Source organism: Piscinibacter sp. PDB5-1 (assembly GCF_056676035.1).
The window spans coordinates 1-230686 of record NZ_JBWVZL010000003.1 but is presented as its reverse complement, the minus strand read 5'-3'; the positions used below and the strand labels follow the sequence as shown (position 1 = coordinate 230686).

Genomic DNA, 230686 nt, shown 5'->3' with positions numbered 1-230686 from the left:
TCTCGCCAGGTCAGGCACACGATGCCACCGAGGGCCGCGAATTGCTCAAGCGCTTGGGCTCGCCCGACAGGCCGTTGCACCTGATCATGGATCGTGCATACGAGGGCAACGAGACCCGCCAGTTGGCCCTGGACTTGGGCTACACGCCCGTCGTGCCACCCAAGTGCACTCGCATCCAGCCCTGGGAGTACGACCGCACCATGTACAAGCGCCGCAACGAGGTCGAGCGCCTGTTCAGGCGGCTTAAGGGCTATCGCCGAATCTTCTCCAGATTCGAGAAACTCGACGTCATGTTCACCGCCTTCATCTGCTTCGCCCTCATCGCTGACGGATTGCGGTAGTGTTAACAGGCCCTAGTGCACGCCGTGAACCTGGCGATCTACCATGTTTTCGAGACTTCAGGTAGGCGCATGACAGCGGCCGACGCGGTGCGCGCGACGAAGGGCCAGATCGCCATGCCGGAAGAGGTTCAGCGCTCACAAGACTTGGCCAGGCGGTGGATGGACAGGCTTCAGCGACGGGACACTGTCAATCCGCACTGAGTCGCAAGCAGGGCCGCTCCGACATGCGAGGCACTTGGATTCACCGATTGGAAGTCTCGGCCTGACGCGTCTGAAAGCCGCAGTGCTTGCAGGTGCCGTCCGGCGCTGGATCGTGGGCCTGCATCTCGGAATTGTGCAGTTCAAAGCCCAAGTCGAAGAGCCCTCGCTGCCGCACGATGCGGACGACCAGGCCGGCTTCGACGGCTGTATCGACCTGCTCGTTTGCCAGAGCGACCACGACTTCACGTGCTTTGCGTTCGAGCAACCAGCGCGTGCGATGGCGACCGTTGTTCAGGATGAACGCGTGCGACCCGTCCTCGGCTCCGGAAAAGTAGGCCACGCCCAGCTTGAACATTCCGGGGCGCGACTTGCCTTCGAAGCGGTCAAACCAGGCGCAGGCTGGGGGGTGGCCGAAGGCCGGGTAGTAGTTTCCGAACTTCCAGTAGCTTTCGAGTAGGACCGGATCCACCACGACTGGGGTCCACTGTTCACTCTGGGCCTTGGCCATGAGAATCATGCGACTGCCCTCCAACTGGCCGACTGAGGCGCAGACGGCGCGGCCGAATCCGTGGCCGATTTCGCCGCCGGCTGCTCGTTCATCGTGCTTGTCGAACTGCGGCCCCGCTGGTCACGGCCATTCAGTTGCCTGACAGCTCCGGCCGACCCTGTGTCGCTGGCTCCGATGACATGAACTCGCCTGCGTCGATCCGGGCGATCAGTTCGGACATATGAGGTTTCAGCTCCAGCACGCGGTTGATGCGGCCAACCAGGGCAGGGTAGCCTGGCCAGTAGTTCTGTTTGGCCATCTGCGAATCCCACAGATCCTCCCACCATAGGGCCCTGGTCAGCGATCGAAGGACACCTGCAGGGTGAGCACGTCCCGATGTCAGCACCTCGTAGTCATCGTGCCGGGCAAGGTAACTCACGACATTGAGCTCTCGCGGACTGCGTGTATAGACGCGGTAGAGCGCTCGAAGCGTGAGCCACAAATGCGCAAGATCTGCCTCGCCACCTGCTCCGATGACTTCGCTCAGGTGGATGTTCGTGTGCACGCTCGCAAAATGCCCGCTCGAGGACTCCTGCAGCAGCAGTAGCGCTCCCGTTTCATCAGCCTTGCGAACCAGGTGCAACGTGGCGACGTGCTCGGTGCCTTCCCCTCGCCAGGTCCTCATCCAACGCAGTGCCTCCGCGATGTCACGTGGGACCGATTCCGAGCATGTGGCAAAGGGCTGGCCAACGCCGTGCTTGAGCCATGCAGCCCGTACACCGAGCAACCGGGCGATGGACTCCAGATGGGCCAGGGAGGGCTCTTGCCGGCCAAGGAACCAGTCCTCGACGTGCGCGACATACGACTCGCCGATCGCTTCGGCGACTTGGGAGGCAGTCAGGCCTTGGCCGAACCTGGACCCATTCCACTCGGCCATGGCCAAGCGCAGCCGTTCGGAGACGTCTCGTAGGCGAGAGTGCTGCTCACGGCCCACGATGATGGGTTGCACCCAGGCGCGGAGTGCCATTCGCGCCTCTGCTTCCAACGACCTTTCGTTTCGAGAGGCCAACACGTCGAGTGCGTCCAGAACTTCGTCGGGTATAGATCGCAGAGAAAGTCGACCGATCATGTGGGTGTCTCCATCAAAGAATGGCCGCATTCTGCAAAATGCCGTCGTCTTGCGCAACAGCGGCGCTTTGCCGTCAAAGAGACACCATAGGGGCTTCGGCTCACAGCGACTGAAGAGGGGCCGACTGGAGGGTTCCTTCGGTCGTGGTTTGGTTTCAGACAGACGCGGAGCGCGACGCCGTTCGAGTTCTTGCTGCGACGACAGCCTGCTCAGGCACAAACTGCTGCTCGCAAACGGTGCAGAGCACGGACAGGCCGGGCTTGCCCCAAATGTTGGTCTTGCATGCGCAGGTGTACTTCACGCGGTTGCTTCCGTTCGTGGTTTTGCTCGCCGACGGCTTGGGCAGGATCTGGACACCGTGCTCGGCCGGCACGATGGTGGCAGCGGTCGGCAAGACGCCACTCCCCTCGGTGGTGGTCAGCACATGCGGAGCCTGGCGCACTGCCGGCGGGAAGCGGTCATACCAGGCGATCTCGAACCCATCGGCCATCAGCTGGCCAACAACCTTGAGGAAGCGTCCTCCGACGAGGGGGTAGTCGGACATGCAGTCTCCCGTCCGCCGCCCACCCGGCTGGCCAGTGTGGGAGGGCATGAGACCGATCGACTCCATCTTGTCCGCCCACTCGCGGTTGTGGAAACGCCCGCGAGAGGGTGAGCCGTGCGTGTGCTGCCACACGTGGACCATCTCATGCGCGAGGGTTTGAAGGATTTCGACCAAGGGACTCACCGCGAACCACTCGGGGTTCATGGCCAGCTCGTGGGTTAGGCCGCCCGTCCGGTTGGCAAAGCGATTCGCCGAGAGGTAGCCACAGGTGTTGGCCTTGCGTTGCAGGGTCAGCAGCACGGAGGGCAGCGTGCCGTCGAAGAGTTCCCGATTGAACGTGTCGTAGGCGCGCTCGAAGGGTGGATAGGTCTGAACGCTGGGCGAGGCATCGCTCTTGGTCATGAGCTGTATTGTGCAATACACTTCCAACGCAGCGCAGCACCTCGTCGCGCGCCGGAGCCTTCATGATTCGCTGGGAAACGACCACCCGCTACTACCTGGCCAGCGTGCAGTCAGACATCTTCGGCGAGTGGGAGCTGTTCCGGGCCTGGGGCGCGAAGGGCAGTGGTCTCGGCAATCAGATGCGGCAAGGCGCGCGCGATCGCGAACACGCGACCGAGTTGCTGTCCGCGGTGGCCCGCGAACGCCAAGCGCGCGGTTATCGCCTTGTGAGTGCCGAGCCGGCGTTTGGCGTCAACCTGGAAGGAGCATCTACATGACCACCGTGAGCCGCATCGAGTGGACCGAGCAGACCTGGAACCCCACGGTGGGCTGCACGAAGATCTCGCCTGGCTGCAAGAACTGCTATGCCGAGACGATGGCTCGCCGGTTGAAAGCCATGGGAGCGCCCGGCTACGACAACGGCTTCGAGCTCACGCTACTGCCGAACCGTCTGGGGGATCCGCTCAAGCGCAGCAAGCCGACCATCTACTTCCTGAACTCGATGTCGGACCTCTTCCATGAGGCGGTCCCTGACGCCTACATCGACCAGGTCATGGACGTGGTGGCGCGCACGCCGCAGCACACCTACCAGATCCTCACCAAGCGGGCTCAGCGGATGGCGGACTACTTTGCCGCTGGACGGGCCGTGCCGCCGAATGCTTGGATGGGCGTGTCAGTGGAGAACCGCAAGCACGGGGTGCCACGCATCGCTCAGTTGCGCAAGGTGCCGGCTCGCATTCGTTTCCTGTCAGTGGAGCCGCTGCTGCAGGACCTCGGCCGGCTCGATCTCGCCGGCGTGCACTGGGTGATCGTAGGCGGCGAGTCCGGTGCCAAGTCGAGGCCCATGGACCCGGCTTGGGTGGAGCGTGTGCGCCTGCAATGCGAAGAGCAGCGGGTCGCCTTCTTCTTCAAGCAGTGGGGAGGGTGGGGCGCCGATGGCAAGAAGCGATCGAAGCATGCGAACGGCCGCGAGTTGCTCGGCCGAACATGGGACGCAATGCCGCAGCTCGAACCGTCGGTTTGACGCCGGGGTTTTCCGCGCCTCAGCCGAAGAGGTCGAGCGTCGCGGGCTTGGCCACGTCGTCCCAGACCTTGTTGGCCAGCGGATGCCGACTGAACTCCACGAGGCGGTACAGCGGCGCGTTGCGATCACCGCGGATCAGCGGCATGTGGCGGGCTGAGGTGAAGCCGAGGTTCTTCACCGCGTCCAGCCAGTAGTCGAAGAACGCTTCGCGCAGTCCGACCTTCGACAGTCGTTCGTGATCGACGTGGTCGCGCCAGCCAGGTGCGGCGTCGTCAAAGCGGGCTTTCGAATCGTCGAGCGCCATGTCGACGTTGCGTTGAAGGTCCATGGTGCTGAAGTGCACCAGCAGGTCGATCTTGGGCAACTTGGCGAGCGCCCGCAAGATTTCAAATCCGAGATACGACAGGTTGTACGGGTCGATGTAGGCCAGGACCAGCGCGCCGGACGGGATAGAAGCCGCCATCTTCGGCGCGGTTTCCAAGGCAGGCCCGGTGAAGCTCTGGACGGGGGCTTGGAGGGCTTTCAGGCGAGCCGCGCAGGCTTCTGCGCGCTCAACCTCGATGTCGCCGACGAGGACGCGGGTGAAGGGCACCGCGTGCGCCTGCGATCGCCGCCAGGCCACGAGTGCACCGCCGTCGCGGGTGAAGGACTCTCCTTCCACTTGGATGCGGCCGGGACCACAAAACGGGTCAATGAAGACTCGCTCGGGCCACTTGGCTCGCGCTTGGCGCGTCCCCCCCAGCCACTTGGCCAGGAGCGTGTGCTTGTCGTCGGGCACCCACCGACCGACACCCGTGCCCTTGGGACCGCGCTCGATCAGCAAGTCCGGGCATGGATCCGGATCCACCGGCAGTACGAAACGCTGTTTCACCATCTCGAGCCCTCCCTGTTCGGCTTCATTGCGAATGAGTCTAGGCGACGAATCGCCCCAAGCGCGGGGCCGAGCCGACTGCTCTGACGCGCTGACCGAGAGACCCGAGACTCAGGGCAGCCGTGGGCCGATCGGGTTGCCCAGGTGACGGCTCGCCGCCGACACCGAGTAGCTCGGGAGGTTCAGGTGACGGGTGAGGCGGTTTTTCAGGTTGTCTGGCTGACGGGTGGGCTGGCTGGGGGCGGGCTTTTCAGATGACGGGTTGGCCAGATCGCAGCTTGTTTGCGTGACGCGTCGCCAGTCGGGTTGTTTGGGTGACGCGTGAGCTCGTACGCGAAGATGCGGGTTCTCCAGCTGACGGGTGGCGACCGCAAGGGGCGCAGCGAACGGCCGCAGCGCATTGCGCTCGGTCCGTCTGGCTACTGGCCTGCCCTGGCAGCCTCTGCCGCCGCATGGGCGGCCTGCACGGCCCGGTACACCGAGGCGTGCAGGTTGCCCAACTTGGGCGACTGCCCCAGTGGCGCATGGGGAGGAATGGCAAAGAACTCCTCGCCCCAAGGCAAGGGCACAGTCTGGCCGACGTCAAACTTCGTGTCGAAGCTCAGGCCTGCGGCCTTGAACGCGGCTGGCGTGCCCTGCTTTGTGATGGTGAACTCGCCGGTGTGCAAGCGATTGAGCTGCTGAGATGTCCCGTAGGCCACCGTCACGATGGCACCGTCCTCGCGCTCTTCAACGTCACAGACGAGAGCTGGCCTCGGCTTGGGACCCGGGGACCGCCTGGGCAGCTCGGGGAATCGGCACCAGACGATGTCGCCTGGTACCGGGGCAGCCCACGCAGCCACGTCAGAACAACGATTGCTTGCGCAGTACAGCGCCCGTGGGCATCTGTGCCTTCGCAAGTTTGCGCACGGCCTTCAGCTCCGACATCGACAGCGGGCCGTCGTCGGCCTCGTAGCCGGGCATCTCTTCCTTGGCGAGCCGAGAGAGCGCCATGTGAACCACCTCGGTTTCCGACAGATCGAAGTGTTTGGCCATGGCCTTGACCGTCGACCTGGTCACTCCGAACTGCGTGTCACGTTCTCGGAACTTCAGCAGCAGATTGGCAGTGGGTGCAGGCATGATTTCACCTCCGTGTATATACAAAATATATACATTTTCGGACTGAAGCGCAATCCGCCGCTGGCCATGGGTGCTGGCCGGCAAGCGCCGAGAATTCGTGCGGGGCTAGGCGAGCACGTCGCGAATCATCTTGATGGTGGCGGCTTGTCCGGCCTTCCTCGAGGCGTGGTTCTTCGCTCTTTGTTCAGCCACCAACGATTCTTGGTAGCCGAGGTTCCGGTAGAAGCGCACCACGCGCTCGTCCGCATCCGCATCGAGGATCACCAGGCGGGCCGCCGAGAGCGACGCGGAGTCGAGGATCTCGCCGTGCACCAGGCCCATGATCTGTTCCCCGATGCCCTGGCCCTGCAGATCCGCTGCGACGGCCAGACGCCCCAGCTTGACGGCCGGGTAGGCGCTCAAGTTGACCAGGTCATGCAGCCCGAGTTCCTGCTGTTCCGACGTCGTGAGAGGGAAGGCGTCGTTGGCAAGGGTGAAGTACCCGATCGCACGGTTCGGCTGGTCTCGGTGGAAGACCACGGTGGTCAGCCCGAGTCGATCCTGGTGGAAGAGGTGAGCGTCGACCAGGAAGGCATCCAGGTGGTCCTTGCCGCACTTGAAATCGGTCAGCAAGGACCGCGCAACCTCAGTGACCGGGAGCAGCCCAAAGCCGTCGTCGGCCAGGGCCATCAGTCGGCGGCGCGGTATTGATCGAGGAAGGACGCGGCCTTGGCCGCCTTCACACGCTTCACCAGCTGACTGGCGACGACGCGGCTGGCCTCCGTGGGCTTGGTCGCTTTGACCTCGGCCAGGAACTGAGCACGTTTCGCCTTGGCCACAAGCTTTTGCTTGACCTTCACCTTGGTCAAGCGGTGCTCGGCCGGCTTGGTGGCCAGCTTCGCCAGGCGCGAGGCAATGGTGGGCTTCTTGGTCATGGTCGGCAGTTTACTTCTTCGGCCTGTTCCGGCGGTGATCCTGAAGGCATGCTGACCCGATGCGGCGCCCGGTTCGGTGCATTTTGGCGAGGCGTGCTGCTCGACTCGCCGCGCCCTGCAACTGGACCTCACGCTGCCGGCGGAGCGCTTGGCGCCAATGCCTGGATGGTGGGATATTCAGCCAGGAAGGCGTTCCACTCGGCGTCGTCGGCCAGAGCATGGCCCGATCGAGCAGGGTCCACGCTGAGGCCGAGGCTCATCTTGCGGTGGTCCCAGATCGCGTAGACGCGGCCTGGCTGGCCGCGGTGCTGGCTCTCCCAGCTGAGTCCGTGGACGAGCTGCCCAAAGCGCTGGAACAGCTCATGCGCCACGGCTTGGTACGCCTTGTAGTCGTCCTGCCAGCCGTCGATTCTGAGCACCGGCCGGTTCGGGCCATCGAGCGGCAGAAACAGCGCCGGCTGCGTGAACGTGTAGCGGGCGATGCGGTACTGCTGGGCCAACGCAACGTCCCACACGGAGTGCGCGCCGGTGCGCTTGAGGATCAAGCATTCCATCGCGACCGTGGCCACGTTCCCGGCCGTGTAAAGCACGCCGTAGTCCCCCTTGCAACCTTCGGGTGGATCCACACGCAGGTTGCGGTGCTCGGGCGGGGCCGCGCTGAAGTCGCCGCCGGCATGTCGGTAAAGCCGCATCAACGGCACGCTGCCGGGGTCCAGCAGCTCGAGCTGCAGGGATTGGGCAGTGCAACGCGGGACGAGCGGAGGCGGCGACGGTGGGACGCCGGCGCTCATGCGCCTCCAAGGACCGTGGCGTAGGTCTTCGCTGCGCGCCGGACCGACGCGAGCCGCTCTTGAGCCGGTCGCTGCAGGAAGGCCTGCGCCGACTCGTCGACCTGCTCGGACGTCAACAGTGACCCGACGACGGCCTCGACGGGCGTTAGGCCACCCAACAGGTCGGTGCTGAAGCCAAAAAACCCATGCAGGCTCGCGCCGTCGCGGGCCGGCGCACCAAGCGTCTGCAGCAGGCCCGTCAACACGTCCCCGGCGAACTCGGGCCAGGCCTGGAAGCCGGGGTATTCGCGGCCGCGCTTTCGACCCGGTGCGAGGACAGAGAAGAGTTCACCCGCGCGTTCCCGGTTGCGCACCGTTTCGTCGCTCACCCCGAGCCTTGCGCCGAGATCGGCGGCGCTCAGGAGCTCGAGCGCATCCCGGCCCTCGGCTGGCCCCCTCGGAGCGCTTTCGGCTGCCGCCTGAGCACCCGCGTCTGCCATCGCCGCGGCCACGGCCTCGGCTTCAACCCGCGCTTGACTGAGCTGGTATTGCATGGCCATCCCACGGGCCTTGGCATCCAGCCATTCGTCGAGGGTGTCGACCAGGCTCTGCGACAGGCCTTGCTTGGCCAAGGCGCTGCGGTAGTGCTCGTTGACCTCATCCTGCGCCTTTTCCACCACCGGGCTCACAGGTGCGTTGTGCAGCGCGACGTACACGTCGTCGGAGGTGAACCTGGCGCTCAGGTCGTCATGCTGGACGATGGCGCCCACGGTCCTTGGATGGTAGATCGGCGGCCAGGCACTGAAGAGCGGGCTTTGTCGCGTGCAGACGGGCAGACTCGCCATGATCAGCATCGGCTGGTGACGCCGCGATGCACCATGCGCGTTCTGCACCAAGAAGTCGGCGACGGAGCGCTCGAGCTCGCTCAGGAGTTCGCGCGTGCTTGCGCTCAACTTCGAACTCGGCGAGGGCCCGATGTACTGGGGGGCACCGTGATCGTCCGTCTCGAGCTGCTCAGGTGGGAGATCTCCCCAGCTGGAGGAGAAGCTCCAGAACGGGTGGTGCGAGTGGTGGCGGCGATCGCTCATGTGAACCTCAGCTTGGCTCCGTTCAACGCGCAAAACACTGACAGCGGGCCCTGCCGGCGAGGGTCTGCGAAGCAGACCCTGTCGCGTCGACCAGGACTTTGCCTTATTTTTGGCTAGTTTGGCTAACCCAAAATAAGGAAGTTCAATTTTTTCTGGTCTGATAAATCACATTATCAGCCGCCAAAATTCGACCTCACAAACCGGCTTTTTGAGGTGATCCGCGTGTCAGAACTCCAAAGCGAAGCGCCTTCCTCCCTCGTGTGCAGGGCGGTTTTGCATGTCACCGGACGGGCTACGTGCCACGCCTGCCGACAGGAGACCCGGACATTCGCCGTGATGGCGCTACCGCCCTTCGTGTTCGGATCGCCCGACGATGAGGAAGACGAACGCGGCTTGCTGCTTAAGTACATCCACGCAATGCCCGATGCCCTCGCTGAGCAGCTCGGGCCCGACGTTCGCCAGCGCTGGCGGCCGGACGACAGCCAAACAGCGCGCCAGACCTACTGGATGAACCACTGCGAGCGCTGCGACGCGAAGCAGGGCGAGCACTTCCTGCAGGCGCCTGACGGCCCGTTCTGGCCCGCGACGGGTGCCGAGCAGGACGCCCTCGAGGCGGTGGAGCTGGCCGGGCCGTTCACGTTCGTCGACGTCGGCTGGAGCGCGGGACCCATGAACCACTGGCTTGATCGCCGGCTCGGCATCGAGCGGCCTGCGCCGAAGCGCCGGCGCCGGCCGGGGGCGGGCCGATGAGGCACCGCGCCAGTTTTCCCCGGCCGGCCAGCGGCCCGCGGCTGCAGCGCCGCGATTTGGCGCTGTACTGGGGCTATGTGCAGGGCGCAGATCCTCGCGTGCTGCATGCCACCTACTTCGAGGGCGAGGTGCTGGCCGATCTGCGACATGTCCCGGCGCGCGCCCGTGAGATCGCCCGCGAACTCGCCGCGGCCGCGCGGCGCAGCGCGAGGCCCGAACTCGCAGCGGTCTTCGAACGGGATCCGCGCGCCATCGCCGCGCCGCGGGCCAGGGCTGCGGCAGCAGTGCCGGCCGAAACCCTGACGCTCGACGCGTTCCGAGAAGAGGTCGATCCCGACGACTGCTACAGCGAGCACGAGCTGATCGCGCTGTGGCGGGAGCGATATGGAAGTGCCGACGGCATGAGGGCAGGGCCTGCGAAAGCCGGGCCTGGGCCCGAGGAACGCGCCGAGCAGCGGCGCAGCCGCCTGCGCGGTCGCATTCGGGAGGCGCTCGCCTACGTCGAAAGCCACGTGTTCCCAGTGCCCGAGCGCGAGCACCGGCTCGACGCCTGGCTTCCCGCGGCATACGCAACGCGTCTCGCCGCCGGCGGCGTGGCCACGGTGGGCGACCTGGTCAACCACGTCAATGCGCACGGCCACCGTTGGCATCGCAAGTTCCGAGGCCTCGGGCCCGCCAAGGCGCACGAGATCGAGGACTGGATTGCTCAACATGCCCGCCCGGACCTCCAGCTGCTGCCCAGCGCGCGGCTCTCCCCGCGACAGCTGCAGACTGCGGGCGTAGACGCCCCAGGAGGCCGCCGGCTCGTGCCGTTGGAGCAACTGCACCTCCCGGCGCATTTGGACGGCTCGGAGGGCCGATTCCGGGCGCCGGCAGCGCTGTGCACGCTCGGGGCTCGCAACGACGTGGACGCGGTCAAGGCGTGGGTGGCCACCAAGGTGTCACCGCACACCCAGCGGGCCTACACCCGTGAAGCCGAGCGTCTGCTGCTGTGGTGCTGGTGGATCCGCCGCGTGCCCATGTCGTCGATGGCGGTGGAGGACTGCCAGGCCTACCGCGAGTTCCTGGGTGCACCGCCGGCGGACTGGTGTGCCCCGCGCGGCACCGCGCGCTGGAGCAGCGCCTGGCGGCCGTTCGAGGGCGGCTTGGCTGGCCCGGCCGAGCGCTACGCGCTCATCGTTCTGAAGGCCCTGGGCGGCTGGCTGCGCGATCAGAACTACCTGGTGGCCAACCCCTGGTCGGCGCTGCCGCTTGGCGGCACGCCCACGCGGGACGTCGACCGTGGCCGCGCGCTCGACCGCGAGCTTTGGCAGCTGGTCTTGCACCAGCTCGAGCAGCTCGACGATCGGGCGGGGCGCCCGCGGCTCAAGTTCGCCGTTTGGCTGCTCTACAGCACGGGGATGCGGCTGTCCGAGGCAGTGTCTCGTCGCATCCAGGACATCGAGGCGATCACCTTGGCGGACGGCGCGAAGGCCTGGCGTCTTCGGGTGGTTGGAAAGCGTGGCGCCGTGCGACATGTGCCGCTGGCCAGCGCGGTGATGGAGCGCCTGCAGGCGTACCTGGCCAGCCGCGGCTGGCGCAGCTGGACCGACGCGCCGGCCGAGGCGCCATTGCTCGCCCGCGCATTCGAGGGCCCGCACGGCCCGCTTCCCTTCGGCCTGGCCGTCGGCGAACTCACGGGCATCGCCAGCGGGACCCTGTACCGTATGCGTCCGGTAGACGCATCTTGTCCGCTGGCTAGGCAGTGTGTGGCACCCACCGATGAGGTAACAAGTCAGCGATGCAGCTGGCCGGCAGCGTCGGTAGTCGCGCGATGACGTCCTTGAGGTAGGCCCACGGGTCGATGTCGTTGAGACGAGCCGACTGGATCAAGCTCATCAGCGCGGCGGCACGCTTGCCCGCGCGCAGGCTTCCGGCGAACAGCCAGTTGTTGCGTCCGAGCGCGATCGGCCGGATGCGGTTCTCTGCCCAGTTGTTGTCTGCTGGCAAGGCACCATCGTCCAGGTAGCGCACGAGCGCGCCCCAGCGCTTCAAGCTGTAGTCGATGGCCTTCGCCGTGGCCGAGCCATCCGGCACTTTCTGACGGTGCAGCGTGAGCCATGTGTGCAGCGCTTCGGCCACCGGCCTTGCTCGCTCGTGTCGCATTCGCCATCTGCCTTCGACCGTCAGCTCCCGCGCATCACGCTCGATGTCGTACAGCTTGCCGAAGTGCGTCAGTGCCTCCTCGGCGATCTGGCTGCTGTTGTTGGCCCACAGCTCGTGGAACTTGCGCCGTGCGTGCGCCAGGCAGCCGGCCTCTGTCACCCCCTGAGCGATCAGCGCCTTGTAGCCGCTGTAGTCGTCGCAAACGAGCGCACCTCGCCAGTCGCCCAGGAAGGCAATCGCGTGCTTGCCCGCCCGGCTCTCGGCGAAGTCGTAGACGACGATGCGCTCGGCCTCGAACTGGCCGGTGCAGTAGGTCCACAGGTACGCCCGGTGCGTCTTGCCCGCCCCGGGCTTGAGCATCGGCACCGGCGTCTCGTCGGCGTGCAGCACGCGATGCATCAGCATCTCAGCCTTCAGTGCGTCGACCAGCGGCTGCAGCTGCACGCCGCAGGCGCCCACCCACTCGGCCATCGTCGAGCGCGGCAAGTCCACGCCAGAACGCGCGTAGATGCCTTCCTGCCGATGCAGCGGCTGGTGGTCGGCGTACTTGGCGACCAGCACCTGCGCGAGCAGCGCGGCCGTCGGGATGCCCTTGTCGATCACGTGCGGCTCGACGGGCGCCTGCACCAGGCGTTCACATTTGGCGCACGCCCACTTGCCACGCACGTGGCGCTCGACGCTGAACACGCCCGGTTGGTAGTCCAGCTTCTCGGCCACGTCCTCGCCGATGCGCTTCATCTGGCAGCCGCAGCCGCACACCGTGCTCTCTGGCTCGTGGCGGACCTCCCGGCGGGGCAGCTCGGCCGGCAGTGGGCGGCGCTTGGCGACTTGCTTGTCGGGCGTCGCACGCTGCGGCCTCAGCTGCGCCAGCTCGGTCTGCACGGCTTCGATGTCGGCGTCCAGCGTGTCTTCGAGCAGCGTGCGCTGCTCGGGGCTGAACTGCTCGCGCGTGGCGGCGAACTTCAGCCGCTTGAGCACGGCGTTCTCGTGCGTGATCTTGTCGATGATCGCCTGCTTGAAGACCGCCTCGGCGCGTGCCACGCGGAGGGCATCGCGCAGCTGCTTCGCATCCAGGCTATCGAGGTCGTCGCTGATCACGAACGCGATGGTGCCCGGCTCAGCGCGTCCGCACATCGGCAGATGCCGCAATGGACGCGGGTCGAGCCGCTTCTACAGAACGCTGATCACACCGGACTCGCCCAGGCGCTGCCACGGCAGGCCCAGCACCAGCGCGTCGAGTTGTGCCCGGCTCAGCGCGAGCGTGCCGGTCGCGCCTTGCGGCCAGACGAACTTGGCATCGTGCAGCCGTCGCGCGGCCAGCCACACGCCGATGCCGTCGTGCACCAGCACCTTCATGCGGTTGGCGCGACGGTTGGCGAAGAGGTAAGCGTGGTGCGGACGGGCCGCACCGAACACGGCAACCACACGTCCCAGCGTCGTCTCGGTGCCTGCTCGCATGTCCAGCGGCTCCACCGCCAGCCACACCGCCTCGATGCGGATCAACGCAGAATCTCGCGCAGCCAGCTGGCGCACGCCGCGCCGGCGTCCACCGGCCAGCGCACGCGAACGCTCAGTGCGCCGCGCTGCAGTTCAACGTCTATGCAGGAGGCAGGCGCCGCTGAAGCACGTTCGGCATTGAGCACCACGGGAACGAAGGTCGCCGACACCGGCGGCGCGTCTCGCGCCCGCGCGCCTCGTCGCCACTTGTGGACGAGGTTGGCGTTCAGGCCGTGCGCCATCGCCACTTGCGCCACCGACGCACCGGGTACCGCGCACTGCGCGAGTACCTCACGCTTGAGCGCGCCGTCGTGGCGGCGCCTGGCCTTGGTCTTAGCTTCTTCCATGGTGTCCACCTAGCAATTCTTGGTGGACACGATCCTTGCGCCCCGGGCGGCCTCATTCAAGATGAGATAGCCGGACGCTTACCCTGTACCGGCAAGTGTCGGCGTTCTTCCGCCTGGTGGCGCGGCGCGTTGGCGAAGCTGATCCGCCGGCGGCGGCCAAGCTGCGCCGGGCGACCACCCATTGGCTGAGGCACACGTTTGGCACGCACATCGTTGGAATGACGAAGGACGTGGTGCTCGCACGCGACCTCCTCGGCCATGCCTCCGTGGGCACCACGAACGGCTACCTCGACGGCGACGAGCTCGAACGGCACCGCGCCGTGGACCGCCTGCTTCAGCAGTCGGTCAGCGGCCTTGCACACCCAGCAGGGGGACTTGAGCCGCAAGCGGCGTAATGCCCCGGTTCTAATATTCGAATCGGTTGATTCAGATATCAGAATCTGACGACCAACCCGTCCCGTTGCCCCCCTGTCCGCCCGTTCTACGGCGTGGGGTCATCGTCAGGTGTCGGCGTCGCCTCTTCCTCCGCACTCAACACAGCAATGCGATCGCGAATCGCGGCCATGACGCCAGTGATCTCCAGGCGCCCAGAGAAGTTCGCAGACTGCAGTGTTTGCTCAAGAAGCCGGAGGTCTTCCAAGCTACTGGAAGCCGAAATCGTGCGCCTGGCTTCTCCGAAATCAGCGGCTCGAATCAATTCGATCACCGCCTTTACCCAGGCACTCATGGTGTTTCCTTTCGACCAAGGCCGCCGACGCGAAAGCTGATGCTCGGCCGCTCATCGACGGTGCCGATCTTCCATGTGTAGGCCTTGCTGAGCAAGCCAGGCGTCCCCGAGGCGTTGTGTGAAACCACGGTCGCGCCGGCCGGCAGACGCACCTCCAGCTTGCCGTCGACCTTGATGCCGAGCTGCCGGAGGCCTTCGCTGTCTTTGGGGCTGATGGGTGGCACCGAAATGCTGGTCACGCCGTCCTTGTCGGTCTTCACATAGAGGATCTTCAGCGACGTAGGCTGCTGGCCCGCTCGCACGTCCTGCTGGACGGCAATCGAATAGCGACCGGCACCTTCGTAGGTGAGTTTTTTGACTGCGGGATCCTTGCGTCCCTTGTCCACCTCGGCGCGCAAGTCACTGTCCTGCTTCGCAGTCAGGCTGCCCTGCTGCTTGATGGCTTGAGCCGCGAGCAGATGGATGGCGGTGCCCTCGTAGGCGTAGGTGTACGAGCGGTCCGGCCGTACGTCGACGCTTGCTGTGAACTTCTCGGGCAGCAGGCAGCCGCTGAGAGCCAAGCTGGCCGTAAGCGCCGCTAAGCGGGCGATGGTCGATGAGGTGCGTGTCATTGATTCCTCCTTGGTGTGGGCTTCTTGTCAGGCTGGCCGGCTCAGTGCATCGTGATCGCCGATCAATTGATCCGGTCGGGCAGCGTGCTCTCTGGACTCAACTTGGGTTCATTGAGCAGCTTGGCTTTGAATCGGAAAAGCTCTTCCTCGGGAACGTCAAAACGCTGCATCCACTCTTCGGCGGCAGCGCCCGTGATCCTTGGCTCGGCGCTTGCCGTCACATAGTGCAGCGACTGAATTTGAGGGACACGGAGATCCTTCAGCAGCATGTTGGGAAGCACGTAGGATGCAGGCTTCGGGTCATCCTCGACAAGGGCGGGCGGAGCTTCAGGCCCCGCTTGGATGACGACCCCGGCGCCGTAGTCATAGAGCGCAAACCAGGGCCGAGGAAGCTCAGAACGAAGCGTCTCCCGGCCCCCAACTTTCTCCACCAGTTCGTTGTTGATGGCTGTCAGCCACGAAACCGTCTTCATGCCATTGCGCACGGCTCGCGAGACGCCCACCGGCGTACCGACATCCAGTCCGTTCATGCGCTCAGCGAAATAGGTTTCTAGCGGCTGGTTGTCCGTGATCCGTACCGGCGAAAGAAGCAGGGCATGGCCGCCGTAACCGTGGATGGCTTTCAAGCGCCTCGCAAAGTTGAGGAACAGCTGCTGAAACGCGATAGGGTGTTGGTACACGAACAAGTGCGGCAGGCTGAACCGCATCGAGGAGAGTGGGCAGTTGCCCTTCCGCGCCTGCCATGCTCTCCAGCCGTTGACTTCGAAAAGCCACTGGCCCGCGTCCACGGACTTCCTTCCACTCGTGTAGGCGAAGCTCACGAGATCGTCTGTATCCAAGCGACTCATCATCTCCCTGAGTGGCTTGGCATTGGCATACCGAAAGTTGTCAGGCCCTGCCGGGGGTTCGGCGCGCCACACCCAATTGAGGTGCGCCTTCGAAATCGCCTCGTACTCTTCAAAGCACTGGCAGATTTGTTCCCTGACCTCCGGGGTGTGGGCCTCGGAGAAGAACAGAAGACCGGCTAGCGCGGGTGTCGCACCGTGGTAGTCCTGCCGACCGCGTTTGGTCAGCAGCCCCCCGGGGAAAAAAGCCTGGTCGCCGATCTCTCGAACGAGCTTTGCGTAGTCAAGGTCTTCGGACATTTCCGCTCAAAAAGGGTGTACAGGACGGCTTGGCCGGCGCAACACGAGCTACCGGCTTACCCTCAGTCGCCCGTTGCTTCGTGAAGGCTCCAGACTACCTGGCCCCACTCAGTATTCACAGTGTCGGGGAAGCGGTCGCCCACGCGGAAGAGCCGACGGCCCTCCGAAATCGCTGGCGAATGCCACCAACCGCTGATGGGAACAGGGTCGCTGGGAAGGCAGCGCAGGCGCGGTTCGTCTGGCGGGGCAGATGCTGCGTCTTCGATGTCGAATCGCGAATACCACTGAAGCGTCGACGCCTTGTCGAAGCTCTCTCGATCGGGCATGTGGTAGTGCAACGGTTCGGGGTCGGGGATGCGCAGCGGTTTGAGCACGCGATTGACCGCAACGTACAGGGGCGGGGTCATGTCTGCACCCAAATCAGGAACCTCACCCGCCCGCACGATGAGGCCCGTGGGGTAGCGCTCGGCAGAAATGCCAGGCAGTGCAAGCGCCTTCGACACGGTGTCCATCCCGCCGATTTTCTCTAGCAGCTTGTCGCCCACGATCGTCAGCCAGTTGACGCCCTTTATGTACTTGTCGGTCAGCTCGTTCACATGAACCAACGCCAGTGAGTCGATCATCAGCCCTGTGTACTGTTGTGAGAGCCCGTACTCGAAGGACATATAGCGGAACTTGTCGTACGGCAAGACGGGGGAGATGCCCCCGTAGCCATGTTCGACGTTGAGCTGAGTGCAGAGGTGATGAACCAGGGCCATGTATGACGCCCTTCCTTCCGTAGAGAAGGCAGTTCGCAAAGGCAGGTAGCACTTCAGAAAAGAGCGCTTACCGAACTTCTCTTCCCGCAAGTCTTGCGACGTCAGCGTCTGAATGCAGTACTCGGGTGCTGCGTTTTGACTCGGCTCACTCGATAGATGCCATTCGAGAGCGTAGCAACCTTCTAGAGAGGTGGCCTTCTGGCGCAGCTTGGGATAGCTGCCCTTCTGAAGGGATGTGTACTTGCCATCTGTCTGGCCGCTCAACACCTTCCCATTCAGGTGCTCGCCGAAGCGCTCGTTGAACCAGTCGAAACACACGGCGATCTTCTCGCGGACCTCTGCTGAGTACCCGCGAGCGAAGTACACACACACGATCAGACCTGGACGAATGACGATGGACTTGTCTGGCATCTCCCAGGTCAGAGCGTGCTCGTGTTCAACCAGGGTCTGCAGGGCAGTTAACGAGACGTCGCTCATGCGGTTGTGCTTCTCATAGGTCAAGCTGCGGCGGCCACAAGCCCGCCGACTGTAAGGAGGCCGGCGGCCATCGCAAGCAACGCCGCTGCAACTGCAGCCAGGAACTTTATGGCAATCACGCAGACCACCACCGCCCCAGCGATCAAGACCGTGAACACGATGATTTTGCCGACGGTTAGGAGAACTTCCCCCCAGCGCACTTGCTTAATCTGCTCCCAGGTCGCGTCGATGGAGTCTCGGAACGCCTCCATCGCTTCCCGCAGTTGAGCCATCGTCCAGCGCGCCATCTCCCGCCCGGACTCGTCAATCCAGACCAACGCATCGCCGACTTGATCGCGAAGCCAGCGTCCCTTCTCGCGCATCCAAGGCAGCAACCGTTCAAGTTCCTGCCGCGCCTCCGCAGAGAGACGCGACAGGCTTCGGCTGATTGCGTCATACGTTTCATACGCTTCCGTTCCCAGACGCTCATACCAAGCAGGGTCCGGCTGCGGCTCTCTGCTGTACACCGGAGCCGGTAGGCGCTTGGCACCGTTGTCTGGGACAGGTCGCGGAGTGGAAGGGCGAGGACCGGCCGGTCGTGGCTGAGGCGATGGCCCGCCTGATGGTGGCGGCACAGGAAGCGGCAGCGGACGGACTTCAGGCGAGGATTTGGGACTTGGATGCTGAACCGGCTCACGCTCCCGTTCTCGCTCGCCATCCTCCTCGCAATCAACGACATCGACGACGCTGAATCGTTGAGTGCCACCAGCAATCTCAATGTAGGCCTGCTCTTGCGTAGCACTGAGGCTGTCGTTCGGGAACTTGACCTCGACCACGCGAAGCAAGTTCTCTGGATGGATATGACCACTGTGGTCGGGGCCCGCGCGCCCCGGCCAACGGACCGATGGGTTGACAACGACGATGACGTCTGGGCGGCGAAGGAATCCCCTCTTGTAGCCGGGCGGAAACGGATTTCGAGACCGGCGGCGGTTGGGTCCGTCTTTTGCGGCAGTCGTGCTTAGGAACGGCGTCGGCGGCTCCCTGGTCATGTCAAAGCTGACCTCCGCTTTGTATTCCCAGTAGTCTTGCGCCGCCGTTTCCTCGAGCCAGATCATGGCGGTCATCGCGAGCTGATTCAGCGATACGGTGACTGGCTCACCGTTGATCATCCGGATTCCCTTTCTTGGAAACTTTAGTGCTGTGTCTGCCTTCTCGCTCAGGTAGCGGAGGTGGAGCGGATTGGGCAACTTAGCAAACTCTGGCCGCTCTTCGAGGGTGCTACAGGTGTTGCCACCCGGTTTGAACGCCTTGGCTCCCATAAGTCTTTCTCCCTTCAGGTCGATTCTTTGAAATCGAGCACGCGCTCGACCTGCCCGCCGCCAAACGCATAGAGCGCCGTCGGCGTCTGTGGCGGGGGTTCGGGCCACAGCAACTGAAGCTCTTCCGGTTCTGAGCTGTAGACCTTGCGAGTGCGACCCTTGTCGTCGGAAATTCCCTGGATGATCCTGCCGCTGGCCGTCTTGATCTTGTAGGGCACAAGGGGCAGCGGTCTGCCAGTCGCTTGGTCTTGCAACACGAAGGATCCGCGGTAGAGCTCCCCATCAGGCCATTCAGGCATGCGATAGCTCTCGGTGCCGGCCCCAGCGAAGACCTTTTGCGCCGCCTTCACGGTGATCTTTCCGGGGCACTTCACCTCGATCCCTGAACCACTCAGTTCGACAGTGGCGCCGCCTGCGGTTGCAAGCGTGATCTTCTTCGCGGCCGCCCAGTCGATGTGCGCATTGGCCGTCTGGATGTTGACGAGCCCCTTGGCCGCCACCTGCGCCTGCCCGGCCTGGGCCTGCATCTGCACTGGCCCTTGGCCCGCGATGAGCGTCAGGCCCTTGCCCTTGGCGCCGTCGCCGGGTTGCACGGCACCGGCCAGGATGCCGATGCTCTGCCCCGTGTGCACCCGCATCTGCCCGCCGCTGGCGATGTGGATGTCTTGGCCGGCGTTGACGCTGATGGTGTCGCCGCTGGCCCATTGGATGTCTTGGCCAGCGACCGTGGCGAAGCCGGCCTTGGCGCTGAAGGCGACGATGGGGTCGGCCGTGTGGGGCAGCTTGTCGTTGTCGGCTTGGGTGCTGGTCTTTGTGGCGTCTTCTTGTGCGGCTTTGAAGGCTTGCTGGCTCACCATGCCGCTGGCGGTGGTGTGCAGGGCCTTCATCGGCGCGGCCTTCTGGCTCAGTGGGCTTTGGTTGGCCTTGATGCTGCCGATGGCAGTGGCCAGCTGCGTGGTCTGGTGCGTCTTGGCGGCGCCGCTGAAGCTGTCGGTGAGTTGCAGGCTTTGCTTGAGGAGGGCCATGCCGGGTGCGTTGTCGCCGGCCGGGTCGGCTTCTCCGGTGCCGTAGGTGGTGACGAGCAGGCCTTGCTTGGCGCGGATGGCGCCGTAGGCGTCGGTGCGCAACTCGAAGCCTTCGCCGCGGAAGCTGCCTCGGTGGTTGTCGGCCTGGTGGACGAGGTAGCCGAGGTTGAGCTGGCTAGCGTGTTGGGTCGTGGCGAGCTGCACGCGAAGCTGGCCCGGCGTGTCGTCGAAGACAAGCTGACTGAAGCCTTCGCCGCCGAACTCTTTGCTCTTGAAGCCGCTGAGGGCTGCCGAATTGTTCTGGGCGTTGGCGCCGTCGCTGGCGGTTCCAGGCGCGCCGCCATGCCAGGCGGGGCTGTGACCGCCTGCGCCAGCTCCGGCGAGGTTGCCCTGGGCGCTTGGCCGGTGGTCATTGCTTTGGGCGTAGGGGCTGAGGTCGCTTTCGCCCGGTTGGCCACCAGGAGTTGGGGCGATGCCCGCTTCGCCGCGGCCGTTATAGAGAGATCCCACGACGATCGGGCGGCTTGCCTCGCCGTCCAGGAACTGCACCAGTACCTCTTGGCCGATTCGAGGAATGAACTGGGTGCCGATGCCCGGCCCCGCCCATCGCTGTGCGACGCGCACCCAGCAACTGCTGCTGTTGTCAGCACGGCCATCGGCATGCGGTGCCGACTGCCAGTGGAACCTGACCTTGATGCGGCCCAGCACGTCTGTGTAAAGCTCATCGGCACCCGAAGGCGTGTCGTTGCCGTCTGGACCGACGACGACGGCCGTTTGAAGACCGAGAGCAGTGGGGCCGTCAATCGGCTCGGGCCGCCATGGGATGTCGCGCCGCACGGCCTCGAAGCGGTTGACATAGCCGAGCTCGCCCGCGACCTTCGTGAGCTGTGGGTCGTGGCTCAGCGTGTCCAGAACCTCTGATCGCTCGTCGGTACCGAACGGGTCATCGTCTACTGCCCAAGCCGAGGCGAGGCGCTCGCTCAATTCCTTCGGCATGTTGTTGATGCCGAGGCTTTGAACAGATTGGACAGTGAACTCAGCGGCACCGCCGATCGCGTCAAGGGTGCTCTGGGTCAGCGCGAACCATTCGCCTGCGCGCAGGCTGCGCACCGTGCTGCGGCCGAGCCAGGTCTTGTTGCGGGCTTCGCGCGCTTCCTGAATCAGGACTGCGCGGTGCTTCGCTTGTTCAGTGGTGACGCTGTCGCCGGTGTCAGCGTCGCAGGGCTCGACTCGGTAGTCCTCCAGCCACGAAGCCATGTCCGTCACCGTGCTGCCGCCGAACTGGTGGTTCGTCGGCGCGTCACCCGCCACGGCGCATTGACCGCGGTAGTCCCACTGCAAGACGGTGGTGCGGGCCGGGTTGAGTTGGCGCATGCCGGCGAACGCTTGCACCGCGTCTTGCTCTTCAACCGCATTGCCGCGATGGAACCGAACACCCTGGCCGCCGAGACTTGCCTTCGACGTCAGGTTCTCGGGCCAGCGGCCACTGTTGGCATGGATGACGACGCGGTGGCCGGCCGGTGACTCGGGGTGTTCCTCGACTCGCCAGCCGAGCCCGTGGTTGGCGAGCAGGCGCTGGGCAAAGTGCAGGTCGGACTCACGGTACTGCGTGCAGTACTCGATTTGGCCGTCATTGGGCCCCCGCGCCAGAAACTCGGTCAGGTCTTCCTGACCGCCGTCTTCGGACGACTCGCCCCAGGTCCAAGCGGCATGTCCAGCATACGCCGCGGCGCCGAAGACATCGTCGAGGATCTGAATGACGCTCTTGCCTTGCCAGACGCGGCTGTGGCGGGTGTGGGCCAGCAGCGCGACCCAGGGCTGTACCAGGAGCTCGTAGCGGGCGAAGCCGCCGTCGCTCTCCAAGGCTCGAGCCGAGGTGACCAAGCCAGTGCGGGACCCTCGGCTGCCATCGCTGAGCGCCGTGTGCAGCGTCAGTCGGCGCGACAGCAGCGCATGGAGGTCGATGTCGCCGCGCAAGCTGAGGGTGGCCAGGCGAAGTTCGAACGGTTGGCTCACCGTGTCGACGCAAACGAAGCGCTCCACCAGCATGTCGCCGATTGGGCCGTCGCCTTCGAGGTTGTAGAGGCGTTGGGACACGCCCCATTGAGCAAGCAGCGCAGAAAGCTGCGCCTGCAGCGCGCCCACGGCTGCGCTGAAAAGGTTTTGCATGTGCTCCGTCCCTGGCGTGATGCAGCTGAGTCCGCTGCTTTGGACAAACATTATCGACATGGCGTCGTAACTGTCTGTAGCAGCGTCAACTGGGACTCCTGCGTGCCGCGCGCCGAACTAGGTCTTAGTCGCGGGGTGACGGATGGATGGCGCTGCTTTCTGAAGCACGCCGAGAGAAATGGCCCCGGCACGTGGTTTGCGGCGCGAGTGGCCCGACTTGTCCACAGAATCTGTGGACAACCTCCGCGCAAACCGGAAAAGGAATCGCCCCAGTCAGCACGTGGCGGATCTGGGGCGATGAAGGAGGTACGGCCAGCGGGAGGGAGAGAGGAGGGAGGTTGCTGACCGCACCAACGCCAGGGGGTGGCGCGGACGGAAGGTTAGGGTCACGAAGCCGTCGTGCTTTCCCTCAGAGGGAGGGAGTTTGATCGGCGCGTGGAGTGCCCCCAGCCGGGGGGGCTGACAGCGGCTCCTATTCCGGTGCCTCGTCGTAGAGTCGCTCGAGCTCCGCCTGGTCGACGAAGAACGAGCGCGCCACGCGATGGACAACGTCGGGAAACTCGCCACCAGAAGCGATCAAGCGCCTGGTCATGGCGAGTGCGCCCTCCAGGTCATTGAGCTCTTGGAGGTAGTCCGCCTGGGCCTCCTCAGCATCTTCTGCGTCGTCAATGTGCACCACGGGCAGTTCCGGATCCTGATGGCCGTTGATCGCCGCAACGAGACTCGGAACATCGAGGATGTCGGTCTCGATGTGGCAGTCGCCGTGCTTTGGTTGATCCACGAACCAGAAGCTGCCATTTCGCACGACGACAAGTTCGCCATCTTGTAGGCGCAGTTCTTCTTCGATTTCACCGGGGCCCCAGGCCTGCGGGCAGGCGCTGACCCGGGCTTCAGTCAGCCCGTGGGCTTGACAGAGCCTGGCGAGGCTTTCGATGCGCTGGATCAGTTCTTCGTCCACCAGGATGGCGGCGAATGTCGGCGACATGTGAAGGGCGTCGGAAGTGGCGTGCGCCCCGACCAGGACGACGTTTGCCTCGGCGATCGGCGCGCGAGTAGCTGTAGATGTATTCATTGGGTGAATCTCCGGAAAGAAAGCCCCCCCGCTGAGGCGGGAGGGCCGGGTAGGCAGAGGCCGTGCGACGTCAGTCGCCGATGCGGCTGGCAAGGCTGCGGATCTGTGCCCTGAGCACCGGCGCAAGCGCCGGGTCACCAAGCAGTGACTCGATGAGTTCGCCAAAGAGGCTCACCCAGCTCGGCGCGGGGCTCGTGGCGGGCAAGCGGCCCACCTTGCCCGGCTCGTTCAGACCGATCGTGAGGGCCACGCTGGGAAAGAGTGCAGTGAAGGCCGCCCGACCGCTGATCGGGCTGGTCTTCACCAGCTCGGCCAGCAGCTCGCAGTGCACGGTCACCTTCGCCTCGAAAGAGGCGTCGCCGGCGATGTCCGAGTCTTCGAAGACCGAATAGAAGTCGCAGGCGTCGGTAGCATCGGCCAGCCTTTCGGCAATCGCTTCTGCAGCCCAATCGGCATCGACATCCCCGTCTTCATCGCGTGCCCATGCCGGCGCTCGCGATTCGTCGAGGAAATCGACGTCGTCGACTTCCATTTGGTAGTGATTGAAGGACCGGCCGTTGTCATCAAGCTCGGTGACCATCTCCACCTTGAGAACGAAGGTGCGTAGTGCTGCTCCGTCGTCATGGACGATGGAGGCGAGTGCAGCGCCGACCGATGCGGCCGCGAGCTGAGCCCGAGCCCAGCGTTCGGCTTCGGTCAGCGCGGTAACGACCGAACCGGCACGATTGATGGCAATCGAGCCATCGGCTTGGACCAGGTAGTCCGCCGGGCACAGTGGTTCATTGGAGAACATGGGGTTCTTTTCCTTGAAGAGTTCTTGAACGACGCTGATTGCCTTCGGAGAAGACGACCGCGTCGGGATGGATGGGAGACAAAAGGTCGAGCCACCAGGGCGCTTTCGCGCAGACCTGGTGCCAGTCGCCGGTGCCGTCGTTGTCACTGACGTGAACCTCGATGCAGCGCTCGCAGGCGAGCAGCTCCTGGAGCAGCGTTCGTTCGACCACACCCGTGGCCTGAGCCAGGATGCGAACGTGGGAGAGATCCACGCAGAAGCAGGCGGCGGACTGGAGCAGCTCCCGGTACTCATCCCAGCTGGAGCAGAGGAGGCGGTTGCCCACGGTGGGGTACTGCCCTTCCACGCCCACCCGGGCGCCAAACAGATCCTCGCAACGCAGTGCGTTGATGAGAGCCTGTTGCAGCGTGCCGTGCACCCGGTGGCCGGGGTGCGCAACGTAGTCAGGCGAGCCCAGCGCGGCGTTGACCTGTGCCGCGCGGCTGAACCAATCCGCGTGCTGGTCGAATGCGACGAGGTCGGCGACGACCCGGCGTTTGAGCACCTGCACGTTGGCGTGCAGCCGAAACCGACTGGCTGGCCAGCGGGCCTGCAGGTGGGCGACACGAGCTTCGTCCAGAAGGCCGAAGGACTGAGGCACGAGCTGCACGTGCGTGGCCGACAGTTCGCCCCACAGGGGCTCGCGAAGCGGGCCGCTGAGAAGCGCTTGGGCGGCGTCCTCGTGGAACGCGCCTGGCCAGGCCGCGAGAGAGATGCAGACCTCCCTCATAGCTCGTGCTCGCTTGAAACCGTCTCTGTGTAGAAGTCCCGGTGCTCGATGCGAGCCTTCATGGACTCCACGCAAAAGATCACGTTGCCTTCGCCGCCTGCCCCCACTTCGAAGTCGGGATGAAAGTGGCACATGGCGTCTTCCGCCACTTCTCTGAGTGCATCCTCGATGAGCAGGTGCCTGACCTCGCTGACGTAGGTCCACTCGCCATCGACGAATTTGCTTTCCCGATTGAGGTAAGAGACCTCGACGCCCGGCTGCCACTCGTGGCCCTCGAGCATTTCGACTTCGTGCTCATCGACGGCGCCCTCGTCACCTCCACCGCTGTAGGTGACGGTCGCGCGCTTAGCGCCCATCGCCGCAAGCGCCTTTAGGACGGAGTGCGCGTTCGACTTGATACGGATGTCGTTTGACACGACCATTTGGATCGGCGTCGGCGATGCTTCGCCTTCGGCCGACAGCCCTTGGTGTTGAGCACTGAGCGAAGGGGCTGGTGCGGAGGAAAGTTCGATCTGCATGTGAATCTCCAGATGAGAAAAGGCCTCGGTCGCGCCAATGCGCGAAGCCGAGGCCTCGGGTTAAGAAAGAGGGCGTGTCGCCCGGGGGTATCAGTCGATGGCCGACAAGATGGCGCGTGCTTCGGGGTGCGAGCGCGCGAACTCCATCAAGCGATCGAAGGCAAGACCCAGGTGGTCGTGCCCGGCGTAGAGCATTCGATTGACCGCGAACATCGTCACGGCGACGCCGGCGGCCAGGCGGGACATGCGTCCCACATAGCCGTTGCCTTCCTGGCACCGGATGGTGACCAGGCCGTCGCCTTCGAGGTGCTGGGCGGTCGACTCATCGGGTGCCAGGTAGAAGCCGCCGTTGCTGAGCTCGTAGTACTCCCAGTAGCCGCCGCTGTAGTGCGCGTTCAGGCGGCGCATCCAGTGGTAGACCTGGGCCTCGCCCTCCATGAACGAACGAGTGCCGAAGTGCTTGGGGAGGAAGTTGAGCCGGTCGCCATCGGCGACGAGCCGGTCGGAGATGCCCGTTTGCCGCGGGGGCAAGGGTCGGGCTGTACCGACCAGCGGGGTGCTGTGGAAGTGGGGTGTCATGTCGAACTCCATTCAGGGATGGTTGATAGAGCCGAGGTCACCCCTTCCGGGGTGAACGCCCGGCGGGACTTAGGAACGAAACCTTCGGGCACCAGCTGGTGCCGTCGCACTTCTCAGAAGGCCTGTGCGATCAGGCGGTTACGCCGCCAGCGGCTCGTTGCCCACGAGCGGAGGGTTGGAACTGGGGTACGTCGCTGTGTCCGCCGGTACGGGCGTTTCAGCAGCAAGTCGTGCCTGAGCCTCGACCAGATCGATCACGGCCTGGATCAACGGTCGAACGAGTGAGAGGTGACTGCCCCGCTTGGACAGGTCGAACCCGTCGCGACGCTTTGGGTGCATGAAGTACCAGCGACCCTTGATGTGCAAGAGGCGCATGCCTTGCTCCGCCTGTTCTGTGGCCCAGCGAGCCAGCTCATCCGCGTCCTTCGTGCGCTTGCGCAGGACGCGCACCTGGAGCTCCACCGAGGCACGTGCGCTGCGCACGGCATCAGCAGCCTGGCTCACGCCGGCCCATGCCAGCAAAGCCGCCCAGGTGTCGCGCTGCGTTCGAGGCAGGGCGACCCCCGTGACCTGGCTGAACACGCGCTTGGCGACGTTGTTCATGCCGTTGGCAAGGTGTTGCAGCGCGTAGGCATCGCGCCCAAGTACCGCATCGGCGAACACGAAGTGAAAGGGCTCCGGTTCGGCCGAGGCGACGCGATCACCGAAGCGACCTTGCTTGAGGGCGTTCAGGTATCGCTGGGCGACTTGGTCGCGGGTGAGGGTGGTGGTGGACATGAAAGCTCCTTTGAAGAGCCCGCGTCGAATCCACCGCACCGGGTGGACTCCCGGCGGGACGTTGATGAAACCTCCGCGCACCTGTGGTGCGGCCGCACTTTGCGGGAGGCCTGTGCGGTCATGGGCGACGGTTACGCCGTCAGCGGCTCGATGCCTTCGAGCAGAGGTTGTTCGGTGCCTGGTGGGCTTTCTGGGGCGGGCAGCACCCGCCTCAGAAAGCCCCCGGGAAACCTCCCCAGGGGTAAAGCACCGTCGTTGACGGCGCGGTCGCTTAATTGAGCAGCTGCTTGGCCAGCGCCACCTCGATGCTGTCGCCGCTCTGGTTGAGCACGTCCAACCCCGAGTCCGGCATGTCGCCGGACGTGGACTGGCTGACCGAGATCTTCTTGGCCATGAGCGCCAGGCACTCCATCTGCGCACAGCCCTGATAGCCCAGGAAGTGCACTTCGACCGGCAGCTTCTGGCCGATCCGCCAGCTACGGCGGCTCGCCTGCTGCAGCGTGTAGACGTTGTAGCCACTCTGCATGAACACGATGGTCGGAAACTCCAACATATCCAGGCCTGTCTTGACGAGCTCCGGGTTGGTGATGACGACGTCCACGCCGCGGTCGACCTGATCGAGCAACCAGTCCTCGCGCTTGGCCGCATCCACGGTCGCCCGCAGCACACCCACCTTGAAGCCTTCGGCTTCCAGCAGTCCCTTCAGGCGCGCGCTGGTGTCGCGGGTGCCCGTGTAGACCGTGTAGACCAGCGTGCGCCGGCCGGCTTGCTTGGCCTTGCGGCACAGCTCGATCATGGCCAGCTCCTTCGGCATGGGCTCGGTGTCCGAGAACAAGGCCGGGGCGCTGGCGAGCACCGTTTTGCGGTGCGGGTGCATGACCGTCTCGCTGCGAAAGCAGCAGTCCGGCCAGGCGAGCAGGGCGTTGAGAACGACGCCCAGAAGGCTTTGATCCCCCGCTCGCAGCGCCTTGGCCAGGCTGTCGCGCAGCGAAGCCGACATCTGTTGGTACGTCGCGAGCTGGGTGGGCTCCATCGGCACGCCGGTGAAGAACTCCTCATAGGGCGGGAGGACGTTGCCGCCCACGTCGCGCAGTCGAAGAAACGCCGTCATTGGCAGCACGTAGCGCATGATCCCGGCCGGACCGAAACCAGGTGCTTTTGCCTCCCGGTGCGTCGTCGCCTTGCCCTTCGCCGTGCGGTGGGCCCGCTCCTCGCCATCGTCGCGGCTGGACACCTTGTAGATGTCCTTGACAACGCCGTGCGTTCGCATGAACGCCCAGCTGGCCGAGGAAAGAGATCCACGCACGTAGCGGAAGCCGTCGGCGATCATCGCGGCCGGGTTCATCCGGAAGAGCAGGTAGAACAAGTCGTCGGCATAGCCGCCCATGAGCGTTCCCGTCAGCAGCACTGTCTTGCGACACTGGCTGGCCAGAACGCCGAAGGCCTGGCCCTGGGCCGATCCCTCGTTCTTGAACTCATGCCCTTCATCGGCGATCAGCACGCCGAAGTAGCGCGAAGGCATCTGACGCTTGATGAACTCGGTGGGCTGGTAGCCCCCCTGGCCAAAGCTGAACTCCAGGTGCGCCATCGCACGCTCCATGCGCCGAGCCTGCCGGTCGCTGAAATACAGGTCGCCGTCCGCGTCCATCAGGTTGATGAACTCGTAGACGTTGTCTTCCAGCATGTCGGCCAGCATGTCCTCGCCGAAGGTTTGAAGCAGCTTGTCGGCCGTCTTCTCGCCGATGGTGGGGATCTGCGTCATGGCGGCACGCAGCGTGTCGTGCCGCGACTTCGGGGCGGTGTGGGGTCGCACGAGCGACCACAACGCGCCTCCGCAGGCGTTGCACTTCATCTGCCGCACGTTCAGCTTGATGCGGGCTTCGGCCGTCGTGAGTGCGCGATCGACGCCGTCGGCATCTGGCACCGTGACGGGCGCAAAGCAGTCGGCACATGCCGCCACCGTTTGACGCGCCTGGTCGAGTCGCGCCTCCGGCTCCGCGTCGGCCTCGATCAGCCGGCGCTCGATGAAGGCTGGTGCCCAATTGAAGCCCATGCGCATGCGCACACGGCCCATCACGAAGAACTCCGGCACCGCTGGCCGCCCCTTGCGCTCGCGCAGCTGCAGGAGCTTGCGCAGCGTGTCGGGTCCATTGAGGATCCAGACGATCGCGTCGGGAATGGTCTGCTTGATCTCCCGTCGCCACTTGTAGACCAGGTGCGGCGGGCACACGACGAGCGCCCCGGGGTAGCCCTCGTGGTGAAGCAGCCAGGCCGTGGCGATGGCCATCATCGTCTTGCCGGTGCCCATCTCGCCATTGATGACCGAGGCCGGGCGGTCACGGTCGATGAGCAAGGCGGTCACGGCTTGCACCAGGTCGCGCTGCGCAGGGAATGCGGAGCGGGCGAGCTGGGTCAGCAGCGCTTCACGCTTGAGATTCACCACGCCGTCGTAGATCGGCGGGTTCTGAAGCCGCACAGCCTGCAGGAGGCTGCCTCTGAAGTCCCTCACGAACTCCGCGATGGGAATGGTGTCAGGGGTTGGCGCCGGGTCGGCGCAGGTTGCGAGGTCGGAAACGTGATCTTCCATGATTGCTTTTGAAGGGTGAGCTCCGTCGGAGCTGGTGAAGAGGCAAGGGCGGTGGCCGGCGTGTGCGGCCGTATGCCCCAGGTTCGAATCCAGGCGCTCATGCCGAGGCCTGCGAGGTACTGGCGGCGCCGCGCGGCAGCGGCAGGCCTTGAAGCAAGGCGTGCGAGGGCTGTTCGGTGAAGTCACCGGCCTTGACGCGTGCCGACACCCAGTCCGAGAACTCGTCCGGGATCTCGACGCGGATCGCCATCACCGGGCCCACCGCACGGGGCTGCTTGAGGCATTCGCGGCTGCGCAGGTACGCGAGTACCTGGAGCGACCAGTGAGGCAGTAGCGGTACGGGCGACAGCTCTTCGACCAGGCGCCAGATCTGCGCAAAGTCGTCGGCGTCGAGCTGCTGAGAGTCAGCACCCCGCTTGAAGAGCCACGCCGCGTGGGCGGTGTGGTCGATTTCGAGCAGAGCGTCCTGGAAGATCCAGGCATGCACGAGGTTGCCGAGCAAGCCCGTGCGCGGCATGCGCCCGGTGAGCTTGGTCAAGCGCTTCGCGTCGCCCACCAGCACGTCGAGCAATCGAGCTTTGCGGCCCTCGGCCGGCGAGGCCTCGATCAGCTGCAGGCGCTCGATGCCGCCCTGGTCACGGCCGCAGTGAAGCCGCGCCATGAACTGTTGAATCGAGGTGTCGCGGCCGTAGACCGAGACGAACAGCAACTGGTGCTGGTGATCGGCCACGCATGCGTCCACGAACACGTCGGACTGTTCTTCGAGTTTGAACATGGTTTGCTGGGAGGAAGAGCCCGGTGCAGTGCACCGGGCCGGTTGATGACAGGAAGAACGGGGTTTCAGGCGAGCTCGCAGAAGCCCGATTCCATGAAGACGCCTTCCCCGCAGTGGCAGACCGTGCGATTGCCGACATTGCGTTCGGCATCGCTCGCGACCTCTTCGAACATCGACTCCGGCACGTTGAGACGCATGGCGTTCAACTTGGCCCGGTAGTAGTCGAGGTCGTTCGAGAACGCATGGCGTTCGTCGAGGTTGGAGTACAGGAAGCCTTCGTCGCTGGCGGGCGGCTTGCCGCCCTTGAGCTCAACGGTCATGAAGAAGTACTCGAGGCGGCGATCCCACCCCAGCGTCACGCACACCGGCTGGCCGCCGGGCGTCGTCGTCTCGTATTGGTGCTGGCTCATGGCCAAGTCCTTTCAAGAGAACACCCGGGCCGCGAGGGCGCCGGGTGGGGTGGGTTTCAGTTGGCCGCGAGGCGCGACAGGTCGAGGGGTTCCGCAAACCAGAGCGGCGCTTCCACACCCAGCAGCTGGATGAAGAAGGCCACGTCACCGTTGGCGTAGACGGTGGCACCCACGCCGGTGAGCTCGGGCGCCTCGATGTCCGATGCGCAGACCAGGTTGGCCATCGCTTCGAGCGCCCAGTCGCCCACCTCGTCGACGCTCAGCTGGATGGCGCCGTTCCAGAGGTGGAACAGGCGCTGGACCAGCGGCTCGTCGAGGCGCAGCTCGACCTTGAGGGTGCGAGACAGCTGCTCCATGAGATCCATGTCGCCAGGCAGTCGCAGCGCCGCGTCGGCGTTGTTGGCCAAGCACAGGCCTGCGCTCAAGCGCAGCGGTTCGTTCACGGGCATGGGTTGTCGCATCGTCGTCACCAGGTTCGGGTTGGTCAGTGGGGTGGCCGGTGCCGAAGCGGGTGCTTCTGATGGGAGGGAGGACGGATCGGTCGGGGTGGTCATAGAAAGCTCCAAGAGGAAGCCGGCACCACCCCTGCCGGGATGGACTCCCGGCGGGACGTTGAGAAAACCTTCCATCGCTTGCGCGATGCCGCACTTTTCGGAAGGCCTGTGCGGTGATGGGCGACGGTTACGCCGTCAGCGGCTCTGCCCGAGCAGGGTTGAAAGCTCGTGGCTTTCGGGAGCGGCCGCTGTGTGGTGGTGCGGGCGCGCTCACGAAAGCCGGGAGGGGCGGTAGGTAAGAGAGGCAGCCGCGGGGCGGCGGCTGGCCTTCTGGGGCTACTGGATGGTCAAGACGCGACCCAGGCCGTAGCCAGGGGTCATGTCGATCGCACGGATCACCGTGATGAACTTGTCAGTGAAGACCTTCGTCTCGGTGGCGTGCCCTTCTTCAGACACAGTCACTGAGGTCTGGACGCTCTTCGCCTTGTGAGTGCGACCCTTGATGAGCAGCCGGCGGCCGTCGGCCGCAGTGACCAGGCCGCGGATCTGTCCGGCGGCCAGCGCAAGCGCCAGGTGCCAGTCAGACATCGCACGCAGCGGGGGCCGGATATCCCGGGCCCGAGGCGTCAAGTGCAGATCGAAGCGCGGCCAGAGCGAGCTGCGCGCCAAGCCGGCCTGCAGCTCGTGCTCGAGCTGGCGAGCGTCGAGGCGGACCACGGCAAACGCGAAGTCTTCCTGGCCGCGAACGGCGGGCACCACGTAGGGCTCACCAGACCAGCGCTCAGGCAGTTCGACATGGTTCTCCCCTTGCGAGAAGGCCACGAGTCGTTTGACGGTGCTGGCATCCGCATGCGCAGGGCGCCGCTTGATGCCGAAGAGCACGCACTGCTTGAACTGCGGCACCGAGGAGATGAAGACTTGCACTCGCTCGAAGTGCCGCGCGATCAGGGTCGAGAGTTCTTCGTCCAGCGTGTAGAAGGGAACGATCAGGATGAGCAAGCCGCCGGGTTGCAGCAGACCGAACGTGCGCCGGCAGAAAACCTTCTCATGCCGCTGGCGGCCTTGCGACTTGTCGCCGGAGCCGACCTGGTCGGTGATGAGGTCGCCATAGGGCGGGTTCAGAAAGAGCAAGCCGAAGCTGCGATCGGTGATGCGCACGTCGTGCACGTCGGCGTGGGCCACGGTCCCGAGTACCGACTTGGCGTGCCAGGCACGCTCTTCATCGACGTCGATCCCGAAGCTCTGAACGCTGCTACCGCACTGAGCGAGGTGTTCAGCGATCACCTGCAGTGCCGAGCCTTCGCCGCAGCAGGGGTCGATGACACGCACAGGGTTGCCGGTCGTGTCGATCGCCGTGGCGATTCGGTTGAGCGTTTCAAGGTCAGTCGGGTAGTACCCGTTCTTGATGAAGTTCTGCGCGATGCGCGGAAAGATCAGGGCCATGGGGGCTCCGGAAAAAGAAAACGGCCAGTTCCCGCGAAGGGAACCAGCCGCTGTTGGAAGGGAAGACGGTCGTTGCCGAGCCGTCCGAGGGGGCGTTAGGGTTCGAGCCGCTGCGTCCAGTGGCCGTTGGTCAACGCGCTGTGCGCATCGGCCTCTTGCCGCCAGTACTGGACCGACTCGCGAGAGCAGGGTCCTTCGTCGTCGGCAGTGCCGATGTAGAAGCCCGCTGCACTGCGAAGAACCTGCAGGGGCAGGGTCTTGTTGCAGTAGCGCAATGCCAGAGCACCGGCGCTGGGGGACGAGATCACTTGCTGGTTCATGAGAGCCTCATTGGTTGAGGTGAGCTTTGATTTCGGCTTGGAGCTCGTGGGCTGTTGCAACCCAGAGAGCACCCGAGACCATGGGTGCGTCGCAGGCGGCAGGGCCCGCCTTGACGACGTGCTCACAGTGTTTGAGCAGGGCGTCCAGCACGAAGCACTGGACGATGGGTCCGCATCGAGCGAACTCCATGACGCGGGTCAGCATCTCGACGTTGGTTTCACGTCGGAGGCAACCCGTGTCGAGGTCGTGGATGACATGAGCCACAAGTCCTCCCTTCAAGCTGCCGAGGCAGCCATCGTGGCGGGCAGGGGACTCGTCCAGCCAGCTGTGTGCAGCTTGGCCAAGAGCGTCTTGGGGAGGTGAGGCGCTGTTGCAGCGTCTTCCAACGCATCCAGCAGTGCCTGTTGCAGCGGCCGCACATGGTGGGCATGCGGAGCCAAGGCTCGTTCCAGTTGATTCGTCTCATCGTCGGAGGCCGTGGCCAGCCAGTCGATGTACGCCTTCCAGAACACGCGACGCTGTTCGACTTTCGCGTGAAAGCCAGTGCGAAGCAGGTAGGTGGTCATGTTTGCTCCAGGGAGAGAACCAGGAGCGACCCATCCAGGGGCGGCCCTGGCGGGTGAGAGAGAGGTGGAGCCAAGACGCCGGAGCGTCTTGGGGTTCCACGAGGAGGATGAAACGCGTGACCGAGAGGTCAGCGCGAGAAGATCGACACGACGAGCGCAGCGACGCAGACCATGGTGGCCAGCGTCTGCGGGTTGTCGCGCAGAGCCCGTACAGCAGCCACGAAGTGGCTTGCAAGGCTCTTGAGGGAACGCGATTCCTCGCGTGCCTTGGTCACGGCTTGTTGAGCCATTTCGCGTGCTGCCAATTCCTTGGCATACGCGACGGCTTGCCGCTTGAGGGTGACCTTGGCGAGAACGTGCAATCCGAGCAGATCAACGGGAACCTTGCGGTCCGTGAGCAGCTTGGGATTGGCGTCAACGAAGTCGACGATGGTTTTGGCCACCTCGAAGTCATTGATGTTCGCGATCAGGTACTCCCACACGTCTTGCTTGTTGGTGTCCTCACTGGGAGAAACGCCATCGAGCGTGATGGTGGGGAAAGTCAACGGCTGTTCGGATTGCACAGGGCAAGCCGAAGCAGGGAGTTGAGGGATTTGGAAGGTATCGAAAGAAGGTTCGTTACGCATGGTGCATCTCCAAAAGGAAATGGGGATGCACGAACCCCGGGCGGGGATGTGACATCCCCACGGGGTTGATGATGAGAACTTCAGACCTCTCACGAGGCCCAGCGCTTCACAGAAGCCTGGCGCTGTTGGGCGCTGCGTGACGTGCAGCGATCGGACCGAAGCTGTCGGTCGGGCAGATAAAGCGGTTCGATTGTGCGCCTGGTTGGCGGGGATCTTCAAGCCCTCGAGGGTCATCCCCGAGGGCTTGAAGATCCCGGCTCGTTGTGGAACCGGGACCAGGAAGAAGAGCGTCTGCAAACCACATCGGTCCATCCCAAGACCCTTGCCGGTCGTGTCCGCACGCAGACTTCGGACACCATCAAACACTCATTACCGCTCACCGCAAAACGGCACCACGAGGTCGGGTCGCGGCCACCCAGGGTGGACAGTCCCGCGCGAACGGGCTTTCATGAACTGCCACTGCTCATGAAAGCCCGCATGGCGGGCGATAGGGAAACAATCACTCGGTCGGAGGGTTCCAGACCTGGAGCTTGGGATCGAAGGTGTAGGCCAGATCCTTGAGGCGATCGCGCTGTGCTCGGAAGGCAACGCGGTCGACGGTCGGATCGAGTTTGATCGGCTGCCTGCTGCTCAGGAGAGCAAAGAGTTCCGCACCGAACAGCTTCTGGTCCGCGGGCGCCGCGTCCTCGGCCGGCTCTTTGGCGCCATGAGCTTCCTCGTGCGAGGGAGCGGCAGGGCGCGTACGCGATGTGGCCGGTGTGTCGGCAGGGTCTGCCGCCGGAGGCTGCGCTTCACTCTGCTCAGGCGTCTGGTCGACCTCGTCGATCACGATGTGCTCGAGCTGGGCGACGTTCTTGATGAAGACCTTGCCTTTCCAGGTGAAGCTTTCCGGCTCGATCCAGTTGATGAAGAAATCGCCGTTGTAGGTGCCTTCTTCGTACTCTTCGATGAGCGCATCCTTGACCTCGAAGTGGCCGATCTCAGTGCGCAGCTCGCCGACGTTGAAGGCGCCGCGGCGGCCGTTCTTCTGGGTAATGGTGATGGTTCCGCGAACTCGGATGGCAGACATTGCGATGCTCCTTGGCAGTGGGATAGATGCCGACGAGCACGCACGTCCCCCTGCGGGATGCGTCCCGCGCGGCGGATGAGAAACCTGAAAAGGGAAGGTGGAAGAGGAAGGCGAGGCGTGAGCCTCGCGTTTCCCAGGGTCAACGTTGCTTGTGCGTGTCAGGCAGTTCGCAACTCGGTGGTAGGGCGGTCAGAGTTGTGGAGTCTGGGACCCGGCCACCTTGAGCAGCCCGAAGGGCAGCTAAGAGGCAACTCCAAGCCGATGGAGACCATCGGTGCGCTGGCATTGCAGGAGCCGACCAGCGTTCAGGCGCATGTAGGGGAGGCACATGCGGGCCGGGCGTGGCTTGATTACAGTGAAGCCACCACACTGGACGAAATCGAACTTGCCTCAGCGGCCGAAAAGCCGCTCGGGCAAGCCCGCACAGGTGCGGGCGATCGTGTCAGCGGCCAGAGGCGCCGCCGGCGCGCTGCAGCCAGTCCAGCCCGAACACGACGACGGCTGCGACGGCCGCAAGCACATAGCCGCTGTAGATGGCGAATTGTTGCTGTTCCGGTGTCATGGTGAACCTCCTTGTCGTGGGTGACATTGTGCGCCAAAGATCGTGAGTCATTGCGCGCGAGGTTTCCTCGAAAAGCCGCTCGGCCCTTCGAGGAAACCCCGAACGAGTCGGGGCAAGGTGGGGATCGCAGTCAGGCGCTCCGCCGGCGGGCCGAAGCGTCGTGCTGGAGGGCACGGCGCTTGGCACGGCGTCGTTCGATCAGGTGGAGGCAAGCCACCACCAGAAGGACGACAGCAACCAGGATGTACCCGGTGCCGATCTGAAAGAGCTGCTGCTCATTCATGATCGTTGGTCGAGGTGTCGTTCTTGAGAACGTAGATCGCCAACGCTTCGATGACAGCGAACAAGACGAGCGCATGGAAGAAGGTCTCCCAGGCATTCGTCGAGTAAGCCTTGTAGCCGACCACCGCGAAGTACGCGAGGGCGGCTTTGTCGATCACGCCGGCGAGGTGCTTGCGCTGCTCAGGGTTGAGTTTCAGCTGGGGCATCTCAGTACGGCACATCGGCAGCAACGCGTTCGCGCTGCGAGCCTTCGGGCGCCGGGTCCGAGTTCTGGCCATCTTGCGACGGCTGGGTTGGACGCTCGACGAGCGGGATCTCGAACTTGTGCCCGTCCACCTTGGCGAAGGTGAACTGCAGCACACGGGCCTTGAGACCCTCGTAGTCCTTCTCCTGGTAGGTGTAGAAGTCGGGCTTGGGGTCACTGGCACGGAAACCGACGATCACCTTCTTCTTGGCCTTGACGGCTTCGTAGAGGAGTTCGGCAGCTTCTTTCGCCTGCTTGCCAACGATGCGGCAATCGATCGAGACGTACTCGACCGCGTCGTCGGTGCCCATCATCGCGTTGATGGTGCAAGCCGGATAGGCTTCACCCTTGCGAGGCTGAACGAAACGCATGCGGTTGAGGTAGCCGACGCCCTCGATGATGAGGTTGAAGGCCTTCTTTTCTTGAGCTTGGGTGGTCATGGTGCATCTCCAATGAAAAAAGGGGATGCACGAACCCCCAGTCGGGGATGTGACATCCCCAGGGGGTTGATGAGAAAAACTTCAGACCTCTCACGAGGTCCAGCGCTTCACGGAAGCCTGGCGCTGTTGCTTGCTGCGTAACGTGCAGCGATCGGACCGAAATGTCGGTCGGGCAGAAAACGCCGCCATTGTGCGCGTGTCAATCGGGTACGCGCAAGGGCTCGGTGGTTCGGCGGATGGCCTACAGGTTCTCGCGAGGATCCTGCGCGAGCGCCTGGACCAACTGCTCGACCACCTCGGTGCGGTGCTCCTCGGTGTGATGACGGCACAGACCATTCAAGACCAGGTCACGAGCCACGATCTTGAGCTGGCCGACGTCGGGCACTCGCCAGTTGTCGGCCATGCGTTCCCACAGCTGACCACCATTGACGAAGTAGCAATGAACCTCTTGCTGGCACGCTCGTGCGTCCATGCGGAGCACGCGCATGCAGTCTTCGAAGAGGCCGTCGTCGAGGCACCGAAAGTCGGTGAGATCGAACGGGAAGCGAGTGCCGTTGTAGAGCCCCAGTAGGAACTGGGCCACATAACGGCATTGGCCTGAGTGGCCTTGGGCCACATCGACCAGGCGCTTCAACGATTCGACGCCGCGCGCCTGGATAGCAGCGCGCGGATCGTCCAAGCCCGCAACGGCAGGCAGCTCCCCGAGCCGTTTGGACTGCAACTCGTGCAGGACGTCGGCATCGTTGAGCGCATCGACCGGGTCGCGCTTTTCGTCTTCGGCGATTCGTTTGCGAAGTGCGAACGAGGTGGCAGGTTCATTGAAAACCGCGCGAGCGGCAGCCGAGTAAGACTGGCCAGCGAAGCGAGCGCCGGGTTGGTTAGAAGCCGCAGAGGCGTCCTTCGTCGTTGTCATGGTGATTCTCCAGTGCAGATTGAGTGTTGATGGGCCGCCCAGGGGTGCGAGTCCCCTGGGTGGCCGTAGCGATGAGGGTGAGAGCGAGCTCAGGCTCTGAGGCGAGGCGCAGCAAGTGCTTTGGAGGCTTGGAGGCTGTTCCAGGCCTCCCGCTCGGCGCCTTGGGCGTCAGCGAGAGCTTCGGTCGAGCAGCCCGGTAGAGCTTCGAGCCGGCGTCTCAGATGGCGCGCGCGGCGCAGGCGCAGCGCGAGGTTGAACAGCACCCCGCGAGCGGAGGCCACCGATTCCGGCGTCGCGTCTGGTGCAACCAGACCCAGCTCGAGGCACTCCGCATGGATGGCCTCGTCTTCCTGCCTTTCGATTTCTCGATAGGTGTCGGCCATCTCGTCGCTGCAGCGCTGGGCGTCGGCGGCCTTCGCGTTGGCCTGCGCAGCGAGCATGCCGAGCAGCCACTCTCGACACAGGACCGCATCGCAGGCGATGTGATCTGGCAGCGCTGTGCTGCCGGCGAGCTGGGCGTCGTGGCCTTGCCAGTACGCCTCCTCACGCTGCGCAGTGCGTTTGTGGCGCCAGAAGCAAAGACTCCAGCGGAGTCGTGCGAGTGCTGCCCTCGCTTCCCGGTACAACCGTTGCGCGGCCGTCGGGTCGGGGGAAAGAGCTGGAAGGGGATAGACGTTGTTCATGGTGCATCTCCAATGGGAAATGGGGACGCACGCACCCGGGAGGGGATGTGACATCCCCACGGGGTTGATGAGAAAACTTCAGACCTCTCACGAGGTCCAGCGCTTCACGGAAGCCTGGCGCTGTTGCTTGCTGCGTGACGTGCAGCGGTCGAACCGAAACGTCGGTCAGCGATAGGAAGCCAAATTCTGCGCTTGGTGCGCGTTCAGATCAACCATCCGGCTCATGGCTCGAAGCCAGGCTGGAGAACGTACTCGTTCGGCACCACCCGCCAGATCCGAGAGGCGTTGCTCCCAGAGCATGCGGCATTGATGGCCTCGCACACGTGGTTGGCCAACTCTTCAGACATCGCCGGCAGGTTCACAAACTTCTCATCTGGGTAGTCCCGGCCAAAGTTGTCGGTCTCAATGATTCTCATGAAGCGGTCTTTGTGACTGGGTGGGCAAAGCCTTCGCTCGTTGCAGGCCCAGCAGGCTGGTGCCCATGAAGCCCAGCTGCTGCATGAGCAGCCCGTAGTGCTGGCCGCCGGCGGCGAACAGGATCATGGCCACGTTGGCGACGAGGAACGCCCACCAGCCGAGGCGCGACCAGCGTGAGTGCGAGGCGACCAGGGCTGCACCGAGCAACCCGAGGACGCAGCCGATCCATTCAAGAGCCGTGAGCATTGCCGCGGGAGCTGGGGAACCAGGAGAGCACTGTGTTTCCAATGGCGATCAGCAGCGACCAGACCATGAATCCGCCCACGAAAGTGCCGATCGATGCGACAACGACGCCAACGAGCGCGACACCACCGACCAGGCCGAGCTCGAGGAACGTAGGAAGTGCCGGGGGCCAGAGCGTGGCCACGGGGACAGCGCCGAGCTGGACATCAACGTGTGGCCCGAACTGCACGAGGTTCTGCGCCCAGTAGCCCAGGGGGGCAAGAAGCAAGAAGGCGACGATGAGCGAGACGATGCCGACCAGGGCCGCCAGGCCTTGGGGCCATGCCTTCTTTGCAAGCGTTGCCGGCCGCGAGGGGATCGGCAGGCCAGCCGCCCGAAGGGCACTGGCATAGCCAGCCTCGCTCATCCACGATGCGCGTTCTAGACGTTTTGGGGCGGTGTGGTCGGTGTCCATGTCAGTTGCTCCTGTTCCTTGTGAGGGGTAAGTGCAGTGCTATCGGTTGCGCCGCCAGGCGGCGACCCACTGCTCAAGTTGGCGGTGTGCTCGGCGGTACTCTGCGGTGCCGGCCCGTCCAGTCGTGACCATGCGCACGAGCTCTGCTCGTCGCTCTGCGATGGCCTCTGACAGGGAATGCATGACGGCCTGGGCGGCGCACTCCGTGTGCTGCGCTTGCCGAGCCTTGTTGATGGCGGCTTCAGCCCGCAGCTTCGCCAGGGCGGCTTGATTCCTGGTCATGCCGCGACCTCGACTCTCACTGCCTCGACGATCGACACCTCGATCTCGCGCTTGGCGTCCAGCAGCGCGACGATCTGCTCGTCGATCGTGCCCGCCACGACCGGGATGATCACGAACACGTCTCGGGTCTGGCCCGAGCGGTAGGCCCGATCTTCGGCCTGGCGCTTGAGCGCCGGCGTCCACGGCAGCGAGGCGAAAAACACATAGTTGGCAGCTGTCAACGTGATGCCGACGCCGGCGGCCATCGTGGTGCCGATGAACACCGTCACGGTCGGATCTGTCTGGAAGGCGTCTACGGCCGCCATCCGCTTCTTTGGGGTGTCCGAGCCGACCAGGCTGACGCAGCCAATGCCAGCATCCTTGAACGCCTGACGCAGCGCTTCCACGGTGCCCATGTACTCGCAGAAGATGATCGCCTTGGCATCCGCTGGCAGGCTTTGCACCGACTCGACCAGGAAGTCGAGCTTCAGGGCCTCCAAGTGCTGACGCAGCTTGGTGATCTTCGGCATGGCCATGAGCACCGGATCGGCCATGATCCGGCGGTACTCGGCCAGGTCGTCGGAAGCCTTCAAGACGCGCACCTGGTGCGTCTTGTCGCCCAGATCCTTCAACACGTCCTTGCCCCGACGCAGCATCCAGTCCTCGAGCTGCTCGGCGAGCAGCGCGCGCTTCGCTTCGTTCCCGGCATAGGTCTTCTTGAACTCCACCAGCGGCAGATTTCCGAGGGGGTGGCCAGACAACCGCAGCAGCGTGTGCACCTCGACCTCCCGACTGAGGATCGGTGTGCCCGTGAGCAGGAATCGCCTGGGAATGCGCTGGGACAGCAGGAAGGCATTGCGCGTGCGGCCCGTCTGGTGTTCCTTCAGGTAATGGGCCTCGTCCACCAGCATGCACCCGATCGGCAGATCCACGGCCTTGACCAGGCCGCCCAAGCGCTCGTAGTTGGCCACGATCCACTGAGCGCCGCGCTGCGTCGCCTCGTCGTGCTGGCCAACGAGCGCCACTCGGGCATCCGGGTAGACGGCCCGAATCTCGCGCTCCCAGTTGATCGCTAGGCTCGCCGGGCAGACCACCAGCACGATTGTGTCGCCGGCGGCCATACGACCCGCCACGACGGCTTGGCGGGTCTTGCCCAAGCCCATGTCATCCGCGAGTAGCGCGCTCGTACGCGCGAGCAAGAATCCGACGCCTCCCTCTTGGTAGTCGCGCAGCCCGCATGCGCGCGCCACCCGCGCGAGCTCGGCCTGGTCGACCGCCAGGCGCTCCAGGGCGGTGCCCATGGTCCACAGGAAGCCAGCGCCCTCGGGTGGCTGGTCCGAAGGGCCGGCCGGCAGCATCGGCATGGCCCCCGGAACCGAGATCGGCACCTCGGACGCGGACTTGCCGGCCAGGTTCTCCAGCACCATCGCCGTTTCGTGCTCGAACACGAACACGGCGTCGACGCCGGCGTGCTCCAGCAGCGCAGCCCGGATTTCAGGCCCGCTGCGGCGTATCTCCCAGGCCTTGGCGTGCTTGTGGAAGCGACCGCCGAGTCTTTTCGCTGTACTGATCACAAGCGGGTCTTGCACGCTGCTCAAGGCGTAGCCGCCGCTCTCCAGCGGCAGCAGCTGCACGTCGAGTACCTCGGCGAAGAACTCCCGCACCGGCGACCGCCAGGCCGCGGCCGCTTCGTCACGCACGCCCGACAGGTCGAGGTCTGGAAGGTCGCCTGCGGCCGCGTCCAGGCCTGCGAGCACGTCGCGCATGCCAGCCGCCGGGCAGATCCACATCCGTCGCGGCGCCGACCAGGTCGTGCCGAGGCTGCGCATGAGCTGGCTGACAGCGTCGCCGTAGCAGGTGGCCAGGCCGACGCGCAGACCGTCGCTCACGACCCGCGTGACCAGCTTGCGACGGGCCGGCGCCACCGGCTCGAAGCCGAGCGCGCTGGGTGTGACCGACTCGACGCTCATGGTGCCGTGTCAGCCGGATGGCCCGGCGCCCGATTCCCGGGCCCACCCGGCAGGGTGTCGTGCACGACCTTGCCATCGATGAGGACGGTGCCGTCGGCGCAGGTCTCGATGAGCGCCTGGCCGAAGGCGTGCTGCCACATCACCTGGCTGACCACCGGCGAGTTGTGGGCGACGCGTTGTGCCGGCGCGTTCATCGACGATCCGCCGGCTGGTCGAAGAACGAGGGCTCGATCGACGCCGGATCGACGAGGAAGTCGTACCCGAAGTCATCGTCGTGATGCGCGCCGCTCAGGTGACCTGCGCGCAGGCGTGCGAGGATTTCCTCGAGCTGCGAAATGATGGCCGCCCGGTCGCTGTAGCGAGTCCCTTGCAGACGGATGACGATCTGTTGCAGCGGGTAGGCGTGGGCCACCCACCCGGGGTCGATCCCCAGGGCAGCAGCCGGCGCCGGCGCCGGCACGGGCGGCTTCGTGTGTTCGCGCAGGAGCGCGGCGGTCAGATGAAGCCGAATGACGCGAAGGCGCTCGAATTCCTTGCGAAGTGCCCGGAAGTCTCCACGTCGCATCGGCCGCACCGCAGTGATGCGATCGCGCATGTGGGCGAGTTGCGGTTCCTGCTCGCACATGTCGATGATTTCGCGCTCGTGGCATTCCACGATGGGGTCCAGGAGCTCACGCGCTCGCTCGGCGCGTCGGGCCATGAACTCAAGGCCCATGCCTGCGCAGAAGAATGCGATACCGATGGCGATGAGCACATCGAAAGCCATATCGATGTGGGCGCCCTGCGACCCCATTGCGGACGCCAGGGAAAGGGCCACCAGGAAGCCGCAAGTGGCGTAGGCGCCGGTGGTGAGTACGGGCAGCACGCGGTCCGCCAGACGCTTCCAGCTCGTCGACCTGGCCTCGGCCGCGGCCACGGCCCGCTCGGATGCCACGGGGCCGTCCAACGCAAAGAGTCGTTCAATCGCTTCGCTCATGGGGTGCTCCTCCGACGCGCCCGGTGATGGGCGCGGTGTTGCCCGCTTGGCGCTCATGTCGCGCCACCAGCTCCTCGAGCTGGCGTTGTTTCCGATTGGCGTCCCACGCCTTGATGGCCTGGAACTCGAGCTCGGTGATCGGTCGCCCTTGATCGACCACCTGAAGCCGGTACTGCTCGACCAGATGGTCCCGCACGCAGATCGCGATCAGCTCATGGTTCTTCGCCGGCTCCATGGGCGCGTACAGGTGCGAAACCGCCTCGGTGGGCGCATCTGCACGACGCAGGGTGTACGCCGTGCCGGCGACGCAGAGCGCGATCACCAGCGCGGCCACGATGTCCCAGAACATCGGCATGTCGTTGGGCATCAGAAAAACGCTCAGAAAGTAGGTCGCGACGCCGATCAGGACGAAGCCGGCGCCAGCGACGCCGTTCAGCCTTGCTTGTCGCGCAGCGGCCGCTTCGGCCGTTTCACTGGCCCGGCGTGCCGCGTCCATCGCCATCGCGGACGGCGGCGCGCTATGAAGATCGATGTTCAACCGCATGACGCCTGTTTGCGGCCTCAGCCGTGCGACGGCAAGGCTGCATCGGCAGGTTTGAGGGTCTTGTCCGTGATGGGCTCTGGGTTCGCTGCCAGCGCAGCCATCCGCCGCTGCTCGCGGGTGTCATCCCATCGCAAGATGGTTTCGAACTCAAGAACGGTGAGCGCCCGGCCTTGAGCAACAACCTTCAGCCTGTAGTCGTCCACCAGGCGATCGCGCGCACAGCACTCCACAAGGGCTGTGGACTTCCACTGCGGCAGCGCTTCGTAGAGGTGCGAAGTCGGTGCGTGGTTCGGATCAGACTTGATGAAGAACACCAAGGCAAGCACAAGTGAAGCAAGCACCGTCGCGAACATCACCTTGGCGGTCGCTTCGTTGAGGTCGAAGGCCAGGGCAACGATGAAATGACCGACGAACGCCGCTGCAAATAGCATCGCAAGCCCGAAGTCGCGCCGCGAGCACCGTGCGATGGCTTCGTCGAGTTCTCGTGCGGCCTCGAATGCCGCGTCCAGCTGTTCCTTGGTCGGCGGGGCCTGGTGAAGGTCTATGTGAAGGGTCATGACGACATCCTTTGTTGTGTGTCCGATCGAACCTGTGTCCTGCGGGCACGGCTGCGCCCCGAGCGCGCGCTGCGCCCGGGTGGCCGTTCCATGGGATCAAGCCGGCTCGGGGGTGCGCTCTTCGCGCTGGCTGCGGCTGGGCGTGAAGCGGATCTCGTCGATGCGCGAGAGCACCAGGTCAACGCGGTCGGCAGTCACCTGCAGCGCAGCGCGCGACTCGTTCGTCTCGCGGTCCTTGTAGCGACGCAGCACCAGGTCGCCTTCGACGCGCACGCGGCAGCCCTTGCGCATGAATTGAGCCACGCGCTCGCCGAGCCGCTCGTTCCAGATCGTCACATCGACGCCGGTGCACTTCTCGTCGTCTTGCACCGGGTTGCCATCGGCATCTTGGTAGTAGACGTCGGAGAACACGCGGATCTCGACGAGCGTGCGCGGCTTGCCATCGACCGTGACGGTCTTGGTTTCAGGGTCACCAGTCAAGTTGCCGATGAGTTCAACGTTCATGGACATGTCAGTTCCTTCTCTGTCGATCTCCCGTTTCGAAGGTGTCCATGAGCCCGTGTGTACGCCGGGGGGTCATTGCGCCCAGGTCGTTGTGGGAAGCGGCCTGGAGCCGGTTCCTGAGTTCTTGCCAATCGCGGCGCGTGAGCGAGCCGCGAAGCAGGATTTGATTGCGTTCGTGCGCCGGGAGCACGGCCACCAGGCGGCGCAGCTCCCAGATGGGTACGAAGGTGGCCAGCGCGTGCTCCTGCACGCTCCAGCGCCACCAGGCGACCACCACAGTCACCGCGCCGAGGACGACCAGGCCAACAACCGTTGCGCTCGCCAATGCGATCGACGGCAGATCCGGCACTGCATGCGCAGCGCCTGCGGCCACAAAGGGCAGGGCAGCCAGGCCGAACTGCGTGATCGGCAGCTTCAAGCCACATCCCTTCGCATGCGGCCGCGTTGTTCTTCCTCACGGGCACGCGCAATGGCGTGCTGGCGGAGCAAGCTGCCGCCGGCGAGCGTCCACGAGAGGTACGCCTCGATGCGCTCCGCGTAGCGACGGCCGCCCGGCTCGCCGAGCGATCGCCGCTTCTTGGCCTCTTGCTTGCGCAGCTCCATGAACAGACGGATCGACGTGAGCCGGGCGCGAGCCTCTGGCAGCTCCAGCCCGGCCAGGTTGAAGAAGGGGAAGGCTGCGACGAGAAAGCGCGCGTCGTAGCTCATCCGGCACCACTCGACGACTGCAGCCCACTGGTGGATCGTTGCGGTGCCCTGGGTGCCGCAGGAAGGGCACTGCACCTGATGCCGGCGCCGGGTGTCGCCACGCTCGCTTTCGGTCAGGAAGCTGATGAGCCGCGGCTGCGTGCCGCAGCGGCACGGACACACGTGTTCCGCCGAATGCTCCAGCGGGTCCACGGGCCCGAAATCAAGGCTTGGCACCCACTCGCGCCACTGCGCATCGTCCAGGGCTTTCTGCACCTCGCGCAGCCCCATGCTGCGCACGGGTCGGCCGCCAGAGCCGTACCGTCCGTCCGCAATGGTCGGTACGTGGCTGGGTCGCGCACGGTCGATGTTCACCGGGCCTCTCCAGACATCCACGTACTCATGCCTGCGGTGAACTCCCGTTCGTCATGCACGCGCCGGGCTTCGGCGATCTGCCCCTGCAGGGCAGCGTAGGCGGCACTTTGGCGAGCGCCCTCGGCGTCGCCCTCCCGATTCAGTGTCTTGGCGCGGCCGACGGCCGCACGTGCCCGCCTGGAAGCGCGGGTGGGGTCGTATTGGTCGAAGAGGTCGATGACGCCGGCTTCGCGGTCGCGCTCACGGCGCCGCATTTCGCTGAGGTCCCAGCACACCTGCTTGCGGATGCCTTCGATGGCCTCGGGCCAAAGCACGACCTCCCACGCCGACCGGATGTCATGACCGGCATGAGCCAGCAGTTCCGCATCGCGCATCGCCAGTCCGACCACCAGCAGATCAGCCTCGTCGATCCAGCGGTTCTGCAACGGCACGCGGTGGATCGACCGATCGCTCCACTCCAGGCAGAGGCTCACCATGCGAAAGACCCAGTGCTCAGGAACGCTGCGGTTGAAGTGCCAAGCCGGAACGCCGAGAAGCGGGCCGTGGGGCTCTGTCGCCATCAAAGGGGAATCGGTCATGGAAGCTCCTGCCAAAGCTTGCGGTTCATTTCAGGTACGAACACGGGTTTCGGGGAAGGCCACCAGGCCATACTGGTGAGCCACCTCAATCCGGCGATGAATGTCCCTCGCGGGAATGGTGGCGAGATACTGCTCAGCAGTGCAGCCGGCTGCGTCGAAAAGCTTTTGTCGCGCCCGGGCTTGTTTGGCTTCCCGTGCCCGGCGCTCGATGAAGGTTTCCTCCTCGATGTGCGAAAAAGCCAGCGCCGAGGGAATCGTCATGATCAAGGCGATCAGGACTGCCGAGGCGATCCACAGCCCGATTCCCGTCAGCCATCCAGCATGCGTTGCATATCCTGACGCTCCCGCATAAACGAGGATCGGCAGGCTCGCACGGCAACCGAAGGTTCGAATCCAAATGGCGATTTTCGTCATCACGAAGCTCCAAGTTTATTCGTCCGCGCTGACACAGAAGTTGGCAAAGAGAAACACTGCCAGCGCCAGAAATGCCAATGCCAAGAAGAAGTGATTCACCGTCAGCCAGGCGGGTGCGGATGGTGAGTATTGCGAAACGAAATCGGCTTCGGCCACCAAGAAGTAACTCAGGCATCCGATGGCAACGCCACCGGATGTGACCATGAGGGTATTGCGTTCACCAAGCCGCGCAAATAGGGTCAGCGTTGACAGCACCACCACCACGGTGAAGTTAATCCACAAGAGAGTCATGATTTGTTATCTCCATGATTCTGGTCATCTGTCTTCTGCAACATGAATCTGGCCGCCGGATAAGTGAATGCGGGAATGGCCGCCACCAAGAGAACGAATGCCAGATTCGGCGAGTGCCACAGAAACAGAGAAGCCGCACTCCAGCAGACCAAGAGCAGCGAAATCCCACGGCCGAGAATTCTCGCCCGTCCGTCTGCCGAATTCTTCCCCATCATATTCACACTCGCGCTTTACTGCTGCCGCGGCCGTCCACCGCCGAATCCACGTCCTTTGTCACCGCGGTATTCATGCGGGTGCCTTCTGGGACGGCCATCGATCAGACGAGAAATCGTCTTGAGCTCGAAGCGGGCAACCTGCTCCTGGTGATTCAAAACCAGCGCCAGCTCGTTGATATCGCGATACCACTGCGCCAGGACAGCGCTGCATTCCGGCAGGAATCCTTCGATACGTTCCCAGGTTGCATGGCGGCCTGGTGCGTCCGGCTGAGCTGCTGTGAAGCGCCAGCGCAACTGCACGGCCTCCCGCAGCTTGTAGGCCTGCAGCCCGAAGCGCCGGCCTTCGACATCGCGGGTCTGTTGCGCCAGGTCGTTCATCTCCCGGTAGATGGCCTGCAGGTGATCCTCGGCTTGCTTTCGCCACTGCGCCAGGGCTCCGCCCTTACCCTTTAAGGGCCCTTTAGGGTCAATCACTTGTTTGACCATCATTCCCGCCGTCATCGTCATCACAGTCAGATCCGCTTCTGGCCCAGTACCCCAACCCGAACACATCTGCCCCAGGCGGGCCTTAGAGGCCCTTTCGACCCCCATCCCCGCCGCAGGCGCAGCCCTTTCGACCCCTGGCCGCTTCGCGGCGCACCACACGGGCGCAGCGCGTAGGCCGTGAGAGGCTGGCGCAGCATCAAACCAGCGCCTCGGCCGCTGCTGCAGGCAGTTCGTCTTCCTCCGACACCAGCGGCACCGCGTTCAGCAGGCGCAGTTCCTCGGCGGACACATCCAGCTGGCGGCGCGAGTGAGCCGGGGCCACCGTCCCGTTGAAGACTTCCCGCGGCAGGCTGCCGAAGATGCCCACTGCGGCAGCCACACGCTTCTTGGCGTCCTCTGCGGCAGTCGGCAGCCAGTCGATGCGGGACAGCGCGCGCAGGTCTTCCTTGAGCAGGTAGCGCTGGAACCAGATCACCCGCTCGAAGGCGCTGCGCACCTTGTGGGACTGGTTGTAGATCGCCGTGTACCCCTCTTTGTCCGAGAGCATGTCTTTGCGGACCAGGGTTTTGACCATGCGCACGAAGTAATCGAAGGTGGAAATCAGCTCGACCACGGCATAACCGTAAGGCGATTTGAATCCGAGCTCGACCTTGGCCGGGGGAACTGCCGCAACGATCGAATACGAAAGTCCACGCTGGCGCTTCTTCTCCAAAAGCGCGTCCATCGAATCGATTTCCGATTCCAGGCTGGCTTTGATTTCGTTGATCCGGGTATGCGCTTCAACCAGCGCGAAGTCTGCATACGGATTGTCGTTCCCGGACAAATACCAGATCGCCCGCAGCGCGGCACCCACCTTCTTGCCGCCGCTTTGGCCATAACCCTGCTGACCTGGCGCTACGGCGCGGCCGATGAAGAGGCGCGAAGCCTCCCGGGTATGGAGCAGCATGGAATCCTCGCCCTCGTCGGCGAGTTTGCCCAGCGTTTTGACATTCGAGGCTTCGCGATAAGGGACATCCTGCTCGGCGCCGTCGCGCGCCTTGAAATCCGACTGCATGGATTTCAACTGCGCTTCGCGCTTTTCCAATTCGACATACCGCGAATAACGCGGGTCCATTTCATCGGGGTCATCCGCGTCGATGAAATCCTTCAAGGCAATACGCTCGCCTTCGATGTCGTATCCATCCTTGAATGGCGACGTGGCGCTCACCGGGAATACCGGCTTTCCTTTCTGTGGTGGATTCTTGCGTGTCGTGGTCATGCTAATACTCCTTTCCCTATCCTAAATTGAATTTGCCCCGGACTCAATTGATTTACTTAATTGGGTTCGAATGTTTATAGATTGCGCGGTTAATCGGAAAAATATTCGGCCCAGATCAGGGAAACAAGGCCAAACCCTGCGGCGATGCTGCCCAAAATTCCGCCGACTACGAGAAGCGGATTGAGAGAACCGGGGATTTCGTTGTTCATCAGAATTCCCAGGGCGACCGGCGTGAGAATCAAGACCGTCGCGAATACGAGAAGTCGGGCGCCGCGGGCGCGGATTTGTTTGGGTGTCATGGGTTTCTCCAGAAGGTTTTGCCGGGACTAGTGCGACGGTGGGCTGCACTGATCAATCGCTTGCTTGATTGACGCAGCAGTCCCACCAATGGCGGCAAGAACGTAGCCGAACGTAACTGCCCCCAGTGGGGGCAGTTACAACTGTGTGCGTCACCCCGTTGGTTGCGGACCCCGTCCGAGAGCAGGCTTGTCATCCGACGGCCCTCCGCTTGAACTTGGCCAGCGTTTCCTTGACCCGCTTGCGTCCCTCAGAGTCCTCAGGAGCCCGCTCGAACTGCTGTGGTGCCGGCGCGGGCGCTGCGGCCTGCTGGCGGGCTTCATAGGCCAAGCGCTCGGCCCGAAGCTGCGCGACTTTGTGCGCGCCCTCGGCGACGAACTTGCCCTCACGGGCCAGGTTGCAAAGCGTTCGAAGCAGGCCCAGGTGGTTCTTCACCTCGCGCTTGGCGTGGTGCTCGATGAACACCACTTCGTCGAGGATGCTCTGCTGGACGGCGTGCTCAAGACCCTTGAGGTGAGCCATCGCGATGCCCGTCTCGTGCGGGGACTGCCTCAGTGCCTTCGGCCAATGAAGGTCGGCCATCGGGTTGATGGCTGCCGCCGCCGTGTGAGCGAGCGCGCTCTCCACCTTCGGCGACGCCGGCTCGACCGTTCGCTCTGGGCCTGCATTCCTTTCCAGACCCCAGGGATTCGACCCCCACAACCACATCTGGGCGAGCGGTGCCGTCAGCCTCGCGTGCGCGAAGGAGTAGTTGTTGTTTGTTATTTGTAGATCTGAATAGTAAAGGCGGGGTAGGGAGACCATTACCGGCAGGACCGGGCGATCATTAAAGGCAGGATCGGGCGATTCAGGCGACTGGCCCGCAGGGCGATCAAGGCATCGCCCATTTCCACCTGCCTGTTTCTCCCTTTCCCGCTCATAAAGGAGTGCGGCTGCGGCCTCGGCCGCTTCCTTTGCCCGCCGGCGGCAATCGGCCAGCAGCCCGGCCATCGGTTGCGGATCGCTGGCCAGGTCGACGCGGCGAGGGAAGTTGTGGCCGCGCTCGAAGACGACCTTCAATTCCTTGAGGGTCTTGCGGGCGGTCTGCCACTGGTCGCGGCTGAGGCCGGTTTCGTCTTGCCACTCGGTGCGGTGCAGTCTCACCCAATGCAACTGCTGGCCCGGCGTCGTGCCCTTGAGCTGAGGACGGCTCTCCAGCCGGGAGGCCAGCACGGCCGCCGTGAGCGACATGCGCTGCGTGAGCACCCCATGAAAAAGCCACGACCGCCCAAGAAGGCGGTCGAGTGGGGAATCTTGCTGGGCCAGGTGCTCCCATGTGAGGGGCTCGGCCAGCTGCATCTCGCTGCGCTCGGCCAGGGCGGTGCCCAGCGCAGCGAGATTCAGCCGGAATTCCAAACGAGCGGGCATCGTCAGCCGACGCTCTTGCAGCCAGCCGGACGAGACCAGGATCTGCCGGGCACGCTTTTGCACCTTCCACGACATGCCGGTCTCCAGCTGGAGTTCCTCAGCGGTCTTTTGCAGCCAGCCGTCGTTCTTGGCGAGGTCGGCGGTGCGCCGGCTCCAGTAAATCAACTGGGACAGGAAGATGCCGGCGGCGGCGTCGCCGACGACGCCCATGAGCTTGGCCGAAATCGAGATGCCATAGAGGTTGGGTTCACGACTCTCGGCGCGCTGGGTCTGGCCGCGTCGCGTGCCGGCCGGCTTGACAGTCGCATCCTCGACCGCCTCGGCATCCGGTGCGGCGGGAGCGTGCACCTCGGGCGGCAACTCGGGAAGAGGTCCGGCTGCCGGAAAGGCAACGTCCGCCTCGACCAGATGGCTCGACGCATCGGCGGCCTTGCCGATGACGAAGAGCCGCAGGTCTCCGGAATCGATGCCGGGCTTCTGCGGTGGTGGGCGTCTGGGTCGGAACATGCGCTCAGCCGGCCAGGGGCTGCGGGGGCAGGCTGTCGCCGTTGGCCAACTGGGACTCGACGATTTCGGTGCGCAGGGTCTCAAGCTCCATGCGCCACGCGTCAGGGTCGAAAGAGAACTCCAGCACGATGCTGCGCGTCTCCGGGTCGATCCGGGTGCGTTCGTCGATCAGTCCCAGCGCCCGCAGGCGCCGGCGGGCGCCCATCCATTCATCGAGCGAGACGCCGGCGGCTTCCTGCCAGTCCCTGTCGCTCGGCCGGGAGGCCCAGGGCGAGCCCGTCTCCGCAAGAGCCCGGCCCGAGGCCTGCGCAACGGCTTGCAGCACCGAGGCATCGACGAGCGAGCGCACCACGGAGATCACGTGGAGGGGAATGGCGAGCGAGCGGTGGGACAAGTCGATGAGGAGGTCATCGGCGAAGGCGTAGGCCGCTTGTTCCCGGCGACGCCAGGCGTCCTGCGCGGCGCGCTGCTGCTCCTTCAGAGCCTGGCGGGCCGCACGCCTAGCCGCCAGTTCGTCTTCTGGCACTGGCGGCTTCGACTTAGGTTTCGGCTTGCGCGCCTTGGGTGCGGTCGCCGCCGCCGGCGCTGGAGCCGCTGGCGGCTTCGGCAGCGGTGGCCAGGGCACCGTCAGCCAGTCGGCGGGCAAGGCCACCGAGTAGCGGATGCTGGAGACGCCCACGGGCGCCGACTTGGGCGAGGCCGCGCGCACGGTGGGCTGGAGGTTCGGCGCCACCCAGGGGGCCTTCATCGGATCGAAATAGACGTTGGACATCAACTTCTCCGCTGGAACGAGTGTTGATCGACCCCGTGGTCGTGCGAGCTGGGCGGCTGCGAATGGGCCGTGGCCCATCCGCTCAGTCGCCCGTCTCGGACAGCGGGGTGAGCTTGAGGGACTGGGGCATGATCACCATCTCCAAGGATGAAATCCACATCTTTGGGAAGTGCTGGTGCAGCCGCCAGATGCGCTCGGCCTCGTCCATCGGATCGGCGAGCTTGGCCCACGCCTCCTCGATGGCGTGCCGCTCCTCGATGCCCGGCTCGCGGCTGCGGCCGCCCGTGGCGATCGTGGGGGCGATCTGCTTGCGCAGGCGCCGCGCCTCGGTCGGCGACACCGCGAAGAGATGCATGAGCAGTCGCGGGCTCGCGCCGTTGCGGATGAAGTACTCCAGCCGCTCGCGCTTGAGCCTGGCCAGTTCGACGCGGCGCAGCTGGCCTTCCACCTCGCCTGTCTCGATCGACAGCGCCAGGCCGCACGGGCTGTGCGTGAAGCGCAGTGCGTCGGTCATCGACATCGAGCGCAGCTGGTCGATGGCGGTCTTCTGCATGCCGGCACGCACCAGCTCGCGCAGGGCGTCGCCCGACTCGATCTTGGCCACCAGCCGCGTCAGCAGGTACATCCGCGTCTGCGGATCGTCCATCGCCAGCGTCACCGCGCTGCGCATGAGGCCGCTGCGGTGGTGGTTGTTGTTCGGATGTTGCTCCAGGGCATTCATTGATGCCGTCCCTCCTGATGGTCGATGACATGGCATCCAGTGGGGCGACCGACCCCGCTGAACCCGCCGACAAACGGCGCTCCCCGCGCTGCTGGGATGCAGCGCGTAATTCCTTGAACAAACGACCGAACGGGGCGAGCTGCATGGCGTCGCTTCCTCGTTCAGTACGGGCTGTCAGACGCCTGCAGGCGCGTCATGAGGGCCCAGCGATCCGGGTGTTGCTGGTAGACCCAGCCGATCAGGTCTTCCACGCGACGCAGGGCCTGCATGGTCGGCTGCACGGCCGTGGGCTGAGCTCGCACGAGCAGCGCGGCCGCGTAGCCCGGTTCCTGGGGCTCCACGTCCAGACCCTCGAACGGGCTGTGAGACTGGTCTTGCGTGTAGTGGATGTAGAAGCGACTGGACTTGTCGATGAGTTCGCCGGCGCCGTTGGTCCACTGGCCGCTGAGCAGGCTCAGCGTCCACCAGACGATGGACTTGGCCTGGCGCTGGTAGTCCTCGGCGCTGTCCATGCGCACGGGCACGCGCCTGTGGAGCGCAGGGTCCGGCAGATCGACGAAGAAGCCGAGCGGCATGGCCTCTTGCAGGCAAAGCGTGTCGGCGAGGCCCGCCAGGTCAACCAGCGTTCGCAAACCCTGGTGCAGCGCCTCGACGGCCGAGGCGCCGGCCGGCTCGCTGGCGGTGGGCAGGAGCGGTTGTTGTGCCGGGGGCGATTGATGGGCGGCGGCACCCGTGGTGGCTCGCGGTGCGCTCGCGTCACGGCCGGAGGGGGCAGGGGGGCTTGGCGCCCGCGATTGCGGCTGCACCAGTGACGGTGGCAGGGCCAGCGGCGACTGCGCGTGCGGCTCCGGGCCCGGGTCCTCGTCGATCGGCGGGAAGTCCGGTGGCGTGCCGCCGGCCAGAAGATTGGGGGACGGCGCACGCAGTTCGGCGAGCGAGGCGTAGGCGTTCAGGCTCAGGGCCTGAAGCATGTTGCGGACGTCCGAAGGCTGCTCGTCGAAGCGGGCGCACAAAGCAGCCTGCACGTCATCAGCGAGCGCTTTCGGGTCCAGCTCAGGCGTTTCCTGGGCGAACACCTGCTCTCCATGGGCGCGAAGGGCGGGTGTAACTAGCTCAGACCAATACTCGGCATCCGGTAGGCCGAGTAGTTCGGCCAAGCGGGCCAGTTGGGTTAGGCGGGGTTTGATAGTGTCCCGCACACCGCCCAGCTTTAGCAGGATGGTGGCTGGCCCGAGAGGTTCAAGCCGCTCAAGCGCGAACTGCCAGATGGGAACGGTGGTCTTGTCCGCCCGTAGACCGAAACTGGTGAGCGCGGCAGCGATTTCACGTGTGCTCATTGGCTTGGTTCGCTGGCCGGAGTCCATCTCCTGCTGTTCGATCCGCGAAGCCAGTTCCAGCATCCCCTTGGCCTGCTCCCAGAACTTCATGTCACCGCGGTTGAGGTTCTCGCCGAGGTGCTGGGCGAGCAGCCGGGTGTCGTCCTGGTACTCCTGGTAGATGCACGCGACCCAGCGAAAGCGCTCGTCGCCGGTTTCGGCGTAGATCTCCTGCACGAGCTCCAGCGTCGTGTTCGAGCCGGCCGCGAGCATGTACGGCTCGCCCGGCCCACGCCGTGTCACGACAAAGGCATCCTGGTGGCCGTGTGCCAGCAGGGATGCCTTGATGTCCTCGCGCTTCTCGTTCTTGAAAATCCGCGGGTTGTGGTCGTACGTCTTTATCGCCGATGCTTCAAGACGCATGAAGCCAGGCAGATCCGCCTTGCGCAGATCGACGCTCGTCGGCGTGGGGTCGCCGACGCGGTAGCTGTCGCGGCGCACCTGTTCTTCAAGCTCGCGCTTGGTCAACGGCCGGTTGGTCGCCTCACTGGGCTGAGCAGGAGGCTCCTGCTTGGTCAGGGCGCTGAAATTGAGCACCCCGCGCCGCTGTTTGTTGGCGGCGCGATCCTCGTGCTGAAGCACCCTCTCTGTGCTGATGGTCAACGGCAGACCGACAAACTCGCTTGGTTGCTTCTTCGGAGGGCTCATTGCGTCACCCCCGAGCGGTTGGCCGTGCCGAAGACTTCGTCCGGATTGCCGACCATGCGGCCCGCGAAGTGCCCGTACAGCTTGGGGACCAGATCCCATACCAGTCGGTGCATCACCTCGTAGCCCGACAGGTTGCGAGCGCCGCCGGTGCGGCTGACCTGGTGAACCGGCACGCGAAGCGAGAAGGCTTCGCGGTACGCGACGGCCAGTGGAATGACCGTGGAAATGAAGCTCACGCGATCGTCCTCTCCGAACTCGCTGGCCAGGTCGGTCAGCAGGTTCCTGGCATCGCGCGAGAAGTCGAACTTGCAGATCACTGCACGGATGGGCGCCAGGTCGGCGCGCGGCTCGGACGCGTCTTGTGCGAGGCGCTGAAGCGCGCGAAGCGTGCCGCTGCGGAATTCGCGGATGCTGGGGGTATCCGGGGGCAGGGGGCTGATCAGCATGTCGGCCGCGAACGCAGCAGCTGTCTGCAGGGGGCCGAGGGCACCTTGCGTGTCGATCAGGATGTAGTCGTAGTGATCGTCGATGTACGGCGACTTGAGGGCCGTGGCCAGCCGTGTGCGCTGGTCGGGGCGACCGTACAGCCAGTGTTGCAGCTGGGCATCACCGTCGTTGGACTTGATGACGTCGAGGTTCGGCACGGAGGTGCGCGAAATGCACTGAGGCGTCACCGTGCCCTGGGTGATGACCTCGACGAGGCCTTGAGGCGCCTCGTAGGTCAGGTCGTAGTACTTGGTGAGGGATGGCTGGATGTCCGCATCCACCATCAAAACGCGCTCGCCCATGTCGGCGAGCAACCCGCCGATGTTGGCGAGTGTTGTGGTCTTCCCGACCCCGCCCTTCGAACTGAGGGCAGCAAACGTCTGCTTCATTGGACATCCTCCAGAGTGACCTTGAGTGGCGTCTGGAGGACGCGAGGCGCTGCGTGGCAGCAACCTCGTTCCAAGTGATTTCGAAGATGCCTTAGCGATTTCTCGCTAAGGCTTTCGATTTTTGGCTCCCCGACCTGGGCTCGAACCAGGGACCTACGGATTAACAGTCCGGCGCTCTACCGACTGAGCTATCGAGGAACAGAGCCTCGCAGTATAGCGTGTTTTTTCAAGAATCAAAGACTTGCTTCAACCGAAATGCGCAGCGTGCGCGGAGCCAGCGGGTACAGGTAGGCGTGGCCGTACTGGTAGGGCGACTCGCGCCAGGCTTGGCGGTCGAAGGCGTTCTCGAGACCGAGGCGCCAAGTGAGCGTGCCGTTGTCCTGGCGTTGCTCGAAGGTCGCGCCGAGGTCCACACGGCCATAGCCCGGGATGCGCACGCTGTTGTCGGGCAGCACCATGCGGTCGCTCTCGGCGACGAGACCGGCTTGCAGTTCGAGGCCTTGCACCGCTTGCAAGGCGTGCGTGCCAAACAGCTTGAGCGACAGCGCCGGCACGTTGGTCGGACGTTTGCCGTTCTCGGTGGGGTCGATGCCTGCGCCGATGCGGCGTGCGTGCAGTGCTTGCAGGCCGCCTTGCAGCGACCACGCGCCGGCGCGCCAGCCGAGTGTGGCTTCGAGGCCGCGGTGACGCTTGTCGCCGTCTTCGACCAGCGCGCCGCTGCCGTCTTGGCCCCAGGTCGGTTGCTCGATCTGGAACCACGCGAGGCCCCAGCTCAGCGTGCGGCCGCTGGTCTTGTAGCCAAGCTCCACCTGCTCGCTCTTGCGCGCCGGCAGGGCCTGGCCCGGGTTGACGTAGCCCGGCAGGTTGGGCGTGACTTCGCTCTCAGCACCCTGGCCCCAGCTGGCGTACAGCGAGCGCGACTCGCCGATGCGGTAGCTCGCGGCCAGCCACGGGGTGGTGATCGACTGGCGGTAGTCGGTGGCTTCGCTGCCGTCGGTCTCGACGCTGTCGCGGTGCAGGCGGGTCTGTCGCAGGCCGACCCAGCCGGTCAGGCGTTCGGTGAACTGCAGGACATCGCGCACGAAGAACTCGGTGCTGCGCTCGTCGCGGTTGGTGCTGGTGTCGTCGGCCGTCGGGTTGGCGTAGGCAAGCAGGGTGCCGTTCACATTGCCGATGCCGGTCGGCACGGCTTCGCCCGGGAAGCGGAAGGTCTGGTTGAACGCCTGGTTCTGGAAGCGGTTGCGGGCCTGGTGGTACAGCACACCGGTCGAGAGGCGGTGGCGGATGTCGCCCGTGCGCAGGTCGCCGTGCACGGCCAGTTCGACGGCGTCGCTGCGGCGGCGCTCGTTCTCGCTGCGGTAGTCGTACAGGTCGTAGGTGCCGTCGCTGCAATAGCGGTCCCAGGCGCTCTCGGCCGTGCAGCCGTAGGGGAAGGCCAGCCGGTCGTCGGTGCGCAGGCGCTGCGTCATCGCGTGCGCGGTGAAGCGCCAGGCGTCGAGCTTGCGCGTGAGCCGCACCGAGGCGGTGTTCGCGTCCATCCCGACCGGTTGTGCCCACTGCTGGTTGTTGAGGTTGATGCGCGCATCGCCCGGCGTGGGCACGCTGTTGCCGAGCAGGCTGAACGCCGGTTGGCTGGGCTGCGAGCGGCGGCTGATCTCGGCTTCGGCTTCGACCGTGGTGCGGCTGTCGAGGCGCCAGTCGGCGGCAGCGGCCACGAGGTGGCGGCTGCCGCGCGCCGAGCGCAGCTTCGGGTTCAGGTGCTCGTGCGCGGCGTTCAGGCGCAGGCCGAATTCTTTTTGCTCACCGAAGCGCTGGCTCAGGTCGATGGCTGCGAGCACCGAACCACGTTCGCCCCAGGCCACCTGGCCGAAGCGCAGCGGGTCGGTCAGCGGGCGCTTGACGACCACGTTGACCAGGCCACCCGGGGCACTGGTGCCCGACTGCATGCCGCTTGTGCCTTTGAGCACTTCGAGGCGGTCTTTGTTGTCGAGCGGGATGGACGTCTCGGCGTTGATCGGCAGGCCGTCGCGGCGGTAGTTGAAACGGTTGTCGATGACGAAGCCACGCACGGTGACCGAGTCCCAGTAGCCCACCGAGTTGTACGCATCGCTCACCGACGGGTCGATGCGCGACAGGTCGGCGATGCGCTGCACGCCGCGCGCGCGCATCTGGTCGAGCGCGACGACGCTGGTCTGGAACGGTGCCTCGACCCAGCTCAGTTCACCCCAGCCGGCCACGTCGGCGGTGGGCGCGCTGCGGCCGCTCACCGTGACGGGCGGCAGCGTGGACGAGGATTGCGACCAGGCCTGCGGAGCCGCTGCGCTGGCACACAGCGCGAAAGCAGCCAGGGATACCGCGCGCAGGCGGGGACGGGACGAAGCGGAAGTGATGCGATGGGCCATGACACGTTCGAGATGGAACGCAAGGCCGCATGCGGACGCGAAGCCGTGGCTTCGGAGCGTGCTTCCCTGCGCGAGGATTACCTCAATCAGGTTCAAAGGGACTGTCTCAGTCGGGCGAGAAGCTCTCGTCCAACACCCCCAGCGAAGGCTGCGCGGCAGGGCCACGCAAGCCGGCGATTATGGCGCGTGGCCTTCGGCGTGCCCGCTCGCGCCTGTGGTGGCGACACCGAGCAGCGCATGCAGCCGTGGACTCGTGGTCGTGTACTGCATCTGGATGCGCTTGTCCGGGAACACATGCGCCGTGGCGCCATAGGCCGCGAGCGTGGCCTCGTGAAAGCCGCAGAGGATCAGCTTCTTCTTGCCGGGGTAGGTGTTGATGTCGCCGACCGCGAAGAGGCCGGGCGTGGACGTCTCGAACTTCTCGGTGTCCACGACGACCTGCTTGCGTTCGAGGGCCAGGCCCCAGTCGGCGATGGGCCCGAGCCGCGGGCTCACGCCGAGGAAGGCGAACAGCGCATCGAGCCGCAGCGCGTGCGTGTCGCCTTCGATGTCGAGCACGCGCAGAGCCTGCAGCCGGCCATCGGCCTCATCGAGGCCCGCGATCTGGCCGGCCTGGAAGTGCAGTGCGCCGCTGTTGCGCAAGGCCTGCGTTCGGGCGATGAGTTCGGGTGCGCCCTGGAACGCATCGCGCCGGTGCAGCAAGGTGACGCGCGCCGGGCGCTCTGCCGGGGGGGCGTCGGCCAGCCGGCAGGCGGCGTCGAGCGCGGTGTCGTCGGCGCCGGTCACCACCACGTGCTGGCCGGCGAAACGCGCGGCCGGCTGCATCTCGTAGAAGAGCTGCGTGCCGCGAAATGCCTCGATGCCTTCCACCTTCAGCTGGCGGGGCTGGAACGACCCCACGCCGCCGGCAACGAAGACTGTTTTGGCGATGAAGCGCGTGCCGGTGGAGGTGCTGGCGTCAAAGCGACCATCGTCACGGCGGGCGAGGGTGGCGACCTCTTGGCCGAGGTGCCACTGGGGCTCGAAGGGGGCGACCTGCGCGAGCAGGCGCTCGACCAGTTCGCGCCCGGTGCAGCGGGTGATGCCGGGGATGTCGTAGATCGGCTTGTCGGCGTACAGCTCGACGCACTGGCCGCCGGCATGCGGCAGCGAATCGACCACATGGGCGCGGATTTCGAGCAGCCCGAGCTGGAACACCTGGAACAAGCCCACCGGACCGGCCCCGATGATCAGGGCGTCGGTCTCGATGGGCGAAGGGTGCGATGCGGCGAGGCTCACTCGGGACAGGTCACGCGCTGCGACTCAATCGAAGTGAGGGGCAAACAACGCCGCAGACAAGGGGCAACGCGAGTTACTTGATCAACTCGGACAGCTTGCCCGTTTTGTCTTTCCACTCGTCGGCATCGGGCAGCGCGGCCTTGCGCTTGGTGATGCTGGGCCAGTTTTTCGCCAGGTCGGCGTTCAGCTTGATCATGTGCTGCTGGTCGCCCGGCACGTCCTCCTCCGGCATGATCGCGTTGACCGGGCACTCGGGAATGCACACGGCGCAGTCGATGCACTCATCGGGGTCGATGGTGAGGAAGTTGGGGCCTTCGCGGAAGCAATCGACGGGGCAGACATCGACGCAGTCGGTGTACTTGCAGCGGATGCACGATTCGGTGACGACGTGAGTCATGGCTCGAAGGGGTAGGAAGGGAAAAGGGGTTCGCCACAAGGCGAAACGCGGGATTTTACGGGTTCGGGTTCACCCTGGAGCCGGCAGTGCAGCACCGGTGCCCAGCGGGCGTGCCCCGGCACCGACCGTGACGACCGCCGGCCGGTCGGCATGCAAGGGGCTGGCCTCTGCCAGCGTGGCAACGCAGTGGTCGCTGTGAAGGCTGTCGGGCCAGCCGGCGCGCGAGACCACGCTGACCGGGGTGTCGGCGGGCCAACCGGCGTCGAGCAGGCGGGCCGACAGCGCGGCCAGTTGCTTGCCGGCCATGTAGAAGACTTCGGTGTCGGCCGTGCGCGAGGCGTGCATGTCGCCGGTGCGCGTCATCGCCGTGGTGAGGCTCAGGCTGCGGCCGTTGCCGCGACGCGTGAGGGGGCGCTTGGACGCTGCCGCCGCGGCGAGCGCGGAGGTCACGCCCGGGATCACCTCGCTGTCGATGCCAGCTTCGGCCAGCGCATCAAGCTCTTCTTCGAGGCGTGCGAACATGCTCGGGTCGCCCCCCTTGAGCCGCACCACCAGCTGGGCTTTTCGCGCGTGTTCGATGAGCAGGGCGTTGATCTCGTCCTGCCCGGTGCTGTCGCGGAAGCCGCGCTTGCCCACGTGCAGCCACTGTGCCTTGGGCGCGAAGTCGCGCAGGGCGGGGTCGGTGAGGGCGTCGTACAGCACCACGTCGGCGTCGCCCAGACGCCGCGCACCACGCAGCGTGATGAGGTCGGCAGAGCCGGGACCGGCCCCGATGAAGACGACGAAGCCCATGATGCCGGCGTCAGGCTGCGGCCTTGACCAGCAGCGCGCCGCTGGTGCGGTTGCTGGCCGGGTCCACGATGATCAGCGCGCCGCCGACGCGGTTGTCGGCATAGGGCTCGACCGGCAGCGCCTGCTGGGTCTCGATCACCACGTGGCCGATCTCGTTGACGGCGAGTTCGTGGGCTTCGGTCGCTTGCAGCGAGTGGATGTCGAGCCGGCTCTCGATGCTGGAGATGCGCGCCTGCACCCAGCGGTTGCCGTGGCGCACCCAGTACTTGCGGCCGACGACGGCGGGCTCGGTGTCGAGCCAGGCGAGCGTGGCCGAGAAGCGCTGGGTCTCTTTGATGGTCTTGGGCGTGGCGATCCAGTCGCCGCGCGACACGTCGAGTTGGCGGTCGAGCAGCACGCCGGCCGACTGGCCGGCTTCGACCACATCCACCGTGTCGCCGGCAAGGCGCACCTCGGCGACGAGGGCGGTCTGGCCGCTCGGGAAGATCTGCACTTCGTCGCCGGCCTTCACGCGGCCATGGGCCACGCGGCCGAACAGCGAACGCGGCTGGTTGCCGGTGCCTTCGCCTTCACGCGACACGTACTGCACGGGGATCAGCAGGTCACCCTCTTTGCGCTCTTGCAGCGCGGGCAGCGATTCGAGCAGTTGCAGCAGCGAGGGGCCGTCGTACCAGTCGGCATCGAGGGGCTGCGTGACGTTGTCGCCACGCAGCGCCGAGCACGGGATGATCCCGGCGACGTCGATGCCGGCCTGCTGGGCGAAGGCCCGCAGCGCTTCGCTGACGGTGTTGAACGCGCGCGCCGGGTCGGCGACGGCGTCGAGCTTGTTCACCGCGAAGACGATGCTGGGCACGCGCAGCAGGTGGGCCAGCAGCGCATGGCGGCGCGTCTGCGGCAGCAGGGCCACGGGTTGGGCGTCGATGTCGATCTTGGTGATGTCCACCAGCACCACGGCGGCATCGCTGCCGGCGGCGGCGGTGACCATGTTGCGCGTGTACTGCTCATGGCCGGGGGCGTCGGCGATGATGAATTTGCGCTGCTTGGTGGCGAAGTAGCGGTAGGCCACGTCGATGGTGATGCCTTGCTCGCGTTCGGCTTCGAGGCCGTCGGTCAGCAGCGACAGGTCGATGGGCGCGCCGGCGGCACGCTTTTCGAGCGTGTCGAGCTGGTCGGCCAGGATCGCCCGGCTGTCGTACAGCAGGCGGCCGATCAGTGTGCTCTTGCCGTCGTCCACGCTGCCTGCGGTCAGGAAGCGCAGGGCGCGGTGGTCTTTTATGGGGGCGGCAGTGCTCATGTTCAGAAGTAACCCTCTTTTTTCCGGCGCTCCATCGAAGCATCCGAGGTCCGGTCGTCCATGCGTGTCGCACCGCGTTCGCTCACGGTGACCTTCAGCGTTTCAGCCACGATGTCGGTGGCGTTGGCGGCCGGGCTTTCGACCGGGCAGGTGCAGGTCATGTCGCCCACGGTGCGGAAACGCACCTGCGCGGTCTCGACCTGCTCGTCGCCTTCGGGCGGCGTCACGTCGGTCAGCGGCACCAGCAGGCCCTTGCGGCGGATGACCTGGCGGTCGTGCGCGTAGTACAGCGTCGGCAGCGGGATGTTCTCGCGGGCGATGTAGAGCCACACGTCGAGCTCGGTCCAGTTGCTGATCGGGAAGGCGCGCATGTGCTCGCCCGGCTTGATGCGCGTGTTGAACAGCGTCCACAGCTCGGGGCGCTGCTCTTTCGGCTGCCATTGGCCGAAGCTGTCGCGGTGGCTGAAGATGCGCTCTTTCGCGCGGGCTTTTTCTTCGTCGCGGCGGGCGCCGCCCATCAGCACGTCGAAGCGGTGTTCTTCGATGGCTTCGAGCAGGGCCACCGTTTGATGGCCGTTGCGCGATTCGAGCGGGTGGCTCAGGCGAACCGTGCCGCGCTTGATCGAGTCTTCGAGGTGACCGACGACCAGTCGTTCGCCCATCTCGGCGACGCGGCGGTCACGGAATTCGATGACCTCGGGGAAGTTGTGGCCGGTGTCCACGTGCAGCAGCGGGAAGGGCAGGCGACCCTTGTATTCGCCGTCCTTGCCCTTGGTCTTGAAGGCCTTCTCGGCCAGGCGCAGCACCACGCACGAGTCCTTGCCGCCCGAGAACAGCAGGGCAGGGCGCTCGAAGGCGGCCACGGTTTCGCGCAGGATGAAGATGGCCTCTTCTTCGAGCCAGTCGAGGTGGGTGTGGTCCAGCTCGGGGAGCAGTTGCTCCACGGTCAGCGGGGCGTTCATTTGCGTTCTCCAATCATCGATACAGCGGCGGCTTCGGCCCCCGACGACGCTTTGGCGTCGTCCCCATGGGTCGCGTGCAGGCCGCACTCCTTGGCCTTCTCGTCTTCCCACCACCAGCGGCCGGCGCGGAAGTCTTCGCCGACGGCGATGGCCCGCGTGCAGGGCGCGCAGCCGATGCTGGGCATGAACTCGTCGTGCAGCGGGTTGTAGGGCACGTTGTGGGTGGCGATGTAGTGCCACACGTCGGCCCACGACCAATCGGCCAGCGGGTTGAACTTGATGCGGTCCTTGTCGTCAGGCTCGCTGAAGGGCACGTCGCCGCGGTTGTTGCTCTGCTCGCGGCGCAGGCCGGTCACCCAGGCGCTGCGGTTGGCCAGCATGCGTGACAGCGGTTCGAGCTTGCGGATGCCGCAGCAGCCCTTGCGCAGGTCGATGCTTTCATACATGGCCTTCTCGCCATGGTTCTTGACGAACTGGATGACAGCCTCGGCCTGCGGCGTGTAGACCTCGACCTTCAGGCCATAGCGTTCTTCGATGCGCGGGATCAGCGCGACCGTCTGCTCGTGCAGCGCGCCGGTTTCGAGCGTGCCGACGGCGATGCCGATCTGGTGCTTGGCGATCAGGTCGGTGAGCACCATGTCTTCGGCACCGAGGCTGGTGGCCTGCACGGCCTTGCCGGGGTGTTCGGTCGCCGCTTGCTTCAGCACGGCGATGGCGTTGGCCACGCGGGCGTCGAAGCCCTCGGTCTGGCGGGCATACAAGGCAATCGCGCTCATATCGCCGACCCCGCTTGATTGAACGGCGTGGCCTTGATCTCTTCACCTCGGCGGGCGAACACGGGGCGGTGCTCTTCGACGTCGCCCTGGTAGTGGCCCGGGAAGAAACCCAGCGCCCGCTCGGCGACATCGCGCGACTGGTCGGCACGCAGCTGGGCGGCATCGAAGCCGGTGCGCTGCATCAGCAGCACCATGTCGACCAGCACCTCGCCGATGCCGCGCACTTCACCGGCGAAGCGGTAGCGCGAGCGCAGCAGGCGGGCCTGGCTGTAGGCTCGGCCATCGACCCACTTCGGAAATTCGAGTGCGACGAGCGCCAGGCGCGGCAGGTCGGCCGCCAGTTCTTCGATGTCGTGGTCGTTCGGGAAGATCACGCCCACGGGCAGGTCGGCCGGCCAGGTGGACCGCACGGCGTGCCATTGCGCCAGCGTGAGCAGGCAATGCGGGGCCGGGGTGACGTTGACCATCGGGCCGTCGTCGCCGATGAGCGTGTGCCAGGGGTCGCGGTGGGTGTCGATGAATTTCATGGGTGCTCCCGGGCTCAGGCCGCGGCCTTGGCGGTGGAACGACGCACCGCGTTGGCGGCGGTCTTGAACGGGTCGAGGCCGACGCGCTTGACGGTGTCGATGAATCGCTCGTTGGCGGCGCGCTGGCCACGGTAGGTCTCGATCACGGCTTCGATCACGTCGCCCACTTCGTCGGCGGCGAACGAGGGGCCGATCACCTTGCCCGGCACGGCTTCGCCGCTGATGGTGGAGCCGTCGGAGCCGCCGAGCGAGACCTGGTACCACTCCTTGCCGTCTTTATCGACGCCGAGGATGCCGATGTGCCCGCTGTGGTGGTGGCCGCACGAGTTGATGCAGCCGCTGATGTGCAGGTCGATGTCACCGATGTCGTAGAGGCGGTCGAGATCGTCGAAGCGCGAGGTGATGTCTTCTGCGATGGGGATCGACCGTGCATTCGCCAGCGCGCAGAAGTCGCCGCCGGGGCAGTTGATCATGTCGGTGAGGAAGCCGATGTTCGGCGTGGCGAAGCTGGCCGCTTTGGCCTGCTCGTACAGCGCGGGCAGGTCGCTTTCTTTCACCCAGGGCAGCACGAGGTTCTGGTCGTGCGACACCCGCAGCTCGCCGTGGCTGAACTTGTCTGACAGGTCAGCGGCCTGGTCCATCTGCACGTCGGTGGCGTCGCCGGGCGGCTGGCCCGCCCGCTTGAGCGACAGCGTCACCGCGCAGTAGCCCGGCACCTTGTGGCCGTGCACGTTACGCTCGATCCAGCGCTTGTAGGCCACCGGTGCGTCGCTCGGCACGTGGCGCGACGAATTGGCGATGGGCGCCACACCTTCGGGCAGCGTGAACAGCGCCGAGACGCGGTCGAGTTCGGCTTGCGGAATGATGTGCGCGGCGCCATCCACGTCGTGTTCGAGGATGTTCTTGAACTCGGCCTGCACCGCGTCCACGAACTTCTGGCCCTCGGCCTTCACGAGGATCTTGATGCGCGCCTTGTACATGTTGTCGCGCCGGCCGTAGCGGTTGTAGACCCGCACGATGGCTTCGATGAACACGAGGATCTGCTGCCACGGCGTGAACTCGCTGATCACCGTGCCGACCACCGGCGTGCGGCCCATGCCACCGCCCACCAGCACCTGGAAGCCGACCTCGCCTCGCTCGTTCTTGAGCAGTTGCAGGCCGATGTCGTGCCAGGCAATGGCGGCGCGGTCTTCCTTCGCGCCGCTGACGGCGATCTTGAACTTGCGCGGCAGGAAGGCGAACTCGGGGTGCAGCGTCGACCACTGGCGCAGCACTTCGCAGTACGGGCGCGGGTCCACGATCTCATCGGGGGCGATGCCGGCGAAGCAGTCGCTCGTGGTGTTGCGGATGCAGTTGCCGCTGGTCTGGATGCCGTGCATGCTGACCGAGGCCAGCTCGTCCATCACGTCGGCGCTTTGCGTCAGCGGAATCCAGTTGTATTGCAGGTTCTGGCGCGTCGTGAAGTGGCCATAGCCGCGGTCGTAGGTGCGGGCGATGTGCGCGAGCTTGCGCAACTGCGCGCTGCTCAGTTCGCCGTAGGGCACGGCCACACGCAGCATCGGCGCGTGGCGCTGCACGTACCAGCCGTTTTGCAGGCGCAGCGGGCGAAATTCATCGTCGCTCAGGGTGCCGGCGAGGTTGCGCTGAAGCTGGTCACGAAACTGCGCGGCGCGCTGCTTGACGAACTGGCGGTCGAACGAGGTGTACTGATACATGGCGAATCAATGAATGACCTTGAGGCCGGCGGTGACGAGCGAAATGCACAAGAGCGTGCGGACGAGGCGGTCGGGTATTTTCCTCGTCAATTGGGCGCCGATCCAGATGCCGGGGATGGACCCCATCAGCAACCACACCAGCAGCAGCCAATCCACATGGCCGAGCGTGGCGTGGCCGATGCCGGCCACCAAAGTCAAGGGCACGGCGTGGGCGATGTCGGTGCCGACCACGTGGCGGGCTTCCATCTTGGGGTAGAGGATCAGGATCAGCGTCGCGCCGATGGCCCCGGCGCCGATCGAACTCAGCGTGACCAGCACCCCGAGCAGGGCGCCGCTGGCCACCGTGAGCCCGGGGCGGCGCGCTTCGGTCACCCAGCGCGACAGGTACACGCCCACCGCATGCCAGGTCTGCTTGAACGCCACGGTGACCGCCGTGAGCAGCAGGGCGATGCCGAGCGAAAACGTCAGCGCGCTGGCCCAGCCCTTGGTCACGCCGGTGAAGTGCATCAACGCCAGGGTGAGCAGCGAGGCCGGCACGCTGCCCGCCAGCAGCAGCAGGGTGACGCGGCCGTTGACATGGCCGTGGCGGCGGTGCGCCACCGCACCCGAGGTCTTGGTCAGCGCGGCGAACCACAGGTCGGTGCCGATCGCCGTGGCCGGGTTGAGCTTGAACACCGTCAGCAGCAGCGGCGTCATCAGCGAGCCGCCGCCCACGCCCGTCAACCCGACGATGGCGCCGACGCCAAAGCCGCTGAGGATTGCCACGTAGTCGAAGGTCATTGCAGGGGGCGCAGGCGGGCCGGATTGCGGAAGAAGGCGCGGATTGTGACGACACTCTTCATATTCCAAAACAACCAAATCGTTGATTGGTTATTCCGAGATGGAATGAAGTGAGTGGCGGGCGCGGTTTCTACAATCCGCGCCACCATGCCCCTGCACATCCTGTTCTCTTTCAGCCGGCTCCGCGTTTTCGCGGCAGCCGTGCTTCTCGGTTCTTTGTCGGCCTGCGTCACCACGCCGACTCAGCAGACCACGACCCCGCCGGTCGTGACCCCACCCGACACCCCGGCCTCGGCGCCTCCCGTCGTGCAAGTCCCGCGCCTGCCGCGCGTGGGCTTGGCGCTGGGTGGCGGTGCGGCACGAGGCTTCGCCCACATCGGTGTCATTCAGGTGCTCGAAGAAAACGGCGTCAAGGTCGATCTGGTCGCCGGCACCTCGGCCGGCAGCCTGGTGGCCGCGCTTTACGCCGCCGGTCGCAACGGGGCGGCGCTGGGCACGATGGCCGACTCGATGGACGAATCGGCGTTCGCCGACTGGGCCTTTCCGGGTCGGGCGCTGATCCGCGGCGAGGCACTGGCGCGCTATGTGCGCGAAAACACGGGCAACCGCACCATCGAACAGTTCCGAATGCCGCTGGGCATCGTTGCCACCGACCTCGACAGTGGCCAACCCATCCTCTTTCAGCGCGGCGACCCTGGTCTCGCGGTGCGCGCGTCGAGCGCGGTGCCGGCGGTGTTTCAGCCGGTGAAGATCGGCACGCGTGAATATGTCGATGGCGGCCTGGTGTCGCCCGTGCCGGTGCGTTTTGCCCGCCAGATGGGCGCCGAGGTGATCGTTGCGGTGGACATTTCGCAGGCGCCCGAAGGCGCAATCACCAGCGACCCGATGCGCATGCTGCTGCAGACCTTCGCCATCATGGGCAAGAGCATCAACAACTTCGAGTTGCGCGAGGCCGACGTGGTGCTGCGGCCTCGGCTACCCGGCGTGTCGGGCGCCGATTTCGGTGCGCGCAAAAAGTCGATCCAGGCGGGCCGGGAAGCGGCCCAGGCGGCGTTGGCGGACCTGAAGGCACGCATTGCCGCCAAGACGCGCTACGTGCCGGGCTGAGGCCGAACGCGTCCACCAAACAAAGCGGCCCCGGTGTTGCCACCGAGGCCGAAAGGTACCTGGAATCCGAATTCGCGAAGTACCGAGGAGACAACCTTTCAGGGAGACCGCAGGGATCGCCTGCGGAACTCATCAGATGTGATGACTGGAAAGAAGTTCAACCCGGTGACCGACGGCGCGAATCGGACCGGCCCTCGAAGGGGCCGGCGTTTCGCGTCAATCAGGCGGCGCGCTTGGGCTTGACAGCCGCTTGCTGCGTGGCCTTGACGGCCGTGTTGGTCAGCGCTTGAAAGTTGGCTTCGGCGACATCGGCGGCCTGCTTGGCAGCCTTGTGCACGCTTTCGTAGGCGTTGTTGGCTGCAGCGACAGCCGACTTCACCAGCGCGACGGCGTTTTCGGTGCCGGCGGGCGCGTTCTTCACGGCGTTGTCCACGACGGACATGAACTTCTTCTGCGCTTCAGCGGCCTGCGCTTCGGCGACCTTGCCGATGTCGGCGTTGGTGCTGGCAGCGATGTCATACAGGTGGCGGCTGTAAGCGGCGGCCTTTTCGGCGACCGGTTGCAGCAGGCCAGCTTGCAGGGCCATCAGTTCCTGGGCGTCCTTGACCGACATCGCGGCCTTGGTGGTTTCAGCGACTTCACCGATCGCGGCCTTGGCCACTTGCAGGTTCAGTTCGACGAGCTTTTCGATCCCTTCGAAGGCCTTGCCGGTGACACCGAAGAGGGTTTCGACATTGGCCTTGTGGGCAGCAACCAGTTGTTCAGCGGTCAGCATTTCGTGCATCTCCAGAGGGTTAGTTCGGGTTTCTGACACAGCTATGTTGCGCTGCACCATGGGACCGAAGTATACGAATGGCGGTCACGAAGACAAGCTTTTTCTGCTGCGTTGCAGCAAACTAGGGGGATGGCTCTAAAGTGAACGGGTGTGGACTTCCATCATGGGAAGGCCGCCGCCCGATGTTCCACCCCGCAATCTTCCTAGTACCGCCACCCTCAATGCGCGTTTTTGACTCCTCTCGGTACTCGCTCATGCTGCCCGCCGGACACCGCTTTCCGGCCACCAAGTACCCCTTGCTGCGAGAGCGTCTTTCGCAGGCATTGCCGGAAGTCACCATCGAGGAATCCCCCCCGGCCAGCGACACCGATCTCATGCGCGTCCACACGTCAACGTACGTGGATGCGGTGGTGCAAGGCACATTGTCCGCGGCCGAAGTGCGCGAAATTGGGTTTCCTTGGACGCCCGGCATGGTCACCCGATCGCGGCATTCCGTCGGCGCGACGATCGGCGCGGCGCGTGCGGCGCTGACCGAGGGCGTGTCCGCCAACCTTGCAGGCGGTACGCACCACGCCAGCGCCGACCGAGGCGGCGGCTACTGCGTGTTCAACGACGTCGCGGTGGCGGCGCGCCTGATGCAGTCCGAGGCGCATGCATTGGGGCGGGCGAGCCCGCTGCGCGTGCTCGTGGTCGATCTCGACGTGCACCAGGGCAATGGCACCGCCGCGATCTTTCGAGACGACCCGACGGTGTTCACGCTGTCGCTGCACTCCGAGAAAAACTTTCCTTTCCGCAAAGAGCCGGGCGATCTCGACGTGGGCCTGCCCGACGGGTGTGGTGACGCCGAATACCTGGCCGCGCTCGACGAGGCGCTTGAGCGCGTCTGGCAGCACCACGGCGAAGAACTGCCCACACTCGCGTTCTACCTGGCCGGGGCCGACGTGCACGAAGGCGACCGTCTGGGCCGCCTGAAGCTCAGTGCCGACGGCATGGGCGAGCGGGACCGGCGCGTGCTGAATGCGCTGCGCGAGCGCCGCATCCCCGTCGCGCTGGCCATGGCCGGCGGCTACGGCAGGGTGGTGGACGAGACCGTGGCACTGCACCTGCAGAGCCTGCGCGAGGCCTTCGCCAGTTGGCAGCGGTGGAACAATCGCGCGCCATGAGCACCCGCCCGCAACCCGAACCCCGCAATGCCTTCCGCCACTTCACCACGCTCACCACGCGCTGGATGGACAACGACGCGTACGGTCACCTCAACAACGTCGTCTACTACAGCCTCTTCGACACGGCGGTGAACCGCTACCTGATCGAAGTCGGCGCGCTCGACATCCAGCGCAGCCCGGTCATCGGGCTCGTGGTTGAGACGCACTGCAACTTCTTCTCGTCCATCGAATTTCCGCAGATCGTCGAAGCCGGCCTGCGCGTCGTGCACCGCGGCGCGACCAGCGTGCGCTACGAGATCGGCCTGTTCGTGGCCGGTGAGCCGATGAGCGCCGCACGAGGGCACTTCATCCACGTCTACGTGGACCGCGAGACCCGCCGCCCGACGCGAGCCCTGCCCACGGCGCTGTTGAAAGCGCTCGACGCACTCACGGTGTGACTGCCATGGCAGCGCGGCCCTCCGTCTTCGTGGCGCGGGCGATGTTTCCCGAGGTTCTGGATCGCCTGCGCGCGCACTTCGACGTCGATCACAACGCCGACGACCGCACGTTCAGCACCGGGCAACTGGCCGAGCGCCTGCAGGGCCACGCCGGCGTGCTGATCACCGGCAGCGAGCCCATCACCGCCGAACTGCTCGATGGCAACCCGCAGCTGCGCGCCGTGTGCAGCATGGCGGTCGGCCACAACAACATCGACATCGCCGCCTGCACGGCGCGCGGCGTGCTGTGCAGCAACGCGCCCGACGTGCTGACCGAAACCACCGCCGATTTCGGCTTCGCGCTGATGATGGCCGCGGCCCGGCGCATCAGCGAGTCCGAGCACTTCTTGCGGCGCGGCGAATGGACGAAGTGGTCGGTCGATCTCTTCGCCGGGTGCGACGTGCACGGCACGACGCTCGCCATCCTCGGCATGGGCCGCATCGGCCGGGCGATCGCTCGGCGCGGGGCACTCGGCTTCGGCATGCAGGTGGTCTATCACAACCGTTCGCGGCTCTCACCCGAGCAAGAAGCCGCCTGCGGCGCGCGTTACGTGGACAAGGACGAGTTGTTCGCCCGTGCCGACCACCTGGTCATCGTTGTGCCCGGCGGGGCCGGCACGCACCACCTCGTCGGTGCGGCCGAACTTGCGCGAATGAAACCCAGCGCCACGCTGACCAACATCGCTCGCGGCGGTGTGGTGGACGACGCGGCGCTCGCCCAGGCGCTGCGCGAAGGGCTCCTTGCGGCGGCGGGGCTCGATGTGTACGAGGGCGAACCGCAGGTGCACCCCGACCTGCTTGCATTGCCCAACGTCGTGCTCACCCCGCACATCGCGAGCAGCACCCGCGCCACGCGGCTCGCGATGGCCGAGCTCGCCGCCGACAACCTCATCGCGGCGCTGGGCTGCGGCGAGCACGCCGGCCACCCGCCCACGGCACTGAACCCCGAGGTGCTTTCGCGCACCGTAACCTGAGCGGTGGGCTCGAAGACGCCTGAGACAATCGACCGATGACCGAAGCGTTTCCGTGGCTGCTGCTGGCGCTGAATGCGCTGATTCTTGGGGTGTTGATCTGGTCGGCGCTGCGTCGGCGTGACGATGGCAGCGCGGCCCGCGAGGCCGAAGCCAGCCAGCGTCTCGAACGCGGCCTGCGCAGCGAGGTGCAAGACTCGGCGCGCGGCACGCGCCAAGAGATCGCGCAGAGCCTCACGCTCTTCCAGCAGACGCTGCTGACCCAGTCGGGCGATGTCGCCCGCACGCAGAACGAGCAGATCGATTCTTTCCGTACACAGCTCGCCGCCATGCAGCAGGCGGTGGCGCAGTCGCTGCAGGCGGCCAGCCAGTCGCTGGCGCTGCAGTCGCAGGCTGGGCGAGAGGCGCAAGACCTGGCGCTCAAGCGCTTCGGCGAGGCCTTGAACGACCAGTTGCGCCACCTGGCCCAGAGCGTCGAGCAGCGGCTGGTGCAGGTGCAGGGCGCGGTGGACACCCGGCTCGCCGCGATCCAGACCGACAACGAGAAGAAGCTCGAGCAGATGCGTGCCACGGTGGACGAGAAGCTGCACGCCACGCTCGAACAGCGCCTGGGCGAGAGCTTCAAGCTGGTGGCCGACCGGCTCGACCAGGTGCACAAGGGCCTGGGCGAGATGCAGACCCTGGCGCGCGACGTGGGCTCGCTCAACCGCGTGCTGACCAACGTGAAGACGCGCGGCATCTTCGGCGAGGTGCAGCTTGCCGGGTTGCTCGAGCAGGTGTTCACGCCCGAGCAGTACGCGACCAACGTCGAGACCGTGCCGGGCAGCGGCTCACGCGTCGAGTTCGCCATCCGCCTGCCGGGCCAGCGCGACGACGGCGTGCCGCTCTGGCTGCCGCTCGACGCGAAATTTCCGCGCGAAGACTACGAACGCCTGCTCGACGCGCAAGACCGGGCCGACGCGGTGGCGGTCGAGGTCGCGGCCAAGGCCATCGAACAACGCCTGCGCGCCGAGGCGAAGACGATCCGCGAGAAGTACGTCGCACCGCCGCACACCACCGACTTCGGCATCCTCTTCGTGCCCACCGAGGGCCTGTACGCCGAGGCCTTGCGCCGGCCGGGCCTGGTCGAGTCGATGCAGCGCGAGCACAAGGTGATGCTGGTCGGCCCGACCACGTTGCTGGCCACGCTCACCAGTTTGCAGATGGGCTTTCGCACGCTGGCGCTCGAAAAGCGCTCGGCCGAGGTCTGGGAGGTGCTGGGCGCGGTCAAGACCGAGTTCGGCAAGTTCGGCGACGTGCTCGCCAAGACCAAGAAGAAGCTCGACGAGGCCAGCAACAACATCTCGTCGGCCGAGGTGCGGGCCCGCGCCATGGCGCGCAGGCTGCGCGGCGTCGAGGCCTTGCCCGAAGCGCAGGCCAAGCTGCTGCTGCCGGGCACCGGCGACGAGATCGAGGCGGACGAAGAAGAGGGCGCCAGCCCCACCCAGGGCATCAGCCCGGGTTGACGGCCGGCTGAGCGTCCTGCCGCCATGCCTGCTGTTCCGCGCTCGCTGCTGGCCCTGATCCTCGGTCAGGTCAGCCTGCATTCGTGCATGGCCGGGGTGCGGGTCGCGGCGCCGCTGCTGGTCCTGCGCGACGGCGCACCGGCCTGGATGGTCGGCGTGCTGCTCGGCCTGTTCGCGGCCGCGCCGGTGCTGGTGTCGTTGCGCGCCGGGCGCCTGGCCGACCGCCACGGCTACCACCGGCCGGTGGGCATCGCGGTGGCGCTCACCGTCGTTGGCGGCTTGCTCGCGCTGCTGGCGACCTTTGTGCCGCAAGGCCGCTTCGCGCTGCTGTGCGTGGCAGCGGCCTTGTGCGGCAGTGGCACCAACGTCGGCCTGATCGCCATCCAGCGCAGCGCGGGCCGCCTGGCCGCGGGCGACCGCAGCCAGCTGACCCGGGTCTTCAGCTGGCTGGGCCTGGCGCCGGCCCTGTCGAACATCGTCGGCCCCGTGGTGGCCGGCGCCTTGATCGACCTCACCGGCTTTGCCGGCGCCTTTGGCGTGCTGCTGCTGATGCCGCTGGCCACGTTGGCCTGGGCCTCACAGGTACCGCGCGAGGCACCCCGCGCGGCCGCCGGCCCGGTCACACCCGGCGGCGCGCTGCAGTTGCTGGCGACACCGGGCCTGCCCCGCCTGCTGCTGGTGAACTGGCTGATGTCGTCGAGCTGGGACATGCACGCCTTCGTCGTGCCGGTGCTGGGCCACGAGCGTGGCTTCAGCGCGTCAGCCATCGGGCTCATCCTTGGCGCTTTCGCGGCAGCGGTGGCTGGGGTGCGGTTTCTGATCCCCTTCGTGGCCGAGCGGCTGCGGCCGAGCCAGGTGCTGGTGGGCGCCATGGGGCTGACGGCGGGGGTGTTCGCCGTTTACCCGCTGATGCAGCATCCACTGGCAATGGGCGTGTGCGCGACAGCCCTGGGCCTGGCGCTCGGGTCGGTGCAGCCGATGATCATGACGACCTTGCATCACGTGACGCCGGTTGATCGGCATGGCGAGGCGATCGCGCTGCGCTCGATGACGATCAACGCATCGAGCGCGCTGATGCCCTTGCTGTTTGGCGTGCTCGGCGCGACGGTCGGTGCGGCCGGGTTGTTCTGGCTGATGGGCGCGGCGGTGGGCCTGGGCAGCTGGCAGGCGCGACGCGTGGGCCACGAATGAAACAGGCCGCCCGAGGGCGGCCTGTGCCGGTTGCATGGCGGTGGTGCGGCGCGGTGGGCGCGCCCGGTCAGAAGCGGAAGCCGCCCGGCGCGGGCGCCGGCGCTGCCGGCAGCGAGCCGGGTTGCGGCGCCGGGGCCGGGGCGGGTTCGATGGCGGGCGGCACGAGCGGCGTGGCGGCGCTGGGCCGGTAGCTGGCGGGCAGGCGCGAGTCCTTAGGGTAGCCCGCGGCATCGAGGTACGACGTCCATTCGTCGGGTTGCAGGCCGCGCAGCAGCTTCGAGCCGATGGCCACCACGGGCAGGTCGCGCGCGCCGCTCAGGCGTTGCAGCGCTTCGCCGTCGGCGTTGGTCGTGACGGTCTTCTCGCTGAACGGAATGCCGCGCTTCGTCAGCAGTTGGCGGCCCGCCTCGCAGGCGTCGCAGCCGGTCGTCACGTACAGCGTCACGGGGTAGCGCTGCGCCGCCTGGCGCAATTCGAGCGGTAGCGACGCGGTGTCAGGTGCGGGTGCGCCGCGACTCGCGTTGATCGGCTGCACCTTGTTCTCTGGCCCGAGCGGCGGCTTGTCGGTGAAGCTGACCTTGCCATCGGGGCCGATGACCTTGTACATGGCAAAAGCCGGCGCCGAGGCCATCAGCATGGCCGCGCAGACGGCTGCCAAGGTGGCGGCGCGAGGGGACGGGAAGCGGGTCGAATCCATCTTGAGCGGGTCTCCTGTTCGGGTGCGGCGTGATCGTTTGCGTGGGCCTTGCGTCGGCTCAGCCGGCCATGCCCTGGTGACGCAGCAGCGCGTCGATCGTCGGTTCGCGGCCCCGGAAGGCCTTGAAGCTTTCCATCGCCGGGCGGCTGCCGCCGGCTTCGAGGATCGCTTCGCGGTAGCGCCGGCCAGTGTCGGGGTTGAGGGTACCTGTTTCCTCGAAGGCGCTCCAGGCGTCTGCACTCAGGACTTCTGCCCATTTGTAGCTGTAGTAGCCGGCCGAGTAGCCGCCCGCGAAGATGTGCGAGAAGCCGTGCTGGAAGCGGTTGAAGACCGGCGGCACGACCACGGCGACCTCTTTGCGCACCTCGTCGAGCAGTTGCTGGATGCGCTCTTCGCTGCCGGGCTCGGCGTGCAAGCGCATGTCGAACAGCGCGAACTCGACCTGCCGCAGCGTCTGCATGCCGCTTTGGAAGTTCTTGGCTGCGAGCATCTTGTCGTACAGCGTGCGCGGTAGCGGCTCGCCGGTGTCCACGTGGGCGGTCATGTGCTTGAGCACGTCCCATTCCCAGCAGAAGTTCTCCATGAACTGGCTGGGCAACTCGACCGCGTCCCACTCGACGCCCGAGATGCCCGACACGCCGATGTCGCCCACCTGCGTGAGCATGTGGTGCAGGCCGTGGCCGAACTCGTGGAAGAGCGTGGTCACCTCGTCGTGCGTCAGCAGCGCGGGCTTGTCGCCCACCGGCGCCGCGAAGTTGCACACCAGGTGCGCGACCGGCGTCTGCGTGACGCCCTCGGGGCGCACCCAGCGGCTGCGGACGTCGTCCATCCAGGCGCCGGGTCTCTTGCCGGCGCGCGCGTAGGGGTCGAGGTAGAACTGGCCGACCAGCTGGCCCTGCCGCTCGATGCGGAAGAAGCGCACCGACGGGTGCCACACCGGCGCGGTGTCGGGGCGAATCGCCACCTCGAACAGCGTCTCGATGATGCGGAACAGCCCGTCGAGCACCTTGCTTTCGGTGAAGTACGGCTTGACCTCTTGTTCGCTGAACGCGTAGCGGCGCTCTTTCAACTTTTCGCTGGCGAAGGCCACGTCCCAGGCCTGCAGCTCGGGCAGGCTCAGTTCGTCGCGGGCGAATTCGCGCAGCTCGGTCAGGTCGCGCTCGCCATAGGGCTTGGCACGCGCAGCCAGGTCGCGCAGAAAGTCGATGACCTGCTTCGGCGTGTCGGCCATCTTGGGCACCACCGACACCTCGGCGAAGTTGGCGTAGCCGAGCAGGCGCGCCTCTTCCTGGCGCAGCGCCAGCAACTCACGCATCACGGCCGAGTTGTCCTGCTCTTGCGGGCCGAACTCGCTGGCGCGCGTCACGTAGGCCTTGTAGAGCTGCTCGCGCAACGAGCGGTTGGTGCCGTACTGCATCACCGGCAGGTAGCTCGGCAGGTGCAGTGTGAGCTTGTAGCCGTCACGGCCTTCGGCCTGCGCTGCGGCACGCGCGGCCGCCACCGCGTCGGCGGGCACGCCGGCCAGGTCGGCTTCGGTGACGAAGAGCGAGAAGCCGTCGGTCGCATCGAGCACGTGCTCAGAGAACGACTGGCGCAGCGCGGCCTGGCGTTCCTGGATCTGCGCATAGCGCTCACGCGCCTCGCCTTGCAACTCGGCACCCGACAGCACGAAGTCTCGGATGGCGTTCGACAAGGCCTGGCGGCGCGGGGCGCTCAGCGCCGGGGCCGACGCGCCCTCGGCGATCGCCTTGTACTTGGCGTACAGGCGCTCGTCGGCGCCCATGCGGGTATGAAACTCGGTGACGGCGGGCAGGTTCTCGTTGTAGGCGGCGCGCAGCTCGGGGCTGTCGGCCACGCCGTTCAGGTGCTGCACGGCGCCCCAGGCGCGGCTCAGGCGTTCGGTCGCCACGTCGAGCACGGCCGAGAGGGCGTCGTAGTCGGCGGGCGTGGCGTCGCTGGTGGCGCGTTCGAGCGCCGCGTCGGCGTCGGCCAGCAACTCGGTGATCGCCGGCGTCACATGCTCGGGACTGATCGCATCGAAACGGGGCAGGTCGGTCGTGTCGAGCAAGGGGTTCGTCATCGAGGGCTTCCTTTTCGCGGGGCGGGCACTTCTGGGCGCGGGTGTGGGGCTTCGAGTCGGTCGGGCAAGCCGTGTTCCGTCTCCGTGGCGGCTGTTTGACCACGTGATGGCAGAAGGCCCACCTTCAACGGTCAAACCACACGTTCGGCTGACTCCAGGGTGTTCATGAGCAGCATCGTGATGGTCATCGGGCCGACACCGCCCGGCACGGGGGTGATCCAGCCGGCGACTTGCGAGACACCGGCAAAGTCCACATCGCCGCAGAGCTTGCCTTCGTCGTTGCGGTTCATGCCAACGTCGATGACCACGGCACCAGGCTTCACCATGTCGGCTGTCACCGTGTTGCGGCGGCCCACGGCGGCAACGATGACGTCCGCCTGCTTCGTGTGAAAGGCCAAGTCGGGCGTGGCGCTGTGGCAGATCGTCACGGTGGCGTTGGCTTGCAGCAGCAGCAGGCCCATCGGTTTGCCCACCGTGTTGCTGCGGCCGATGACCACCGCGTGCTTGCCGCGCAGATTGAAGCCGGTCGATTCGATCAGTTTCATGCAGCCGTAGGGCGTGCAGGGGCGAAAGCCCGGCAGGCCGCTCGCCAACTCACCGGCGCTCAGCACCGAGAAGCCGTCCACGTCTTTCGTGGTCGCGATGGCCGCGATGACCTTCTGCGGGTCGATGTGCTTGGGCAGCGGCATCTGCACCAGGATGCCGTGGATCGAATCGTCCTTGTTGAGCGCGTCGATGCGCGCCAGCAGCTCGGCCTCGCTCAGCGTGGCCTCGTACTTCTCGAACACCGAGTGGATGCCCGACTCGCCGCATGCCTTGACCTTGTTGCGCACGTAGACCGCGCTGGCCGGGTCTTCGCCGACCAGGATCACCGCCAGGCCGGGCTGGCGGCCCTGGGCCGTGAGGGCGGCGGCGCGCTGGGCGATCTCGCCGCGCAGTTGTTTGGACAGGGCGTTGCCGTCGATGAGTTGAGCGGTCATGGTCTTGCTTCGGAAAAGGTGGTTCGAGCGGATCGACGAGAGGGGTGAGAACTTGAATCAGACGATGCCAAAGGAAAGATTCGGCGGCTGAAGCAAAAAGGGCCGCATCGAGCGGCCCCTTCGTCGGGTGTGTGGCTTCAGCCCTTGGTCTGCGCGCCGAGGGCGATCTTCAACAGGTCGGCCACGGTGTTGGCATTGAGCTTTTCCATGATGTTGGCGCGGTGCGCCTCGACCGTCTTGATGCTGATGCCCAGGTCGTCGGCGATCTGTTTGTTCAGGCGGCCGGCGACGATGCGTTCGAGCACCTGCGATTCGCGGGTGGTCAGGCGCGAGAGCAGGGCGTCGCGGCTGGCGGCCTCTTGGTGATGCGAGAACGCGCTGCGGGCTTGGTCGAGCATGCGCTCGACGAGGCCCAGCAGGTCTTCTTCCTTGAAGGGCTTTTCGATGAAGTCCATCGCGCCCTTTTTCATGGTCGTCACGGCCATCGGCACGTCGCCGTGACCGGTGATGAAGACCACGGGCAGGGGCGACCGGCGTTCGAGCAGGCGGTCTTGCAGTTCAAGGCCGCTCATGCCTTCCATGCGGATGTCGGCAATCAGGCAGGCCACTTCGCGCGGGTCGAAGCGGGAGAGGAAGGATTCGGCCGAGTCGAAGCACTTGACGCGGTAGTCCTTGCCTTCGAGCAGCCACTGCAACGAGTCGCGGACCGCCTCGTCGTCGTCAACCACATAGACCGTGCCTTTTTTCGGGATCAAGCTCATGGGTGCTGTCTCAGGTCAGGGCCTGTTCTAGGCCTGGTGTCTTGGTGGTTTCGACGGGCAGCGTGAATGCAAAACGACAGCCCACAGCGAGGTCGCCATTGTAGAGGTTCTGGGCTCTGATCCGGCCCCTGTGGCTCTCGATGATCGAGCGGCACAGGCTCAGGCCAATGCCCAGCCCCTCGGCCTTGGTCGAGAAGAAGGCCTCGTACAAACGCGAGAGCACTTCTTCCGAGATGCCTGGCCCGCTGTCGGTCACGCTGAACTCGATGACTTCGCCTTCGTCGGGGATGTTCTTCGGCACCACACGCAGTTCGATGTTGCGGCGGTCTGACGAGAGGCCGGCGTTGTCGATGGCCTCGGCAGCGTTCTTGAGCAGGTTGAGCACGACCTGCTCGATGAGGATCGGATCGCACATCAAAGTGGGCAGGCGTTGCGCCACGTACACCTGCAGCGACACGCTGCGCCGGCGCATCTCGATGCCGGCCAGATCGACCGCGTCTTCGACGATGGTCTGCGCCTGCGCGGGTTGGCGCTGCGGCTCGCTGCGTTTCACGAAGGCGCGGATGCGGCGGATGATCTGCCCGGCGCGGTCGGCCTGCTTGGCGGTTTTTTCGAGCGCGGCGATGAGGTCGGGCTTCTCGATGCTCTCGGCCTTCACGCGAGAGACCATGCCGTTGCAGTAGTTGGTGATGGCGGTGAGCGGCTGGTTGAGCTCGTGCGCCACCGACGAGGCCATCTCGCCCATGGTGATCAGCCGGCTGGTCACCTGCGCTTTCTCGGCCTGCTGCGCGGCTTGCACCTCGGTCTGTTTGCGGCTGGTGACGTCGGTTGCGATCAGCATCTGCGCGAGCCGGCCGTCGGTCCATTGCAGGTAACGCGCACGCACGTCGAACCACTTGCCGAGCGACTCGATGTACAGCTCGCGCGGGTCGGAGCCGGCTTCGGTGAGCTCTTGCGTCGGCAGGCCGCCGTAGCTGTCCACCGAATCGCCGACGTCGCTGAGCGTGGGCAGGCCGCTGTCGGTGCCGGCCAGCTGGCCGTGACCGCGCGCGTCCGACCCGAACCACAGGCGGTACGAGCGGTTGGCGAACAGCAGCTCGCCCTGCTGCACCGAGAGCACCGACACGGCGGCATCGAGCCCTTCGAGCACGGTCGTGAAGCGCTCGTGCGAAGCCGAGAGCTGGTCGCGCACGCGCTTGGCCTCGGTGATGTTGGTCATCGAGGTCATCCAGCCGGTCTGCACGCCCTTGGGGTCGATCAGCGGCGAGACGTACATGCGCGCATCGAACTGCGAGCCGTCCTTGCGCATCACCTTCACCTCGATGCCGCCGGCCGGGCTGCGGCCCTGCAGTTCTTGCTGCAGCAGCCGGTTGTTTTCTTCGATGCGGTCGGGCGGCCAGTGAGGGAAGGGCGGCATGCGGCCGATCAGCTCGTTCTCGCTGAAGCCGGTCATGGCGCAGAAGGCGGGGTTCACGTAGGTGATGCGGCCTTCCATGTCCATCGCGCGCATGCCGGTGAGCATGGAGTTTTCCATCGCCCGGCGGAAGTTGGTCTCGCTGACCAGCGTGTTCTGCATCTGCAGGCGCCGGCGCATGTGGCGCCAGGTGCCGAGCAGCATCCACACGGTCAGGGCGCTCAGCGCCGCGACCATCCAGAACAGCGTGTTGCTGATCAGGCCGATGGACGTGCGGTAGCCCTCGCCGCGCAGCACCAGCCCGTTGTTGGTGGACGCGATGGGCACCAGGTGCACGATCGAGGCGCGCTGGCCGGGCTGGTTGGCGGGCAGTTCGCCGCCCCCCCCGCTCACGGTGCTGGCGATGATCTTGTCGTTTTCGTCGAGCAGGGTGATCGCATGTCGCTTGATCACCTCGTTGGGGACGAAGTAGCGGATCAGCGACTCGGCTGAATATTCGGCCACCAGCACGCCCGAGAAGGTGCTGCGCTCGATCAGCGGAATCTGCACCTGGAACACCGGCGTGCCGTACACGTCGTCGAAGGGGCGCGTGTAGGTCGGCTGGCGAAAGTCGCGCACGATGGCGAAGGCGTTCTCGGGCGCGGTCTGGCTGCCTTCCTGCGGCAGCGAGGGGCCGAGGTCGGACGACGAGGTGGCGTTTTCTTCGGGGTGGAAGGTCACCGCCGAAAAGCTGGCGCGGCGGGTGCGGTTGGCGTTCAGCCACAGCACGTTGGTCACCTCGGGTCGCTCGCGCGCAAAGGTCGCGGCCTGGGTCAGAAAACCCTTCTCGTCGATGGCCTTGGTGCCGATCTCGCGCGCGAAGCGCACCAGTTGCTCTTGGTTTTCGATCAGCCGCAGGCGAATCTGCTGCTGCGCGATCTCGGTGTCGCGTTTGACCGACTCCTGCTCGCGCTCGAACTCTTCGTTGCGCAGGTACCAGAAGGCGGAAATGATGGCGGCCAGAAACAGCAGCACCGACACCAGCGGCCCGAGCGTCGCAAAACGGTCTTGCCGGGCCGGCGACTGCCGCCGCCACCAGCCGTCGAACAGGCGTTGAGGCCGGACGGCACCAGGGGAACTTGTGGGGCCGGTGGCAGGAGAAGACGACATGCGGCGATTATCGAGGGCCTACGGGCGGTGGAAGGCCGGTGCAAACGTGATGCAGTCCGCAGCATGCCCCGGACTTTGTCGTAATGCGAAAAAGCATCGCGCTATTTGGAAAAATTGCGAGTTGTGGGAGACTCCGGCCACCCGCTCGAGGACCCCAAGGAGACGCCCATGTCAGCCATCCCGAAGTCATTTCTGGGGGCCGCGGCCAACGACGCCGATGCCCAGGAAACCCGCGAATGGCTTGAGGCCTTGTCTGCGGTCATCGAGGCCGAAGGCGGCGAGCGGGCGCACTTTCTGCTGGAGCAGTTGATCGACCACGCCCGGCAGGCGGGCATCGACCTGCCGTTCTCGGCGCGCACGGCCTACGTCAACACCATTCCGCCCGACCAGGAAGAGCGTTGCCCCGGCAACCTCGACATCGAAGAGCGCCTGCGCGCCTACATGCGCTGGAACGCGATGGCGATGGTGGTCAAGGCCAACCGCCTGCACCCCCATGACGGCGGCGACCTGGGCGGGCACATCTCGTCCTTCGCCTCGCTGGCGACCATGTTCGGAGCCGGCTTCAACCACTTCTGGCACGCCGAGCACGAAGGCCACGGGGGCGACCTCATCTACTTTCAGGGCCACTCGTCGCCCGGCATCTATGCACGCGCCTTCATGGAAGGGCGCATCAGCGAAGCGCAGCTGAACAACTTCCGGCAAGAGGTCGATGGCCACGGCATCAGCAGCTACCCGCACCCGAAGCTGATGCCCGAGTTCTGGCAGTTCCCGACCGTGTCGATGGGCCTGGGCCCGCTGATGGCGATCTACCAGGCGCGCTTTCTCAAGTACCTGCACGCGCGCGGCATTGCCGACACGGCCAACCGCAAGGTGTGGGTCTTCTGCGGTGACGGCGAGATGGACGAGCCCGAATCGCTGGGCGCCATCGGCCTGGCGGCGCGCGAGAAGCTCGACAACCTGATCTTCGTCGTCAACTGCAACCTGCAGCGGCTCGACGGCCCGGTGCGAGGCAACGGCAAGATCATCCAAGAGCTCGAAGGCGAGTTCCGCGGCTCGGGCTGGAACGTCATCAAGCTGCTGTGGGGCGGCTACTGGGACCCGCTGCTGGCGCGCGACAAGGAAGAGTTGCTGCGCAAGGTGATGATGGACACGGTCGACGGCGACTACCAGGCCTACAAGGCCAACGACGGTGCCTTCGTGCGGCAGCACTTCTTCGGCAAGCACCCCAAGCTGTTGGAAATGGTCGCCAAGATGAGCGACGCCGACATCTGGCGCCTGAACCGCGGGGGCCACGACCCGCAGAAGGTCTATGCGGCCTACCACCGCGCGGTCAACACCAAGGGCCAGCCGACGGTGCTGCTGATCAAGACCGTCAAGGGCTTCGGCATGGGCAAGAGCGGCGAAGGCCGCAACACCGCGCACCAGACCAAGAAGCTCACCGACGACGACATCCGCGCCTTCCGCGACCGCTGGAACATCCCCGTGCCCGACGACCAGCTCGCACAGGTGCCGTTTTACAAGCCGGCCGACGACACGCCCGAGATGCGCTACCTGCAAGAGCGACGCCGCGCGCTCGGCGGCTCGCTGCCCAAGCGCCGTGTGAAGGCCGAAGAGTCGCTGGCCGTGCCGCCGCTCGACACCTTCAAAGCCGTGCTCGAACCCACCGCCGAAGGCCGCGAGATCAGCACCACGCAGGCCTACGTGCGCTTCCTCACGCAGTTGCTACGCGACAAGGACCTCGGCCCGCGCGCCGTGCCCATCCTCGTGGACGAGGCTCGCACCTTCGGCATGGAAGGCCTCTTCCGCCAGATCGGCATCTACAACCCCGAGGGCCAGAACTACACGCCGGTCGACAAAGACCAGGTGATGTACTACCGCGAAGACAAGGCCGGGCAGATCCTGCAAGAGGGCATCAACGAAGCCGGCGGCATGAGCAGCTGGATCGCGGCGGCCACCTCGTACAGCACCAACAACCGCATCATGGTGCCGTTCTACGTGTACTACTCAATGTTCGGCTTCCAGCGCATCGGCGACCTGGCGTGGGCGGCGGGCGACATGCAGGCGCGTGGCTTCCTGCTGGGCGGCACCTCGGGCCGCACCACGCTCAACGGCGAAGGACTGCAGCACGAAGACGGCCACAGCCATGTGCTGGCCGGCACCATTCCGAACTGCATCAGCTACGACCCGAGCTTCGCGCACGAGGTCGGCATCATCCTGCACCACGGCCTCAAACGCATGGTCGAGAAGCAGGACAACGTCTTCTTCTACCTGACCCTGCTGAACGAAAACTACGCGATGCCCGGCCTCACGCCGGGCACCGAAGAGCAGATCATCAAAGGCATGTACCTCTTGATGCCCGGCGCGAAGAAGACGCCGCGCGTCAACCTGCTGGGCAGCGGCAGCATCCTGCGCGAGAGCATCGCGGCCAAAGAGCTGCTCGAAAAAGACTGGGGCGTGGCCGCCAACGTGTGGAGCTGCCCGAGCTTCAACGAACTGGCCCGCGAGGGGCAAGACTGCGAACGCTGGAACCTGCTGCACCCGACCGAGACACCGCGCGTGCCCTTCGTCGCGCAGCAGCTCGACAAGCACGCCGGCCCGGTGATCGCCTCGACCGACTACGTGAAGAACTACGCCGAGCAGATCCGCGCGCATTTGCCCAAGGGGCGAACGTACAAGGTGCTGGGCACCGACGGCTTCGGGCGCAGCGACTTCCGCTACAAGCTGCGTGAGCACTTCGAGATCAACCGCCACTACATCGTGGTTGCGGCGCTGAAATCCCTGGCCGAAGAGGGCTCGGTGCCGGCCGCTAAAGTCGCCGAGGCGATCCAGACGTATGGGCTCAACGTGGACAAGGTGAATCCGCTGAACGCGTGATCTGCGCCTGATCCTTGCCTCATCCTTCCGCGACAACAACAAGAGATGCGCATGCCATTGATCGATGTGAAGGTCCCCGACATCGGCGACTTCAAAGACGTGGAAGTCATCGAACTGCTGGTCAAGCCCGGCGACACGGTGAAGGTGGACCAGTCGCTGCTGACGGTCGAAAGCGACAAGGCGTCGATGGAGATTCCATCCACACACGCCGGCGTCGTCAAAGAGCTGAAGCTCAAGCTCGGCGACAAGATCAGCGAAGGCTCGGTGGTGCTGAGCCTGGAGGCCGCCGAGGGCGGGGCGGCCGTGCCCGCATCGCCGCCGGCCTCCGCCCCGGCCGGCAACGCCGAGCCTGTCGAAGCTCCGGCGAGCGCGCCTGCGGCCTCGGTCACCAACCGCACGCCGCCCACCGCGGCCTTGCCCCCGCACGAACCGCAAGCCGTGAGCGGCCACCTGCCGCACGCCTCACCCAGCATCCGCAAGCTCGCGCGCGAACTGGGCGTGCCGCTCGACGAGGTGCAGGGCAGGGGGCCGAAGGGTCGCATCACCGAAGAAGACCTGCAGGCCTTCGTGAAGGCCGTGATGGCGGGCGAGCAGCGCACACGCGCGCAAGGCGCCGCCCCGACGGCCGTGGCCGTGGCCGCAGCCGCCAGCGGCGGCAGCTTCCCCGGTCTCTTGCCCTGGCCGCAGGTGGACTTCACCAAGTTCGGACCCGTCGAGCGTCAGCCGCTGTCGCGCATCAAGAAGATCGGCGGCGCGAACCTGCACCGCAACTGGGTGGTGATCCCGCACGTCACCAACCACGACGACGCCGACATCACCGAGCTCGAGGCCTTCCGCCTGCAACTCAACAAAGAGCACGAGAAGGCCGGCATCAGGGTGACGATGCTCGCCTTTCTGATCAAGGCCGTGGTCGCGGCGCTGAAGAAGTTTCCGGACTTCAATGCCTCGCTCGACGGCGACGAACTGGTGCTCAAGCGCTACTTCCACATCGGCTTCGCGGCCGACACCCCGAACGGCCTGGTCGTGCCCGTGCTGAAAGACGCCGACCAGAAAGGCATCCTGCAGATCGCGCAAGAAACCTCGGCCCTGGCCGCCAAGGCGCGCGAAGGCAAGCTGAGCCCGGCCGAGATGAGCGGCGGGTGCTTCTCGATCTCGTCGCTGGGAGGCATCGGCGGTCGCTACTTCACGCCGATCATCAATGCGCCCGAGGTGGCCATCCTCGGCGTGTGCAAGTCGGTGACGCAGCCGGTGTGGGACGGCGCGGCCTTCCAGCCCCGACTGATCCTGCCGCTCAGCCTGAGCTGGGACCACCGCGTGATCGACGGTGCCTCGGCGGCGCGCTTCAACGCGCACCTGGCGCAACTGCTGGCCGACTTCCGCCGTGTGCTCCTCTGAACCGCTGAACTGAACAACAAAGGACGCCGACGATGACGACCGTCGTGGTGGTGCGCAAGGGCGAGCAGGTCGCCATTGCCGGAGACAGCCTCGTGACTTTCGGCGAGACCCGCCTGTCGCATGGCTACGAAGACAACGACAAGCTCTTTCGCGTCGGCGACTCGTGGATCGGCATGGCCGGCACGACGGCGCACTTTCCGGTGATGCGCCGGGCGCTGGCTTCGCTGCCGGCCGACGAACTGAAGTTGCACTCGCGCGACGAGGTCTTCGACACCTTCCTCAAGCTGCACCCGCGCCTGAAAGAAGTGTTCTTCCTCAACACCAAAGAAGAAGACGCTGACCCATACGAAAGCTCGCAGTTCACCGCGCTGATCGCCAATGCCAGCGGAATCTACGGCGTGTATTCGTACCGCGAGGTGTTCGAGTTTGGGCGCTTCTGGGCCATCGGCTCGGGGCGGGCCTTCGCGCTGGGGGCGATGTACGCGTCCTACGACAAGCTCGGCACGGCGCGCGAGCTGGCCGAGCTGGGCTGCAAGGCCGGCTGCGAGTTCGACAAGAGTTCGGGCGGCCCGGTGAAGGTCCACGCGATGAAGCTCAAGACGAAAGACTGACATGGCAAACGTCGAACTCAAGGTGCCCGACATCGGCGACAGCAAGGACGTCGCGGTGATCGAGGTGCTGGTGAAGCCCGGCGACACGATCCGCGCCGAGCAGTCGCTCATCACCGTGGAAAGCGACAAGGCGTCGATGGAGATCCCGGCGACGCAGGGTGGGGTGGTGAAGGAGCTGCGTGTCGCGTTGGGTGACAAGGTCAGCGAAGGCAGCGTGATCCTCGTGGTGGAGACGGCGGCTGCACCCGCACCCGCACCCGCACCTGTTCAGGCTGCACCTGTCGCATCTCAGGCGCAGAGCAGTGCAGGCCCCGCGACAGGCTCAGGGCGAACGGACGGCGGCAGGGCTCAGGCCTCGGGCCCAGCGGCAACATCTGCTGCGTCGCACGACCAAGCCAGCCACGACTTCGATCTGCTCGTGCTCGGCGCAGGCCCGGGCGGTTATTCGGCCGCCTTCCGCGCCGCCGATCTCGGCCTGAAGGTCGCGCTCGTCGAACGCCACGCCACGCTGGGCGGCGTGTGCCTCAACGTGGGCTGCATCCCGTCCAAAGCCTTGCTGCACGTGGCCGCGGTGATGGACGAAGCGAAGCACTTCGACTCGCTCGGCGTCGTCTTCGGCCCCCCGACCATCGACCTCGACAAGCTGCGCGCCCACAAGGCCAAAGTCGTCGGCAAGCTCACGAACGGGCTGGCCGCGATGGCCAAGATGCGCAAGGTCACGGTGCTGACCGGTACCGGCGAATTCGCCGGCCCGCACGAACTGCGTTTCACGCCGGGCACGGGCGAAGCGCGCACGCTCAGCTTCCGACAGGCCATCATCGCCGCCGGGTCCGAAGCGGTGAAGCTGCCGTTCTTGCCGAAAGACGACCCGCGCATCGTCACGTCCACCGGCGCACTCGAACTGCGGCAGTTGCCCAAGCGCATGCTCGTCATCGGCGGCGGGATCATCGGGCTCGAAATGGGCACGGTCTACAGCGCGCTGGGGGCCCGGCTCGACGTGGTCGAAATGCTCGACGGCCTGATGCAAGGCGCCGACCGCGACCTCGTGAAGATCTGGCAGAAGATGAACGCACCGCGCTTCGACCGCGTGATGCTCAAGACAAAGACCGTCAGCGCCGAGGCCACGAAAGAGGGCATCCGCGTCGGCTTCGAATCCATCGACGGCAGCGCCGGCGCGCCACCCGAAGCCCAGCTCTACGACCTGGTGCTGCAAGCCGTCGGCCGCACACCGAACGGCAAGCGCATCGGCGCCGACAAGGCCGGCGTGACGGTCAACGAGCGTGGCTTCATCCCGGTGGATGTGCAGATGCGCACCAACGTGCCGCACATCTTCGCCATCGGCGACATCGTCGGCCAGCCCATGCTGGCCCACAAGGCCGTGCACGAAGGCCACGTCGCCGCCGAAGTCGCGGCCGGCCACCAGCTGGGTGACGCCCACCTGCAGCGCGCGGCCTTCGATGCACGGGTCATCCCAAGCGTGGCCTACACCGACCCCGAAGTCGCCTGGGTCGGCCTGACCGAAGACGAGGCGAAGGCCCAAGGCGTGGCCATCACCAAGGGCCTGTTCCCATGGACGGCCTCGGGCCGCGCCATCGCCAACACGCGTGACGAAGGCGTCACCAAGCTGCTGTTCGACGCCCAGACCCGCCGCATCGTCGGCGGCGGCATCGTTGGCACCCATGCTGGCGACCTGATCAGCGAGATCGCACTCGCCATCGAGATGGGCGCCGACGCCGTGGACATCGGCAAGACCATCCACCCGCACCCGACGCTCGGCGAGAGCATCGGCCTGGCCGCCGAAGCCGCCGAGGGCGTGTGCACCGATCTGCCACCGGTGCGGCGCGGTGGCTGAGCGCTGGCGCCGTTCATCGAGGCGCGCCGGCGGCAGTCAGCCAAGCTCAGCAAGCCAGGGCTGCACGAAGGCGAACCAGCCCCCGATGGCATAGACCAGCAGGCTGACGAGGTACAGCCGAAGCGAAGTTTTGCGCGTGCGCAGGCAGGCATCTCGCAATGCGGGCTGGGTGGGGCAGGGCGCAAACCGATTGCGCCGCTGCAGCCAACCGGCGAACGCCAGGGCGACACCCGCGAAGGCAAACAGCGCGACCTTGTGCTCGCTCAGCCAGACGACCTGCGGAAACACCGAGACCAGCGACGACAGCACAGCGCCTGCACCCAGCGCCACCAGCAAGGCCGGCAGTGCACAGCACACCAGCGTGCCTGAACTGGCGAACAGACTCAGCACCGAAGTCCAGAAGCCCGCACGCGATTCAGCGATGCCGTCGGCGCTCATTTCTTCGCCGCGGCGGCCTTGATCTCAGCCACCGATTGCTGAACCGTTTCGAGCTTCACCACGTCGTAGCCGGCATCGACGATCTCGGCCCGGATCGCCTGGTCGTCCAGCATCTGACCGTCCTTGGCCTCGATGGCGACCAGCTTGTTCTTCAGGTCGACGTGCACAGCCTGCGCTGCCGGAAGCTTCGAAAGCCGTTTCTCGATGCCTTGGGCACAGAAGGCGCAGACCATGCCGTTGACAGTGGCCTTGACGCTGGTCGCAGCAAACGCCGGCAAAGCGGCAGAGGCGATCAGCACAGAAACGAGGGTGCGAAAAAGAGTGGTCTTCATGGTTTGCTCAATCAGAAGGTGTACATGAGGTTGAAGCGGGCCTGCCGGTTTTGGTTGGCACCCAGCTCCAAGAAATAGCGCTTGTGGATCAGCCTCAGCATGGGCGTCAGCTCGGTCTCTTCGGACAAGCCTCGCATGCGGCGCGCCTCCAGCACCAGCCAGGGCTGCACCTCGTCGTAGTCGACTTCGTAGAACGAGAAGCCGGCCCGCAGCGAGGCGTAGTCGTGGTTGATGTGCTCGGCGCGGTAAAGCCGTGCGGTGCCCGCCACGTAGATGCGGGTGGTCTCGTAGTCGACCTGCAGGCCGGGAGCAAGCGCGGTGCGTGTCCCGGAAAAGTCGTTGCCCTGCAAGGCACCGATGCCCGCAAAGAACCACACGTTGGCCTGTGCCTCCGGCAGGTTCCAGCGTTGCACGAGCCGCGTGTAGTTCAGTTCGTTCAAGGTGCGTGAGCGCGTCTTGTCGTCCGAACGCATGTACAGCACGCCGGCCCCGACGGCATCGCGCGCCGTGACGGCGTGGTTCACCCAGGCTTCGCGCCAGCCGGGGCTGACGTCGGCCATCGTCATCCAGCTGTCCTTGAAGCCCATCGGCGCGGCCGCGGCCGACGCCCAGCCACCCAACAGGACCAGCCCCGCAGCCAGCCGCTTCATGGTCGGGCCTCGATCTGTTCAATCGCGAGCTCGCCGTCGCTCAGCGACACCGTGAACCAGACCGTGTCGCCGACCTTGAGCGACGCCAACCGCGCCCGATCCTTGACCTTGAACGGCATGGTCATTGCGTCCATCTGGATGCTGCGAATGGGTTCGTGGTCGAGGGTGACCTTGCCCCGAAGCGCATCGAGCTTGACGACCTTCGCGCGCACCCATTCCGGGTGGGCCCAGGCGGGCGACGCCGCGGCCAGGGCCAGAATCAAAACCAGCTTCTTCATGCTGAATCTCCACCGGCGGCTCCACGCAGGGCGCCGCGAATCGACAGGCCGCAGAAATCTGCGGACGCACTTTGGGTGTGGAGATCAGGAAATGGGTGGTTTGAGGCTTGGCGGCGCGGCGATGCTCAGCGAGACCGGTCCCGAGAGCGCGCGCAACACATGCGTGGCCCGCGTGACGGCATCGAGCTTGGCCATCGCCAGTTCGGCGATCGGCAGGCAGAGGTCGCACGAGTTGCACGCGCTCGCTGCCGTCTCGCCAGAAGCATCGTCGGCGCCATCGTGGTGAGACGGCAAACCGCCAGAGGCATGCATCGGGCAGTCCGCCGGCATGGCATCCGACCCCATTTGCGTGTGTGTGCCGGAAGCGGCCACCTGCAACGCCATCGCATCGCCCGCCCAAGCGCGCAGGGGCAGCAGCAAGACCATGAGCAGGAGGATGAAGCGGCGCACGGCCGGGATGATATCGGTCAAGACTGACGGCCTCGGCTAACCTTGCGCATAAGCGCTACGATGTATATTATGTAAACTATCAAATCCAAACTTCGATCCTCTCTAGAGTTGCTGCCGACAACAGAGGCGCGCCAGCGCGCGGACAACGGCCTCTCCTTCAAGGGGGTTGCAGGAAGCAGCGTAGCAACTGATCGAGTCACAGCAAAAAGCCACCAAGCACAGGCTGCAATGCGAAGCCGTCCAAGACCTCGTTCAGACAATCAGCCCTGCTCAGCCAACGAAGAGAACAACCCGCAAGCCATCCTCTAGTGGTTAGAGGCACCGAACAGGTGCCCCCACTCAGGCTGCCCTCCCGGACTGAGCGCGTGCGTTCCGATCCTCGGAAGCCCGCTCCGTGGGCGGATGACCCCTGGGGTCCCCATCCTCGTCAATACAGAGGATGCACGAGCCATTGACTCAGAGAAGACTCCCCTGCACGGGCATTTCCAACTTAGCAGCGAGGGCAGACACATGCACAGCAATGAGGGGTCCATCGAAGAACTCGCCGACCGCTTCCGCCACAAGCTCAAGCAAGCCGGCTTCCCGGCCACGGCCGATGAAGACTTCGTCGATGCCCTGGTGCAAAGGCACGCCACGGAAAAGTCCGACCCGCCTGGCGTATTCAGTGCGATGTACCGGAAGTTCGCCATCCGCCGCGAAGACGTCCAGCTGTTCGACGCCATCCTCGCCGGCATCCAGGCGTCTGCCGGCGCGCAGTTCTTCATGGATGAAACACGGACGCTCGGTGGCGCCGCCGGGGTTTGCGTGGCGCTCGCCAAGCTGATACGCGACTTCTACTACCGAGGCGTGATGCTCGACCCCGATGCCGCGCGGGTTCTCGCCTTCCTCACCAGCGCGAAGAAAGGCAGGTCCGAAGCCGAGCTGCTTGCCGTGCTCAGCGACTTTGACGCCACGCGCCTGCAAGCAACGCTGCAACGACTCACCAGCTTCCCCACGCTGGTGCGCGGCACCACCACACTCGTGTGGGTTGACGCAGAGCAGGCCTGGCACTCGCAGGTCTGAACGAGGAGGCAGCGTGATTCCCGGCCTCGTCTTCCCTGCGGCAACCAGCACCAGAACGCAAGCCAGAAGCTTCGGTGGCGCCTTCGTTGATCCTCTGTCCAATGCGGCCCATCTCGGCGATGAGGAATCTACAGAAGCGCTGCTGGAGGCCTTTGTCGGGGGAACTTTTCCTTCGAGACTGTTGCCCGCGGTGCTGCACGAAGGCACACACCACCTGTGCTTCGACACGCCCTTCGGGAACTGCCTGCTCGCAATTGACGGCAGCACCCGCCTTAGCTGGTGGGAAACCCTGAAATGCCGGCAACAGGCAGGCAACCCCAGCACATGCGGCGCCAACTGGATCTGCACGAACCGGGCGATTCTCCGAGCGCTCTACCGTCTTTTCATGCCGATGGCCGAAGGGTTCGCGCTTTTCGGGGAGCTGCACGCCACCCCAGGGCCGTCGCCAGCCGTGTCGAGCGTGCACGAACGTGCCGCCCTCCTCTTTCTGGGCAATCAGCTTCTTCACCACCTGTCAGACCCCTGGTCGCACTATGCAGGCTGGCTCACGTCTGAGCGACGGCGCAGCGACGGCAACTTCCAGCGCACCCGCGATCTGCTCGCGTCTGACGACGGCCCGCATCTGCGCCCCTATCGCGTGGGGCTCAAATGGGTGCTTGACCTGATGGACTCGATTGGCCTGCGCGAACCCATCGCCCTGCGCGACAGCGACCTTCTCAACGCCTTCCTCTGCACCTACTTCTTTGGCGACTGGGTACTGGCCTGTCTCATGGCGAAGACCTCATGGTCCCCGCTTCATGGCGAGCCGGAGTACACGCTGGGCGACCTGGGTGACTACCTGCAGGAACGCATCGCACTGCTGAAAACCGACCGCCTGCTGCCCATGATCTCGGAGTTCGAGCATGCCCTTGCGGCCGGCGGAACCGAGCCCTGCAGCTTCCTGGGCGCGACAAGCGAGAACGTCAATTCGCTCAAGATGCTCATGTCACAAGCCGCGGCGGCGGAGTCAAACTTTCGAACGCCCAAACTCATCGCGTTCCGGCGAGTCATGAGAGTGGCAACGCTTGATCCCGACCATTTCGAGCTGGACGAAGACGCGGGCATCTGGTCCGCCACCGTCGGAGGGCGATCCATCGGGGGCGAGGGGCTCCGGCAGGGGTTTCCTTCAACATCCAGACAGGACCGGCCGCAGACAGAGAACGGGCAACCCGCGCTTGAGATCGTCTTCTTCAACAGACAGCTCTGGATCCTGGCCTTCTTCGGGGGCAACCTGGTGGGCGTTCTCGACCGCAAGCTGAGACCCTGGGCCGACGAGGTGACCGAGAAAGCGCTCGGCGAAATCTCGCCCTTCGAGCATTGCGAGTTCTCACGACGCCACTACTGGGAACTCACCAACCCGCCGCCAGCAACCACTTGCGCGGAAAACTGCCTCAACCATTCAGACCAGGCCGAGGCCATCGCAGCCCGACTCTTCGGGTGAGGGCACGCGGGCCGGCAAACGCCCCCGCGCGCTCGGGGCTCCGGCCGACTGGGAAGTAGCGCTGCATCGTTTTGTCCAGGCGGTAAGCAATCTAGCGCGAATCACGCCAGTCACCGGCCCGATGCCCCGCCGCTACTTCACGTCGAGGATCTTCATCGCCTTGGCCAGCGTGTCGACCGATTCCTGGTGCTTGCCGGCCTTGTGAAAGGCTTCGCCTTCGGCGCGCAGCTTCTTCACTTCGGCCATTTGCTCGGTGCTGAGCTTGGGGCCTTTGGCCAGCGCGTCGTCGATCTTCTTCATGTCGGCGGGGCAATGAAAGGCGAACGCCGCGCTCGACACCATCAAGGTAGTTGCGGCGACCAAGGTACGAAGCTTCATGTTCATCTCCAGTCGAAGCGTTGGCGGCGGGCCAACAACCGGCGGACGAGTCTAGACCTCGGCCCAACGCGCAGCACTTGCCCCCGATCGAGCCGCGGGTATTGCCGAGCCGGCGCAGTGGCTCGCCAGGGACCTTACGCAGGCGTCGGCGAGCTGCTTTCAGCCATCGTGCGCCGCCGCTGGGTGGCTCGGGCAAAGGCCGAGTCGCGGGTTGAGAGGTAGTCCACCAGGCGGGGCATGAAGTCGGGGCCGACCGCGCCCTGCACCGAGGGCCGGTCGAGCACGGCGGCTTTCCAGGCCGCCGCCTTGGGGCGGCCGGCAAAGTAGTCGTGGCCTTCCATCAGCCAGAAGGCGTCGAAGTAGCGCAAGGCCGAGGCGGCGATGACATCGACCATGCCGAAGGCCGCGCCGTGAAAGTACGGCCCGGGCCCGAGGCGTGATTCGAGCGTTAACAGGCGCTGGATCATTTCGCCGCGGCGCATCTCCATCGTGGACTCGTCCTTGGCCTTGAAGAAGCCGCCGGCGGCCTGCAAGAGGCCGTCCATGAAGAGCATCCAGGCCCGGTCCGAGGCGCGTTCGACCGGGTCGGGGCGGTGCAGCGCCGGGGCGTGCACCTCGTCGAGGTATTCGCAGATCGGCATCGACTCGAAGATGGGCTGCCCCGACACCAGCAGCACTGGGATCAAACCCAGCGGTGAGGCGTCGAGAAACCACTTGGGCTTGTGGTGCAGATCGACGTCGCGCCGCTCGTGCGCGACACCCTTCTCGGCCAGCGCGATGGCCACCCGTTGCACGTAGGGGCAGCCGTGGTGGCTGAGCAGCACGAGCGCCCCGCCCTGCCCTGCAGAGTCGGCCGGGGTCACGAGGCTCAAGGGGGACCGGTCGTGTGCCATGGCGCGCCTACGTGCTCAAGCGGGCAATCGTGCCCTGCGCCACGGCACACAGCCGTTCCTCGTCGCCCTGCTTCGCGAACACCTCGCACTGGCACACCGCCTGGCTCTTGCCGACGTGCACGACGTGGGCGCGGGCGACCAGCTCTTCGCCCATCGCGGGGCGCACGAAGTTCACCTTGAACTCCGAGGTCACCACCCAGGCGCCCAGGGCCGAGCCGCCGGCGAAGCCGAGCGCGGTGTCGGCCAGGTAGCTGACGACGCCGCCGTGCACGAAGCCGTTCTGCTGCATCAGCTCGTTGCGGATGCGCACACGCGCTTCGACCCGCTCGGGCGCGCAGGCGACCAGCTCGGTGCCGAGAAAGATGCTGAACGGCTGTTCGTGAAGGGCGCGCTTTGCATGCGCCAAGAGGGTGCTCATGCGGGTCTCCTGTGTGCGTGCCCCGGCCGCTCAGGCCAGCCGGACCGGCATGCTGGTGAAGCCATGCACGAAGTTCGACAGCGTGCGCTGGGGCTGGCCCACGAACTCGATGCTTTTGTAGCGGGCGACGATCTCTTCCCAGAGGATCTGCAGCTGCAATTCGGCCAGGCGGTTGCCCACGCAGCGGTGGATGCCGAAGCCGAACGACAAGTGCTGGCGCGGGCGGGCGCGGTCGATGATGAACTCGTTCGGGCGCTCGATCGACTCTTCGTCGCGGTTGCCCGAGAGGTACCACATGATGACCTTGTCACCCTTGCGGATGTGCTTGCCACCCAGCTCGGTATCGACCACCGCGGTGCGGCGCATGTGCGCCAGCGGCGTCTGCCAGCGCACGATCTCGGGGATCATGTTGGCGATGAGGCCCGGGTCGTCGCGCAGGCGCTGGTAGGTGCCGGGCTTGTTGAGAACGGCGTGCAGGCCGCCGCTCATCGAGTTGCGCGTGGTGTCGTTGCCGCCGACGATCAGCAGCAGCACGTTGCCCAGAAACTCGCGCTGGTCCATGCGCGCGGTGTCGGGCGAATGCGCCAGCATCGAGATCAGGTCGTTGCGCGGCTCGGTGCGCGCGCGCTGGTTCCACAGGCCGCCGAAGTAGGCCAGGCACTTGCCCAGCTCCATGCGGTAGGCCTCTTCCGACTCGATCACGCCATCGACACCCGGGATCGAGGTCGCCACGTTCGACCACCAAGTCAGCAGGCGACGGTCTTCGAACGGAAAGTCGAACAGCGTGGCGAGCATCTGAGTCGTCAGCTCGATCGAGACCTTGTCCACCCAGTCGAAGGTTTCACCGCGCGGCAGCGAGTCGAGCACGCGCTGCGTGCGCTCGCGGATGGTCTGCGTCATCGCAGCCAGGTTGCCGGGCGCCACGATGGGGCTGACGATCTTGCGCTGCACGTCGTGCTTGGGCGGGTCTTGCGCAATGAACATCGGCAATCGCTCTTCCATCGGCCGGTCGGCGATGGTGATGCCCCCGTTGACGACATCCGACGAGAAGATCTCGTGGTTGATGTCCACGTGCATGATGTCCTTGTACTTCGTCACCGACCAGTAGCTGCCGAACATGCCGTCCTGGCAGTAGTGGACCGGGTCTTCCTTGCGCAGGCGCGCGAAGTACTCGCCGATGGTGTCGTTGGCGAACAGATGCGGGTTGCTGACGTCGATCTTGTCGAGCGGAACGTCGCGCGCCGTCACACCGTGTTGAGCGCTCATGTCGTTGTACATGGGGGAAACCTTTTGCGGTTGTGCCTGGGCGGCAGACTCAGTGCTGGCTCTCAGGCAGGTGGACGACGAGCCCGTCCAGCTGCGACGACATGCGGATCTGGCACGCCAGCCGCGAGTTCTGCTGCGTGGCGGCGGCGAAACCGAGCATGTCCACCTCGCGGTCGTTCGGGGTCTCGGTCTTGGGCAGCCAGCCCGGGTCCACGAAGACGTGGCAGGTGGCGCAAGCACATGCGCCGCCGCAGTCGCCGTCGATGCCGGGAATGTTTTTCTCGAGCGCCGCTTTCATGATGGACGTGCCCTCGGGCACCTCCACCTCATGGCGTGCGCCGTTGTGCTGAATGAAGGTGAGCTTGGGCATGGCCTGCGTCCTGTGACTCAAGAAGGCTGACGCAGGCGGATCACGACGCGACCAGCTCGGGCTGGATCGTGTAGTTGACCGTCACGTGAACGGGCACCGCCGGGCGGATCGACTGGCACACGGTGCAGTAGTTTTCGAACACGTCGATGCAACGCTGGATGTTCCCCGAGGCCTTGGGCAGCACCGGCAGGATCTCGACGCGGATCTCTTTGATGCGCGGGTTGCCGTCTTCGTTGGGCGACACGACCGACACCGCTTCTGTGCGCGACGAGATGGTGTGGATGCCGGCGTGGCGCAGCGTCTCGATCAGGCTGGCCGTCAGGCAGTGGCCGACGGCCATCGCCAGCATGGCCGGGGTCGAGGGGCCGGCGTTGCTGCCGATGGGATCGGGTTCGTCGGTCAGCACGGTGGCACCATGCAGCTTGTCGCCTTCGTAGGCTTGCGACGAGAACTTGAAGCCCTCGACGAAATCGATGTGGACGCCGAAGTGGCGCTCGGCCTGGTTGCGCATGTGCATAAAGGTCTCCTTGGAAAGATTCAGTGGGACGGGTTCAGGTGGACAGCGCGGGCTTCGGGGCCAGGCGACGGGTCAGCCAGTGACCCAGCGCACTCGCGCCGCAACACACGCAGAAAAAGAGAAATGCCACGGTGAGATAGACGCTCAGCATCTCGCCCGGGTGACGCTCGGCGACGATCAGGCCGGCCTGCAGCAGTTCGACCAGGCCCACGATGTAAAGCACCGAGCTGTCTTTGAAGAGCGAGGTGTAGTAACTCGCGTAGGTGGGCAACATGCGCCGATGCGCCTGCGCGAGCACGATCGAGAACAGCACCTGCAGGCGCGACAGGCCGAGCGAACGCGCCGCCTCGATCTCGCCCAGCGCCACGCCGTTGATGCCGGCACGGATGAACTCAGCCTGGTAAGCCGCGCCATAGGCGGTCAGCGCGGCCAGGGCGCTCCAGAACGGCGACGGCGTCGTCTGCAGCAGCAGGGGCAATGAGAAGTAAAACCAAAAGAGCACGATCACCAGCGGCACCGAACGCACCAGCTCGATGTAGCCCGTGCACAGCCAGCGCAGCGGGCGCCATGGCCCTCCCCGCCCGAGCGCAAGAAAGTGCCCGAGCAGGAAGCTGAACACGAACGCGAGCGAGCCGACGATGACGTTGAGCGCCAGCCCGCCGATGACGTTGCGCGGAAAGCCCCCGATCAGGAACCACCGCAGATTGATGACCTCATCAAGGGGCATGGGCCAGCACCTGTGAGGGGTCCGAAGATGTGCGCGCCGCGCGCTTGCGGCAGGGGAAGACGCGACCGAGGCCGAACGAGATCAACAGCGAGCCGGTCGCGTAGATGAGCGTGGCCGCCGCAGTGACTTCGAGCCCCTTGAAGGTCATCGATTCGACCTGCTGCGTGGCCCAGGTCAGCTCGGGCAGCGCGATGGCCACGCACAGCGAGGTGTTCTTGAAGTTGTGCACCATGCGGTTGGCGATGGCCGGCATCATGGCCCGCAGCGATTGCGGGCAGAGGATCCAGATGCACTCCTGCCAGCGCGACAGGCCGCAGCTTGCCGCGGCCTCGCGCTGGCCCTTGCTGACGTTGACCATGCCGTTGCGCAAGATGTCGGACAGGTACACCGAGTTGTCGGCCGACAGGCCCAGCACGCCGGCCACGAAGGCGTAGCCCGCCCAGCCGTGCAGCGCCTCGCCCCAGGCCGCAGGCAGCAGCTCAGGAAAGGCGAAGTAGAAGAACATGATCCAAAAGAGCGCGGGCACATTGCGGATCACCAGCGCCACGCCGTTGGAGGCCCAGCGCACGGGCATCACCGGGGCCTGCCGCAGCATGGCCAGCCCGGCGCCGAAGACGAACGACAGCACGCCGGACGCAAGCGCGAGCGCCAGCGTGTTGGCGACGCCGCTCACCAGCAGCTCGGCGAACTCGGGCCGAACCAGAATGCCGAGGTCAAAGTCGTACGAGATCATGGCAATTCAGGAAGTGCTCCGCGCACGGGCCACCAAAGCCCGGCGCAACGCGTCACATCAGGGTCAGGCCGAAACCGGTACGCCGGCCCCGCCAACCGAGTAGGGGTGTGGCGCCGGCATGAAGCTGTGGGTGTCGACAAACGCAGGCCGGTCGCTCGGTTGAGGCTCGGCCTCGTCGGCGCAGCACGTCGGGTCGCAGTCGATGTTGACCAGGCGGCCGTTTTCGAGCGAGACCATGCGGTCGGCCACCTGGTAGGCGAACTGCTGGTCGTGGGTCACGATGACCGTGGTCATGTTGTCGCGCTTGAGGCGGCGGATCATCTGCGCGATCTGCGTTGTTCGGCTCGGGTCAAGTGCCGAAGTGGGCTCGTCCATCAGCATCACCGTCGGGCGCATCGCCAGGCAGCGGGCCAGCGCCACGCGCTGCTTCTCGCCGCCCGACAGCTGCGACGGCAGGTGGCCGGCCTTGTCGGCCAGGCCGAACTCGCTGAGCAGGTCGCGCGCACGGCGCTCGGCCTCTTTGCGAGCCAGCCCCAACACGCGGCGCGGGGCGAGGCAGATGTTCTCGATCGCGGTCATGTGCTCGAACAGATTGAAGTGCTGAAACAGCATGCCGACCCGGCCGTTGAGCGTGCGCGCGTTCTCTTTGCGATCGAGCGGCACTTCGTCCACCACGATCGTGCCGCTGTCGATGGATTCGAGCCCGTTCATCGCGCGCAGCAGCGTCGTCTTGCCGGTGCCGCTCGGGCCGCAGAGCACGAGGATTTCGCCGCGCTGAACCTTCAGGTCGATTCCGTCAAGAACCTGGCGCCCGCCCAGGCGCTTTGCCACGCACACGCATTCGATCATTTGGCTTCACCCTGTAGTCGTGAGTCGGTCATGGCCGACCGGAGGATCGGCATCGATCCCCAGTCAGCGTCGGCTCTCTCGGCTCAGTCCGGCCAGACGAGCATCATGTCGCCGAAGACATCGGGCGGAAGCCGCGGGCGGGCGTTGTGCGGCAGCGGGAACTTGCCCTTCGCACCGAACCACGACTGGTAGAGCTTTTCGTAGGTGCCGTCTTTAATGGTGGCCTGCAGGGCCATGCTCACCGCGCGGCGCCACTTGCTGTCGTCTTGCGGCACGCCGATCGAGTACAGGCCCGGGCTGTAGCCACCGCCAACGGCTTCGAAGCCCACGCCTTCCTGGCCGGCCACGGCGGCAACGATGGGGCTGTCTTGCGTGAAGGCGTCGATCTTTCCTTGCTTCAGCGCGAGAAAGCACTCGGCGTTTTTCTGGAACGACACCATCACCGGCGCCTTGGACGAATGCTTCGCCAGCTCGGCCGGTGCCGCGGTGAACGCGTTCGAGCCCTGGTTCACGCCGATGCGCTTGCCACCCAGTTGCGCCAGCGTCTTGTAGCGGCCCTTCTTGGCGTAGAAGATCTTGGCGGTCCACAGGTACGGCGGGTCGGCAAAGTCGATCTGCTCTTCGCGGCCCACGGTGCGGCTCACGTTCGACAGCACCAGATCGACCTGGCGGTTGGCCAGAAAAGCGATGCGGGTCTTGTTGTTGACGGCCACGCGCTCGACCTTCACGCCCAGGCGCTTGGCGATCTCGTTGCCGAGGTCCACGTCGAAGCCGGTCCAGTCGCCGTTGGCGTCGATGTAGTTCATCGGCGGCGTGTCGTTGCCAGTGCCGATGCGCACGACGCCGGCCTCTTTGACCTTGTCAAGAATCGACTGCGCGTGCGTGGCCGTGGCGGCCAGGCCGATCAGCACGGCGGCGCTGCCACGCAGCAGCCGCTGGGCAAATGCATTCTTCATCTCTCTCCACTCCTGGCTTGTTTTTGGGTGTCAGACGTTCTCGACGTCTCGGGCACGCTCGCTGTGCTCGATCCACTGCGGGGTGTCGGCCATCTCGTCCTTGTGGCGGGCGAAGTACTTCGCCATGACCTCGGAGACGTTGACGAAGCGGTCCTGGCAGACGCGCACGCTGTTGATCGTGGCGTCTTTGTGGGCCAGACCCTTTTGCTCACGCAGCGCATCGAGCCAGCCCGTCTCGAAGCGCCAGCGGTGCGAGGCGATCTCGAGGTTGATCTGCGCGAAGGTCAGGTAGGCCCGCTGGCGCGACGGGATCGACGACAAGGGCACGTCGTCCATGCGGTCGTAGTAGTAGACGGTGCGCGGGCGCGTGGTTTCGAACCACATGTCCCACAGGTGTCGCATCGAGGGCGATGTGGCCTCGCGTGAAACTTGATTCACATAAGAGCCCGAGGGCACCCACTGGTAGATGGCGCTGAACGTTTCCGAGTACGCGTCCTGGTGGAACATGTTCAGCGGCAGCTTCGGCGCCACGGTGTGGAACTCGGCGTGGAAACGGTCGCAGGTGAGCCGCTCCAGGCCCATCCACTGCTGGTACAGGCCGTAGCGCTTGCCGCTGTAGCGCCCCGTCGTGCCGGTGCCGATGAGGATCGACGGGCGAATGACGATGAAGGGCAAGCCGCTGGCGGCGACCAGTCGCTCGGCCTCGCGCTTGGTGCGCGTGTAGTGCGTGGGGTCGGATGGCGGGTCGGCCAGTGCGCCTTCTGGTGTCACGCCGGTGCTGTAGCCGGCCGCGAACGCGGTGGACACATACACGAAGCGCTTCACCTTGAGCGCCTGGGCCAGCGCGATCATGTGGCGCGTGAACCCGATGTTCACTTCTTCGAGCAGCTCGACGTTGTAGTAGTCGAGGTGGCCGGCGCAGTGGATCACCTCGTCGGCTGGCGCGAGGCTGGCGGCCAGGTGCACCGTGTCGGCCGCCTGGGCCGGCAAGGGCACTCGACGCACGCGGGCGGCAAGTTCAGGCGACCACGCCAAGCCCTGTGCTTGCCATTCTTCGATGATGGGTTCGAGCAGCGCGCTGTCGTCGCGCGCGCCGCGAACCAGGCAGCTGATCGAGGCCGCGGTGTCTTTCAGCAGGGCCACCACGGTGAGGGCACCGAGGTAGCCGGTTGCACCGGTGAGCACGATGTGAGCCGCGCGGTGCGGCTCGGCGAGCAGTTGCCGGTCCATGTCAGGCGGTGCCGGGCGGCGGCGACTGGAGCTTCTGGGCGATCATGTCCACGCTCGGCACACCGCCGTAGAACGCGATCTTGCCGTCCACGAGCAGCATCGGAAACGCGGCGAGGCCCTGCCCCTGGAACAGGCCCGCGAGGTTTTCCTTGAAGGTCTTGACGTCGTCGCTGACCTGCGTGCCCAGGTCGCGCAATTGCTGGCGCGTCGCGGTGATGGTCGAGAAGACGACCTGGCGCTCGACGCCGGCCTTTTCCATCGCGGCCGACAGGTTCGACGCCAACTGCTCGTCCTTGGATTGTGTGCTCGAATCGCAGCAGCTGGCCGAAAGGATGCCGACCTTCTGGTGGCTCAGCAGTTCTTGGACGTTACCCGGCGTGGTTTCGCACGCACCGGTCGAACAGCTGGGCTTGAAGAAGCGAAGAAGTGAGCTTGCATTGAACATGTGAGTCTCCTTAGAAGAGCAGAGAGGCGTATTCGAGTGCCAGACCGATGACGGTGGCAGACGCCACGATCGTCACGACGTGCCACACGATGAGCGGCGCCTTGAAGAGCCGAACGAGCATGATCATCTCGGGGATGCTCGTACCGGCTGCCGACACCAGGAAGGCCGCGACCGGCCCGACCCCGAGACCTTTTTCCAGCAGCGCCACCGCGATCGGAACGATCATGGCCGCGTTGACGTAGAAGGGCACACCGATGAGCGCCATCACGAAGATCAGCACCCAACCCGGGAACCATTCCTTGAGCTGGACGAGTGCTTCCTGCGGCACGTAGCCGTAGATGAAGCCGCCCGCGACGATGCCAACCGCCAGGTAGGGCGCCGCCGACTTCAGCTCATGCCAGGCCGTGTTGGAGGCAAACCGCAACCTTGCCATGAAGGGAACCGACGGGCCATCCCCAGAAATTTGCACCGCGCCTTCGAGGCCGGCGGCGGCCGGTGCGAGCTTGACGTAACGCGCCATGCCGATGCGGTCGAGCAAGATGCCGAACCCGACCGACAGCACGAAGGCCACCACGAGGAAGAGCACTGCTTCGGCTGCGGACTGCTGGCGCAGCAGCACCAGCAGCACGCCTTCGTTGATCACCGGCGAGGCGATCAGGAAGGTGAAGCACACCCCGAAGCGCACGCGCGCTTGGAGCATGCCCGACAGGATCGGAACCGTGGAGCATGAGCAGAACGGCGTGACGGCGCCCGCCGTCGCCGCCAGCACCGCGCCCGTTTCGAGCGAGGTCTTGCCCAGCGCACCGCTGAGCTTTTGCCCAACGCTTTGCTGCAGCATGGCCACGGCGAGCGCCACAAGGAAGAAGAGCACTGCGAGCAGCGTTCCTTCCGTCAAGATGAAGCTGCCCACTGGGCCAAGACTGCTCATGCGATGGTCTCCGTCAGATGCGCCGGATCAGCAGCAGGGCTTTGCGCTGGTCGAGCGCGACACGGCACCAGCGCTCACACCGCAGCTGCCTGCCGAGGCGCCGCCGACGAAGTCGGCCATGGTGCCGGTGCCGGCACCGCACATGCCGGCGGGGGCAGCAGCGTCCGAACGCAGGCGGGTGTCAGCGCGCGGCTGCACGCCGTAGCTCGACATGCTCGCGAGCAGAGGCATCGTCACCTTCGGGTCGAAGCCGACGAGTTCGAGCGTTTCCATGTAGGCGTCGAGAGCCTCGACACGCAGCTCTTCGATGTCGGTCGAGATGCTGTCCAAGCCGATGCCGCCGCAATCGACCTCCAGCAGCCCGCACAGCGAGTGGCAGCTGGTGCTGATCATGCTGAACATCTCGGGCATCACGCGGTGGTGCGCCCACACGAGGCTGTCGTGCACGTCGTCGGGGTTCTCGGCCAGCATGGCCTTGATGCGCGCCGCACCGATGTGCAGGTGCTCGATCTCGTCCTTGAGGATGAGCGAGGCGACCTGGGTGGTGTCGGGGTCGCTGGCCTTGGCGAGGGTCTTGTACAGAACGATGGCCAGCGTCTCGGTCATCAGGTCTTGAATGATCAAGCAGGCGGCGAGGTTCTTCTTCTTGACGGCGTCAGAGAAGTGCGAGCGCACCTTCAACCACTGCGGCTCGACGATCTCGGTCTTGACCGGGTAGTTGAGGCGCTTGCCCAGGCTGGCCAGCATCTTGATGTGCTTGCCCTCTTCGTGGGCCTGCTTGACCGTGTCGATCTTCGCGTCGGTGGTCGGCATCAGCGGGACCATCTCCGAGTAGTTCTCGACGGCCATGATCTCGCCCGAGATCGTGTTGGACACGATGTAGGCCATGAGATCGAAATAGCGCTGATCTTTGCCGTGACGCTCGGCACGCGCCGTCTTGTCGACGCTCTCGGTTGCCGTGGGGGTGGGCGCGTACGCCTGGGCCAATTCGCTCATGGATCCTCCGGTCTGGTTGGTGATGAACATGTGCATGTGTGTGCACGTATGCCCATATTAGCCCAAGTACGAACGAAGCGATCCCCCTAACCTCGCAATAGCCTTGTTACCGTATGTGCAGACCCGCGCGGACAAAAGAAAAAACCCGCCGAGCAGGCCGCTCGACGGGTTTGGAGCTGAGCGCTTCAGCGCGCGGCGGCGGTGGCTGAACTGAGGCTGTCTGGGGCGCAGCAGGCGGGCGCTTCTTGCGGAGGGCAGCAGAGCGCGGCCGCGGCCCGCAACTGTGTCAGCACGCGCTCGAGCTTCTCAATGATCGCGGGCCCGTCGAGCTCGTACTCGGTGAAGCGCGCGACCTTCGAGCTGCGAACCATGCCTGCCTGCTCGAGAAAAGACAGGTGGCGCGACACCACCGAGCGGTCTTGAACCAGGTGCCCCGCCACATCTTGGATGCTGGAGCGGCCCTGTTGCAGAAGGATCAGAACGATCTGCTGGCGCACCGGCTCGGCGATGGCCTTGAAGAAGGCGGTATCGAGCGATTGCCCGAGGGCTTCGACAGAGCGTGCTTTCGACGCAGCGAGGCGTGAACGCGAGGAGGAGGCACCATCAGTGCGCGAGGACATGGAGGCACCTTTTCGAGGCAGCATGCGGGCCATCTTACTCGTGCTGGTGCTGCCTGCACAGGTCAAGTGCATGCATCGCAGCGCAGTCGACACCCATTGCGTTGACATTTCTCAGGCGCGTGGCAGCACGCCCCGTCTGGTGGACGCAGATCATGACGGCAGCACGTGGATCACGAAGAAGATCGCTGCCTTGACCACCGCATAGACCACGCCCGACACCACCACCCCCGAGGCGGCGGCTGCGGCCAGGCCGAGCGCCACCCACAGGCCGTCGCGTTCGAGCACACCGAGTGCCAGCACGCTGATGGCGAGCGCCGGCAAGACATTGCCGAGCGGAATGGGCAGCACCAGCACCAGCGCGAGCAGCAGGCACACGAGGCCCACCACATGCTCGAAGGGCCTGCCCGCCAGCACGTGGCCGCGCGGGCGCAGCAGACGTTCGGCCTTGGCGAGCCACGGGGTGATGCGTCGCGTGAGGCCCGAAAAGTCGCTGCGTGACATCGAGCGCTTGGCGATCCACCCCGGCAGCCAGGGCTTCAGGCCGAGCGTGAGCTGCAGCGCCAGCACCACGAGCGGTGCGCCAAGCAGGGCCGATGTGCCGGGCGGCGTGGGCAGCACGTTGGGCACCGCGAACACGAACAGCAGCGCTGCCACTGCGCGGTCACCGAGCGCATGCAAGAGGTCGCCGACCGCCACGCGTTCGCGCTTTTCGTCCAGGGCGATGGCCTGGAGCACTTGGGACAAGGCCTGCTTCTCAGTCGGGGAACCGGGTTCTGTCATGGGAGCGCAGTCTAGGTGCCCGGGGCGGCGCAGCCTGCCCGTGCCCCGGGCCACTGGGAAAGCACCGAGGCGCGCGTGCGCTGGGCTTTTGATGGCCATCAAATGGCCGTGTCGAAGCCAGGACTACCGTTGCCTCGCTTTTGCGGCGTATTGCACGAATGCCGCGAAAACAGACAACAAGCTGCCGGGAACCGCCAGGCGCACACCCCTCACGGGAGACAAGCATGTTTGAACACTTCTCGCAGCTCACCGACCAGGACGCGAGCTACCTCTACCTCGAGACGCCCGAGACGCCGCAGCATGTGGGCAGCGTGAGCCTCGTCGAGTTGCCCGAGGGCTACAGCGGCGACTTCTTCAGCGACTACCGCCGGCACATCGCCGAGCGCATGCACCTCAACCCGCTGCTGCATCGCAAGCTCGTCACGCTGCCGCTCGACATCGACCACCCGTTTTGGGTCGAAGACCCGCACGTGGATCTGGACTACCACGTGCGCCAGCAGACGTTGCCCTCGCCCGGCCGCATCGACCAGCTCGAAGATCTGGTGGCGCGCCTGCACTCGAACTTTCTCGACCGCAGCCGCCCGCTGTGGGAGTTCTATGTGATCCGCGGACTGGCCACCGGCCAGTTGGCGATCTACACGAAGATCCACCACGCCGCGATGGACGGCGCATCGAGCCAGCAGCTCATCACGACGCTGTACGACCCGACCCCCGTGCCACGGCACTTCGCGCCACCCTCGCCCGCCCCGGTCGAAGCGCAACCAGGCCTGGGCGGCCTGCTGCGCGGCATTGCCGAGCACGTGGTACGGCAAGAGATCCGCGTGGCGCAATTCCTGCCCGAGTTGCTGCGCACCGTGTCGCACACGCTGCTGCCCGATCCGCAGTCGTTGCGCTACGACCTGTCGGGCCTGGTGCCGCCCCCGGCCCCGCCCAAGACGATGCTCAACGTGGCGATCACGAGCCAACGCACCTTTGCCATGCGCACGCTCTCGCTGTCGCGCTGCAAACGCGTGGCCAAGCAGGCCAACGCCAAGCTCAACGACGTGGTGCTGGCGGTATGCGCCACGGCCATCCGCCGCTACTTGCAAACGCATGAGGTCGTGCCCAAGGTGCCGCTGACGGCCATGGTGCCGGTGGCGATGCACGACGCCAACGACACGGCCACGCCGAATCAGAACGCCGCCATCGCCTGCAGCCTGGCGACGCACATCGACGACCCGCTCGAGCGGCTGACCGCGATCTGCCAATCGTCCACGCAGCAGAAGAAACTGCTGGGCAACATCCGCAACCTGATCGTGCCCGACCTGTGGTTCGTGGGCACCGGACTCCTGATGCGCGGGGCGATGGACATCTACAGCCGCGCGCGCCTCGCCGACCGTTTGCCGCCCGCCACCAACCTGACCATCTCGAACGTCGCGGGCCCGCCCGTGCCCTTGTATGTGCAGGGGGCGAAGGTGCTGGGCTTTCACCCGTGCTCGATCCCCTTCCACGGCTCGGCGCTGAACATCACGGTCGAGAGCTATTGCGATGACCTCGACTTCGGCTTCATGGGCTGCCGCCGGTCGGTGCCAGGCATGGCCCAGCTCGCGGACGACGTGGTCGAGGCGCTGGCCGAACTCGAAGCCGCATTGGCGACGCGTGCGGCTCGGGCCGCGGCGGTGGCACACGCAGATCCGCACCCGTCGGCGAAGGCCACCAAGCCGACCGCCAGCAAAAAGGTGGCCGCGCCGCGCAAGACGATCGCGCAGGCCAAACCGGCGCACGCCGCGGCGGCCCCCAAGACCCGGACCAAGAAGACAGCCGCCAAGCCCAAGGTCACCACGCCCCACCTGCGTGCCGTGCCCTCATCGGCGTCACCGCCCGACGACACACCCGCCCCACCCCGAAAGCAACGCGCTGCCGCCTAGCGGCGGGCCTCCATTGCTACCGCCGCTGCGCGACCTTGCCTTCGGGCACGCGCAGCGCGAATTCCGATCCGCTTTCTCAACCGCTGAAAGGTGAACCATGGACAAGAAGACCGAATCGCTCGCCGCGGCGTGGAAGAACATTCCGCCCGCACTCGACATGCGCCGCCTGTTCGAGAAGATCGAGCTGCCGCATGTGGACATGAAGACGCTGATCGAAGGCCGCCGCCGCGACATCGATGCATTGGTCGAAGCCAACCGCGAGGCGTACCAGGCACTCGAGGCCCTGGGCCGTCGACAGCAGGAAATCCTCACCGCTTCGTTGTCAACGTTGCAAGAAAACACGCGCGAAGTGCTGGCCACCGAGGGCGTCAGCGAAAAGGCCACCCGCTCGGCGCAGATGGCGCAGAAGGCCCTGACCCAGGCCTTGGCCGACATGCGCGAGTTGGCGCAAATGGCCGTCAGCTCGAACCGCCAGGTGCTTGCCGTGCTGAACGACCGGGTGAAGGCCGGGCTCAGCGAGGCAGGCGTCAAGCTGCCGGGCATCGGCCAAGAAGCCGCCCCGGCGCGCTCGCCCAAGAAGCCCGCCGCCCGCAAGACCACGGCCCGCAAGCGCGCAGCGCACGCCTGAGCCACGTCTGCGGCGACCGCACCCGCCCGCTGAGGCGGGTCGCGTCGGCCCAGCCCGCACCGCCCGAGCACCCACCGAGGAGACCGCCATGGACAACGCACGCCAATCGACGCCGCACCGCCCGCTTCACCTGAACGTGGCGCAGTGCGTCGAGCACATCATTGCCACCTTCGGCCGTGACCTGCACATCGCCATGCCGCTGGGGCTGGGCAAGCCGGTGCCGTTGATGAATGCGCTGTACCAGCGCGTCAAGCGCGACGCCTCGCTGCACCTGACCATCATGACGGCGCTCTCGCTCGAAAAGCCCGTGTGGCACAACGAGCTGGAGCGCCGCTTCATGCAGCCCTTCGTCGAACGCGTGTGGGCCGGCGTGCCCGAGCTCGACTTCATGCTCGACCTGCGGCGCGGCGAGTTGCCGCCCAACGTGAAACTGCACGAGATCTTCTGCAAGGCCGGGGCGTACCGCCACGACGACCAGGTGCAGCAGGAATACATCAACTCGAACTACACGCACGTGGTACGTGACTGCAACCTCAACGGCAACAACGTCTTCGCCCACATCGTGGCCAAGCAGGTCGGCGCCGAGGGCCAGGCGCACTACAGCGCCAGCTGCAACGCCGACACCTCGCTGATGACGCTGAAGATCTTCGCCGACGACATCGCCCGTGGCGAGAAGCGCCTGCGCATCGCCATGGTCAACCGCAACCTGCCCTTCATGTATGGCGACGCCGAGGTCGATGGCTCGATGTACGACGTGGTGATCGACACCGACGAGGGCGACTACGGCCTCTTCAGCACGCCGCGCCTGCCTTTGTCCGACGCCGACTACCTGATCGGCCTGCACACCAGCACGCTGGTCAAGGACGGCGGCACCTTGCAGATCGGCATCGGTGCGCTGGGCGACGCCATCGCCTGCGGCCTGAAGCTGCGGCACGAACACAACGACGTCTACCGCCAGTTGCTTGACCACAGCGGCATCAGCGCGCGGCACGGGCCGCTCATCGCGCAGGTCGGCGGCACCGAACCCTTCACGCAAGGCCTCTACGGCTCGACCGAGATGCTGGTCGATGGTTTCTTGCCGCTCTACAAGGCCGGCATCGTGAAGCGCCGCGTGTATCACCACACGGCCATCCAGGCGCTGCTGAACCAGGGCCACCTGAGCGAAAACCACATTCCGGCCGACGTGCTCGACCGCATGGTCGAACAAGAGCTGATTCCGCCCTACCTGACGAAGAAAGACTTCGAACGCCTGCAGCACCACGGCGTCTTCCGTGACGGGCTGCGCTGGGTGGCCGGGGCCATCGAAGACGGCCAGTTGCGCTACAGCCCCGTGATCGACACGCCCGAGGCGCGCCGCCGCCTCGCGCCCTGCCTGGGCGACCGGCTGCGCCGGGGCGTCGTGCTGACGGGTGGCTTCTTCATCGGCCCGCGCGACTTCTATGACACGCTGCGCCACATGCCCGACGACGAACGCCAACAGTTCGAGATGACCGGCGTCGAGGTCGCCAACCAGCTGTATGGCGACGAGCGCCTGCGCGCGCTGCAGCGCAAGGACGGCCGCTTCTGCAACAGCACGATGATGGCCACCCTGCTCGGGCACATGGTGTCGGACGCCACCGAAGACGGCCGCGTCGTCTCGGGCGTGGGCGGCCAGTACAACTTCGTCGCGATGGCGCACGCGCTGCCCGACGGCCGCCTGGTGATGATGCTCAAGAGCACCCGGCACGAAGGCCTGCAGGTGCTGTCGAACATCCTCTACAGCTATGGACACTCGACGATTCCGCGCCACCTGCGCGACATCGTCGTCACCGAGTACGGCATCGCCGACCTGCGCGGCAAGAGCGACCAGGAGATCATCAAGGCCATGCTCAACGTCGCCGACTCGCGCTTTCAAGACGGGCTGCTGGCGGAGGCCAAGCGACACAAGAAGATCGCGGCCGACTACGAGATACCCGCCGAGTACCGCAACAACACGCCGCAACGGCTGGCTGAAGCGCTGCGGCCGTTCAAGGCCGACGGGTATTTCGTGCCCTTCCCCTTCGGCACCGACTTCGACCGTGCCGAACTGGCCCTGGCCGCCGGGCTGAAGGCGCTGAAGGCCGCGTCGATGGCCCACACGCCCGAGCAGATGGGCCAGATGATGTCTGAGCTGCCCGCCGAGCCGCCGGGCGCCTTGCTGCCCGTGCTCAAGCGCATGCAGCTCGATGCACCGCAAACGGCGGCCGAGCGGCAGATGCAAAAGACCACGCTGCTCGGCCTGAAGCTCGCGCACCTTTTCTGAGCGTGATCGCCTGCCCCGCCACCGCTAGCTGGCCACCGCTTCTTCGCGCATCACGCGCTGGATCTTGCCGCTGCGCCCACGCACGGCGGGCTCGCCGCAGCGGCAATGCACCTGCACCGGTGACACGCCCTGCGACTTGAAGAAGGCCCCCAGCACCGCCTTGGCCTGGTGCATCTGCGCGCGGGCGTCGGCGCCGTCGTGCGCGGTGCGCAGCAGCAGATCGCTCGGGCCTCGCTGCACGAGTTGAAAGTCGAACAGCCCCGCGTCGTCTTCGAGCACGGTCGTCAGCGCCAGCGGCAGCACCGCGCGCGCCGGGTGCCCGAGGCGCAAGGTGTCGTCGCGCCGGCCTTCGACCTCGATGGCCGGCAGGCTCGACCCGCAATGGCAGCGTCCGGGCAGCAAGGTCACCCGGTCGCCGAGGTCGTAGCGGATGATGGGTTGCACGTGGTTGGCGAGGTTGGTGAGCAAGGTGGTCTCGCCGCACACACCGTCGGGCACAGGGCGGCCATCGGCATCGACGGGCTCCAGGATCGCCCAGTCGGCGTTCAGGTGCAGCCGACCGTGCGCGCACTCGCTGGCAAGCGTCAAGAACTCGGAGGCGCCGTAGCTGTTGACCACCGGACAGCCGAAGGCCGCCTGCACGAACTGCCGCATCGCCGGCGTCAGTGTCTCGCCGCCGGTCCACAGCTCTTGCAGGCCGAGGTTCAGGCGCCCGGCCGCCTGCTCTTCGGCCAGCAGCACCGCCGCTGTCGGGTAGGTGGCGACGATGGCCGGCGCCATGCGGTTGAGTTCGGCCACGATTTCAGGCATGGACTTCAGGAACGACACCCCATGCAGGCGCTGCGCCATCAACGGGTTGAGCTGGCGCAGGCGTTGCATTGACACCGTGCTGGCGAAGTGCCCCTCGGTCGCCCCCACGAAGGCGGCCCGCTCACCCCGCTGCCAGGGGTTCATCAAGTGCTGCAACGAGCGCCGACTGGGCCGCCGCCAGGCCTCGAGCGCGTCGTACACCGCCATCGCGGCCGCGTCTTGCGCAAAGATGGCCGGCTCGCCGCTGCTGCCCGAGCTTTGCCAGACCACGTAGCGCCGGGCGAACGGCTGGGCAATGCGGGTTGGGTCGGCGACGAAGTCCCTCAGCGCGTCGAGCGACAGCGCCGGGTCGGTGACCCAGTCGTCGAAGCGCTGCATCAGCGCGTGCTTGTTCGCCACCGGCAGCTCGTGCAGAGAAACCTGGCTGGGGTCGCGCCCCGCCAGCAGCGGCGCATACAGGCGCGAGCGCGACGCCGCCGCCAGCAAGGCGTCGAGACGGCTGCGGCAGCGCCGGGCCAGGTCGGCATGGGGCGCGGTGCCGGCCGCGGCCACGTCCGAGGCAATGGTGCTGCTGAGCCAGGCGTCGAAGGGGGGCAGCATGGCGGCGAGGCTACGCCCGGGTCGCCGACATCGACGTCAGCGCACCCATCATATGGCGCAGAAAGTCGGGCTCGACCGGCTTTGACAAGTGCAGGTCGAAGCCCGCCTCGAAGGCGTGGCGCAGGTCTTCGGGGCGGCCGAAGCCGCTGATGGCCACGAGCCTGGGCGGGTGATCGAGCGGCAGCGCGCGCAGGCGGCGCGCCACCTCGTAGCCGTCGATGCCGGGCAGGCCGATGTCGATCAGCGCCACGTCGGGCCCCCATTGCGCGGCAATGCGCAAGGCGGTTTCGCCGTCGGCCGCCGCACGCACGGCGTGGCCTTCGAGGGTGAGCATGGTTTCCATCATCGCGCGGCCGTCCTCGTGGTCTTCGACGATGAGGATGCGCCGGCCCTGCGGTTGAGCGCCGGCCGCGACAGGCGCCCCGGGCTCGGCCGGCGGCGTCGCGAGGGGCAGTCGCACCGTGAAGCGGGCGCCCTTGTCGCGGCCGTCGCTGAAGGCCTCGGCGCGCCCGCCGTGCAGTTCGCTCAGGCGCTTGACGAGCGCGAGCCCGAGGCCCTGGCCGCCCAGTTGCCGCTCGGCCACCGGGGCGCCTTGCACGAACAGCTCGAACACCCTCGGCAACTCGTTCGAGGCAACGCCCCGGCCATGGTCGGCCACGTCGAGCACGGCCTCGTGGTTGCTGGCGTGCACGCGCAATTCGATCGGGCCGCCGCCCGGCGAAAACTGCTCGGCGTTGTCGAGCAGGTGGCGCACGATCTGTTCGAGGCGTGCGCGGTCGGCTTCGACCCAGGCAGCTTGCAAGTGGTGGAGGACCCGCCCACGGCCCTTGCCGGCCTGCTGCCATGCCTGGAGCGCGTGCCCGGCGACGGCGGCGAGGTCCAGGCGTTCGCGGTGCAAGGTGGTCTTGCCGATGGCGAGCCGGCTCACGTCGAGCAGGTCTTCGACCAGCCGGGTCATCTGACGCGCCTGGCGGTCGATGACCTCGTGCGCGCGCGACGCGGCCGAGGCCCCGGGCTTGGACAAACGCAGCACGTGAGCCGCTGTGCTGATGGCGCTCAAGGGGTTGCGCAACTCGTGCCCAAGCATCGCCAACACTTCTTCCTTGGCCCGGCTGGCCGACTGCAATGCGGCCTGCTCGCGCTGGCGCAAGCCGTCGCGCTCGCCAACCGCCGCGGCCGCGTCTTGCAGCGCCGAGGCCACGTCGAACATCTCTTGCGCGCCGGGGCTCTCGCGCACACGCGCCAGCGAGGGCGCTGCACGCCCGAGTTGGAGGGTGTGCGCGGCCTCGGCCAGCTGGCCGATGGGCACGGCGATCGAGCGGGCCACCGCCCAGGCCAGCCCGCCGGCCAGCGCGAGAGACATCAGCGTGGCGCCGGCAATCCACGCCGCGGCCCGCAGGCCGCCGGCCCGGACTTCGTCGCTCGGGACAGCCACCCCGACCGACCAGGCCGTCAACGATGACGTGCGAAACGCCCGGTGAACGTCGCGACCGTCGGGCGTCTGGCCACGAAACCAGCCGGTGTCCGCGCGCGACAGCGCGTTGCGAAAGTCGTCCGGCACGGGCGCGCCCGCCGACAGGTGCGGCGTGCGCGCGATGAAGCGACCTCGCGCGTCGATCAGCCCGAGCGCCCAACCCCTCGCCTGCGGCAGTGCGATGGCCAGTTGGTCGAGCGAATCGCGCACCCGCTCACCCAACGATTCGGGCCGCAGGACGAACTGCAGCACATACGCCACCCTGTCAGCACGCACCACCGGCAGCAGCACCGCGATGCCCGCTTCGCCCGAGGCCGTGCGAGTTGCCACGTTGCCCACCACCGGCCCGCGGGTGGCCACAGCGAGCTTGAGGGGATCGATCTCGGCGTCCATCGGCAGCGTGGCGCCGAAGGGCATGCGCGCGCTCACGAGTTGTTGGCCGCTTGGGGACACCAGCAGCACGTTGCGCCAGTCGGGCTGGCTGGCCAGCACGCGGCGCGCTTCGTCGTGAAAGGCGCGCAGGTCGTCGGCTTCGAGCCGGCGCGAAGCGGCCAGGCTCCGCAAAGTGGCCAGGTGACCTTCGACCTGCGCGTCGACGGCGGCGAGCACCGTGCGGCTCAGGTCGAGGGCGGCCTCCCGCGCGCCATCGCGCGCATGCTGGACCAGCAGCCCAGCCATCAGCGCCAAGAGCCCCAGCACCGGCGCCAGGCTGACGGCAACCAGCAGCATCAGCTTGGAGCGAAGGCGGGGCAGCCGGGGCATCGGGCGATGGTACGGCGCATGTCGCAACCGGGGAATGCCTTTCCGGCTTCGCCACCGGGGTGTAGGGTGTGTAGTTGAGCCAGCGCAGGGGCCGGACCTTGAGGTGGCCGCACGCTCGGGCCTTCTTCACCCGCCATTGCCTCGACCTTTGCACCGCCCATGACGATGCCTGCGCCGCCGGTTTCTCCACTCGACATCCAGGCGCTGCGCGGTTGGCTGGCGCAGCAAACCAGACAGCCCGTGCGCCTGATCGAGACGCACCTGTCGTGGGTGCTGCTCGGCACCGAGCACGCTTACAAGATCAAGCGGCCCGTCACCCTGCCCTTCGTCGATTTCAGCCAGCGCGAGGCCCGCCGTCAGAGCTGCGAAGACGAGTTGCGGCTCAACCGCCGCCTGGCGCCCTCGCTCTACCTCGACGTGGTCGCCATCGGCGGCACACCCGAAGCCCCCCGCTTCGCCGAGCGAAGCGACACCGCCGCGCCGATCGACCACGCCGTGCGCATGCGCCGCTTTCCCGACGGCGCCCTGCTCAGCGAACGCCTGGGGCGAGGCACGCTCGACACGGGCATGCTCGACCGCCTCGCCGAGCGGCTGGCCGACTTCCACCGCCGCGCCCCGGTGGCGCCGGCCGGCTCGGCCTTCGGCTCGCCCGAGGCGGTGGCGGGCACGGCGCAGGCCGTGCTGTCGCAGATCGAGGCCCTGGGCGCCGATGCGCGCACCCGTGCCCTCGGCGGCTGGCTGGCCCGCGAGCGCCATGCCCTGCACGCGCTGTGGGAAGGGCGGCGCCGCAGCGGCCACGTGCGCGAGGGCCACGGCGACCTGCACCTGTCCAACCTGATCGCGCTGGACGGCGAGGTGACCGCCTTTGATGCCATCGAGTTCGACCCCCGACTGCGCTGGATCGACACCCAGGCCGACATCGCCTTCGTCACGATGGACCTGAAAGCCCATGGGCGCGACGACCTTGCCTTCGCCTTTCTCGACACCTACCTGCAGCACAGCGGCGACCACGACGGCCTGGCCGTGCTGCGCTTTCACGAGGTCGAGCGGGCCCTGGTTCGCGCGCTCGTCGCCCGGCTGGGCGGCGCCCCCGGCGCGCCCGACTATCTGGACTGCGCGCACCGGCTGGCGCTGGGCGAGCGCCTCTCGCCGCGCCTGCTCATCACCCACGGCCTCTCGGGCAGCGGCAAGTCGAGCGTGGCGCGCGCGCTGCTGCAGGCGGCCGGCGCCGTGCGCCTGCGCTCGGACGTCGAGCGCAAGCGCCTGCACGGCCTGGGCCCGCTCGCGCGCGCGGCCGCGGGCACGGCGCTCTACAGCCACGAGGCCACCGAGCGTACGTTTGCGCACTTGCGCCAGCAGGCCGGTGTGGCGCTGCACGCGGGCTACCCGGTGATCGTCGATGCGGCCTTTTTGCGGTTCGACGAACGCCGCGCCTTCCGCACCTTGGCCGACCTGCTCGGCGTCCCCTTCACCCTGCTGCACTGCCAGGCCCCACACGCCGTGCTGCGCCAGCGCGTGCACGCGCGCGCCGAGCGGCAAGACGATGCCTCCGATGCCGACGAGGCGGTGCTCGAACGCCAGCGGCAATTCGCCGAACCCCTGACCGACGCCGAGGCCACGCAAGCGCTCGTGGTGGACACCTCGGCACCCATCGACGCCGCCGCACTGGCCGCCCGCTGGGCTGCGGCCACCCGCTGAAACGGCATCGCAGGGCACGACCGCATGCGGGCTTGACCTGAGACAAGGCCTCACCGGCCGTGCGGTGACACCCTCGCGGCACGGTCGTAAGTGGCGAGGCACGCCCGCGCCCAGGCCCTCGTGCCGACCCGCCCCAACCCACGCCCGCGAAGGAGCCTTCGATGAGCCGCGACGCGCTACGCATCATTCGCCACGAACACCAGGCCCTCGCCACCCTGCTGCACGCCATGCTGCAGTTGCTGGCCGACAGCCGCCGCCAGGGTGTGCTGCCCGACTTCGCGCTGCTGCGCGCGATGGTCTTCTACCTCGACGAGTTTCCGCAGAAGCGCCATCACCAGAAAGAGACCGAGCTGCTGTTCGCCAAGCTGCGCGCCCGCTCGCCACTCTTGCGCGGCCTGCTCGACCGCCTCGACGACGACCACGCCCACGGCGAGCGCCACGTGCGCGAACTCGAACACGCGCTGATCGCCTTCGAGATGATGGGCGAGCCGCGGCGTCAGGCGCTCGAACGCATCGCCCAGCGACATGCCGATTTCTACCTGGCCCACATGGGCGTCGAAGAGCGCGAGGTGCTGCCCCTGGCCGAACGCGTGTTCAGCGACGCCGACTGGGTCGACATCGACCAGGCCTTCCTCGAGAACAAGGACCCGCTGACCGGGCACAACCCCGATGAGAGTTACCGCGCCCTCTTCGAGCGCATCGCCGCCGGCCTGCCCGAGGGCCTGCTGAACACCCCACCCGCCCTGCACGGCAAAGCCGCTGCCGCATGAACTTCACACCCAGCCCGCTCGGCCTCGAACTCGCCCAACGCCTGCAACGCTTCATCGACGATCTGGTGCTGCCGTCCAACGCCGACTGGCACCGCTACGCCGATGCCGGCGTCTACCCGCTCGACGTGATCGAGCCACTCAAGCGCCAGGCGCGCGAGGCGGGGCTGTGGAACCTCTTCCTGCCCGGCCTGCGGGCCGACCAGCCCGGCACCCGGCTGTCGAACATCGACTACGCGCCGCTGTGCGAAATCATGGGCCGTGTGCCCTGGTCGGCCGAGGTCTTCAATTGCAGCGCGCCCGACAGCGGCAACATCGAACTGCTGCAGCTCTTCGCCACGCCCGAGCAGACCGCGCGCTGGCTCGACCCGCAGCTGCGCGGCGAGATCCGATCGTGCTTTGCGATGAGCGAGCCCGACGTCGCCTCGTCGGACGCCACCAACATCGAGACACGCATCCACCGCGAGGGCGACGAGTGGGTGATCAACGGCCGCAAGTGGTTCATCAGCGGCGCGGCGCACCCGCTGTGCCGCTTCGCCATGGTGATGGGCCGCAGCGAGGGCCTCGGTGATGGGGGCGAGCGTGGTGCCCACGGCCAGCACTCGATCGTCATCGTGCCGATGGACACGCCCGGCCTCGGCATCGAACGCAACGTGCCGGTGATGGACCACCAGGCCATCGAAGGCCACTGCGAGCTGGTCTTTCGCAACGTGCGCGTGCCGGCCTCGGCGCTGCTGGGCCAGGCCGGTGAAGGCTTCGCGCATGCGCAGGCGCGGTTGGGCCCCGGGCGCGTGCACCACTGCATGCGCACCATCGGCCAGTGCGAGTTGGCGCTCGAACTGATGTGCGAACGCGCGCTCGAACGCCGCACGTTCGGGCAGCGCGTGGCTGACTTCGCCAACGTGCAGGACTGGATCGCGCTCTCGCGCATCGAGATCGACCAGGCGCGCCTGCTGGTGCTGCGCGCCGCCTGGCGCATGGACACCGCGGGCAACGCCGCCGCACGCACCGACATCGCGGCGATCAAGGTCGTGGCCGCACGCCTGCAGACCCAAGTGCTCGACCGCGCGATGCAGGTCTTCGGCGCCATGGGCCTCACCCCCGACACGCCGCTGGCGCGCCTGTGGAGCTGGGGCCGCGCGATGCGCTTCTTCGACGGGCCCGACGAGGTGCACCTGCGCAGCGTTGCGCGGCGCGAGCTGGCCCTGGCGAAAGACCGACGCGGCGCCAACGCCCTGCACCTGCGCCGCTGGTTGCCTGCCGAGCAGGCCTGAGCCCGCAGGTTGACGCCCGGCGGTGCGGGGCATCGCGCTCGGCCTTCGCCGCCCTCGCGTTGCGCCTTGATTCGCATCAAGTGCGCATCGGCCCGGCCTTCATAGACTGATCGGCACACCCCGCGTCAGGAGATCCGCCATGTCCGATTACCGATCGATCCTCGTGCACCTTGACGGCAGCCCGCGTGCCGCCTTGCGGCTGAGCCTGGCCCAGCAAGTGGCGGCCTCGCGTGATGCTGCGCTGACGGCGTGTTTTGCGGTGATGCCCCGCTTCCAGCCCCTGCCACTGGCGCTGGCCGAGGGGGTGCCGGTGGCCCCGCTGGTCGACGAGATCGACCAACGCCACCGCGCCCAGGCTTTGCAAGCCTTCGAAGACGGCACCCGCCTGCGCCCCGCGCGCTGGCTCGAACTCAGCGGCGAGCCCCCCATCGCGGGCTTTGCCACCGCAGCGCTCTATGCCGACCTGCTGGTCTTGGGCCAGCGAGACCCCGACGACCACACCTGCGCCGACGTGCCGGAAGATTTCATCGAATCGGTGTTGATGGACAGCGGCAAGCCGGCCCTGGTCGTGCCCCGGCATGCGACCGCCGTGTCGGCCGCCCCGCGCAACGTGGTCGTCGCCTGGAAGCCCACGCGCGAGTCGGCCCGTGCCGTGAGCGCCGCCCTGCCCTTCCTGCGCCAGGCGCAGACGGTGCATGTGGCCGTCGCCCCGGAGCCCGAGCTGGACGAGCCCCGGGCGCGCGAGCAGATCACCGACTACCTCAAGCAGCAAGGCGTGCGCGAGTTGCGCGCGCACCAGGCGCTGGCGGGGGCCAATGCCGGCGACGCGCTGCTGTCACTGGCCTTCGACGTGGGGGCGGACCTGCTGGTGATGGGCTGCTATGGCCACAGCCGGGCGCGCGAGTGGATGCTCGGCGGCGCAACGCGCACGGTGCTTCGCACCATGACGCTGCCCGTGCTGATGGCGCACTGAGGTGTCGCTCCCTGCATCGCCGCCCACTGCCGCCGGGTCCGGCTCGGCGGTGGCGCCTTCGGAATACGTCTTTCGCGTGCGGGGCCTCGCCAAGTGCTACCGCACCGGCGAGGTCGAGGTGCATGCATTGCGCGAAGTCGACCTCGAAATACCCCGTGGCGAGTTCGTGGTGCTGCTGGGTCCCTCGGGCAGCGGCAAGTCCACGCTGCTCAACATCCTGGGCGGGCTCGATGTCGGCAGCGCCGGCCAGGTGCTGTTTGGCGACCAGGACCTCAGCGCCGCGAGCGAAGCCGAGCTGACCGCCTACCGCCGCCGCAGCGTGGGCTTCGTCTTTCAGTTCTACAACCTCATCCCGAGCCTCACGGTGCGCGAGAACCTGATGCTCGTCACCGACCTCGTGGACGACCCGATGCCGGTGGATGACGCCATCGATCGGGTCGGCCTCACGCCCCGGCGCAACCACTTTCCGGCGCAGCTGTCGGGTGGCGAGCAGCAGCGCGTGGCCATCGCGCGCGCCATCGTCAAACGGCCCGAGGTCTTGCTGTGCGACGAGCCCACCGGCGCGCTCGACATCCAGACCGGCAAGCTGGTGCTCGAGGTCATCGCGCGCATCAACGCCGAGCTGGGCACGACGGCCATCGTCATCACGCACAACGCGGCCATCGCAGGCATGGCCGACCGGGTGATCCATGTGGGCGACGGGCGCATCCAGCGGATCGAAGTCAACCCGCACAAGATTTCGCCCTCGGAGCTGTCGTGGTGAGCCACGGCGCCTGGCGCCTGCGCGCGCTCGACCGCAAGCTGCTGCGCGACCTGCGCACGCTGTGGAGCCAGGCGCTGACCATCGCGCTGGTGGTGGCCAGCGGCATCGGTGGTTTCATCACCATGCTCTCGGCCGTCGATTCGCTGACGCTGGCGCGCGAGCGCTTCTATGCCGACGGGCGATTCGCCGACGCCTTCGTCACCGTCAAGCGGGCGCCGCTCGCCCTGGCCGACAGCCTGCGCGCGGTGCCGGGCGTGGCCGACGTGCAAACCACCGTCGAGCAGCTGGTGCGGGTCGAGATCCCCGGCAAGACCGACCCCATCGTGGGCCAGCTGATCGGCATCGACCCCCTGCATGGGCCGCGCATGAACCGCGTCACGGTGCGCAGCGGCCGCGCGCTCGACAGCTCGCGCCGGGCCGACGGCAGCATCGAGGCGCTGGTGTCCGAGGCCTTCGCGCAGGCGCATGGCCTGCGGGCCGGCTCGCGCCTGGGCGCGGTGGTCAACGGCCGCCAGCGCACGCTGGTGGTGGTGGGCACGGCGCTGTCGCCCGAGTTCATCTTCGCGGGCCTGTGGGGCATGCCCGACACGCGCGGCTTCGGGGTGTTCTGGGTGGACCACGACACCCTCGCCGCCGCCTACGACATGGGCGGCGCGTTCAACCGCGCGGCCATCAAGCTCGCGCCCGGCGCCTCTGAAGAGGCGGCACTGGCGGGCGTGGGGGCACGGCTCGCGCCCTACGGCGGGCGCGAAGCGCATGGCCGCGACACGCAGACTTCGCACGCCATGCTCGACAACGAGATCAAGGAGCAGCGCGTGCTCGGCACCGTGCTGCCCGCCATCTTCCTGGGCGTGGCGGCCTTCTTGCTGAACGTGGTCGTCTCGCGCCTGGTCTCGACCCAGCGCGAGCAGATCGCCGCGCTGAAGGCGCTCGGGTACGCCAACGCCGCCATCGGCGCGCACTACCTCAAGCTGGTGCTGGTGATCGTGGCCATGGGGCTCGCGCTGGGGGTGTTCCTCGGCGACCGGCTCGGCACCATGTTTGCCGGGCTCTACACCGAGTTCTTCCACTTTCCGAGTTTCGAGCACCGCGTCGCGCCCTGGCTGCTGGTGGTGAGCCTGGGGATCACGGTGGCCACGGCGGTGCTCGGCACGTTGAACGCCATCCTGGCGACGGTGCGGCTGCCGCCGGCCGAGGCGATGCGCCCCCCGGCGCCGGGGCGGTACCGGCGCACGCTGGTCGAGCGCCTGGGCATTCGCCGCATGGGGCCGGCGCTGCGGATGATCCTGCGCAACATGGAGCGCCGGCCGCTGCGCACGGGCCTGTCGATCACCGGTGTGGCGGCGGCGCTGGCCATCGTGATCATGGGCAACTTCATCCGCGACGCCATCGACGTGATCGTCGATTCGCAGTTCTCGCTGATCTTGCGCGGCGACGTCACGCTGTGGACGGCCGAGGCCATGGACGACCGCGTGCGCCACGAGCTGGCGCGCCTGCCCGGCGTGACGCAGGTCGAGTCGATCCGCATGGTGCCGGTGGTGTTTGCCAACGGCCACCGGCGCGAGCGCAGCATGATTCGCGGCTACGCGGCACGCGGCGAGCTGTACCGCGTGATCGACGCCGACCTGAAAGAAACCGTGCTCGAAGGCCGTGGCCTGGTGCTCACCGACCGCTTGGCCACCAAGCTCGGCCTGCGCGCGGGTGACACGGTGCGCGTCGAGCCGCTCGAAGGCCGCGCACGCACCCTGCACGTCACCGTGGCCGGCACGGTGCGCGAAATGATGGGCCTGAACGCCTACATGGACCGCCGCGACCTCAACCGCCTGCTGGGCGACGGCGACTTGAGCAGCGGCTTCGTGCTGGCCGTCGAACGCGGGCGCGAGGCCGAGGTGCTCGAAGCGAGCAAGGCCCTGCCCCGCGCGGCCGGCGCCTGGAGCAAGGCCACCATGCTGCGCAACATGAACGAGATCAGCGCGCGCAACGTGCGCATCATGAGCACGGTGCTGACCGCCTTTGCGGTCGTGATCGCCGTCGGCGTGGTCTACAACAACGCGCGCATCGCGCTGGCCGAACGCGCGTGGGAACTCGCCAGCCTGCGCGTGCTGGGCTTCACCCGCGCCGAGGTCTCGGGCCTGCTGCTGGGCGAGCTGGCGCTGGTGATCGCGGTGGCGCTGCCGCTCGGCATGCTGCTGGGCTTCGGGCTGGTGCACCTGGTCAGCGGCTTGCTGGCGTCTGACCAGTTTCTGTTTCCGGTGGTGATCCAGCCGCGCACTTACGCGTGGGCCGCGATCTGCGTGGTGGCCGCCGGTGTCGGCAGCGCGCTCGTGGTGCGGCGGCGCATCGACCGGCTCGACATGGTTTCTGCATTGAAAACGAGAGAGTGACATGAACCGCAAGACCTGGATGTACGGCGCGGGTGGCGCGCTCGCGGTGGTGGGGCTGCTGGCCTGGGCCTTCGCGCCCCGGCCGGTCGAGGTCGAGGTCGGCCAGGTGACACAGGGCCGCTTCGAGACCGCGATCGAAGAAGACGGCAAGACCCGCCTGCGCGAGCGCTACGTCGTCTCGGCGCCGCTGGCCGGGCTGCTGGCGCGGCCGCTGCTGCGTGAAGGCGACGTGGTCGAAGCCGGCGCCGTGGTGGCCTCGCTCACGCCGGTGCTGTCGCCGCTGGTCGATGACCGCACGCTGCGTGGCCAGCAGGTGCGCGTCGAGACCGCCCAGGCCCAGGTCGAGCGCGCCCGGGTGCGCATCGAGGCGGCGCGCGTCGGCGTGCAGCGCGCGGCCAACGAGGTGCAGCGCAGCGAGCAGTTGTCGCGCCAGGGTTTCATTTCGCCCACCAAGCTCGAAAGCGATCGCCTGGCCGCCCAGGCCGCGCAGAAAGAGCTGGAAGCCGCCACGCAAGAACACCACATCGCCAACCACGAGGTCGAGCAGGCCCGCGCCGCGCTCATTGCCGTGCGCAGCAGCCCGCAAGGCGCCACCAACCCGCGCGCCTTCGTGCTGACCGCCCCGGTGGGTGGCCGCGTGCTGCGCGTGGCGCAGCCGAGCGAGACCGCGGTCGCCATGGGCACCCCGCTCATCGAGCTGGGCGACACGCGCGGCCTGGAGGTCGTGACCGAACTGCTGACCGGCGACGCCCTGCAGGCCAAGCCCGGCAGCCCGGTCGTCATCGACCGCTGGGGCGGCGCGGGGGTGCTGCAAGGCCAGGTGCGCGCCGTCGAGCCGGCGGCCTTCACCAAGATTTCGGCGCTGGGCGTCGAAGAGCAGCGCGTGAAGGTGCTCATCAACATCAGCAGCCCGCCCGAGCAATGGCAGGCGCTCGGCGACGGCTTTCGCGTCGCGGTGCGCATCGTGACCCAGTCGGTCGAGGGCGCGGTGAAGGTGCCGGTGGGCGCGACCTTCCCGCTGCCGGGCCGCGAAGGCAGCAAGGCCGGCATGGCCGTCTACGTGGTCGATGGCCAACGCGCGCGGCTCACGCCCATCGACGCGGCCGGGCGCAACAGTGCCGAGGTGTGGGTGCGCCAGGGCCTGAGCCCGGGCCAGACCGTGGTTGTCTACCCGTCCGGCGCGGTGGTCGACGGGGCCCGCGTCGAGCCGCGCAGCGTCGCCATGGCGCGGTGACCCGCGACCCCGCTGTGCCCGTTGATGCAGCGCAACTCGGGCCCGCAGGCGGTTTCTAAACTGGTTCGTGTCGTTCGACGAGGGGCTTCGGGCGAGGCCCCTTCGGACGACGTCAACGCTTGAACCAGGAGGTACCCATGAGTGCTCTGTCTCGCATCGACCCCATCGACCAAATGCTTCCCGACTTCTTTCGGCGCCTGGCGCGACCGCTGCGCCTGGCAGAAGACGGCATGCCGGGCGACATTCGCCTGGACGTGACCGAGAACGACAAGGACTACCAGGTGCGCGCCGAAATCCCCGGCGCGAAGAAGGACGACATCCGCGTGTCGGTCGATGGCAACTACGTCTCGATTTCTGCCGAGGTGCGCCGCGAGCGCGAAGAAAAGTCGGGTAGCCGCGTGTTGCTGAAAGAGACCTCTTTCGGCAGCGTGTCGCGCGGCTTCTCGCTCGCGCACGAGATCGACTCGAAAGCCGTCGTCGCCAAGCTGGAAGACGGCGTCTTGAAGCTCACGCTGCCCAAGCGCGAAGGCGCGGGTAGCCGCACCATCGCCATCCAGTAGCCCTGCAAGGAGTCTCGCCATGTATGCACGCATCCTCGTGCCGGTCGACGGCAGCCCCACCGCGGAACGCGGCCTGCGCGAAGCCATCGAGATGGCCCGCACCCACAAATCCACCCTCGTGCCGTTGCACGTGATCGACGCCTTTCCGATGATGTTGGAGATGGCCTCGGCCGTGAGCTATGACGAGTCGGTCGCGAGCCTGAAGAAGTTCGGCAGCGACCTGCTCGACAAGGCCAAGGCCCGAGCCTCGGAGGCCGGCGTCAGCTGCGACTGCGTGCTGCGCGAGGTGACCCGCCAGCGCGTGGCCGAGGTCATCGTCGAAGAGGCGACCAAGAACCGCTGCACGCTGATCGTGATGGGCACGCATGGCCGACGCGGGCTGAGCCGCATCGCGCTGGGCAGCGCCGCCGAGCAAGTGGTGCGCGCGACCGACGTGCCGGTGCTGCTGGTGCGCGAGTCGACCAGCGCCTGACGCGTCGCGTCAGGCCCGCTCGGTGCTCAAGGCCTCGGCCAGCAGCACCGACGCGGCCTGGAAGCGCAACCCCTGAATCGCCGCTTCGAGCTGGCCGAAGCGCTCGGCACCGAGCCGGTGCTGCAGCGCGGGGCGCAAGGGCTCGAACGCTTCCAGTGCGCTCAGGCGTTGTGCGGACAGCAGGCCCAGCAAGTGCTCGACCGCCGCCCCATCGAGCGGGCCGGCCGCTTGGGCCGCGGCAGCAGGGGCGTCGCACTGCCGGGCGGCCAAAACCGGCGCCGCACTCGCGCACACGCGGGCAAACGCCGTGGCCAGGGCCGAGCGCGCCGCCACGTAGGCGGCCTGATCGCCCTGCACCAGGGCCGATTCGGCCTGCCCCGCCCAGTGCTGCACATCTTTGAGGCCCAGCATGCCGGCGCTGCCCCGCAGGCGGTGCATGCGTGTGCGTTCGGCATCGCCCGCCAACGCGGCCATCGCCACGCCGGGCACCTCGACGAGGTCGCCGTACTGGTCCACCAGGCGACCCAGCATGTCCCAGAAAAGAGCCAGATCGCCCGAGAGGCGGTGCCGCGCATCGGCGGTCTCGATGCCGTCGATCTCGGGCCAGGGCGCGTCGTCGGCCGGGGCTTGCGGGGTGCCGGCCAGAGCCGTCGCTGCGCTCACCGCAGCGCCAGCGGATGAGGCCCTGTCGGGCGATCGCCCCAGGCGTCCCACCACCTCGACCAGGGCCTCCGGCTCGAAGGGCTTGGTGATGAATTCGTCCATGCCGGCCTGCAGCGCGCGCTGGCGTTCGCTGACCAGCGCCCCGGCGGTCAGCGCGACGATGGGCAGCGACACGAGGCCCATTTCGCCGCGGATGCGGCGGGTCGCTTCCAGGCCGTCCATCACCGGCATCTGCACGTCCATCAGCACCAGATCGACCGGCAACTTGCCGTGGGAGAGAACGTCGAGCGCATCGTGGCCGTCGGTGGCCAGCAGCACCTCGGCCCCGGCACGTTCGAGGATGCGTCGCGCCACCTCGCGGTTGATGTCACTGTCATCCACCACCAGCACGTGCAGGCCATCGAGGCGGCGTGTGGGCCGGGGCCCGGCGAGCGCGCGCGCATCCGCCAAGGCACCCGCCGGGGCGAGGCGGAATGCCAGTTCAACCCAGAAGTGGCTGCCCTTGTGCGGCTCGCTGGTCATGCCCACGCGCCCGCCCATCAGCTCGACGATGTGCTTGACGATCGACAGCCCGAGCCCCGTGCCGCCGAAGCGCCGTGTGGTCGAGGCATCGGCCTGCGTGAACGGTGTGAACAGGCGCTGCTGCGCTTCGGGCGCGATGCCGATGCCGCTGTCGCGCACGCTGAAGACGAGCGAAACCCGGTCACCGTCGGTTTGCAGGTGGACGACCGACAGGCGCACGAAGCCCCGGTCGGTGAACTTGATCGCGTTGGTGAGCAGGTTGGTGAGCACCTGGTTCAGTCGCACGGGGTCGCCCAGCAAGTGGCGCGGCAGGCCGTGGGGCAACTCGAACCGAAGCGCCAGCGGCTTGGCGCCGACCTGCACCTCCATCACGGCGCGCAGGTCGTCGAGCCACTGGCGCAGGTCGAACGCGCGCTCTTCGATGGCGAACTCGCCGGCCTCGATCTTCGACAGATCGAGCACGTCGTTGATGACGCCCAACAGTGATTTGCTCGCCAAGGCGACCTTGTCGACGTAGCCCCGCTGTTCAGCGTCGAGCTGCGTGTCGGCCAACAGGTGCGTGATGCCGATCACCGCGTTCATCGGTGTGCGGATCTCATGGCTCATGTTGGCCAGGAACTGGCTCTTCGCCTCGTTCGCACGCTCGGCGCGCTCGATGGCCTGCCGCAGCGAGGCTTCTTGGCGCCGCCGTTCGGTCACGTCGAGTGCCACGCCGGTGTAGCCCAGCAGCAGCCCGTCGTCGCCCAGGATGGGCGTGACGGTGAGCGCAACGCGCAGGCGCTGCCCCTCGCGCGTGATGTAGGTCCATTCGTGTGGCTGGCCAAAAGTCGAGGGCTGGGTGAACACCTCGGTGGGCTCGACCAACTGACCGGTCTGTGACGTGATGTCGAGTGCCCGCGCACGCACCTCGTCGGGGTCGTGGATGAGCAGTGGCGTCTGGCGGCCGACCAGCTCTTCTCGTGTGTACCCGAGCATGCGCTCGGCGCCGCCGTTGATGAGCCGAATGGTCAGGTCCGGGTCGGTCGCAATCACCGACAGGTAGGTGGCCGAGTCAAGCACGTTGCGCAGCAGCGCTTCGCTGGCCCGCAGCTTCTGTTCGGCCAGCTTGGCGGCGGTGATGTCCGTTCGTATCGACACGTACTTCTCGACCCGGCCGTCGGGCCCGATGAACGGGGCGATGACACTTTCGACCCAGTACAGGGAGCCATCTTTCGCGCGGTTGCAGATTTCGCCGCGCCACGGACGGCCGTTCGAGATGGTCCTCCACATGCGAGACCAGAACTCGGCGCCGTGCTCGCCCGAGTTGACGATGCGGTGGTCCCGCCCCATCAGCTCGTCGCGGGTGTAGCCGCTGATGCGGCAAAAGCCCTCGTTGACGTCGATGATGCGCCCCGTGTGGTCAGCCGCCGAGAAGATGGTGTGCAACCGCACCGTGCTGAGCAGCGCCTCGCTTTCTCGGATGGCCCGCGCCAGCCGAGCCTTGTCGTCCACCTGCTCGGTGACGTCTTGCGCGAAGCCGTAGAAGCCACGCACCTCGCCATCCACCACGTCGGGCAGGTAGTGGGTGATGGTGTGACGCACGCTGCCGTCGGGTCGGCGAATGTCGCGCGCGAAGCGCCGGGCCTCGCCGCCAAGCGCGGCTTCGATGTGGGGGCGAACGACCTCGAAGGTCTCGCCCAGCACCTCGGGTATCGAGCGTCGCAGCGGTTGCGACGGGTCGAGCCCGAACCATTCACAGTAGGTGCGGTTGGCAAAGCGCGGCAGCAACGCGCGGTCCCAGTAACCCACGACGGACGGCATGGCATCGAGGATCTTCTGCAGGTCGCGCCGCGCGGCCTCGTGCAGTGCGGTGCGTTCGGCGACCAGTCGCTCCAGCGCGTCGCGGGCCGACACCAACGCTGCCTCGGCCGCCTTTCGCTCGCTGATGTCGCGCACGGTCTGCGCATAACCCACGATGCGGCCGTCGCTGCTGCGGATCGGGCATGCCGCCACCGACACCTGCAGTTCGCTGCCGTCGCGGTGCATGAAGACGGTGTCGAACGGGGGCACGTTCTCGCCCCGTGCCAGCGCCTCTTCGGTGGCCGCGGCCTGCGCGGCGCTGGCCTCGTAGCCGATCAGGTCGTTGATGCGCTGGCCGAGGGCCTCGTTGGCCATGTAGCCGAACAGGCGCTCGGCGCCCTCGTTCCAGTCGGCGACGTAACCCTCGGAGTCCACCGCGAGGATGGCATCGTGCGCGCCACCCACCATGGCTGCGCGGCGCGCACGCTCGGCGTGGATCTGCCGCTGGCGCGTGGCCCCTTCGAGCGCCGTGTGAGACAGCGCACCGAGCAACGCCGCCACCACCAGGCCGAGCAGCGCCACGGAGCTGGGTGCCACCTGGTCGAGGTGCTTGACGAACAACGGCAGGGCGCGAACTTCCACGTCCCACTCGCGTCCGTAGACGGTGAGCGGGATGTGCCGCACCAGGTCAGCCCCGAGGCGCAGGGCCGGCGCGCCCTGTGACGAGTCGAAGAAGGGCTTCCAGTCGCCGCCGTGGCGATCGCGAAGCACCAGCGCGAACTCTCCGCCCGCGAAGTCGAATCCCGCGAGCACCTCGTCGATCACCAGCGGCGCGTACGACCAACCGTAGGTCGCCGCCTCGCGTTGCTCGGTGGTGTCGAGCGGCATGCCCGCCCGGTAGATGGGCAGCAGCAGCAAAAACGCGCGGTGGTCGGCGGCGGCTGCCTGCACGATCGTGATGGGGGCGCTGAGGCTCGCTTCACCGGTGCGCATGGCACGGTCGGCGGCGGCGCGGCGATTGGACTCCGAGGCGATGTCCAGGCCCACCGCGCTGGCGTTCGACTCGATCGGCTCGATGTACTGGATGACATACCGCGTGCCCGCATGTGGCGCCAGCTGGCGCACGGTGAAGTCGGGCTTGCCGTCGGCACGGGCCTTCGCCAGGAAGGCCGCTTCATTGGCGGGTTCGACCCTGCGAATCACGCCGAAGCCGCGTGCGCCCGGAAACTCGCGCGCTGCGCTGCGCGAAGCAATGTAGTTCTGAAAGCGCCGGCGGTCGATGTCTTCCGCCGCACCGATCACCGCGCCCCGCGCCCCGCGCAGACCGAACTCGTAGACCTCGAGCCGCTGGTTGAGCTGCGTCGCCGCCCGCTGGGCCACGGCCTCGAACCGCTCTGCGGCGTGGTTCGCGTTGTGCAGCGCCTGCACGTGCGCCAGGCCCAGGGCCAGCGCCGCTGCGGCCAGAAAAACGCCAAATGCGAACCGACGGGGGTTCTCCACCAGAACGGCCAGGCGCATGGATGGGCCAGCAGGTCAGGATTGCTGCGTGGCCCGCGACGCTGCGGCAGCCGCGCGGGCAAGGTCGATGTCAATCGCCAACGCGCGCCCTCGCCCACTGGCCTTGGCGTCGTAGAGCGCCTGATCGGCGGCCAGCAGCAGGTCTCGGCCATCGCACGCGGGTTCGTTGCACTCGGCGCGGGTCTCGCCCGGCGGGTCGCGCCAGGAGTCGCTGTGGCTGTCGAAGCTGCCGATGCCGACACTGACCGACACGCTGGTTCGCCCGGGCACCCCTTGGTGACGGATCGCCAAACGGCTCACCGCATCGAGCACCGACTGCGCCACCCGTGCCGCGCCGTCGGCCGAGGTGTCGGGCAGCAGCAGCGCGAACTCTTCACCACCGTAACGCGCCAGCAGATCACCGGGCCGCGAAGCCACGTGCTGCATGGCCAGCGCCACCGAACGCAGGCAGGCGTCGCCCGCGGGGTGACCATAGAGGTCGTTGAAGGCCTTGAAATGGTCGATGTCGATCATCAGCAGCGACAGGGGTCGCGCAGTGCGCCAGGCCCGCCGCCACTCGCGGCCGAGGGAATCATCGAAACGTCGCCGGTTGGCAATGCCGGTGAGCGGGTCGGTGCTCGACATTTCACGCAGTTGGTCCGACATGCGCTTGAGCCGCAACTGCGTGCGCACGCGGGCCTGCAAGAGCACCGGGTTGACGGGCTTGCTGATGAAGTCCACCGCGCCCATGTCGAGCCCCGCGACCTGCAGCGCATCTTCGGTGTGGCTGGTGACGAAGATCACCGGCACGTCGGCCAGCGCGGGGTCGGCTTGCAAGGCACGGCACAGCTGGAACCCGCTCATGCCCGGCATCTCGGCATCGAGAAGGATCAGGTCCGGCACAGCGGCGGCGGCCAGTGCAAGCGCCTCGGCCCCGCCGGTGGCGAACCGCAGGTTGCCCACCCCCTTGAGCGCCTGGCTCATGAACCGGATGACATCGGTGTCGTCGTCCACCAGCAGGATGTCCGCGTCAGCAATCAATGGGCCTCTCCATCGCAATGTGCGGTTGGGCACGCCGCTCGTCACGCCCTGCAGAGCCTTGTCGCGGCCATGCTGCGCTCGTGCACGGACACCCCGCCGGTGTGGCAGGTCAACCCTCTATCGGCCATTGAGCCAGCGACTTGAAGCCAACATCGCACAGGAGACCCACGCCCGCGCGTCCGGCTTGACGCAGGTCAAGCCATGCATCTGTTGCGGGCGAGAACCGGCGTCAGCGCTTGTGCTGCGACGCCTGTTCGAGCTCCTGCATCAGCCGCGCCATGTCGATGGGCTTGACGAGGTAGGCCGCGCAGCCGGCTTTCAGCAGCTCATCCCGCCTGTAGGCATCGGGAAACGCGGTGATCGCCACGACCGGCAGGTGGCGGGTGAGTTCGCAAGACCTGATCTTGCGAACAAAGCTCAGCCCGTCCATGCCCGGCAGGTTGAGGTCGAGCAGCACCACGTCGGGGTGGCCGTTTTCCAGGCTTGCGATGGCCTCTTCAGCGGTCGTGTTGCTCAGCACCAGATGACCGCTGAGCCGGGCGCCTTCGCCCGCGAGCTTGAGGTCGATGCGGTGGTCCTCGACGATCATGATGCGCAGCTGTTCGCGATGGCGACTGGCGGCGGCCAGAAACTCCGCGACTTGCTGCGGCAGGCGCCGCGTGTCGATGGGCTTGGTGATGTAGCCGGCGCAGCCCGCCGCCAGGGCTTTCTGCTCGTCGCCCTTCATGGCGAACGCGGTCATCGCGACGATCGGCATCGCCTCGAAGCGCGGGTCGGCCTTCAACTGGCGGGTGAGCGTGAGGCCGTCCATCCCGGGCAGCGAAATGTCCATCAGCACGAGGTCGGGCGTGACCGACGCGAGCAGTCTCAACGCCTCGTTCGCGTCGCCGCTTTGCAGCACGTCGTGGCCTTCCATCTCGAGCAGGTCGCAGGCCAGCTTGCGGTTCACGAGGTTGTCGTCGACGACGAGAATGCGCGCTGTCATGGAAGCCTCCACTCAACGGGCCTCGGCAGGCGCGGCCAGCACCATCGGCAGTTCGACGCTGAAGGTGCTGCCCTGGCCCGGCTGGCTCTCGACCGAGATCTGGCCGCCCTGCAACTCGACCAGCTTGCGCGTGAGCGACAGCCCCAGCCCGGTGCCTTCGAAGCGCCGCGACGCGCCACCGTCGAGCTGGCGGAAGGCCTCGAACAGCTGGTTCATATGTTGCGGGGCGATGCCGATGCCGGTGTCGCGCACCTGCACGCACAGCCGGTCGTCCCCCAGGCGCGCCACGTGGATGCCGACCGTGCCACCCGGGTCGGTGAACTTGACCGCGTTCGACAGCAGGTTGAAGAGGATCTGCTTGAACTTCTGCAGGTCGAGCGTGACGCTGGCCACCGCGTCGGTGCTAGTGGTGACCTGGATGCGCTTTTTCTGTGCGATCGGCGCCACCACGGCGCAAACCGAGCTGACCGCCGTGTGCGGCGAGAAGGTCTCGGGGTAGACCTCCATCTTGCCGGCTTCGACCTTCGAGAGGTCGAGCACGTCGTTGATGAGCTGCAGCAGGTGCTGGCCGCACTGGTGCACATCGGTCAGGTACTCGCGCTGCTTGGCGTTGAGCGGCCCGGGCCGCCCGTCGATCAGCAGTTCAGAAAACCCGAGGATGCCGTTCAGCGGCGTGCGCAACTCGTGCGACATGTTGGCCAGGAACTCGCTCTTGAGGCGGTTGGCCTCTTGCAGCATCTGCTCGTTGCGGCGCCGCTCGGTCGCGTCGCGTATGGCGCTGGCGATCAAGAGGCCGCCTTCGGTCTGGATGGGGCTCAGGCTGATCTCGACCGGAAATTCGCTGCCGTCCTTGCGCAGGCCGTACAGCTCCAGCCCCACGCCCATCTGCCGCACCTTGGGCTTCTGGAAGAAGCCGCTGCGGTGCCCCACGTGGGCGCCACGAAAGCGCTCGGGCACCAGGGTTTCGATGGGCCGGCCGAGCAGTTCTTCGCGAGGCCAGCCGAACAGGCGCACGGCCTGCGAGTTGACCAGCACGATCTCGCCCTCGCCGTCGGCGATGACCATCGCGTCGGGGGCCGATTCGAGCAAGTCGCGGAACTGCCGCTCCGCCTTGTGGCGCGCCTCCTGCCGGTCGCTGATGTTGCGCACGGCGCACATCACCATCGTGCCCTCTTCGGTCTGCAAGGGGCTCAGGCTGATCTCGACCGGAAATTCGCTGCCTTCGCGGTGCTGGCCGAAGAGTTCGAGCCCGGCGCCCATGGCCCGCACGCGCGGCTGCGAGAAGTAGCGCGCCCGGCTGGAGATGTGCGAGTTTCGGTAGCGCTGCGGCAGCAGCATCTCGACCGGCTGCCCGATCAAGTCCTCGCGCGAATGCCCGAACAGGCGCTGCGCCTGCTCGTTGGCCAGCACCATGCGGCCGGCGATGTTGACGATGATCGTCGCGTCGGGGGTCGATTCGAGCAGGCCGCCGTACTTGCCCTCGACGAGGCGGCTGTCGCGTTGCACCTTCAGCGGCGTCACGTCTTTCATCGTGAGGATGAAGCACGCGTCACCCGGCCGGTCCTCGTCTTGCACCCACTTCGCCGAGCCGCTGACGAAGAGAAAAGATCCGTCCCGGCGACAGCGCACGGCCTCGTGGATGCTCAAGCCGTTCGTGGTGGCGCTGTCGAGCACCTCGCGGTAGTCGCCGCGCTCGTCGGCGGGGACGATCAGCTCTTCGAGCAATCGCCCCTCGGCATCGCTGGCCGCGTGGCCGAACAGTGTCGTGCTGGCGTCACCCCAATAACGCACCCGACCCTCGGGGTCCAGCACGACCACCGCGTCCGGGTTATGCGCCAGGACTGCGGCTTCGAAACGCTCATTCATATGTTTTGGCTCCCTGACCCGAAGACTGCCGATGACCCCGGGGCTGCCAGCATACGCTTTTGACCCACATCAAGGGGCACATCAACCGCGGCCACACAGGGCGAACATCGAAATCGCAACAGGCCCTCGCGGCGATCAAGCAGACAAGCCCGAGCGGGCTTGAGGGACGTCAAGCCGCGCGCGTGCGCAAGCGGTAGCGTCGAGGTTCTCGAGTGGCCACAGGAGTTCGCCATGCAACGCCTCATCCGTCCCGTCACCAGCCTTGCGCTGGCACTGCTCGTCTCCGCCTGCGTGGGCCCGCGCGGCCCGCACGTTCACCCGCAGGGCCCGGCCACGGGCCCCGCCGCGGGCGGCATGTCGTGCCCGATGCACGCCGCCAAGCACGCGGATGCGTCTGCCTCCTCGGCGGCGCACGACGCGCATGGCAAAGGCAGCGCCGGCATGGCGTGCCCGATGATGTCGCGGTGAACGGGCCCACGAATCACCCGTGAACGACCGCACCCCGTCCCCCGAGGGACTGAGCACCGCACAAGCGGCCGAACGCCTCAAGCGCGACGGCCCCAACGAGTTGCGCATCACGCAGGGCAGCAGCGTCTTCCACGCGCTGGCCGCGCTGGCGGGCGAACCGCTGTTCATGCTGCTGTTCGCCGCCGCTGGCATCTACCTGTGGCTGGGCGACCGCACCGAGGCGTTGGCGCTGGTGGCTTCGGCCGCCGTGGCTGCGGCCATCACGGTGTTTCAGAAGTACCGCACCGAGCGCGTGCTGATCGCGCTGCGCGACCTGTCGAGCCCGCGCGCCGTGGTGCTGCGCGACGGCACCGCGGTGCGCATCGCTTCGCGCGAGGTGGTGCCCGACGACTGGGTGCTGCTGCGCGAGGGCGACCGCATCCCGGCCGACGCCACCGTGGTGCACGCCGACAACCTGCTGGTGGACGAATCGCTGCTCACCGGCGAGTCGGTCGCCGTCAACAAGTTCAAGGGCGCGAAGCTCTTCGCCAACACGCTGGTCACGGCCGGCCAGGCGCGGGCCTGCGTCACCGCCACCGGGGCGCGCACCGAGTTCGGCCTGATCGGCAGCTCGCTCATGGGCGTGGAAGACGCACGGACCCCCATGCAGCGCGACACGCGCCAGCTCGCCCGCTGGTTCGGTGCGGCGGGGGCCTTGCTGTCGCTGCTGATCGTGCTCGGCCACGGCCTCTGGCTCGGCGACTGGGTGCAGGGTGTGCTGCGCGGGTTGACGCTGGCGATGGCCATCCTTCCCGAAGAGTTTCCGCTGGTCATCACCGTCTTCATGGCGCTCGGTGCGTGGCGCATCGCCAAGCACCAGGTGCTGACGCGCCGCCCCGGGGCCATCGAGGCGCTGGGCGCGACCACCGTCTTGTGTGTGGACAAGACCGGCACCCTCACCGTCAACCGCATGGCGCTGGTGCGCGCACAGCCCGTGGGCGAATCGGCCGCCGATGCGCTGGCGCTGGCCGACACCACCGTGCGCGCCTGCGAACCCCAGCCCTTCGACCCGATGGAGCAGGCCTGCCTGCGCTGGGGCGCCGAACAGGGCGCCACATCGCCCGCGCCGAGCGGCTTGCGCAAGCGCTACCCCTTGCGCGAAGACCGCCTCGTCGTCGGCCACGCGTGGGCCACCGGCGAAGGCTGGCAGGTCGCCGCCAAAGGCGCGCCCGAGCACGTGCTGGCGCTGTGCCAGGTCGGCGAGGCCCAGCGTGCGGCGGTCTTGGCGCAGGTGCAGGCGATGGGCGCCGATGGCCTGCGCGTGCTGGGGGTGGCGCGCAGCAGCTTGCACACAGGCGACGAGCCGGCGGCCGACCTCGCCGGCCTGGGTTTCGAATTTCTCGGGCTCATCGGCTTCGAAGACCCGCTGCGCACCGAGGTGCCCGCGGCGGTGGCCGACTGCCACCGCGCCGGCATCCGCCTCTTGATGATCACCGGCGACTACCCGCACACGGCGGCCGCCATCGCACGCGCTGCGGGCTTGTCGAGGGCACCTCGCGTGGTGACCGGCGACGAACTCGCCGCCTGGGACGACGCCACCCTCACCTCGCGGCTGAAAGACGTTGACGTGGTGGCCCGCGCCAAGCCGCTCACCAAGCTGCGGCTGGTGCAGGCGCTGCAAGGCGCGGGCGAGGTGGTGGCGATGACAGGCGACGGCGTGAACGACGCCCCCGCGCTGCGCGCCGCGCACATCGGCGTGGCGATGGGCGAACGGGGTTCTGACGTGGCGCGCGAGGCCGCCAGCCTGGTGCTGCTGCGCGACGACTTCAACTCGCTGGTGGCGGCCGTGCGCCAGGGCCGGCGCATCTTCGCCAACCTGCGCCAGGCCTTGTTGTACGTGCTGGCCGTGCACGTGCCGCTGATCGGCATGAGCATCATTCCGCTGCTGCTCGGCGCGCCACCGATGCTGCTGCCGCTGCACGTGATGTTTCTCGAATTCGTGATCGACCCGGCGTGTTCGCTGGCCTTCGAAGCCGAGCGCCAGGGTGGCGATCCGATGGGCGAGCCGCCGCGGGCGGTGCACGAGCACGTGCTGGGCGCTCGCCACATCTTCGCGGCCATGGTGCAAGGCGGCATCGCCCTCGGTGTGGCGCTCGGCGCCTACCTGATCGCCCGCCTGCAAGGTGCCGGCGACGAAGGCATGCGCGCCGCCACGATGACCGCGATCGTGGCGATGAACCTGGTGCTGATCGTGCATGACCGCAGCAGCGAGCGCAGCCTGCTGGCCCGGCTGCGCCTGCCCAACCGCATGCTGTGGGCGCTGGTGGCCACGACCGTCGCCGCCTGGGCGGCCGTGCTCACCGTGCCTGCCCTGCGCGCGCTCTTCAAGGTGCAGGCGCCCGGGCCCGAGCTGATCGGCTGGGTGCTGCCCTGCGTGCTGGCCGGCCTGCTCGCGCTCGAAGCCTTCGGCCAGTGGTGGCGGCCGCGTGCCGCACCCGCGCGCGCGGCGCACGGCCTCCCACCGACCCTTTGATGTCGCTCACCCAGTTGGAGCCTTTCATGCGACCCGCCCGACCTCCCCGCACCTCGCCCGCCCCGACCCGCAAGGCCCGCGCCTCGCACCTGAAAGCCGTGCCGACGGTGACGAGGGCAGCGTCGAGCAAAGCCCCCGTGGCCCCTGCTGTGGCCGGCGCAGCGCCCGCATCTCTCGAGCACGGTCGCGTCGGCGGTAGCCGCGAACCGTCGTCGAGCCCCTGGCTGGGCCGGCGCAGCCCGCCGTCCGAGACCTTCGTGCGCAACCTGGCCATCGAGCGCGCGCTGCAGTCGCTGCTGCCGGCGTCGAGCGCGGCCGTCGCACCCGCCACCCTGATGGGCGCCTTCGCTGACTGGGCCGTGCACCTGGCGGCATCGCCTGCCAAGCAGTGGGAGTTGGCCGAGATGTCGGCCCGCTGCGTGCAGAACTGGTGGCGCGGCGCGGCGACCCTGTCGTCCGGCCCGTGGTGCATCGAACCCATGCCGCAAGACAAACGCTTCCGCGACGATGGCTGGCGCGAATACCCGCACGCGTTGCTGGCTCAGGCCTTCTTGCTGCAGCAGTCGTGGTGGGAATGCGCGACCACCGGCGTGCCCGGCGTCGGCAAGCACCACGAAGAGATGGTCAAGTTCGCCGCGCGGCAGTGGCTCGACATGGCCTCGCCCTCGAACAGCCTGGCCAACCCCGAGGTGATGCGGCGCACCCTCGAAGAAGGCGGCGCCAACCTCGTGCGCGGCACGCTCAAGGCGCTGCGCGACGCCCAGCACGAAGCCGCCGACCAGCCGCCCGAGGGTGCCGAGCGCTTTCGCCCCGGCATCGAGGTCGCCACCACGCCGGGCCGCGTGGTGCTGCGCAACCGGCTGATGGAGCTGATCCAGCACGAACCCACCGTGCCGCAGGTGCACCCTGAGCCGGTGCTCGTGGTACCGGCGTGGATCATGAAGTACTACGTGCTCGACCTGGAGCCGCACAACTCGCTCATCAAGTACCTGCTCGACCGGGGCTTCGCGGTGTTCGCGATCTCGTGGAAGAACCCCACCGCCGAAGACCGCGACCTCTCGCTCGACGACTACCACCGCCTGGGCATTCGCGCCGCGCTCGACACCATCGCCACCGCGAGCCCGGGCCAGCCGGTGCACGCGGTCGGCTACTGCCTGGGCGGCACGCTCTTGTCGATGGCCGCCGCCGCGCTGGGCCGCGAAAAGAGCCGCGCGCTCAAGAGCGTCACCCTGCTGGCCGCGCAGACCGACTTCACCGACCCGGGCGAGATCTCGCTCTTCATCGACGAGAGCCAGGTCACCTGGCTCGAAGCACAGATGGCCCGACAGGGCTATCTCGACAAGCGCCAGATGCGCGACACCTTCCAGATGATGCGTTCGCGCGACCTGGTGTGGTCGTACCGCCTGCACGCCTACCTGCTGGGCGAAGACACGCCGCTCAATGCGCTGATGGCCTGGAACGCCGACGGCACCCGCCTGCCAGAGCGCATGCACAGCGAATACTTGCGCGCGCTGTACCTCGACAACGCGCTCTCGCACGGCGAGTACCGCCTGGGCGGCGTGCCCATCAACCTGGGTGACATCCGCGTGCCGATCTTCAGCGTGGGCACGGTGCAAGACCACGTGGCGCCATGGCGATCGGTCTTCAAGCTGCAGCAGCTGACCCACGCGCCGCTCACCTTCTTGCTGACGGCCGGCGGGCACAACGTGGGCATCGTCAACCCGCCCGGCTCACCGCGCGCGAGCTACCGCATGAAGACGCGCCACGCCGGCGACCGCCTGCTCACCCCTGACGAGTGGCTGGCCGCGACCGACACCGTCGAAGGCTCATGGTGGCAGCCGTGGACGCACTGGCTGGCGCAGCATTCGACCGCACGCACGAGGCCACCGAAGATGCTGCCCTCGCTGGGCGATGCACCGGGGCGCTACGTGCTGGACCGGTGAGGCGCCGCCTCAACACGGGTTGAATGGCAAACGGCCGCTTGGGGCGGCCGTTTCGGACGGCACCGGCGGCACCCCGCGGGCGTCACCTGGTGCGCAGACACCTCGTGCAGCGGGGCTCAAGCGGCCATCGGTTGGCAGGTCCGCTCACACCACACTGCACACCAGCATGGCCTGCAGCAGGTAGCGCGGGTTCTGGCTCTGCTCGACCAGCAAGGATCCGTCGGTCTCGGCGCGCGAGGTCGTCAGCCTCAGCGGCAGGCAACCGGGGCTGCGCGGCGTGCAGATGAAGTCGGGCAGTTCGCTGTCGGGCGTGCCGGCGGGTTGCCGACCACCGCTGACGGTGGCGCCTTCAGGTTCGAGCATGCGCAGGTCCACCCCGCTCAAGGCCACTGCGCGCAGCACCGCATGGCCGCAGGCAGACTTTGGGTCGCCCGCAAACCCGAGCGAGATTTCGTTGAGCGGTTTGCCCAGGTGCTCTTGCATGGTCATCAGGTCGGCCAGCACGCGCGTCGGGTGGGCGGCGTGGCCCCAATGATTGAACACCGGCACACCAGCCGCAGCGGCCACGCAAGCCGTTTCGGCCTCGCTCATGCCCTGGCATTCGATGGCCTGGTACATGCGCCCGAGCAGGCGGGCGCGCTCGTCGAGGTCGTCGAGGTCGTCGAGGCCGTCGCCGCCGGCATGCGAGGGATGCGCGGGCACCCGCGACACCAGCGCACCCAGGCTGGCGGCGGCACGATGGAATTCGGTGGCCGACTCGCTGGCGTGGTCGTCGCTCAGCAAAGCGATGTTGAAGCCGCGCAGCACCTGGGGCAAGGCACCCCGGCGCTCGGCCGCCTTCAACTCGCGTGCGGTCTGGATCAGCAACGCGGCGTCACTGGAACGCAGGGCGTCCAATGACGAAAAGCGATGGCTGAGGTTGGAGTTCATGGGCAAGAAGGTGAGACCCGACTGTGGGCAGGTTGAAGGCTAGAGGCGCCCCATCGCGTGGCGTTTGACGGCCATCAACCCGCCCGCGTGCAGGCTGTGCTCATGCGGGTTTGTCACCATGCGTTGACACAGCGTTACCGAACGGCAAGGTTCGTTCTCATCCCGTTGTCGGCTGGTTTCTACGATTTGACCCATCGCAAGCCCGAGCCAACCGAACCAGCCAGGACGAGGAACCGACATGCTGAACACCGCCTACGCCGCCGAAGCCGCCCGCCGCCCCCTGCCCATGCCCTCGATCGCCCTGGTGCGCGAGTCGCAAGACGAACCGGCCCAAGGCCGCGTGCAGCAACAAGCCGCCACCCAGCGCATTGCCTCGGCGCTGCAACTGCTGCAAGACACGCTCGCCCCGCAACGCCGCATGGTGCGCGCGGGCGACACGATCTACCAGGCGGGCGAGCGCTTCAGCACGCTCTACGTCATGAACTCAGGCTTCATCAAGATGATCAACGTGTCGCCCGATGGCCGTGAGCAGGTTGTCGGCTTGCACTTCCGCGGTGACTGGCTGGGCTTCGACGGCATCGCCACCGGCCAGTACGGCTGCGACGCGGTCGCGATGGACACCGGCGAGGTCTGGGCGATCCGCTACGACGCGTTGCTGCAGGCTGCGGCCCGCGAACCCCGCCTGCTGGCCGTGATGCACGAGGCCATGAGCCGCGAGATCGGCCGCGACCGCGAATCGATGATGTCGCTGTGCACCCTGCCCGCCGATGCGCGCGTGGCCGAGTTCCTGCGCCACTGGGCCGCGTCGCTCGCCGAACGCGGCCTGCGCACCGACCAGATCACCCTGCGCATGACCCGCGCCGAGATCGGCAACTACCTGGGCATGACGCTCGAAACCGTGAGCCGCGCGCTGTCGCGCCTGGCCAAGGGCGACGTGATCCGCTTCACCGAGAAGGGCCGCCGCGACATCCAGATCCCGAAGGTCGAGGCGCTGAGCGAGTTCATCCAGCGCTGCCTGGCCCCGGCGGGTGCACCGGCCACGGCCACCGTGCAGTAACCCGACGCCGGCGGCGCCGGCAACGACGTCAAGCCTGCGGAAACAGCCGCGCGATCGCCCGGGCGATCTCGTTGCGGCTGTAGGGCTTGGGCAGCAGTTCCCATTCGGGCGGCACGTCGCGGTTCGCGTCGATCAGTTCGGCCGAGAAGCCCGACACGAGCAAGACCGCCAGGCCCGGCACCCGCTGCACCGCCTGGTGGGCGAGTTCGGTGCCGCGCATGCCTGCACCGAGCGCGATGTCGCTCAGCAGCAGGTCGTAGCGTGCATCTGCGTCGAGCGACAGCAAGGCTTGCTCGCCATTGGCAAATGCCACCACCGTGCAGCCGAGCGCCGCAAGAAAGTTGCGTGCCACGGCGCTGACTTCGGGGTCGTCTTCGACCAGCAGCACCCGCAAGCCCTCCGGCACGCGCTGGCCCGCGCCCTCGGTGGGCAGGTCCTCGCGCGCATCTTCATGCCGCGGAATGAACAGCGTGATGGTCGTGCCCACGCCCATTTCGCTGTGAATGGTGATCGCCCCGCGCGACTGCGTGACGAAGCCGTACACCGTGCTCAGGCCGAGCCCGGTGCCGCGCCCCACGGCCTTGGTGGTGAAGAAGGGTTCGAAAGCGCGTTCCTTCACCTCATCGGACATGCCCGAGCCGGTGTCTGAAATTGCGATCGACACGTACCCCGCCTCGGGGTCACCGCCCTGCCCCGGCTCGCCCTGCGCACCCGGTGGCAAGGCTGCGCAGGCACTGACGCGAAAGCTCAGCCGACCGCCTTCGGGCATGGCGTCGCGGGCGTTGATGGCGATGTTGAGCAAGGCCGATTCGAGCTGACCCGGGTCCACCTCGCAGGCCAGCCCCGGCTCGGCCTCGACTTCGATGCGGATGCGTTGGTCGAGCGTGCGTTGCAGCATGTCGGCCAGCGAATTCAGCATTGTCGGCAGGTCGATGCGCTTCGGGCTCAGCACCTGGCGGCGCGAAAAGGCCAGCAACTTGCTCGTCAGTTCAGCGCCGCGGCGGCTGGCCCGCGCGGCCGCGCCCACCAACTGCTGCGCGAACTCGTCGCGCTCGACCGCCGGCAGCTCTTCGAGCACCTGCAGGTTGCCCTGGATGACGGTGAGCAGGTTGTTGAAGTCGTGCGCGATGCCACCCGTCAATTGGCCGACGCTTTCCATGCGCTGGGCGTGGTTCAGCGCCTCTTCGCTCTGGGCGCGTTGCAAGCTCGTGGCCAGCATGCTCGCAAGCGATTCCAGAAAGGTCTGCTCGTCGTTGCCGAAACGGTTCACCTGACGCGAGCGCACCACCAGCGCGCCCACCGAGCGGCCCCGGTCCGACAGAGGCACCACGAGCCCGCTCAGGAGCCCGGCCGACAAGAACGCGGGCGGCACCTGAAAACGCACCTCTTCGCGGTAGTCCGCGATGATCAGCGGGCCACCGTGCGCGAGCACGTAGCCGGCGGAGGTCTCGGGCCGGTTCGGCACCATCTGGCCGACGCGGTCGCCCGTCATCGCCAGGCCATGGCCGCTGGCGATGCGAAATTCGAGCCGATTGGGCTCCAGCAAAAAAACCTCGGCCACCTCAACTTCGAGCGCCTCAGCCGCCACCACCGGCACCCGCTGAAGCAGCAGTTGCGCGTCGCGCGTGTCCACCGCCAGACGCCCGAGGTGAGCCAGGTGCTCGGCATAGCGTGCACGCTGCAGCGCCTGCTTCACGCGCGGGTAGGCCCCGATGCCGCGAATGGCGGCCACCACGTACGGCAAGCCATGGTCTTGCAAGGGACTGAGGGCGATCTCGACCATCACCTCGCTGCCGTCGCGCCGCTTGGCGACCAGCTCCATCTGCGTGCCCATGGGGCGCGGGCGAGGCTGGCGCGCATAAGCGTCACGGTAGGCCGCGTGGCGCGGGCGAATGCTGTCGGGCACCAGCGCATCGACCGGCAGGCCGACCAGCTGGTCTTGTGTGTAGTCGAGCAGCTGCGCCGCCGCCGGGTTGGCCAGCACGATGGTGCCGGCGCCGTCCACCAGCAACAGCGCGTCGGGGTAAGCAGCAAAAACCGAGCGGTAGACCGAGTGCTCGTCGATGCCACCGAAGCTGGAGCGAGGTTCGCGTGGCTCGTTCATGTGTTCGTTCGCAGGTGTGCTGAGGCTCGGGTGGTGCGGGCGAGGGTTTTGGCCTGTCCTCGGGTCAAGCGTGTGTGACGGCCGGCGTGAACAAGTAGCCTGCCCCCCGCACCGACTTGATGATCTGCGGCTCGTCGGCGCTGTCTTCGAGCTTCTTGCGCAAACGGCCCACCTGCACGTCGATCGTGCGGTCGAACGGGCCCGCCTCGCGGCCGCGCGTGTTCTCAAGCAGAAAGTCGCGCGACAGCACCCGGCCCGGGTGCCGCACGAACACGTTGAGCAGGTCGAATTCACCCGTGGTCAACGTCACGTCTTCGCCCTGCGGATTGGTCACCCGCCGCGCCGCTGCATCGAGCGACCAGCCCAGGAAGCGCACCACTTCGCGCCCGCCGTTGGCCTCGGGTGCCGGCGACGCAACCGCCGAGGCGGTTGCGGGCGCGGGCTCGAGCCGTCGCAACACCGCCTTGATGCGCGCCAGCAACTCGCGCAGGTCGAAGGGCTTGGTCACGTAGTCGTCGGCGCCGATTTCCAGGCCCACCACCTTGTCCACCGAGTCACCCCGCCCCGTGACGATGACCAGCCCGCAGCGCCAGTGCTCGCGCAGCTGCCGCGCGATGGCGAAGCCGTCTTCGCCGGGCAGGCCGAGGTCGAGCAGCACGAGGTCGGGCCGGTCCTGCGGCATCAGGTGCATCAGCGAGACCCCGCTGTGCAACTGCGTCACCCGATAGCCGTGGCTCTTGAGGTAGTTCGCCAGCAGCTGCGTGATATCGACTTCGTCGTCGAGAACGGCAATGTGGGTGGCGGGCATCGCGGGCAAGGGGCCGGGGCCGGTGAGTGCAGAGGGTCTAGCTTAGCTTAGCGCAGCTATCCAGATGCTCGCCACACCGGTCGTTGCGCGAAGGGACACGCCGGCAATCATCTCAGGCGATCGGATCGCGGCTCAACCGTATGAGGTGCGATCTGACTCGAAAAACGCCCAGAAGTAGAAGAGACACACCAGCATCACCTCCACCGTGCAGCGGGAAGCTTCCGCCTCCACCCTCACCTGGGTACGCCAGCGCACGAACTGCGACCGATCCTCCGAGACCACGTAGCGCTCGCCCGCGCCGGGTCCTGAGCTGACAGAAACTGCGAGCCGAAGCTCCTTGGCGGGTGATGGCTCCGACCAGTCAATGGACAGTGACCGCCGAGGCGAGACAAGTTCGCGCAGGACCGGCCACTTGCTCACGACATCGAAACTTTCACCTGTCGCGATGAGCTTCGTGCCGCCGTCCGTCTCAAGAAACGGCTTCCCATTGCGAAGAACGTTCAGGTTTCCCTTTGAATACCGGGCAGAGAGCGGGCCGATCTCTTCCTCGACGTTCGTTCGCAGGACCAGGTCTCTGCGAAAAAACGAGCGAGGCGCGAGTTCGGCCCACTTTTGCGACATCAGGATCAAGAACCAGATTTACGGAATTCGATCGCGACCTTGCCTTTGAAGACATCGGTCTTGATCCCGAAGTCCACATTCACCGAGGGGGTGATGATTCGATTGCCGGTGAGGTTCAAACGCGCCCCTGGCACCACTTCAACACTCAACGGCACGCCGGCAATCTTCGGCTTCAAGAACGGCACCGGCACCTTCCCAAAGTTCTTTTCCACCAAGAGCTCTTCCTGGAAGCCAGAGTTCCAGTTGTAGCTGAAACGGGCCACTGTATCGACGCCCGCCTTCATGTCGCGCGGCATATCCAGGCTGACTTCCTTCTTGAACTGGAAGCCGATGCGGTCGGTGCCTACCATGACCTTCCAGTCGTCACCTCTCCAGTCGTCCGCGCCGAACTTGCCGCCGAGCGAAATCCGGACGGTGTTCAGGTCTTTGACCGACGCGGCGAACTTGACCGAGGGATCGAGCACATTGGTCTTGAAGTCTTCAGCCAGCGTGCCGGCTTGGTGGGAATCCCAAACGCGCGTACCGAGGCGGCCCAGGCCCAGCCCTGCATCGCCCAGCGCGAAACCGAGTTCAGCGGGGGCTTTCACGAAGGCTGCAATCGCCGTCACGGCACCGCCGCCATCGCTGACCGCTGCGTTGTCGAGGTTGGCGCGTGTGCTGGTCTTGAAGCTGTTCCAGCCATCGAGCACGAACGAGTCGTAGTTGCCGGTGAGCGTCTCGCGCGTCGTCGTCACGTTCGGCGACACGTAGGCATCAATGCGCTTGTTGGATTCGACCACCAGACGGTAGTTGGGGTCTGCGTCCCGGTCAGCCTGCGAGTACTTGGTCATCGACCCGATCTTCGCGAGTGCTTTCATGCGTTCGACGGCAGCGCGGCGTGCATCCTCGCCAGCTTCCTTCGACACCGATGTGCGCATTGCTTGATCCAGCTCTGCAATCTGCTCCGGCGTGTAGACCGACAGATCGGAGCTGTACTCGACGCCGGTATGCGTCATCCAGCGATTCAGCTTGCTGTTCCACTGCACATCGCCGCGGACCAGCGCGTCGGCCGCTGCGGCGTACGGCGCATCAGGATTTAGGGCCTTGCCGATGACTTCGGGGCCCTGGCCACGCTTGGCGACATGGCTGCGGCGCTGCGAAACGGGCTCGTTCGCCTGAGTGTCTGCCGGTGAACCGGCGGCGGCCTCTGTTTCGCCCGTGGGCGTGGGAACGGCGACTGCCGGCGGCTGCGACGTTTCGGGCGCAGGCACGGGGACCGGCACCCGGGTCTCGACCGGTGCGAAGTGGTGTCGCGCCCCTCTATCAGCCATCAGCGCGCCCAGCGGATCGGCCGAGTTTCTGTACCGCAGGTCCATGCCCAAGCGCTCGCCCGCCGCCTGAGCGTAGGGTGCCAACTCGGTGCCAATGGCGTTGCCGAAGGCGTCGGTCGCGATCTGGCTCATGCTGACCTTGCCGCCGCGCACCAACGCAGACGCCGTGCCCGAGGCAAAGCCTTGCAGGGTGTTCCGCGCCAGGGCGCCGCCGACTTCTCCCAACCCGGTGAACGCACCGTCCAGGGCCTGGGCAGCGATGCCACCCACGCCTGCGCCCACGGCGGCCGCGGCCACGTTGCGCCAGCTGAACTTGTCTTGCAGGCCCGTCGCTACCGAGATGCCTTGGGTCAATGCGTTCGACACGGCCGCCTTGACGACGACGTTCTTCAGCATTTCAGCCCCCGGACCGGCGTACGCCGACAGGCCCGCCGTCACCGCACCACCGACGGCCGCCAGGCCCACTTGCTTCCAGCTGAACTTTTCTTGGACGCCGACGGCCATGCCGACCAACTGGCTGGCGATGGACCCCACCGCCGCAGCCGCAGCCCCGATGGCCACGCTGGCCGCACTGAGCTGGCCCATGGCCACGCCGAAGTACCCTGCCGCAGCCCCTGCCGTGAAGTACGTGACCACGATGGCCACGACGATGACCAGCAGCATGCCAAGACCACCGCAGCCCTTGTCGGCTGCCGGCATCGGCAAGTTCGGCGTGGTGTCGCCGGTGATCTTGCTCGGGTCGTACGGCTTGAAGGTGTCGGCGCTGTTGTGCACCGAGCCCACCGTGCTCGGGATGTTGATGGTCTGGCCGACACGCAGGTCGCGGTCGCCGCTCAGGCCGTTGACGTCGGCGATGCGGAACCACAGGCGCTCGTCGCCATACGACTGTCTGGCGATGCTCTTCAGCGTGTCACCCGCCTGCACCTGGTAGCTGCCGACGCTGGCGGTCGGGTAGTTGCCGGTGATGGGCTGGTAGCCGAAGTTGAAGTCGGCGATCTGTGCGAAGAGCGGGTTGCCGTCGTTGTCACGCGGCTTCAGTTCGTCGATGCCGATGCCGTAGCGCCCCATCACCTCCCCGTTGACCACAACCTGACGCTGCACGTTGCCGGCCTGGTTGACGTAGAGCGCACGCCCCGCGAGGTCGTTGATGAAGTTGCGGTCGTTCGAGTCCTTCGTGGTGTCGTCCACCCGCGTGAGGTTGCCGTTGGCGTCGTACGTGTTGATGGTCGATCCGCCGTTGAACTTGGTGCTCGACCCGTCGATGCGCGCTTCTTTGTAGCCTTCGTAGCGTGCGTGGGTGTAGTGGTAGGTGTTGGTGTAGTCGCCCGGAATGGTCAGCGTGTACGACTTGAGGTTGCCCGCGGCGTCGTAAGAGCTGTAGTCGATCTCGGTCGTCACCCGGCTGTTGTCGCTGCTGAGCACGGTCTGGTGCAGCAGGCGGCCGTTGGCGTCGTAGCGGTTGCGGCGCGTTTCCAGGCCGATGGCCTGGCTCGATGCCGTGCCACTGTTCAGCGCAGCCGCATAGCCGGCCGGTAGCACGCCGTTCGGGCCGGTCGTGATGACGCGGCTCGACGCGTCGTAGCCCCGGGTATCGACTTGCACGCCATCACGGGTGACGCTGGTCAGTCGGTTCAGGATGTCGTAGTCGTAGGTCTCGACCACCTGCCCTTGTGTCGTCGTGTACGACGTGGCGGTGCCACCGCTGTACAGCGGCGTGCCCGACTCGTCGTAGCCGATGATGGTGGGCGGCGTACCTGCCGTGGTCACCACCTTGTTGCCATAGAACGTGTCGCTGATGCGGTTGCCGTTCTTGTCGTAGGTGACGATGTGGCCGTCGCTGCCGATCTGCCCTGCCGCGTTGAGGTCAACCCCGACCTGGCGGTTCATGCTGTCGTAGCGGAAGTAGCGGTCGGTGTCCTTCGACGTGTCGGCCGAATTGCTGCCGACCTGCACGACGTTGACGTGGGTGCGCACGCGGGTGCGGTTGCCCATCTTGTCGTACTCGATGTCGATGTTCATGCGGCCATCGCTCACATGGCGCAGTCGCCCCGCGGTGTCGTAGGCCAGGGTGTTGTCCTGGTACACGACGCCAGCCTGCGTGGTCTTCTCTCTCACATGGCGCCCGGCCATGTCGAAGGTGTAGTCGGTGACTTGGTTGAGCGAGTGGTCGGTGATGCGCGTGACCTGGCCCGCCGCGTCGTAGGCGTTGGTGAGCTGGGCGCTGGTGCCGTGGCGGCTGTTGAAGGTGCTCAACAGCTGCCGTGCGTTGTCGTAGGTGTAGCGATAGCGCGCGCCGCCGATGTCGGTGTGGGTCGCGATCAGGCCGAAGTAGTCGTAGCTCCAGGTGGCGGCCAGGTTGTTCTGGTCGATGCTCGCGACCTTGCGGCCGAGCACGTCGTACACCGTGCGCGCCGACGGGCCACCCAGCGGCTGGATGGTTTCGATGACGCGCCCCGCCAGGTCGTACTTGTAGCGGGTGGTGTCACCCACGCCCTGGGCGTTGCCACCGTTGGTCTGGCTCAGCTTGCGGCCGGCCTGGTCGTAGGTGTTGTACTCGTAGACCTGCCCCGTGCTGTACGAGGTCTGCATCGACGAATTGATGGTCCACAGGTTAACCACGCCATGGACGGTTTGCACGAGGCGCCCCATCTTGTCGTAGTGGAAACCGGTGGTGCGGTTGGCCCGTGCTTGCGAGCCCGCCGCGGCAGCGTTGCCCTCGGCATCGACGGTGCGCACCTTGTCGCCGAAGGCGTCGTAGAAGTGCGTGATGAGGCCGCCGTCGGCATGACGCTCGGCCACGAGGTTGCCGCCCGCGTCGTACTGCTGGCTGTTGACGTTGTTGTTGGCGTCGCGCACCGCCACCTGGTGGCCGAGCGCGTCGTAGTAGACCTGCGTCACCGGGCTGTTGGTGCTTTGCGCTCCGGCGGTGTCAGGCTTTTGCTCGCGGATCAACTGGTTGCTGGCGTTGTACTGGTAGGTGGTCTTCCAGGCCGCGTAGCGCGGGTCGCTCAGTTCGGTGACGTTGCCCCAGCGATCGGTCTTTTGATAGACGGTGGGACGCGCAGTGAAGTTCGCGCCATTGGCACCGGCCGTCTGGGTGAGCGTATTGACGCCAGCCACGCCGCTGATCGACGTGCTGTTGGCCGCCGTTGAGACACTGGCGCTGTACTGCGCCGGGGTGCCCGGAACGACGTACGACGGTGTGTAACCCGGTGTGGTGACGCTGACCGTCGGCGGCGGCGTGGTGCCAGGCACCCACACCTGTTGCTGTTGCTGCTGCGCCTGGTAGACCGTATACGGCACGGCCACCACAACGTTGCCCTGCCACGCATAGCCCTGGCCGAGGATCGGGTTGCCGCTTTCGTCCGCGCCCACGACCACCGGGGCGCCATAGATCGGCCGCGGGGCCTGTGTCATGTACTGCGCCGGGTTGGGCGGGTTCACGGTGACGTTGCCGTAGACCGGCACCTGCTGCGTCTGGTACTGCGTGACGTAGGTGACCGTGTAGATGATGTTGCCCGACTCGTCGCGGGCGTAGATCGGGTTGCCCGACTCGTCGTAGCCGCTGATGACCGGAGGGCCCTGCACCGGCACCTGCACCGCGACCTGCACGGTGTCGTAGCGGATGATCTGGCTCACCGTGTAGGGCACGGCCACCACCACGTTGCCCGACCAGGCGTAGTGCTGGCCCAGGTAGGGTTGGCCGCTCTCGTCGTAACCCGCAAACACCGGCGCGCTGTACACGGCGCGGTGATAGCCGGTGATGTAGTTGGCCGGGTTGGCCGGGGTGACGGTCACCGGCACCTGCACGGTCACGGTGACCGTCTGGTAGTAGCCCGCGCCTTGCGGGTTGACGGTCAGGTTCCCCGTGCCCAGCGCGAGGGTCGTGCTGCCCGAGGTGTAGGTGATCCTGAATTCGTACACCGCGGCGCCCAGGCCCGCCACATTGGCGTAGCTCTTGTCGGCTGCCGTGCCGATGGGCAGAGTGCTCCATGCCGAGCCACTGCCCGAGACACGGTATTGGAAGGTCGGCGAGCCGCCGGCGGTCGTCCAGTAGACGCCCAGCGCCGTGGCATACCCCGTGGGGTTGCCCGACTCGTCATAGCCCGTGGGAATGCTCAGCCCGCCCGGGGGCGCGATGGCGATGCCCGTGACCGCCGGGTAGCCGACCGCCGGCACCGTGCGCGGTGCCACCGCCGCCGTGACGGCGAAGGTGCCGGTCGCATGGGCATATGGCGTGGCTTCGTTCGATCGCGTCCACAGCAGTTCAAACTGGTAAGTGCCCGCGGCCAGACCGGCCGTGTTGACGCCGTCGTAGCCGTTGCCACGGTTGCTCACGGCGAGGCTGCTCCAGCCGCCGGTGCTGCCCGAGACACGGTAGCGCAGGGTTTGTGTGACAGTAGCCGGCTGGGCCTGCCAGGCCAGCACACCCGCGCCCGACGACCCGTAGGTGATGGTCGTCGAGATGCTTGCCAGCGGTGCAGAGGTGACCGAGACGGTGCCGCTTGCCGTCGTGCTGACGGGTTGCCCCAGACGCGTGGTCTGCACGCGGTACTCGTAGTTGCCCGCGGCGAGGCTGCTGGCGTTGTAACGCAGCGTGTTGCCGAAGTTGATGGCACCCGTCATGGCGGTCCACGTCGAGCCGCCCACCGGGCGGATCTCAAGCACGACCTGCGTGCTCGGGTCAGCCGCGGCGGCCACGTTGAAGACGTTGCCCACGGCGCCGAACCCACCCTGGTGCACGGTCTGCCAAACGCCTTCGACGTTTTTCTTCTCGAGCGTCATCGACGTGACGCTGCCAACGCCGCCCTGCCCTTCTTCGGGCCAGCTCAGAACGGCGCCCGAGGCACCGGCTTCCGCGCTCAGGATCAGCGTACGCGTGCGCGTGACCGGGGTCGAGTAGACCGCCGGGGCGATGACGTTGCCCGATTCGTCGCGTGTCTCGGGGCTGACCTGGTAGCTCTGGGTCAGGTAGGTCACCGTGACGCGCACGTCGCCGGAGCCGGTCCCCGCGAGCGACGACCACGACAGGTTGATCTGGTTGTTGCCGACCCAGATCGGGTTGTTCGACTCGTCGTAGCCCGCCACGGAGCCCGACGCCGCGATCGACGCCGTGTTGAGCTGCTGCTGCACGGCCACGCCGCCCTGGCTGGTGGTGCGCTGAGGTTGGCGCTGTTCCGTGACGCGACCGAGCGCGTCGTACAGCGTGTCGGTACGGCGCAGGGTCGTCAGGCCGGCGGCCTGGTCGGCACTGGTCAACAAGGCCAGGTTGCGGTCGTCGTAGCCCGAGCCTGAACTGCGGATCTGTGCCGTGGCATTGCCTTGTACGTCGTAAAGAGAAATCTTGTCGACGCCGTCACCGCTGTTGGTGCGCCACAGGCGTCCCGCGTTGTCGTAGTCGAAGTACTCCTGTCGTCCCCCATTCACGCCCTTGCGCACCACCTCACCGAAGGCGTTGTATTCCTGCGCGGTATCGATGAGGTTGGCGGCGGTCTTGGCCACGGCGCCCGTGCCGGAGCCGGTGGCCTGGGCGGCATTGCCTTCCCAGCGCATGACCCAGCTGCCGCCCACCAGTTGCCAGATGCGCACGTAATTGATGGCCGAGATGCCGTTGGCATCGGTCCACGCCATCGAGACACCGCCCGCAGCGGATGCAGGCGTGCTGTCCAGCGTGCGCGAAGTCGCAAAGCTGGCCGTGCCGGTGTAGATCGGGTTGCCGGCTTCGTCGGTGCCGGTCTGGCGCAAGGTCGAGACGGTCTGGTAGTCGAGCTGCACGCGCACGGTGCTGGCGGCCGGATCGACCAGCGTGCTCCATTCGAAGCTGACGCGGCTGGACCCCACCGGGTTGCCCGACTCGTCGAGGTACGACGAGCCGATCAGCGTGGCCCTTGCCCCGTTGGCGAGCGTGGTCGCCACGCCCGGGTCGAGCGTACGGGTCAGCTGACCCAGCTTGTCGTACTGGTAGGCCTGGAAGGTGCTGCTGTCGGCCACGAGCTTGCCGTTGGCGCCCACCACCGGCGAGCCGGAGGTCACGCCTTGCCAGGTCTTGGCGACCTGGCCTCGCTCGTTGTAAGACGTGAAGCTGCTGTAGCCGGCGGCATCGGTCTGCTGGGTGTTGCGGCCATGCAGGTCGTACTTGGCGTAGGTCGCGCGGTCGGCGGCGTCGGCCGCACCGGCGGTGTAGCCCGGCGTGGCGGTACTCGACACGCCAGTGAACTCGGCCGCGGCGCTCGCGCCGTTGCGCAGGTCGATCTTGGCGACAACATTGCCGTACGCATCACGGCGGAAGACGGTCAGCGGCGTCATGGCCGCGCCGCTCGGCGTGCTGCTGCGGGTGGGTGCCGCCACGGCCGTGACGCGGCCCAGCGCGTCGTAGTAGCTGTAGGTGCTGGCGCCCAGCGCGTCGGTCGTGCGCGTGAGGTTGCCCACGGCGTCGTAGCCGTAGGTTGTGGTGAGGCTCTTGCGGCTGCTGGTGCCCGTCTGGGCTTCGGCGGCGGTGCTGGTCTCGACGCTGAGGCGCGTTTCGCTGAGCTTGCGGTTCAGCCGGTCGTAGGCGAACTGCACCGTGCGGTCGTTGGCATTGGCCACGCCTGCGGGGGCGGCGGTTTGCCAGCTCGTCGCGGTGGGCAGGGCCACGGCGGTCGCGAACTCGGTGGTTTGCGTCAGGTTGCCCACGGCGTCGTACACGCTCGTGGTCAAGTAGCCCAGCGCATCGACGCTGGCGGTGCGCTGGCCCAGGCGGTTGAAGTACTGGGCGCTGTAGTCCCAGCCGCTCGCCTTGTTGGTCGCCACGAGCACCACGTCGCCGAAGGCGTTGAAGGTGTTGCGCGTGGTCTTCTGCGCGTTGGCGTAGCTGCCCAAGACCGAGTCGTAGGTGTAGACGGTGGGTTCACGCACCTCGGTCACGCGGCCGAGCCGGTCGTAGACGTTGGTGAGCACGCGGTTGGCGCTGCCGTTGTAGCCGGCCGCCGTGACCACGGCATTGATGGCGGCCACGCTGGGCGCCTGCGCGGCGCTGGTCGGCACCGTGCTGGCCAGCGTGGTGGCCACCCCGTAGCGGGTGATCTGCAATGCGTCGCCGAACGTGTTGCGCACGTAGCCGGTCACATGGCCCATCGCATCGACGTCGAAACGCACGCGGTTGGCGAGGTCGTAGGCCTTGTAGCTGGCGTTGCCGGCGACATCGACGTTGGCCACGGCGTTGCCGAAGGCGTCGTAGAAGGTCTGCGTGCTCAGCGTGCGCGTCGCTTCGGCGCGGGTCGCCACGCCGGTCGCGCCGTTGGTCGCGAGGGCGGCGGTGGTCTCGCTGTACACGCCCACCGGCGGGTGGGTCACGCGGATCTGTCGGCCCGCGGCGTCGTACGCGTAGCTCGTCGTACGTTCTTCACCCGCGCGGCCCACGGCTTCGGTGCGGCTGAGCAGGTTGCCCAGGCCGTCGTAGGCCATGCGGGTGGTGATGCCGGCGGTGACCGTGGCGCCTGCGACCAGATCGCCGTAGGCGTCGGTACTCACCGTGCTGAGCGCCACCTGCGGGCTGACCTCGGTCAGCACGCGCCCGGCAGCGTCGTAGGTGTAGGTCCAGACGCTGCCCTTCTTGTTGGTGAAGGTCAGCTTGTCACCGCGGCCGTTGTGCGTGAACGACTCTGTCTGGTTCAGCGCGTCACGCGTGGTGAGCAGGCGACCGGCCTTGTCGTAAGTGAAGGTCGTGGTCTGGTCGGCCGCATTGGCGGTGGGCAGCGCACCGGCGGTGGCCGGCCGTGTGGCGTAGCGCGTGCTCGTGAGCACCCGGTCGGCCTTGTCGTAGGTCGTCGTCGAGACGTATCCCTCGGCGTCGGCGCTGTAGCTGACGCGGTTGGCGCGGTCGTAAGTGAACGTGGCAACACGGTCGGCCGCGGCGTTGGCGGTCACGCTCGTCGGCACGCCGCCTGCCGTGATGAGGTTGGCGTACTGCGTGCGCCGCACCACGTTGCCGTTGGCGTCGTACTCGTTGCGCGACACCGCACCGCTCGGGTCCGCCGTGTACGCCAGGCGATTGGCGTTGTCGTAGGTGAAGACGCTGATGCGGTCGTTGGCCGCGTCGGCAACCACGGTGCTGGGGCTGGCCGCCGCGGCCACCAGCGTGGCGTGGCGCGTTTGGCGAACGATATTGCCGTTGGCGTCGTATTGGTTGGCAACGACCGCGCCCGTCGCATCGGCCACATGCGTGGCACGGTTGAGTGCGTCGTAGACGGTGCGGGTGCGCTGGTCGCGCGTGGCGTCGGCCACCGGGGCCGGGTCGGTGGTGCCCGTCCACGTGGCGAGGTTGATGACGTTGGCGTAGCCGATCTGCTCGACGACATTGCCGTTGGCGTCGTAGCGCAGTTCGGTGACCGCGCCCGTGCCGTCCACGGTGAAGCGCAGGCGACCGTCGCGGTCGTAGCGGTTGGCCTGGATGGCGTCGCGGCCCGCGGCGGCCACCACCAGCGCTTGCACCTGCGCCGAGGTGGCCGGCGTGGCCAGGCTGCTGAGCTGCGTGGCGCTCAGCGCCGTGGCGTAGCGGGTGCTGCGGGTGACGCGACCTTGCGCGTCGTAGTCCACCTTGCTGACGCCGCCGGCCGCATCAACGGTGAAGACCAGTTGATCGTTGGCGTTGTAGGTGTAGCGCGTGAGCGCGCCGGTGCCGTCGGTGCTGGTGACCGCGTTGCCGTTCTTGTCGTAGGTGTAGTTGCGGGTGATGTTCAACCCGGTCGGGTCGATCTGCTCGCGAATGCGGCGGCCGAGCTTGTCGTAGGTGTACTGGCTGACGGTGCCGGTCGCGTCGGTGACCGTGAGGGCCCGGCCCTGGGCGTCGTACGTGTAGCTGGTGATGAGGTTGAGGCCGGCCGCATCGACCACCTGGCGCAGCACCTGGCCCTTGAGGTCATAGCTGATGGTGGTGACCGTGCCGCGCGGGTCGGTCACGCTGGCCTGCTGGCCCTTGGCGTCGTAAGTGAACGTCGTGGTGAGGTTCAGGCCGGTCGGGTCGACACGACGGGTCAGCAGGCGGTTGGCGGCGTCGTACGTGAAGGCCGCCTTGACGCCACGCGCGTCGGTCGTTTCGATGAGGCGGTTGGCGCGGTCGTAGGTGTTGGCGCTCGTCACCGCCAGCGGGGCGGCGGTGGTCTTGAGGTTGCCGTTGCGGTCGTAGGTGTAGCTGGTGACGGCCCCGCGGCCGTCGGTGATGCTCAGGGTCTGGCCATGGCGGGTGCGCACCGTCGTGACCACCACGCCTTCGGGCGTGGTCATGGTCATGCTGCGCGCGGTGTCGCTGTAGGCGTAGCGCGTGACCTGGCCCAGCGCGTCGGTCTGCGTCAGCACACGGCCGAAGGCGTCCCAGGTGCTGTTGCGGGTGGCGTTGGTCGGGTCGATGGTTTGCACCGTGCGGCCCAGGCGGTCGTAGCTCTGCTGGCGTACGTTGCCGTTGGCGTCAGTGCTGCGGGTGAGGCGACCGAAAGCGTCGTAGACGGCGCTGGTGATGGCGTTGATGCCGGCCGCGTCGCTGACGCTGCCCACTTGCAGGCCACGGCGGTCGTAGCTGCCCGTTTGCACCAGCGTCTGGCCGCCGCCCAGGGCCGTGGTCGTGCTGAGCACTTCGCCGAAGGCGTTGTAGGTCTGGCTGTTGACGTTGCCCAGCGCGTCGGTGGTGGTCGCCACCTGGCCGCGCTCGGTGTAGGTCAGGCGGGTGGTGCTGTCGAGCGTGGCATTGCGCACGCCGTTGAGCGCGGTGGTCAGGGCCGCGACCACCAGCCCGCCGGTGAGGCCGGTGGTGGCGATGCGCGTGCCGAAACGCGTGGTCGCCACCAACTGGTTGAGGGCGTTGTACTGGCGTTCTTCGGCTTCGCCGAGGTGGTTGACCGTGGTGACCAGGCGGCCGTCGGTGTCGTAGAAGAACAGGGTCTTGAAGCCGTTCGGGTCGGTGGTGCTGGTGCGGCGACCGGCGGCGTCGTAGGTGTGCGCGAGGCCGTGCTGGGTCCAGATGGTGTCGATCTGGGCCTGTGTCAGCCCGCCGACCAGCAGCGCGGCGCCTTCGGCGCTGAGCTCGCCGACCAGCCGGCCCTGCAGGTCGAAGCGTGCATTCAGCGTGCGCACCTCGGCCTGCCCCGCCGCCTTCACCGTGGACACGAGCTGGCCCACGTTGTTGTAGGTGAACTGCGTCACCGTGCCTTCGGCGCTGGTCTGGCTGGTGGCGCGGTTCAGCGTGTCGTAGCTGGTGTTGAGGGCCTGGTCGGCGGCGTTGGCCGCCGGGCGGATGCTCGCCAGGGCCGTGCCCGGTGCCGGGCTGGCGGCCAGGCGGGTGGCATAGCGCACCGAGCGCGTGAGGTTGCCGCTCGCGTCGTAGACGTTCTCGGTGAGGTAGTTCTCGGCATCGACGTGGCCGATGAGCAGGCCCTTGGCGTCGTAGAGGTTGACACTGCGCTGGTCGTTGGCCGACGCCGCCGGGCGCAGCGCGGTCAGCGTGCCCGCTGCCCACTGGGCGCTCGGGCTCACGGTGGCATAGCGCAGCGTGGTCGTCAGGCGGCCGGCTGCGTCGTAGCTCAGTTCGCTGAGGTAGCCCTCGGCATCGAGCGAGCCCAGCAGGCGGCCGTCGGCGTCGTAGAAGTTGCGCGAGCGGCGGTCGGCTGCGGCATTGGCGGCCGGCGTGGCGGCGGCATCCGTCGGCCGGGTGGCCGCGGTGATGTTCGCGGCCACCACCGCGTTGGCCCAGCGCACGACGTCGGTGACGCGCGAAGCCCCGTCGTAGCGGGTCTCGGTGACGTAGCCGAGCTCGTCGATGCTCTTGGCCAGGCGGTTGGCGTTGTCGTAGAGGTTCCAGCTGACGTAGCGCGTGCCCGCTGGGCGCACCGTGGCCAGGGCGACGTTGAGCGGGTTGCCGCTGGCGTCCACCAGGGCCGCCGTGCTCGCCGCCGTCGCGTAGCGCAGGGTCTGCACGACCTGGTTGTTGCGGTTGTAGACGTACTCGGTGACCGAGCCGTCGCTGTCGATGTCGGCCACCTTGCGGCTGGCTTCGTCGTACAGCGCCCAGTTGCGCACACCGGTCGCGTCTTGCGTCATGCGCAAGCGGCCGTCGGCGTCGTAGAAATAGCGCGTCTCGCCCAGGTTGGCGCTGGCGGCGCTGCTTTGCAGCACCGAGGTCAGCCGGCCCGCGCGGTCGAAGGTGCTGGTGGTGACGAGGCCGTTCGCCAGCGTGACGCTGCTGCGGTTGTTGGCGTCGTCGTAGGCGTTGGTCGTCGTCTGGCCGAGCGCGTTGGTGGTGACCAGCAGGCGGCCGAGGCCGTCGTAGGTGAAGCTGGTGCTGCCAGTGGTCGCGCTGATGCTGCTGAGCAGCAGGCCCGCCTGGTCGTACACGTACTGCGTGGTGCTGGCGGTCGCACCGGTCACGCCGGCGCCGGCGGCGTCAACGCTGGCATAGGCCACGCTGCGCTGCACCTGCCCACGGAAGTCATAGACCCGATCGACACGCTGCGTCTTGCTGCGGTCTTGCGAGCCGACCCAGGTGGTCATCTGCGCTTCGGTCGGCGACGCCGTGGCGGCCAGGGCCGTGACGTTATAGACGGCGCCGGCGTACTGGATGGTCGCCGTCAGGTTGCCGTACGCGTCGTACTGGTGCTCGGTGACCCGGCCTTCGGGGCTGAGCGCAAAGCGCAACTGGTTCTTGTTGGTGGCGTCGTAGACGTAGCGGCTGGTGATCGGGCTGGTGGCCAGGCCCGCACCCGCGCCGTCGGCGTCGGGCACGAGGTAGGCGGTTTCGGTCAGCACCTGGTTGCGCGCGTCGAAGCTGCGGGTGATGGTGTTGCCCGCCGCATCGCGCTGCAGCGTCTGGTTGCCGCGCGCGTCGTACTGCATGACGACGGCACGCCCCTCGGGATCGACCACCTGCGTCAGGTCGCCATTGGCGTTGTAGGTGAAGGCCGTGACCTGGCTGACACCGCCGACCGCCGGGCCGGTGATGCGGATCAGTTGGCCGGCCGTGTCGTAGTCGCACAAGGTGCGCAGGCCCAGCGGGTCGGTGACCGTGGTGCGCCGGGTGGCCGTGTCGTAGGCGAAGCTGGTGGTCTGGCCCAGCGCATCGCGCAAGGTCGCCACGCGGAACTCGGTACCCACCTGCACATAGGTCACGGCCAGCGAAACGCCGCCGTTCTGCGTGATCGACGCGACCCGCTTGCTGGTGCCGTCGTAGGTGTAGCTGGTGACGAAGGTGCGGGCGTCGGCCACGCTGTTGTCGGCGGGCGTCAGGTCAACCGTGACGCTCGTCAGGCGGTTGCTCGCGTCGTAGGCATAGCGCGCGCGAGTCAGGGTCTGCGTGGCGGCCCCCACCGTGATGACCGTGCGCACCTGCGTGAGGTTGTTGCCGGTGTAGTCGAGGTAGGTGGTTTCGCCGCTCGCGCTGCGCATGCTGATCAGCTTGCCGCCGGCGTCGTAGGCGTAGCTGACGGTGTTGCCGGCGGTGTCCACCGTGGACACGAGGCGGCCGGTGGTGGCGTCGTAGCGCTCACGCAGGCCCGAGGCGCCGTCGGTCCACACGTACTGGTTGGTGGCCGAGTCGTAGGCGATGCTGTCGAAGGCCCCGCCGCCCGCCGTGCTGGTGTAGCTGACGGTGGTGGCGTTGAATGCGTAGGTCGCCTGCGCCCCGTCGCGGTCGGTGCGAACCAGGGTGCTGCCGGCCGCGTTGCGCGTGCCGGTCAGGCGCAACTGCTGGTTGAAAACGCCGTGCGACCAGTTGTCGCCGTTGTCGTCGGTCAGCAAGCCCTGGCTGTTGTATGTGCGCAGCGCGCCGACATCGACACCCCGGCTGACCAGCAGGTCGTCGCGGTTCTGCAGCACCAGGTTGCCGTTGGCGATGTTGACGTAAGCCAACTCGCCATTGCGCCCCTGCCCCGCCGCCCCCATCACCCCACGCTGGCCGAGCGTCGCCAGAGAAGTCAGGCTCAAACCAAGGGAGTTGCCGCTGACGATCGCTACCATTTTTCTTCCGTCCTGGATGCGGACGCCCTCTGCGAGGGCGCCCGGTGTTTGCGTTTGGTCGTGGGACGAACCCTTGCATCGGGCTCGCTACAACCAATACATCCAGTGCTTCTGAAAAGTGTTTAGCGGGAATTTGTAAAAATATGTTTGCGCAACATTCGTTTTCGGAGGGTCGTTTGAAAAACTAGCGAAACCCTACTCGCTACCCACCTTTCGCGCCCCCCCGTTTGTGAAGGCAAGCTCTCCTAGCCATTCCCGAATAGTCCAATCTTTGCAATTTTCGATTGATACCCCCCGAAGAATCAGAAGGAGATTCATCAACAAGAATCCCACAACCAGATATTGACTTTACCACTCCAGAATTCTTCCCAATGCGCATCCCGACCCTAATAAGCCAAGTGACGTCATCCGGAGTTTCCACAAATGCGGCAATCTGACCATTCGACCGAATGTAGCCTCGCCAAACCATATCACCGATGTCGTAGAACTCAAGGGCTTCGCAAGGGGACTCTGAGTTTCTGACATTTAAGGCTCGGCGATCGCATGTATCGTCAACAGCCTCGGGCAACAACATTTCCGACGATTCAGCTTGTCGAGCTGGACAGGTTCCGTGACGACGGGCAATCCAAGCTCCTTTCTGAATTTCGACCGTCACACCAGATACATGAGTGACAACCTCATACATCGTTGATGCAGAGACTCCACTCAGATGCATACCAATCAAGCCCCAATCCCTTTCCCCGGAAATATCTCCTGAAATATATTTACTTGATCGAGCGATCGCATTCACCACATCAATAGGTGGTATTGCAGAAAAACTGACGCTCAACGGCTTGCTTTCGAACGGGTTGATTTTCGCCCTGACATCCCCAGCACAGGCCGCCCGCATCATCAATATATCGCCGTATCTAGAAACCCCGGCGCCAGCCTGTGAAGCCAGAAGCATCATCAAGTCATCGTATCGGGAGAACGACCTGTCCACATTAATTCTGGGGGCAGAGTAATCGCCGACAGCAACATTCCGATTCAAAGCCTCAGCAGAACGCACCAACAGTCCGCTTAGTCGAATTTCGTTGGCATACACGTAAAATTCTTTTGTTTCAGCCCCCGCATTTCCTGGGTGGAAAAGAAAACCCAGCAGCTTCGCGCAAATGAGCATTTTTGAGAAATGCCTCACCACTCCATCCTTTCTGCGCATGCTGTACGCGATTTCACTGCCACCCCGCAACCAAAACACTTCATCTCCGGGGCGGCAATGGGATTGCATAATTGAACCCATTAAATATTTCAGCAGCAGTATTTTTTTGGAATTACCTCGATCGCCCTGGCTGAATTTTCCTTGGAAGGAAATCTTTGCTGGCCCCATTCCGACATCCCTCTTGATACTTCCATCTTCGAACGCCGAAGGAACGACATTATGGAATTTTCTGGAAACGTCCTCGCCGACTGGCCCTCTGCATTGCCTCATCAACTGCTTGTTCATTGAATAAATCAGGCGATTGCCTTCAATACTTCCGAGCACATCCCCAATCTTCTGAGCCGAGTCCTACGGAATAAAATCCAGAGCGCTGGAAAATCGTTTAGCGACGGTGTGCATTTATGTTAGTAAAGCACTGCAGCTGGCCCCGACCGCTTCACGCGATCACGGGGGGCGTCGTCAACTGCAGTCGCAAACCCACCGCATCCCCGCCGTGCCGCGACACCTCGAACCCCAGGCTGCCGGCCAGGCGGGCCATGCCTTCGTTGCCGGGCATGCATTCGCCGACGACCTCGTGCACGCCGTGGGCTTGCAGGTAGCCAAGGGCTTTTTCCATCAGGCGGCGGCCGAGGCCCTGCCCTTGCCAGCCGCTGCGCACCTGCACCGAGAACTCGGCACGCTCGTGGTCGGGGTCGCAGACGGTGCGCACCTCGCCGAGCAGGCCGTCGGCGCCCAGTTCCGGGGCGACGGCCACGAAGGTCATCTCGCGGTCGTAGTCGATCTGGCTGTAGCGGGCGAGTTCTGAGCGCGGCACCTGGCGGCGCGACATGAAAAAGCGCAGGCGCAGGTCATCGGGGCTGGCGTGCTCGTACAGCGAGCGCAGCAGCGGCTCGTCTTCGGGGCGAATCGGCCGCACGACGGCCGCCCTTCCCTTGAGCTCGATGGCCTCTTCGTACTGCGCCGGGTACGGGCGGATGGCCAGGCGGCGCGACTCGGGTGCCGGGTGCGCGGTGAGCTTCACGCGTGCGTCGAGGGCGATCACGCCCTGCTCGTCGGCGAGCAGCGGGTTGATGTCGAGCTCGGCCAGCTCGGGCAGGTCGCACACCATTTGCGAGACCTTCACGAGCGTGGCGTGGATCGCGTCCATGTCGGCGGCCTTGCGGTCGCGGTAGCCGGCCAGCAGCCGGGACACGCGCGTGCGCCCGATCAGATCGGCGGCGAGGTTCACGTTGAGCGGCGGCAGGCTCATCGCGCGGTCTTTGACGACCTCGACCGCCGTGCCGCCCTGGCCGAACATGATCACCGGGCCGAACACCGGGTCGGTGGCCACGCCGACGATCAGCTCGTGCGCCCGCGAGCGCTGCACCATCGACTGCACGGTGAAGCCGGTGATCGAAGCGTCGGGCCGCAGCTTGGCGACGCGCGCGAGCATCTGGTCGGCGGCCTCACGCACGGCCTCGGCCGAATGCAGGGCCAGCACCACGCCGCCGACGTCGGACTTGTGCGAGATCTGCGGCGACAAAATCTTCAGCGCCACCGGAAATCCGATCTGCACCGCAGCGTCCACCGCCGCCTGCGTGTCGGGCACGCTGCGCGTGGCGACCACGGGCACGCCATAGGCGGCCAACAGCGCCTTGGCTTCGAGTTCGTTCAGCTCGGTGTGCCCCGCCGCGAGCGCGGTGGTGATGACTTCGCGCGCGGTCTTCAGGTCGGGCGGGGTGGCGCCGTTCGGCTCGGCGCTGGCGCGCGGCACCTCCATCAGCGCGTGGCGGTTGCGCCGGTGCTCAACCATGTACGAGAACGCGGCCACGGCGCGCTCGGGCGTGTCGTAGGTCGGCACGCCGGCTTCCGAGCAGGCCTCGCGCGCGGCGCGCACCGAGTCGCCGCCGATCCAGCAGGTCAGCACGGGCTTGGTGGCCTCGGTCATCAGCGGCAGGCAGGCGCGTGCGATGTCGATGCTGGGCACAACGGCCGTGGGCGCGTGCATGAAGATCACCGCATCGACGCCCTCGTCGGCCAGCGCCGCCTTCAGCGCCACCACATAGCGCTCGACCGGCGCGTCGCCGATGATGTCCACCGGGTTGCCATGCGACCAAGTGGCGGGCAGCGTGTCGTCGAGCACGCGCAAGGTCTCGCCGCCCAGCGTGGCGAGCTTGCCGCAGCCGTTCGCCAGCGCGTCGGCAGCCAGCACCCCGGCCCCACCGCCATTGGTGACGATGGCCAGGCGCTCGCCATGCAGCGGCCGGGCGCGGGCCAGTGTTTCGGCAGCGTCGAACAGGTCGGCCAGCGTGTCCACCCGCAGCATGCCGGCGCGGCGAAAAGCGGCGTCGATCACGTCGTCGGCCCCGGCCAGCGCGCCGGTGTGCGAGGCGGCGGCCTTGGCGCCTTCGGGCGCGCGGCCGGCCTTGACCACCAGCACCGGCTTGTTGCGCGCTGCGGCGCGGGCGGCCGACATGAACTTGCGCGCCGAGCTGGCCGACTCCATGTACATCAGGATGGCGCGCGTGCTGGAGTCGCTGGCGAGGTAGTCGAGCACGTCACCGAAATCGACGTCGGCGCTGTCGCCCATCGAGATGAAATGCGAAAAGCCGATGTTTCGCGCATTGCCCCAGTCGAGCAAGGCGGTGGCCAGCGCGCCCGATTGCGACACGAAGGCCAGCCGCCCCGGCAAGGCGCCGGCCTGCGCGAAGCTGGGGTTGAGCCCGAGGCCTGGCACCAGCAGGCCCACGCAGTTGGGGCCGAGGATGCGCAGCAACCGCGGCCGGGCCGCGTCGAGCATCTGCTGCTCGAAGGTGGGGCCGCCGGGCTTGGCCGCTTCGCGCATGCCGGCGGTCAGCACCACCGCGCCGCGTGTGCCTTTGTCGCCGAGCTGTTCGATCAGCTTGGGCACGGTCGCGGCCGGTGTGCAGATGACCGCGAGGTCGGGCGCCTGCGGCAGCGCCTCGACCGAGTGCCACGCCCGGTGCCCGGCCACGGTGGACCGTTTCGGGTTCACCGGCCACACGGGCCCGGTGAAGCCGCCCGCGAGCAGGTTGCGCATCACCAGCCGACCGAGGCTGCCCTCGCGGTCGGACGCACCAATCACCGCCACCGAGGCGGGGCGGAACAAGGCTTCGAGGTTGCGCACGCTCACGGTGGGGCTCCTTCAGGTCGGCATCGGTCAGTCAATCGGTCGAGGCTAGCGGGCCGAGCCGGTGCGGCCGTTGACAACCCTCAGGGTCGCTCGGGCAAAGCGGGGCGGCGTCGTTGCGGCGCAGCATCTGTGCCAAGGGGCGGCGGGCCCATCCCGCCCCCTGCCCGTTCAAGGCACGGTGAGCTGGCGGTACTGCCCGTCGCGGTGGACGGTGAAAACCGTGCCGCTCGCCTGGCGCCACGCCAGCAGCATGCGCACGAGGTCTGCACCGTCGCCCACGGCCTGGCCGTTGAAGCCGGTGACGATGTCGCCGGCCCGCAGCTGCAGCCTGTGCGCCAGGCCCTGGGCATCGACCTCGGTGACGAGCGCGCCGCTGGCATAGGCCCGGCCGGCCTTCAGCGCGGCCTGGGGGGTGACGTCGGAGAAGCGCGCGCCCAGCCGGGGGCGAACGATGGCGTGGCCGTTGCGCAGCTCTTGCGCGATCTGCAACACGATCTCGATCGGGATCGCCAGGCCCAGCCCGGGCGAGCCGAAGCTGCCGACCACCACGCGCGAGTTCATGCCGACGATCACGCCCGACACGTCGAGCAAGGGCCCGCCCGAGTTGCCGGGGCCGAGCGCCACGTCGGTCTGGATGAAGGCGCTCTCGCGGTCGTCGCTGAAGTGGCGGTTGGTGCCGCCGACGATGCCGGCCATCACCGTGCGGTTCAGCCCATAGGGCTCGCCGACCGCGAGCACCCAGTCGCCCGGGCGCAAGCTCAGCGAATGGCCCAGCACCGGCCGCACCGCCAGGGGCGGCGCCACCTTCAAGAGCGCGATGTCGGTGTCGGGGTCGTGGCCGACCAACTCGGCGCGCAGCACCTGCTGGTCTTGCAGCTTGACCACGACCTCGCGCGCTTCAGTGACCACGTGCGCGGCGGTCACGATGAAGCCCTGTTCGTCGATGAAGAAGCCCGCGCCGATGGTGCCCTGCGACACGTCGTTGTCGTCGGCCGGTGGCCGCGAGCCCACCGCCTGCCGTGGGGCGTCGGCTTGTGCCTGCGACTGCAGTTCATCGTCGAGGCCGCCGGGCCGGCCGCGCCAGCCGAGGCCATAGACGCCCACCGCCGCATGTGCGCTGCGGGCAATGGCATCGGCGAAGCTGGGGGGCATCTGCGTGGGGGATGCGACCGGGGCCGATGCAGCCGGGGACAGGCCCGAAGGCGCGGACGCACCGCCCGGCACCGGCCAGCCGGCGCAGGCGCCCAGCAGCAGCACGGCCACGCCGCCCAGGCACGCGCGCAGGCGGCGGCTCACAGCGGCTTTCCGCCCAGCAGGTCAAACGCGTCGCGGAAGATCGGCACGCGCACGGCCCAGCCCAGTTCGCGCTCGATGCGCTGGCGCAGCGCGTCGGATGCCGCCGGTTCGCCATGCGTGACGAACACCCCGCGCGGGGCCTGCGGCGCGGTGCGCAGCCAGTCCATGATCTCGCTCGAATCGGCATGCGCCGACGCGCTTTGCACGTTGACGACCTCGGCGCGCACGGCCACGTCTTGCCCGTGGATGCGCACCGTGCGTGCGCCCTCGGCCAGCGACGCGCCGCGTGTGCCCGGCGCCTGAAAGCCGGCCAGCACGATGGCGTTGCGGTGGTCGCCGGCGAAGGCCTTCAGGTGGTGCAGCACGCGCCCGCCGGTGGCCATGCCGCTGGCCGACACGATGACCATGGGCCCGCGCCGGCCGCTCAGGTGCTTCGACTCTTCCACGTCTTTGACGAAATGCACCGCCTCGTACATGGCGTCGCACTCGGCCGCGCTGAGGCGGTGTTCGCTGCGGTGGCGCCGGTACACGCCGGTGGCTTGCACGGCCATCGGGCTATCGAGGTACAGCGGCAGATTCGGGATGTCGCCGCGCTCGCGCAGGCGCGCCAGGTGGTGCAGCAGCATCTGCGCGCGGCCCACCGCGAAGGCCGGCACCACGACCACGCCACCACGCCCGGCCACGCGGCGAATCACCTCGCCCAGCTCGGCCTCGGTGTCGGTGGGCAGGTGCTCGCGGTCGCCGTAGGTCGATTCGCTGACCACCCAGTCGCTTGCGGCCAGCGGGTGCGGCGCGCGCATCACCAGGTCGTCGGGGCGGCCGATGTCACCGCTGAAGGTGATGCTGCAGCCGGCGTGTTCGAGTCGCACGCTGGCGGCACCGAGGATGTGCCCTTGCGGCTGCAACACCGCCTGCACGCCCGGTGCGGGCTCGAAGGGCTGGCCGTAGTCCACCACCTCCAGGTGGTCGAGCGCCTTGCGCGCGTCTTGTTCGGTGTACAGCGCCTCGGCCGGGTGGTGCTTGCTGAAGCCCTTGCGGTTGGCGTAGGCCGCGTCTTCTTCTTGGATGCGGCCCGAGTCGGGCAGCAGGATCTCGCACAGCGCCCGCGTGCCGGCCGAGCACCACACGCGGCCCTTGAAACCGTCGCGCACCAGGCGCGGCAGGTAGCCGCTGTGGTCGAGGTGGGCGTGGGTCAGCACGACGGCATCGAGCCGGTGCGGCTCGATGGGCGGCGGCTCCCAGTTGCGCACGCGCAGCGTCTTGTAGCCCTGGAAGAGCCCCGCATCGACCAGCACCCGGGCGCCGCTCGCGTCGAGCAGCGACTTCGAGCCCGTCACCGTGCCGGCGGCGCCGAGGAAGGTGAGGTGAAAACGCGGGGCAGTGTTCGCGTGCGCGGCGTGCGTGCGCGGCTGGGGGGTCTCGGTGCGGCGATGGGGCATGGTGGCGACGATGGTGCCCGAGGCGCGGGCCAGGCCATTGATTCTCGTCAAGCCGCGGCCCGACATGGCCACGGGTCAAACCCGCGGCGGGCGCGCCCTCACCGGTTCAACAGAACACGCGCTGGTACTCGTGCCACAGGCCGTGGCCCAGCGCCCAGGCCGAGGCACCGGCCACCGCCAGCCCGGCGAGGCGCACGCCCCACTGGCCCGAAGCCGCGCTGCGGTGGCGTTGCAGCCGCTGCCAGAGCATCGGCCCCAGTTGCAGGCTCACCGCCGAGCCGAGCGCGAAGGCTGCCATCACGAAGGCGCCCTGCCAGGCTTGCGGGCTCAGCGACGCGACCATCAACGCCGAATACAGCAGGCCGCAAGGCAGCAGCGCCCACAGCGCGCCGGCGGCGAGCGGCAGCCGGTCGGGGTCGATGTGCAAGGTGCGGATGCGGATCACCTGCCACGCGCGGTGCGCGGCGCGGTCGAGCCAGGCCGGCTGGCGGCCGAGCCACAAGAGGCTCAGCCCCAGCACGACCAGCGCCACATGCAGCATGGCCCAGAAGGGCTTGAGCACGGTCAGGTGCGAGGCGCCCCAGGCCAGCACACCCGCCGACGATGCCACCAGCGCGCCGGCCAGCGCATAGCCTGCGATGCGCCCGGCCTGAAAGCGCAGCAGGCGCTTCTTGGTGCAGCCGATGCCGCCGGTGGCTGCGCCGCACATGGCCACGCAATGCGGCCCACCGGCAAAGCCCATCAGCAAGGCGGTGGCGACGAGGCCGAGCCACAGGTCCATGGGGGCGTTCAGATGATGCGAGAGAAGCGCGCGCGGTCGCGTTCGGCCTGCAGGTGCTTGTCGAACACCATCGCCACCGCGCGCACGAAGTACCAGCCGGTCGGCGTGACGCGCAGGCCGTCGTCTTCGATGCTCACGAGGCCTTGCTCGGCCAGCGGGCGCAGGCGGTCCATCTCGGCGGCGAAGTAGCGGCGAAAGTCCACCAGGTGCGCCGACTCGATCGACTCGAACACGAGGTGACCCTGGCACATGAGGGCCATGATGACCGCGCGGCGGATCAGGTCGTCGCGGTCGAGCGCCAGCCCGCGCACGATGGGAAAGCGCCGGTGGCGCAGCGCGTCGTAGTACTCGGGCAGCGTCTTGGCGTTCTGGCTGTAGGTCGCGCCCACCCGGCCGATGGCCGACACACCCAGCGCCACGAGGTCGCAGTCGGGCTGCGTGCTGTAGCCCTGGAAGTTGCGGTGCAGCCGCCCTTGCCGCTTGGCCACGGCGAGCGCGTCGTCGTGCAGCGCGAAGTGGTCCATGCCGATGTAGTCGTAGCCCCGCGTGCCGAACACGTCGATGGCCGCAGCCAGCATTGCCACCTTGTCGGGGGGCGGCGGCAGCTCGGCCGGCGTGATGCGCCGCTGTGGCTTGAAGCGCTCGGGCAGGTGCGCGTAGGCATAGAGCGCGATGCGGTCGGGCCGCAAGTCGCTCACCTGCTGCAGCGTGCGCGCGAACGACTCGCGGGTCTGGCGCGGCAGGCCGTAGATCAGATCGACGTTGATGGAGTCGAAGCCGATGCGCCGCGCGGCGGACATCAGCGCCTCGACCTGCTCGCGTGGCTGCACGCGGTGCACGGCCTGTTGCACGGCGGGGTCGAAATCTTGCACGCCCAGGCTGATGCGGTTGAAGCCCAGGGCGGCGAGCTTTTCCAGGCGCTCGGGCGTCACGGTGCGCGGGTCCACCTCGATCGAGTATTCACCGCCCGGCACGAGCTTGAAGACGGCCTGGATGCTGCGCATCAACTGCTCCAGCTCGGCGTCGCTCAGGAAGGTCGGCGTGCCGCCCCCGAAATGCAGCTGCGCCACCGGCGTTCCGTGACCCAGCACGGCGGCGTGCAGATTCAGTTCGACCTGGAGTGCTTCCAGGTATTCGGTCGCGCGCTCGTGGTGCTTGGTGATGACCTTGTTGCACGCGCAGTAGTAGCAGACCGACTCGCAAAACGGAATGTGCACGTACAGCGACAGCGGCGGCCGCGCCCCGCCCGTTGCCCCGATGCCGGCCGCCCGGCGCGCCAGCGCGTCGCGGTAGTGGGCGTCGGTGAAGGCCTCGACGAAGCGGTCGGCCGTCGGGTAGGACGTGTAACGCGGGCCTGGCACGTCGAAGCGCTGCAGGGTCTCGCACGAGATGGGGGCGGGGGCAACCACGGGTGTCATGGCGTCACTGTGGCGCCCCCCTCGGCCTGTGGCCTTGATCTGGCTCAAGGGCGTGTGACGGCCGCCGCGCAGAATGAAACCGTTACTTGAGGCCCCTCATGCTGCACGACCCTGCCGACGCCCCCACCATCGCCATCCAGCCCGCAGACGCCCCGCTCTGCGCCACCCGGCGCGAAGCCCTGAAGGTGGCCTGCTCCAGCTGCAACCTGCGCGAACTGTGCCTGCCGCTGGGCTTGACGCAGGTGGACGCCGAACGGCTCGACACGCTGGTCGCCAACCGCCGCACCGTCAAGCGCGGCAGCGCCCTCTTCCACGCCGGCGAAGCCTTCGAGGCGCTGTACGCCGTGCGCACCGGCTTCTTCAAGACCTGCGTGTCGAACGAAGAAGGCCAGAGCCAGGTCACCGGCTTCCAGATGGCCGGCGAGCTGATGGGGCTCGACGCCATCAGCCACGACCGCCACACCTGCGACGCCATCGCGCTCGAAGACTCGCAGGTTTGCGTGATCCCGTACGGGCAACTCGAAACGCTGTCGCGCGAGTTCACCGAGTTGCAGCACGCCTTCCACAAGATCATGAGCCGCGAGATCGTGCGCGACCACGGCGTGATGCTGCTGCTGGGCAGCATGCGGGCCGAAGAGCGGCTCGCCGCCTTTCTGCTCAACCTGACGCAGCGGCTGCACGCGCGCGGCTTCTCGCACACCGCGCTCGTCTTGCGCATGACGCGGCAAGAGATCGGTAGCTACCTCGGGCTCAAGCTCGAAACGGTGAGCCGCACGTTCTCGAAGTTCCAGGAAGACGGCCTGCTCGAAGTGCGCCACCGCCACGTGCGCGTGCTCAACGAAGACGGGCTGCGCACGCTGGTGAACGGCGGCAGCGCCTGAGCTTCAGTCTCTCAGCGCGACCGGCGCCTCGTGGTCGGCGTCGGGCCGGCGCCACGGGTCCACATGCGTCATGAGGTTGAGCACGCGGTGGCGCTGCATCACGCGGCGGCGGGCTTCCACGGCAATGTCGTGACCGGCCTCGACACTGAGCGCGGCATCGACCGCGAGGTGCGCATCGACCAGCAGCATGTCGCCCATCTTGCGCGTGCGCACGTCGTGCACGTTGCGCACCCCGGGGGTTTCGACCAGGGTCTGGCGGATGGCCTGCACCTCGTCGTCGTCGGCCGAGCGGTCCATCAGGTCGTCGAGCGCCGCCCAGCCGAACTGCCAGCCCATGCGCAGCACCATCGCGCCGACGATGAAGGCCGCGATCGGGTCGAGGATGGGGTAGCCCAGCAGGTTGCCGCCGATGCCCAGCGCCACCACCAGCGACGAGGCCGCGTCTGAACGCGAGTGCCAGGCGTTGGCCATCAGCATGCTCGACTTGACGCGCCGGGCGACGCGCATCAGGTAGCGGTACAGGCCTTCTTTCGACACCAGGGCCAAGAGCGCCACCCACAGCGCGGCCGGGTGCACGGCCGACACCGAGGCCGGCGCCACGAGCTTGTCGTAGGCCGACATCAGCATGCCCGCACCCACGCCGAGCAGCAGCAGGCCCAGCACCAGCGAGGCGGCCGTCTCGAAGCGCTGGTGGCCGTAGGGGTGCTCGGCGTCGGCGTCCTTGCGGCCGTGGTGGCTGGCGAAGAGCACCACGAAGTCCGAGGCCAGGTCCGACAGCGAATGAATGCCGTCGGCCACCAGCGCCTGCGACTTCGCCATCACGCCGACGACGATCTGCACCACGGTGAGCACCACGTTGACCGCGACGCTGACCCAGGTGCTGCGCGACGCGGCCCGCGCCCGCGCGTCGAGGCTCAGCGCTTCGTCTTCGGGGTCGTCGAGCGGAACGGGGGTACGCATGGGCCCGGACTCACACCTTGCCGAAGCCGCCTTCGACCCACGCGGCGGCGCGGTCGGCACTCAGCTTGAAATCGGCCCTCACGCGCTGCTGGGCCACGCGCTCGCCGAAGGCGTCGTGCGCCGCCAGCACGGCATGCGGGTCGTCGTCGTCGGGCACGATGTCGAGCGTGACGCGAAAGCGTGCCTCACCGGCATCGACCTGCAGCTCTTTGTGCAGCCGCGCATGCAACTGCTGCTCGTGGCGCCGGATCACCTCGGCCGCCGTCTTCACCAGCGTGTTGAACGCGGCCGTGTCGAGCGGCTTGGGGTTCTTCTTGTCGCGGCCCATGGTCCAGGGGCCGACCAGCGCCGGCTCGGCCTGGCCGTCGAGCAGCATCTCGACCGCCCAGCCATCGTCTTCTTCGTTCTTGACGACGCGGGCCGTCCAGCCGTTGTCGCGCCAGAGGCGGTCTTGCTTGATGGTGTCGTCGTCGGCGAGGGGTGTGGTGTCGGTCATGGCATGTGAAAGGGTGATCAGCCGGCCGTGGCGAGCGCCCGCGCGATGCGGTGGCGCGGCACGGTGGTCTTGGGCACGCGAGCGTTGAACCACGCGCGCACGTCTTCGTCGAGGCCGATGCCGTGCATGTAGTTGTAGATGGCCTTCTTCAACGCCACGCCCAGCGCGTCGTGATCGACGCCGGTCGGGTCGATGAAAGCCACGTCGTTCTTGGCGAAGGGCGAAGGCGGCAGCGGCACGAGCCGGATGCCGTACTCGTCGGGGTTCTGGCCGACCGGCGAGTGCACGGTGCAGGCGAACCGGTGAAAGAAGCCCGATTGAATGCAGCCGGCCTCGAAGAGCTGGCGCACGTGTTCGAGCGCGTCCACGGTGTCTTGCACCGTCTGGGTCGGAAAGCCGTACATCAGGTACGCATGCACGAGGATGCCGGCGTCGGCGAAGGCCTTGGTCACGCGCGCCACCTGCTCGACCGACACGCCCTTCTTCATTAGCTTGAGCAAGCGGTCTGACGCGACTTCTAGCCCGCCCGAGATGGCGATGCAGCCGCTGTCGGCCATTTGCTGGCAAAGCTCGGGGGTGAAGCTCTTCTCGAAGCGCACGTTGCCCCACCACGAGATCGAGGTCTGCCGGCGCTGCAGCTCGGCCGACAGCGCCTTCAGCGACTTCGGGGGCGCCGCTTCATCGACGAAGTGGAAGCCGGTCTGCCCGGTCTCGCGCACGATGGCCTCGATGCGATCGACCAGGGTCTCGGCGCTCGCCGCGTCGTAGCGCGAGATGTAGTCGAGGCTGACGTCGCAGAAGCTGCACTTCTTCCAGTAGCAGCCGTGGGCCACGGTGAGCTTGTTCCAGCGCCCGTCGGACCACAGCCGGTGCATGGGGTTGAGCATGTCCAGCAGCGAGAGGTACTTGTCCAGCGGCAGGCCGTCCCAGGTGGGCGTGCCCACGTCGCTGAAGGGCACGTCGGCCTCGCCGATGTCGATGTAGCGCACGGCGCCGTCATCACTGCGGACAAAGCTGCGCGACAGCCGCTGCTGCGAGCGCTTGCCGCGAAAGTGTTCGATCAGGCTCAGCACCGGGCGCTCGCCCGAGTCGAGCGTCACCGCGTCGAAGTGGTCGAAGACGCGCGGCTCGGCCAGCTCGCGCAGCTCGGTGTTGACGAAGCCGCCGCCGAGCACGGTCTTGATGTGCGGGTGCTGCGCCTTGATGGCCTGCGCGATGCGAAAGGCGCCGTACACCGCGCCCGGAAAGGGCACCGACACCAGCACCACGTCGGGCCGGTGGCGTTCGATGGCGGCCAGCGTCAGGCGCTGCAGCGTGCGGTCCACCAGGTTGAGCGGCGCGGCCAGTGCGTCGGCCAGCGGGTCGAAGCTCGGCTGGCTCATCGCCAGCGACTCGGCGTAGCGCACGAACTCGAAGCGCGGGTCCACCACCTCGCGCACGATGTCGGCCAGGTCGTTCAGGTACAGCGTGGCCAGATGCCGGGCGCGGTCTTGCAGGCCCAGCGCGCCGAAGGCCCAGGCCAGCGGGTCGCCGCCCTCGGGCTCGTCCGGGTCCACGTACACGTCGAGCGATGCGAAGCGCGGGCCCTCGGGCAGAAAGAAGCGGGTGTTGATGCGGTGCGCCAGCGTCGAGTCGCGGCCCTGCAAGAAGGCGATGGTCGGCGGCAGTGTGGCGGCGTAGCGGTCGAACAGCTCGTCGAAGGCGCGCGCGGCGACGCTGCGCTTGGCGGGCGGCGTCTCAAGGACCAGCGCCCGCACCTCGCGCAGCCCGGCGGGCGACAGCAGTTCGAGCACCAGCGCGAGGGCCAGGTCTTCCTGCACCGCGTGCAGCCCGCGCGAGCGCAGAAAGCCGGTGAGGTAGGCGGTCGAGGGGTACGGCGTGTTGAGCTGCGTCATCGGCGGGATGACGGACAGCACGCAGGCAGAGGTGTCAGGCATGGGCACAGGGGTGCGAATGCGCGATTTTGCCCGGCGCGTCCGGGGACGACCGATAAACTTCGCGCCCCACCTGCCCTGCCCCTGCGGCGCGCCCATGCCCTTCGAGTCCCTCGGCCTTTCGCCCGCGCTGGCCCGCGCCGCCCTCGACCGGGGTTATGTCGCGCCCACGCCGATCCAGTCGGCCGCCATTCCACCGGCGCTCGCGGGGCACGACGTGGTCGGCCACGCGCAGACCGGCTCGGGCAAGACCGCCGCCTTCGCCCTGCCGCTGCTGCAGCACCTGCAGCAGACCGGCAGCGCGCGGGCGCTGACCGCCTCGCGCAACCTGCCCCGGCGCACGCGTGGCCTGGTGCTGGTGCCCACGCGCGAGCTGGCTGCGCAGGTGGGCGAGGCCATCACCGCGCTGGCGCGGCCGCTGAACCCGCCGGTGAAGGTGGCCACGGTGTTCGGCGGGGTCTCGATCAACCCGCAGATGATGGCCTTGCGCGGCGGCGCCGACGTGGTGGTGGCCACCCCGGGCCGCCTGCTCGACCTGGTCGAGCACAACGCGCTGCGGCTCGACACGCTCGCCACCCTGGTGCTCGACGAAGCCGACCGCCTGCTCGACGCCGGCTTCGCCGACGAGCTGACCCGCGTGATGGCGCTGCTGCCCACGCGCCGGCAGAGCCTGCTGTTTTCGGCCACTTTCTCGCCCGCGGTCGATGCGCTGGTGCAGGCGCTGCTGCACGCGCCGGTGCGGGTCGAGGGGCCGTCGGTGACCGGCGCCGGCGCACAGCCCGACATCGAACAGCACGTGGTCGAGGTCGATGCCGGTCGGCGCACCCAGTTGCTGCACCACCTGATGCAAACCGGCCGCTGGACGCAGGTGCTCGTCTTCGTGGCCACGCAATACGCCACCGAGCACGTCGCCGGCAAGCTGGCCAAGCTGGGCGTCGCGGCCGAGGCCTTTCATGGCGACCAGAGCCAGGGCAAGCGCACGCAGGTGCTGAACGACTTCAAGCACGGCCGCCTGCGCGTGCTGGTGGCCACCGACATGGCCGCGCGCGGCCTGCACATCGACGGCCTGGCGGTGGTCGTGAATTACGACCTGCCGCGCTCGGCCGACGACTACCGGCACCGCATCGGCCGCACCGGCCGCGCGGGGCAGCCGGGCCTCGCGGTCAGCTTCGTCAGCGCGGCGACCGAGGCGCACTTCCGGCTGATCGAAAAGCGCCAGGGCCAGCGCGTGCCGCGCGAGCGCGTCGAAGGCTTCGAGCCGGTCGAGCAAGCGCCCCCCGGCGCGGCCACCGGCGGCGTCAAGGGCCACCGCAAGAGCAAGAAAGACAAGCTGCGCGAGGCCGCAGCCAGAGGCGAAGGGGCTTGAGCGCATGAACGCACCGCGACAGTCCGCGCGCTACACCGAAGCCTGCCTCCACCCGAACCAGCGCGACGACGGCGTGGACCCGTCGCAGCCGGGCTTCCTGAGCCCCGACGAGTTGGCGGCCTTGAAAGAGTCGGGCCACTTCGACCCCGAGTTCCACAACGAAGACGGGTCGATGAAGGGCTTCTCGCCCGCCGAGCAGGCGGCGCGGCGCGACGAGGTGCTGGCCCTGCTGCACCGGCTGCACCCGGCGCTGCAAGACATCGTCGATGCCGAGCTGCAACGCGGCAACTTCGTTCACGACGCCTCGGCCGACTACCCCGAGCCGGGCTCGGTCTGCGTCACGATGAGCGAACGCTTCACCGACCAGTACGCCAACGCCGAGCGGCGCTTCGTGCTGCTGCAAGACCCGCACTACTGGTGGGCCGAATACAGCACGGTCGCCCAACCGCAGCACCTGCTCATCTGCTGAAGCGCAGCCACCGGCTCGGTGAATGCCCTGATCGGCCCGCGCGCTTTGCGCCAGGTCAAACAAGTTCGACATGCGCCTGGTGAGGATCACGCCGCCATGGACACATCGCCCGACAGCCCCGCGGAAACCCCGCCCACGCCGGCCCCGACCGCCTTCGACATTCCGCTCTACCGGGTGCGGCTGCGCGACATTCCGCGCTGGCTGTCGCTGGGCCTGCGCGACTTCGCCCGCGCGCCGGGCATCGGCCTGTTCTACGGCGCGTGCTTCGTCGGCATGGGCTGGGCGCTCTTGTGGATGTACCGCGCCGCGCCGGCCTACGTGCTGGCGTTGTCGGCCGGCTTTCTGCTGATGGGGCCCTTCGTCTGCATGGGGCTGTACCACGTGAGCCGGCAGCTCGAACGCGGCGAGCAACCCGACTTCGGCGACTCGCTGATGGCCTGGGACACGCGCACCGGCACGCTCGCCATCTTCGGCTTCGCGCTGCTGGTGATCGAGATGCTGTGGGGCCGTGTGGCGCTGGTGATCTTTGCGGTCAGCTTCGAGGGCATGCCCGACTTTCACGGCTCGCTGCTCAAGCTGATCGACCCCGAGAACCTGGGCTTCATCGTCACCTACGTCTCCACCGGCGCGATCTTCGCGGGGCTGATCTTTGCGATCTCGGTGGTGTCGATCCCGATGATCCTCGACCGTCAGGTCGATGCCATCACCGCCGCGCTGGTGAGCCTGCGCCTCGTGCTGCGGCAAACGCCGGTGCTCGCGTGCTGGGGCTTCACCATCGCGGTGCTGATCGGCCTGGCCATGCTGCCCGGCTTTATCGGCCTGCTGGTCGTGGCCCCGGTGATCGGGCACGCCAGCTGGCACGCCTACCGCAGCACGGTGGACGGCGGGTCGAGCCCGGCGCCGGCGGCCTGACCAGCGGCCCCGTTGAGGGCCGCCGACTTACTGGCCTGCTGTCGGGGCGTCAGTGTTTAGCGCAAGCCGCGGGCCTCGGCTTGTGCAAGAGCGCTTCGCAAAACCCGAATCGGGAAATATCCAATGTCAGAATTTTTCAGGTGACCCAAGATGTGTCTGCCGCAGGTGATTCGTGTTGGCCCCGCCAGCGTTTCCACCACAGACGGCAACACCAAACTCACTTGTGGAGACCCCTATGAAAAAGAGACTTGGCCTTCTTTCCGCCCTGGCCCTGGCCGCCACGCTGTCCAGCGGCGCCGCCGTCGCCCAGACCGAACCGATCATCTTCGTGCACGGCTATGGTGGCAGCGGCTCGAACTGGTCCACGATGGTGTCGCGCTTCCGTTCGAGCGGCTACCCGTCGAACAAGCTCTACACGTTCGACTACGCCTCGCTGGCCGTCAGCGACACCGTCTCGGGCGCGCAGCTCGCCAGCTATGCCAGCACCGTGCGTGCCCGCCACGGCGAGAACATCAGCATCGTGGCGCACTCGAATGGCGGCCTGGTGTCGCGCGCCTACCGCGTGTTCAACGGGGGCAGCTCGCAGATGCGCCGCTTCGTCACCCTCGGCACGCCGCACAGCGGCACGACCACGGCTTGGGGTTGCTTCAGCCCGGCCTGCTTCGACATGCGCGCGGGCTCGCTGTTCCTGATCCGTCTGGCGGGCCGGGGTTGCGACCGCTCGCTGTGGTCGGCCACCGACGGCATCATCCTGCCGGCGTCGAGCGCACGTTGCGGCAACAGCACCCAGGTGGCCAGCGTCGGCCACCTCTCGTTGCTGACGGACGGCAGCGTCTACAACAACGTGCGCGCCGCTTTGCGCTGATGGGTGCGTGAGGCCGGCAAACGGGTGCCTGCCGGCCCCCTTCAAAAGGCTGCCCGTGGGCAGCCTTTTTGTCGATGTCGGATCAGTCCGTTGTCCGCGTGCCGGGCAGCGCGAGGTCCAGGCATGACGGCCACGGGATCGGATCGATCGACAGTTCGTCGTTGTTGAAGGCCCTTTGCGGGGTGAAGCCGTACTGCAGCTTCCACAGCTTCGAGAAGTGCGCCAGATCGGCGAAGCCGGCGTTCGCAGCCACCTCGGTGAGGCTGATGCCGCGCTGCAAGTACACAGCCGCAGCCTGCAGCTTGAGCACTTGCTCGTACCTGCGCAAGGTGATGCCGGCCTCTTCGGTGAACAGGTGCACCAACCAGTCGCGCGACAGGTTGACCGCCTCGGCCAGTTGCTCCGTGGTCAGGCCGGGCTGCTCACGCAGCAGCTTCATGACCTCGCGCACGCGCGGGTCCATCGGCTTCATTGCGGGTGCGCGTTCCATGGCCCGATCGACCATGCGCCGGTAAAGCTCGGTGGCCTGCGAGTAGCTGGTCTCACCGGAGCCAAAGGCCGAGAGATCGGCGAAATCCGATTCGAAGTGCTCGCGGGGCCAGGCCTGCACCGAGCGAAACGCACGGGCCAGCGTTCGAAAGCAGCGGTGCGTCGGGTTGATGTCGAGACTGACGACAGTCGACGAGCCCCCCACAAAGCGCTTGTACACCCCGCTGCCCACGCTCGCAGCGCTGGCGCTGAGCATCGGCTTCTTGAGTGTCTTGATGGTGAACGGCTCGCCTTCGAGCACGATGTACAGCGTCACCGAATGGCGCTGCGTGGTCAGGTCTTGCATGTGCCCAACGTACAGATAGCCATCGCGCTGGATGTGCATGCGCCCGCACGCGGGATCGGAGCGCGGGTAGACCGCAGAACCCAAAGGCGAGGAAACCCGGATGTCCATCACTGCCATGTCACCGCAAACCCGTGTCTGCGCCCCTAGAACGTTGGATTCACGATGATTCAGATCATGCGCCTGTCGGGCTTGTACAGGAGTGTTGTGGCGCCTCGGGGAAAGTGCGTAGCCGGGCCCGTCCGAGGGGTCGCCTTGAACGCAGCCGCTGCGCGTCGGGTGCGGCGAGACGCTGCCAGCGGTGCCGGCGGCCGCGGGGCGCGGCGCGCGTTGCTCGTTGGGTGGGGCGTCAGGCCCGCGGCTTGGCGGGCGCCTCGGCCATCCACAGGCTCAGCGCGGCCGACGCGAACGCGGCCGCCCAGAACAGAAAGAACGCCAGCGTGTAGATCGCCGGGCGCGACAGGTCGAGCTGTTCGCCGTTGAAGCCGTGCAGTGCGTCCGGGTCCACGAGGGCGAAGACCAGCATTTCGAGCAGCCCGGCCACCAGGAAAGACGGCCAGGCGATGTTCAGCAGTCGTTGTTTCATGGGCCGTGCGTGCGGTGGTATGGGCGGTGATGTGTGGATCAGCGCGCAGCGCCGGCGGGGGCTTCAGCGGCCGTGGCCTGCACGGGCGTGGCCGCGTGGTTGCGCGCCTGCATGGCCGGGCGCAAGGCCGGGGCCGGCACGGCAGCCGTGTCCGACGCGGCGCGCTCGGCCATCGTCTTGTTGATTTCCAGGCCGCGGCGGTAGTAGTCGTCGGCGATCAGGGGGTCGGGCTGCGAGGCCGCGATCACGAAGGTGGCGATGCCCGCCACCACCACGACCGCCGGCCCCCCCAGCACCAGCCACATCATCGGCTCGCGCCACCACGGGCGGGTGGTGGGCACGGGGACGGCGGGAATGCGGGTGGCGATCATGACGAGTCCTTCAATGTGAGGTTCAGCGCGGCACGAGGAAGGTGGACTTCTCGTGGATGGCGCGGGCCGCGTCGTCGCCGTCGGCCAGGCGTTCGATGCGAAAGCGGATGGGGCTCGACCGGCCGGCCACCTCGGCGGCGGCTTCGGGCGGCAGTTGTACCCGCACCGCCACCCAGCGCGACTCGGCCGGGCCGATCTCGACCGGCGATGTCACGCCCGCCACCACGAGGCCCGGCAGGCCATCGACGCCGACGGCGTAGCGCTGCGTTCGCTCGGTGCTGTTCATGACCTGCAGGCGGTAGACGTTCTCGATGCGGCCTTCGTCGACGATGCGCGCGAGCGAGCCCCGGTCTCGGATCACGTCGACCTTGAACGGGCTGCGCATGGCAATGCTCGTGACGAACGCGACGGTGATGGCCAGCAAGATGGTGCTGTAGATCAGCACGCGCGGCCGCACAGCGCGCTTGAACATCTGCAGGCGACTCCAGCGGCCTTCGATGCCGTTCTGCGTCGAGTAGCGGATGAGGCCGCGCTCGTAGCCCATCTTGTCCATCACGCCGTCGCACACGTCGATGCACGCGGCGCAGCCGATGCACTCGTACTGCAGGCCGTCGCGGATGTCGATGCCGGTCGGGCACACCTGCACGCACAGGGTGCAGTCGATGCAGTCGCCCAGGCCTTTTTCTTTCGGGTTCACCTTCTTCGAGCGCGAACCCCGGGGGTCACCACGCGCCTGGTCGTAGGTGATGATCATCGTGTCGCGGTCGAACATCGCGCTCTGGAAGCGCGCGTACGGGCACATGTATTTGCACACCTGCTCGCGCATGTAGCCGGCGTTGCCATAGGTCGCAAAGCCGTAGAACAGCACCCAGAACCATTCCCAGGGCCCGAAGCCGAGCGTGAACGACTCGGCCCACAGGTGCTGGATGGGCGTGAAGTAGCCGACGAAGGTGAAACCCGTCCACAGGCCGATGCCGATCCACGCAGCCTGCTTGGCCGACTTTCGCCACAACTTGTTGAAGTTCCAGGGGCCTTCGTCGAGGCGCATGCGGGCGATGCGGTCGCCCTCGCTCTTGCGCTCGACCCACATGTAGATCTCGGTGTAGACCGTCTGCGGGCAGGCATAGCCGCACCACAAGCGCCCCGCCACGGCGGTGAAGAGAAACAGGCCGAGCGCGCTCACGACCAAGAGGCCGGTGAGGTAGATGAAGTCCTGCGGGTACAGGACCAGATCGAAGATGTAGAAGCGCCGTGCCGACAGGTCGAACAGCACCGCCTGGCGGCCGTTCCAGGGTAGCCACGGCAGGCCGTAGAACACCAGTTGCGTGAGCCACACCAGCGCCCAGCGCCAGCCGGCGAACCAGCCGCTGACCGAGCGCGCGTAGATCTTCTTCTGGCGCTCGAACAGCGAGACGATCTCGGCGGTGTCTTCGTCGTCCGCCGGCAAGGGGCGAATGGGGATGACGGGGTGCTTGGGGGCGTTCACCAACAGGTCCTGGTTGACGGCGCTCGCGTCCTCACTTCGCCGGGCTTTCGCCCGCGGCCACTGCGCTGGCCGATGTCGGGCTGACTGCGGCCGCCGGCACGGGCACCGCGGCTTGCGTGGCCGGGCTCTGCGACAGGCCCCAGACGTAAGCGGCGAGCACGCGGATCTGCGAAGGCGTCAGCTTGTCGGCGTGGGCCGGCATCTGGTTGTTCTTGCCCTTGTTCACCATCTCGGCGATGGCCTTCTCGCCCCAGCCGTGCAGCCAGACCTTGTCGGTCAGGTTGGGCGCGCCGAGTGCGGTGTTGCCCTGCCCCTTGTTGCCGTGGCAGGCCGCGCAGGCAGCGAACTTCTCGCGGCCCAGGTGCGCCTGGATCGAGTTGCTGGGGCTGCCCGACAGGCTCAGCACGTACTGCGCGACATTGCGCACGTTCTCGCCGCCGCCAATGGCTTCGGCCATGGGCGGCATCACGCCGTTGCGGCCCTTGGCGATGGTCTCGATGATCTGCTCGGGCGCGCCGCCCCAGAGCCAGTCGTTGTCGGTCAGGTTCGGGAAGCCCTTGCTGCCGCGGGCGTCGGACCCATGGCATTGCGCGCAGTTGTTGATGTACAGGCGCTCACCGACGCCGTGCGCGGCCGGGTCGGCGGCCAGTTGCGGCACGCTCAGCGCGTCGAAACGCGCATACAGCGGGGCCAGGTCTTTCTTGGCCTTGGCCACTTCGGCCTCGTAGGCGCCGGCCTGGCTCCAACCGTTCGTGCCCTGGTAGGTGCCCAGGCCCGGGTACAGCACGAGGTAGATGCCCGAGAAGACGATGGTCAGCACGAACAGGCCCATCCACCACATGGGCAGCGGGTTGTTCAGCTCGCGCAGGTCCTCGTCCCAGACGTGGCCCGTGGTGTTGTCGTTCGACATGACCTTGCGCTTGCTGGCCACGATGAGCAGCAGCAGGCACGCGACGATGCTGACGATGGTGGCAACGGCGATGTAGGTGGACCAGCCACTGTTGACGAAATCGCTCATGGCGTGTCTCTCACTCCGAATCGAAAGGAAGGCCGGCTGCGTCTTCGAAGCGCGCCCGGTTCTTGCGGGACCAGGCCCAGGCCCAGATGCCCACGAAGATGCCCAGCGACACGACGGTCACGATGGCGCGAAGGGTGTTCACGTCCAGCAGGGGGTCGAGGTTCATGGCGCTTCGCTCCTTACTTCACGGCCGTGCCGAGCACCTGCAGGTAGGCGATCAGCGCGTCCATTTCGGTCTTGCTCTTCACGGCCTCGGCCGCCTTGGCGATCTCGTCGTCGGTGTAGGGCACGCCCACCACGCGCAGCGCCTTCATGCGCGGCGCCGGGTCGGCCGGGTTGACGGCGGTCTTCTCCAGCCACGGGTAGGCCGGCATGTTCGACTCGGGCACCACGTCGCGCGGGTTGTTCAGGTGCAGGCGGTGCCACTCGTCGCTGTAGCGCCCACCCACGCGGTGCAGGTCGGGGCCGGTGCGCTTGCTGCCCCACTGGAAGGGGTGGTCATAGACAAACTCGCCCGCCACCGAGTAGTGGCCGTAGCGCATGGTCTCGGCGCGGAAGGGCCGGATCATCTGCGAATGGCAGTTGTAGCAACCCTCGCGGATGTAGATGTCGCGGCCGACGAGTTGCAGGGGGGTGTAGGGCTTGAGGCCGGTCACCGCTTCGGTGGTGCTCTTCTGGAAGAAGAGCGGCACGATCTCGACCAGCCCGCCGATGGAAACCACCAGCACGATCAGCACGATCATCAAGAAGCTGTTGGTTTCGATCTTCTCGTGCGAGAAAGTGTCGATCTTTTGGTCATGCGCAGCCATGGGACTTCCTTATTGCGTCGTTTGTTGAAGTCGGGGTCGTTCAGGCGGCGGCCAGCTGGGCGGGCGCGGTGGCCGTGCGCGGGCCGCGAGCGGTCATCCAGGTGTTCCAGGCCATGATGAACATGCCGGCCAGGTACAGCACGCCGCCCAGCACGCGCACCACGTAGTACGGGTAGGTGGCCTTCACGCTCTCGACGAAGCTGTAGGTCAGCGTGCCGTCGGCATTGATCGCACGCCACATCATTCCCTGCATCACGCCGGCGATCCACATCGCGGCGATGTACAGCACGATGCCGATGGTGGCGACCCAGAAGTGCAGCTCGATGGCCTTGACGCTGAACATCTGCTTCTGCCCGAACATGCGCGGGATCAGGTAGTACAGGGAGCCCATCGAGATCAGGCCGACCCAGCCGAGCGCGCCCGAATGCACGTGGCCGATGGTCCAGTCGGTGTAGTGCGAGAGTGCATTCACCGTCTTGATCGACATCATCGGACCCTCGAAGGTGGACATGCCGTAGAACGACAGCGCCACGATCAGGAACTTCAGGATCGGGTCTTCACGCAGTTTGTGCCACGCACCCGACAGGGTCATGATCCCGTTGATCATGCCGCCCCAGCTGGGCGCCAGCAGGATCAGCGAGAACAGCATGCCCACCGATTGCGCCCAGTCAGGCAGCGCGGTGAAGTGCAAGTGGTGCGGGCCCGCCCACATGTACGTGAAGATCAGCGCCCAGAAGTGCACGATGCTCAAGCGGTAGCTGTACACCGGCCGCTCGGCCTGCTTCGGGATGAAGTAATACATCATCCCCAGGAAGCCCGCGGTCAGGAAGAAGCCCACCGCGTTGTGGCCGTACCACCACTGCACCATCGCGTCTTGCACGCCGGCATAGGCGCTGTAGCTCTTCATGAAGCTCACCGGGATGGCCGCGCTGTTGACCAGGTGCAGCAAGGCCACGGCCAGGATGAATCCACCGAAGAACCAGTTCGCCACGTAGATGTGGCGCACCTTGCGCATGGCGATGGTGCCGAAGAAAACGATCGCGTAAGACACCCAGACCAGCGTGATCAGCACGTCGATGGGCCACTCGAGTTCGGCGTATTCCTTGCCGCTCGTGAAGCCCAGCGGCAGCGAGACGGCCGCCGCGACGATCACCGCCTGCCAGCCCCAGAAAGTGAAGGCGGCGAGCCAGGGCGCGAAGATCTTGACCTGGCAGGTGCGCTGCACCACGTAGTAGCTGGTCGCAAAGAGCGCGCAGCCACCGAAGGCGAAGATCACCGCGTTGGTGTGCAGCGGGCGCAGCCGGCCATAGCTCAGCCACGGGATGCCGAAGTTCAGCTCAGGCCACGCCAGCTGCGCGGCGATGAACACGCCGACGGTCATGCCGACGATGCCCCAGACCACCGACATGATGGTGAACTGGCGCACGGCGGTGTCGTCGTATTTCACCGCTGGTGCAGCGGTTTGGGGGGTTGTCGCACTCATGGCACTCATGGGAAAGGGCTCCTTGACTCTTCGCTCGAATTGTTTCGGGCCGAGGGGTTTTTGCTCTTGATGGCGATCAAGCTTTGGGCTGTGCGGGAGCGGGCGGCGTGCCCTCGTCCCACAAGATGCGTTCGCCCTCGCGCTCGACGTTGTCGAACTGGCCGCGGTACAGCGCCCACGCGAACAGCGCGAGGATGGCCATCACGGCCACGACGGACAGCGGAACGAGAAGAAAGAGGATGTCCATGGCGGATGCGCTCCGTGGGTCGGGTCAATCGAGAGGCGCTTGCTGGCAGCGTTCGCATGAAGGCCCGCAGGGCTGGCGCGCGGCGGCGCTCAGGCCCATCGGCGCAGGCGCTGCGCGTTCATCACCACCAGCAGCGAGCTGAGCGCCATGCCGAGGCCTGCGAGCCATGGCGGCATGTAGCCCAGCAGCGCGAGCGGCACGCTCACCGCGTTGTAGATGGCGGCCCAGGCCAGGTTTTCGCGGATCACCCGCAGCACCTTGATCGACAGGCGCCGAGCGCGCACCAGGTCGCCCAGGCGGCCGCTCATCAGCGTGAAGTCGGCCTGCGCGCGGGCCAGCGGTGCGCCCTGCCCCATGGCCACGGACACGTCGGCGCGCGCCAGCACCGGGCCGTCGTTGACTCCGTCGCCGACCATCACCACGCGGCGGCCCGAGGCCTGCAAGTCGCCCACCACGCGCAGCTTGTCTTCCGGCGACACGCCGGCATGCACTTCGGCGAGGCCCACGCTGTGGGCCACGCGCTCGGCCGAGGCCCACTGGTCGCCCGACAACAGCATCGCGCGGGCGCCGCCGGCGCGCAGCCTGCGCACCGCGTCGCGGGCGTCGTCGCGCAGGCGCTCTTCGAATTCGAAATGGGCGACCGGCCGGCCATCCACCGACAGGCAGGCCGAGGCGCGCGCGCTCGGCACCGCGGGCAGGTGCGGGTGGGCGAAGCGCCACGAGCCGAGCCGCCAGAAACGGCCATCTGCGCTGCGGCCTTCGACGCCCTGCCCCGACAACTCGCGCACGTCGCGCAGCACGACCGGCGATTGCGGCGCGGCTTCGACCAGCGCGCGCGACACCGGGTGCAGCGAGGCTGCGGCCAGCGCGCTGGCGTGCATCAAGGCCTGGCCATCGGTCCAGCCCGGCTCGGTGCTCACCTCGGCGAGCACCAACCGGTCTTCGGTCAGCGTGCCGGTCTTGTCGAACACAAAGAGGTCGGCATGCGCCAGCGCTTCGAGCGCCGACAACCGCTGCACCAGCACGCCCGACCGCGCCAGCGTGCCGGCGGCGGTCAGCAAGGCCGAGGGCGTGGCCAGCGACAGCGCACACGGGCAGGTGACGATCAGCACCGACACCGCCACCCACACGCTGCGCGAGGGGTCGATGAAGGCCCAGGCCACCGCCGCACCCAGCGCCAGCAGCAGCACGACCCACAAAAAGGGTCCGGCGATGCGGTCGGCCTGGCGCACGGCCTCGGGCCGGTCGGTGGCGGCACGCTCCATCAGCGCCACGATCTGCGCGTAGCGGGTGTCCTGGCCCGCGCGCACGACGCGCAGCACCACCGGCGCCCCGAGGTTGAAGCTGCCGGCCATCACCGCCTGGCCCACGGCGCGCGACAGCGGGCGCGACTCGCCGGTGAGCAGGGCTTCGTCCACCTGCGTCATGCCTTCGTCGAGCACGCCGTCGGCCGGCATGGCTTGGCCGGGCCGCACGCGCACGCGGTCGCCCGGCGCGAGGCGCGCGACGTGCACCGGTTCGCTGCCGCCATCGGCCGTGAGGCGTTCAACGGTTTCGGGCAGGCGCAGCATCAGCTCGTCGAGCGCTCCCAGCGTGGCGTTGCGTGCGCGCATTTCGAGGTAGCGCCCGCCCAGCAGGAAGAAGACGAACATCGTCAGCGAGTCGAAGTAGGCCTCGTGGCCGAAGATGCCACCGGGGCTGAAGGCCGCGCCGGTGCTGGCCACGAAGGTGACGACGATGCCCAGCGACACCGGCACGTCCATGCCGATGCGGCGTGCGCGCAGGTCGGCCCAGGCGCCGCGCAAGAAAGGCCCGGCCGAAAACACCAGCACCGGGATGCTCAGCAGCCAGCTCGCCCATTGCAGCAGGCGGGCGATGTCGGCGCTCATGTCGCCGGGTGTCGCGTAGTACGCGGGCACCGCGTACATCATCACTTGCATCATGCAAAAGCCAGCAACGAACAGGCGCCACAGCATCAGGCGCTGCTCGCGCTGGCGCGTCGCCTCGGCATGCAGCGAGGTGGCCGGGTAGGCGCGGTAGCCCGCTCGCTCGACCGCTTCGGCGAGCTTCGAGGCTTGCGTGCGTGACGGGTCCCAGCGCACGCGGGCGCGGCGGGTGCCAGGGTTCACGTCGGCCGACAGCACGCCGGGCACGCGTTCGAGGGCCTGTTCGATGTTGACCGAGCAGGCGGCGCAGTACATGCCGTCGATGGCGAACACCGACTCGGCGCTGCGCGCGCCCTCGGGCGTTTGCGACCAGCGCGTGAAGCGTTGCAGCTCTTCGGCGTCGTCCCACGCGGGGAGCGCGGCGGGCACGGCACCGGCCGTGAGGGCCAGGGTGTTCATGGGGCCTTCATGGCCGTCAACGGCCCTGTTCTGCCAGTTCGCGCAACGCGTTCAGATCGGTCAGTTCGATCACGTAGCCCTGCACCCTCGCCGCGCCGCGCACGGCCAGTTGCTTGAGCACGCGCGACAGCGTCTCGGGTGTGGCGCCCAACTGCGAGGCGATGGCGCGCTTGCGCTGACGCATCACCACGCGGGTGGCACAGCTCGCGCCCTCGGGCGCGGCTTCGGCGTTTTGCAGCAGCCAGGCGGCCAGGCGAGATTCGGTGCTCTGGCGCATCAGGCTCAGCTCGGCGGCCAGCATGTGGCGCACGCGGCCGACCATGGTCGACGCCAGGCCGAGCAGCAGCACCGGGTGACGCATGCCACAGCGCACCACCTCGCGGTGCGGGAACGACAGCACCAGCGAATCGCGTTCGGCGACCGCGTCTTCGAGGTAGCACGCGTCGGCACCGACCAGCGCGCTGGCGTTGTCGATCCACTGACCTGAGGCCACCTCACGCGTTTGCTGGCGGATGCGGCCGCCTTCGGCCAGGCCCATGGCGACGTGGCCGGTCAAGAGCAGCCAGTGATGCTCGGCGGGGTGCACGCGCGAGATGAACTGCACCCCGCGCGGCACCACCACCGGCTGGGCCAGCGCAAGCAAGGCGCGCACGGCCACCGGCGGCGGCAATGCCGGCGCGAACGACGCCTGCACCGCCGGCAACCAGGCCTCGCGCTCGCGCTCTTCGCGCGTCACGGGGGTCGGGGCCGGGCCCGAAGAGGTGGTGTCACCCCCCACCGCGGCGGACAGTTCTTGGTCGTGCATCGCAGCGCCTGTGAGTTCAGCGGATCAAGAGCACCGGGGTCTTGCACGTCGCGATCACGCGCGTGGCCACCGAGCCCATCACCACGTTCAGCAAGGACCCGTGGCCGTGCGAGCCCAGCACCAGCAGGTCGTGGCCGCCCGACTGGGCGTGCTGCGCGATCACGTCGGGGGCGTAGCCCGAGGCCGACACGAACTTCGCGTTCCAGCCTTGCTGCGCGACGAAGGCTTTCACCGGGTCGAACACTCGGTTGGCTTCGTCCTGGTGGTACTGGTCGAGCATGACCTTGTCGAGGTACTCGGCCGCATACGGCGGAATGCTCGGCACCACGGTCAGCACGGTGAACTCGTGCTTGGCACCCAGCAACTCGTCGTGAGCGGCCAGGTAGGCCAGCATGCGCTTGGTGTACGCGCTGCCATCGACGGCAAGAAGAATCTTCATGGCGTGCCTTTCATGTGCGGACCAGCCCCCGGTCGGGGCGACGGGGTCGATCTTCCAGGGAGAGGTGCTCGACCACCTTGATCTTGGTCAACTGGCGCAGGCGGCGGCTCAGGCGCCCCGACGACCCAGCGCGGCCAGCTTGTCCAGCCACTGCCGGCGCGCCGCCTCGTCGAGCCCTTCGACCATGCCCACCAGCGTTTCGTGGATCGGCGCGATGCCGACGAAGCCGAGGATGTTTCGCTCCAGCGCCTTCAGGCTGTGCGCACGGAAGTACCAGCGGTACACCAGTGCCGGCATGCCCATCGTGACCACCACCCGGGCCGAGCGGCCGGTGAGCAGCTTTTTCGGCAGGCCCTCGCCGTAGGCGAACGCGAAGCCGGGCCGCGCCACCTGTTCGAGAAAGCCCTTCATCAGTGCCGGCATGCCGCCCAGCCACAGCGGAAAGAACAACACCAGGTGGTCGGCCCAGGCGATGGCCTCCTGCGCGGGTTTCAGCTGCGGCGGCAAGGGGTCGTGCTCCCAGGCACGCTTGCTGCGCAAGAGCGGCACGTCGAGCTGGCCGACATCGACGCTGCGCACCGTGTGCCCGCCCTCGGCCGCCCCACGTGCGTAGGCCTCGGCGAGGGCATGGCAGAGATGGCGTTCGGCCACGTCGGGGTGGCCTTGCAGGATGAGCACGTTCTTCGGCATGGCGTTTCGGGCCTCTTCACACCCATGGGACTGCCCGGGATGTTCTGCCCGCGCCGCCCTGGCCCGGTTGCGCTGGCGCAAGCCCAACCGTTTGTCCACCCAAGACCCTGCGCGCCACGCCTGTAAGAGCTTTGTATTGCGACGCGCAACGCTGCACTCCACGATGCGCACCGCGCCCCGGCCTTCGAATGGCTCGCGAGCAGGTGGGCGCAAGAAGCCAACGACCCGCCCGTGCCACGCATCCGGTACACGCCCATCGCCCTCGCCCTGCTGTTCAGCGGCTTTCTGGCCCTGCTGGCAGTGGCGTGGACCAGCCACCGCCAGGTGGCCAGCACCGCAGCCGTCGAATCGGCCCGGCAACATTCGCTGCGCCTGCTGTTGATGCTCGACCGCTCGCGCACGCTGCTGGCCGAGCTGAGCGCGGGCCAGCGCGGCTTCATGCTCACCGGCGACGAGCGCTACCTCGAATCGCACCGCGCCGCGCGGCGCGAGCTGGCCGAGGTGCGTCGCGAGATGGACCATGCCTTCGCGGCCTCGCCCCGCGCCGCCTTCGGCACGCACGTGCTCGACGACCTCATCGCGCGCCGTCTGCAGCATTTCGACCAACTCTGGGAAGAACGCCAGCGCCGTGGCGCCACCGTGGCCACCGACATGGCCGCCTACGCCGAGGGCCAGGCCCTCAACAAGGCCGTGCGCGACGAGACCGAGCGCCTGCGCGCGGCCCAGTGGGCGGCACTCCAGGAGGCCGACGCCCGCGCCTTGGCGCTGCGCGTATCGGCCACCCGCCTGGCTGCGGCGGTGTCGCGGGCCTGCTGATTCCCTACCGCATCGACCTGAGCACCGGCGGCGGGTCGAGCTACGCGGGGCGTCGGCTGGTCAGCGGTGTACACACGCTGTCCTACAACCTCTACACAGACGCGGGCCGCATCCCGGCGCGGCAGACCAGCGCCCGGCCGGGCAGCTACGTCGACACGATCACCGTCACGGTCACCTATTACTGAGCGCCGCCGGGTGGTGCGCCCACCGCGCCCCGGCCCTCCATGGGGTCGGTGGAATTTATATTTCCATACTCATGGAAATATCGAATAGAGTTCAGGCACCGCACCAGCCCCAGGCTCCCTGCGGCCCTGCCCCCCACTCCGCCTCATCGATTGAAAGGACCTGACCATGCCCACGCAGCCCGCCCCATCCGCCGCAGCCCAAGCCTTGCCTGTCGCCGTGATCGGCGCCGGCCCCGTCGGCCTGGCCGCCGTCGCCCGGCTCATCGAACGCGGCATTCCGGCGCTGCTGCTCGAAGCCGGGCCGAGCGTCGGCTCGCACCTGCGCGCGCACGGCCATGTGCGGTTGTTCTCGCCCTGGCGCTTCAACGTCGATTCAGCCGTCGCCGCCCTGCTCTCGCGCCACGGCTGGCGCGCGCCCACCGCCGACGAGCTGCCGCTGTCGCGCGAGGTGGTCGAACAGGTGATGGAGCCCTTCGCCGCGCTGCCGCAGGTGGCGGCTGTGCTCAAGCTCAACACCCGCGTCACCGCCATCAGCCGCGAAGGCTTCGACAAGGTCAAGACCGCCGGCCGCGAGCACGCGCCCTTCGTGATCCGCGCGCTGCAAGACGGCCGCCCCGTGACATGGCGCGCCCGCGCGGTCATCGACGCCTCGGGCACCTGGGCCACGCCCAACCCCGTCGGCGCGAACGGCCTGCAGGCCGAGGGCGAGCGCGAGCACGCCGGGCGCATCTTCTATGGCATTCCCGATGTGCTGGGCGCACAGCGCAGCCGCTACGCCGGGCGCCGCACCCTGGTGGTCGGTGCCGGGCACTCGGCGGCGAACGCCCTGCTCGCGCTGGCCGAACTGGCCCGCACCGAGCCCGGCACGCGGCTCGACTGGTCGGTGCGCGGCACCGCGCCGGCCCGGGCCTTCGGCGGTGGCGGCGCCGACGCGCTGCCCGCACGCGGCCGCCTCGGCAGCGAGCTGCGCGCCCTGCAGGAAAGCGGCGCGCTGACGCACCACGCCGGGCTGCGCATCACGGCCATCCGCGGCCAAGACGGCGCCCTCGCCATCGAAGGGCTCGACGCCCAGGGCGAGCCCGTCACGGTGCGCGGCATCGACGAGATCGTCTGCGCCACCGGCCAGCGGCCCGACCTCTCGCTCGCGCATGAGCTGCGCCTCAAGCTCGATCCCTGGCTCGAATCGACCGAAGCGCTCGGCCCGCTGATCGACCCCAACCTGCACAGCTGCGGCACCGTGCGCCCGCACGGCCACCGCGAGCTGTCGCACCCCGAGCCCGGCTTCTACACGGTGGGCGTCAAGAGCTACGGCCGCGCGCCAACCTTCCTGATGGCGACCGGCTTCGAGCAGGCGCGCTCGGTGGTGGCGGCCATCGCCGGTGACGTCGCCGCCGCCGACCGCGTCGAACTGAATCTGCCGCAGACCGGCGTGTGCAGCCTGCGCCCCCGGGCGCGCCCGCCGCAAGTCGTGGCCGTGAAAGAGCACGATGCCGCCGCTGCGTGCTGCGCTTGAGGCGCCGCTCAGGCAGCGGACGCCGGCTCGGCCGCCGCCGCGCCGCGCCGGTCGCCCAGCAAGGTGGTGCGTGACAGCAGCAGCGCCGGCAGCAGCCCCACCAGCACGATGGCCAGCGCCGGCAGCGCGGCTTCGGCGAGGCGTTCGTCCTTGGCGAAGTGGTGGGTGACGACTGCGAGGGTGTCGAAGTTGAAGGGCCGCAGCACCAGGGTCGCAGGCAGTTCTTTCACCGTGTCCACGAACACCAGAACGGCGGCCGCCAGCACGCTGCGCGACAGCAGCGGCGCGTGCACGCGCACCAGCGTTTCACCCGGCGTAGCGCCGAGCGAGCGGGCCGAGAGGTCCATGCTCGGCGTGATGCGCGCGAGCCCGGCGTCGATGCCGTGGTACGCCACCGCGAGGTAGCGCACGAGGTAGGCATAGATCAGCGCGACCAGGCTGCCGGTGAGCAAGAGGCCGCTGCTGATGCCGAAGCTGGCGCGCAGCCAGGCGTCGAGCCCGTTGTCGAGGCGCGCCAGCGGCACCAGCACGCCGATGGCAATCACCGAGCCTGGCAGCGCGTAGCCCAGGCCGACCATGCCCCCGGCCGCACGCACCAGCGGCTTGGCCGACAGGCGCCCGGCGTAGCCCACCAGCAGCGCCAGCAGCACGGCCAGCGCCGCCGTCACGCCGCCGGCCAGCACGCTGTTGCTCAGCCACTCGGCAAACGCCGACCAGCGCGGCGTCTCGTCCAGCCCCAGGTGCAGGCGGATCAGCAACCACGCCGGCAGCACGAAGCCCGCCAGCACCGGCAGGCTGCACAGCACGATGGCCCGCAGCGCGCGCAGGCCGTGCAGCGTCTGCCGCTCGGCCTGGCCACGGCCGGCGGTCGTGGTGAAGCGGCGCGCGCCGCGCGAACGCCGCTCGACCGTCACCACCATCGCCACCACCACCAGCAGCACCGCCGCCAGCTGCGCCGCCGCCGCGCGGTCGCCCAGGTTGAACCAGGCGTTGTAGAGGCTTTGCGTGAAGGTCGGCAGGCCGAAGTAGGCCACCGCGCCGTAGTCGGACAGCGTTTCCATCAGCGCCAACATGCCGCCGGCGATCATGGCCGGGCGCGCCAGCGGCAGCGCCACACGCCAGAACACCGCGCGCGGCGCGCAGCCCAGCGCGCGGGCGGCGTCCACCAAATGCGGGCCACGCTCGATGAACGCCGGCCGCGCGAGGATGTAGACATACGGGTACAGCACCGCCGTGAACAGCGCCGCCGCACCCGGGATCGAGCGGATCTCAGGAAACCAATAACCGCGCGGCTGCAGGCCGAAGGCCTCGCGCAGCAGCGTCTGCACCGGGCCGCTGAACTGAAGAAAGTCGGTGTAGGCGTAGGCCGCCACGTAGGCCGGCATGGCCAGCGGCAGCATCAGCAACCAGGTCAAGACGCGCCGGCCCGCAAAGTCGTACTGCGTGACCAGCCAGGCCGCGCCGGTGCCGACCAGCATGGTGCCCAGCGTGACCAGCGCGCCCAGGGCCAGGCTGGTGACCACCGCTTCGCCGAGCACCGTCTCGGCCAGGTGGCGCCACACGGCCCAGGTGGCCGACGAGCCGAGGTGGCTCGCCACGCCCAGCACCGGCAGCGTCAGCAGCAGGGCGATGCCGAGCGCCGCGAGCGTCAGCGGCTGGGTCGCACCGCGCTGCGCCGGGCGGCGAAGCCGCTCACTGCGCTGGCACAAGAAAAGGGTCGGGGGCATCGGTGTAAATTGTAGGCATTCTCATTTCGCACCCGAGCCCGCCACACGCCCCGGCCCGCGGTGTTTGCTGCATGTTTGATCTGACCACGCATCACGAAGCCTCCAACGCCCTCGGCGGTGCCCCGCGAGCGCCCGCCGAAGCGCCGCCGCCGTTGCTGCAGGTCGATCGGCTCAGCGTGGCCTACGGCCGCCACGCCCCGGCGGTGCAAGACGTGTCGTTCGCGCTGCCACCCAACACCATCGCCTGCCTGCTGGGCCCCTCGGGCTGCGGCAAGACCACGGTGCTGCGCGCCATTGCCGGCTTTCTGCCGCTGGCGGGCGGCACGATCTCGGTGGCCGGCCGCGAGGTCAGCCGCCCGGGGCGCACCCAGCCGCCCGAATCCCGCGGCATCGGCGTGGTGTTTCAGGACTACGCGCTCTTCCCTCACCTCAGCCTCGCCGACAACGTGGCCTTCGGCCTGAGCAAGTGGGCCCCGGCCGAACGCCGCGCCCGCGTCACCGAAATGCTCGACCTCGTCGGCCTGTCGCGCCACGCCTCGCGCTACCCGCACGAGCTGTCGGGCGGACAGCAGCAGCGCGTGGCGCTGGCCCGCGCGCTCGCGCCCCGGCCCGCGCTGGTGCTGATGGACGAACCCTTCTCGAACCTCGACGTCGAGCTGCGCGAACGCCTCTCGGCCGAGGTGCGCGAAATCTTGAAGGCCAACGGCACCGGCGCCGTGCTCGTCACCCACGACCAGCACGAGGCCTTCGCGATGGCCGATGAGATCGGCGTCATCTACAACGGCCGCATCGACCAGTGGGACCGGCCCTACAACCTGTACCACCGGCCCGCGAGCCGCTTCACCGCCGATTTCGTCGGCGCGGGCGTGTTCGTGCGCGGCGTGCTGCGCCATGGGGCGCCGGGCCGCCGGGTCGAGTTCGCCCTCGGCGAAGCGCCCACCGACGACCACGCCGACCTGCCCGAGGGCCAGGCGCTCGACGTGCTGCTGCGCCCCGACGACGTGCTGCACGACGACGCCGCGCCCGCACGCGCCACGGTCGTGCGCAAGCTCTTTCGCGGCGCCGAGTTCCTGTACACCCTGCGGCTGGATTCGGGCGAAGACGTGCTCTCGCTCGTGCCCAGCCACCACAACCACGCGGTCGGCGAGCGCATCGGTGTGCGCCTCGAACTCGACCACGTCGTGACCTTTCCCGTGACGTCGGCTTAGCTCGGTTCACCGAGCCCCGAGACGCGCAGCTTCCTTCCCATCCGCCCAGGCCCTTGCGGCCGCTTCAGGCCCACCTTTTGGAGACCCACCCGATGACATCCCGCTTCCGCCTCGCCTCGCTGGCCGCCCTGCTCGCCTCGGCCGCATTCACCGTGCCCGCCGCCGCGCAAGACAAGGTGCTCAACCTCTACTCGGCGCGCCACTACCAGACCGACGAAGCGCTCTACAACAACTTCACGAAGACCACCGGCATCAAGATCAACCGCATCGAGGCCGGTGACGAAGCCCTGCTCGAACGCCTGACCAACGAAGGCGCCAACAGCCCGGCCGACGTGGTGCTGCTGGTCGATGCCGCACGCCTGGCCAAGGCGCAGGCGGCCGGCCTGTTCCAGCCACTCGACTCGAAGCTGCTGAACGAGCGCATCCCGGCCCACCTGCGCGCGCCCGATGGTTCGTGGTTCGCCTTCTCGACCCGCGCCCGCGTCATCGTCTACAACAAGGCCAGCGTGAACGCCGCCGACGTGGACACCTACGAAGAACTCGCCGACCCCAAGAACAAGGGCAAGGTCTGCACCCGCTCGGGCTCGCACCCGTACCAGCTGTCGCTGGCCGCCTCGCTGATCGAGCACCTGGGCGAAGCCAAGACCGAAGAGTGGGCCAAAGGCGTCGTGGCCAACTTCGCCCGCACCCCGCGCGGCGGCGACACCGACCAGATCAAGGGCGTGGCCAGCGGCGAATGCGGCGTAGCGGTCACCAACTCGTACTACCTCGCCCGCATGATGCGGTCCGACAAGGCCGAAGACAAAGACGTGGTCGCCAAGATCGGCGTGGTGTGGCCGAACCAAGCCAACCGCGGCACGCACATCAACATCTCGGGCGGCGCGCTCGCCAAGTCGGCCAAGAACCGCGACAACGCGGTGAAGTTTCTCGAATACCTCGCCGGCGACGAGGCCCAGGCCTACTTCGCCAACGGCAACAACGAGTGGCCCACCGCCAAGGGCGTGAAGATCAGCAACCCCGCCCTCGACCAGCTCGGCCCCTTCAAGGCCGACAACGTGCCGGTGGCCTCGCTGCTGAAAAACAGCGCCGCAGCCCAGCGCCTGATGGACCGCGCCGGCTATCGGTGATCGCACCCTGAGGCGGCCTCGGTGTCATCCGCCGGGGCGGCCCGGCGGCATGGCACACCCGGCCGCGCGTCGGTGGGGCGCAGAATGCGGCCATGCGCCTGTCCAAGTTCATCAGCAACAACCTCGACGCGATCCTGATGAGCTGGGTCGCGTTCGCGCGCGACCAGGTGCCTGCCGCGGCGAACATGGACGAGACCGCGTTGCTCGACCATGGCAAGCAGATCCTCGAAGAAATCGCCGCCGACATGCGCACCCCGCAGGGGGACGCCGAGCAGCAAGCCAAATCCGAAGGCAACAGCGCCTCCGCGTCTGTATCTCCGGAAGTGCCCTCGCGCAGCCATGCTCGCCAACGCGCCCAACAAGGCTTTCAGGTCGAGCAGATGGTCGCCGAGTACCGCGCACTGCGTGCCACCGTGCTTCGCCTGTGGACCGCCGACTCGATCGGATCGCAGGTGCAAGACCTGGAAGACGTCACCCGTTTCAACGAAGCGGTGGACCAGGCCATCGCAGAGTCGCTGCAGGTCTTCGTGGCCGAGGTGGACAAGTCTCACCACCTCTTCCTCGGCATCCTGGGCCACGACCTGCGAGGTCCCCTCAGCGCGATTGCCAGTTGTGCGCACCTCGACAAGCGCCTGCGGCCGAATGACTCCAAGAATGCGGTGGTCATCCTGCGCAGCGTCACGCAGATGAAGGCGCTGCTGGACGATCTGGTCGAGTACACCCGGCACCGCCTCGGGTCCGGCCTCCAGATCGACCCCGCAGGCCTGCAGCTCGACCAGTTCGTGCACGAGACCCTGGAAGAGATCGACACGGCAGGCGGCGGCCGCGCTTTCGAGCTTGAAATCCGCGGCGACATGCATGGCGAATGGGATGCCAGCCGCCTGCACCAGGCGTTCTCGAACCTCGTCTTCAATGCGATGAAGTACGGTTCTCCGAACACGCCGATTCGCATCGTTGTGGACGGCACACAGGCCGACGAAGTGATCCTGGCCGTCGAAAACAGTGGCACACGCATTCCGCAAGCGGCGGTCGCCACGCTCTTCGACCCGCTGGTCCGCGCCACCCACCAGGACTCGATCGCCGACCCCCAGGCCACCGGCGCCAACCTGGGCCTGGGCCTGTATGTCGTGCGAGAGATCGCCGAAGCGCACGGCGGTCGCGTCGAGGTGGCCTCGGACGACGCCGCGACGCGCTTCGAGCTGCGCCTGCCGCGCATCGCGACCCAACGCGCCGCCGTGGAGCGGTGAGCCCCTGAGAACGGCGAGGCCATCCACAAGCAAAAAAGCCCGGCACAGCCGGGCTTTTTTTGTGAACCGAAGCGCGTTGCGCGTCAGCCCATGTGCAAGCCACCGTTGACCGAGAAGTCGGCACCGGTCGCAAAACCCGACTCGTCGGACGCGACCCAGGCCACGATCGAGGCGATGTCTTCCGGCGTGCCCAGCCGCTTGACGGGAATGCCGGCGACGATCTTGTCGAGCACGTCCTGGCGAATGGCCTTGACCATGTCGGTGGCGATGTAGCCCGGGCTCACGGTGTTGACCGTGACGCCCTTGCCTGCGACCTCTTGCGCCAGGGCCATCGTGAAGCCGTGCATGCCGGCCTTGGCCGCCGAGTAGTTGGTCTGACCGAACTGGCCCTTCTCACCGTTGACCGAACTGATGTTGATGATGCGGCCCCAACCCTTGTCGAGCATGTCGTCGATGACCTGCTTGGTCACATTGAACAGGCTGGTCAGGTTGGTTTCGATGACGGCGTCCCAGTCGGCACGGCTCATCTTGCGGAACATCCCGTCGCGCGTGATGCCGGCGTTGTTGACCAGCACGTCGATCGGGCCGTGCTCGGCCTTCACCTTCTGGAAGGCGGCGACGGTCGAATCCCAGTCGCCCACGTTACCCACCGAGGCGTAGAAGGTGTAGCCCAGCGCCTTCTGTTCGTTGAGCCATTTGTCGAAGTCGCGGCTTGGGCCGCAACCGGCGATCACCTTGAAGCCGTCTTTGTGCAGACGCTGGCACATCGACGTGCCGATGCCTCCCATGCCTCCGGTGACGTAGGCAATCTTTTGGGTCATGTTGTTCTCCTGTTTGTTTCTGAGGGCGAGGTAGCGTTGCGCCGCCCCGGGCTCGCGTCAAGCGGGTTGCCCCTCACGCGCGCCCAAATCAGCGCGACGGGTTCAGCGTTCGACGGTCAAGGCCACGCCCATGCCGCCGCCGATGCACAAGCTGGCGATGCCACGCTTGCTGTTGCGCTTTTGCATTTCGTGCAGCAAGGTCACCAAGATGCGGCAGCCCGATGCACCGATGGGGTGCCCAATGGCGATGGCACCGCCGTTCACATTCACCTTGCTGGTGTCCCAGCCCATTTCTTTGTGCACGGCGCACGCTTGCGCGGCGAAGGCTTCGTTGATTTCGAGCAGGTCGAGGTCGGCCGCCTTCCAGCCCGCACGTTGCAGGGCACGCTGCGAGGCCGGCACCGGGCCCAAGCCCATGTAGGCCGGGTCGAGGCCGGCGCTGGCGTACGAGGCGATGCGGGCGAGCGGCTGCAGGCCCAATTGGTCGGCGCGCTTGGCGGTCATCACGACCACGCCGGCCGCGCCGTCGTTGATGCCCGAGGCGTTGCCGGCGGTCACGCTGCCGGCCTTGTCGAAGGCGGGGCGCAGGCCGGCCAGGGCGTCGGCGTTGGTCTTGCGGTTCACGAATTCGTCGGTGCTGAAGACGATCGGGTCACCCTTCTTCTGCGCGATGCTGAAGGGCACGATCTCGTCGGCGAACTTGCCGGCGTCTTGCGCGGCCGAGGCCTTCTGCTGCGAGGCCAGGGCCAGCGCGTCCTGCTCTTCGCGGGTGATGCCGTACTTCTTGGCCACGTTCTCGGCCGTGATGCCCATGTGGTACTGGTTGTAGACGTCCCACAGGCCGTCGTTGATCATGGTGTCGACCATCTTCCAGTCGCCCATGCGCTGGCCGTCGCGCGAGTTGGGCAGCACGTGGGGCGACATGCTCATGCTCTCTTGGCCGCCGGCGATGACGATCTCGCTGTCGCCGTCGCGGATGGCTTGCGCAGCCAGCATCACCGCCTTCAGGCCCGAGCCGCAGACCTTGTTGATCGTCATCGCAGGCACGCCGTGCGGCAGCCCGGCTTTGATGACGGCCTGACGCGCCGGGTTCTGGCCGACACCGGCGGTCAGAACCTGGCCGAGGATGACTTCGCTGACCTGGTCGCCCGTGAGCTTGGCGCGCTTGAGCAGTTCGACGAGCACGGCCGCCCCCAGTTCAGAGGCGGGGGTCTTGGCGAGGGTGCCACCGAACTTGCCAACGGCAGTCCGGGCGGCGGCGACGATCACGATGTCGGTGGTCATGGTGTGCTCTCCTGATGGGCGGGGTTGAAGGAAGGTCCCTCTGAATGAATCGGTGCAGGCCGGGGCGCGCGTGGGTCAGCCGCTCAGGCCTTCTGCTTCACATAGCGGCCGGGCGCCGGCTCGATGGTCTTGTAGCGTGCGTTGCCCGGGCTCTTGGGCGCCGGCACCTGCTTGCCGGCGTTCGATGCGAGCCAGGCCGCCCAGTCGGGCCACCAGCTGCCCGGATATTCAACGGCCTGTTCAAGCCAAGCGTCGGCGGTGGACGGCAGCATGTCGGCGATGAAGTGGCTGCGCTTGTTGGCGGCCGGCGGGTTGATGACGCCGGCGATGTGGCCCGAGGCGCCCATCACGAAGCGGATCTTTCCCCGGCTGCCCTTGAGCGCCTGCGTGTTGCGGTAGGCCGCGTCCCAGGGGACGATGTGGTCCTCGCGCGAGCCGTACACGTAAGTCGGCAGGTTCAGCGTGCGCAGGTCGAGCGGCTGGCCGCACACGGTCAGCTTGCCCGGCTTGATGAGGTTGTTCTCGAGGTAGGTGTGGCGCAGGTACCAGCAGTACATGGGCCCGGGCAGGTTGGTGCTGTCGCTGTTCCAGTAGAGCAGGTCGAAAGGCGGCGGCGTGGCGCCCTTCAGGTAGTTGCCGACGACGTAGTTCCAGACCAGGTCGTTGGGGCGCAGCGCGCTGAAGGTCGAGGCCAGCTCTTGCCCCTTGAGCACGCCGCCGCCGGCCGGGCTGTCAGGGCCGAGCGTCATTTCGCGCAGCTGCACCGAGGCTTCGTCCACGAAGATGTCGAGGATGCCGGTGTGCGTGAAGTCGAGGAACGACGTCAGCAGCGTCATGCTCTGCGCCGGGTTTTCGCCACGCGCCTTCAGCACCGACAGCGCCGAGGCGAGGATGGTGCCGCCGATGCAAAAGCCCAGCGTGTTGATCGTCTCGGCGCCGCTGATGTCTTGCACCGCCGTGATGGCGCGGATGGCGCCGTCTTCGATGTAGTCGTCCCACCCGAGCTTGGCCATGCTCTCGTCGGCATTGCGCCAGCTCATCACGAAGACGCGGTGGCCCTGCTCGACCGTGTACTTGATCAGCGAGTTGTTGGGCTGCAGGTCGAGGATGTAGAACTTGTTGATGCACGGCGGCACCATCAACAAGGGCCGCGCGTAGACCTTGGGCGTACGCGGCTTGTATTCGATCAGCTGGAACAGGTGGTTCTCGAACACCACGCTGCCCTCGGTGCAGGCGACGTTCTTGCCGACCTCGAACACACGCTCGTCCGTCTGCGCGATGTGGCCCTGCTGCAGGTCTTCCCACATGTGCGACACACCCTGCATGAGGCTTTCGCCCTTGGTGTCGAGCGCGAGCTTGAGGGCTTCAGGGTTGAACGCGAGGTAGTTGCTCGGTGCCGCGGCCGCCACCCATTGCTGTACGGCGAAGCGCAGGCGTTGGCGGGTCTTTTCGTCGCCTTGCACGCGCTCGGCCATTTCGGTCAGCGTGCGGGCGTTCAGCAGGTACAGCTGCGCGGCGAACGCGGTCATCGGGTTCTGCTGCCACTCGGGCGACGCGAAGCGCTTGTCGCCAATGGGCCCTGGCGCAGCGGCAGCCTGGGCACCGGCCTCGCCGGCGGCGGCCGCGCAGCGGTTCCACAGCGCGGTGGCTTGCTGCATGTAGTCGGCCTGCAAGGCGCTCAGGTCGGCCAGCGGCAGGCTCAAATCGGCAGCCGCCTTGAGGGCCTGCGCAACGTTTTCGCCAAAGGCCTGGGCGGCACCGGACGACACAGCCGAACCGTGTGCGAGGTCATGCGGAAAATGCGGGGTGTTCTTCATGTGTTCTTGCTGCGTTTGCAATGCGGGAACCGAACTCTCTTCACGCGACCCTGAAGTGGCCGCATTGTCCTCCTGAACTCGCTATGTACCTTGTCGCAATTGCCTGGATGTATGTGGTGCTGATGATGTCGCTGGTCGAGGCCACGAGCCCCCAGGGCAGCGTGCTGGGCGCGGTCGTGACGTTCGTGCTGTATGGCGTGTTGCCGCTGTCCATCCTGCTCTACCTGCTGGGCACGCCGATGCGTCGGCGTGCGCGCCGTGCAGCCGAAGCGACGGCATGGGCTGAAGCCTCCGCAGCAGCTTCTGCGCCATCGGCCAGCGCGTCAGACGCCGCGCCACACGGCAGCGGCCATGCGGCCGGTGACGCCGTCGCGCCGGAACGAAAAGAACCGTGAGCGATCCTGCACGGTGCACCACGCGCCACCACTGATTTGGCGCAAGCCCGCTGACGAGAGCCTTGCACGGGCCAGCGCGGGCAGGTTCGCACACCACTTGCCCGGTCGCCCGGTGGGCCGAAAGTGCGGATGCGCGTCAGCGACATCCGCCTTGGGATCGGCATCGAAGGCTTTGAGCACGTCCTCTCCTGTTTCGAAGGTATCGGGGCCAATGCAAGCTCCAAGCCAGGCGTGGATCTGATGTGGCTCGCAGCCGGCTTGCTCGCACAGCGCTTGCACCGTGGCTTCGAGCACGCCGCCGGCCAGACCGCGCCAGCCGGCATGTGCCGCGCCGACCGCACGACCATCGGCGACGGCAAAGAGCACGGGCAGGCAATCGGCCACTTGGACCGTGCACGCCAGCTGCGGTTCAGTCGTGATGCAGGCGTCGGCCTCTTCGACCGGCGCCCCGGCTTCGGCGTGGGCTTTGGTCAGTTGCAGCACGCGTGTGCCATGCACCTGGCGCATGAACACAGGGGCGCCCCCCAGGCCTTGTGCGAAACGGCGGCGGTTTTCGGCCACGGCCTGCGGGTCGTCGCCGACGGCGGTGCCGAGGTTGAGGCTGTCCCACGGGGCCGCGCTCACGCCGCCCTGCCGCGTGCTCATCGCGGCCCCCACGCCGGGCACCGACCAGTCCGGTCTCAACCAGCTCTCGGGCAGGCTCATCAGGTGGCGTCGGGACAGGCCGAAGGTTGGGTCGCGCGAAAGGCGTCGAGCTGCATGCAGGCGTCGAACACGCGCATCACGGTCGGCACGTGGTCGAGCCGGCAGTTCATGCGCTGCGCGTTGAAGACCTGCGGCACGAGAAACACGTCGGCCAGCGTCGGCGCGTCGCCATGGCAGAAGCGGCCGGTCTTCGGGTCGCCCGCCAGGCGACGTTCGACGGTGTCGAGCCCGCTTTCGACCCAGTGGCGGTACCAGCGGTCCTTGTCGTCTTCGGACACCTTCAAGTCGTTCACCAGGTAGCGCAGCACGCGCAGGTTGTTCAGCGGGTGGATCTCGCAGGCGATGTCGAGCGCCAGCGAGCGCACACGCGCCCGGCCGATCGCGTCACCCGGCAGCAGGGGCGGCTCAGGGTGCGTCTCGTCGAGGTATTCGATGATCGCCATCGACTGCGTCAGCCATGTGTCACCGTCTTTCAGCGCGGGCACGAGGCGCGCCGCCGACATCTCGCTGAACGGCGGCTTGAGCTGCTCGCTCTTGAGCAGGTGCACCGGGTGGTAGTCGGCCGCCAGGCCCTTCAAGGCCAGCGCGATGCGCACGCGGAACGAGGCCGACGAACGGAAGTAGCTGTAAAGCTCCATGCAATCCCTCAGAAGGCTCGGGGGGTGGCGGCTCAGCCCGCGAAGGGCTCGCGTTCGACCAGCTCGATGGCCAGGGTGCCCACGCCGTCGATGCGCGCGCGCAGCACGTCCCCGATGAGCACGCGCGCCACGCCCTCGGGGGTGCCGGTGAAGATCAGGTCGCCCGGTTGCAAGTCCCAGGCGGTCGAGAGGTGCTCGATGATCTCGGGCACGCTCCAGATCATCTTGCCCAGCACGCTGCCCTGGCGGGGGGCGCCGTTGACGCCCAGCGTGATGGCCGTGGCGGCATTCAGGTAGCACTGGTTGGCGGGGCGGATGGGGCTGACCGGCGCCGACTGGTCGAAGCCCTTGGCGATGCACCAGGGCCGGCCCTCTTTCTTGGCGGCGGCCTGCAGGTCGCGCCGGGTCAGGTCGAGCCCGACGGCGTAGCCCCAGACGTGGTCCATGGCCTGCGCGGCGCGGATGTCGCGCCCGCCCTTGCCGATGGCAACCACGAGTTCGACCTCGTGGTGCAGGTCTTTGGTGAGGCTTGGGAAACCCACCTTGCCGGTCTGGCCCTCGGCCACCGGCACGACGGCGTCGCCGGGCTTCATGAAGAAGAAGGGGGCCTCGCGGCCGGTGCCGCCCATCTCGATGGCATGGTCGGCGTAGTTGCGCCCGACGCAGTAGATGCGGTGCACGGGAAAGGTCTCGCCCGGTGCGCCCCCCGCGACGGGAACCACGGGAACGGGCGGCAGCGGCAAGACATGACTCATGGGCGGATGCGGTTGAACAGGCCTCGGGCGATGATGCCACGCAAGCGGCATGCGGCCGAGCAATTGCCGCGACAACCCAACAGTCATCCGCGTTTGCCAGGCCTTGCGCGTGCGTGCCCTGCCCTACACTGCCCGCCATGTTTCAAGTGCGCAGCATCCGACACTGCAAAGCCTGTGGCTCGGCCACTCAGTACGCGGTGCCCGCCGACGACAACCGCGAGCGCGCCACCTGCCTCAGCTGCGGCACGGTGCACTACGAAAACCCGCTCAACGTCGTGGGCACCTTGCCCATCTGGAACGACCGTGTGCTGCTGTGCCGCCGCAATATCGAGCCGCGCTTCGGCCTGTGGACGCTGCCCGCCGGCTTCATGGAACTGGGTGAGACGACCGAGCAAGGCGCGGTCCGCGAGACCGAAGAAGAGGCCGGCGCCCGCATCGACCTCGAAGGCCTGTACACCGTGCTCAACGTGGTGAAGGTCGGGCAGGTCCACCTCTTCTACCGCGCCCGGCTGCGCGACACCGACTTCGCCCCCGGCCCCGAGACCATCGAGGCGCAGCTCTTCCGCGAAGAAGACATCCCCTGGGACGAACTGGCCTTTCGCACCGTGAAGGAAACCCTGGTGCGATATTTCGACGACCGCCGACGGGGTCAATTCGGCGTGCACTGCGCCGATATCAGCTGACGATGAGCGATCCCGGTGTTCCGCCCTCTTCCACCCTGCCGCCGGCAGCGGCCGTTCGCCTCCGCGAAGACCTGATCCATCCCGACCCGCTGCTCGACTGCCTGGTCGAGGTCTGCCGGCTGCACGGCCAGAGCGCGTCGCGCGCCTCGCTGTCGGCCGGCCTGCCGCTCGGCCAAGACGGCACCCAGTTCGGCAAAGGCAAGCTCACGCTCGAACTGGCCCAGCGCGCCGCCGGCCGGGCCGGCATGTCGGCCAAGCTGCAGCGGCTGACGCTCGACGGCATCGACGCGGCTGCGCTGCCGGCGATCCTGATCCTGAAAGACAACAACGCCTGCGTGTTGCTGGGCTTTGCCGACGACGGCAGTGCCCGCGTGCTGCTGCCCGAAACCGGCCAGGGCTCGGTGCAACTGCAGCGCGCCGACCTCGACGCGCGCTTCGCCGGCATCGTGCTCTTCGTGCGCCCGCATTTCCGCTTCGATGCGCGCACGCCCGAGGTCCGGCAGGTCAAGCAGCGGCACTGGTTCTGGAGCGCCGTGCTCGAACAGCGCTTCGTCTACCGCGACGTGCTGTGGGCCGCGCTGCTGATCAACCTGTTCGCCATCGCCTTTCCGATGTTCTCGATGAACGTCTACGACCGCGTGGTGCCCAACAACGCGGTCGAAACGCTGTGGACGCTGGCCATCGGCGTGCTGCTCATCATGTGCGGCGACCTCTTCATGCGCCTCTTGCGCAGCCGCTTCGTGGACGAGGCCAGCGCGCGCATCGACGTGCAGATCTCGGCCACGCTGATGGAAAAGGTGCTGGGCATGCGGCTCGAAGCCCGGCCCGAGTCGGTGGGCTCGTTCGCGTCGAACTTGCGTGGTTTCGAGCAGGTGCGCGACTTCATCGCCTCGGGCACGGTCACTGCGCTGATCGACCTGCCCTTCGCGCTGCTCTTCATGGTCGTGCTGGCGTGGATCTCGCCGTGGCTCGCGGTGCCGGTGGTGGTGGCCTTCGTGGCCATTCTTTCGCTGGGCTGGGTGCTGCAAAGCCGCTTGCATGCGCTGTCGCAAACCACCTACCAGGCGGCGGCGCAGCGCAACGCGACGCTGATCGAAAGCCTGACGGGCATCGAGACCATCAAGTCGCTCGGCGCCGAAAGCGTGGTGCAGGCCAAGTGGGAACGCGCCAACGCCTTTCTCGCGCGCATCAACGTGCGCATGCGCCAGTTGACCTCGTCGGCGAGCTACGGCACGGGCTGGCTGAGCCAGGGCGTCACCGTCACCATCGTGATCATCGGCGTCTACCTGATCGCCGAACGCGAGCTGACCATGGGCGCATTGATCGCCGCCAGCATGCTGGCCGGCCGCGCGCTGGCCCCGGCCGGGCAGATCGTCGGCCTGCTGATGCAGTACCAGGGCGCCCGCACGGCCATGGAGTCGCTCAACAAGATCATGGCCAACCCGGTCGAGCGGCCGGTCGGCGAAAACTTCGTCCAGCGCCCGCAGCTCAAGGGCGACATCGAGTTCCGCAACGTCAAGTTCAGCTACCCCAACCGGCAAGACTCGGCGCTCGAAGGCCTGAGCTTCAAGATCACCGCTGGCGAGCGCGTGGCCCTGATCGGCCGCGTGGGCTCGGGCAAGTCGACCATCCAGCGGCTCATCATGGGGCTGTACCAGCCGACCGAGGGCGCGGTGCTGCTCGACGGCATCGACCTGCGCCAGCTCGACCCGGCCGACGTGCGCCGCAACGTGGGCTACGTGTCGCAAGACGTGACGCTCTTCTACGGCACGCTGCGCGACAACATCACCTTCGGCCTGCCCTACGCCGACGACTCGGCGGTGGTCGCCGCGGCCGAGCTCGCCGGCATGACGCATTTCATCAACCGCCACCCGCGCGGCTTCGACATGCCGGTCGGCGAGCGCGGCGAGTCGCTCTCGGGCGGCCAGCGCCAGGGCATCGGCATCGCACGCGCGGTGCTGCACAACGCCCCCATGCTGCTGCTCGACGAACCCACCAGCGCGATGGACTTCTCGACCGAAGCGCAGATCACGCAGAGCATCGGCCACTTCGCGCACAACAAGACGGTGGTGCTGGTGACGCACCGCACCTCGCTCTTGGCGATGGTCACCCGCGTGATCGTGGTGGACGGCGGCAAGATCGTGGCCGACGGCCCGCGCGACCGCATCATGGAAGCGCTGCAGAGCGGGCGCATCGCGCGGGCCGCATGAAAGCCTGACCATGAGCCTTCGCACCGCCCTCGGCCGCATCCGCGAGCTGCTCAAGTCAGAGCCGCCGCCCTCACCCGACGACCCGCAGCGCACGGGCTTTCGCAGCTTCGAGCTCGAAGCCGACGCCGTGATGTCGCGCAGCCGAACGCAGCGTGCACAGACCATCGTGCGGGCCGCCGTGGTGATCGTCGCGCTGCTGTTGCTGTGGGCCGCACTTGCGCATGTCGACGAAGTGACGCGCGGCGAAGGCAAGGTGATCCCGTCGCGGCAGTTGCAGGTCGTGCAGTCGCTCGACGGCGGCGTGGTTGCGAGCATCCATGTGCAAGAGGGCCAGGTGGTCGAGGCCGGCCAGGTGCTGCTGCGCATCGACGAAACCCGGGCCACGTCCGGCGTGCGTGAGAGCGCGGCCCAAGGCTTTGCGCTGCGGGCGCGCCAGGCGCGGCTGACCGCGCTGTCGGACGGCTCGCCCTTCGTGCCGCCCACCAGCACGGGCGACCCCGAAGAAGCGCGCATCGTGCTCGGCGAGCAGCAGCTTTACGAGGCCAAGCGCAACGAGCTGGCCACGATGCTGTCCATCAACAGCCAGCAGCTGGCGCAACGCCAGCAAGAGCTGGCCGAGATGCGCTCGCGCAAGGCGGCAGCCGAGCGGGCGCTCGACTCGGCGCAGCAAGAGCTGAACAAGACCCGCCCGCTGCTGGCCAGCGGCGCGGTGTCCGAGGTCGAAATCTTGCGGTTGGAACGCGAGGTCTCGCGCAGCCGCGGCGACTCCGAACAATCGACGGCACAGATCGCGCGCGTGCAAGCGGCCATCGGCGAGGCGCAACGCAAGAGCCAAGAGACCGAGCTGACCTTCCGCAACGAAGCACGCCGCGAGCTGGCCGAGGTGGTGGGCAAGCTGAACGCGCTGAACGAAGGCGCTGTGGCCCTGGCCGACCGCGTCAACAAGTCACAGGTGACGTCACCGGTGCGTGGCCGCGTGCAGCGGCTGCTGGCCAACACGGTGGGCGGCGTGGTGCAACCGGGCAAGGACATCGTCGAAATCGTGCCGCTCGACGACGTGCTGGTGCTCGAAGCACGCATGCTGCCGAAAGACATCGCGTTCATCCGCCCCGGCCAGCCCGCCATGGTGAAGTTCACCGCTTACGACTTCTCGATCTACGGCGGGCTCGACGCGGTGGTCGAGAACATCAGCCCCGACACGGTGGTCGATGAGCGCGGCAACGCGTTCTACCTGGTTCGGGTCAAGACGACCCGCTCGAATTTCAGCGAGAAGCTGCCGATCATCCCCGGCATGACCGCCGAGGTGGACGTACTCACCGGCCGCAAGACGGTGCTGTCGTACCTGCTGAAGCCGCTGCTGAAGGCCAAGGCCTACGCGCTGCGCGAGCGCTGACGAGCCCGACGCCCGCCATCACGGCGTGGCGCACCGCCAAATGGCGACCCGGCGCGCCCGTCCTCAAGCCGCCATCGCTACCCGGTTGCGCCCGGCGTTCTTGGCACGGTAAAGCGCCGCATCGGCCTCGCCGATGAAGTCGGCCACCGACTCACCCGGGTGCGCCACCTTGGCCGCCAACCCGATGCTGATGCTCAGCGGCACGCGCTGGTTGCCGCTCATGAGCTCGATGCCAGCCACCGCCGCTCGCACGCGCTCGGCCACTTCGCTGGCCTGTTCGGGGCCGGTGCCAGGCAGCACGAGCGCGAACTCTTCGCCGCCGTAACGGGCGATGAGGTCGGTCGAACGGCCCACCACCTGGCGCAGCACCGCGGCCACGCGGCGCAGGCATTCGTCGCCGGCGAGGTGGCCAAAAGTGTCGTTGATCACCTTGAAGTGGTCGAGGTCAGCCAGCAGCAAAGCCAGCGGCACGCTGGCGCGGGCCGAGCGCTCGTGCTCGCGCTTGAGCACCTCGTCGAAGTAGCGGCGGTTGTGCACGCGGGTGAGCGAGTCCGTCACGCTGAGCTTGGCCAGCTCGACGTTGGCAAGCTCGAGGTCGTTCATTGCACGTTCGACCTGGGCCGTGCGGTCAAGCACGCGCTTTTCAAGCTCCTCTCTGGCGCGGCCCTGCATTTCGATGACTTCTTCTTGTGCCTTGATCTTTTCCTCGCGCTCGCGCTGCACGGCCAGCGAGAGACCGAACGACTCGCGCTGTGCCCGTTCGCGCTGTTCGCGCTCGTGGCGGATGCGGTCGGCCAGAGCGATCGACAGCAGCACCATCTCGATCACGAAACCGATGTGCTGGCCATTGACGCTGAGCCAGTTGCTTTCGATCGCGCCATACACCGCCAAGAGCGAGGCCGTGGTGCCCAGGACGATGGCCAGCCAGGCAATCGCGAAGTAGCGCGCCGAGCGCACCCCCAGGAAGATCAGCACGGCCGACGAATAGATGGCCAGCGCCCCACTCAACAGACCGGCCAGCCCGGCGGTGTAGAAAAGCGCCTCGCTGCGCCAGACGAAGATCAGTGCTGTGGTGGCGACCCAGTACGAGATGAGCGCGGTGTTGATGAGCCGCAGGTGGGTCGGGGCGATGCTGCGCAGGTTCAGGAACTGCCGGAAGAACACCGTAGCCAGCAGAAAGCTGAGCGAGCCGAAGAGTTCATAGCCCAGGTTCAATGCCCAGCGCGTGTCGGGCCACAGGTACAGCGGCCCCATGCCGGTGACCGACAACTCGTAGAGCACGATCGACAGCAGGTACAGGCTGTAGACGAAGTAGCTGCGGTCTCGCGTGAACGCGAACAGGCTCGCGTTGTAGAGCAGCATCACCGCGAGGATGCCGAACAGCACGCCCATCGCCACGCCATTGTCGAAGCGGTGGGCGTCGAAGGCCGAGGGCGCCCACACCGTCATCGGCATGACAAAGCTCGATTCGGTGTGCACACGCAGCAGCACCGTCGTGGTCTGGCGCGCGACCAGCGCCAACTCGAACACCGGCTCGGGGTGCTTGAACAGCTTTTGGTCGGCCGGCACCTCGGTGCCGGATCGCTGGGTGGGCAGCCAGCCGCCCGTGGCCGGGTCGGACTGCTCCATTGACACGTCTTCGAGCAGCGGTGAGTTGAGGTTCAGCAGCCAGCCGCTGCGCGACGACCTGTTCTGAAGCTCGAAGCGAAACCACACCGGTCGGCGTTGCAGCACCAGGTTCACGTGGCGCCCTGCATAACGCTGCCAACGTGAGGCCATGTCGGGCGCCAGCACCTGCTCGCGCGTCAGCGGCTGGTCGGCGTCTTCGATGAGGTAGTCGACGCCGCCGATCACGGGCACGGTGGTGTCGAAGTCGCCGAGCACCACGGGTGCGGGCGGGGCTGCATGTACCGGCGAAACCGCTCCGGCGATCACCAACAGCCATGCGAAGAACAAACCGCCCCACGAACGCAGCTTGGGCATCAGATGTGGAGAGCTAAGAGGCGACGGGCCCGGATGGGCATCGCCGGATGTGCGACCCATTCTGTCGCATCACGCGCGCAACGAGGTGCAAGCTTTCCCGCAGATGTGTTGGGGATTGCCTCTCGGCAGTCGCCCGCCGGACGCCCGCTCGCTCAGGCGGCGAGCACCACGCGGTTTCGGCCCGTGTCCTTGGCGCGGTAGAGCGCGGCATCGGCCTCGGCGATGAAATCGACCACGGTCTGCTGGGGCTGAACCACCTTGGCCACCACGCCCAGGCTCACGCTGATAGGCACGCGCTTGCCCCGGTAGATGAACTGGATGCCTTCGATGGCTTCGCGCACCCGTTCACCCACCTCGCCAGCCTGCTCGGCGTTGGTCGCCGGCAGCACCAGCGCGAACTCCTCGCCGCCATAACGGGCCACGAGGTCGGTCGAGCGCCCCACCGTGGACGCGAGCGTGGCCGCCACAAGCCGCAGGCACTCGTCACCGGCGAGGTGGCCGCAGGTGTCGTTGATCTTCTTGAAGTGGTCGATGTCCACCAGCAGCAGCGCAAGGGGCACGTGGGTGCGCGCCGACCGGTCGTGCTCGCGCTTGAGCACTTCGTCGAAATAGCGGCGGTTGTGCACCTTGGTGAGCGCGTCCGTCACGCTCAGCTTGGCCAGTTCGACGTTGGCGATTTCGAGGTTCTTCATCGCGCGCTCGAGCTCGGCGGTGCGATCGAGCACGCGAAGCTCCAGCTCTTCCTTCGCTTGCGTCTGGATCTCGATGGCCTGCTCTTGCGCGCGAATCTTCTCTTCACGCTCGCGCTGCACCTTGTGCGTCAGGGCCAGCGTTTCGGCCTGGGCGCGGTCGCGGGCAGCGCGGTCGCGCTTGATGCGGTCGGCCAGGGCCAGCGAGAGCAGCATGATCTCGATCACGAAGCCCAGGTGCTGGCCGTAATCGGTGAGCCAGTTGCCTTCGATCACGCCAAACAGCGACAGGATGTAGACCATCGTGCCAAACAGCAATGCCGACCACGCGATGGCGAAGTAGCGCGCCGAGATGCTGCCCTGGAACATCCGGTAAACCGACGAATAAACCGCCACGATCCCGCCCAGCAGACCGATCAGCGCGATGCTGAGCGACACCCAAGGCGATTGCTGCACCAGCGTCAGCACCGTGGCCAGCACCCAGCAAGCGACGAAGCCGTTGTTCAGCCAGACCAGATGGCGGATCCTGCAGTTGCGCAGGTCGAGAAAGACGCGGAAGAACACCGTCGCCGACAAGAAGGCCAAGCAGGCGGTCAGCTCGTAGCCGCGCAGGGTCATCCAGCGGTAATCGCCCCACAGGTACAAGGCACCGTACCCGGTGAGCGCCAGCTCATACAGCGTCGCAGCGACGAGGTAGAGGCTGTAGGCCAGGTAGCTGCTGTCGCGGGTGAAGACGTAGAGGCTGGCGTTGTAGATCAGCATGATCGCCAAGACGCCGAACAGCAGCCCCATCACGAAGTTGTGCACGTGGCGGTCGGCCTGGTAGGCGTCGCGCTCCCACACAGTCATGGGCAGGATGATGGCTTGCGTGCTCGACACTCGGATCAGCACCGTCGCCGACTCGCCCTTGGCCAGGCGCAGCGGGAACACATACGCCGTGTCGTTGCCCTTGTTGTGGGCCGGGGCCACCATGCCCGAAGCGGTGCTCGCGACGATGCGACCGCTGGCGGGGTCGAGCTGGTGGAACTGCAAGTCGTCGATGAGCGGGTACGGCACCGACAGCAGCCAGGCCTGGCTGTCTGCCTTGTTTTCGACCTTGAAGCGCAGCCATGCCGGGCGAAACTGGCGCGACAGGTTGACCTGCCGCCCCGAGTAGCGCATCCACCGGTCGGACGTGGCCGCCTGCTCGGCAGTCAGGGGCGCGGCGTCGGGAAGTTCGACGAAATAGTCGATGACACCGGCCACGCGCACCGAACTGGCCCCGGTCGGCAGCTCCAACGTGTCGCGAGCCGCCTGCGCAGCCCCCTGCCACCCGACACCCAATATGAACAGCAGACAAGCGAGCCACCGCCAGGCAGGAGCGGGCCAGTGCAGGCGGGGGGCAGAAGGGATCACGTCACGTGTCAAGGCAAAGGGCGGGCTCGACCCGTCGTCAGCGGGCATCGATCGCAAAGTGACTCGCATTGTTGACCAAGCGGCGACGCACTCGTGACACGTGACGGGCATTTGGCCGGCGCAAGCGTGCATCTTTGGGATTTGATGACCCGGCGTGTCGAAGTTGTCTTGTGACGCACACACATTTGATTACACAAGACACAAACCTCAAGTCTGCAGGGGGCGTGCCGATACCGAATACAGACCTCTGTCGACCAGAACCAGGCCTCAGCTTCCGACCACCGCCTTATCGGCGTTTTCCCTGGCAAAAGCGGTGAATCTGATCACGGTTTTGCCCGCTTCTCGGCGCCTTAGGAGGGCACCCCTCCGGTATGCTCGCCCGCATCTGCGCAGCCGTTACAGCGAGGTTTTTCCATGCCCACCATCGTTCAAACCATCGCCGGGACTGTTACAGGCCTCTGGGGATCGGCGATGCTGCGCACCGCAAGCGGTCAGCAACGCCCGCTGAAGATCGGTGACTTCGTGCAGAAGGGCGACGTCATCCTGACGACGCAGGACGGCATCGTTCAGCTGACCACCGAGCCGCAAGGCGAAACCCGCGTCGCCCAGGCCCCCGCCGCCGCCGAGGTGGACCGGGTGATCGCCGAGTTGGACCGCCCCACCCCCGACGTCGCGCCAGCCGCCGGCCTGGCCGCCGGTGACGGCGGTGGCCTCACCCCCGGGCTGCGCGTGGGCCGCATCGCCGAGGCGGTGTCGCCGGCCGGCCTTTCGACCGACAACACGGCAGGCGCCCAGCGCTCGCAAGAAACTGACACCCGCGCGCCCGAGCTGCAGCGCACCCCGAACGACCTGCCCACGGCCACGCCCGGCAGCATCTTCGGCCCCGAAGACACGGCCCTGCCCATCTCGCTGGCCGGCAACGACCCCGACGGCCGTGTCGTCAGCGTCACCGTCACGTCGCTGCCCCCGGGCGGCCAGCTCTTTCTGGCGGATGGCACCACGCCAGTCGTCGTCGGCCAGGCGCTGACACCCGCGCAAGCCGCAGACCTGCGCTTTCAGCCGCCGGCCGACTTTGTCGGCAACACGAGCATCGGCTTCGTCGTCACCGACGACCGGGGCGGCAATTCGACGCCCGGCTCGGTGGCCGTGTCGATCACCCCGGTGAACGACCTGCCCGTGGGCAGCCACGTCGTCATCCGCGGCGACGAAGACACCCCCCTGCCCGTGCGCCTGCAAGGCACCGACGTGGACGGCACCGTCACCAGCGTCACCGTGACCACCCTGCCCTCGAACGGCACGCTTTACCTTGCCGACGGCAGCACGCCGGTGACCGCCGGCACGCCGCTGAGCCCGAGCGACGCTGCCAGCCTCGTCTTCGTGCCCGCGCCCAACTTCAACGGCAACACGGCCATCACCTTCACCGTGACCGACAACGAAGGCGCGGTGTCCACGCCCGTCACGCTGCCCGTCACCGTGCTGCCGGTCAACGACGCCCCCGTGGCGGTGGCCGACACCGCAACCGTTGCCGAGGACGGCGTGGCCAGCGGCAACGTGCTCGCCAACGACAGCGACATCGATGCCGGCACCGTGCTCACGGTCAGCCAGTTCACCGTCGCCGGCGTGCCCGGCAGCTTCGCGCCCGGCGCCACCGCCACCGTGCCCGGCGTGGGCACGCTCGTGATCCGCGGCGATGGCAGCTACACCTTCACGCCCGCGCCGAACTTCAACGGCCCCGTGCCGACCGCCACCTACACCGTTACCGACGGCACCGCCTCGCGCACCGCGCCGCTCGACATCACCGTCACCCCGGTGAACGACGCCCCCGTGGCCGGCGACGACGTGGCCTCGACGCCCTTCAACACGCCCGTCACCCTCGACGTGCGCGCCAACGACCGCGACGCCGATGGCGACACCCTCACCGTCAGCAGCCCCACGCTGGCCGACCCCAGCCAGGGCAGCGTGAGCCTCACCCCGGGCGGCCAACTCGTCTTCACGCCGACCCCTGGCGTCTCGGGCCCGGTGAGCATCACCTACACCGTCACCGACCCGAGCGGCGCGAGCGACACCGCGACCGTCACCGTCAACGTGCAGCCCAACGTGCCGCCCACCGGGGCCGACACCACGCGCACGCTGCTCGAAGACGGCAGCTACACCGTCACCACCGCCGACCTCGGCTTCAATGACAGCGACGCCGGCCAGACCCTGCAGGCCGTGCGCATCGACAGCCTGCCCGCTGCCGGCAGCCTGCTGCTCAACGGGACGCCCGTGGCCGCCGGCCAGGTGGTCAGCGCCGCAGACATCGCCAGCGGCTCGCTGGTGTTCGTGCCTGCCATCAACGGCAACGGCGCGCCCTACGCCAACTTCACGTTCAGCGTGCAAGACAGCGCCGGCGCCTTCGACCTCGCGCCCAACCGCCTGACCCTCCACGTGGCCGCCGTCAACGACGTGCCCGCCGCCGTGGCCGACACCGTCAACGCCGTCGAAGACACCCCCTTCGTCGGCACCGTGGCGGCGAACGATTCGCTGTCGGGTGATGGCGGCAACGTCTTCGCGTTGGTCGCTGGCTCGGGTCCGGCCCATGGCTCGCTGGTGTTCAATGCCGACGGCACGTTCACCTTCACGCCGAATGCCAACTTCAACGGCGCGGACAGCTTCAGCTACTCGCTGACCGATGCGGACGGCAGCACCTCGACTGCCACGGTCAGCATCAACGTCGCTTCAGTCAACGACGTGCCGACCGCTGTGGCCGACACCATCGCTGCGGTGGAAGACACACCCTTCGTCGGCACCGTCGCTGGCAACGACACCCTCTCGGGTGACGGTGGCAACGTCTTCTCCTTGGTCGCCGGCTCCGGCCCCGCCAACGGCTCGTTGGTGTTCAACGCCGACGGCACCTTCACCTTCACCCCGAACGCCAATTTCAATGGGGCAGACAGCTTCCAGTACTCGCTGACCGATGCCGACGGCAGCACCTCGACGGCCACCGTTGCGATCAACGTGGCTTCTGTGAACGACGTGCCGGCTGCCGTGGCCGACACCGTCAATGCCACGGAAGACACGCCCTTCGTCGGCACCGTCGCTGGCAACGACACCCTCTCGGGCGACGGCGGCAACGTCTTCTCGCTGGTCGCCGGCTCCGGCCCGGCCAACGGATCCATCGTCTTCAACGCCGATGGCACTTTCACCTTCACGCCCAATGCCAATTTCAATGGGGCAGACAGCTTCCAGTACTCGCTGACCGATGCCGACGGCAGCACCTCGACCGCCACGGTCAGCATCAACGTCGCGTCCGTGAACGACGTGCCGGCTGCTGTGGCCGACACGGTCAATGCAACCGAGGACACACCCTTCGTCGGCACCGTCGCTGGCAACGACACCCTCTCAGGTGACGGCGGCAACGTCTTCTCGCTGGTCGCTGGCTCCGGCCCGACCAACGGCTCGCTGGTGTTCAACGCCGATGGCACTTTCACCTTCACACCGAATGCCAACTTCAACGGCGCCGACAGCTTCCAGTACTCGCTGACCGACGCTGACGGCAGCACCTCGACCGCAACGGTCAGCATCAACGTCGCTTCCGTGAACGACGTGCCGGCTGCTGTGGCCGACACCGTCAATGCCACGGAAGACACACCCTTCGTTGGCACCGTCGCCACCAACGACACCCTCTCGGGCGACGGTGGCAACGTCTTCGCGTTGGTCGTTGGCTCGGGTCCGGCCCATGGCTCGCTGGTGTTCAATGCCGACGGCACGTTCACCTTCACGCCGAATGCAAACTTCAACGGCGCGGACAGCTTCAGCTATTCGCTGACCGACGCGGACGGCAGCACCTCGACAGCCACGGTCAGCATCAACGTGGCTTCGGTGAACGACGTGCCGGCCGCCGTGGCCGACACGGTCAACGCGACGGAAGACACGCCCTTTGTCGGCACCGTCGCCACCAACGACACCCTCTCGGGTGACGGCAGCAACGTCTTCTCCCTGGTCGCCGGCTCCGGTCCGGCCAACGGTTCCATCGTCTTCAATACCGACGGCACCTTCACCTTCACGCCGAACGCCAACTTCAACGGCGCCGACAGCTTCAGCTATTCGCTGACCGACGCGGACGGCAGCACCTCGACGGCCACCGTTGCGATCAACGTGGCTTCGGTGAACGACGTCCCGGCCGCTGTGGCCGACACGGTCAACGCAACGGAAGACACGCCCTTCGTCGGCACCGTCGCCACGAACGACTCTCTCTCGGGCGACGGTGGCAACGTCTTCGCCCTGGTCGCCGGCTCCGGTCCGGCCAACGGCTCCCTCGTCTTCAATGCCGATGGCACCTTCGCCTTCACACCGAACGCCAACTTCAACGGCGCCGACAGCTTCAGCTACTCGCTGACCGACGTCGACGGCAGCACTTCGACCGCCACCGTCTCGATCAACGTCGCATCTGTGAATGACGTGCCGGCCGCCGTGGCCGACACGGTCAACGCGACGGAAGACATGCCGTTCGTCGGCACCGTCGCCACCAACGACACCCTCTCGGGCGACGGCGGCAACGTCTTCGCCTTGGTCGCCGGCTCTGGCCCAGCCAACGGCTCGCTGGTGTTCAATGCCGATGGCACCTTTACCTTCACGCCGAATGCCAACTTCAACGGCGCGGACAGCTTCAGCTACTCGGTGACCGATGCCAATGGTGATGTGTCCACTGCCGCGGTTTCGATCAACGTCGCATCTGTCAACAACGTTCCCACAGCCGTGGCCGATGCGGTTTCCGCCGTTGAAGACACCCCCTTCATCGGCACCGTCGCCACCAACGACACCTTGTCGGGAGACGGCGGCAATGTCTTTGCGTTGGTCACGGGCTCCGGCCCGGCCAATGGCTCGCTCGTGTTCAACGCCGATGGCACCTTCACCTTCACACCGAACGCCAATTTCAACGGCGCGGACAGCTTCAGCTACTCGCTGACCGACGCGGACGGCAGCACCTCCACCGCAACGGTCAGCATCAACGTCGCTTCCGTGAACGACGTGCCGGCTGCTGTGGCCGACACGGTCAATGCCACGGAAGACACGCCCTTCGTCGGCACCGTCGCCACCAACGACACCCTCTCGGGTGACGGTGGCAACGTCTTCTCACTGGTCACGGGCTCCGGCCCGGCCAACGGCTCGCTGGTGTTCAATGCCGATGGCACGTTCACCTTCACGCCCAACGCTAATTTCAATGGGGCAGACAGCTTCCAGTACTCGCTGACCGACGCCGACGGCAGCACCTCGACAACCACCGTTGCGATCAACGTGGCTTCGGTGAACGACGTGCCGGCCGCTGTGGCCGACACCGTCAATGCGACCGAGGACACGCCCTTCGTCGGCACGGTCGCCACCAACGACGCCCTCTCGGGTGACGGCGGCAACGTCTTCACCTTGGTTGCAGGTTCCGGTCCGGCCAACGGCTCCATCGTCTTCAACGCCGATGGCACCTTCACCTTCACGCCGAACGCCAACTTCAACGGCGCCGACAGCTTCAGCTACTCGCTGACCGACGCCGACGGCAGCACCTCGACAGCCACCGTTGCGATCAATGTGGCTTCGGTGAACGACGTGCCGGCCGCTGTGGCCGACACCGTCAATGCGACCGAGGACACACCCTTCGTCGGCACGGTCGCCACCAACGACACCCTCTCGGGTGACGGCAGCAACGTCTTCTCCCTGGTCGCCGGCTCTGGCCCGGCCAACGGCTCCCTCGTCTTCAATGCCGATGGCACCTTCACCTTCACGCCGAATGCCAACTTCAATGGCCCGGACAGCTTCAGCTATTCGCTGACCGACGCCGACGGCAGCACTTCGACCGCCACCGTCACGATCAACGTGGCGTCGGTGAACGACGTGCCGGCCGCCGTGGCCGACACCGTCAATGCGACCGAGGACACACCCTTCGTTGGCACCGTCGCCACCAACGACACCCTCTCGGGTGACGGTGGCAACGTCTTCTCCCTGGTCGCCGGCTCCGGTCCGGCCAACGGTTCCATCGTCTTCAATACCGACGGCACCTTCACCTTCACGCCGAACGCCAACTTCAACGGCGCCGACAGCTTCAGCTACTCGCTGACCGACGCCGACGGCAGCACCTCGACCGCCACCGTCACGATCAACGTGGCGTCGGTGAACGACGCGCCTGCCGCTGTGGCCGACACCGTCAATGCGACCGAGGACACACCCTTCGTCGGCACCGTTGCCACCAACGACGCCCTGTCCGGCGACGGTGGCAACGTCTTCTCCCTGGTCGCCGGCTCCGGTCCGGCCAACGGCTCCATCGTCTTCAATTCCGATGGCACCTTCACCTTCACACCGAACGCCAACTTCAATGGCGCGGACAGCTTCAGCTATTCGCTGACCGACGCGGACGGCAGCACCTCGACCGCCACGGTCAGCATCAACGTCGCTTCCGTGAACGACGTGCCGGCCGCCGTGGCCGACACGGTCAATGCCACGGAAGACACACCCTTCGTCGGCACCGTCGCTGGCAACGACACCTTCTCGGGTGACGGTGGCAACGTCTTCTCCTTGGTCGCCGGCTCCGGTCCGGCCAACGGCTCCATCGTCTTCAATGGCGACGGCACCTTCACCTTCACGCCGAATGCCAACTTCCATGGCGCGGACAGCTTCCAGTACTCACTGACCGATGCCGACGGCAGCACCTCGACCGCCACCGTCTCGATCAACGTCGCGTCCGTGAACGACGTGCCGACCGCTGTGGCCGACACCATCGCTGCGGTGGAAGACACGCCCTTCGTCGGCACCGTCGCTGGCAACGACACCCTCTCGGGTGACGGTGGCAACGTCTTCTCCTTGGTCGCCGGCTCCGGCCCGGCCAACGGCTCGTTGGTGTTCAACGCCGACGGCACCTTCACCTTCACCTCGAACGCCAATTTCAATGGGACAGACAGCTTCCAGTACTCGCTGACCGATGCCGACGGCAGCACCTCGACCGCCACGGTCAGCATCAACGTCGCTTCCGTGAACGACGTGCCGGCTGCTGTGGCCGACACGGTCAATGCCACGGAAGACACGCCCTTCGTCGGCACCGTCGCCACCAACGACACCCTCTCGGGCGACGGTGGCAACGTCTTCGCGTTGGTCGCTGGCTCGGGTCCGGCCCATGGCTCGCTGGTTTTCAATGCCGACGGCACCTTCACCTTCACGCCGAATGCCAACTTCAACGGCGCGGACAGCTTCAGCTACTCGCTGACCGACGCGGACGGCAGCACCTCCACCGCAACGGTCAGCATCAACGTCGCTTCCATGAACGACGTGCCAGCCGCTGTGACCGACACGGTCAATGCCACGGAAGACACACCCTTCGTTGGCACCGTCGCCACCAACGACACCCTCTCGGGCGACGGTGGCAACGTCTTCGCCCTGGTCACGGGCTCCGGCCCGGCCCATGGCTCGCTGGTGTTCAATGCCGACGGCACGTTCACCTTCACGCCGAATGCCAACTTCAATGGCGCGGACAGCTTCAGCTACTCGCTGACCGATGCGGACGGCAGCACCTCCACCGCAACGGTCAGCATCAACGTCGCTTCCGTGAACGACGTGCCAGCCGCTGTGGCCGACACGGTCAATGCCACGGAAGACACGCCCTTCGTCGGCACGGTCACCACCAACGACACCCTCTCGGGCGACGGCGGCAACGTCTTCTCGCTGGTCGCCGGCTCCGGCCCGGCCAACGGTTCGCTGGTGTTCAACGCCGACGGCACCTTCACCTTCACCCCGAACGCGAACTTCAACGGCGCTGACAGCTTCCAGTACTCGCTGACCGATGCGGACGGCAGCACCTCCACGGCCACCGTTGCGATCAACGTCGCTTCCGTGAACGACGTGCCGGCTGCTGTGGCCGACACGGTCAATGCCACGGAAGACACACCCTTCGTCGGCACCGTCGCCACGAACGACTCCCTCTCGGGCGACGGTGGCAACGTCTTCGCCCTGGTCGCCGGCTCCGGTCCGGCCAACGGTTCCATCGTCTTCAATACCGACGGCACCTTCACCTTCACGCCGAATGCCAACTTCAACGGCCCGGACAGCTTCAGCTACTCGCTGACCGATGCGGACGGCAGCACCTCGACGGCCACTGTCACGATCAATGTCGCGTCGGTGAACGACGCCCCCGTGGCGGCCGACGACTTGGCCACCACCGCCATCAACACGCCGGTGACCATCGACGTCAAGGCGAATGACAGCGACCCCGACAACACCAACGCGCAGTTGACCGTCGGCAGCCCCACGGTCAACCCGGCGCAGGGCACGGTGTCGGTCGATGCCTCGGGCCGCCTGGTCTTCACCCCGGCCAACAACTTCAGCGGCACGGCCACGATCACCTACACGCTGACCGACCCGTCGGGCCTGTCGGACACGGCCACGGTCACCGTCAACGTCGGGGCGAACACGCCGCCCACGGGGACAGACGCCACGCGCACGCTGTCCGAGGACACGAGCTACACGCTGGCCGCAGCAGACTTCGGTTTCGCCGACAGCGACGCCGGCCAGAGCCTCGCCGGTGTTCGCATCGACACCCTGCCCGCCAGCGGCCTGCTCACACTCAATGGCGTGGCGCTCGCGGCCGGTGCGGTGGTCAGCCCAGCCCAGCTCGCCGCGGGCGAACTCGTCTTCACGCCGGCGGCCAACGCCAACGGCATGCCCTACGCCAACTTCACGTTCAGCGTGCAGGACAACGCGGGCGCCTTCGACGCGAGCCCGAACACCGTCACCTTCCACGTGACGCCGGTGAACGACGGCCCGGTGGCCAACCCCGACGCCCTGGGCACGCCCGAAGACACGCCCATCACCTTCGACCCGCGCAGCAACGACACCGACATCGACGGCCCCGCGCTGGCCGTCACCCACGTGGCGGGCCTGCCCATCGGGGTGGGCAGCCCGGTCGCGCTGCCGCAAGGCACGGTCGCGCTCAATGCCGACGGCACCCTCACCTTCACACCGGCCGCCGACTTCAACGGCCCGGTGAACTTCGGCTACACGGTCAGCGACGGCACGGCCTCGGCCTCGTCCACCGTGGCGATCACCGTCAGCCCCACGCCCGATGCGCCCACCATCACCGGCCCGCTCACCGGCAGCGTGACCGAAGACGCCACGCTGACGACCGGCGGCTCGTTGAACATCAGCGACCCCGACGCCGGCCAGTCGAGCTTCGTGGCGCAAACCGGCACGGCCGGTACTTACGGCAGCTTCACCATCGGCGCCACCGGCACCTGGGTCTACACGCTCAACAACGCCGCAGCCAATGTGCAGGCGTTGGCCGGCGGCGCGAGCCTCACCGAAAGCTTCACCGTCGTCACGGCCGACGGCACGACCCGCAGCGTGATCGTCACCGTCAACGGCACGAACGACGTGCCGGTCGCGGTCAACGACATGGCCACGGCCACCGAAGACATGCCGCTCTCGGGCAACGTGCTTGGCAACGACAGCGACGTGGACGCGGGCAGCACGCTCACCGTCACGCAGTTCTCGGTGGGCGGCAACACCTACACGGCCGGCCAGACGGCCACGCTGGCCGGCGTGGGCACCCTCACGCTGGGTGCCACCGGCGCCTACACCTTCACCCCGGCCGCCAACTACACCGGCACCGTGCCGGTGGCGACCTACACGCTGAGCGACGGCACCGCCAGCAGCACGGCCACGCTCACCATCGGCATCACCGCCGTCAATGACGCGCCCGTGGCACAGGCCGACGCCCAGACCATCGCCGAAGACAACGTCGCCAGCGGCAACGTGCTCGGCAACGACAGCGACGTGGACGGCGACACCCTGGCCGTGACCCAGTTCGTCTGGAATGGCAACACCTACACCGCAGGCGTCACCGCCGTCGAGCCCGGCATCGGCTCGCTCAGCATCGCGGGCGACGGCAGCTACACCTTCACGCCTGCCGCCCACTTCAACGGCGCGGCGCCGGTGGCCACCTACACGGTGAGCGATGGCAGCGGCGCCGCCAACGGCAGCACCACGTCCACCCTCACGCTCGACGTGACGCCGGCCAACGACCCGCCGGTGGCGGCGAACGACAGCGCCGTGACCGACGAAGACACGCCGCTGCTCAACATCAACGTGCTGGGCAACGACAGCGACGTGGACGGCGATCCGCTCACCGTCACCGCCGCGAGCAGCCCGAACGGCACGGTGACGATCAACGCCGACGGCACGATCAACTTCACCCCGGCCGCCGACTTCAACGGCCCGGCGACCATCAGCTACACGATCAGCGACGGCCAGGGCGGCACCAGCACCGCCACCGTCAATGTGCAGGTCAACCCGGTGGTCGACCCGGACATCAGCATCGGCGACGTGAGCGTCAACGAAGGCGCGGGCACGGCCACCTTCACCGTCACGCTCAGCCAGGCGACAACGGCTGCGGTGTCGGTCAACTTCGCGTCGGCGAACGGCAGCGCCACGGCCGGCAGCGACTACGGCAGCGTCAACGGCACCCTCACCTTCGCGCCGGGGCAAACGCAGCTCACCGTCACCGTGCCCATCACGAACGACGCGGTGTTCGAAGGCCCCGAGACCTTCACCGTCAACCTGAGCGGCGCGGCCAACGGCGTCATCGCCGATGGGTCGGGCCTCGGCACCATCCGTGACGACGGCACGGGCCCGGGCGGCAGCGACGACGACACGCCGCGCGTGGCCAGCGTCAGCAGCCCGAGCGTGGCCGAAGGCGGCAACCTCGACTTCAACGTCACGCTGAGCAATGCCTCGACCACCGCCACCACGGTCACGCTGGCACGTGCCGGTGTCACGGCCACCGTCGATACCGACACCACCGGCCCGCTGCAGGTCAGCTTCGACAACGGCGCCACGTTCACTGCCGTGGCCGGTGCCACGGTCAGCGTGCCCGCGGGCGTCACCGCCTTCATCGTGCGCCAGGCCACGGTGGACGACCTGATCGACGAGAACAACGAGACGATCACCCTCAGTGCGTCCACGCCCGCCAACACTGCGGCTGTCGTCGGCACGGGCACGCTCGTGGACAACGACGCCACGCCGTCGCTGAGCATCAACGACGTGGTGGTCAACGAAGCAGCCGGCACGGCCACCTTCACGGTCACGCTGAGCGCTGCGTCGGGACTGCCGGTGTCGGTGGCGTTTGCCACCAGCAACGGCTCGGCCACGTCTGGCGCCGACTACACGGCCACCAACGGCACGCTCAACTTCGCGGCCGGCGTGACCTCGCAGACGATCACGGTGCCGATCCTCAACGACGGCACCTTCGAAGGCGTTGAGAACTTCAACGTCACGCTGTCTTCGCCGACGAACGCGACACTGGGCGATGCGCTCGGCGTGGGCACCATCCGCGACGACGGCACGGGCCCCGGCGGCAGCGACAACGACACGCCGTCGATCAGCGTGTCGAGCCCGACGGTGGCTGAGGACGGCGGCTTTGCGGTCTTCACCGTCAGCCTGTCCAACCCCTCGGCCACGGCCACGACCGTGTCGCTTTCGACCACGGCCGGCACGGCCACGGCGGGCGCCGACTACTCGGCCGCGTTGCAAGTCTCGACCGACGGCGGCACGACCTGGATGCCTGCCAGCACGGCGACCATTGCCGCTGGCGCGATCAGCGTGCTGGTGCGTGCGCCCATCGTCAACGACACGCTCGATGAAAACGACGAGGCCTTCTCGCTGACCGCCACCGTCACCGGCGGCACCACCAGCAACGCCTCGGCCAGCGGCACCGCCACCATCACCGACAACGACCTGCCGCCTGCGCTGAGCATCAACGACGTGACGGTCAACGAAGCGGCCGGCACGGCCACCTTCACCGTCACGCTGAACACCGCCTCGGGCCTGCCCGTGTCGGTGAACTTCGCCACCAGCAACGGCTCGGCCACCGCCGGCGCCGACTACACGGCCACCAACGGCACGCTGAACTTCGCGGCCGGTGTGACCTCGCAGACGATCACGGTGCCGATCCTCAACGACGGCACCTTCGAAGGCGCTGAGCACTTCAACGTCACGCTGTCGGCGCCGACGAACGCGACGCTGGGCGACGCGCTCGGCGTGGGCACCATCCGCGACGATGGCACGGGCCCGGGCGGCAGCGACGATGACACGCCGCGCGTGTCCAGCGTCAGCAGCCCGAGCGTGGCCGAAGGCGGCAACCTCGACTTCAACGTCACGCTGAGCAATGCCTCGACCACGGCCACCACCGTGACGCTGGCACGTGCCGGTGTCACGGCGACCGTCGATACCGACACCACCGGCTCGCTGCAGGTCAGCTTCGACAACGGCGCCACGTTCACTGCCGTGGCTGGTGCCACGGTCAGCGTGCCGGCCGGCGTCACCGCCTTCGTCGTGCGCCAGGCCACGGTGGACGACATCGTCAGCGAAGACGCCGAGACGCTGACGCTCACCGCATCGACCGCCGCCAATACGGCGCCCATCACCGGCACCGGCACCATCGTGGACAACGAAGGCGCCCCCGCGCTGATCGTCAGCAGCCCCGGCGTGGCCGAAGACGCGGGCTACGCGGTGTTCACCGTGTCGCTCTCGAACGCCTCGTCGCGCGGCACGCCGCTGTCGTTCACCCTCAACGACGGCTCGGCCACGCGTCCGGCCGACTACACGAACGCGCTCGAAATCTCGACCGACGGCGGCACCACCTGGTCAGCGGGCAGCAGCGTCACGCTGAGCCCCGGCACGACCTCGGTGCTGGTGCGCACGCCCATCGTGGACGACGCCACCGCCGAGGGGCCCGAAACCTTCACGCTGGTCGCCACCTCGGGCGGCAACAGCACGAGCAACGGCAGCGCCACCGGCACGGCCACCATCAGCGACGACGCCACGCCCGACCTGGTGCTGGTCAGCCTGACCGGCCCGGCCTCGGTCATCGAAGGCGGCACGGCCACCAACTACACGGTGTCGCTCACGCAACCGGCAGTCACCGCCGTGACCGTCAACCTCAGCTACAGCGGCACCGCAACCGACGGCAGCGACTACACGCGTGTCGTGCAGGTCACCATCCCGGCCGGGGCCAGCAGCACGAGCTTCGACCTTTCGACCTTCGACGACACCCTCGACGAAAAAGACGAAACCATCATCGTCACGCTGGGCGGCATCACGGGCGGCGGCTTCGAAGGCATCGCCATCGACCCGACCGCCAGCTCAGTCACCACGACCATCGTGGACAACGACGCCATGCCGTCGGTCAGCATCAACGACGTGACGGTGAACGAAGCCGCCGGCACCGCCACCTTCACCGTGACGCTCAGCTCGCCCTCGGGCCAGCTCGTCGAGGTGCAGTACATGACCGGTGACGCCACCGCGACGGCCGGTGCCGACTACACCGGCACCACCGGCGCGCTCAGCTTCGCGCCGGGCGTGACCTCGCAGACGATCACGGTGCCCATCCTCAACGACGGCACCTTCGAAGGCGCCGAGAACTTCAACGTCACGCTGTTCGCGCCGTTCAACGTGGTCTTGGGCGACGCGGTCGGCGTGGGCACCATCCGCGACGACGGCACCGGCCCGGGCGGCACCGACAACGACACGCCGGCGATCAGCGTGTCGAGCCCGACGGTGGCTGAGGACGGCGGCTTTGCGCTCTTCACCGTCAGCCTGTCCAACCCCTCGGCCACGGCCACGACCGTGTCGCTTTCGACCACGGCCGGCACGGCCACGGCGGGCGCCGACTACTCGGCCGCGTTGCAAGTCTCGACCGATGGCGGCACGACCTGGATGCCTGCCAGCACGGCGACCATTGCCGCTGGCGCGATCAGCGTGCTGGTGCGTGCCCCCATCGTCGACGACACGCTCGATGAAAACAGCGAAGCCTTCTCGCTGACCGCCACCGTCACCGGCGGCACGACGAGCAACGCCTCGGCGGTTGGCACCGCCACCATCACCGACAACGACCTGCCACCTGCGCTGAGCATCAACGACGTGGTGGTGAACGAAGCCGCCGGCACGGCCACGTTCACCGTCACATTGAACACCGCCTCGGGCCTGCCCGTGTCGGTGAACTTCGCCACCAGCAACGGCACGGCCACGGCCGGTGCCGACTACACGGCCAGCAGCGGTTCACTCAACTTCGCGGCCGGCGTGACCTCGCAGACGATCACGGTTCCGATCCTCAACGACGGGACCTTCGAAGGCGCTGAGAACTTCAACGTCACGCTGTCGTCGCCGACGAACGCGACCCTGGGCGATGCGCTCGGCGTGGGCACCATCCGCGACGACGGCACCGGCCCCGGCGGCAGCGATGATGACACGCCGCGCGTGGCCAGCGTCAGCAGCCCGAGCGTGGCCGAAGGCGGCAACCTCGACTTCAACGTCACGCTGAGCAATGCCTCGACCACGGCCACCACGGTCACGCTGGCACGTGCCGGCGTCACCGCCACCGTCGATACCGACACCACCGGTGCGCTGCAGGTCAGCTTCGACAACGGCGCCACGTTCACTGCCGTGGCTGGTGCCACGGTCAGCGTGCCCGCGGGCGTCACCGCCTTCATCGTGCGCCAGGCCACGGTGGATGACCTGATCGACGAGAACAACGAGACGATCACCCTCAGTGCGTCCACGCCCGCCAACACTGCGGCTGTCGTCGGCACGGGCACGCTCGTGGACAACGACGCCACGCCGTCGCTGAGCATCGACGACGTGGTGGTCAACGAGGCGGCCGGCACGGCCACCTTCACGGTGACGCTGAGCGCTGCGTCGGGACTGCCGGTGTCGGTGGCGTTTGCCACCAGCAATGGCAGCGCCACCGCAGCAGCCGACTACACGGCCACCAACGGCACGCTCAACTTCGCGGCCGGCGTGACCTCGCAGACGATCACGGTGCCGATCCTCAACGACGGCACCTTCGAAGGCGTTGAGAACTTCAACGTCACGCTGTCGGCACCGACGAACGCGACGCTGGGCGATGCGCTCGGCGTCGGCACCATCCGCGACGACGGCACCGGCCCCGGCGGCACCGACAACGACACGCCGGCGATCAGCGTGTCGAGCCCGACGGTGGCTGAGGACGGCGGCTTTGCGCTCTTCACCGTCAGCCTGTCCAACCCCTCGGCCACGGCCACCACCGTGTCGCTGGCGACGACCGCGGGCACCGCCACCGCGGGTGCCGACTACTCGGCCGCGTTGCAAGTCTCGACCGATGGCGGCACGACCTGGACGTCTGCCAGCACGGCGACCATCGCCGCCGGGGCCACCAGCGTGCTGGTGCGCGCCCCCATCGTCAACGACACGCTCGATGAAAACGACGAGGCCTTCTCGCTGACCGCCACCGTCACCGGCGGCACCACGAGCAACGCCTCGGCCAGCGGCACCGCCACCATCACCGACAACGACCTGCCGCCTGCGCTGAGCATCAACGACGTGGTGGTCAACGAAGCGGCCGGCACGGCCACCTTCACGATCACGCTGAACGCGCCCTCGGCGCTGCCGGTCTCGGTGAACTACAGCACCGGCGGCGGCACGGCCACGGCGGGTGCCGACTACACCTCGGCGAGCGCCGTGCCCGTGACCTTCAACCCGGGCGTGGTGTCGCAGACGATCACCATCGCCATCGCCAACGACGCGCTGCCCGAGGCGAGCGAGACCTTCAACGTCACGCTGTCGTCGCCGGTCAACGCGAGCATTGCCGACGGCACGGGCGTGGCCACCATCGTCGACAACGACGCCACGCCGGTGCTCGACCTCGACGCCAACAACTCCAGCGGCGCCACTGGCGCGAACTACACCACCAGCTTCACCGAAGGCACGGCGGGCGCGGGTGTGTCGATCGCCGACGCCGACCTGTCGATCACCGATGCCGACAGCACGACGCTCACCGGCGCGACCATCACGCTCACCAACCGCCAGGCGGGCGACGCGCTGAACCTCGGGCTCGACGTGGCGGGCATCACCGTCAACGCGAACAACACCGCCGGCACCGTGACGCTCACGCTCACCGGCACGGCCTCGCTGGCCGACTACGCGCAGCGCATCCGCAACATCACGTTCACGAACAACAGCGAAGACCCGTCGGCCACGCCGCGCACGGTCACCGTCACGGTGACCGACGGCACCACCACCAGCAATCTCGCCACCACCACCATCAACGTGGTGCCGGTGAACGACGCGCCGGTGCAGTCGGTGCCCGCGACCACGCAGACCGTGGCCGAAGACGCGGTGCTCGTGTTCTCAGCCGCGAATGGCAACGCCATCACCGTGGCCGACGTGGACAGCGCCTCGCTCACCACGACGATCAGCGTCACCAATGGCACGCTGACGCTGGGCTCGACCAGCGGCGTCACCGTGACGGGCAACGGCACGGGCTCGGTGCAGGTCACCGGCAGCGCCAGCGCGATCAACGCGGCGCTGAACGGCACGCAGTACCGCAACACGGCCGACTACCACGGCGCGGCCACGCTGAGCGTCAACACGACGGATGGCACGCTGAGCGACAGCGACACGGTGGCCATCAGCGTCACGCCGGTGGCGGACATCGCCGCCGACAGCGTCACCACCAACGAAGACACGCCCATCACGATCAACGTGCTCGGCAACGACAGCTTCGAGAACGCAGGGCGCACGATCACCGCCGTCAACGGCACGGCGATCACCTCGGGCGGCCCGGCCATCGCGGTGACGAACGGCACGGTAGCGCTCGTCGCCGGCCAGTTGGTCTTCACGCCGGCCAGCAACTACAACGGCGTGGCCAGCTTCAGCTACACCGTGACGTCGGGCGGCACGACCGAGACGGCCACCGTCAACGTCACCGTCGCCCCGGTGAACGACGCGCCGGTGGCCTTGAACGACGCTGCCAGCACCAACGAAGACGTGCCGGTGCTCAACATCAACGTGCTGGGCAACGACAGCGACGTGGACGGCAACGCCTTGACCGTCACTGCCGCGAGCAGCCCGAACGGCACGGTCACCATCAATGCCAACGGCACGCTGAACTTCACGCCGGCGGCCAACTTCAACGGCGCCACGACGATCAGCTACACGATCAGCGACGGCGCCGGTGGCACGGCGACCGCCACGGTCAACGTCACCGTCACCCCGGTGAACGACGCGCCGGTCAACACCGTGCCGGGCGCGCAGGCCACGGCCGAAGACACGCCGCGCGTGTTCTCGGCCGCCAACGGCAACGCCATCACCGTGACCGACGTGGACGGCGGCACGCTGACCACGACAGTCAGCGTCACCAACGGCACCCTCACGCTCGGCTCGACGGTGGGCGTGACGGTCACCGGCAACGGCACGGGCTCGGTGCAGATCAGCGGCACGGCCGCGGCCATCAACGCCGCACTGAACGGCACGCAGTACCGCAACGTGGCCGACTACAACGGCGCGGTCACGCTGAGCGTGGTCACGAGCGACGGCACGCTGAGCGACAACGACTCGCTCGCGATCAACGTTACGCCAGTGGCCGACATCGTGGCCGACGCGGCCAGCACGCTCGAAGACAACGCGGTGACGATCAACGTGCTGGGCAACGACACGTTCGAGAACGCCGGCCGGGCCATCACGGCCATCAACGGCACGGCCATCACCGAAGGCGGTGCCGCCGTGGCCGTGGCGAACGGCTCGGTGGCCCTGGTGGGCGGGCAACTGGTCTTCACGCCCGCCACGCACTACAGCGGCACCGCGAGCTTCAACTACACGGTCAGCTCGGGTGGCGTGACCGAGACCGCCAACGTGAGCGTCAGCGTGGCGGCCGTGGCCGACGCGCCTTCGCTCACGCTGCGTACCAGCACCTCGCAGGTCGTGTTTTCGAACGGCTGGGAGGCCGCGCCCAACAGCAACAACACCAGTGAAGGCGTGCTCTCGACCACACTTGAAGGCTGGACGCGCCTGGACGCCCCGCAGTCGGTGGCCGGAGGCACCAACTCGCTCGAAATCTGGACCTCGGGCGACGAACAGCAGAGCCAGGACGGTGACATGAACACCATCGTCGCCTCGGCCGGTAACGGCAACGATTTCCTGGAGCTGAACGACTCGTCGAACCTGTTCCAGACCATCGGCATCACCCGCTCGGTGGCGACGCAGGTGGGCATGGTCTACGAGCTGTCGTTCGACTACGCGGGCCGCCCGGGCTTCAACACGAACTTCACGCGCATCGGCGTCTACGTCGATGGTGTGCTGTTGCGCCAATACGCCTCGACCAGCCCGCAGAACTACATCGACTGGCAGAACCTCAAGTTCAACTTCCAGGGCGACGGCAATTCGCACACGATCACCATCCGCACCGACGCGACGCAGTTCGACACGAACGGCCGCGGCGCCTTCATCGACGACATCGTGCTGTCGGCCATGCAAGGGGTGATCGCGGGCAACAACGGCAGCCTGACCTCGGTGGCACTGGCCAACTACGTGAGCGCGTCGATGGTCGATCTGGACGGTTCGGAGTCGCTCGCGCTGAGCTTCTCGGGCCTGCCGAGCGGCGCGACCATCACCACCGCCAGCAACCCCGGTGGCTACACGCCAGTGGGCGGCGTGGTGACGATCTCGGGCAGCGAACTCGCCTCGGCGCAGCTGAACCTCAGCAGCAGCTACCTCGGGCTGGTGGACATCGGCGTCTCGGCCTCGGCCACCGAAGGGGCCAACAGCAACGCGGCCAGCGCCTCGGGCACGTTGCAGTTCATGGTGCAGACCGCGTTCGAGAGCGAAAACCTCTCGGGCGACGGGCTCAGCAACCTCGTCGGCACGACGGGCAACAACACGCTCACTGGCGGTGGCAGCGCCGAGTACCTGCTCGGGCTTGACGGCACCGACACGCTCAACGGCAACGGCGGCAACGACGTGCTCGACGGTGGTTCGGGCAACGACGTGCTCAGCGGCGGCTCAGGCAACGACGTGCTGGTCGGCGGTGTCGGCAACGACTCGATGACCGGCGGTACGGGCACCGACGTGTTCCGCTGGTCGCTGGCTGATCGCGGCACCAGCGGCACGCCGGCCGCCGATGTCATCACCGACTTCAACCTGGCCACACCGGCCGCTGGCGGCGACGTGCTCGACTTGCGCGACATGCTGGTCGGCGAATGGGGCACCACCGCCAGCAGCGGCAACCTCACGAGCTACCTGCACTTCGACGTGACCGGCGGCAACACCGTCATCCAGGTCAGCAGCACCGGCGGCTTCTCAAGCGGCTACAGCGCCAGCGCCGTCGATCAGCAGATCACGCTGCAAGGCGTGGACCTCAGCGCCGCGGGCACGCTGAACACCGACCAGCAGATCATCCAAGACCTGCTGAGCAAGTCGAAGCTGGTGGTGGACGGAACGGCTTGATCGGGAGCCCGGTGACCAACCGCTCGGGCATCCAAGGCCCGAGCGGTGCCCCGACGCATCGCACACGCGAGGCAAGGGTCACGCCCAAAGCAAGCGCAAGCGAGGCGCCCATCAAGCAACGCCCAAGGATCCGGCTTTGCCGGTCCGATGGGTGGGCCTTGCAGGCCGCGCCGGGCCCGAGGCCCGGCCCTTCGCCAAGCACATCTCGTCTACTGGACGAAATGTGTCCGGGCTCAGCCCCTTGGGGACGGACAGGAGCGAAGCGACTGGGGGGGCTAACGTTTTTGCGAGCTGATCCAGGGCCCCGTGGCCCCATCGATGCCGCATTCCCACAGCCGCTTGGCGTCGTCCTCTTCTTCGACGCCCTCGGCGTAGACCGCGAGCGACAGCCCGTGAAGCAGCGTGACGGTGCTGCGCACGAAGGTGGCGCGGTTGTCGTCGCTGCCCACGCCGCGAAGGATGGCCGCGTCGAGCTTCACGTAGTCGAGCCCGGCCTCGAACAGGCGTGGGATGTGCCCCAGGCGCTCACCGGCATGTTCGAGCCCGAGGCGCACGCCGGTCGGGCGCAGTTGGCGACCCAGCTCTTGCAAGAGTTCGAAGTGCTCGACCGCCGCGATCTCGGCGATTTCGAGCGAAATGAGCTTGGCCACGCGGGGCGAGTCCCACAGCAGCGAGCGCAGGCGCGCGGCGAAGCTGCTGTCGAGCAGCGACGCGGGCGACAGGTTCACGCAGCGCGGCAAGCCGTCGTCGCCTGCGTCGGCCAGCGCGAGCGCCAGCGCGTGTTCGTCCACGTCCACCGTCAAGCGGCTGCGCATGGCCAGCGGCAGCCAGCGCGCGGCGGGCTCGAAGGGGCCGTCAGGTTCGAGCTGCAGGCGCAGCGGGCATTCCATGTGCAGCAGGCCACCGCGTGCGTCGACCACGGGATAGCTGACCAGGTGCACGCGGCCCTCGCCCAGCGCGCTGCGAATGCGCTGGCGCCACGCGCCCTCGCCTTGCATCGAGGGGCTGGGCAGTTCTTCGCTGGCGAGCTCGACCGCGAAGGCGCCGCGGCTTTCGGCGCGCGCGAGAGCGTCGTCGGCTGAACTCATGACTTGCGCGAGCGACATGTCACGGCGCAGCTCGATGGCGCTGACGCACACCGACACCCCGGGGCCGAGCGTGGGCAACACGAGGCGCAGCGCATCGGCCAGGGCCTGCGCGGTTTCGCGCGCGACGCCGGCGGCCGGCAGGCACATGGCGAAGTCCGAGCCGTTCAGGCGGCCGAGGAAGCAGCCCTTCACACGCTCGGCATAGGGCCGCAGGGCCTGCGCCACGGTGCTGATCATGCGGTCGGTCGCGGCGTGCCCGTAGCTGCGGTTGACGCCGGCGAGGTCGATCATGCGCAGCAGCAGCAGGCCGCCCTCCGAAGGGCCATCTTCGCGCTGCAGCGAGGCCGCGAGCTGGCCGAGAAAGTGCGAGCGGTTCGACAGGCCGGTGAGCCGGTCGCAGTTGGCCTGGCGGCGCAGCGAATCGAGCTGTTCGGCCTGGGCCTGGAAGGTGACGCGCAAACGGCCAACCATCGCGTTCATGGCCTGCGTGAGCCGCCGCAGTTCGGGCACGTGCGGTTCGGGCAGGGTGACGAACTCGCCGTTCACCAAGGCCTGGGCCTGCTGCACGGTGGCCGACAGCGGCCGGCGGATGCGCCGCACCACCAGCGCCCCCAAGCCGCCGGCCAGCACCCCGACCACGGCCAGCGCAAGCGCCGAGCGCAGGCTGCCGCGCCAGAGTTCGTCATAGGCGAATGAGGAATGGCTGACGACCTCGATGGTGCCGAGGGGCCGCCAGCCGTCGATGACCTGTGCCGAGCCAGGAACGGAGTCGATCGGCACAACCCGCATGAACCAGCGCGGGGCCTTGCTGGTGCTCGATGCAGACTCGCGGGCGAAGCGCTCGCGGCCATCCGGGGCGACCAGGCGAATGCGCTGGTAGTAGCCGGTGTCGAACTGGGCCGACATGGTCAGCTCCATCAGATCGACATCGCCCTTCTGTTGCGACAGGGCAAGCGCCAGCGAGGTCGCGTTGTCGGCGTTCTTCAGGCGAAGCTGCGTTTCGAGGTAGCTGCGCGCGGATTCGACCGTGACAGTCACGCTGCCGATGAAAGCCAGCAACACCGTGCCCAGCGTCAGCAACCAGATCTGACGGATCAGCGACATGCGGAATCCTCTCGTTTTTCGTTCTTGTAGCAGGTCATTTGAACCCCTCGCCCCTGGCCTTCGCAAGGACTTCGCGCCAACGCGACAGCCGAGCCACCGGGTCACCAGCACTTTGCAGGCCCACCCCTTGCCACAGGCCTTCGCCGTTGAAGCTGAAGACCGGCGTCAGGTCGGGGCGGCGAGAGGCCGGGCGCACATCACCGATCAGGTTGTCGAGGATCATCGGCTCGGCCTCGGGGCTCGGATAGTAGGCCAGCACCATGTGGGCCTGCACCGCGCCACTCGGCCCGCCGACCAGGGCACGCACATACACAAGCCGCAGCTTGGACACCGGCACGCCGACAGCGAGCAGGCTGAAGTACTTGGCGATGGCGTAGTCCTCGCAGTCGCCCTGACCCTGGTTCAAGCTCTCCAGGGGGCTCGCCCAGTAGTCCACCTGGCCCCAGACGTCCTTGTCGTCGCGAAAGGCGATGTGGCGGTTGAAGAAGCTGTTGATGGTGCGCAGTTTCGCGGGTTCGTCCACCCCCTGGGCCTGCTGAAGCACCGGCTGCAATTCGCGGGCACCGGTCAGCGCGCGCGCGCCGATGCGCTGGGCCGAGGCCAGCATGAGGTCCACGTCCCAAGCCTGCAGGGAGCCCGCCGCCAGCAAGAGGCCCAGGCACATCACGCTCAACAGCATGCGCTGCAGCAAGCGCGCGGCTGAAGCCAGCAGCGTGGCCCCGCGAGATACGTCTGAGATCAGAAAATCGTCATGCACAAGGCGGCCACTGGGATGCGAACCCACCTCTCGTTGTCGTCCGACCGCGCAGGGACTTGAGCGTGCCCGCATTGCCAGCGAATCACAGCGTGAGAGATTGGGCGTTGAGGCTGAATGACCGCACCGAGGCAGGGCAATCCCTCAGTGCAAGCCCGCACAGGCCATGTCTTCATGCCATTGGCGGCAAACGGTCGTGAAATACTCACGCGCGGCCCGCCGGCCTGAGGGGCCATGAGAGCGAGACCGGCCCCCTAAACTGCGCCCGAGTTCGCGAAACGGCTTCGCACAAGCCGATCCCCACGAAGCACAACCGACCACCCAATGCAACTGAAAGCCCCTGCCCTGCTCGCCGCCATCGCGCTCTTGGCCGCTCCCTTCGCATGGGCACAGACCCCGACAGGCAACGACGCGCTCAAGGCAGCGGTGGACAAGGCAGTGCAGTCCAACCCCGAGGTGACGGCGCGCTACAACGCCTACCGCGCATCCACCGACGCCATCGACGTGGCAAGGGGTGGCTACTACCCCCGCGTCGATTTGAATGCCAGTGCGGGCCGCGACCGGGACCGCATCACCTCGCGCTCGCCCGAAGACCAATCGCTCAACCGCAACGGCGTGGCACTCAGCCTGCGGCAATTGCTGTGGGACGGCCTGGCCACACGCAACGAAGTGGGTCGCCTGGGGCACGAGCGCCTCGCGCGCTATTTCGAAGTGCTCGACGTCACCGAGCAGACCGCGCTGGAAGCCGCGCGCGCCTACTACGACGTGCTGCGCTTTCGTCGGCTGGTGGCGCTGGCCGAAGACAACTACGTGCAGCACCGCGCGGCTTTCAACCAGATCCAATCGCGTTTTCGCGCCGGCGTCGGCCGCGGGGTGGACCTCGAACAAGCCGGCGCGCGCCTCGCGCTGGCTGAGTCCAACCTGAACACCGAGCTGTCGAACCTGCACGACGTGTCGCAGCGCTATCAGCGGGTCGTTGGCGAAGCACCGCCGCGTGACATGCCGCTGCCGGCTTCATTCGGCAACGTGCCCGGCAGCGCCGTGAGCGCCTCCGAAGAGGCCGTGCGTCGCAGCGCGGCGATCAGCGCCAGCATCGAAACCCTTCGTGCGGCCCGCGCCTTGGCCAGTGCCCGCGAAGGCGCTTACCAGCCCACCGTTGAAGCTCGACTGCGCTCGGGCGCCGGCAAGAACTTCGACGGCGTGCAAGACCAGAAGCGCGACAGCTCGGCCGAAATCGTGCTGAGCTGGAACCTCTTCAACGGCGGCGCCGACCGCGCCCGCGTCCGCCAACAGGCCAACTTAGTCAACCAGGCCGCCGACCTGCGAGACAAGGCCTGCCGCGACGTGCGCCAGACCGTGGCCATCGCCTACAACGACACCCGCAAGCTGACCGACCAACTGACGCTGCTCGACCGCAACACCCTGGCCATCGAGAAGGCCCGCGACGCCTACCGCCAGCAGTTCGACATCGGCCAGCGCAGCCTGCTCGACCTGTTGAACGCCGAAAATGAGCTGTACACCGCGCGCCGCTCGTACGCCAATGCCGAATACGACCTGGCCGTCGCGTATGTGCGCACTCAGGCGGCGCTGGGTCAATTCACGCAGCAAGTCGGCCTCAGCCGCGACACCGAAGCCCCGCGCGAGGCAGAAGGCTGGAGCCAGGCCGATGACGGGCCGGGCCGTTGCCCAGCGGCCACGATCGAACTGCCGAGCATCGACACGACCGCCCTGGCCGCGCGTGCCGCGGCCCTGTCGCTCGTGGCCACATCGGTGCCGATGGCCGAGCGGCCTGTCCCCGCCGCTCGCCCCCTGCCCGCGGCCGCGCAGCCGACTGTCGCAACGCCGGCGACTTTGTCGGTCCGCCGCCTCAACGACTGGATCGCCGCATGGGAGTCGAAAGACGTACGGCGCTACATGGCGTTCTACGCGCCGAACTTCCGTTCCGACAAGGGCGCGACCGAGCAGTGGAAGGCCGAACGCCGCCGCCTGGTCGGCAAGCGAGGCCCAATCCGCGTAACGGCTGAAAACATCCAAACCCGCACGCTCGACCCCAACACCGTTGAGGTCCGCTTCCTGCAAACCTACCGCTCCGACGACTACAACGACAACACCGAGAAGGTGCTGACTTGGCAGCAGGTCAACAGTGACTGGTTCATCGTGAAAGAAAGCAATCGCTGATCGCTGAGGCGATTGCTTCAATGAAACGGCGCCTGACGGCGCCGTTTTCTTTTTGCCTTTCGCACATCGCTATGCACGCTGGATCAGAGCTAGAGCGGAAGCGTTTCTGGCACTTGGTCAGCGAGCAGATTGCAGCACGGATACTTACCGACGATGTGCGCTGGGGTTACGCAGACCCTCACTGCGAAGACGAGTTCCTATCCCTCAAAAGCACACAGATAGATTAAGCGGACGCACCGACTTCCCGCCGCCCAGCAGCTCGCAGGGAACACCAAGCCCAGAATTAAAGGAATCCATTGCCCAATGAGAAATGCCCCCATCACTGCTGTGATGGGGGCATTCAATTAATAGCCTGACAATGTCCTACTTTCACACGGGAATCCGCACTATCATCGGCGCTGAGGCGTTTCACTGT

Annotated in this window: 192 protein-coding genes, 1 tRNA gene and 1 riboswitch (1 of these 194 cut by a window edge); of the genes, 50 read left to right on the top strand and 143 right to left on the bottom strand. The window is 67.1% G+C overall.

Features of this window, described 5'->3' with window-relative positions:
* The gene (locus AC1KAT_RS13950; protein ID WP_480326931.1) for an IS5 family transposase occupies window positions 1-341 on the top strand; it begins 417 nt to the left of the window's first position. Within the gene, window positions 1-341 belong to an annotated coding region that runs on past the window's edge; the region does not span the whole gene.
* Window positions 342-582: 241 nt separating this feature from the next.
* Here the strand turns inward: AC1KAT_RS13950 and AC1KAT_RS13945 are convergent.
* The 3 genes from AC1KAT_RS13945 to AC1KAT_RS13935 all read right to left on the bottom strand — a co-directional run bounded on the left by AC1KAT_RS13945 (window position 583) and on the right by AC1KAT_RS13935 (window position 3104).
* Window positions 583-1059, bottom strand: coding sequence for a hypothetical protein (locus AC1KAT_RS13945; RefSeq protein WP_480326929.1), 477 nt, complete (start codon window positions 1057-1059; stop codon window positions 583-585).
* A 121-nt stretch (window positions 1060-1180) separates the two neighbouring features.
* On the bottom strand, window positions 1181-2158 hold the full coding sequence (locus tag AC1KAT_RS13940) for a FitA-like ribbon-helix-helix domain-containing protein (RefSeq protein ID WP_480326927.1): 978 nt from the start codon (window positions 2156-2158) through the stop codon (window positions 1181-1183).
* A 154-nt stretch (window positions 2159-2312) separates the two neighbouring features.
* Window positions 2313-3104 carry a SprT-like domain-containing protein gene (locus AC1KAT_RS13935; protein WP_480326925.1) on the bottom strand — a complete coding sequence of 264 codons (792 nt, stop codon included), beginning with the start codon at window positions 3102-3104 and terminating at the stop codon, window positions 2313-2315.
* 62 nt (window positions 3105-3166) lie between these two features.
* Here AC1KAT_RS13935 and AC1KAT_RS13930 point away from each other — a divergent pair, with 62 nt between their 5' ends.
* Together AC1KAT_RS13930 and AC1KAT_RS13925 are read left to right on the top strand one after the other, a co-directional pair.
* Window positions 3167-3421, top strand: a complete 255-nt coding sequence (locus tag AC1KAT_RS13930) for a WGR domain-containing protein (RefSeq protein ID WP_480326923.1) — start codon at window positions 3167-3169, stop codon at window positions 3419-3421.
* Window positions 3418-4167, top strand: coding sequence for a DUF5131 family protein (locus AC1KAT_RS13925; protein WP_480326921.1), 750 nt, complete (start codon window positions 3418-3420; stop codon window positions 4165-4167). The genes AC1KAT_RS13930 and AC1KAT_RS13925 overlap by 4 nt, the downstream gene beginning before the upstream one ends.
* 19 nt (window positions 4168-4186) lie before the next feature.
* Here the strand turns inward: AC1KAT_RS13925 and AC1KAT_RS13920 are convergent, their stop codons facing one another.
* The 7 genes from AC1KAT_RS13920 to AC1KAT_RS13890 form a co-directional block, all read right to left on the bottom strand.
* Entirely contained in the window at window positions 4187-5041 is an 855-nt protein-coding gene (locus AC1KAT_RS13920; RefSeq protein WP_480326919.1) for a three-Cys-motif partner protein TcmP, read from the bottom strand.
* A 416-nt stretch (window positions 5042-5457) separates the two neighbouring features.
* Window positions 5458-5745: a hypothetical protein gene (locus AC1KAT_RS13915; RefSeq protein WP_480326917.1), complete on the bottom strand. Its 288-nt coding sequence runs from the start codon at window positions 5743-5745 to the stop codon at window positions 5458-5460.
* Between the two features lie 136 nt (window positions 5746-5881).
* Window positions 5882-6157, bottom strand: a complete 276-nt coding sequence (locus AC1KAT_RS13910) for a ribbon-helix-helix domain-containing protein (protein ID WP_480326915.1) — start codon at window positions 6155-6157, stop codon at window positions 5882-5884.
* A gap of 105 nt (window positions 6158-6262) precedes the next feature.
* Window positions 6263-6826 (bottom strand): GNAT family N-acetyltransferase, encoded by a 564-nt coding sequence (locus AC1KAT_RS13905; RefSeq protein ID WP_480326913.1) that lies wholly within the window; start codon window positions 6824-6826, stop codon window positions 6263-6265.
* The gene (locus AC1KAT_RS13900; protein WP_480326911.1) at window positions 6826-7071 is read right to left on the bottom strand and encodes a hypothetical protein; all 246 of its coding nucleotides are present in this window, start codon (window positions 7069-7071) and stop codon (window positions 6826-6828) included. The genes AC1KAT_RS13905 and AC1KAT_RS13900 overlap by 1 nt, the downstream gene beginning before the upstream one ends.
* 128 nt (window positions 7072-7199) lie before the next feature.
* Window positions 7200-7862 carry an RES domain-containing protein gene (locus AC1KAT_RS13895; RefSeq protein ID WP_480326909.1) on the bottom strand — a complete coding sequence of 221 codons (663 nt, stop codon included), beginning with the start codon at window positions 7860-7862 and terminating at the stop codon, window positions 7200-7202.
* Window positions 7859-8929, bottom strand: coding sequence for a hypothetical protein (locus AC1KAT_RS13890; protein ID WP_480326907.1), 1071 nt, complete (start codon window positions 8927-8929; stop codon window positions 7859-7861). Before AC1KAT_RS13890 ends, AC1KAT_RS13895 begins: the two co-directional genes overlap by 4 nt.
* A gap of 336 nt (window positions 8930-9265) precedes the next feature.
* On the opposite strand from AC1KAT_RS13890, the gene AC1KAT_RS13885 reads away from it, so the two are divergent.
* Both AC1KAT_RS13885 and AC1KAT_RS13880 read left to right on the top strand, forming a co-directional pair.
* Window positions 9266-9679 carry a hypothetical protein gene (locus AC1KAT_RS13885; RefSeq protein WP_480326905.1) on the top strand — a complete coding sequence of 138 codons (414 nt, stop codon included), beginning with the start codon at window positions 9266-9268 and terminating at the stop codon, window positions 9677-9679.
* Window positions 9676-11496: a phage integrase family protein gene (locus tag AC1KAT_RS13880; RefSeq protein WP_480326903.1), complete on the top strand. Its 1821-nt coding sequence runs from the start codon at window positions 9676-9678 to the stop codon at window positions 11494-11496. The genes AC1KAT_RS13885 and AC1KAT_RS13880 overlap by 4 nt, the downstream gene beginning before the upstream one ends.
* On the opposite strand, the gene tnpC is transcribed toward AC1KAT_RS13880, so the two are convergent.
* The 3 genes from tnpC to tnpA are packed head-to-tail and all read right to left on the bottom strand — an operon-like array spanning window position 11417 to window position 13668.
* Entirely contained in the window at window positions 11417-12958 is a 1542-nt protein-coding gene (gene tnpC / locus AC1KAT_RS13875) for an IS66 family transposase (RefSeq protein WP_480326901.1), read from the bottom strand. The genes AC1KAT_RS13880 and tnpC overlap by 80 nt on opposite strands.
* Before the next feature lie 36 nt (window positions 12959-12994).
* Window positions 12995-13327 (bottom strand): IS66 family insertion sequence element accessory protein TnpB, encoded by a 333-nt coding sequence (gene tnpB / locus AC1KAT_RS13870; protein ID WP_480326899.1) that lies wholly within the window; start codon window positions 13325-13327, stop codon window positions 12995-12997.
* Window positions 13324-13668, bottom strand: coding sequence for an IS66-like element accessory protein TnpA (gene tnpA, locus AC1KAT_RS13865; protein WP_480326897.1), 345 nt, complete (start codon window positions 13666-13668; stop codon window positions 13324-13326). Before tnpA ends, tnpB begins: the two co-directional genes overlap by 4 nt.
* Before the next feature lie 95 nt (window positions 13669-13763).
* Here tnpA and AC1KAT_RS13860 point away from each other — a divergent pair, with 95 nt between their 5' ends.
* The gene (locus AC1KAT_RS13860; RefSeq protein WP_480326895.1) at window positions 13764-14063 is read left to right on the top strand and encodes a tyrosine-type recombinase/integrase; all 300 of its coding nucleotides are present in this window, start codon (window positions 13764-13766) and stop codon (window positions 14061-14063) included.
* A gap of 86 nt (window positions 14064-14149) precedes the next feature.
* Here AC1KAT_RS13860 and AC1KAT_RS13855 read toward each other — a convergent pair whose 3' ends face one another.
* The 59 genes from AC1KAT_RS13855 to AC1KAT_RS13565 all read right to left on the bottom strand — a co-directional run bounded on the left by AC1KAT_RS13855 (window position 14150) and on the right by AC1KAT_RS13565 (window position 65557).
* On the bottom strand, window positions 14150-14395 hold the full coding sequence (locus AC1KAT_RS13855) for a hypothetical protein (RefSeq protein WP_480326893.1): 246 nt from the start codon (window positions 14393-14395) through the stop codon (window positions 14150-14152).
* The gene (locus tag AC1KAT_RS13850; RefSeq protein WP_480326891.1) at window positions 14392-15006 is read right to left on the bottom strand and encodes a hypothetical protein; all 615 of its coding nucleotides are present in this window, start codon (window positions 15004-15006) and stop codon (window positions 14392-14394) included. The genes AC1KAT_RS13855 and AC1KAT_RS13850 overlap by 4 nt, the downstream gene beginning before the upstream one ends.
* 62 nt (window positions 15007-15068) lie before the next feature.
* Window positions 15069-16151 carry a type VI immunity family protein gene (locus tag AC1KAT_RS13845; RefSeq protein ID WP_480326889.1) on the bottom strand — a complete coding sequence of 361 codons (1083 nt, stop codon included), beginning with the start codon at window positions 16149-16151 and terminating at the stop codon, window positions 15069-15071.
* A gap of 62 nt (window positions 16152-16213) precedes the next feature.
* Complete coding sequence (locus tag AC1KAT_RS13840) at window positions 16214-17386, bottom strand: type VI immunity family protein (RefSeq protein ID WP_480326887.1); 1173 nt, start codon at window positions 17384-17386, stop codon at window positions 16214-16216.
* Window positions 17387-17406: 20 nt separating this feature from the next.
* Entirely contained in the window at window positions 17407-18534 is a 1128-nt protein-coding gene (locus AC1KAT_RS13835) for a VRR-NUC domain-containing protein (RefSeq protein ID WP_480326885.1), read from the bottom strand.
* 164 nt (window positions 18535-18698) lie between these two features.
* Entirely contained in the window at window positions 18699-21878 is a 3180-nt protein-coding gene (locus tag AC1KAT_RS13830) for a type VI secretion system Vgr family protein (RefSeq protein ID WP_480326883.1), read from the bottom strand.
* Between the two features lie 472 nt (window positions 21879-22350).
* Window positions 22351-22950: a hypothetical protein gene (locus tag AC1KAT_RS13825; protein WP_480326881.1), complete on the bottom strand. Its 600-nt coding sequence runs from the start codon at window positions 22948-22950 to the stop codon at window positions 22351-22353.
* Window positions 22951-23020: 70 nt separating this feature from the next.
* Entirely contained in the window at window positions 23021-23743 is a 723-nt protein-coding gene (locus tag AC1KAT_RS13820) for a hypothetical protein (RefSeq protein WP_480326879.1), read from the bottom strand.
* Window positions 23730-24512, bottom strand: a complete 783-nt coding sequence (locus tag AC1KAT_RS13815; RefSeq protein WP_480326877.1) for a hypothetical protein — start codon at window positions 24510-24512, stop codon at window positions 23730-23732. Before AC1KAT_RS13815 ends, AC1KAT_RS13820 begins: the two co-directional genes overlap by 14 nt.
* Window positions 24509-25030 (bottom strand): DUF6878 family protein, encoded by a 522-nt coding sequence (locus tag AC1KAT_RS13810; protein WP_480326875.1) that lies wholly within the window; start codon window positions 25028-25030, stop codon window positions 24509-24511. The genes AC1KAT_RS13815 and AC1KAT_RS13810 overlap by 4 nt, the downstream gene beginning before the upstream one ends.
* A gap of 90 nt (window positions 25031-25120) precedes the next feature.
* Window positions 25121-25609 (bottom strand): antirestriction protein, encoded by a 489-nt coding sequence (locus tag AC1KAT_RS13805; RefSeq protein ID WP_480326873.1) that lies wholly within the window; start codon window positions 25607-25609, stop codon window positions 25121-25123.
* 138 nt (window positions 25610-25747) lie between these two features.
* Entirely contained in the window at window positions 25748-26386 is a 639-nt protein-coding gene (locus AC1KAT_RS13800; protein ID WP_480326871.1) for a hypothetical protein, read from the bottom strand.
* A 271-nt stretch (window positions 26387-26657) separates the two neighbouring features.
* Entirely contained in the window at window positions 26658-28973 is a 2316-nt protein-coding gene (locus AC1KAT_RS13795; protein WP_480326869.1) for an SNF2-related protein, read from the bottom strand.
* A 97-nt stretch (window positions 28974-29070) separates the two neighbouring features.
* A complete protein-coding gene (locus AC1KAT_RS13790; protein ID WP_480326867.1) occupies window positions 29071-29748 on the bottom strand; it encodes a hypothetical protein in 678 nt (225 codons plus the stop codon).
* A 65-nt stretch (window positions 29749-29813) separates the two neighbouring features.
* Window positions 29814-30158: a hypothetical protein gene (locus AC1KAT_RS13785; protein WP_480326865.1), complete on the bottom strand. Its 345-nt coding sequence runs from the start codon at window positions 30156-30158 to the stop codon at window positions 29814-29816.
* A 56-nt stretch (window positions 30159-30214) separates the two neighbouring features.
* Window positions 30215-30607, bottom strand: a complete 393-nt coding sequence (locus tag AC1KAT_RS13780; protein WP_480326863.1) for a hypothetical protein — start codon at window positions 30605-30607, stop codon at window positions 30215-30217.
* Between the two features lie 381 nt (window positions 30608-30988).
* Window positions 30989-32095: a DUF6094 domain-containing protein gene (locus tag AC1KAT_RS13775; RefSeq protein ID WP_480326861.1), complete on the bottom strand. Its 1107-nt coding sequence runs from the start codon at window positions 32093-32095 to the stop codon at window positions 30989-30991.
* A 95-nt stretch (window positions 32096-32190) separates the two neighbouring features.
* Entirely contained in the window at window positions 32191-32415 is a 225-nt protein-coding gene (locus AC1KAT_RS13770) for a hypothetical protein (protein WP_480326859.1), read from the bottom strand.
* Window positions 32416-32691: 276 nt separating this feature from the next.
* Window positions 32692-32982 carry a hypothetical protein gene (locus AC1KAT_RS13765; RefSeq protein ID WP_480326857.1) on the bottom strand — a complete coding sequence of 97 codons (291 nt, stop codon included), beginning with the start codon at window positions 32980-32982 and terminating at the stop codon, window positions 32692-32694.
* Between the two features lie 128 nt (window positions 32983-33110).
* Complete coding sequence (locus AC1KAT_RS13760; RefSeq protein WP_480326855.1) at window positions 33111-33608, bottom strand: hypothetical protein; 498 nt, start codon at window positions 33606-33608, stop codon at window positions 33111-33113.
* 499 nt (window positions 33609-34107) lie between these two features.
* Window positions 34108-34677 carry a DUF3275 family protein gene (locus AC1KAT_RS13755; RefSeq protein ID WP_480326853.1) on the bottom strand — a complete coding sequence of 190 codons (570 nt, stop codon included), beginning with the start codon at window positions 34675-34677 and terminating at the stop codon, window positions 34108-34110.
* Between the two features lie 692 nt (window positions 34678-35369).
* Window positions 35370-35522 carry a hypothetical protein gene (locus AC1KAT_RS13750; protein WP_480326851.1) on the bottom strand — a complete coding sequence of 51 codons (153 nt, stop codon included), beginning with the start codon at window positions 35520-35522 and terminating at the stop codon, window positions 35370-35372.
* The gene (locus tag AC1KAT_RS13745; protein ID WP_480326849.1) at window positions 35515-35727 is read right to left on the bottom strand and encodes a hypothetical protein; all 213 of its coding nucleotides are present in this window, start codon (window positions 35725-35727) and stop codon (window positions 35515-35517) included. The genes AC1KAT_RS13750 and AC1KAT_RS13745 overlap by 8 nt, the downstream gene beginning before the upstream one ends.
* A gap of 1 nt (window position 35728) precedes the next feature.
* On the bottom strand, window positions 35729-36205 hold the full coding sequence (locus AC1KAT_RS13740) for a DUF3577 domain-containing protein (protein ID WP_480326847.1): 477 nt from the start codon (window positions 36203-36205) through the stop codon (window positions 35729-35731).
* 241 nt (window positions 36206-36446) lie between these two features.
* Window positions 36447-37118 carry a DUF7673 family protein gene (locus AC1KAT_RS13735; RefSeq protein WP_480326845.1) on the bottom strand — a complete coding sequence of 224 codons (672 nt, stop codon included), beginning with the start codon at window positions 37116-37118 and terminating at the stop codon, window positions 36447-36449.
* Between the two features lie 89 nt (window positions 37119-37207).
* A complete protein-coding gene (locus AC1KAT_RS13730; protein ID WP_480326843.1) occupies window positions 37208-37801 on the bottom strand; it encodes a hypothetical protein in 594 nt (197 codons plus the stop codon).
* 221 nt (window positions 37802-38022) lie between these two features.
* Entirely contained in the window at window positions 38023-38217 is a 195-nt protein-coding gene (locus AC1KAT_RS13725; protein ID WP_480326841.1) for a hypothetical protein, read from the bottom strand.
* Complete coding sequence (locus AC1KAT_RS13720) at window positions 38204-38464, bottom strand: hypothetical protein (protein WP_480326839.1); 261 nt, start codon at window positions 38462-38464, stop codon at window positions 38204-38206. Before AC1KAT_RS13720 ends, AC1KAT_RS13725 begins: the two co-directional genes overlap by 14 nt.
* On the bottom strand, window positions 38448-38915 hold the full coding sequence (locus tag AC1KAT_RS13715; protein ID WP_480326838.1) for a hypothetical protein: 468 nt from the start codon (window positions 38913-38915) through the stop codon (window positions 38448-38450). Before AC1KAT_RS13715 ends, AC1KAT_RS13720 begins: the two co-directional genes overlap by 17 nt.
* A 278-nt stretch (window positions 38916-39193) precedes the next feature.
* On the bottom strand, window positions 39194-41146 hold the full coding sequence (locus AC1KAT_RS13710) for a DEAD/DEAH box helicase (protein ID WP_480326836.1): 1953 nt from the start codon (window positions 41144-41146) through the stop codon (window positions 39194-39196).
* The gene (locus AC1KAT_RS13705) at window positions 41143-41340 is read right to left on the bottom strand and encodes a hypothetical protein (protein WP_480326834.1); all 198 of its coding nucleotides are present in this window, start codon (window positions 41338-41340) and stop codon (window positions 41143-41145) included. Before AC1KAT_RS13705 ends, AC1KAT_RS13710 begins: the two co-directional genes overlap by 4 nt.
* Window positions 41337-42122, bottom strand: coding sequence for a hypothetical protein (locus AC1KAT_RS13700; RefSeq protein WP_480326832.1), 786 nt, complete (start codon window positions 42120-42122; stop codon window positions 41337-41339). Before AC1KAT_RS13700 ends, AC1KAT_RS13705 begins: the two co-directional genes overlap by 4 nt.
* The gene (locus AC1KAT_RS13695; protein ID WP_480326830.1) at window positions 42106-42666 is read right to left on the bottom strand and encodes a hypothetical protein; all 561 of its coding nucleotides are present in this window, start codon (window positions 42664-42666) and stop codon (window positions 42106-42108) included. The genes AC1KAT_RS13700 and AC1KAT_RS13695 overlap by 17 nt, the downstream gene beginning before the upstream one ends.
* Before the next feature lie 17 nt (window positions 42667-42683).
* Window positions 42684-43223 carry a hypothetical protein gene (locus tag AC1KAT_RS13690; RefSeq protein WP_480326828.1) on the bottom strand — a complete coding sequence of 180 codons (540 nt, stop codon included), beginning with the start codon at window positions 43221-43223 and terminating at the stop codon, window positions 42684-42686.
* A gap of 96 nt (window positions 43224-43319) precedes the next feature.
* On the bottom strand, window positions 43320-43733 hold the full coding sequence (locus tag AC1KAT_RS13685) for a single-stranded DNA-binding protein (protein WP_480326826.1): 414 nt from the start codon (window positions 43731-43733) through the stop codon (window positions 43320-43322).
* Between the two features lies 1 nt (window position 43734).
* On the bottom strand, window positions 43735-44145 hold the full coding sequence (locus AC1KAT_RS13680) for a hypothetical protein (protein ID WP_480326824.1): 411 nt from the start codon (window positions 44143-44145) through the stop codon (window positions 43735-43737).
* Window positions 44142-44789 carry a hypothetical protein gene (locus AC1KAT_RS13675; RefSeq protein WP_480326822.1) on the bottom strand — a complete coding sequence of 216 codons (648 nt, stop codon included), beginning with the start codon at window positions 44787-44789 and terminating at the stop codon, window positions 44142-44144. The genes AC1KAT_RS13680 and AC1KAT_RS13675 overlap by 4 nt, the downstream gene beginning before the upstream one ends.
* Window positions 44786-45367 (bottom strand): hypothetical protein, encoded by a 582-nt coding sequence (locus AC1KAT_RS13670; protein WP_480326820.1) that lies wholly within the window; start codon window positions 45365-45367, stop codon window positions 44786-44788. Before AC1KAT_RS13670 ends, AC1KAT_RS13675 begins: the two co-directional genes overlap by 4 nt.
* Window positions 45368-45397: 30 nt before the next feature.
* Window positions 45398-45781 carry a hypothetical protein gene (locus AC1KAT_RS13665; RefSeq protein ID WP_480326818.1) on the bottom strand — a complete coding sequence of 128 codons (384 nt, stop codon included), beginning with the start codon at window positions 45779-45781 and terminating at the stop codon, window positions 45398-45400.
* Window positions 45782-45796: 15 nt separating this feature from the next.
* Window positions 45797-46072 (bottom strand): hypothetical protein, encoded by a 276-nt coding sequence (locus AC1KAT_RS13660; RefSeq protein ID WP_480326816.1) that lies wholly within the window; start codon window positions 46070-46072, stop codon window positions 45797-45799.
* A gap of 230 nt (window positions 46073-46302) precedes the next feature.
* On the bottom strand, window positions 46303-46794 hold the full coding sequence (locus AC1KAT_RS13655; protein WP_480326814.1) for a hypothetical protein: 492 nt from the start codon (window positions 46792-46794) through the stop codon (window positions 46303-46305).
* 175 nt (window positions 46795-46969) lie between these two features.
* On the bottom strand, window positions 46970-48031 hold the full coding sequence (locus tag AC1KAT_RS13650; RefSeq protein WP_480326812.1) for a PFL_4669 family integrating conjugative element protein: 1062 nt from the start codon (window positions 48029-48031) through the stop codon (window positions 46970-46972).
* An 89-nt stretch (window positions 48032-48120) separates the two neighbouring features.
* Complete coding sequence (locus tag AC1KAT_RS13645) at window positions 48121-48330, bottom strand: hypothetical protein (protein ID WP_480326810.1); 210 nt, start codon at window positions 48328-48330, stop codon at window positions 48121-48123.
* Between the two features lie 190 nt (window positions 48331-48520).
* Window positions 48521-50242: a hypothetical protein gene (locus AC1KAT_RS13640; protein ID WP_480326808.1), complete on the bottom strand. Its 1722-nt coding sequence runs from the start codon at window positions 50240-50242 to the stop codon at window positions 48521-48523.
* 4 nt (window positions 50243-50246) lie between these two features.
* Window positions 50247-51014 (bottom strand): hypothetical protein, encoded by a 768-nt coding sequence (locus tag AC1KAT_RS13635; RefSeq protein ID WP_480326807.1) that lies wholly within the window; start codon window positions 51012-51014, stop codon window positions 50247-50249.
* Between the two features lie 82 nt (window positions 51015-51096).
* A complete protein-coding gene (locus tag AC1KAT_RS13630; protein ID WP_480326805.1) occupies window positions 51097-51735 on the bottom strand; it encodes an STY4526/YPO1902 family pathogenicity island replication protein in 639 nt (212 codons plus the stop codon).
* Window positions 51736-51896: 161 nt separating this feature from the next.
* Window positions 51897-53759 (bottom strand): hypothetical protein, encoded by a 1863-nt coding sequence (locus tag AC1KAT_RS13625; RefSeq protein WP_480326803.1) that lies wholly within the window; start codon window positions 53757-53759, stop codon window positions 51897-51899.
* Window positions 53756-54634, bottom strand: coding sequence for a ParA family protein (locus tag AC1KAT_RS13620; RefSeq protein ID WP_480326801.1), 879 nt, complete (start codon window positions 54632-54634; stop codon window positions 53756-53758). Before AC1KAT_RS13620 ends, AC1KAT_RS13625 begins: the two co-directional genes overlap by 4 nt.
* 122 nt (window positions 54635-54756) lie before the next feature.
* Window positions 54757-54832: transfer RNA gene (locus AC1KAT_RS13615), tRNA-Asn, on the bottom strand.
* A gap of 35 nt (window positions 54833-54867) precedes the next feature.
* Entirely contained in the window at window positions 54868-57036 is a 2169-nt protein-coding gene (locus AC1KAT_RS13610) for a TonB-dependent siderophore receptor (RefSeq protein WP_480326800.1), read from the bottom strand.
* 46 nt (window positions 57037-57082) lie between these two features.
* Window positions 57083-57186, bottom strand: a riboswitch (TPP riboswitch).
* A gap of 27 nt (window positions 57187-57213) precedes the next feature.
* Window positions 57214-58314 (bottom strand): NAD(P)/FAD-dependent oxidoreductase, encoded by a 1101-nt coding sequence (locus AC1KAT_RS13605; RefSeq protein ID WP_480326798.1) that lies wholly within the window; start codon window positions 58312-58314, stop codon window positions 57214-57216.
* 73 nt (window positions 58315-58387) lie between these two features.
* A complete protein-coding gene (fdxA, locus tag AC1KAT_RS13600; RefSeq protein WP_480326796.1) occupies window positions 58388-58711 on the bottom strand; it encodes a ferredoxin FdxA in 324 nt (107 codons plus the stop codon).
* A gap of 69 nt (window positions 58712-58780) precedes the next feature.
* Entirely contained in the window at window positions 58781-59503 is a 723-nt protein-coding gene (gene cobA, locus AC1KAT_RS13595; RefSeq protein ID WP_480326794.1) for a uroporphyrinogen-III C-methyltransferase, read from the bottom strand.
* A 10-nt stretch (window positions 59504-59513) separates the two neighbouring features.
* Window positions 59514-60797, bottom strand: a complete 1284-nt coding sequence (locus AC1KAT_RS13590) for a sulfate adenylyltransferase subunit 1 (protein WP_480326792.1) — start codon at window positions 60795-60797, stop codon at window positions 59514-59516.
* 2 nt (window positions 60798-60799) lie between these two features.
* Complete coding sequence (gene cysD, locus AC1KAT_RS13585) at window positions 60800-61759, bottom strand: sulfate adenylyltransferase subunit CysD (RefSeq protein ID WP_480326790.1); 960 nt, start codon at window positions 61757-61759, stop codon at window positions 60800-60802.
* Entirely contained in the window at window positions 61756-62535 is a 780-nt protein-coding gene (locus AC1KAT_RS13580; protein WP_480326788.1) for a phosphoadenylyl-sulfate reductase, read from the bottom strand. The genes cysD and AC1KAT_RS13580 overlap by 4 nt, the downstream gene beginning before the upstream one ends.
* Window positions 62532-63062 (bottom strand): DUF934 domain-containing protein, encoded by a 531-nt coding sequence (locus AC1KAT_RS13575; RefSeq protein WP_480326786.1) that lies wholly within the window; start codon window positions 63060-63062, stop codon window positions 62532-62534. The genes AC1KAT_RS13580 and AC1KAT_RS13575 overlap by 4 nt, the downstream gene beginning before the upstream one ends.
* Before the next feature lie 14 nt (window positions 63063-63076).
* A complete protein-coding gene (locus tag AC1KAT_RS13570) occupies window positions 63077-64777 on the bottom strand; it encodes a nitrite/sulfite reductase (RefSeq protein ID WP_480326784.1) in 1701 nt (566 codons plus the stop codon).
* 6 nt (window positions 64778-64783) lie between these two features.
* Entirely contained in the window at window positions 64784-65557 is a 774-nt protein-coding gene (locus tag AC1KAT_RS13565; protein ID WP_480326782.1) for a sulfite exporter TauE/SafE family protein, read from the bottom strand.
* A 147-nt stretch (window positions 65558-65704) separates the two neighbouring features.
* Between AC1KAT_RS13565 and AC1KAT_RS13560 the strand changes: the two genes are divergently transcribed.
* Entirely contained in the window at window positions 65705-66664 is a 960-nt protein-coding gene (locus AC1KAT_RS13560) for a patatin-like phospholipase family protein (RefSeq protein ID WP_480326780.1), read from the top strand.
* Window positions 66665-66884: 220 nt separating this feature from the next.
* On the opposite strand, the gene phaP (AC1KAT_RS13555) is transcribed toward AC1KAT_RS13560, so the two are convergent.
* The gene (gene phaP / locus AC1KAT_RS13555) at window positions 66885-67439 is read right to left on the bottom strand and encodes a TIGR01841 family phasin (protein ID WP_480326778.1); all 555 of its coding nucleotides are present in this window, start codon (window positions 67437-67439) and stop codon (window positions 66885-66887) included.
* Between the two features lie 221 nt (window positions 67440-67660).
* Here phaP (AC1KAT_RS13555) and AC1KAT_RS13550 point away from each other — a divergent pair, with 221 nt between their 5' ends.
* From AC1KAT_RS13550 to AC1KAT_RS13530, 5 genes are read left to right on the top strand one after another with little or no spacing between them, the layout of a single operon-like run.
* Window positions 67661-68602: a histone deacetylase family protein gene (locus AC1KAT_RS13550; RefSeq protein WP_480326776.1), complete on the top strand. Its 942-nt coding sequence runs from the start codon at window positions 67661-67663 to the stop codon at window positions 68600-68602.
* On the top strand, window positions 68599-69039 hold the full coding sequence (locus AC1KAT_RS13545) for an acyl-CoA thioesterase (RefSeq protein ID WP_480326774.1): 441 nt from the start codon (window positions 68599-68601) through the stop codon (window positions 69037-69039). Before AC1KAT_RS13550 ends, AC1KAT_RS13545 begins: the two co-directional genes overlap by 4 nt.
* Window positions 69040-69044: 5 nt before the next feature.
* Window positions 69045-70052: a 2-hydroxyacid dehydrogenase gene (locus AC1KAT_RS13540; RefSeq protein ID WP_480326772.1), complete on the top strand. Its 1008-nt coding sequence runs from the start codon at window positions 69045-69047 to the stop codon at window positions 70050-70052.
* 35 nt (window positions 70053-70087) lie between these two features.
* On the top strand, window positions 70088-71554 hold the full coding sequence (locus AC1KAT_RS13535; protein ID WP_480326770.1) for a DNA recombination protein RmuC: 1467 nt from the start codon (window positions 70088-70090) through the stop codon (window positions 71552-71554).
* 24 nt (window positions 71555-71578) lie between these two features.
* Window positions 71579-72745, top strand: coding sequence for an MFS transporter (locus AC1KAT_RS13530; RefSeq protein WP_480326769.1), 1167 nt, complete (start codon window positions 71579-71581; stop codon window positions 72743-72745).
* A gap of 67 nt (window positions 72746-72812) precedes the next feature.
* On the opposite strand, the gene AC1KAT_RS13525 is transcribed toward AC1KAT_RS13530, so the two are convergent.
* From AC1KAT_RS13525 to AC1KAT_RS13505, 5 genes are all read right to left on the bottom strand, one after another.
* Complete coding sequence (locus AC1KAT_RS13525) at window positions 72813-73442, bottom strand: glutaredoxin family protein (RefSeq protein WP_480326767.1); 630 nt, start codon at window positions 73440-73442, stop codon at window positions 72813-72815.
* Between the two features lie 58 nt (window positions 73443-73500).
* Entirely contained in the window at window positions 73501-75522 is a 2022-nt protein-coding gene (locus AC1KAT_RS13520) for a M3 family metallopeptidase (RefSeq protein WP_480326765.1), read from the bottom strand.
* A 131-nt stretch (window positions 75523-75653) separates the two neighbouring features.
* Window positions 75654-76502 (bottom strand): bifunctional methylenetetrahydrofolate dehydrogenase/methenyltetrahydrofolate cyclohydrolase FolD, encoded by an 849-nt coding sequence (gene folD / locus AC1KAT_RS13515; RefSeq protein ID WP_480326763.1) that lies wholly within the window; start codon window positions 76500-76502, stop codon window positions 75654-75656.
* Between the two features lie 137 nt (window positions 76503-76639).
* The gene (locus AC1KAT_RS13510; protein WP_480326761.1) at window positions 76640-77263 is read right to left on the bottom strand and encodes a response regulator transcription factor; all 624 of its coding nucleotides are present in this window, start codon (window positions 77261-77263) and stop codon (window positions 76640-76642) included.
* A 10-nt stretch (window positions 77264-77273) separates the two neighbouring features.
* Window positions 77274-79826, bottom strand: a complete 2553-nt coding sequence (locus tag AC1KAT_RS13505; protein ID WP_480326759.1) for a PAS domain S-box protein — start codon at window positions 79824-79826, stop codon at window positions 77274-77276.
* 168 nt (window positions 79827-79994) lie between these two features.
* On the opposite strand from AC1KAT_RS13505, the gene aceE reads away from it, so the two are divergent.
* Genes aceE through lpdA form a run of 4 tightly spaced genes read left to right on the top strand, consistent with a single transcriptional unit; the run spans window position 79995 to window position 86558 of the window.
* The gene (gene aceE / locus AC1KAT_RS13500) at window positions 79995-82700 is read left to right on the top strand and encodes a pyruvate dehydrogenase (acetyl-transferring), homodimeric type (RefSeq protein ID WP_480326757.1); all 2706 of its coding nucleotides are present in this window, start codon (window positions 79995-79997) and stop codon (window positions 82698-82700) included.
* A 51-nt stretch (window positions 82701-82751) separates the two neighbouring features.
* On the top strand, window positions 82752-84095 hold the full coding sequence (gene aceF / locus AC1KAT_RS13495) for a dihydrolipoyllysine-residue acetyltransferase (RefSeq protein ID WP_480326755.1): 1344 nt from the start codon (window positions 82752-82754) through the stop codon (window positions 84093-84095).
* Between the two features lie 32 nt (window positions 84096-84127).
* Entirely contained in the window at window positions 84128-84706 is a 579-nt protein-coding gene (locus AC1KAT_RS13490) for an MFS transporter (RefSeq protein ID WP_480326754.1), read from the top strand.
* A 1-nt stretch (window position 84707) separates the two neighbouring features.
* Window positions 84708-86558 carry a dihydrolipoyl dehydrogenase gene (lpdA, locus tag AC1KAT_RS13485; RefSeq protein ID WP_480326752.1) on the top strand — a complete coding sequence of 617 codons (1851 nt, stop codon included), beginning with the start codon at window positions 84708-84710 and terminating at the stop codon, window positions 86556-86558.
* A 36-nt stretch (window positions 86559-86594) separates the two neighbouring features.
* Here lpdA and AC1KAT_RS13480 read toward each other — a convergent pair whose 3' ends face one another.
* The 5 genes from AC1KAT_RS13480 to AC1KAT_RS13460 form a co-directional block, all read right to left on the bottom strand.
* On the bottom strand, window positions 86595-86996 hold the full coding sequence (locus tag AC1KAT_RS13480) for a hypothetical protein (RefSeq protein ID WP_480326750.1): 402 nt from the start codon (window positions 86994-86996) through the stop codon (window positions 86595-86597).
* Window positions 86993-87328: a heavy-metal-associated domain-containing protein gene (locus AC1KAT_RS13475; RefSeq protein ID WP_480326748.1), complete on the bottom strand. Its 336-nt coding sequence runs from the start codon at window positions 87326-87328 to the stop codon at window positions 86993-86995. Before AC1KAT_RS13475 ends, AC1KAT_RS13480 begins: the two co-directional genes overlap by 4 nt.
* Before the next feature lie 11 nt (window positions 87329-87339).
* Window positions 87340-87978, bottom strand: a complete 639-nt coding sequence (locus tag AC1KAT_RS13470; RefSeq protein ID WP_480326746.1) for a hypothetical protein — start codon at window positions 87976-87978, stop codon at window positions 87340-87342.
* Window positions 87975-88256: a copper-binding protein gene (locus AC1KAT_RS13465; protein ID WP_480326744.1), complete on the bottom strand. Its 282-nt coding sequence runs from the start codon at window positions 88254-88256 to the stop codon at window positions 87975-87977. The genes AC1KAT_RS13470 and AC1KAT_RS13465 overlap by 4 nt, the downstream gene beginning before the upstream one ends.
* An 84-nt stretch (window positions 88257-88340) precedes the next feature.
* Window positions 88341-88727 (bottom strand): hypothetical protein, encoded by a 387-nt coding sequence (locus AC1KAT_RS13460; protein WP_480326742.1) that lies wholly within the window; start codon window positions 88725-88727, stop codon window positions 88341-88343.
* A 489-nt stretch (window positions 88728-89216) separates the two neighbouring features.
* Here AC1KAT_RS13460 and AC1KAT_RS13455 point away from each other — a divergent pair, with 489 nt between their 5' ends.
* Both AC1KAT_RS13455 and AC1KAT_RS13450 read left to right on the top strand, forming a co-directional pair.
* Entirely contained in the window at window positions 89217-89768 is a 552-nt protein-coding gene (locus AC1KAT_RS13455; protein WP_480326740.1) for a hypothetical protein, read from the top strand.
* 13 nt (window positions 89769-89781) lie between these two features.
* Window positions 89782-91248: a hypothetical protein gene (locus AC1KAT_RS13450; protein WP_480326738.1), complete on the top strand. Its 1467-nt coding sequence runs from the start codon at window positions 89782-89784 to the stop codon at window positions 91246-91248.
* A 132-nt stretch (window positions 91249-91380) separates the two neighbouring features.
* Here the strand turns inward: AC1KAT_RS13450 and AC1KAT_RS13445 are convergent, their stop codons facing one another.
* The 16 genes from AC1KAT_RS13445 to AC1KAT_RS13370 all read right to left on the bottom strand — a co-directional run bounded on the left by AC1KAT_RS13445 (window position 91381) and on the right by AC1KAT_RS13370 (window position 103309).
* Complete coding sequence (locus AC1KAT_RS13445; protein ID WP_480326736.1) at window positions 91381-91626, bottom strand: hypothetical protein; 246 nt, start codon at window positions 91624-91626, stop codon at window positions 91381-91383.
* Between the two features lie 134 nt (window positions 91627-91760).
* Window positions 91761-92489: a glutathione S-transferase family protein gene (locus AC1KAT_RS13440; protein WP_480327757.1), complete on the bottom strand. Its 729-nt coding sequence runs from the start codon at window positions 92487-92489 to the stop codon at window positions 91761-91763.
* A 37-nt stretch (window positions 92490-92526) separates the two neighbouring features.
* Complete coding sequence (locus tag AC1KAT_RS13435) at window positions 92527-92937, bottom strand: PaaI family thioesterase (RefSeq protein ID WP_480326734.1); 411 nt, start codon at window positions 92935-92937, stop codon at window positions 92527-92529.
* Between the two features lie 30 nt (window positions 92938-92967).
* Window positions 92968-94215 carry a cytochrome P450 gene (locus AC1KAT_RS13430; protein WP_480326732.1) on the bottom strand — a complete coding sequence of 416 codons (1248 nt, stop codon included), beginning with the start codon at window positions 94213-94215 and terminating at the stop codon, window positions 92968-92970.
* Window positions 94216-94252: 37 nt separating this feature from the next.
* Window positions 94253-94573 (bottom strand): 2Fe-2S iron-sulfur cluster-binding protein, encoded by a 321-nt coding sequence (locus AC1KAT_RS13425; RefSeq protein WP_480326730.1) that lies wholly within the window; start codon window positions 94571-94573, stop codon window positions 94253-94255.
* A gap of 40 nt (window positions 94574-94613) precedes the next feature.
* A complete protein-coding gene (locus tag AC1KAT_RS13420; RefSeq protein ID WP_480326728.1) occupies window positions 94614-95090 on the bottom strand; it encodes an OsmC family protein in 477 nt (158 codons plus the stop codon).
* Between the two features lie 34 nt (window positions 95091-95124).
* Window positions 95125-95817 (bottom strand): amino acid ABC transporter permease, encoded by a 693-nt coding sequence (locus AC1KAT_RS13415; protein WP_480326726.1) that lies wholly within the window; start codon window positions 95815-95817, stop codon window positions 95125-95127.
* Complete coding sequence (locus AC1KAT_RS13410) at window positions 95807-96550, bottom strand: amino acid ABC transporter permease (RefSeq protein ID WP_480326724.1); 744 nt, start codon at window positions 96548-96550, stop codon at window positions 95807-95809. The genes AC1KAT_RS13415 and AC1KAT_RS13410 overlap by 11 nt, the downstream gene beginning before the upstream one ends.
* A 63-nt stretch (window positions 96551-96613) precedes the next feature.
* On the bottom strand, window positions 96614-97381 hold the full coding sequence (locus AC1KAT_RS13405) for an amino acid ABC transporter ATP-binding protein (RefSeq protein WP_480326722.1): 768 nt from the start codon (window positions 97379-97381) through the stop codon (window positions 96614-96616).
* A 101-nt stretch (window positions 97382-97482) separates the two neighbouring features.
* Window positions 97483-98355 (bottom strand): transporter substrate-binding domain-containing protein, encoded by an 873-nt coding sequence (locus AC1KAT_RS13400; protein ID WP_480326720.1) that lies wholly within the window; start codon window positions 98353-98355, stop codon window positions 97483-97485.
* Between the two features lie 30 nt (window positions 98356-98385).
* On the bottom strand, window positions 98386-99585 hold the full coding sequence (locus AC1KAT_RS13395; protein WP_480326718.1) for an SDR family oxidoreductase: 1200 nt from the start codon (window positions 99583-99585) through the stop codon (window positions 98386-98388).
* 1 nt (window position 99586) lies between these two features.
* Window positions 99587-100030: a hypothetical protein gene (locus AC1KAT_RS13390; protein ID WP_480326716.1), complete on the bottom strand. Its 444-nt coding sequence runs from the start codon at window positions 100028-100030 to the stop codon at window positions 99587-99589.
* Between the two features lie 10 nt (window positions 100031-100040).
* The gene (locus AC1KAT_RS13385) at window positions 100041-100958 is read right to left on the bottom strand and encodes a permease (protein WP_480326714.1); all 918 of its coding nucleotides are present in this window, start codon (window positions 100956-100958) and stop codon (window positions 100041-100043) included.
* Window positions 100959-100985: 27 nt separating this feature from the next.
* The gene (locus AC1KAT_RS13380; protein WP_480326712.1) at window positions 100986-101954 is read right to left on the bottom strand and encodes a ferritin-like fold-containing protein; all 969 of its coding nucleotides are present in this window, start codon (window positions 101952-101954) and stop codon (window positions 100986-100988) included.
* A 185-nt stretch (window positions 101955-102139) separates the two neighbouring features.
* Window positions 102140-102607 (bottom strand): ArsR/SmtB family transcription factor, encoded by a 468-nt coding sequence (locus AC1KAT_RS13375; protein ID WP_480326710.1) that lies wholly within the window; start codon window positions 102605-102607, stop codon window positions 102140-102142.
* Between the two features lie 117 nt (window positions 102608-102724).
* A complete protein-coding gene (locus AC1KAT_RS13370) occupies window positions 102725-103309 on the bottom strand; it encodes an exopolysaccharide biosynthesis protein (RefSeq protein ID WP_480327753.1) in 585 nt (194 codons plus the stop codon).
* A 269-nt stretch (window positions 103310-103578) separates the two neighbouring features.
* On the opposite strand from AC1KAT_RS13370, the gene AC1KAT_RS13365 reads away from it, so the two are divergent.
* The 3 genes from AC1KAT_RS13365 to AC1KAT_RS13355 all read left to right on the top strand — a co-directional run bounded on the left by AC1KAT_RS13365 (window position 103579) and on the right by AC1KAT_RS13355 (window position 108170).
* Window positions 103579-105261 carry a WS/DGAT/MGAT family O-acyltransferase gene (locus AC1KAT_RS13365; RefSeq protein ID WP_480326708.1) on the top strand — a complete coding sequence of 561 codons (1683 nt, stop codon included), beginning with the start codon at window positions 103579-103581 and terminating at the stop codon, window positions 105259-105261.
* 97 nt (window positions 105262-105358) lie between these two features.
* Entirely contained in the window at window positions 105359-105889 is a 531-nt protein-coding gene (phaP, locus tag AC1KAT_RS13360; RefSeq protein ID WP_480326706.1) for a TIGR01841 family phasin, read from the top strand.
* A gap of 88 nt (window positions 105890-105977) precedes the next feature.
* The gene (locus tag AC1KAT_RS13355) at window positions 105978-108170 is read left to right on the top strand and encodes an acetyl-CoA hydrolase/transferase C-terminal domain-containing protein (protein ID WP_480326704.1); all 2193 of its coding nucleotides are present in this window, start codon (window positions 105978-105980) and stop codon (window positions 108168-108170) included.
* A gap of 24 nt (window positions 108171-108194) precedes the next feature.
* Here AC1KAT_RS13355 and AC1KAT_RS13350 read toward each other — a convergent pair whose 3' ends face one another.
* Entirely contained in the window at window positions 108195-109580 is a 1386-nt protein-coding gene (locus AC1KAT_RS13350) for a phenylacetate--CoA ligase family protein (protein ID WP_480326702.1), read from the bottom strand.
* A 10-nt stretch (window positions 109581-109590) separates the two neighbouring features.
* Window positions 109591-111816, bottom strand: coding sequence for an ATP-binding protein (locus tag AC1KAT_RS13345; protein WP_480326700.1), 2226 nt, complete (start codon window positions 111814-111816; stop codon window positions 109591-109593).
* 159 nt (window positions 111817-111975) lie between these two features.
* On the opposite strand from AC1KAT_RS13345, the gene AC1KAT_RS13340 reads away from it, so the two are divergent.
* The 9 genes from AC1KAT_RS13340 (at window position 111976) to AC1KAT_RS13300 (ending at window position 121941) form a co-directional block, all read left to right on the top strand.
* Window positions 111976-113514 carry a bifunctional aminoglycoside phosphotransferase/ATP-binding protein gene (locus tag AC1KAT_RS13340; RefSeq protein WP_480326699.1) on the top strand — a complete coding sequence of 513 codons (1539 nt, stop codon included), beginning with the start codon at window positions 111976-111978 and terminating at the stop codon, window positions 113512-113514.
* Between the two features lie 161 nt (window positions 113515-113675).
* Complete coding sequence (locus tag AC1KAT_RS13335) at window positions 113676-114284, top strand: hemerythrin domain-containing protein (protein ID WP_480326697.1); 609 nt, start codon at window positions 113676-113678, stop codon at window positions 114282-114284.
* On the top strand, window positions 114281-115555 hold the full coding sequence (locus AC1KAT_RS13330) for an acyl-CoA dehydrogenase family protein (protein ID WP_480326695.1): 1275 nt from the start codon (window positions 114281-114283) through the stop codon (window positions 115553-115555). Before AC1KAT_RS13335 ends, AC1KAT_RS13330 begins: the two co-directional genes overlap by 4 nt.
* Before the next feature lie 139 nt (window positions 115556-115694).
* Window positions 115695-116528, top strand: a complete 834-nt coding sequence (locus AC1KAT_RS13325; RefSeq protein WP_480326693.1) for a universal stress protein — start codon at window positions 115695-115697, stop codon at window positions 116526-116528.
* Window positions 116529-116577: 49 nt separating this feature from the next.
* Window positions 116578-117291, top strand: coding sequence for an ABC transporter ATP-binding protein (locus tag AC1KAT_RS13320; RefSeq protein WP_480327751.1), 714 nt, complete (start codon window positions 116578-116580; stop codon window positions 117289-117291).
* Entirely contained in the window at window positions 117288-119675 is a 2388-nt protein-coding gene (locus AC1KAT_RS13315; protein ID WP_480326691.1) for an ABC transporter permease, read from the top strand. The genes AC1KAT_RS13320 and AC1KAT_RS13315 overlap by 4 nt, the downstream gene beginning before the upstream one ends.
* Before the next feature lies 1 nt (window position 119676).
* On the top strand, window positions 119677-120909 hold the full coding sequence (locus AC1KAT_RS13310; RefSeq protein WP_480326689.1) for an efflux RND transporter periplasmic adaptor subunit: 1233 nt from the start codon (window positions 119677-119679) through the stop codon (window positions 120907-120909).
* A gap of 137 nt (window positions 120910-121046) precedes the next feature.
* Window positions 121047-121469: an Hsp20/alpha crystallin family protein gene (locus tag AC1KAT_RS13305; RefSeq protein WP_480326687.1), complete on the top strand. Its 423-nt coding sequence runs from the start codon at window positions 121047-121049 to the stop codon at window positions 121467-121469.
* A gap of 19 nt (window positions 121470-121488) precedes the next feature.
* Entirely contained in the window at window positions 121489-121941 is a 453-nt protein-coding gene (locus AC1KAT_RS13300; protein WP_480326685.1) for a universal stress protein, read from the top strand.
* A 9-nt stretch (window positions 121942-121950) separates the two neighbouring features.
* Here AC1KAT_RS13300 and AC1KAT_RS13295 read toward each other — a convergent pair whose 3' ends face one another.
* From AC1KAT_RS13295 to AC1KAT_RS13280, 4 genes are all read right to left on the bottom strand, one after another.
* Window positions 121951-126423 (bottom strand): PAS domain S-box protein, encoded by a 4473-nt coding sequence (locus AC1KAT_RS13295; protein ID WP_480326683.1) that lies wholly within the window; start codon window positions 126421-126423, stop codon window positions 121951-121953.
* A 15-nt stretch (window positions 126424-126438) separates the two neighbouring features.
* On the bottom strand, window positions 126439-127443 hold the full coding sequence (locus tag AC1KAT_RS13290; RefSeq protein ID WP_480326681.1) for a diguanylate cyclase domain-containing protein: 1005 nt from the start codon (window positions 127441-127443) through the stop codon (window positions 126439-126441).
* 229 nt (window positions 127444-127672) lie between these two features.
* Window positions 127673-128428, bottom strand: coding sequence for a response regulator (locus AC1KAT_RS13285; RefSeq protein WP_480326679.1), 756 nt, complete (start codon window positions 128426-128428; stop codon window positions 127673-127675).
* A gap of 12 nt (window positions 128429-128440) precedes the next feature.
* Window positions 128441-130294, bottom strand: a complete 1854-nt coding sequence (locus AC1KAT_RS13280) for a PAS domain-containing protein (RefSeq protein WP_480326677.1) — start codon at window positions 130292-130294, stop codon at window positions 128441-128443.
* 231 nt (window positions 130295-130525) lie between these two features.
* Between AC1KAT_RS13280 and AC1KAT_RS13275 the strand changes: the two genes are divergently transcribed.
* From AC1KAT_RS13275 to AC1KAT_RS13265, 3 genes are read left to right on the top strand one after another with little or no spacing between them, the layout of a single operon-like run.
* Window positions 130526-130762: a hypothetical protein gene (locus tag AC1KAT_RS13275; protein ID WP_480326675.1), complete on the top strand. Its 237-nt coding sequence runs from the start codon at window positions 130526-130528 to the stop codon at window positions 130760-130762.
* 19 nt (window positions 130763-130781) lie between these two features.
* The gene (locus AC1KAT_RS13270; protein ID WP_480326673.1) at window positions 130782-133274 is read left to right on the top strand and encodes a cation-translocating P-type ATPase; all 2493 of its coding nucleotides are present in this window, start codon (window positions 130782-130784) and stop codon (window positions 133272-133274) included.
* Between the two features lie 26 nt (window positions 133275-133300).
* Entirely contained in the window at window positions 133301-135217 is a 1917-nt protein-coding gene (locus AC1KAT_RS13265) for a PHA/PHB synthase family protein (RefSeq protein ID WP_480326671.1), read from the top strand.
* 144 nt (window positions 135218-135361) lie between these two features.
* Here the strand turns inward: AC1KAT_RS13265 and AC1KAT_RS13260 are convergent, their stop codons facing one another.
* Entirely contained in the window at window positions 135362-136147 is a 786-nt protein-coding gene (locus AC1KAT_RS13260) for a Rossmann-fold NAD(P)-binding domain-containing protein (RefSeq protein ID WP_480326669.1), read from the bottom strand.
* A 238-nt stretch (window positions 136148-136385) separates the two neighbouring features.
* Between AC1KAT_RS13260 and AC1KAT_RS13255 the strand changes: the two genes are divergently transcribed.
* Entirely contained in the window at window positions 136386-137204 is an 819-nt protein-coding gene (locus AC1KAT_RS13255; RefSeq protein ID WP_480326667.1) for a Crp/Fnr family transcriptional regulator, read from the top strand.
* 28 nt (window positions 137205-137232) lie between these two features.
* On the opposite strand, the gene AC1KAT_RS13250 is transcribed toward AC1KAT_RS13255, so the two are convergent.
* From AC1KAT_RS13250 to hemN, 10 genes are all read right to left on the bottom strand, one after another.
* Entirely contained in the window at window positions 137233-139308 is a 2076-nt protein-coding gene (locus AC1KAT_RS13250) for an ATP-binding protein (protein ID WP_480326665.1), read from the bottom strand.
* Between the two features lie 64 nt (window positions 139309-139372).
* Window positions 139373-140116 carry a response regulator gene (locus AC1KAT_RS13245; RefSeq protein WP_480326663.1) on the bottom strand — a complete coding sequence of 248 codons (744 nt, stop codon included), beginning with the start codon at window positions 140114-140116 and terminating at the stop codon, window positions 139373-139375.
* Between the two features lie 132 nt (window positions 140117-140248).
* Entirely contained in the window at window positions 140249-140746 is a 498-nt protein-coding gene (locus AC1KAT_RS13240) for a hypothetical protein (RefSeq protein WP_480326661.1), read from the bottom strand.
* Window positions 140743-155028, bottom strand: coding sequence for a LysM peptidoglycan-binding domain-containing protein (locus AC1KAT_RS13235; protein WP_480326659.1), 14286 nt, complete (start codon window positions 155026-155028; stop codon window positions 140743-140745). The genes AC1KAT_RS13240 and AC1KAT_RS13235 overlap by 4 nt, the downstream gene beginning before the upstream one ends.
* Before the next feature lie 202 nt (window positions 155029-155230).
* Complete coding sequence (locus AC1KAT_RS13230; protein ID WP_480326657.1) at window positions 155231-156511, bottom strand: pilus assembly protein PilP; 1281 nt, start codon at window positions 156509-156511, stop codon at window positions 155231-155233.
* A 151-nt stretch (window positions 156512-156662) separates the two neighbouring features.
* On the bottom strand, window positions 156663-159359 hold the full coding sequence (locus AC1KAT_RS13225) for a bifunctional acetate--CoA ligase family protein/GNAT family N-acetyltransferase (protein ID WP_480326655.1): 2697 nt from the start codon (window positions 159357-159359) through the stop codon (window positions 156663-156665).
* Between the two features lie 168 nt (window positions 159360-159527).
* A complete protein-coding gene (locus AC1KAT_RS13220) occupies window positions 159528-160655 on the bottom strand; it encodes a S1C family serine protease (protein ID WP_480326653.1) in 1128 nt (375 codons plus the stop codon).
* Complete coding sequence (locus AC1KAT_RS13215; protein WP_480326651.1) at window positions 160652-162145, bottom strand: MBL fold metallo-hydrolase RNA specificity domain-containing protein; 1494 nt, start codon at window positions 162143-162145, stop codon at window positions 160652-160654. The genes AC1KAT_RS13220 and AC1KAT_RS13215 overlap by 4 nt, the downstream gene beginning before the upstream one ends.
* A gap of 55 nt (window positions 162146-162200) precedes the next feature.
* On the bottom strand, window positions 162201-162875 hold the full coding sequence (locus AC1KAT_RS13210) for a sulfite exporter TauE/SafE family protein (RefSeq protein ID WP_480326649.1): 675 nt from the start codon (window positions 162873-162875) through the stop codon (window positions 162201-162203).
* Window positions 162876-162883: 8 nt separating this feature from the next.
* A complete protein-coding gene (gene hemN, locus AC1KAT_RS13205) occupies window positions 162884-164293 on the bottom strand; it encodes an oxygen-independent coproporphyrinogen III oxidase (RefSeq protein WP_480326647.1) in 1410 nt (469 codons plus the stop codon).
* Between the two features lie 98 nt (window positions 164294-164391).
* On the opposite strand from hemN, the gene fnr reads away from it, so the two are divergent.
* Window positions 164392-165174, top strand: coding sequence for a fumarate/nitrate reduction transcriptional regulator Fnr (gene fnr / locus AC1KAT_RS13200; protein WP_480326645.1), 783 nt, complete (start codon window positions 164392-164394; stop codon window positions 165172-165174).
* 3 nt (window positions 165175-165177) lie between these two features.
* On the opposite strand, the gene AC1KAT_RS13195 is transcribed toward fnr, so the two are convergent.
* From AC1KAT_RS13195 to AC1KAT_RS13185, 3 genes are read right to left on the bottom strand one after another with little or no spacing between them, the layout of a single operon-like run.
* Complete coding sequence (locus AC1KAT_RS13195) at window positions 165178-166134, bottom strand: cation diffusion facilitator family transporter (protein WP_480326643.1); 957 nt, start codon at window positions 166132-166134, stop codon at window positions 165178-165180.
* Between the two features lie 10 nt (window positions 166135-166144).
* Window positions 166145-166630: a hypothetical protein gene (locus tag AC1KAT_RS13190; protein WP_480326641.1), complete on the bottom strand. Its 486-nt coding sequence runs from the start codon at window positions 166628-166630 to the stop codon at window positions 166145-166147.
* A gap of 17 nt (window positions 166631-166647) precedes the next feature.
* Window positions 166648-168567, bottom strand: a complete 1920-nt coding sequence (locus AC1KAT_RS13185) for a B12-binding domain-containing radical SAM protein (protein WP_480326639.1) — start codon at window positions 168565-168567, stop codon at window positions 166648-166650.
* Window positions 168568-168661: 94 nt separating this feature from the next.
* On the opposite strand from AC1KAT_RS13185, the gene AC1KAT_RS13180 reads away from it, so the two are divergent.
* The 4 genes from AC1KAT_RS13180 to AC1KAT_RS13165 all read left to right on the top strand — a co-directional run bounded on the left by AC1KAT_RS13180 (window position 168662) and on the right by AC1KAT_RS13165 (window position 172176).
* Window positions 168662-169930: a DEAD/DEAH box helicase gene (locus tag AC1KAT_RS13180; RefSeq protein WP_480326637.1), complete on the top strand. Its 1269-nt coding sequence runs from the start codon at window positions 168662-168664 to the stop codon at window positions 169928-169930.
* Window positions 169931-169934: 4 nt separating this feature from the next.
* Window positions 169935-170399, top strand: coding sequence for a hypothetical protein (locus AC1KAT_RS13175; RefSeq protein ID WP_480326635.1), 465 nt, complete (start codon window positions 169935-169937; stop codon window positions 170397-170399).
* Window positions 170400-170495: 96 nt separating this feature from the next.
* Window positions 170496-171311: a DUF2189 domain-containing protein gene (locus AC1KAT_RS13170; protein ID WP_480326633.1), complete on the top strand. Its 816-nt coding sequence runs from the start codon at window positions 170496-170498 to the stop codon at window positions 171309-171311.
* 235 nt (window positions 171312-171546) lie between these two features.
* Window positions 171547-172176: an esterase/lipase family protein gene (locus tag AC1KAT_RS13165; protein WP_480326631.1), complete on the top strand. Its 630-nt coding sequence runs from the start codon at window positions 171547-171549 to the stop codon at window positions 172174-172176.
* An 82-nt stretch (window positions 172177-172258) separates the two neighbouring features.
* On the opposite strand, the gene AC1KAT_RS13160 is transcribed toward AC1KAT_RS13165, so the two are convergent.
* The 13 genes from AC1KAT_RS13160 to AC1KAT_RS13100 all read right to left on the bottom strand — a co-directional run bounded on the left by AC1KAT_RS13160 (window position 172259) and on the right by AC1KAT_RS13100 (window position 183287).
* Window positions 172259-173011 (bottom strand): helix-turn-helix transcriptional regulator, encoded by a 753-nt coding sequence (locus tag AC1KAT_RS13160; protein WP_480326629.1) that lies wholly within the window; start codon window positions 173009-173011, stop codon window positions 172259-172261.
* A gap of 346 nt (window positions 173012-173357) precedes the next feature.
* Complete coding sequence (locus AC1KAT_RS13155; RefSeq protein WP_480326627.1) at window positions 173358-173594, bottom strand: hypothetical protein; 237 nt, start codon at window positions 173592-173594, stop codon at window positions 173358-173360.
* Between the two features lie 38 nt (window positions 173595-173632).
* On the bottom strand, window positions 173633-173965 hold the full coding sequence (locus AC1KAT_RS13150; RefSeq protein WP_480326625.1) for a FixH family protein: 333 nt from the start codon (window positions 173963-173965) through the stop codon (window positions 173633-173635).
* A 22-nt stretch (window positions 173966-173987) separates the two neighbouring features.
* Complete coding sequence (ccoG, locus tag AC1KAT_RS13145) at window positions 173988-175451, bottom strand: cytochrome c oxidase accessory protein CcoG (RefSeq protein WP_480326623.1); 1464 nt, start codon at window positions 175449-175451, stop codon at window positions 173988-173990.
* Between the two features lie 31 nt (window positions 175452-175482).
* Entirely contained in the window at window positions 175483-176469 is a 987-nt protein-coding gene (gene ccoP / locus AC1KAT_RS13140) for a cytochrome-c oxidase, cbb3-type subunit III (protein WP_480326621.1), read from the bottom strand.
* A 10-nt stretch (window positions 176470-176479) separates the two neighbouring features.
* Complete coding sequence (locus tag AC1KAT_RS13135) at window positions 176480-176635, bottom strand: cbb3-type cytochrome oxidase subunit 3 (RefSeq protein ID WP_480326619.1); 156 nt, start codon at window positions 176633-176635, stop codon at window positions 176480-176482.
* A gap of 13 nt (window positions 176636-176648) precedes the next feature.
* On the bottom strand, window positions 176649-177278 hold the full coding sequence (ccoO, locus tag AC1KAT_RS13130) for a cytochrome-c oxidase, cbb3-type subunit II (RefSeq protein WP_480326617.1): 630 nt from the start codon (window positions 177276-177278) through the stop codon (window positions 176649-176651).
* 40 nt (window positions 177279-177318) lie between these two features.
* On the bottom strand, window positions 177319-178761 hold the full coding sequence (ccoN, locus tag AC1KAT_RS13125; RefSeq protein WP_480327750.1) for a cytochrome-c oxidase, cbb3-type subunit I: 1443 nt from the start codon (window positions 178759-178761) through the stop codon (window positions 177319-177321).
* A 76-nt stretch (window positions 178762-178837) separates the two neighbouring features.
* A complete protein-coding gene (gene ccoS, locus AC1KAT_RS13120; RefSeq protein WP_480326615.1) occupies window positions 178838-179008 on the bottom strand; it encodes a cbb3-type cytochrome oxidase assembly protein CcoS in 171 nt (56 codons plus the stop codon).
* A gap of 89 nt (window positions 179009-179097) precedes the next feature.
* Window positions 179098-181353: a heavy metal translocating P-type ATPase gene (locus tag AC1KAT_RS13115; protein WP_480326613.1), complete on the bottom strand. Its 2256-nt coding sequence runs from the start codon at window positions 181351-181353 to the stop codon at window positions 179098-179100.
* A 16-nt stretch (window positions 181354-181369) separates the two neighbouring features.
* On the bottom strand, window positions 181370-182158 hold the full coding sequence (locus AC1KAT_RS13110) for a Crp/Fnr family transcriptional regulator (RefSeq protein WP_480326611.1): 789 nt from the start codon (window positions 182156-182158) through the stop codon (window positions 181370-181372).
* A 16-nt stretch (window positions 182159-182174) separates the two neighbouring features.
* Window positions 182175-182597: a universal stress protein gene (locus AC1KAT_RS13105; RefSeq protein WP_480326609.1), complete on the bottom strand. Its 423-nt coding sequence runs from the start codon at window positions 182595-182597 to the stop codon at window positions 182175-182177.
* Window positions 182598-182705: 108 nt separating this feature from the next.
* Window positions 182706-183287 (bottom strand): NAD(P)H-dependent oxidoreductase, encoded by a 582-nt coding sequence (locus AC1KAT_RS13100; RefSeq protein WP_480326607.1) that lies wholly within the window; start codon window positions 183285-183287, stop codon window positions 182706-182708.
* 231 nt (window positions 183288-183518) lie between these two features.
* Between AC1KAT_RS13100 and AC1KAT_RS13095 the strand changes: the two genes are divergently transcribed.
* Complete coding sequence (locus AC1KAT_RS13095) at window positions 183519-184103, top strand: CHASE3 domain-containing protein (protein WP_480326605.1); 585 nt, start codon at window positions 183519-183521, stop codon at window positions 184101-184103.
* A gap of 351 nt (window positions 184104-184454) precedes the next feature.
* Entirely contained in the window at window positions 184455-185801 is a 1347-nt protein-coding gene (locus tag AC1KAT_RS13090; protein ID WP_480326603.1) for an NAD(P)-binding domain-containing protein, read from the top strand.
* A gap of 8 nt (window positions 185802-185809) precedes the next feature.
* Here the strand turns inward: AC1KAT_RS13090 and AC1KAT_RS13085 are convergent, their stop codons facing one another.
* The gene (locus AC1KAT_RS13085) at window positions 185810-187528 is read right to left on the bottom strand and encodes an ABC transporter permease (RefSeq protein WP_480326601.1); all 1719 of its coding nucleotides are present in this window, start codon (window positions 187526-187528) and stop codon (window positions 185810-185812) included.
* A 71-nt stretch (window positions 187529-187599) separates the two neighbouring features.
* Here AC1KAT_RS13085 and AC1KAT_RS13080 point away from each other — a divergent pair, with 71 nt between their 5' ends.
* The 3 genes from AC1KAT_RS13080 to AC1KAT_RS13070 all read left to right on the top strand — a co-directional run bounded on the left by AC1KAT_RS13080 (window position 187600) and on the right by AC1KAT_RS13070 (window position 191110).
* Entirely contained in the window at window positions 187600-188736 is a 1137-nt protein-coding gene (locus AC1KAT_RS13080; RefSeq protein WP_480326599.1) for an ABC transporter ATP-binding protein, read from the top strand.
* A gap of 92 nt (window positions 188737-188828) precedes the next feature.
* Window positions 188829-189863: a Fe(3+) ABC transporter substrate-binding protein gene (locus tag AC1KAT_RS13075; protein ID WP_480326597.1), complete on the top strand. Its 1035-nt coding sequence runs from the start codon at window positions 188829-188831 to the stop codon at window positions 189861-189863.
* A gap of 92 nt (window positions 189864-189955) precedes the next feature.
* On the top strand, window positions 189956-191110 hold the full coding sequence (locus tag AC1KAT_RS13070) for an ATP-binding protein (RefSeq protein ID WP_480326595.1): 1155 nt from the start codon (window positions 189956-189958) through the stop codon (window positions 191108-191110).
* A gap of 83 nt (window positions 191111-191193) precedes the next feature.
* On the opposite strand, the gene AC1KAT_RS13065 is transcribed toward AC1KAT_RS13070, so the two are convergent.
* The 3 genes from AC1KAT_RS13065 to phaC all read right to left on the bottom strand — a co-directional run bounded on the left by AC1KAT_RS13065 (window position 191194) and on the right by phaC (window position 195032).
* Window positions 191194-191931, bottom strand: a complete 738-nt coding sequence (locus AC1KAT_RS13065) for a 3-ketoacyl-ACP reductase (protein ID WP_480326594.1) — start codon at window positions 191929-191931, stop codon at window positions 191194-191196.
* A gap of 102 nt (window positions 191932-192033) precedes the next feature.
* The gene (locus AC1KAT_RS13060) at window positions 192034-193215 is read right to left on the bottom strand and encodes an acetyl-CoA C-acetyltransferase (protein ID WP_480326592.1); all 1182 of its coding nucleotides are present in this window, start codon (window positions 193213-193215) and stop codon (window positions 192034-192036) included.
* Window positions 193216-193298: 83 nt separating this feature from the next.
* A complete protein-coding gene (gene phaC, locus AC1KAT_RS13055; RefSeq protein WP_480326590.1) occupies window positions 193299-195032 on the bottom strand; it encodes a class I poly(R)-hydroxyalkanoic acid synthase in 1734 nt (577 codons plus the stop codon).
* A gap of 83 nt (window positions 195033-195115) precedes the next feature.
* On the opposite strand from phaC, the gene AC1KAT_RS13050 reads away from it, so the two are divergent.
* Window positions 195116-195427, top strand: a complete 312-nt coding sequence (locus AC1KAT_RS13050; RefSeq protein WP_480326588.1) for a hypothetical protein — start codon at window positions 195116-195118, stop codon at window positions 195425-195427.
* Here AC1KAT_RS13050 and pgeF read toward each other — a convergent pair.
* Genes pgeF through AC1KAT_RS13035 form a run of 3 tightly spaced genes read right to left on the bottom strand, consistent with a single transcriptional unit; the run spans window position 195356 to window position 197525 of the window.
* A complete protein-coding gene (gene pgeF, locus AC1KAT_RS13045) occupies window positions 195356-196072 on the bottom strand; it encodes a peptidoglycan editing factor PgeF (RefSeq protein ID WP_480327748.1) in 717 nt (238 codons plus the stop codon). The two genes, AC1KAT_RS13050 and pgeF, sit on opposite strands and share 72 nt — an antisense overlap.
* A gap of 59 nt (window positions 196073-196131) precedes the next feature.
* Window positions 196132-196770 carry a maleylacetoacetate isomerase gene (gene maiA, locus AC1KAT_RS13040; RefSeq protein WP_480326586.1) on the bottom strand — a complete coding sequence of 213 codons (639 nt, stop codon included), beginning with the start codon at window positions 196768-196770 and terminating at the stop codon, window positions 196132-196134.
* A gap of 32 nt (window positions 196771-196802) precedes the next feature.
* The gene (locus AC1KAT_RS13035) at window positions 196803-197525 is read right to left on the bottom strand and encodes a fumarylacetoacetate hydrolase family protein (protein ID WP_480326584.1); all 723 of its coding nucleotides are present in this window, start codon (window positions 197523-197525) and stop codon (window positions 196803-196805) included.
* Window positions 197526-197662: 137 nt separating this feature from the next.
* On the opposite strand from AC1KAT_RS13035, the gene AC1KAT_RS13030 reads away from it, so the two are divergent.
* The 3 genes from AC1KAT_RS13030 to AC1KAT_RS13020 are packed head-to-tail and all read left to right on the top strand — an operon-like array spanning window position 197663 to window position 201811.
* Window positions 197663-198208 (top strand): NUDIX hydrolase, encoded by a 546-nt coding sequence (locus AC1KAT_RS13030; RefSeq protein ID WP_480326582.1) that lies wholly within the window; start codon window positions 197663-197665, stop codon window positions 198206-198208.
* A gap of 2 nt (window positions 198209-198210) precedes the next feature.
* Window positions 198211-200418 (top strand): type I secretion system permease/ATPase, encoded by a 2208-nt coding sequence (locus AC1KAT_RS13025; RefSeq protein ID WP_480326580.1) that lies wholly within the window; start codon window positions 198211-198213, stop codon window positions 200416-200418.
* Window positions 200419-200428: 10 nt separating this feature from the next.
* Window positions 200429-201811 (top strand): HlyD family type I secretion periplasmic adaptor subunit, encoded by a 1383-nt coding sequence (locus AC1KAT_RS13020; protein ID WP_480326578.1) that lies wholly within the window; start codon window positions 200429-200431, stop codon window positions 201809-201811.
* A 63-nt stretch (window positions 201812-201874) separates the two neighbouring features.
* Here AC1KAT_RS13020 and AC1KAT_RS13015 read toward each other — a convergent pair whose 3' ends face one another.
* Together AC1KAT_RS13015 and AC1KAT_RS13010 are read right to left on the bottom strand one after the other, a co-directional pair.
* Window positions 201875-203794, bottom strand: a complete 1920-nt coding sequence (locus AC1KAT_RS13015; RefSeq protein ID WP_480326576.1) for a sensor domain-containing diguanylate cyclase — start codon at window positions 203792-203794, stop codon at window positions 201875-201877.
* A gap of 152 nt (window positions 203795-203946) precedes the next feature.
* Complete coding sequence (locus AC1KAT_RS13010) at window positions 203947-205761, bottom strand: sensor domain-containing diguanylate cyclase (protein WP_480326574.1); 1815 nt, start codon at window positions 205759-205761, stop codon at window positions 203947-203949.
* Between the two features lie 588 nt (window positions 205762-206349).
* Between AC1KAT_RS13010 and AC1KAT_RS13005 the strand changes: the two genes are divergently transcribed.
* Entirely contained in the window at window positions 206350-225147 is an 18798-nt protein-coding gene (locus AC1KAT_RS13005; RefSeq protein WP_480326572.1) for a tandem-95 repeat protein, read from the top strand.
* Between the two features lie 275 nt (window positions 225148-225422).
* On the opposite strand, the gene AC1KAT_RS13000 is transcribed toward AC1KAT_RS13005, so the two are convergent.
* On the bottom strand, window positions 225423-227339 hold the full coding sequence (locus AC1KAT_RS13000) for an EAL domain-containing protein (RefSeq protein ID WP_480326570.1): 1917 nt from the start codon (window positions 227337-227339) through the stop codon (window positions 225423-225425).
* A 34-nt stretch (window positions 227340-227373) separates the two neighbouring features.
* A complete protein-coding gene (locus AC1KAT_RS12995; protein ID WP_480326568.1) occupies window positions 227374-228096 on the bottom strand; it encodes a transglutaminase-like cysteine peptidase in 723 nt (240 codons plus the stop codon).
* A 321-nt stretch (window positions 228097-228417) separates the two neighbouring features.
* Here AC1KAT_RS12995 and AC1KAT_RS12990 point away from each other — a divergent pair, with 321 nt between their 5' ends.
* A complete protein-coding gene (locus AC1KAT_RS12990; protein ID WP_480326566.1) occupies window positions 228418-230271 on the top strand; it encodes a TolC family outer membrane protein in 1854 nt (617 codons plus the stop codon).
* Window positions 230272-230686 lie beyond the last annotated feature (415 nt).

Coding starts and splice junctions, on each gene's coding strand:
- AC1KAT_RS13945 (WP_480326929.1), bottom strand. CDS start 1,059: ATGATTCTCATGGCCAAGGCCCAGAGTGAACAGTGGACCCCAGTCGTG.
- AC1KAT_RS13940 (WP_480326927.1), bottom strand. CDS start 2,158: ATGATCGGTCGACTTTCTCTGCGATCTATACCCGACGAAGTTCTGGAC.
- AC1KAT_RS13935 (WP_480326925.1), bottom strand. CDS start 3,104: ATGACCAAGAGCGATGCCTCGCCCAGCGTTCAGACCTATCCACCCTTC.
- AC1KAT_RS13930 (WP_480326923.1), top strand. CDS start 3,167: ATGATTCGCTGGGAAACGACCACCCGCTACTACCTGGCCAGCGTGCAG.
- AC1KAT_RS13925 (WP_480326921.1), top strand. CDS start 3,418: ATGACCACCGTGAGCCGCATCGAGTGGACCGAGCAGACCTGGAACCCC.
- AC1KAT_RS13920 (WP_480326919.1), bottom strand. CDS start 5,041: ATGGTGAAACAGCGTTTCGTACTGCCGGTGGATCCGGATCCATGCCCG.
- AC1KAT_RS13910 (WP_480326915.1), bottom strand. CDS start 6,157: ATGCCTGCACCCACTGCCAATCTGCTGCTGAAGTTCCGAGAACGTGAC.
- AC1KAT_RS13905 (WP_480326913.1), bottom strand. CDS start 6,826: ATGGCCCTGGCCGACGACGGCTTTGGGCTGCTCCCGGTCACTGAGGTT.
- AC1KAT_RS13900 (WP_480326911.1), bottom strand. CDS start 7,071: ATGACCAAGAAGCCCACCATTGCCTCGCGCCTGGCGAAGCTGGCCACC.
- AC1KAT_RS13895 (WP_480326909.1), bottom strand. CDS start 7,862: ATGAGCGCCGGCGTCCCACCGTCGCCGCCTCCGCTCGTCCCGCGTTGC.
- AC1KAT_RS13890 (WP_480326907.1), bottom strand. CDS start 8,929: ATGAGCGATCGCCGCCACCACTCGCACCACCCGTTCTGGAGCTTCTCC.
- AC1KAT_RS13885 (WP_480326905.1), top strand. CDS start 9,266: ATGGCGCTACCGCCCTTCGTGTTCGGATCGCCCGACGATGAGGAAGAC.
- AC1KAT_RS13880 (WP_480326903.1), top strand. CDS start 9,676: ATGAGGCACCGCGCCAGTTTTCCCCGGCCGGCCAGCGGCCCGCGGCTG.
- tnpC (WP_480326901.1), bottom strand. CDS start 12,958: ATGTGCGGACGCGCTGAGCCGGGCACCATCGCGTTCGTGATCAGCGAC.
- tnpA (WP_480326897.1), bottom strand. CDS start 13,668: ATGGAAGAAGCTAAGACCAAGGCCAGGCGCCGCCACGACGGCGCGCTC.
- AC1KAT_RS13855 (WP_480326893.1), bottom strand. CDS start 14,395: ATGAGTGCCTGGGTAAAGGCGGTGATCGAATTGATTCGAGCCGCTGAT.
- AC1KAT_RS13850 (WP_480326891.1), bottom strand. CDS start 15,006: ATGACACGCACCTCATCGACCATCGCCCGCTTAGCGGCGCTTACGGCC.
- AC1KAT_RS13845 (WP_480326889.1), bottom strand. CDS start 16,151: ATGTCCGAAGACCTTGACTACGCAAAGCTCGTTCGAGAGATCGGCGAC.
- AC1KAT_RS13840 (WP_480326887.1), bottom strand. CDS start 17,386: ATGAGCGACGTCTCGTTAACTGCCCTGCAGACCCTGGTTGAACACGAG.
- AC1KAT_RS13835 (WP_480326885.1), bottom strand. CDS start 18,534: ATGATCAACGGTGAGCCAGTCACCGTATCGCTGAATCAGCTCGCGATG.
- AC1KAT_RS13830 (WP_480326883.1), bottom strand. CDS start 21,878: ATGCAAAACCTTTTCAGCGCAGCCGTGGGCGCGCTGCAGGCGCAGCTT.
- AC1KAT_RS13825 (WP_480326881.1), bottom strand. CDS start 22,950: ATGAATACATCTACAGCTACTCGCGCGCCGATCGCCGAGGCAAACGTC.
- AC1KAT_RS13820 (WP_480326879.1), bottom strand. CDS start 23,743: ATGTTCTCCAATGAACCACTGTGCCCGGCGGACTACCTGGTCCAAGCC.
- AC1KAT_RS13815 (WP_480326877.1), bottom strand. CDS start 24,512: ATGAGGGAGGTCTGCATCTCTCTCGCGGCCTGGCCAGGCGCGTTCCAC.
- AC1KAT_RS13810 (WP_480326875.1), bottom strand. CDS start 25,030: ATGCAGATCGAACTTTCCTCCGCACCAGCCCCTTCGCTCAGTGCTCAA.
- AC1KAT_RS13805 (WP_480326873.1), bottom strand. CDS start 25,609: ATGACACCCCACTTCCACAGCACCCCGCTGGTCGGTACAGCCCGACCC.
- AC1KAT_RS13800 (WP_480326871.1), bottom strand. CDS start 26,386: ATGTCCACCACCACCCTCACCCGCGACCAAGTCGCCCAGCGATACCTG.
- AC1KAT_RS13795 (WP_480326869.1), bottom strand. CDS start 28,973: ATGGAAGATCACGTTTCCGACCTCGCAACCTGCGCCGACCCGGCGCCA.
- AC1KAT_RS13790 (WP_480326867.1), bottom strand. CDS start 29,748: ATGTTCAAACTCGAAGAACAGTCCGACGTGTTCGTGGACGCATGCGTG.
- AC1KAT_RS13785 (WP_480326865.1), bottom strand. CDS start 30,158: ATGAGCCAGCACCAATACGAGACGACGACGCCCGGCGGCCAGCCGGTG.
- AC1KAT_RS13780 (WP_480326863.1), bottom strand. CDS start 30,607: ATGCCCGTGAACGAACCGCTGCGCTTGAGCGCAGGCCTGTGCTTGGCC.
- AC1KAT_RS13775 (WP_480326861.1), bottom strand. CDS start 32,095: ATGGCCCTGATCTTTCCGCGCATCGCGCAGAACTTCATCAAGAACGGG.
- AC1KAT_RS13770 (WP_480326859.1), bottom strand. CDS start 32,415: ATGAACCAGCAAGTGATCTCGTCCCCCAGCGCCGGTGCTCTGGCATTG.
- AC1KAT_RS13765 (WP_480326857.1), bottom strand. CDS start 32,982: ATGACCACCTACCTGCTTCGCACTGGCTTTCACGCGAAAGTCGAACAG.
- AC1KAT_RS13760 (WP_480326855.1), bottom strand. CDS start 33,608: ATGCGTAACGAACCTTCTTTCGATACCTTCCAAATCCCTCAACTCCCT.
- AC1KAT_RS13755 (WP_480326853.1), bottom strand. CDS start 34,677: ATGTCTGCCATCCGAGTTCGCGGAACCATCACCATTACCCAGAAGAAC.
- AC1KAT_RS13750 (WP_480326851.1), bottom strand. CDS start 35,522: ATGAATGAGCAGCAGCTCTTTCAGATCGGCACCGGGTACATCCTGGTT.
- AC1KAT_RS13745 (WP_480326849.1), bottom strand. CDS start 35,727: ATGCCCCAGCTGAAACTCAACCCTGAGCAGCGCAAGCACCTCGCCGGC.
- AC1KAT_RS13740 (WP_480326847.1), bottom strand. CDS start 36,205: ATGACCACCCAAGCTCAAGAAAAGAAGGCCTTCAACCTCATCATCGAG.
- AC1KAT_RS13735 (WP_480326845.1), bottom strand. CDS start 37,118: ATGACAACGACGAAGGACGCCTCTGCGGCTTCTAACCAACCCGGCGCT.
- AC1KAT_RS13730 (WP_480326843.1), bottom strand. CDS start 37,801: ATGAACAACGTCTATCCCCTTCCAGCTCTTTCCCCCGACCCGACGGCC.
- AC1KAT_RS13725 (WP_480326841.1), bottom strand. CDS start 38,217: ATGAGAATCATTGAGACCGACAACTTTGGCCGGGACTACCCAGATGAG.
- AC1KAT_RS13720 (WP_480326839.1), bottom strand. CDS start 38,464: ATGCTCACGGCTCTTGAATGGATCGGCTGCGTCCTCGGGTTGCTCGGT.
- AC1KAT_RS13715 (WP_480326838.1), bottom strand. CDS start 38,915: ATGGACACCGACCACACCGCCCCAAAACGTCTAGAACGCGCATCGTGG.
- AC1KAT_RS13710 (WP_480326836.1), bottom strand. CDS start 41,146: ATGAGCGTCGAGTCGGTCACACCCAGCGCGCTCGGCTTCGAGCCGGTG.
- AC1KAT_RS13705 (WP_480326834.1), bottom strand. CDS start 41,340: ATGAACGCGCCGGCACAACGCGTCGCCCACAACTCGCCGGTGGTCAGC.
- AC1KAT_RS13700 (WP_480326832.1), bottom strand. CDS start 42,122: ATGAGCGAAGCGATTGAACGACTCTTTGCGTTGGACGGCCCCGTGGCA.
- AC1KAT_RS13695 (WP_480326830.1), bottom strand. CDS start 42,666: ATGCGGTTGAACATCGATCTTCATAGCGCGCCGCCGTCCGCGATGGCG.
- AC1KAT_RS13690 (WP_480326828.1), bottom strand. CDS start 43,223: ATGACCCTTCACATAGACCTTCACCAGGCCCCGCCGACCAAGGAACAG.
- AC1KAT_RS13685 (WP_480326826.1), bottom strand. CDS start 43,733: ATGTCCATGAACGTTGAACTCATCGGCAACTTGACTGGTGACCCTGAA.
- AC1KAT_RS13670 (WP_480326820.1), bottom strand. CDS start 45,367: ATGACCGATTCCCCTTTGATGGCGACAGAGCCCCACGGCCCGCTTCTC.
- AC1KAT_RS13665 (WP_480326818.1), bottom strand. CDS start 45,781: ATGACGAAAATCGCCATTTGGATTCGAACCTTCGGTTGCCGTGCGAGC.
- AC1KAT_RS13660 (WP_480326816.1), bottom strand. CDS start 46,072: ATGACTCTCTTGTGGATTAACTTCACCGTGGTGGTGGTGCTGTCAACG.
- AC1KAT_RS13655 (WP_480326814.1), bottom strand. CDS start 46,794: ATGACGATGACGGCGGGAATGATGGTCAAACAAGTGATTGACCCTAAA.
- AC1KAT_RS13650 (WP_480326812.1), bottom strand. CDS start 48,031: ATGACCACGACACGCAAGAATCCACCACAGAAAGGAAAGCCGGTATTC.
- AC1KAT_RS13645 (WP_480326810.1), bottom strand. CDS start 48,330: ATGACACCCAAACAAATCCGCGCCCGCGGCGCCCGACTTCTCGTATTC.
- AC1KAT_RS13640 (WP_480326808.1), bottom strand. CDS start 50,242: ATGTTCCGACCCAGACGCCCACCACCGCAGAAGCCCGGCATCGATTCC.
- AC1KAT_RS13635 (WP_480326807.1), bottom strand. CDS start 51,014: ATGTCCAACGTCTATTTCGATCCGATGAAGGCCCCCTGGGTGGCGCCG.
- AC1KAT_RS13630 (WP_480326805.1), bottom strand. CDS start 51,735: ATGAATGCCCTGGAGCAACATCCGAACAACAACCACCACCGCAGCGGC.
- AC1KAT_RS13625 (WP_480326803.1), bottom strand. CDS start 53,759: ATGAGCCCTCCGAAGAAGCAACCAAGCGAGTTTGTCGGTCTGCCGTTG.
- AC1KAT_RS13620 (WP_480326801.1), bottom strand. CDS start 54,634: ATGAAGCAGACGTTTGCTGCCCTCAGTTCGAAGGGCGGGGTCGGGAAG.
- AC1KAT_RS13610 (WP_480326800.1), bottom strand. CDS start 57,036: ATGGCCCATCGCATCACTTCCGCTTCGTCCCGTCCCCGCCTGCGCGCG.
- fdxA (WP_480326796.1), bottom strand. CDS start 58,711: ATGACTCACGTCGTCACCGAATCGTGCATCCGCTGCAAGTACACCGAC.
- cobA (WP_480326794.1), bottom strand. CDS start 59,503: ATGGGCTTCGTCGTCTTCATCGGGGCCGGTCCCGGCTCTGCCGACCTC.
- AC1KAT_RS13590 (WP_480326792.1), bottom strand. CDS start 60,797: ATGAGCACTGCCGCCCCCATAAAAGACCACCGCGCCCTGCGCTTCCTG.
- cysD (WP_480326790.1), bottom strand. CDS start 61,759: ATGAACGCCCCGCTGACCGTGGAGCAACTGCTCCCCGAGCTGGACCAC.
- AC1KAT_RS13580 (WP_480326788.1), bottom strand. CDS start 62,535: ATGAGCGCGATTGCCTTGTATGCCCGCCAGACCGAGGGCTTCGACGCC.
- AC1KAT_RS13575 (WP_480326786.1), bottom strand. CDS start 63,062: ATGAAATTCATCGACACCCACCGCGACCCCTGGCACACGCTCATCGGC.
- AC1KAT_RS13570 (WP_480326784.1), bottom strand. CDS start 64,777: ATGTATCAGTACACCTCGTTCGACCGCCAGTTCGTCAAGCAGCGCGCC.
- AC1KAT_RS13565 (WP_480326782.1), bottom strand. CDS start 65,557: ATGACCTTCGACTACGTGGCAATCCTCAGCGGCTTTGGCGTCGGCGCC.
- AC1KAT_RS13560 (WP_480326780.1), top strand. CDS start 65,705: ATGCCCCTGCACATCCTGTTCTCTTTCAGCCGGCTCCGCGTTTTCGCG.
- phaP (WP_480326778.1), bottom strand. CDS start 67,439: ATGCTGACCGCTGAACAACTGGTTGCTGCCCACAAGGCCAATGTCGAA.
- AC1KAT_RS13550 (WP_480326776.1), top strand. CDS start 67,661: ATGCGCGTTTTTGACTCCTCTCGGTACTCGCTCATGCTGCCCGCCGGA.
- AC1KAT_RS13545 (WP_480326774.1), top strand. CDS start 68,599: ATGAGCACCCGCCCGCAACCCGAACCCCGCAATGCCTTCCGCCACTTC.
- AC1KAT_RS13540 (WP_480326772.1), top strand. CDS start 69,045: ATGGCAGCGCGGCCCTCCGTCTTCGTGGCGCGGGCGATGTTTCCCGAG.
- AC1KAT_RS13535 (WP_480326770.1), top strand. CDS start 70,088: ATGACCGAAGCGTTTCCGTGGCTGCTGCTGGCGCTGAATGCGCTGATT.
- AC1KAT_RS13530 (WP_480326769.1), top strand. CDS start 71,579: ATGCCTGCTGTTCCGCGCTCGCTGCTGGCCCTGATCCTCGGTCAGGTC.
- AC1KAT_RS13525 (WP_480326767.1), bottom strand. CDS start 73,442: ATGGATTCGACCCGCTTCCCGTCCCCTCGCGCCGCCACCTTGGCAGCC.
- AC1KAT_RS13520 (WP_480326765.1), bottom strand. CDS start 75,522: ATGACGAACCCCTTGCTCGACACGACCGACCTGCCCCGTTTCGATGCG.
- folD (WP_480326763.1), bottom strand. CDS start 76,502: ATGACCGCTCAACTCATCGACGGCAACGCCCTGTCCAAACAACTGCGC.
- AC1KAT_RS13510 (WP_480326761.1), bottom strand. CDS start 77,263: ATGAGCTTGATCCCGAAAAAAGGCACGGTCTATGTGGTTGACGACGAC.
- AC1KAT_RS13505 (WP_480326759.1), bottom strand. CDS start 79,826: ATGTCGTCTTCTCCTGCCACCGGCCCCACAAGTTCCCCTGGTGCCGTC.
- aceE (WP_480326757.1), top strand. CDS start 79,995: ATGTCAGCCATCCCGAAGTCATTTCTGGGGGCCGCGGCCAACGACGCC.
- aceF (WP_480326755.1), top strand. CDS start 82,752: ATGCCATTGATCGATGTGAAGGTCCCCGACATCGGCGACTTCAAAGAC.
- AC1KAT_RS13490 (WP_480326754.1), top strand. CDS start 84,128: ATGACGACCGTCGTGGTGGTGCGCAAGGGCGAGCAGGTCGCCATTGCC.
- lpdA (WP_480326752.1), top strand. CDS start 84,708: ATGGCAAACGTCGAACTCAAGGTGCCCGACATCGGCGACAGCAAGGAC.
- AC1KAT_RS13480 (WP_480326750.1), bottom strand. CDS start 86,996: ATGAGCGCCGACGGCATCGCTGAATCGCGTGCGGGCTTCTGGACTTCG.
- AC1KAT_RS13475 (WP_480326748.1), bottom strand. CDS start 87,328: ATGAAGACCACTCTTTTTCGCACCCTCGTTTCTGTGCTGATCGCCTCT.
- AC1KAT_RS13470 (WP_480326746.1), bottom strand. CDS start 87,978: ATGAAGCGGCTGGCTGCGGGGCTGGTCCTGTTGGGTGGCTGGGCGTCG.
- AC1KAT_RS13465 (WP_480326744.1), bottom strand. CDS start 88,256: ATGAAGAAGCTGGTTTTGATTCTGGCCCTGGCCGCGGCGTCGCCCGCC.
- AC1KAT_RS13455 (WP_480326740.1), top strand. CDS start 89,217: ATGCACAGCAATGAGGGGTCCATCGAAGAACTCGCCGACCGCTTCCGC.
- AC1KAT_RS13445 (WP_480326736.1), bottom strand. CDS start 91,626: ATGAAGCTTCGTACCTTGGTCGCCGCAACTACCTTGATGGTGTCGAGC.
- AC1KAT_RS13435 (WP_480326734.1), bottom strand. CDS start 92,937: ATGAGCACCCTCTTGGCGCATGCAAAGCGCGCCCTTCACGAACAGCCG.
- AC1KAT_RS13430 (WP_480326732.1), bottom strand. CDS start 94,215: ATGTACAACGACATGAGCGCTCAACACGGTGTGACGGCGCGCGACGTT.
- AC1KAT_RS13425 (WP_480326730.1), bottom strand. CDS start 94,573: ATGCCCAAGCTCACCTTCATTCAGCACAACGGCGCACGCCATGAGGTG.
- AC1KAT_RS13420 (WP_480326728.1), bottom strand. CDS start 95,090: ATGCACATGCGCAACCAGGCCGAGCGCCACTTCGGCGTCCACATCGAT.
- AC1KAT_RS13415 (WP_480326726.1), bottom strand. CDS start 95,817: ATGCCCCTTGATGAGGTCATCAATCTGCGGTGGTTCCTGATCGGGGGC.
- AC1KAT_RS13410 (WP_480326724.1), bottom strand. CDS start 96,550: ATGATCTCGTACGACTTTGACCTCGGCATTCTGGTTCGGCCCGAGTTC.
- AC1KAT_RS13400 (WP_480326720.1), bottom strand. CDS start 98,355: ATGAAGAATGCATTTGCCCAGCGGCTGCTGCGTGGCAGCGCCGCCGTG.
- AC1KAT_RS13395 (WP_480326718.1), bottom strand. CDS start 99,585: ATGGACCGGCAACTGCTCGCCGAGCCGCACCGCGCGGCTCACATCGTG.
- AC1KAT_RS13390 (WP_480326716.1), bottom strand. CDS start 100,030: ATGTTCAATGCAAGCTCACTTCTTCGCTTCTTCAAGCCCAGCTGTTCG.
- AC1KAT_RS13385 (WP_480326714.1), bottom strand. CDS start 100,958: ATGAGCAGTCTTGGCCCAGTGGGCAGCTTCATCTTGACGGAAGGAACG.
- AC1KAT_RS13380 (WP_480326712.1), bottom strand. CDS start 101,954: ATGAGCGAATTGGCCCAGGCGTACGCGCCCACCCCCACGGCAACCGAG.
- AC1KAT_RS13375 (WP_480326710.1), bottom strand. CDS start 102,607: ATGGCCCGCATGCTGCCTCGAAAAGGTGCCTCCATGTCCTCGCGCACT.
- AC1KAT_RS13365 (WP_480326708.1), top strand. CDS start 103,579: ATGTTTGAACACTTCTCGCAGCTCACCGACCAGGACGCGAGCTACCTC.
- phaP (WP_480326706.1), top strand. CDS start 105,359: ATGGACAAGAAGACCGAATCGCTCGCCGCGGCGTGGAAGAACATTCCG.
- AC1KAT_RS13355 (WP_480326704.1), top strand. CDS start 105,978: ATGGACAACGCACGCCAATCGACGCCGCACCGCCCGCTTCACCTGAAC.
- AC1KAT_RS13350 (WP_480326702.1), bottom strand. CDS start 109,580: ATGCTGCCCCCCTTCGACGCCTGGCTCAGCAGCACCATTGCCTCGGAC.
- AC1KAT_RS13345 (WP_480326700.1), bottom strand. CDS start 111,816: ATGCCCCGGCTGCCCCGCCTTCGCTCCAAGCTGATGCTGCTGGTTGCC.
- AC1KAT_RS13340 (WP_480326699.1), top strand. CDS start 111,976: ATGACGATGCCTGCGCCGCCGGTTTCTCCACTCGACATCCAGGCGCTG.
- AC1KAT_RS13335 (WP_480326697.1), top strand. CDS start 113,676: ATGAGCCGCGACGCGCTACGCATCATTCGCCACGAACACCAGGCCCTC.
- AC1KAT_RS13330 (WP_480326695.1), top strand. CDS start 114,281: ATGAACTTCACACCCAGCCCGCTCGGCCTCGAACTCGCCCAACGCCTG.
- AC1KAT_RS13325 (WP_480326693.1), top strand. CDS start 115,695: ATGTCCGATTACCGATCGATCCTCGTGCACCTTGACGGCAGCCCGCGT.
- AC1KAT_RS13310 (WP_480326689.1), top strand. CDS start 119,677: ATGAACCGCAAGACCTGGATGTACGGCGCGGGTGGCGCGCTCGCGGTG.
- AC1KAT_RS13305 (WP_480326687.1), top strand. CDS start 121,047: ATGAGTGCTCTGTCTCGCATCGACCCCATCGACCAAATGCTTCCCGAC.
- AC1KAT_RS13300 (WP_480326685.1), top strand. CDS start 121,489: ATGTATGCACGCATCCTCGTGCCGGTCGACGGCAGCCCCACCGCGGAA.
- AC1KAT_RS13295 (WP_480326683.1), bottom strand. CDS start 126,423: ATGCGCCTGGCCGTTCTGGTGGAGAACCCCCGTCGGTTCGCATTTGGC.
- AC1KAT_RS13285 (WP_480326679.1), bottom strand. CDS start 128,428: ATGACAGCGCGCATTCTCGTCGTCGACGACAACCTCGTGAACCGCAAG.
- AC1KAT_RS13280 (WP_480326677.1), bottom strand. CDS start 130,294: ATGAATGAGCGTTTCGAAGCCGCAGTCCTGGCGCATAACCCGGACGCG.
- AC1KAT_RS13275 (WP_480326675.1), top strand. CDS start 130,526: ATGCAACGCCTCATCCGTCCCGTCACCAGCCTTGCGCTGGCACTGCTC.
- AC1KAT_RS13265 (WP_480326671.1), top strand. CDS start 133,301: ATGCGACCCGCCCGACCTCCCCGCACCTCGCCCGCCCCGACCCGCAAG.
- AC1KAT_RS13260 (WP_480326669.1), bottom strand. CDS start 136,147: ATGAACTCCAACCTCAGCCATCGCTTTTCGTCATTGGACGCCCTGCGT.
- AC1KAT_RS13255 (WP_480326667.1), top strand. CDS start 136,386: ATGCTGAACACCGCCTACGCCGCCGAAGCCGCCCGCCGCCCCCTGCCC.
- AC1KAT_RS13250 (WP_480326665.1), bottom strand. CDS start 139,308: ATGAACGAGCCACGCGAACCTCGCTCCAGCTTCGGTGGCATCGACGAG.
- AC1KAT_RS13245 (WP_480326663.1), bottom strand. CDS start 140,116: ATGCCCGCCACCCACATTGCCGTTCTCGACGACGAAGTCGATATCACG.
- AC1KAT_RS13235 (WP_480326659.1), bottom strand. CDS start 155,028: ATGGTAGCGATCGTCAGCGGCAACTCCCTTGGTTTGAGCCTGACTTCT.
- AC1KAT_RS13230 (WP_480326657.1), bottom strand. CDS start 156,511: ATGAACAAGCAGTTGATGAGGCAATGCAGAGGGCCAGTCGGCGAGGAC.
- AC1KAT_RS13210 (WP_480326649.1), bottom strand. CDS start 162,875: ATGGACCTGTGGCTCGGCCTCGTCGCCACCGCCTTGCTGATGGGCTTT.
- hemN (WP_480326647.1), bottom strand. CDS start 164,293: ATGACACCCGTGGTTGCCCCCGCCCCCATCTCGTGCGAGACCCTGCAG.
- fnr (WP_480326645.1), top strand. CDS start 164,392: ATGCTGCACGACCCTGCCGACGCCCCCACCATCGCCATCCAGCCCGCA.
- AC1KAT_RS13195 (WP_480326643.1), bottom strand. CDS start 166,134: ATGCGTACCCCCGTTCCGCTCGACGACCCCGAAGACGAAGCGCTGAGC.
- AC1KAT_RS13190 (WP_480326641.1), bottom strand. CDS start 166,630: ATGACCGACACCACACCCCTCGCCGACGACGACACCATCAAGCAAGAC.
- AC1KAT_RS13185 (WP_480326639.1), bottom strand. CDS start 168,567: ATGCCTGACACCTCTGCCTGCGTGCTGTCCGTCATCCCGCCGATGACG.
- AC1KAT_RS13180 (WP_480326637.1), top strand. CDS start 168,662: ATGCCCTTCGAGTCCCTCGGCCTTTCGCCCGCGCTGGCCCGCGCCGCC.
- AC1KAT_RS13175 (WP_480326635.1), top strand. CDS start 169,935: ATGAACGCACCGCGACAGTCCGCGCGCTACACCGAAGCCTGCCTCCAC.
- AC1KAT_RS13170 (WP_480326633.1), top strand. CDS start 170,496: ATGGACACATCGCCCGACAGCCCCGCGGAAACCCCGCCCACGCCGGCC.
- AC1KAT_RS13165 (WP_480326631.1), top strand. CDS start 171,547: ATGAAAAAGAGACTTGGCCTTCTTTCCGCCCTGGCCCTGGCCGCCACG.
- AC1KAT_RS13160 (WP_480326629.1), bottom strand. CDS start 173,011: ATGCAAGACCTGACCACGCAGCGCCATTCGGTGACGCTGTACATCGTG.
- AC1KAT_RS13155 (WP_480326627.1), bottom strand. CDS start 173,594: ATGAAACAACGACTGCTGAACATCGCCTGGCCGTCTTTCCTGGTGGCC.
- AC1KAT_RS13150 (WP_480326625.1), bottom strand. CDS start 173,965: ATGATCGCCACCCGCATTCCCGCCGTCCCCGTGCCCACCACCCGCCCG.
- ccoP (WP_480326621.1), bottom strand. CDS start 176,469: ATGAGCGATTTCGTCAACAGTGGCTGGTCCACCTACATCGCCGTTGCC.
- AC1KAT_RS13135 (WP_480326619.1), bottom strand. CDS start 176,635: ATGAACCTCGACCCCCTGCTGGACGTGAACACCCTTCGCGCCATCGTG.
- ccoO (WP_480326617.1), bottom strand. CDS start 177,278: ATGGCTGCGCATGACCAAAAGATCGACACTTTCTCGCACGAGAAGATC.
- ccoN (WP_480327750.1), bottom strand. CDS start 178,761: ATGAGTGCGACAACCCCCCAAACCGCTGCACCAGCGGTGAAATACGAC.
- ccoS (WP_480326615.1), bottom strand. CDS start 179,008: ATGGACATCCTCTTTCTTCTCGTTCCGCTGTCCGTCGTGGCCGTGATG.
- AC1KAT_RS13115 (WP_480326613.1), bottom strand. CDS start 181,353: ATGAACACCCTGGCCCTCACGGCCGGTGCCGTGCCCGCCGCGCTCCCC.
- AC1KAT_RS13110 (WP_480326611.1), bottom strand. CDS start 182,158: ATGCACGACCAAGAACTGTCCGCCGCGGTGGGGGGTGACACCACCTCT.
- AC1KAT_RS13105 (WP_480326609.1), bottom strand. CDS start 182,597: ATGAAGATTCTTCTTGCCGTCGATGGCAGCGCGTACACCAAGCGCATG.
- AC1KAT_RS13100 (WP_480326607.1), bottom strand. CDS start 183,287: ATGCCGAAGAACGTGCTCATCCTGCAAGGCCACCCCGACGTGGCCGAA.
- AC1KAT_RS13090 (WP_480326603.1), top strand. CDS start 184,455: ATGCCCACGCAGCCCGCCCCATCCGCCGCAGCCCAAGCCTTGCCTGTC.
- AC1KAT_RS13085 (WP_480326601.1), bottom strand. CDS start 187,528: ATGCCCCCGACCCTTTTCTTGTGCCAGCGCAGTGAGCGGCTTCGCCGC.
- AC1KAT_RS13080 (WP_480326599.1), top strand. CDS start 187,600: ATGTTTGATCTGACCACGCATCACGAAGCCTCCAACGCCCTCGGCGGT.
- AC1KAT_RS13075 (WP_480326597.1), top strand. CDS start 188,829: ATGACATCCCGCTTCCGCCTCGCCTCGCTGGCCGCCCTGCTCGCCTCG.
- AC1KAT_RS13070 (WP_480326595.1), top strand. CDS start 189,956: ATGCGCCTGTCCAAGTTCATCAGCAACAACCTCGACGCGATCCTGATG.
- AC1KAT_RS13065 (WP_480326594.1), bottom strand. CDS start 191,931: ATGACCCAAAAGATTGCCTACGTCACCGGAGGCATGGGAGGCATCGGC.
- AC1KAT_RS13060 (WP_480326592.1), bottom strand. CDS start 193,215: ATGACCACCGACATCGTGATCGTCGCCGCCGCCCGGACTGCCGTTGGC.
- phaC (WP_480326590.1), bottom strand. CDS start 195,032: ATGAAGAACACCCCGCATTTTCCGCATGACCTCGCACACGGTTCGGCT.
- AC1KAT_RS13050 (WP_480326588.1), top strand. CDS start 195,116: ATGTACCTTGTCGCAATTGCCTGGATGTATGTGGTGCTGATGATGTCG.
- pgeF (WP_480327748.1), bottom strand. CDS start 196,072: ATGAGCACGCGGCAGGGCGGCGTGAGCGCGGCCCCGTGGGACAGCCTC.
- maiA (WP_480326586.1), bottom strand. CDS start 196,770: ATGGAGCTTTACAGCTACTTCCGTTCGTCGGCCTCGTTCCGCGTGCGC.
- AC1KAT_RS13035 (WP_480326584.1), bottom strand. CDS start 197,525: ATGAGTCATGTCTTGCCGCTGCCGCCCGTTCCCGTGGTTCCCGTCGCG.
- AC1KAT_RS13030 (WP_480326582.1), top strand. CDS start 197,663: ATGTTTCAAGTGCGCAGCATCCGACACTGCAAAGCCTGTGGCTCGGCC.
- AC1KAT_RS13025 (WP_480326580.1), top strand. CDS start 198,211: ATGAGCGATCCCGGTGTTCCGCCCTCTTCCACCCTGCCGCCGGCAGCG.
- AC1KAT_RS13020 (WP_480326578.1), top strand. CDS start 200,429: ATGAGCCTTCGCACCGCCCTCGGCCGCATCCGCGAGCTGCTCAAGTCA.
- AC1KAT_RS13015 (WP_480326576.1), bottom strand. CDS start 203,794: ATGCCCAAGCTGCGTTCGTGGGGCGGTTTGTTCTTCGCATGGCTGTTG.
- AC1KAT_RS13005 (WP_480326572.1), top strand. CDS start 206,350: ATGCTGCGCACCGCAAGCGGTCAGCAACGCCCGCTGAAGATCGGTGAC.
- AC1KAT_RS13000 (WP_480326570.1), bottom strand. CDS start 227,339: ATGTCGCTGATCCGTCAGATCTGGTTGCTGACGCTGGGCACGGTGTTG.
- AC1KAT_RS12990 (WP_480326566.1), top strand. CDS start 228,418: ATGCAACTGAAAGCCCCTGCCCTGCTCGCCGCCATCGCGCTCTTGGCC.